The 161950-nt window shown below is 50.0% G+C and carries 151 protein-coding genes, 2 tRNA genes, 1 other RNA gene and 2 pseudogenes; 83 read left to right on the top strand and 73 right to left on the bottom strand.

Annotated features, from left to right (window positions below; all coding sequences use genetic code 11):
* Positions 1-166: 166 nt before the first annotated feature.
* The 4 genes from AACR41_RS09540 (at position 167) to psbA (ending at position 4778) form a co-directional block, all read left to right on the top strand.
* Positions 167-1219 carry a fatty acid desaturase gene (locus AACR41_RS09540; protein ID WP_030006707.1) on the top strand — a complete coding sequence of 351 codons (1053 nt, stop codon included), beginning with the start codon at positions 167-169 and terminating at the stop codon, positions 1217-1219.
* A 145-nt stretch (positions 1220-1364) separates the two neighbouring features.
* Positions 1365-1631 carry a hypothetical protein gene (locus AACR41_RS09545; RefSeq protein ID WP_052349646.1) on the top strand — a complete coding sequence of 89 codons (267 nt, stop codon included), beginning with the start codon at positions 1365-1367 and terminating at the stop codon, positions 1629-1631.
* A gap of 2 nt (positions 1632-1633) precedes the next feature.
* Complete coding sequence (locus AACR41_RS09550; protein ID WP_052349648.1) at positions 1634-3517, top strand: lytic transglycosylase domain-containing protein; 1884 nt, start codon at positions 1634-1636, stop codon at positions 3515-3517.
* Between the two features lie 178 nt (positions 3518-3695).
* Entirely contained in the window at positions 3696-4778 is a 1083-nt protein-coding gene (psbA, locus tag AACR41_RS09555) for a photosystem II q(b) protein (protein ID WP_012307032.1), read from the top strand.
* Positions 4779-4962: 184 nt separating this feature from the next.
* Here psbA and AACR41_RS09560 read toward each other — a convergent pair whose 3' ends face one another.
* The 5 genes from AACR41_RS09560 to AACR41_RS09580 form a co-directional block, all read right to left on the bottom strand.
* A complete protein-coding gene (locus AACR41_RS09560) occupies positions 4963-5811 on the bottom strand; it encodes a hypothetical protein (protein WP_030006709.1) in 849 nt (282 codons plus the stop codon).
* A 61-nt stretch (positions 5812-5872) separates the two neighbouring features.
* Positions 5873-6301, bottom strand: a complete 429-nt coding sequence (gene dut, locus AACR41_RS09565; protein ID WP_030006710.1) for a dUTP diphosphatase — start codon at positions 6299-6301, stop codon at positions 5873-5875.
* 6 nt (positions 6302-6307) lie between these two features.
* On the bottom strand, positions 6308-6976 hold the full coding sequence (locus AACR41_RS09570; protein WP_030006711.1) for an energy-coupling factor ABC transporter ATP-binding protein: 669 nt from the start codon (positions 6974-6976) through the stop codon (positions 6308-6310).
* Between the two features lie 104 nt (positions 6977-7080).
* Positions 7081-7353, bottom strand: coding sequence for a hypothetical protein (locus AACR41_RS09575; RefSeq protein ID WP_030006712.1), 273 nt, complete (start codon positions 7351-7353; stop codon positions 7081-7083).
* A 51-nt stretch (positions 7354-7404) separates the two neighbouring features.
* Entirely contained in the window at positions 7405-7848 is a 444-nt protein-coding gene (locus AACR41_RS09580; RefSeq protein ID WP_030006713.1) for an SRPBCC family protein, read from the bottom strand.
* A 191-nt stretch (positions 7849-8039) separates the two neighbouring features.
* On the opposite strand from AACR41_RS09580, the gene AACR41_RS09585 reads away from it, so the two are divergent.
* The 4 genes from AACR41_RS09585 to AACR41_RS09600 all read left to right on the top strand — a co-directional run bounded on the left by AACR41_RS09585 (position 8040) and on the right by AACR41_RS09600 (position 16751).
* On the top strand, positions 8040-9659 hold the full coding sequence (locus tag AACR41_RS09585) for a mechanosensitive ion channel (RefSeq protein ID WP_030006714.1): 1620 nt from the start codon (positions 8040-8042) through the stop codon (positions 9657-9659).
* Positions 9660-9926: 267 nt separating this feature from the next.
* Positions 9927-11678, top strand: a complete 1752-nt coding sequence (locus AACR41_RS09590) for a bifunctional metallophosphatase/5'-nucleotidase (RefSeq protein ID WP_339367634.1) — start codon at positions 9927-9929, stop codon at positions 11676-11678.
* Positions 11679-11768: 90 nt separating this feature from the next.
* A complete protein-coding gene (locus AACR41_RS09595; protein WP_030006716.1) occupies positions 11769-13169 on the top strand; it encodes a glycosyltransferase family 4 protein in 1401 nt (466 codons plus the stop codon).
* Between the two features lie 351 nt (positions 13170-13520).
* Positions 13521-16751, top strand: a complete 3231-nt coding sequence (locus AACR41_RS09600; protein WP_152550986.1) for a PAS domain-containing protein — start codon at positions 13521-13523, stop codon at positions 16749-16751.
* Positions 16752-16835: 84 nt separating this feature from the next.
* Here the strand turns inward: AACR41_RS09600 and groL are convergent, their stop codons facing one another.
* From groL to AACR41_RS09620, 4 genes are all read right to left on the bottom strand, one after another.
* The gene (gene groL, locus AACR41_RS09605; RefSeq protein ID WP_030006718.1) at positions 16836-18503 is read right to left on the bottom strand and encodes a chaperonin GroEL; all 1668 of its coding nucleotides are present in this window, start codon (positions 18501-18503) and stop codon (positions 16836-16838) included.
* 213 nt (positions 18504-18716) lie between these two features.
* A complete protein-coding gene (locus AACR41_RS09610) occupies positions 18717-20477 on the bottom strand; it encodes an Rqc2 family fibronectin-binding protein (RefSeq protein ID WP_045441813.1) in 1761 nt (586 codons plus the stop codon).
* A gap of 57 nt (positions 20478-20534) precedes the next feature.
* Entirely contained in the window at positions 20535-21116 is a 582-nt protein-coding gene (locus AACR41_RS09615) for a hypothetical protein (protein ID WP_084150005.1), read from the bottom strand.
* 22 nt (positions 21117-21138) lie between these two features.
* A complete protein-coding gene (locus AACR41_RS09620) occupies positions 21139-22740 on the bottom strand; it encodes a YcjF family protein (protein ID WP_030006721.1) in 1602 nt (533 codons plus the stop codon).
* Between the two features lie 278 nt (positions 22741-23018).
* Between AACR41_RS09620 and AACR41_RS09625 the strand changes: the two genes are divergently transcribed.
* From AACR41_RS09625 to rppA, 5 genes are all read left to right on the top strand, one after another.
* Positions 23019-23621, top strand: coding sequence for a DUF3611 family protein (locus tag AACR41_RS09625; RefSeq protein ID WP_012305781.1), 603 nt, complete (start codon positions 23019-23021; stop codon positions 23619-23621).
* A 26-nt stretch (positions 23622-23647) separates the two neighbouring features.
* Positions 23648-24019, top strand: coding sequence for a DUF565 domain-containing protein (locus AACR41_RS09630; protein ID WP_012305780.1), 372 nt, complete (start codon positions 23648-23650; stop codon positions 24017-24019).
* Positions 24020-24148: 129 nt separating this feature from the next.
* Positions 24149-26605, top strand: a complete 2457-nt coding sequence (locus tag AACR41_RS09635) for an ATP-dependent Clp protease ATP-binding subunit (protein WP_030006722.1) — start codon at positions 24149-24151, stop codon at positions 26603-26605.
* Positions 26606-26820: 215 nt separating this feature from the next.
* Complete coding sequence (locus AACR41_RS09640; protein ID WP_012305778.1) at positions 26821-27234, top strand: DUF4278 domain-containing protein; 414 nt, start codon at positions 26821-26823, stop codon at positions 27232-27234.
* Between the two features lie 205 nt (positions 27235-27439).
* Positions 27440-28123 carry a two-component system response regulator RppA gene (gene rppA, locus AACR41_RS09645; RefSeq protein ID WP_030006723.1) on the top strand — a complete coding sequence of 228 codons (684 nt, stop codon included), beginning with the start codon at positions 27440-27442 and terminating at the stop codon, positions 28121-28123.
* Here rppA and AACR41_RS09650 read toward each other — a convergent pair.
* The 4 genes from AACR41_RS09650 to psbZ form a co-directional block, all read right to left on the bottom strand.
* Positions 28120-30507, bottom strand: coding sequence for a transglycosylase domain-containing protein (locus AACR41_RS09650; RefSeq protein ID WP_223209895.1), 2388 nt, complete (start codon positions 30505-30507; stop codon positions 28120-28122). The two genes, rppA and AACR41_RS09650, sit on opposite strands and share 4 nt — an antisense overlap.
* A gap of 196 nt (positions 30508-30703) precedes the next feature.
* A tRNA-Gly gene (locus AACR41_RS09655) sits at positions 30704-30775 on the bottom strand.
* A 99-nt stretch (positions 30776-30874) separates the two neighbouring features.
* Positions 30875-31351, bottom strand: a complete 477-nt coding sequence (gene ribH / locus AACR41_RS09660) for a 6,7-dimethyl-8-ribityllumazine synthase (protein ID WP_012305775.1) — start codon at positions 31349-31351, stop codon at positions 30875-30877.
* Positions 31352-31493: 142 nt separating this feature from the next.
* The gene (gene psbZ, locus AACR41_RS09665) at positions 31494-31682 is read right to left on the bottom strand and encodes a photosystem II reaction center protein PsbZ (RefSeq protein ID WP_012305774.1); all 189 of its coding nucleotides are present in this window, start codon (positions 31680-31682) and stop codon (positions 31494-31496) included.
* Positions 31683-31903: 221 nt separating this feature from the next.
* Here psbZ and murJ point away from each other — a divergent pair, with 221 nt between their 5' ends.
* Positions 31904-33505 carry a murein biosynthesis integral membrane protein MurJ gene (gene murJ, locus AACR41_RS09670; protein ID WP_030006725.1) on the top strand — a complete coding sequence of 534 codons (1602 nt, stop codon included), beginning with the start codon at positions 31904-31906 and terminating at the stop codon, positions 33503-33505.
* Positions 33506-33511: 6 nt separating this feature from the next.
* Here murJ and AACR41_RS09675 read toward each other — a convergent pair whose 3' ends face one another.
* On the bottom strand, positions 33512-34390 hold the full coding sequence (locus tag AACR41_RS09675) for a carbohydrate ABC transporter permease (protein ID WP_012305772.1): 879 nt from the start codon (positions 34388-34390) through the stop codon (positions 33512-33514).
* 178 nt (positions 34391-34568) lie between these two features.
* On the opposite strand from AACR41_RS09675, the gene AACR41_RS09680 reads away from it, so the two are divergent.
* The 3 genes from AACR41_RS09680 to AACR41_RS09690 are packed head-to-tail and all read left to right on the top strand — an operon-like array spanning position 34569 to position 35904.
* Positions 34569-34853, top strand: coding sequence for a hypothetical protein (locus AACR41_RS09680; protein WP_012305771.1), 285 nt, complete (start codon positions 34569-34571; stop codon positions 34851-34853).
* A complete protein-coding gene (locus tag AACR41_RS09685; RefSeq protein ID WP_030006726.1) occupies positions 34853-35269 on the top strand; it encodes a heavy metal-responsive transcriptional regulator in 417 nt (138 codons plus the stop codon). Before AACR41_RS09680 ends, AACR41_RS09685 begins: the two co-directional genes overlap by 1 nt.
* Entirely contained in the window at positions 35266-35904 is a 639-nt protein-coding gene (locus AACR41_RS09690) for a bifunctional 4-hydroxy-2-oxoglutarate aldolase/2-dehydro-3-deoxy-phosphogluconate aldolase (RefSeq protein ID WP_030006727.1), read from the top strand. The genes AACR41_RS09685 and AACR41_RS09690 overlap by 4 nt, the downstream gene beginning before the upstream one ends.
* A gap of 71 nt (positions 35905-35975) precedes the next feature.
* Here AACR41_RS09690 and AACR41_RS09695 read toward each other — a convergent pair whose 3' ends face one another.
* A complete protein-coding gene (locus AACR41_RS09695) occupies positions 35976-36362 on the bottom strand; it encodes an AbrB family transcriptional regulator (RefSeq protein WP_012305768.1) in 387 nt (128 codons plus the stop codon).
* 216 nt (positions 36363-36578) lie between these two features.
* Between AACR41_RS09695 and AACR41_RS09700 the strand changes: the two genes are divergently transcribed.
* The 4 genes from AACR41_RS09700 (at position 36579) to AACR41_RS09715 (ending at position 39575) form a co-directional block, all read left to right on the top strand.
* Positions 36579-37022: an Rrf2 family transcriptional regulator gene (locus tag AACR41_RS09700; RefSeq protein ID WP_012305767.1), complete on the top strand. Its 444-nt coding sequence runs from the start codon at positions 36579-36581 to the stop codon at positions 37020-37022.
* 10 nt (positions 37023-37032) lie between these two features.
* Entirely contained in the window at positions 37033-37419 is a 387-nt protein-coding gene (locus AACR41_RS09705; protein ID WP_030006728.1) for a GFA family protein, read from the top strand.
* Between the two features lie 37 nt (positions 37420-37456).
* Positions 37457-38116, top strand: coding sequence for a tRNA (guanosine(18)-2'-O)-methyltransferase TrmH (gene trmH, locus AACR41_RS09710; RefSeq protein WP_030006729.1), 660 nt, complete (start codon positions 37457-37459; stop codon positions 38114-38116).
* 616 nt (positions 38117-38732) lie between these two features.
* Positions 38733-39575, top strand: a complete 843-nt coding sequence (locus AACR41_RS09715) for a formate/nitrite transporter family protein (RefSeq protein ID WP_012305764.1) — start codon at positions 38733-38735, stop codon at positions 39573-39575.
* 110 nt (positions 39576-39685) lie between these two features.
* On the opposite strand, the gene AACR41_RS09720 is transcribed toward AACR41_RS09715, so the two are convergent.
* Together AACR41_RS09720 and der are read right to left on the bottom strand one after the other, a co-directional pair.
* Positions 39686-40912: a saccharopine dehydrogenase family protein gene (locus AACR41_RS09720; RefSeq protein ID WP_223209896.1), complete on the bottom strand. Its 1227-nt coding sequence runs from the start codon at positions 40910-40912 to the stop codon at positions 39686-39688.
* A 47-nt stretch (positions 40913-40959) separates the two neighbouring features.
* The gene (gene der / locus AACR41_RS09725; protein ID WP_012305762.1) at positions 40960-42321 is read right to left on the bottom strand and encodes a ribosome biogenesis GTPase Der; all 1362 of its coding nucleotides are present in this window, start codon (positions 42319-42321) and stop codon (positions 40960-40962) included.
* 203 nt (positions 42322-42524) lie between these two features.
* Between der and AACR41_RS09730 the strand changes: the two genes are divergently transcribed.
* The 3 genes from AACR41_RS09730 to AACR41_RS09740 all read left to right on the top strand — a co-directional run bounded on the left by AACR41_RS09730 (position 42525) and on the right by AACR41_RS09740 (position 46488).
* Positions 42525-43076: an NUDIX hydrolase gene (locus AACR41_RS09730; RefSeq protein WP_030006731.1), complete on the top strand. Its 552-nt coding sequence runs from the start codon at positions 42525-42527 to the stop codon at positions 43074-43076.
* A 107-nt stretch (positions 43077-43183) separates the two neighbouring features.
* Complete coding sequence (locus tag AACR41_RS09735) at positions 43184-44680, top strand: UDP-N-acetylmuramoyl-L-alanyl-D-glutamate--2,6-diaminopimelate ligase (protein WP_030006732.1); 1497 nt, start codon at positions 43184-43186, stop codon at positions 44678-44680.
* Positions 44681-44733: 53 nt separating this feature from the next.
* The gene (locus tag AACR41_RS09740) at positions 44734-46488 is read left to right on the top strand and encodes an ABC transporter ATP-binding protein (protein WP_030006733.1); all 1755 of its coding nucleotides are present in this window, start codon (positions 44734-44736) and stop codon (positions 46486-46488) included.
* 158 nt (positions 46489-46646) lie between these two features.
* Here AACR41_RS09740 and AACR41_RS09745 read toward each other — a convergent pair whose 3' ends face one another.
* On the bottom strand, positions 46647-47006 hold the full coding sequence (locus tag AACR41_RS09745; protein ID WP_030006734.1) for a single-stranded DNA-binding protein: 360 nt from the start codon (positions 47004-47006) through the stop codon (positions 46647-46649).
* Positions 47007-47123: 117 nt separating this feature from the next.
* Between AACR41_RS09745 and AACR41_RS09750 the strand changes: the two genes are divergently transcribed.
* Positions 47124-47924 carry a glutathione S-transferase gene (locus tag AACR41_RS09750; protein ID WP_030006735.1) on the top strand — a complete coding sequence of 267 codons (801 nt, stop codon included), beginning with the start codon at positions 47124-47126 and terminating at the stop codon, positions 47922-47924.
* Positions 47925-48022: 98 nt separating this feature from the next.
* Here the strand turns inward: AACR41_RS09750 and AACR41_RS09755 are convergent, their stop codons facing one another.
* A complete protein-coding gene (locus AACR41_RS09755; protein WP_030006736.1) occupies positions 48023-48517 on the bottom strand; it encodes a glutathione peroxidase in 495 nt (164 codons plus the stop codon).
* 350 nt (positions 48518-48867) lie between these two features.
* On the opposite strand from AACR41_RS09755, the gene AACR41_RS09760 reads away from it, so the two are divergent.
* A complete protein-coding gene (locus AACR41_RS09760) occupies positions 48868-50046 on the top strand; it encodes an aldo/keto reductase (protein WP_030006737.1) in 1179 nt (392 codons plus the stop codon).
* Between the two features lie 21 nt (positions 50047-50067).
* Here AACR41_RS09760 and AACR41_RS09765 read toward each other — a convergent pair whose 3' ends face one another.
* Together AACR41_RS09765 and AACR41_RS09770 are read right to left on the bottom strand one after the other, a co-directional pair.
* Positions 50068-52296, bottom strand: a complete 2229-nt coding sequence (locus AACR41_RS09765; protein WP_012305754.1) for a glycoside hydrolase — start codon at positions 52294-52296, stop codon at positions 50068-50070.
* 146 nt (positions 52297-52442) lie between these two features.
* Positions 52443-53024: a zf-TFIIB domain-containing protein gene (locus AACR41_RS09770; protein ID WP_030006738.1), complete on the bottom strand. Its 582-nt coding sequence runs from the start codon at positions 53022-53024 to the stop codon at positions 52443-52445.
* Between the two features lie 134 nt (positions 53025-53158).
* Here AACR41_RS09770 and AACR41_RS09775 point away from each other — a divergent pair, with 134 nt between their 5' ends.
* Both AACR41_RS09775 and psbV read left to right on the top strand, forming a co-directional pair.
* Positions 53159-53863 (top strand): sirohydrochlorin chelatase, encoded by a 705-nt coding sequence (locus AACR41_RS09775; protein ID WP_030006739.1) that lies wholly within the window; start codon positions 53159-53161, stop codon positions 53861-53863.
* 247 nt (positions 53864-54110) lie between these two features.
* Positions 54111-54623: a photosystem II cytochrome c-550 gene (psbV, locus tag AACR41_RS09780; RefSeq protein WP_012305751.1), complete on the top strand. Its 513-nt coding sequence runs from the start codon at positions 54111-54113 to the stop codon at positions 54621-54623.
* Positions 54624-54833: 210 nt separating this feature from the next.
* Here psbV and AACR41_RS09785 read toward each other — a convergent pair whose 3' ends face one another.
* Both AACR41_RS09785 and AACR41_RS09790 read right to left on the bottom strand, forming a co-directional pair.
* Positions 54834-56144: a dihydrolipoamide acetyltransferase family protein gene (locus tag AACR41_RS09785; protein WP_030006740.1), complete on the bottom strand. Its 1311-nt coding sequence runs from the start codon at positions 56142-56144 to the stop codon at positions 54834-54836.
* A 56-nt stretch (positions 56145-56200) separates the two neighbouring features.
* Positions 56201-56779: a peroxiredoxin gene (locus AACR41_RS09790; RefSeq protein WP_030006741.1), complete on the bottom strand. Its 579-nt coding sequence runs from the start codon at positions 56777-56779 to the stop codon at positions 56201-56203.
* A gap of 70 nt (positions 56780-56849) precedes the next feature.
* Between AACR41_RS09790 and AACR41_RS09795 the strand changes: the two genes are divergently transcribed.
* A complete protein-coding gene (locus tag AACR41_RS09795; protein WP_030006742.1) occupies positions 56850-57722 on the top strand; it encodes an S-methyl-5'-thioadenosine phosphorylase in 873 nt (290 codons plus the stop codon).
* Between the two features lie 250 nt (positions 57723-57972).
* Positions 57973-58317: a hypothetical protein gene (locus AACR41_RS09800; RefSeq protein WP_030006743.1), complete on the top strand. Its 345-nt coding sequence runs from the start codon at positions 57973-57975 to the stop codon at positions 58315-58317.
* A gap of 131 nt (positions 58318-58448) precedes the next feature.
* On the opposite strand, the gene AACR41_RS09805 is transcribed toward AACR41_RS09800, so the two are convergent.
* Positions 58449-59465, bottom strand: a complete 1017-nt coding sequence (locus tag AACR41_RS09805; protein ID WP_012305745.1) for a type I glyceraldehyde-3-phosphate dehydrogenase — start codon at positions 59463-59465, stop codon at positions 58449-58451.
* Positions 59466-59766: 301 nt separating this feature from the next.
* On the opposite strand from AACR41_RS09805, the gene murC reads away from it, so the two are divergent.
* The 3 genes from murC to AACR41_RS09820 all read left to right on the top strand — a co-directional run bounded on the left by murC (position 59767) and on the right by AACR41_RS09820 (position 62677).
* Complete coding sequence (murC, locus tag AACR41_RS09810) at positions 59767-61233, top strand: UDP-N-acetylmuramate--L-alanine ligase (protein WP_030006744.1); 1467 nt, start codon at positions 59767-59769, stop codon at positions 61231-61233.
* Positions 61234-61272: 39 nt separating this feature from the next.
* Entirely contained in the window at positions 61273-62217 is a 945-nt protein-coding gene (murB, locus tag AACR41_RS09815; RefSeq protein WP_030006745.1) for a UDP-N-acetylmuramate dehydrogenase, read from the top strand.
* Between the two features lie 127 nt (positions 62218-62344).
* Positions 62345-62677 (top strand): YbaB/EbfC family nucleoid-associated protein, encoded by a 333-nt coding sequence (locus tag AACR41_RS09820; protein WP_012305742.1) that lies wholly within the window; start codon positions 62345-62347, stop codon positions 62675-62677.
* Positions 62678-62839: 162 nt separating this feature from the next.
* Here AACR41_RS09820 and AACR41_RS09825 read toward each other — a convergent pair whose 3' ends face one another.
* From AACR41_RS09825 to AACR41_RS09850, 6 genes are all read right to left on the bottom strand, one after another.
* Complete coding sequence (locus AACR41_RS09825; protein ID WP_030006746.1) at positions 62840-64846, bottom strand: caspase family protein; 2007 nt, start codon at positions 64844-64846, stop codon at positions 62840-62842.
* A gap of 133 nt (positions 64847-64979) precedes the next feature.
* Positions 64980-65053, bottom strand: a tRNA-Asp gene (locus AACR41_RS09830).
* A 135-nt stretch (positions 65054-65188) separates the two neighbouring features.
* A complete protein-coding gene (locus tag AACR41_RS09835) occupies positions 65189-65926 on the bottom strand; it encodes an isoprenyl transferase (protein ID WP_012305739.1) in 738 nt (245 codons plus the stop codon).
* Between the two features lie 15 nt (positions 65927-65941).
* Positions 65942-66823: a diadenylate cyclase CdaA gene (gene cdaA / locus AACR41_RS09840; RefSeq protein WP_012305738.1), complete on the bottom strand. Its 882-nt coding sequence runs from the start codon at positions 66821-66823 to the stop codon at positions 65942-65944.
* Positions 66824-66984: 161 nt separating this feature from the next.
* Positions 66985-68373 carry a diaminopimelate decarboxylase gene (gene lysA, locus AACR41_RS09845; protein ID WP_030006748.1) on the bottom strand — a complete coding sequence of 463 codons (1389 nt, stop codon included), beginning with the start codon at positions 68371-68373 and terminating at the stop codon, positions 66985-66987.
* Between the two features lie 97 nt (positions 68374-68470).
* On the bottom strand, positions 68471-68800 hold the full coding sequence (locus AACR41_RS09850; protein ID WP_030006749.1) for a hypothetical protein: 330 nt from the start codon (positions 68798-68800) through the stop codon (positions 68471-68473).
* A gap of 223 nt (positions 68801-69023) precedes the next feature.
* On the opposite strand from AACR41_RS09850, the gene rimI reads away from it, so the two are divergent.
* Entirely contained in the window at positions 69024-69578 is a 555-nt protein-coding gene (rimI, locus tag AACR41_RS09855) for a ribosomal protein S18-alanine N-acetyltransferase (RefSeq protein WP_030006750.1), read from the top strand.
* Positions 69579-69698: 120 nt separating this feature from the next.
* Here the strand turns inward: rimI and AACR41_RS09860 are convergent, their stop codons facing one another.
* The gene (locus tag AACR41_RS09860; protein WP_030006751.1) at positions 69699-70988 is read right to left on the bottom strand and encodes a glucose-1-phosphate adenylyltransferase; all 1290 of its coding nucleotides are present in this window, start codon (positions 70986-70988) and stop codon (positions 69699-69701) included.
* Positions 70989-71291: 303 nt separating this feature from the next.
* Here AACR41_RS09860 and AACR41_RS09865 point away from each other — a divergent pair, with 303 nt between their 5' ends.
* The 4 genes from AACR41_RS09865 to thrB are packed head-to-tail and all read left to right on the top strand — an operon-like array spanning position 71292 to position 74182.
* On the top strand, positions 71292-72032 hold the full coding sequence (locus tag AACR41_RS09865) for a pyridoxine 5'-phosphate synthase (RefSeq protein WP_030006752.1): 741 nt from the start codon (positions 71292-71294) through the stop codon (positions 72030-72032).
* 53 nt (positions 72033-72085) lie between these two features.
* Positions 72086-72409: an MgPME-cyclase complex family protein gene (locus AACR41_RS09870; RefSeq protein ID WP_030006753.1), complete on the top strand. Its 324-nt coding sequence runs from the start codon at positions 72086-72088 to the stop codon at positions 72407-72409.
* 30 nt (positions 72410-72439) lie between these two features.
* Positions 72440-73243, top strand: a complete 804-nt coding sequence (locus tag AACR41_RS09875) for a hypothetical protein (protein ID WP_152550987.1) — start codon at positions 72440-72442, stop codon at positions 73241-73243.
* 21 nt (positions 73244-73264) lie between these two features.
* Complete coding sequence (gene thrB, locus AACR41_RS09880) at positions 73265-74182, top strand: homoserine kinase (RefSeq protein WP_030006755.1); 918 nt, start codon at positions 73265-73267, stop codon at positions 74180-74182.
* Positions 74183-74225: 43 nt separating this feature from the next.
* Here the strand turns inward: thrB and AACR41_RS09885 are convergent, their stop codons facing one another.
* From AACR41_RS09885 to AACR41_RS09900, 4 genes are read right to left on the bottom strand one after another with little or no spacing between them, the layout of a single operon-like run.
* Positions 74226-74765, bottom strand: coding sequence for a Uma2 family endonuclease (locus AACR41_RS09885; RefSeq protein WP_030006756.1), 540 nt, complete (start codon positions 74763-74765; stop codon positions 74226-74228).
* Between the two features lie 39 nt (positions 74766-74804).
* Positions 74805-75302 carry a 2TM domain-containing protein gene (locus AACR41_RS09890; RefSeq protein WP_012305729.1) on the bottom strand — a complete coding sequence of 166 codons (498 nt, stop codon included), beginning with the start codon at positions 75300-75302 and terminating at the stop codon, positions 74805-74807.
* 31 nt (positions 75303-75333) lie between these two features.
* Positions 75334-75636 carry a hypothetical protein gene (locus AACR41_RS09895; protein WP_030006757.1) on the bottom strand — a complete coding sequence of 101 codons (303 nt, stop codon included), beginning with the start codon at positions 75634-75636 and terminating at the stop codon, positions 75334-75336.
* 28 nt (positions 75637-75664) lie between these two features.
* Entirely contained in the window at positions 75665-76918 is a 1254-nt protein-coding gene (locus tag AACR41_RS09900) for an MFS transporter (protein WP_030006758.1), read from the bottom strand.
* Positions 76919-77065: 147 nt separating this feature from the next.
* On the opposite strand from AACR41_RS09900, the gene msrP reads away from it, so the two are divergent.
* Positions 77066-78043: a protein-methionine-sulfoxide reductase catalytic subunit MsrP gene (gene msrP / locus AACR41_RS09905; protein WP_030006759.1), complete on the top strand. Its 978-nt coding sequence runs from the start codon at positions 77066-77068 to the stop codon at positions 78041-78043.
* Positions 78044-78060: 17 nt separating this feature from the next.
* Here msrP and AACR41_RS09910 read toward each other — a convergent pair whose 3' ends face one another.
* Together AACR41_RS09910 and AACR41_RS09915 are read right to left on the bottom strand one after the other, a co-directional pair.
* Positions 78061-78726, bottom strand: a complete 666-nt coding sequence (locus tag AACR41_RS09910) for an SDR family oxidoreductase (protein WP_030006760.1) — start codon at positions 78724-78726, stop codon at positions 78061-78063.
* A gap of 80 nt (positions 78727-78806) precedes the next feature.
* Positions 78807-79580 carry a biotin--[acetyl-CoA-carboxylase] ligase gene (locus AACR41_RS09915; protein WP_084150006.1) on the bottom strand — a complete coding sequence of 258 codons (774 nt, stop codon included), beginning with the start codon at positions 79578-79580 and terminating at the stop codon, positions 78807-78809.
* A gap of 115 nt (positions 79581-79695) precedes the next feature.
* Between AACR41_RS09915 and AACR41_RS09920 the strand changes: the two genes are divergently transcribed.
* From AACR41_RS09920 to AACR41_RS09945, 6 genes are all read left to right on the top strand, one after another.
* Positions 79696-80985 (top strand): M16 family metallopeptidase, encoded by a 1290-nt coding sequence (locus AACR41_RS09920; RefSeq protein WP_030006762.1) that lies wholly within the window; start codon positions 79696-79698, stop codon positions 80983-80985.
* Positions 80986-81023: 38 nt separating this feature from the next.
* A complete protein-coding gene (locus AACR41_RS09925; RefSeq protein ID WP_223209897.1) occupies positions 81024-81701 on the top strand; it encodes a peptidoglycan-binding domain-containing protein in 678 nt (225 codons plus the stop codon).
* A 75-nt stretch (positions 81702-81776) separates the two neighbouring features.
* Entirely contained in the window at positions 81777-81971 is a 195-nt protein-coding gene (locus AACR41_RS09930) for a heavy-metal-associated domain-containing protein (RefSeq protein WP_012305721.1), read from the top strand.
* 13 nt (positions 81972-81984) lie between these two features.
* Positions 81985-82785: an ion transporter gene (locus AACR41_RS09935; protein WP_030006764.1), complete on the top strand. Its 801-nt coding sequence runs from the start codon at positions 81985-81987 to the stop codon at positions 82783-82785.
* 103 nt (positions 82786-82888) lie between these two features.
* On the top strand, positions 82889-83236 hold the full coding sequence (locus AACR41_RS09940) for a hypothetical protein (protein WP_030006765.1): 348 nt from the start codon (positions 82889-82891) through the stop codon (positions 83234-83236).
* Positions 83237-83338: 102 nt separating this feature from the next.
* The gene (locus AACR41_RS09945; protein WP_030006766.1) at positions 83339-83728 is read left to right on the top strand and encodes a hypothetical protein; all 390 of its coding nucleotides are present in this window, start codon (positions 83339-83341) and stop codon (positions 83726-83728) included.
* 125 nt (positions 83729-83853) lie between these two features.
* On the opposite strand, the gene AACR41_RS09950 is transcribed toward AACR41_RS09945, so the two are convergent.
* The 4 genes from AACR41_RS09950 to rbfA form a co-directional block, all read right to left on the bottom strand.
* Positions 83854-84096: a DUF4327 family protein gene (locus tag AACR41_RS09950; RefSeq protein ID WP_030006767.1), complete on the bottom strand. Its 243-nt coding sequence runs from the start codon at positions 84094-84096 to the stop codon at positions 83854-83856.
* A gap of 68 nt (positions 84097-84164) precedes the next feature.
* A complete protein-coding gene (locus tag AACR41_RS09955) occupies positions 84165-84413 on the bottom strand; it encodes a DUF4327 family protein (protein ID WP_030006768.1) in 249 nt (82 codons plus the stop codon).
* A 185-nt stretch (positions 84414-84598) separates the two neighbouring features.
* On the bottom strand, positions 84599-86191 hold the full coding sequence (locus AACR41_RS09960) for a glycoside hydrolase family 3 N-terminal domain-containing protein (protein ID WP_030006769.1): 1593 nt from the start codon (positions 86189-86191) through the stop codon (positions 84599-84601).
* Between the two features lie 11 nt (positions 86192-86202).
* Complete coding sequence (gene rbfA / locus AACR41_RS09965; RefSeq protein WP_030006770.1) at positions 86203-86598, bottom strand: 30S ribosome-binding factor RbfA; 396 nt, start codon at positions 86596-86598, stop codon at positions 86203-86205.
* A 378-nt stretch (positions 86599-86976) separates the two neighbouring features.
* Between rbfA and eno the strand changes: the two genes are divergently transcribed.
* From eno to lpxB, 6 genes and pseudogenes are all read left to right on the top strand, one after another.
* Positions 86977-88269 carry a phosphopyruvate hydratase gene (eno, locus tag AACR41_RS09970; RefSeq protein WP_012305714.1) on the top strand — a complete coding sequence of 431 codons (1293 nt, stop codon included), beginning with the start codon at positions 86977-86979 and terminating at the stop codon, positions 88267-88269.
* A gap of 180 nt (positions 88270-88449) precedes the next feature.
* Positions 88450-89285, top strand: a pseudogene (ylqF, locus tag AACR41_RS09975) (ribosome biogenesis GTPase YlqF).
* A 59-nt stretch (positions 89286-89344) separates the two neighbouring features.
* Entirely contained in the window at positions 89345-89602 is a 258-nt protein-coding gene (locus AACR41_RS09980; RefSeq protein ID WP_030006771.1) for a TIGR03643 family protein, read from the top strand.
* 135 nt (positions 89603-89737) lie between these two features.
* On the top strand, positions 89738-90205 hold the full coding sequence (gene fabZ / locus AACR41_RS09985) for a 3-hydroxyacyl-ACP dehydratase FabZ (RefSeq protein WP_012305711.1): 468 nt from the start codon (positions 89738-89740) through the stop codon (positions 90203-90205).
* Between the two features lie 43 nt (positions 90206-90248).
* Positions 90249-91052 (top strand): acyl-ACP--UDP-N-acetylglucosamine O-acyltransferase, encoded by an 804-nt coding sequence (gene lpxA, locus AACR41_RS09990; protein WP_315862017.1) that lies wholly within the window; start codon positions 90249-90251, stop codon positions 91050-91052.
* Between the two features lie 6 nt (positions 91053-91058).
* The gene (lpxB, locus tag AACR41_RS09995) at positions 91059-92231 is read left to right on the top strand and encodes a lipid-A-disaccharide synthase (RefSeq protein WP_030006773.1); all 1173 of its coding nucleotides are present in this window, start codon (positions 91059-91061) and stop codon (positions 92229-92231) included.
* 2 nt (positions 92232-92233) lie between these two features.
* On the opposite strand, the gene AACR41_RS10000 is transcribed toward lpxB, so the two are convergent.
* Complete coding sequence (locus AACR41_RS10000) at positions 92234-92413, bottom strand: PCP reductase family protein (protein WP_030006774.1); 180 nt, start codon at positions 92411-92413, stop codon at positions 92234-92236.
* A 283-nt stretch (positions 92414-92696) separates the two neighbouring features.
* Here AACR41_RS10000 and AACR41_RS10005 point away from each other — a divergent pair, with 283 nt between their 5' ends.
* The 6 genes and pseudogenes from AACR41_RS10005 to AACR41_RS10030 all read left to right on the top strand — a co-directional run bounded on the left by AACR41_RS10005 (position 92697) and on the right by AACR41_RS10030 (position 96928).
* Positions 92697-95123, top strand: a complete 2427-nt coding sequence (locus AACR41_RS10005) for a dynamin-like GTPase family protein (RefSeq protein WP_030006775.1) — start codon at positions 92697-92699, stop codon at positions 95121-95123.
* 31 nt (positions 95124-95154) lie between these two features.
* Entirely contained in the window at positions 95155-95553 is a 399-nt protein-coding gene (locus AACR41_RS10010) for a KGK domain-containing protein (RefSeq protein WP_030006776.1), read from the top strand.
* Position 95554: 1 nt separating this feature from the next.
* A complete protein-coding gene (locus tag AACR41_RS10015; protein ID WP_045441781.1) occupies positions 95555-95923 on the top strand; it encodes a KGK domain-containing protein in 369 nt (122 codons plus the stop codon).
* A gap of 3 nt (positions 95924-95926) precedes the next feature.
* Positions 95927-96283: a KGK domain-containing protein gene (locus AACR41_RS10020; RefSeq protein ID WP_072007980.1), complete on the top strand. Its 357-nt coding sequence runs from the start codon at positions 95927-95929 to the stop codon at positions 96281-96283.
* An 8-nt stretch (positions 96284-96291) separates the two neighbouring features.
* The gene (locus tag AACR41_RS10025) at positions 96292-96687 is read left to right on the top strand and encodes a KGK domain-containing protein (RefSeq protein ID WP_030006778.1); all 396 of its coding nucleotides are present in this window, start codon (positions 96292-96294) and stop codon (positions 96685-96687) included.
* Positions 96687-96928: pseudogene (locus tag AACR41_RS10030) on the top strand (HNH endonuclease). The gene AACR41_RS10025 and the pseudogene AACR41_RS10030 overlap by 1 nt, the downstream one beginning before the upstream one ends.
* A gap of 6 nt (positions 96929-96934) precedes the next feature.
* On the opposite strand, the gene AACR41_RS10035 reads toward AACR41_RS10030, so the two are convergent.
* Positions 96935-98365 (bottom strand): protein adenylyltransferase SelO, encoded by a 1431-nt coding sequence (locus tag AACR41_RS10035; RefSeq protein ID WP_030006779.1) that lies wholly within the window; start codon positions 98363-98365, stop codon positions 96935-96937.
* 37 nt (positions 98366-98402) lie between these two features.
* On the opposite strand from AACR41_RS10035, the gene AACR41_RS10040 reads away from it, so the two are divergent.
* Positions 98403-98657: a chlororespiratory reduction protein 7 gene (locus tag AACR41_RS10040; RefSeq protein WP_030006780.1), complete on the top strand. Its 255-nt coding sequence runs from the start codon at positions 98403-98405 to the stop codon at positions 98655-98657.
* Positions 98658-98743: 86 nt separating this feature from the next.
* Here the strand turns inward: AACR41_RS10040 and AACR41_RS10045 are convergent, their stop codons facing one another.
* The 3 genes from AACR41_RS10045 to AACR41_RS10055 all read right to left on the bottom strand — a co-directional run bounded on the left by AACR41_RS10045 (position 98744) and on the right by AACR41_RS10055 (position 103904).
* Positions 98744-100252 carry a bifunctional metallophosphatase/5'-nucleotidase gene (locus AACR41_RS10045; protein ID WP_045441785.1) on the bottom strand — a complete coding sequence of 503 codons (1509 nt, stop codon included), beginning with the start codon at positions 100250-100252 and terminating at the stop codon, positions 98744-98746.
* 105 nt (positions 100253-100357) lie between these two features.
* Entirely contained in the window at positions 100358-103360 is a 3003-nt protein-coding gene (locus AACR41_RS10050) for a UPF0182 family protein (protein WP_030006782.1), read from the bottom strand.
* A gap of 43 nt (positions 103361-103403) precedes the next feature.
* Positions 103404-103904, bottom strand: coding sequence for a hypothetical protein (locus AACR41_RS10055; RefSeq protein WP_030006783.1), 501 nt, complete (start codon positions 103902-103904; stop codon positions 103404-103406).
* A gap of 90 nt (positions 103905-103994) precedes the next feature.
* Between AACR41_RS10055 and rnc the strand changes: the two genes are divergently transcribed.
* Positions 103995-104720 (top strand): ribonuclease III, encoded by a 726-nt coding sequence (gene rnc / locus AACR41_RS10060; RefSeq protein ID WP_041443295.1) that lies wholly within the window; start codon positions 103995-103997, stop codon positions 104718-104720.
* A 108-nt stretch (positions 104721-104828) separates the two neighbouring features.
* Here rnc and mutT read toward each other — a convergent pair whose 3' ends face one another.
* The gene (gene mutT / locus AACR41_RS10065; RefSeq protein WP_030006784.1) at positions 104829-105227 is read right to left on the bottom strand and encodes an 8-oxo-dGTP diphosphatase MutT; all 399 of its coding nucleotides are present in this window, start codon (positions 105225-105227) and stop codon (positions 104829-104831) included.
* A 150-nt stretch (positions 105228-105377) separates the two neighbouring features.
* Between mutT and AACR41_RS10070 the strand changes: the two genes are divergently transcribed.
* The 10 genes from AACR41_RS10070 to AACR41_RS10115 all read left to right on the top strand — a co-directional run bounded on the left by AACR41_RS10070 (position 105378) and on the right by AACR41_RS10115 (position 111531).
* On the top strand, positions 105378-105587 hold the full coding sequence (locus AACR41_RS10070; protein WP_012305700.1) for a hypothetical protein: 210 nt from the start codon (positions 105378-105380) through the stop codon (positions 105585-105587).
* Positions 105588-105613: 26 nt separating this feature from the next.
* The gene (accD, locus tag AACR41_RS10075) at positions 105614-106573 is read left to right on the top strand and encodes an acetyl-CoA carboxylase, carboxyltransferase subunit beta (protein ID WP_030006785.1); all 960 of its coding nucleotides are present in this window, start codon (positions 105614-105616) and stop codon (positions 106571-106573) included.
* Between the two features lie 217 nt (positions 106574-106790).
* Positions 106791-107690 (top strand): hypothetical protein, encoded by a 900-nt coding sequence (locus tag AACR41_RS10080; protein WP_223209900.1) that lies wholly within the window; start codon positions 106791-106793, stop codon positions 107688-107690.
* 95 nt (positions 107691-107785) lie between these two features.
* Positions 107786-108025 (top strand): FitA-like ribbon-helix-helix domain-containing protein, encoded by a 240-nt coding sequence (locus tag AACR41_RS10085; protein WP_030006786.1) that lies wholly within the window; start codon positions 107786-107788, stop codon positions 108023-108025.
* Between the two features lie 6 nt (positions 108026-108031).
* Positions 108032-108451, top strand: a complete 420-nt coding sequence (locus AACR41_RS10090; protein WP_030006787.1) for a type II toxin-antitoxin system VapC family toxin — start codon at positions 108032-108034, stop codon at positions 108449-108451.
* Positions 108448-109140, top strand: coding sequence for a ComF family protein (locus AACR41_RS10095; protein ID WP_045441788.1), 693 nt, complete (start codon positions 108448-108450; stop codon positions 109138-109140). Before AACR41_RS10090 ends, AACR41_RS10095 begins: the two co-directional genes overlap by 4 nt.
* A 68-nt stretch (positions 109141-109208) precedes the next feature.
* Positions 109209-109766 (top strand): elongation factor P, encoded by a 558-nt coding sequence (gene efp, locus AACR41_RS10100; RefSeq protein WP_012305694.1) that lies wholly within the window; start codon positions 109209-109211, stop codon positions 109764-109766.
* An 85-nt stretch (positions 109767-109851) separates the two neighbouring features.
* Positions 109852-110349, top strand: a complete 498-nt coding sequence (gene accB, locus AACR41_RS10105; RefSeq protein ID WP_030006789.1) for an acetyl-CoA carboxylase biotin carboxyl carrier protein — start codon at positions 109852-109854, stop codon at positions 110347-110349.
* 63 nt (positions 110350-110412) lie between these two features.
* Positions 110413-110760: an ArsR/SmtB family transcription factor gene (locus tag AACR41_RS10110; RefSeq protein WP_012305692.1), complete on the top strand. Its 348-nt coding sequence runs from the start codon at positions 110413-110415 to the stop codon at positions 110758-110760.
* Positions 110761-110877: 117 nt separating this feature from the next.
* Entirely contained in the window at positions 110878-111531 is a 654-nt protein-coding gene (locus AACR41_RS10115; RefSeq protein WP_012305691.1) for a DUF3318 domain-containing protein, read from the top strand.
* A gap of 12 nt (positions 111532-111543) precedes the next feature.
* Here AACR41_RS10115 and AACR41_RS10120 read toward each other — a convergent pair whose 3' ends face one another.
* The 5 genes from AACR41_RS10120 to AACR41_RS10140 form a co-directional block, all read right to left on the bottom strand.
* Entirely contained in the window at positions 111544-114660 is a 3117-nt protein-coding gene (locus AACR41_RS10120) for a hybrid sensor histidine kinase/response regulator (RefSeq protein ID WP_030006790.1), read from the bottom strand.
* Positions 114661-114774: 114 nt separating this feature from the next.
* Positions 114775-119172, bottom strand: a complete 4398-nt coding sequence (locus AACR41_RS10125; protein ID WP_045441824.1) for a GAF domain-containing protein — start codon at positions 119170-119172, stop codon at positions 114775-114777.
* 95 nt (positions 119173-119267) lie between these two features.
* On the bottom strand, positions 119268-119759 hold the full coding sequence (locus AACR41_RS10130; RefSeq protein ID WP_030006792.1) for a chemotaxis protein CheW: 492 nt from the start codon (positions 119757-119759) through the stop codon (positions 119268-119270).
* Between the two features lie 74 nt (positions 119760-119833).
* Complete coding sequence (locus AACR41_RS10135; protein WP_030006793.1) at positions 119834-120196, bottom strand: response regulator transcription factor; 363 nt, start codon at positions 120194-120196, stop codon at positions 119834-119836.
* Between the two features lie 82 nt (positions 120197-120278).
* Positions 120279-121487, bottom strand: a complete 1209-nt coding sequence (locus tag AACR41_RS10140; RefSeq protein WP_030006794.1) for a response regulator — start codon at positions 121485-121487, stop codon at positions 120279-120281.
* A 479-nt stretch (positions 121488-121966) separates the two neighbouring features.
* On the opposite strand from AACR41_RS10140, the gene AACR41_RS10145 reads away from it, so the two are divergent.
* Entirely contained in the window at positions 121967-122644 is a 678-nt protein-coding gene (locus tag AACR41_RS10145) for a uracil-DNA glycosylase family protein (RefSeq protein ID WP_012305685.1), read from the top strand.
* 23 nt (positions 122645-122667) lie between these two features.
* Here the strand turns inward: AACR41_RS10145 and AACR41_RS10150 are convergent, their stop codons facing one another.
* Together AACR41_RS10150 and AACR41_RS10155 are read right to left on the bottom strand one after the other, a co-directional pair.
* Entirely contained in the window at positions 122668-124209 is a 1542-nt protein-coding gene (locus tag AACR41_RS10150; RefSeq protein ID WP_030006795.1) for an FAD-binding oxidoreductase, read from the bottom strand.
* 133 nt (positions 124210-124342) lie between these two features.
* Complete coding sequence (locus AACR41_RS10155; protein ID WP_157094557.1) at positions 124343-124480, bottom strand: hypothetical protein; 138 nt, start codon at positions 124478-124480, stop codon at positions 124343-124345.
* Between AACR41_RS10155 and AACR41_RS10160 the strand changes: the two genes are divergently transcribed.
* The 3 genes from AACR41_RS10160 (at position 124479) to ftsH3 (ending at position 132925) form a co-directional block, all read left to right on the top strand.
* Positions 124479-124820: a hypothetical protein gene (locus AACR41_RS10160; protein WP_030006796.1), complete on the top strand. Its 342-nt coding sequence runs from the start codon at positions 124479-124481 to the stop codon at positions 124818-124820. The two genes, AACR41_RS10155 and AACR41_RS10160, sit on opposite strands and share 2 nt — an antisense overlap.
* 305 nt (positions 124821-125125) lie before the next feature.
* Entirely contained in the window at positions 125126-130921 is a 5796-nt protein-coding gene (locus tag AACR41_RS10165) for a translocation/assembly module TamB domain-containing protein (RefSeq protein WP_030006797.1), read from the top strand.
* A gap of 141 nt (positions 130922-131062) precedes the next feature.
* Positions 131063-132925, top strand: coding sequence for an ATP-dependent zinc metalloprotease FtsH3 (ftsH3, locus tag AACR41_RS10170; protein WP_012305681.1), 1863 nt, complete (start codon positions 131063-131065; stop codon positions 132923-132925).
* A gap of 79 nt (positions 132926-133004) precedes the next feature.
* On the opposite strand, the gene AACR41_RS10175 is transcribed toward ftsH3, so the two are convergent.
* The 3 genes from AACR41_RS10175 to trpS are packed head-to-tail and all read right to left on the bottom strand — an operon-like array spanning position 133005 to position 135890.
* On the bottom strand, positions 133005-133907 hold the full coding sequence (locus AACR41_RS10175; protein WP_030006798.1) for a PhzF family phenazine biosynthesis protein: 903 nt from the start codon (positions 133905-133907) through the stop codon (positions 133005-133007).
* 17 nt (positions 133908-133924) lie between these two features.
* A complete protein-coding gene (locus AACR41_RS10180; RefSeq protein ID WP_030006799.1) occupies positions 133925-134836 on the bottom strand; it encodes a methylenetetrahydrofolate reductase in 912 nt (303 codons plus the stop codon).
* 43 nt (positions 134837-134879) lie between these two features.
* On the bottom strand, positions 134880-135890 hold the full coding sequence (gene trpS, locus AACR41_RS10185; RefSeq protein ID WP_012305678.1) for a tryptophan--tRNA ligase: 1011 nt from the start codon (positions 135888-135890) through the stop codon (positions 134880-134882).
* 239 nt (positions 135891-136129) lie between these two features.
* Between trpS and AACR41_RS10190 the strand changes: the two genes are divergently transcribed.
* From AACR41_RS10190 to AACR41_RS10205, 4 genes are all read left to right on the top strand, one after another.
* Entirely contained in the window at positions 136130-137098 is a 969-nt protein-coding gene (locus AACR41_RS10190; protein ID WP_152550988.1) for a hypothetical protein, read from the top strand.
* An 88-nt stretch (positions 137099-137186) separates the two neighbouring features.
* Complete coding sequence (gene lysS, locus AACR41_RS10195; RefSeq protein ID WP_045441793.1) at positions 137187-138740, top strand: lysine--tRNA ligase; 1554 nt, start codon at positions 137187-137189, stop codon at positions 138738-138740.
* 31 nt (positions 138741-138771) lie between these two features.
* The gene (locus AACR41_RS10200) at positions 138772-139617 is read left to right on the top strand and encodes a 3'(2'),5'-bisphosphate nucleotidase CysQ family protein (RefSeq protein WP_030006802.1); all 846 of its coding nucleotides are present in this window, start codon (positions 138772-138774) and stop codon (positions 139615-139617) included.
* A gap of 138 nt (positions 139618-139755) precedes the next feature.
* On the top strand, positions 139756-141075 hold the full coding sequence (locus AACR41_RS10205) for a hemolysin family protein (RefSeq protein ID WP_030006803.1): 1320 nt from the start codon (positions 139756-139758) through the stop codon (positions 141073-141075).
* Positions 141076-141150: 75 nt separating this feature from the next.
* On the opposite strand, the gene ssrA is transcribed toward AACR41_RS10205, so the two are convergent.
* The 3 genes from ssrA to csaB all read right to left on the bottom strand — a co-directional run bounded on the left by ssrA (position 141151) and on the right by csaB (position 143305).
* Positions 141151-141546, bottom strand: a transfer-messenger RNA (tmRNA) gene (gene ssrA, locus AACR41_RS10210).
* Between the two features lie 98 nt (positions 141547-141644).
* Positions 141645-142133 carry a Dps family protein gene (locus AACR41_RS10215; RefSeq protein ID WP_012305673.1) on the bottom strand — a complete coding sequence of 163 codons (489 nt, stop codon included), beginning with the start codon at positions 142131-142133 and terminating at the stop codon, positions 141645-141647.
* Positions 142134-142273: 140 nt separating this feature from the next.
* Positions 142274-143305: a polysaccharide pyruvyl transferase CsaB gene (csaB, locus tag AACR41_RS10220; RefSeq protein WP_030006804.1), complete on the bottom strand. Its 1032-nt coding sequence runs from the start codon at positions 143303-143305 to the stop codon at positions 142274-142276.
* A 74-nt stretch (positions 143306-143379) separates the two neighbouring features.
* On the opposite strand from csaB, the gene AACR41_RS10225 reads away from it, so the two are divergent.
* Entirely contained in the window at positions 143380-144054 is a 675-nt protein-coding gene (locus tag AACR41_RS10225; protein WP_234992824.1) for a LysE family translocator, read from the top strand.
* 25 nt (positions 144055-144079) lie between these two features.
* On the opposite strand, the gene AACR41_RS10230 is transcribed toward AACR41_RS10225, so the two are convergent.
* The 3 genes from AACR41_RS10230 to AACR41_RS10240 all read right to left on the bottom strand — a co-directional run bounded on the left by AACR41_RS10230 (position 144080) and on the right by AACR41_RS10240 (position 145838).
* Positions 144080-145159 carry a glycerate kinase gene (locus AACR41_RS10230; RefSeq protein ID WP_030006805.1) on the bottom strand — a complete coding sequence of 360 codons (1080 nt, stop codon included), beginning with the start codon at positions 145157-145159 and terminating at the stop codon, positions 144080-144082.
* 93 nt (positions 145160-145252) lie between these two features.
* Complete coding sequence (locus tag AACR41_RS10235) at positions 145253-145693, bottom strand: DUF6036 family nucleotidyltransferase (RefSeq protein WP_012305669.1); 441 nt, start codon at positions 145691-145693, stop codon at positions 145253-145255.
* Positions 145647-145838, bottom strand: a complete 192-nt coding sequence (locus AACR41_RS10240) for a hypothetical protein (protein ID WP_339367635.1) — start codon at positions 145836-145838, stop codon at positions 145647-145649. Before AACR41_RS10240 ends, AACR41_RS10235 begins: the two co-directional genes overlap by 47 nt.
* 142 nt (positions 145839-145980) lie before the next feature.
* Between AACR41_RS10240 and AACR41_RS10245 the strand changes: the two genes are divergently transcribed.
* Positions 145981-147333 carry a GTP-binding protein gene (locus AACR41_RS10245; RefSeq protein WP_030006806.1) on the top strand — a complete coding sequence of 451 codons (1353 nt, stop codon included), beginning with the start codon at positions 145981-145983 and terminating at the stop codon, positions 147331-147333.
* Here AACR41_RS10245 and thiD read toward each other — a convergent pair.
* The 3 genes from thiD to AACR41_RS10260 all read right to left on the bottom strand — a co-directional run bounded on the left by thiD (position 147330) and on the right by AACR41_RS10260 (position 150393).
* Positions 147330-148133 carry a bifunctional hydroxymethylpyrimidine kinase/phosphomethylpyrimidine kinase gene (gene thiD / locus AACR41_RS10250; RefSeq protein WP_030006807.1) on the bottom strand — a complete coding sequence of 268 codons (804 nt, stop codon included), beginning with the start codon at positions 148131-148133 and terminating at the stop codon, positions 147330-147332. The genes AACR41_RS10245 and thiD overlap by 4 nt on opposite strands.
* 4 nt (positions 148134-148137) lie before the next feature.
* Positions 148138-149286: a cell division protein FtsZ gene (ftsZ, locus tag AACR41_RS10255; protein ID WP_223209902.1), complete on the bottom strand. Its 1149-nt coding sequence runs from the start codon at positions 149284-149286 to the stop codon at positions 148138-148140.
* A 240-nt stretch (positions 149287-149526) separates the two neighbouring features.
* Positions 149527-150393 (bottom strand): cell division protein FtsQ/DivIB, encoded by an 867-nt coding sequence (locus AACR41_RS10260; protein WP_030006809.1) that lies wholly within the window; start codon positions 150391-150393, stop codon positions 149527-149529.
* Positions 150394-150474: 81 nt separating this feature from the next.
* Here AACR41_RS10260 and AACR41_RS10265 point away from each other — a divergent pair, with 81 nt between their 5' ends.
* Positions 150475-154635, top strand: coding sequence for an nSTAND1 domain-containing NTPase (locus AACR41_RS10265; protein ID WP_030006810.1), 4161 nt, complete (start codon positions 150475-150477; stop codon positions 154633-154635).
* Positions 154636-154697: 62 nt separating this feature from the next.
* The gene (locus tag AACR41_RS10270) at positions 154698-155585 is read left to right on the top strand and encodes an alpha/beta fold hydrolase (protein ID WP_030006811.1); all 888 of its coding nucleotides are present in this window, start codon (positions 154698-154700) and stop codon (positions 155583-155585) included.
* A gap of 236 nt (positions 155586-155821) precedes the next feature.
* Here AACR41_RS10270 and rsmD read toward each other — a convergent pair whose 3' ends face one another.
* The 3 genes from rsmD to AACR41_RS10285 are packed head-to-tail and all read right to left on the bottom strand — an operon-like array spanning position 155822 to position 158121.
* Positions 155822-156361: a 16S rRNA (guanine(966)-N(2))-methyltransferase RsmD gene (rsmD, locus tag AACR41_RS10275; protein WP_030006812.1), complete on the bottom strand. Its 540-nt coding sequence runs from the start codon at positions 156359-156361 to the stop codon at positions 155822-155824.
* Positions 156362-156370: 9 nt separating this feature from the next.
* Complete coding sequence (locus tag AACR41_RS10280; RefSeq protein WP_030006813.1) at positions 156371-157909, bottom strand: AAA family ATPase; 1539 nt, start codon at positions 157907-157909, stop codon at positions 156371-156373.
* A gap of 26 nt (positions 157910-157935) precedes the next feature.
* A complete protein-coding gene (locus tag AACR41_RS10285) occupies positions 157936-158121 on the bottom strand; it encodes a hypothetical protein (RefSeq protein WP_223209901.1) in 186 nt (61 codons plus the stop codon).
* A 764-nt stretch (positions 158122-158885) separates the two neighbouring features.
* Here AACR41_RS10285 and AACR41_RS10290 point away from each other — a divergent pair.
* Positions 158886-159188 (top strand): hypothetical protein, encoded by a 303-nt coding sequence (locus AACR41_RS10290; RefSeq protein WP_030006815.1) that lies wholly within the window; start codon positions 158886-158888, stop codon positions 159186-159188.
* An 82-nt stretch (positions 159189-159270) separates the two neighbouring features.
* A complete protein-coding gene (locus tag AACR41_RS10295) occupies positions 159271-159636 on the top strand; it encodes a VOC family protein (protein ID WP_030006816.1) in 366 nt (121 codons plus the stop codon).
* On the opposite strand, the gene AACR41_RS10300 is transcribed toward AACR41_RS10295, so the two are convergent.
* The 4 genes from AACR41_RS10300 to AACR41_RS10315 all read right to left on the bottom strand — a co-directional run.
* Entirely contained in the window at positions 159620-160534 is a 915-nt protein-coding gene (locus AACR41_RS10300) for a TIGR04168 family protein (protein WP_030006817.1), read from the bottom strand. The two genes, AACR41_RS10295 and AACR41_RS10300, sit on opposite strands and share 17 nt — an antisense overlap.
* Positions 160535-160553: 19 nt before the next feature.
* Positions 160554-161309 (bottom strand): DUF1995 family protein, encoded by a 756-nt coding sequence (locus AACR41_RS10305; protein WP_030006818.1) that lies wholly within the window; start codon positions 161307-161309, stop codon positions 160554-160556.
* Between the two features lie 108 nt (positions 161310-161417).
* Positions 161418-161570, bottom strand: coding sequence for a hypothetical protein (locus tag AACR41_RS10310; protein WP_161768735.1), 153 nt, complete (start codon positions 161568-161570; stop codon positions 161418-161420).
* A gap of 38 nt (positions 161571-161608) precedes the next feature.
* A partial coding sequence (locus AACR41_RS10315; RefSeq protein WP_216627636.1) for a hypothetical protein occupies positions 161609-161950 on the bottom strand: 342 nt, incomplete at its 5' end.

Genomic DNA, 161950 nt, shown 5'->3' on the forward strand with positions numbered 1-161950 from the left:
CTAGCTCCTATTCTACAGAGAAGTCTTGAAGAAGTTCTGTGGCGATCGCCAGGGCCAAACAATGGGAAAAATTAAACGAAATTCAGGAATTTTGCGGCGATTTCCCCTGCATCCTGACAAAAGGCAGTAGAATTGTAAACATTTGTTAATCTCTTTTTGAAACTGAATGCAAAGTACAGTCCGCTCCCCAGGGAGTCGCGAGTCTCTACGGCAAGATCTGCCCTTCACCCTCAAGGATGTGAAAGCAGCCATCCCAGACTACTGTTTTCAGCCTTCTGTCTTCCGTTCCCTCGCCTATTTTTTTCTTGATATTGGGATCATCGCTGGCCTCTATGCGATCGCCGCTTATTTAGATTCTTGGTTTTTCTATCCCATTTTTTGGTTTGCCCAGGGCACCATGTTTTGGGCTTTGTTTGTGGTCGGCCATGATTGCGGCCACGGATCTTTTTCTAAGTCCAAATGGCTCAATAACTTGATTGGGCATTTGAGCCACACGCCGATTTTGGTGCCTTTCCATGGTTGGCGTATTTCCCATCGCACCCACCACTCCAACACGGGCAACATTGATACCGATGAGAGTTGGTACCCAATCCCAGAGTCAAAATACGACCAGATGGGTTTTGCGGAGAAACTTGTCCGTTTCTATGCGCCCCTGATTGCTTATCCGGTTTATTTGTTTAAGCGATCGCCGGGTCGGGGGCCTGGTTCTCATTTTTCGCCCAAAAGCCCCCTGTTTAAGCCTGCTGAGCGCAACGATATCATCGTCAGTACCGCCGCGATTATTGCCATGGTCGGTTTTCTCGCGTGGTTTACAGTGCAGTTCGGGCTTCTTGCCTTTGTGAAATTCTATTTTGTGCCCTACGTCATCTTCGTGATTTGGCTCGATCTAGTCACTTATCTGCACCATACTGAGGCGGATATTCCCTGGTACCGGGGTGATGATTGGTATTACCTCAAGGGTGCCCTTTCCACCATTGACCGGGATTATGGCATTTTTAACGAAATTCACCACAATATCGGCACCCACGTCGCCCACCACATTTTCCATACGATTCCCCATTACTATCTCAAGGATGCGACCGAAGCGATCAAGCCTCTCCTGGGAGATTATTACCGGGTGAGTCATGCTCCGATTTGGCGCAGTTTCTTTAGATCCCAAAAAGCCTGCCATTACATCGCGGATCAAGGGTCTAACCTGTACTACCAGCCGAAAAAGTAACGCTATTATTCTCAACTGCAATCTTTTTTATTGATCCTAATTTCCCCTGGAAGTTAGGTTTTTTTGCGGCGATCGCCTGGGGAAAGCACCGGATTTTTGAGAGATCGCCTATGATCGAAACCGTTGAATTTACGACAGCACCACCATGAAGCGGGTTCGGGTCAAATACAGTTCGCCAACCTTTTGGATTGGCCTTGGTTTAACGGGGATCTTGGGTCTGGGGGCGATCGCCGCCCGGCAACAGATACCCTTATTGTCCCAGAGCGCTGGCCAGGTGGAATCCTCTGAAACAAGCGATTCTAAGGTGCTGGCCTTGGTAGAACAAACACCAGAGGAACGGCGGGAACGACTTGAGGCGATCGCCAACGGGAAAAAAATAACCTTGACCGCAGTCGCGCCCGTTACCTATTAGGGATGGACTATCTCGTTGAACAGGATGGTGCCGCTGCCCTGGCCGCCTTCGAGAACCTAGAGCAAGATTATCCGGTGTTGATGCCCCATATTTTGATTAAGCGGGGCCGCGCCTACGAATTAACGAACAATCCCGAACAGGCCCAGGTGATTTGGTTTGATGTGGTGCAAAATTACCCAGAGGATGCCGCCGCTGCCGAAGCCCTCTTTCGCCTTAGTGCCTACGACCCGAAATATGCCGACCAGGCGATCGCTGAATATCCCGCCCATCCCCGCACCCAAAGCTTGATTCAGCAACGCCTTGCAGAAAATCCAGAGCAACGGGATCTTCTGGAACTACGCCTCAAACATGACGCCGACGCCCCAGATATTGCCACAGTCCGTCAAGCTTTAATTGATAATTTCGCCGATCAGCTATCCCCAGAAACCTGGCAGGCGATCGCCGATAGTTTTTGGGATCAATGGCAATATGCCGCCGCCGCCACCGCCTACCAAAAAGCCCCCGAAACTCCTCAAAATTTATACCGTCTCGCCCGCAGCTTCCAGGTCAGTGACCAACCGGAGCAAGCCCGACCTGCCTATGAAGCCTTGATCAAGACTTTCCCCGACGCCCCAGAAACAGGCCTTGGTTTACGTCGCCTCGCCAGTTTAGTTAATGACACCACGGCGCTGACCTATTTAGATCAAGCCGTCGAAAAGTTTCCAGAGGAAGCCCCCGAAGCTCTCTTTACCAAAGCCAACCTTTTAGAAAAGCTCGGTAGCAATAGTTCCGCCAACCAAACCCGCGAAAAAGCCCTCAATACCTATAAAGACGGCACCGCCACCACAGAATACCGCTGGCAACAGGCCGAACGCTACGCCGCAGAAGGAAATTACACCCAGGCCATTGAATGGGCCAAGGCGATCGCCTCCTTGACCCCGGATCATTCCCTTGCCCCTGAATCTATTTTTTGGACAGGAAAATGGCAACAACAGCTTGGCCAAACCCAAGCAGCAAAACAAGCCTATCAACAAGTCCTCCGCGACTACCCCGAATCCTATTACGCTTGGCGATCGGCGGTACAACTCGGCTGGGATGTCGGGGATTTCACGTCGGTACGCAGTCTCCAACCGGAATTAACGATCCCAGAAACTCGCCCTGTGCCCCCGGCGGGTTCCGAAACATTTCAGGAGCTTTATCGCCTCGGCCAGGATTTTGACGCCTGGAATACCCTCCAACTCGAACTCGCCAGTAAAACAGAACTCACTGTCCCCGAAGCCTTTACCCAAGGTCTGTTAAAACTGGCCCAAGGTCGCTATCTCCAGGGGATTAATACCATTTGGAATCTCAGCCAACGGGACGAACCCGGCGATCGCCAAGCGTGGTTAGCACTCCGGGAAAACGAAACCTATTGGCACGCCCTTTTCCCGTTCCCCTATGCTGAACCGATCCAGCGGTGGGCCGCCGAAAATGACCTTAATCCCCTGCTGGTCGTTTCTTTAATGCGTCAAGAATCTCGCTTTGAGAAAAATATTGAGTCCCCCGTGGGAGCAAAGGGACTGATGCAAGTGATGCCCAGTACCGCCGAATGGATTGCCCAACAGACAACCGGGAACGCCTATGCCCTCGATGAACCAGAGGACAATATTAAACTCGGTACCTGGTATCTGCGCTACACTCACCAGGAATATGATGATAATTCCATGTTGGCGATCGCCAGTTACAATGCTGGCCCTGGTAACGTTGCCCAGTGGCTCCAACGCTATGGCCTTAACGATCCTGACACCTTCATCGAGCAGATCCCGTTTAATGAAACGAAAAACTACGTCGAAACTGTCTTTGCAAACTATTGGAACTACGAACGCCTTTATAATCCTGAACTTCAAGCCAAGCTAGACTCTTTGTAGCAACTTCCTTGGCTGCTCGTGCGAATTGTATTGTAATGCATAAACCTAAAGCAAATGTAAAGATCCCCCCAAAACCCTTTACAAAACTTCATTTTGTTGCTAGTATGGACACATACATATAAAACAGTTCTGGTTTTTCCAGAGCGCACCTTGATAATTTCATAGCAATCATAACGATATGACTACTACACTACAACAGCGCGGAAGCGCTTCCTTGTGGGAGAAGTTCTGTCAGTGGATCACCAGCACCGAGAACCGCATCTATGTCGGTTGGTTCGGCGTCCTGATGATTCCTACCCTTCTCACTGCTACTACCTGCTTCATCATTGCGTTCATCGCAGCTCCCCCCGTTGACATCGACGGTATTCGTGAGCCCGTCGCAGGTTCTCTTCTTTACGGTAACAACATCGTCTCTGGCGCAGTTGTACCTTCTTCCAACGCAATTGGTCTCCACTTCTACCCCATCTGGGAAGCTGCTTCCTTAGATGAGTGGTTGTACAACGGTGGCCCTTACCAGTTGGTAATTTTCCACTTCCTCATTGGTGTTTTCTGCTACATGGGCCGTGAGTGGGAACTTTCTTACCGCCTTGGTATGCGTCCCTGGATCTGTGTTGCGTTCTCTGCTCCCGTAGCAGCAGCAACTGCAGTATTCCTCATCTACCCCATCGGTCAAGGTTCCTTCTCTGATGGTATGCCTTTGGGTATCTCTGGTACGTTCAACTTCATGATCGTATTCCAGGCAGAGCACAACATCCTGATGCACCCCTTCCATATGCTTGGTGTGGCTGGTGTATTCGGTGGTTCTTTGTTCTCCGCAATGCACGGTTCTCTCGTAACCTCTTCTTTGGTACGTGAGACCACTGAAACCGAATCTCAGAACTACGGTTACAAGTTCGGTCAAGAGGAAGAAACTTACAACATCGTTGCAGCCCACGGCTACTTCGGTCGTTTGATCTTCCAATATGCATCTTTCAACAACAGCCGTTCCTTGCACTTCTTCTTGGGTGCATGGCCTGTAGTCGGTATCTGGTTCACTGCTCTTGGTGTATCTACCATGGCATTCAACCTGAACGGTTTCAACTTCAACCAGTCCATCCTTGACTCTCAAGGTCGTGTAATCAACACCTGGGCGGACATTCTGAACCGTGCGAACCTCGGTTTTGAAGTAATGCACGAGCGTAACGCTCACAACTTCCCCTTAGACTTAGCAGCTGGCGAGCAAGCACCTGTGGCTCTGCAAGCACCTGCAATCAACGGTTAATAACTGTTTGAGTCTTCGGGCTTAGTTGAGAAAAGATGATTGCTTTGACAGTAAAACTGAATAAGTAATGATTGGCGAGAGCCCCTACCAGAGATGGTGGGGGTTTTTGCTTGCTTTTTTTTGGGAAAATTTCGGATTGTTGGTATCGCAATCGCAGTTGAAAAAATATATTTTTGGTCAATCATTAACAACTACTTTGATTTTTTAGCCATTCGTAATCTTGATCTTGGCTTTTTTGATTTTTCTTGGGTGAAATTAATACTTGATAGCCTGATGTTTTTTTACATTTTTGATAATACAGGCGCATCAAGTTGATATGGGGCACCCGGCATTCTGTCCATTTGTTATCGGTGGCGCGGACTTTTTTGGCGGCGTAGGCTTGGCCTTCGAGAATATCTTTCAGGGCTTTGATGAGGGCGGCGAGGTTTTCGGGCTGGTCTACCAATACATTCAGGGAGTCCCGCAGAAGGGTAATTTCTGGTAATAGAGTACCCACAAGGGTTTGTATTTGTTCTGCGTTGAGGCGATCGCCTTGGGTCTTTTGCTGGGAAGCTGACTGCTGTTGGAGATTAAATAAATCAACTCTTTGCTGTTCTAAGTTAACTGCATATTCTTGTAATTGGGCTTTCAGTTGGCTGATTTCTGCTTCTTTGTGGTGCAGGACATCCTGTTGTGATTGTTCTAAAGATTCAAGAATTTCGTCAATGTCGCGGTTGTTTTCGCGGAGTTTTTTTTGGCTAGCGAGGCTTAATTCTTTTTCCCGCTGTAGCTTTTGTTCAAGGCGTTCTTTAATTTGAGTTTGGCTGGCAATGCGTTGTTCGAGGTCGGCGATCGCCTGTTGAAAATCCTGGGCCTGATTCGCCATTTCTAAACTGTAATTTTCCGCCTGGAGCTGGAGCTGGGATTCGTAGGCTTCCTGTTGGGTGGCAAAGTTTTTTTTGAGCTTTAAAATTTCCTGCTTTTGGACGGTGCGCATCGTAAAAAACAGGCCAATTCCCCCTAACCCTAAGCCCCAAAAAAAAGAAAAGTCCATAGCTGCAAATATTGCCTACCGTAGTTACCTTTCTTCCAATTTAGCGTAAGGCACTTTGGATTTAAGTGCCCGTAGAGCCGAACCCGCCCGTACCTCGGCTTGTGTCGCTGACTTTGTCAACCACCGTAATATCTAAATGCATCACGGGAACCATCACCATTTGGGCAATGCGCATCCCGGCTTTGACCTCAAAGACTGTATCGCTATGGTTGATTAAGATCACGCCGATTTCACCGCGATAGTTGGCGTCGATGGTGCCAGGACTGTTGAGAACGGTGACACTTTGTTTGAGGGCCAAACCGCTGCGGGGGCGAATTTGAAGTTCGGTGCCAATGGGAATTTCCGCCGCGAGGCCCGTTTTAATCAAGGCTGTTTTGTGGGGGGCGATCGCCACGGGTTCAATGGCATGGAGGTCAACACCAGAATCCCCATCATGTTGATATTTAGGAATAATCGCGTTGGGGTGGAGCTTGAGGAGGCGGAGGTGCATAGAAAGCTAGACGGTGGTGGTTTGTAAACGATGTTTGAGGGTTTGGGGATCGCCTTGGTCAACGACTCGGCCATTTTCCAAGAGGAAGGCCCCATCACAAAAGTCTAATTCATCGAGGCGATGGGTCACCCAGAGGGCCGTCATCCCCCGACTTTTAACTAAATGTTGCACTTGTTTGACGAGATCGAGTTGGGTATCACCATCCAAGAGGGCCGTGGGTTCATCGAGGAGCAGCACTTCACAATGTCTGGCGATCGCCCCGGCAATGGCGACCCGTTGTTTTTGGCCACCACTGAGGGCATAGATCGGCCGACGAGCCAAATTACCTAAACCCACTGCTCCCAAGGCTTCGGCCACCCGCTGTTGGATGCTGGGGGTTGGTAAGCGTTCAGAAACCAGGCCAAAGGCGACATCTGCGCCCACGGTAGGCATAACCAACTGATGATCTGGGTTTTGAAAGACAAAGCCAACGGGTTGGATCAATTCAACGGTACCCGAATCGGCCGTTAGGAGTCCCGCCAGAATCCGTAACAGAGTCGATTTGCCACTGCCATTGGTGCCCAAGAGCATCCAAAATTCTCCCTGGGGGACGGCTAAATTGCAGTGACTGAGGATTTTTTTGTCCGGTTGCCAACTGAAATTTAGGTTTTCGACGGCAATGGCAGAACTAGACATGGCTTTGGGAGTGGTCACTGGGGGCCATAATCACAACGACACAGTAAACGTAACAAAAAAGAGGGCAGCGATCGCCCCCCGTGGGTTGAGGCCAGAGACCTTTGTTATTCTGCCGCTTGGGTCGCAAAAAAGCCTGGTACCCGTCCGCCAGCAGCTGCACCACTTTTCTTGTTGAGGACAACGGCACTAATTTGATCACTGAGGAGGGCGATTTTTTTATCCTCATCCTTTTCGCAGGTGAGTTCGAGGAGGGTGGCGTGGTCGCCTTTCATCGCCTCAAGGACAGATTGATAGAGTGCTTGGGCAGTATCGGCTTCTTTACGTTGGACAGAAACGGGGATCGGGCTATATTTGAGGGTCAAATCCAGACTATACATGCAGGTTTACGGGTTATTTTTCCTGTTATTTATCTTAAACGGTTTGGGAGATCACGGTTGGGTGGCTTCGGCGATCGCCTTGATCCGTCGCAGTTGGGCCTGCATATCTTTCTTTGTCCAGCGGGCGGCAAAGGTTTTAAAGCCCCAACGCACCAAAGGATTGGGAATTTCAAACTGAAAGCGGTTTACCAACTGGGTTCCTGTGGCATTGGGGATACATTCCCAACGGTCTCGCCCCCGGAAAAAGCCCGTGAATTGCCAGACAATTAACCCCGGTTCCCGTTCCACAACGCGATTATTCAACACCAGGTTAACCAAGGGAATTTTTAACCAAAAGCGACTTTGACTTTCGAGGGCTGTGCTCCAGCGATCGCCGAGGGGTTCACACCGCAGCAGGGGATTTAACCAGCGGTGCATGGTTTCTAGATCCGTAAAACACTGCTCAACACAGGTGGCACTGGCCCGCACTTGAATTGATTGCTCAAAAATTTCCATCAAAATTCTATCTAAAGGTGGATTTTCCCAAAGTTATGAAAAGAAATATAGCGAATTTATCCTTTTTGCGGGTGAAAAATCCGGAGGATCTTTGTAGGGTGGAAGAGGCAACGTCTTGCCGTAAATTAGCGCAAAAACGCCCATTATGGCCGTGATTAGCGATGTAGTTATTTAATTTTAATTCTGAAACAATGTCACCTTTAATCAATACCTTGGGGCCTCCTGTGGGTGACCCCTATGCTGTTTTAGCACTCCAATTACCGGAGTCTCTCCAAACCCTCGTCGGGGAAGATGTCGCCAATATCATTAAGGCGATCGCCATCTTAATCATCGGTTGGATCGTTGCCCTGGTGGTGAAAGCCATCGTCAAAGGGTTGCTGAATAAAACCGATGTCGATAATAAAATTGCCGCTTGGATCACCGGTCACGACGGCAAAAGTGATCTGCCCATTGAAATTTGGGCGGCGAATATCGTCTACTGGTTCGTCATTCTCTTTACGGTGGTGGCTGTTTTAGAAACCCTCCAGCTTGACGGGGTTTACACACCACTAAATGAACTGCTTAGTCAAGTCACAAACTTCTTGCCCCAACTGTTTGCGGCGGGTTTGTGGTTAGGGGTTGCTTGGTTGGTGGCCACCATTGCCAAATTAATTGTGGTCAAAGGCCTAAATACCTTTCGCCTAGATGAGCGCCTTAATCCGGCGGACACCGACGCTGAGACCGAGGCGACAGAAGCAGAAACGGCACCGCAATCCCAGACCACGAATATTAGTGAAACCATCGGCAATGCGCTGTATTGGTTTATTTTCTTCTTTTTCCTTACGCCGATCCTCGAAACCCTGGGCCTAGAAAACACCCTCGCGCCCCTACGGGATGTGGTGGATGAAGTATTGCTAATCCTGCCGGATCTCTTTGCGGCGGCCCTGATTGGGGTTGTGGGTTGGTTCATTGCCCAGGTGGTGCGCCGTTTGGTGACCAACCTCCTGAAGGCAACGGGCGTAGATCAAATTGGTGAAAAATTTGGTCTGTCTAGTAGTGCTGGGCGACAGTCTTTGTCTTGGGTGCTCGGTACCATTGCTTATATTTTGATCTTGATCCCTGTGGCGATTTCTGCCCTAGAGGTGGCCCAGATTGAGGCGATTTCGCTCCCGGCGATCGCCATGTTGGATCAAGTGTTGATGCTCTTGCCCAAGATTCTCGCCGCTGCGATCATTCTCACCTTTGCCTATGTGGTGGGTGAATATGTGTCTGAGTTTGTGAGCAATGTGCTGACGGGTTTTGGCTTTGATAATGTCTTAACTTGGCTCGGCCTAGACGGGATGGTTAGTGCTGCTCCGAGGGAAGGCGAGGGCGAAACCGCGAAACCGGGTAAAACCCCTTCCCAGGTGATGGGGACGATTTCCCTGGTGGTCATTATGTTGGTGGCGGCGCTGACTGCCGTTGATGTGCTGCAAATTGAAGCTCTCACCAGCGTTGTGGGGGTCATTTTGGCGATCGCCGGACAGGTGTTAGTCGCCCTTTTGATCTTTGCGTTGGGTTTGTATTTCTCCAACATTTCCTACAAAGCCCTGGCTGCCTCTGGCTCTAGGCAGTCGAAGATCCTCGGTCAAGCGGCGCGGATTATCATTCTCGTCCTCGTGGGCGCGATGGCGCTGGAACAAATGGGCATTGCGACAAATATCGTGAATTTGGCCTTTGGACTGCTGGTCGGTGGGATTGCTGTGGCGATCGCCATTGCCTTTGGTCTGGGTGGTAAAGATATCGCCGCAGAACAGGTCAGACATTGGCTTGATTCGATGAAAAACGACTAAATGCCCTTAAAAACGTAATTACTCTAGACATGGTTGCGGCCATGTCTTTTTTTCGGTCACTTTGGCAGAACTTTACAGCCCACTAACGGAACCTTAACGCGCCGATTAAACAACTGTGCCACGCTTTCCATAGAACCTAAATGTAGCCAGATCGCCTCTCCCTGTGCCGTCATCCTTTTGGGAAGTCCTGTGAACAGCCAGCCAAACCTTCCAGTCCCAAAGCCTTCTGCCCGATCAGAATCTGCGTTTATCCCCAATCCGCTACGTTTGGTCGCCGCTCCCTATCTGGCGAAAAATCAGGGGCGATCGCGGTTTTTGTTTATTGGCGATGCCATCCAGCCCATTACCGCGATTGACGTTGATCCGAATATTTCCAGTCGCTACCAAATTCCCCGTGCCGCTGACCTGCCCGTGGTGACCCCCTTCCGGCTAAAAATTTTACATTTTAATGACCTGCATGGACGGATCGCCCACCTTGCCCCAGAGGGAAATATTCCCGTTTTTTCGCGGCTTGTCTCCCGTTACCACCAGCAACAACGCAAGTATGCCAACAATCCCCAAGCTGGGGTGTTACTCCTTTCGGCGGGGGATGACATGGTGGGAACCCCCTTTGATGCGCTGGTTTCTGAATGCAACCATGCCTACGATCTGTATCAAACCTTGGGGGTTGATGCCGCCGCTTTGGGGAATCACGATCTCGATTTAGGAACCCATGCCCTCGCCAAAATGATTCAACGGTCGGGGGATTTTCCGGTGTTGTCGGCGAATCTGTTACCGCCAGCCCAGCTAAAAAAGGTCGTTTATCCGGCGGCATTACTGGATGTGAAGGGGGTACGGGTCGGCATTATCGGCTTAACCACCTCGGCGCAAATGAAGGGTTCCGATGCGCGCCATTTAACCTTTGTCGATCCGGTGCAAGTTGTCAAAAATCTTTTACCTGTTTTGCGTCCCTATTGCCACGTGCTGATTATCCTCAGTCATTTGGGCTATGACCTCCATTCGACCAGTGCCACGGTGGAAGATTACGGCGATCGCCAACTGGCGGAACATTTACCCTCTGGTGCAGTGGATTTGATTATCGGCGGACACACCCACCACATTTTGAATGAAACCTGTCTGAATCAAGAAAATATCGTCAACGGCATTCCCATTGTTCAGGCGGGAACTTTAGGGCGTTTTTTAGGGGAAGTGACCATTACCCTGAGAGATGAGCAGCAGCCCGCCACGGTGACCAATGCCAAACTGTCTGTGACCGCCGATCTACCCGTCGATCCAACCTTTGAGCAAACCCAGATTGCCCCGATCATTACCTCCCTACACCAAAAACTAAATCACCCCTTGGGTATGGTCGCCGATCACCCCGATTTAGAAACCGATGTCGTTTTAAATGATTTTGCCAGCCATGAATCCGCCTTTGCCAATTTCATCACAGCGGGCATGGTGGCACAGGCACAAAAAAACGGTTACGAAGTAGATTTTGCCCTGACCGATGCGGCGGTGTTGTGCGCAGGTTTACCCCCAGCGACGTTGGTCTATGGCGATTGGTTTGCGGTGATGCCCCATGCCGATACGTTACGGTTTTTCCAGATTACAGGGGCACAACTTTGGGATCTGTTGCAGGACAATGCACGGCGGGCAAATCGCTACGGTGAAGCCCACCTAGAACGGGGTTTTGTGCAATTTAGCGGGCAAATTCGTTACCAGATTCGGCTCGGTGAAAATCGCGTCGCGGCTCAGGCAATGGATATTGTGGTGCTGGGCATCCCGTTAAAAGATCAACTGGCGCATACTTTTACCTTTGTGACCCATAGTTTTATCCGGCAACCTGCCTGCCACTGGGAAGCTAAATTTACCCAAAAGCATCTGGATATTGCCCTGTTTAATCTTGATGTCTTGCCCAGCAAAGATACGGAATTGCTGCTGCGGGAAGCTTTGATCACCCACATTAAAACCTATGGCGGCGTGACGAAAGCGGGCGGGGTTGTTCGGGATGGACGCTTACGGATTGAGTTTGCCTAAAACGATTCCTAGTCAAATCTTAAACTAGGCTTGATCTGGGTTTACTTTGATTGGAGATGTTTTTTTGCCGTCGCGTTTGGGTTGCCACCGATGAAAATTGTCATGTTCTCGATTAATCCCCTGTTTGGCGATCGCGTGCTGGGGGGCGCACCGAAACAAATTAAAAATATCTCGGTGTATCTGGGGGAAATGGGGCATGAGGTGGTGATTCTTTCGACCCGTTGTGCTGATAGTTGCGTTGAATTTCGTTGGCACGACAATGTGCTGGTCAAACCAATTTTGCGGTTCCATCAGCCGTTTCCGCAGCCCTACGCCATCCCCGCCTACGACATTGCGAACATGATGCAGGATGTGGCAGCCCACCTCGACGGCGCAGATCGCTTTTATATGCACGACGGGGAATTTCTGTTTCCCTATGCCTATCAGCACATTCCGACGGTGGTGGCACTGCGGGATAACGTCTATCCGGAAACGATCCTTGGGGGATTTTTGTTTCAGGGCGATCGCCTGATTGCGGTGTCAGAATATTCACGGCGTTTTTATGCAGAGACGATGGGGCGATTTTTGCCGGAATTAAATGAGCGGCTATTAGTCGTTTCAACGGGCATTGATTGGGATATTTTTAAACCCACTATGCCCCAAGAAATTTTGACGATTGTGCCTGTTGATCCGGTAAAAGATGCGATTGTGATTCATCCCCACCGCCCTGAACCCAGCAAGGGTTTACCTCAAACAATCGCCGTCGCGGATTTACTCGTCCACAAATACGGCATTAAAAATTTAAAAGTGTTGGTTCCCCGCTGGTTAGAGGTGGGCATTTCGCCGGAGGTGGCAGCTTTTTATCGGGAGATGGAAACGGAAATTAAAACCCGCAATTTAACACAAAATTTCATTTTTCATGAATGGATTCCCCAGTCGTTAATGCCGCAATATTACAGTTTGGGTTCTGTCACCTTGGGCTTGGGTAATTTTGTTGAATCCTTTGGTAATTCTCCCTATGAATCCTTGGGTTGTGGCACACCAGCGATTGTGTCCCGTGTCTCGACCCATCGGGAATTATTGCCGGATCATTTAATTGATAAAGTCCATTTTGGGGATGCAGAAACAGCGGCAGCGATCGCCGCGCAAATTATTATAGAAAAACGCAAAACTTCTCCCAAAACCCTCGCCTATCTCCACGAAAATTACGGTGTGCAAGGTCAATTAGAAGGCTATGCCCAAGCGATTTTAAACGCGAAATGCCGTGACCCCCTCGCCTATCGTTATACGCCCATCACGGAGGAAACCAATTACCGTTTACCGTCGTGGTGTTACCTCTGGGAAGGGGGCATTTACCACGATTTTCTCGCCAAACACCAAACCATTCCCGCACTGCAAACTTTGCTCAGTGAATATCCTGAAGGGTTTACCCAAAAAGAGGCGATCGCCAGCGGCATTTCCCCCGCACAGCTTGAAACTTGGTATCGTGACGGTTATTTGATTGTTCAATAGTCCGCAATTTCAGCACTGATAATCTAACTGAAACTTAAAAAATAATTAATGCATTTCAAGATGGAAAAAATTCATAGCAATTTAATGCTATCTAGATCTACTGGTTGACATTTTTAGACTGTAACTGAGTTGAGAGTTATTATCAATTACCACAGAAACTGGGGGCGTCTTTTTTACATTGTGAAGTTATTTTTTTTAATTTCAAATCAAAAAATATTTGTTTCTTTTCCCTTCATAAACGAAGCCATAAGAAACATCGCTTGATATTATAAAAGGTAGCCCCCAAAGAATTAACACACAAAAGTTTGTTTTTGTGGCTCACCATCGCCGCTATTGTTTCGCCTGTGTGCCATGTCAGCAGCACGTCCGCTTCGGTTTTTAACACCTGAAATTATCGCCAGTTTGCTGCATCAACCGGTTATTGTTTCGCCTGATCTATCTCTCATCGCATTGAGCGATCGCCTTTGTGCCGATCCTCAGCTTGTTGGTGTGCTGGTTATGGCTAACGAACAGCTCCTTGGCACCGTTTCTCCTGGGGACATTTTACGGGCGATCGCCCAGGGGGAAAATCCCCAAACGGCCACCGCCGCAGAGATTATGCAACGGCCCGCCCCGACCTATCCCGTGGCCGCCCTCGACCAAATTGAATCATTATGTCAATACTTCGCCGAGCAGCAGCTTGCTTGGCTGACCCTTGTGGATGAGCAAGGGAAACCAGTGGGAATCTTGCCTGGCGATCGCCTCGCCGAATTACGCCAACACCTCGACCCAGAACCAGCCGCAGCACCAGAATACAGTCACCATGAACTGAAATTTTTTGAAGAAATTCTTGAAAATGCCTTTGCTGGCTATTGGGACTGGGATTGTATCAACAATATCGAGTATCTCAGCCCCAGTTTTAAGCGGATGTTTGGCTATGCAGATCACGAACTGCCTAACCGCCCAGAATCCTGGCAAAAACTGATTTTTCCCGAAGATCTCCAGAAAGTTAACCACAACCTGCAACAGCACATTGCTAGCCACGGCGAAATTCCCTTCTGCAACGAAGTCCGTTATCGTCACCGAGATGGCTCCACTGTCTGGGTGCTTTGTTCTGGTAAGGTCATCGAATGGGATGCACAAGGTCAGCCGCTGCGTATCATTGGCTCCCACATTGATCTGACTCCCTACAAACGCTTTGAAGAACGCCTCAAACGCAGTGAAGCCTCCCTCCAGGAAGCCCAACGTCTCGCCCACATTGGTAGCTGGGAAGTCGATCTAGCCACTGGTCATCTCTCCTGGTCACCGGAATTGTTGCGGATGTTTGGCTTAAATATGGCCCAGGGGCCGCCCACCTACGATGAACACTGGGCTTTAATCCACCCCGATGACCAGGAACGCCTCAAACGCTGCGTTGAAACAGCGATGCGCACGGGCGAAAGCTATGTGGTGCAATACCGTGCCCAACTGACCAATGGCCAAATTTTCTACCATGAGGCGAGGGGGAGTAGTCAAAAAGATGCCTCTGGCAAAACCATCCGTTTTTTTGGGACTGCCCTCGATATTACGGAGCGAGTCCTGGCAGAACAGGCTCTCCGGGAAAGTGAACTCCGTTGGCAATTTGCCCTAGAGGGTTCTGGGGATGGGGTCTGGGATTGGAATGCCCAAACAAATCATGTCTTTTTTTCGCGGCAGTGGAAAGCGATGTTGGGCTACGGCGAGGCAGAAATTGGTGACACCCTGATGGAATGGGAAAGTCGTGTCCACCCAGATGATTTGGCAATGACTTATCAAGCCATCCAGGCTCACCTTGATGGCCAGACAGAAACCTATCGCAGTGAACATCGGGTGCGGTGCAAAGATGGTTCCTACAAGTGGATTTTAGACCGGGGCAAGGTGATCGAATGGACACCGTCAGGGGAACCCCTGCGGATTATTGGTACCCACAGTGACATTGGCGATCGCAAACAGGCGGAGCAGGCGTTGATTGATGCCAAAGAAGCAGCAGAAGCGGCCGCCCATGCCAAAAGTATGTTTTTAGCCACCATGAGCCACGAAATTCGGACGCCCATGAATGGCATTATCGGAATGCTCAATTTACTGCTCTATAGCGAAGAGCTCACCACAGAACAGCAAGAACACGCCCGCATCGCCCTTTCTAGCGCCGAATCTTTACTGATCTTGCTGAACGATATTTTGGACTTCTCGAAGATGGAAGCCGGTAAGCTGCAACTAGAAACGGTGGATTTTGATCTCCATCAATTTTTTGAAAATTTTGCCAAGTTGATGACGTTTGCGGCCCAGGAGAAAGGTCTCAATCTCATTTTTGATTTACGGGGTTTGCGGCACGGTTCTATCCAAGGAGATCCTGGGCGTTTACGACAAATCCTGACGAATCTGGTAAGCAATGCCATTAAATTTACCAACCAAGGGGAGGTGATGATTCGCTGTCAAACGGAGCGGGTTGGCGATCGCCTCGATTTTACCTGCTCAGTGACGGATACTGGCATTGGCATCGCCGCTGAAAAACTGAACGATCTTTTCGAGCCTTTTACCCAGTTAGAAGCAGGAACCACCCGGCGTTATGGTGGCACGGGTCTCGGTTTGGCGATTACCCAGCGTCTTTGTCAAGTGATGGGGGGCACCATTGAAGTGGTTAGTACCCCAGGGGAGGGGAGCTGTTTTACCTTCACCCTAGGGTATGGGGCGGGGCGTTCTCAACTGTCGCGGATGACCGCCGATAGCTTGCAGGGGCTAGAGATCCTCATCGTCGAAGAACAACAAACCCAACGGGAAATTTTGCGCGATGAGCTCCAAGCCTGGGGCGCCACTGTCCAAGCCGCAGCCAATGGCCAAGAGGCGATCGCCCTTTGGCAAACCCAGCCCCCCACCACCGCAACGCCCCTCCTGATCTTGGATCATTCCCTGAGGGAGATCGATGCCCTGACCCTCGCCCAAAATCTCCAACAGCTTTACCCCCAAAAAACCTGCCAGTTACTGCTGCTCACCACGTTTCCCTACAGTCCCACCGATCCCCAAAGCTTCCCCCAACTCACGGCAACCCACCACCTCGTCAAGCCGATTTTATCCCGTCCCCTGTGGCAGGCTTGTCGGCGTTTCTGTGAAAATTTCGCCCAGCCAAACGCTAGACCCCCAGATTCTGGCTCCCAACCTAGTGCAAGCAAACAGGGCCAAAAAATCTCGGCCCGCCTCCTCCTCGTGGAAGATAACCCCGTCAATCAAATTATTATTCGGGGCCTCTGCCAACAGTTTGGTTTTTCCGTCGATGTCGCCCCAGGGGGCACAGAAGCCCTACAAATGCTCCAAGCAACCCCTGAAAATCAACCCTATCGTTTAATTTTGATGGATTGCCTCATGCCCAAGATGAATGGCTTTCAGACGAGCCAACATATTCGCCGAGGTGGCGGCGGCGATCGCCACCGGCAGATACCGATCATTGCGCTCACCACCACCCTGGGAGAAGCCAACCAAGAGCAGTATTTGGCAGCAGGCATGAATGACTACCTCAGTAAACCCCTCAATCCCCAAACCCTCCGAGAAACTCTCAATCACTGGTTACAGGAACAGTCCCCGACGGGCTAATTTGATTTTGCGCCCAGAAAACAAAAAAGCACCCCGGAGGGTGCCCAATGCAGATAATGAATCTTTAAAAGGGTTCAGGAAAAATTACATCATTCCCATGCCAGGCATTCCCATGCCGCCCATGCCACCCATACCGGGCATACCACCACCCATGTCAGGGGCTGGCGCTTCGGGTTCGGGCTTCTCAACGACGAGGGCTTCGGTTGTGATCACCATTCCAGCGATGGAGGCTGCATTTTGCAGAACAGAACGGACAACCTTCGCCGGGTCAATGATGCCAGCGGCAATCATATCAACGTATTCGCCAGTGGCCGCATTGTAGCCAACGTTGAAGTCACTGGTACGAACCCGTTCCACAACCACAGAACCTTCGGCACCCGCGTTATCAGCCAATTGGCGGAGGGGCGCTTCTAGGGCGCGGGAAACGATATCGACACCGAGCTTCTCTTCGTCGCTACTGAGGCTTGCCTTCACTTCAGCGACCTTTTCAGCGAGGTGAATTAGGGTCGTGCCACCACCGGGAACAATCCCTTCATCGACAGCGGCTTTGGTGGCATTGAGGGCATCTTCGATGCGGAGTTTGCGGTCTTTGAGTTCAGTTTCGGTAGCTGCACCAACTTTGATCACAGCGACACCACCAGCAAGCTTGGCGATCCGCTCCTGGAGTTTTTCCATGTCATATTCGGAGTCGGTTTCAGCCAGTTGCTTACGGATTTGGCTAACGCGGGCGTCAATGTCAGCTTTGCTACCGCCACCGGAAACAATGGTGGTTTCTTCCTTGCTGATGGTGATTTTTTCGGCGTTACCGAGCATATCAAGGTCAATGGCTTCGAGGCTGAGGCCCACTTCTTCGGAAATGACCCGACCGCCGGTGAGGACAGCGATGTCCTGGAGCATTTGCTTACGGCGATCGCCAAAGCTGGGAGCCTTGATTGCAGCGGCATTGAGGACACCACGGGCTTTGTTCACAACGAGGGTCGCCAGGGCTTCCCCTTCCAGATCTTCAGCGATGATTAACAGGGGACGACCGGAACGGGCTACCTGTTCGAGGGCGGGCACGAGGTCGGCGATCGCCGAAATTTTCTTGTCGGTGAGCAAAATGTAGGGATTTTCAAATTCAACGATTTGCCGTTCCTGATCGGTGACGAAATAGGGGGAGATGTAACCGCGATCCAGTTGCATTCCTTCAACTACATCCAGTTCGGTGGCGAGGGACTTGGACTCTTCAACGGTGATGACACCATCTTTGGTAACTTTGGCCATGGCTTCAGAGATCATCCGGCCTACTTCTTCGTCATTCCCAGCAGACACAGCGGCCACCTGGGCGATCGCCTCTCCTTCAACGGGCTTGGCGATCGCGGCAACTTCCTTCACGAGGAACTTCACTGCCGCATCGATACCCCGGCGCAGAGCCACGGGATTTGCTCCAGCCGTCACATTTTTCAAACCTTCGCGGATCAACGCTTGGGCCATAACGGTGGCAGTGGTCGTGCCATCCCCAGCACTGTCATTGGTTTTCGCTGCCACTTCCCGGATTAACCGCGCCCCCGTATTTTGGAGCGGATCACTGAGTTCAATATCCTTCGCAACGGTGATCCCATCATTCACAATTTGAGGCGCACCATACTGCTTTTCGAGGAGTACATTCCGACCCTTGGGGCCGAGGGTGATTTTTACCGCATCGGCAAGGGCATTAATCCCTGCTTCGAGGGAGCGTCTAGAGTCATCCTTGAAAGAGACAATCTTAGCCATAGGAGTTTGCGTTATAAAGTTTTACGTCACTAGCAAATTTAGCACTCCTAGGGGGCGACTGCTAATGTTTTCTGGTTTCGGCGATGCAAACGGGCCAAAAGCTTTTGAAAAAAGGCTTTTCAAGCAATTTGTCTTTTGTGGCTACATATTTTCTTTAAAAAATCAAGTGAGGGATCTCATACCTTTCCCCCCAATGAACCGAAACCCTACCCCCTACTTTTTCTCGGACTGATCTGTGGATTGGGTTAATTTGGCGATCGCCGCCTTGGCCCGTTGGGGTTGACCCCAGAGAATCGTTTCTTGTTTATAAATGCACATCCCTGGTTTCGCTCCCTTGGGTTTATAGACGTGCTTGGGTTTGGTGTAGACGATGGGTACCTGATCACTCTGGCTGGCCCGACTGTAATAGGCCGCAAAATCCGCCGCCCACTGCAATTCCGCCTCATCGGGAACTGCACCAGGTTCTAGTCGTAATAAAACATGGCTACCGGGGATTTCTTGGCTATGGAACCAAAGATCATAATCATTGGCTACCCGAAACGTTAGATGATCATTTTGTTGGTTATTGCGCCCGATCCAGAGTTCTGATCCTCCTGGGGTGCTGTAAATGTGGGGTTTAGAAACCGCTTGTTTAGCAGTGGGTTCTCGGTTAGTTTTAAGGTAACCCCCGTGGATCAGTTCTGCCTGAATTTCCTGTAAAGCTTCCAAGTCAGTGGCATCTTCGTAATTCGCGATTTGTCCCAAACTGGCTTCAATGTGTTCGAGGTAATGAATTTCTGTTTCTACTTCCTTTAAAAGCGGTTGCACAATGTGATTTGCCCGCTTTAGTTTTTGGTGTTGTTTATAAAAAGCCTGGGCATTTTGGACAGCATTTTTATCCGGTTGGAGGGGAATTTTAACGCGATCGCCTGAGGCAAAATCCGTTAGGGCAATTTCGGTTAAACCCGGTTGCCACTCATGCAAATAGGCCATGAGTAAATCGCCGTATTGACGGTATTGATCCGCTTCGGTGGATTCCGTCAGGCGCGTTCGAAAAAGTTGGGCTTTTTGCTGCAATTTTGCCAACAGGAGACTAACTTTCTGGTTGAGTTGGTGGTGCAGTTGTTGGAATTGTTGTTGATTAAGGCGGCTTTGATAATAGTGATTGAGAGTTGGCTGTAGGGGCAAACAAGATTCATCCGGCTGCCAGGTTACCACTTGGTATTGGTTGCCCTGGAGCGTCAGGCAAAACTGCCGCTGTTCTAAGCAAGTGAGCCACCGTTGCCACTGCTGAAAAAGATTTTTCCAATCGTTAGCGGTGAGGGTATCCGTCGTTTGTTCAGGGGTTAGTTGGGCCGCGCCAATCATCCCTGCTAGGAGAATAGGACTCACGCCCCGGTAATTTTCGAGGATTTGTTTTTTCAGGGATTTGGGTAATAGGGCGATTCTTTCTTGCCAGCGTTCAAAGGACTCTGTGGGACTGGGTGCTGTTTTTGTCAGGGCCGGGGGAAATTCGTAGGGTTGGCCGGTTTGGACGGGGCGGACGGTGGAGCGATCGCCACTAATTTGTTGGGCTGTGGTGACAATTTGCTGATCGGCATTGGCGAGGATTACGTTGCTATGTTTCCCCATAATTTCGACGTACAAATGCCATTGGGGGACTTCTCCAGGGCGGCGACCAAACTGAAAATCCACGACCCGTTCCCAGGGTTGAATCAGTTCAATTCCCAGCAAGGCTGAACCTTTAATCAAGTGGCGCAGTTGGTCGCTAAAGGTAAAGGTATCGGGATCCCTGGGGGGGCGATCGCCTAAATGCATTCTGGCGGCCTGGGGGTGCCAAGATAACCAGAGCCATTCCCGTTTTTCGAGGGTGCGCAGGGCTAAACAGAGGGTTTGTTTGTCGTATTGATAAACTTGTTCGAGGCGCGCCGGAACCCAGTCCCGCTGCAATTCCGTGACCAGGGCCACCAAGGTTGTGTAGTCTACTGCCTGAATTTTCATTGCTGCTCAATTCTCCCCAATGCCGATGCCACGGATGCGCAGTCTTGGATCTTAGGGGCTTTCGCTAAAACTATCCAGGTAAGCGCCGATATATTTTTCCATCCGCTCGATGAAATAGGCCGAAAACAGTTCCCCATAGTCTGCTTCTACGAGGGCGATCGCCTCATTTAAACGGTGATGACCACAGGCGATAAACTGCGCCGTAGAAATGGCATGGAACTGCGATTCTGCCCCAGGCACATTATTTTTAAACGCATCAATGTAGAGTCCTCGCACCCGACGCACATAGTCGGTTTCCCAATCGCTAAATTCAACGGTGCCGATGCTGGGAAACGACAATTCCACATTTTTCATAAAGCCCATCACCATGTTCATACATTGCCGGGTCTGCTCGATGGGGAGCGCTTGTTCTGCCCCGCGCCGATAGGCCCATTGGGTGATGCCGTTGGTCACTTCTAGGGCACGTAGTTTTGCTAGTTTATCTAGAGTTGCCGCAGGGAAACGATCCAGATCTTGCAATTGCTGTTCAATTTCGGCTTGGAAACCAGCAAAATCCGCCGCAAAAAATTCCTTGAGTTCGTAAATTTCCGCTAATTTCTGCCAGTTAATCTGTCGCTGTGGTGCCATAATCATGCCTCAAGCTTCCGTGCAAAATCTACCATTCATCCCGCCGTCGCCGTTGGGGTGCCGTCCATTCCAACTCCGCCAACTCTGGATCTTCTTCCAGTTCAATTTGCCACACTTCCTTAAAGGGATTGACAACTTTTAGAATGGCATCGCCGACAAAATCTTTGACAAACTCATCTTTTTTACTGAGCTTAAACTGTTCCTGCACTACTTCCGTGATCCCACCATCGCCCCAATCCTGGTCATGACGGAAATATTCAATGAAACTTTTGCCCGCGATGCGCGTGAGGTAGGCGGCTGTCACCCCCTGGATTGCTTTGCCCACGAGGTAAGTGGCAATGTTCGTTTGGAGAATTTTTGCAAGAATTTCCACCGCCCCTTTAACAACCCCTAAACTGACCAGGGTTTTCCCGAGGGAGACGGCTAATTCTTTACCGCGATCGCCATCGATTTCGCAGCCATACACCCGACCAATTTCCATCACCATCTGGGCATTCACCGCTGCCGTTGCCAACATATCCACCACAGGTAAGGGCGTCACAGCAATTACTCCAGCGCCAATCCACTGGTAGCGTTCAATCACCTGTTCGGCCTGTTTTTTCCGTTGGTGTTCAATGATTTTGCGGGCTTCTTCCCCCAGGCGTTGGGATTGTAGGAGGAGATTATCTGCTAACAAATCATCCCCTTCGGCCCGCAGCACCACCGCTAAACGTTTTACTAAGGGCATCACGTCCGGCTCTGGGGTAAAAATTTCGCCATCCTCTAGTTCTACGGGTTGGGGATTGGCACAGACTAAAACCACGTCCTGGGGAGTGATCAAGTGTTGTACTTTTTCCTTGAGGCGATCGCCAATCAATTGTTGATCAGCATCTGCGTAAACATCGATTTTGTTAAACACCAACAGCGATCGCTTGCCAATTTCAGCCAGCTCACAGAGGGGATCATATTCCGATTGCCGCAGATCGTTATCCACCACGAAAATCAGCAGATCCGCATTGGTTGCCAACTCCCGCGCCAGGCGATCGCGTTGAATGCCCGCTTCCCCCGCTTCTAAAATCCCCGGCGTATCCGTGATCAAAATCTGCCGATTCACCCCTTTTAGTTTTAGGCGATAGGTCTGGCCGGTCTGGGTAGTGCCCATGGTCGCTTCGACGTTGCCCACCATTTGCCCAATCAGCGCATTCACCAAAGATGTTTTCCCCGCCGATCCCGTACCAAAAACAGCCACCTGGAGCTCTTGTCGCTCAAAATTCGCCTGAATTTCCTGGGAACGGTTCAGGAGGACTTTCTGGGCCACTTTATCTTGGATTTGGTTGACTTGCTGTTGAATGGTGCGTAGATTTGCCGCCGCCACTTCTGTTTTTTCCGTGGGTAGTTGGGGCTGATAATTGACAACTTTTCGGGGCGATCGCGGTTTGCGTTTGCGACCAAAGAGGTTGAAATAGCGCCAAAACGTCCAGAGAATTAAACCAATTAAAGCAATAAGCACCAAAATCAGCAGATTTGCCAGAAATGGCGCCGTAAAGGACACCTGGAGATAGAGACGATAGAGGGAATTCACCAACCACAACATCAGCCCCAGAATAATACTCAGGCCAATGAAAAATAAGGTGAGGCGAATCGGGTGCATTAACGCGCAAACTCTCTGAAAAACCTGATGACCATCATAGCTTGTCCCCCTTCGCTGAGGATGCTGTAACCCTTAGTTCACTTGACTCCCATTGTTTGTTTCCGACTGCTTGGTCACGATTGATCTTGGTGATAGGCATCAAATGCTAGACAAGGGAGTGTTGGTCAGAGTTAGGGGCGATCGCCTTTTCCCTTTTGGCAACCCAACAGTTGATATAAGAGAATGGAGCAAAAGCAAATTCTGACCCTGCAGACATAACCCCATCACCACAAACTCCTATGAAACGTGATTCCTACGGTGCTTTAGCGGGCGCATCGATCCCCGCCGCCATCCTCAGAGCCTCGGCCACCCTCAAACTCGCCGGTAATATTGGCTTCTGGGTACAGATTATCCTCGGTGTTGTCGCAGCGCTAATTCTCCTCTTTGCCAGTGCGAGCCTAGTCGGCAGTGATGCCACCAACGCCAACCAAGATATTCGCTTTAGCCAGGGAAGCAGCTTTGGGCTATTCTGTGCCGCCGGCGGTCTCATTGCCCTCATCGTGAGTATCTTTTTCTTCTTCCGCTACAAAACCATTGCCCGACTGATGCTCGCGGGTGATAGCTCCCTCCGGCCCAAGAAATCCTACACCATTCAAACCATTAAATTTGGTCTCTTGGCTAACCTCCTGGGCATGATGTTTGCGATCATTGGTGCCGAAGCCTTTGTGGGGCTCGTCCTCGGGAAATCTTTGACCATTCCCCAGGGGGCCGTCTTTTCCAATACATCCCAGCTCATTCAACCGAAAGATCTATTTATCATCCTGGCGAATACCCACACGATCGCCTCCCATTTCACCGGGATTGTCATTGCCCTCTGGCTCCTCGATCGATTGAATAAATAATGTCCTCACCGTTCCCGATGTGACCTATGCAACGCACCCGACTCAATCTCCTCCTGGGGGAAACCCTTGGGCAATTTACCAGTTTTTTTCAAAATCCATGGCGCAAGATGGCCTTGCTCGCCATTTTTCTCCTTTTTGGAAACTTTGTTGCGACGGTTTTTCCGCCGGCTATCGGCCAAGCCATGGCTTGGGATCCGATAGTTGCCATTGGGATCATTTTTTTGGCTGAAGTGAGTAATTTTCTCTACTACAGACAAGGCGATCGCCAAACCATTGCCCAAAAAGCGGCCACAAACCCCACTGCGCCCCAGAGCCGGCTCTTATTTCAACTGATGCATGTCTTCAAAATTGGGCTGCTGTATGGCCTCACTGTTTCCGCCGTTAACGTCGGTTCGTAGCGAATGTTACCAGAGCTTGCCAAGGGGGAGAAACCGTATCAGAATCAATTGTTCTAGGCATCAACCAAAAATTTCCCCTGTGCTAGAATCAACTCTACATAGGGACTAGCAGCAGGTAAAAAACAGGTCATGTTTGAACGCTTCACAGAAAAAGCTATTAAGGTGATTATGCTCGCCCAAGAGGAAGCGCGTCGCCTTGGTCACAACTTCGTTGGTACGGAGCAAATCCTCCTCGGTCTCATTGGTGAGGGGACTGGCGTTGCCGCTAAGGTACTCCGGTCTATGGGGGTTAATCTCAAGGATGCCCGCATTGAGGTAGAGAAAATTATTGGGCGGGGTTCTGGCTTTGTGGCCGTTGAAATTCCGTTCACGCCCAGGGCAAAACGGGTTTTAGAACTCTCCCTCGAAGAAGCTCGCCAATTGGGTCACAACTATATTGGTACGGAGCATTTGTTACTAGGCTTAATCCGTGAAGGGGAAGGAGTTGCTGCCAGAGTCCTCGAAAATTTAGGGGTTGACCTCTCCAAGGTACGTACCCAGGTAATCCGGATGCTCGGTGAGACCGCAGAAGTCGCAGCGGGTGGCGGTTCTTCCCGGAGTAATAAGACACCGACCCTAGATGAGTTTGGCTCGAATCTGACCCAACTGGCCAAAGACAGTAAGCTTGATCCCGTCGTTGGTCGTCAAAATGAAATTGAACGGGTAATTCAAATCCTTGGTCGCCGCACGAAAAATAATCCGGTACTGATTGGCGAACCAGGGGTCGGGAAAACGGCGATCGCCGAAGGTCTGGCCCAAAGAATTTCCAATGGGGATGTGCCTGACATCCTCGAAGAAAAGCGCGTTGTCACCCTCGATATTGGTTTGCTGGTTGCGGGCACGAAATACCGGGGTGAATTTGAAGAACGCCTCAAAAAAATCATGGACGAAATTCGCCAAGCCGGGAATGTGATCCTGGTGATTGACGAAGTTCATACCCTAATCGGTGCGGGTGCTGCGGAAGGGGCGATTGATGCCGCCAATATCCTCAAGCCTGCCCTCGCCCGTGGTGAACTGCAATGTATCGGTGCCACCACCCTTGATGAATATCGTAAACACATTGAGCGGGATGCGGCCCTTGAGCGGCGTTTCCAGCCCGTAATGGTCGGTGAACCTTCCGTCGAAGAAACCATTGAGATTCTCTTTGGTCTGCGGGAACGCTATGAACAGCACCACAAGCTTAAAATTTTAGATGAAGCCCTTGATGCAGCGGCAAAATTAGCCGACCGTTACATCAGCGATCGCTTCTTGCCCGACAAAGCCATTGACTTGATCGATGAAGCGGGTTCCCGTGTTCGGTTGATTAATTCCCAACTGCCTCCCGAAGCGAAAGAACTCGATAAAGAATTGCGCGATGTCCTGAAGCAGAAGGATGAAGCGGTACGCTCCCAAGACTTTGATAAAGCGGGTGAATTGCGCGATCGCGAAATGGAAATCAAAACCGAGATTCGGGCGATCGCCGCCAGCCAAAAAGAGAAAAATAGCGACATCGATGCCGTGGTTGATGCCGAAGAAATCGCCCACATCGTCGCCTCTTGGACAGGGGTTCCCCTCAACAAACTTACCGAGAGCGAATCCACCAAGCTTCTCAACATGGAGGATACCCTGCACCAGCGGCTGATTGGTCAAGAGGATGCCGTCAAAGCAGTGTCCCGTGCCATTCGTCGCGCCCGCGTTGGCTTGAAAAACCCCAACCGTCCCATTGCTAGCTTCGTCTTCTCTGGCCCCACTGGGGTTGGTAAAACCGAGTTGACTAAGGCTTTAGCTGCCTACTTCTTCGGTTCTGAAGATGCGATGATTCGCCTCGACATGTCTGAGTTCATGGAGCGGCACACCGTTTCTAAACTAATTGGTTCCCCTCCCGGATACGTCGGTTATAACGAAGGCGGCCAGTTAACCGAAGCCGTTCGTCGTCGTCCTTACACCGTTATTCTCTTTGACGAAATCGAGAAGGCACATCCCGACATCTTCAACATGCTGCTGCAAATCCTTGAAGATGGACGCTTAACCGACGCGAAGGGGCGCACCGTCGACTTCAAGAACACCTTGATTATCTTGACCTCCAACATTGGCTCCAAGGTTATTGAAAAAGGTGGTGGTGGCCTCGGCTTTGAATTTGGCGAAGATGCGGCAGAATCTCAGTACAACCGGATCCGCTCCCTGGTCAACGAAGAACTCAAGCAATACTTCCGTCCAGAGTTCCTCAACCGTCTCGATGAAATTATTGTCTTCCGTCAACTCAACAAAGAAGAGGTTAAAGAAATCTCCGAAATCCTCCTTAAGGATGTCTTTAAGCGCCTTACTGAACAGGAAATTGAGTTGCAAGTTACCGAAAAATTTAAAGAGCGACTCGTGGAAGAAGGCTACAACCCATCCTATGGTGCCCGTCCGTTACGTCGCGCGATTATGCGTCTGTTAGAGGATGTCCTCGCTGAGGAAATTCTTTCTGGCCGCGTTGGTTCTGGTGATACGGCGATCGTTGACATCAATGAAGAAGGTAAAGTGGCCGTCAGTAAAGCGGCAAAACCTTTGGAATTAGCCAAGTAACCTGGTTAACTGTGACCAATCTATAGCCTGTCGATAACTCTAACGTTAATTAAAACCTAAGATGCCAAGAGGAGCTTTCGGGCTCCTTTTTTGTGGTTTGGTTATACGCAATCTAAGTAGAATCCTTAAGTTTTTCTGATTTTTTCGAGAAAATTTAGGGATTAATGTAACAATAGTTACAGAAAAAAGCTTTGAGGCACAGTGAGGAAATCTCTATGAAATTGACATATCGTGGTGTTTCCTATGATTCTCTTCCCGCAACCTTAGAAGTGACAGAAGGGGATATCTTAGGTCGTTATCGTGGACAAACGGTGCGGCGACACTGTGTAACGCAAACAGTTGATCGTCCGGATGTTGAATCAGTACTCCTCCACTATCGGGGTGGCACCTACGCGATTCAGCAACCTGTGGTTAAGGCGACGGCCCAACAGCAACAGGAAGCGGCCGCTGCAGCTTGTCCGGTACGAGTCCCACAGCTCTCTAAATTAATGGGTCAAGACGCCCGGCGTGTGCACCTAGAAAATATGCGTCGTAGCTTAGAACGGCGGATCCGCACGGCCCAAGCCCAGGGGGACGAACAACTGATTACCCTGCTGCAACAGGAATCTAATGCTTTATCCTCGGTGTAAGTTGTGATTTTGATTTAAACTCTTTCTGACTCTGGTGAGAGAACAAGGTAAATCTCCCCAGTAGTCGTAACAGTAAGAATAATGAATACTCGTTGGAAGTGGATGGAAGCTGCTTCCTTTTTTATTGGGAAAATGGTCGGCGATCGCCTTGGGTCAGGTTTCCTTCTTCGGGAATAATGGGAATCAAGGTGTTTTGGAAGTGACCATGCGCATTTTGTTGGTAGACGATGAACGGGAATTACGGGGCGCCCTTAGCCAAGTGCTCCAACGGGAAGGGCATACCGTAGCATTGGCAGAAACTGGCCAGCAGGGGTTAGAACTGGCCTGCGATCAAGAGTATGATCTACTGATTTTGGATTGGATGTTGCCGCAATATTCAGGGGTTGAAATCTGCCAACGGGTGCGATCGCTGGGTCGTACAACGCCTATTTTATTTTTAACGGCCAAGGATACGGTGGACGACCGGGTTTCTGGTCTGGATGCTGGTGCTGATGATTATTTAGTCAAGCCCTTTGAGTTGCGGGAACTGCTGGCCCGGGTGCGGGCGTTATTAAGGCGATCGCCGGGGGGAGAGCCACCTAATCGTTTAAAGATTGCCGATCTCGAATTAGATATCGCCAACCAAATGGCCTACCGTGCTGGCCGGGCCATTCGCCTCTCGGATCGGGAGTTGCAACTCCTGAGCTATTTTATGGAGCACCCAGCTCAACTTCTGACCCACGAGCAAATTTATCAACACCTCTGGCAAGATGGCGATGAATCTCCTAGCAGTAATGTGCTGGCGGCTCTGGTACGCTTGCTACGACGCAAGGTAGAAGCAAAAGGCGATCGCCCTCTAATCCACACCATTTACGGAAAAGGATATTACTTTGGCGAGCAGAATACCTAGGGAGCTGTTTCCTTCTTTTGAATGACAGGGGGAGCCGGCACATCAACATTCGTAGGAGCTGGTCTGGGAGCCGCAGGCGGACTCGGTGGCGTTGCGGTGGATGCAGGTCGATTATTACTCGGTACGGGGGCAAGGGGAGGCACAGTATCCGCCGGATCAGTGAAGTCAAAGGCCGGTGCTGGGGGCTTAATTTCATTGTCGACCACAGCTTTATTATTATTGTTCGTCGGTGTTGTCGCCGCTGCCTCTGGGGTTGGGCGCTCATCAGAGGATGCTTCCGTGGTCTCTTGTGCTTCTGAATTTGTGGTGCTGGTTTTTTCTTCTGTATCTGTGGCAACGACCTTCGTTTTTTTCGCGCCCCCTTGGATTGGTTCTGCGGCAATAGAACCGACGCGATTATTCAAATTTGGTAATTTGGGAAAGTCTTCCACCGTCATGGCCGCTGCAATTTGACGCATTGCATCACCCCAAAGGCGCGCCGCTGTACTACTGGCTCCCCAGGTGGGTTTATTATCGTCATTGCCGAGCCAAACCCCTGTTACCATTTGGGGGATGTAACCAATAAACCACAGGTCTCGCGCCTGATCGGAGGTGCCTGTTTTCCCGGCCACTGGACGACCAATATTTGCTTGGCTGCCGGTACCGCTACTCACGACATTTCGCAGCATATAGGTCATGATGGCGGCACTATCAGAATCAATAGCTTGGATCGGTTTGCGGTTCGCTTGGTAAACGACCTTGCCATTGCGATCAAGGATTCGACTAATGCCATACACAGGCTGATAAGCGCCACCATTTGCGAGGGTGCCATAGGCGGCGGTTAGCTCTAGTAAATTTACTTCCCAGGCACCTAGAGCTAGGGAATAGGTGGGCTTCATCTCCGATTCAACGCCCATGCGGTGGGCGAGATTAATGATCGGGTCCCAACCCACATCAAGCATCACACTCAAGGCGATGGTGTTGATCGATTTTGTCAGGGCTTCTGTGAGGGAAACAGCTTGATTGCTGACGGTACCGGAATAGTTCTTCGGACGGTAGCCATCAATGGCAAATTCTTGGTCAACGTAGGTTGCATTGGGAGACATCCCAGAGGCGATCGCCGCTGCATAGACAAACATCTTGAAGGTCGAACCCGGTTGCCGTTGGGCTTGGGTGACGCGGTTATATTGATTATTTTCAAAATCTAAACCCCCAACCATCGTTTTAATCTGGCCACTGCGGGGATCGATGCTCACCATCGCCGCCTGTTCAAAGCGTTGATAACGTCCGTAGTTCGTAATTCCTTCCGCTACAACCGCCTCTGACCACTCCTGCCATTGAGGATTTAAGGTCGTTTCAATGACAAAACTGCCCGTTTCCAATTGCTCTGGGGAAAGGTACCGTTTCAGTTCTGCCTTCACATAATCTGCAAAATAGGGGTATTTGCGCAGTAAACGTTGGGGCGTTTGCCGATTCGTTTCAATGGGGGTGGCGATCGCCGTTTCATACTCGGCCTGGGAAATATAACCCTCTTCCCACATCCGCTCTAGCACCTGATCCCGCCGTACCGTCGCCGCCTGGAGATTAACAAACGGTGAATATAAACTGGGGGCTGGCGCTAAACCCGCAATCATCGCCGTTTCCCCTAGGGTCAACTCTTCTAAATTTTTACCAAAATAAACCCAAGCCGCATCCGAGACACCATAGGCCCCGGAGCCTAGATAAACTAAATTTAGATAACTTTCTAGGATCTGCTCCTTGGAGAACTGTTCTTCTAATTTTGTTGCCAAGCGCATTTCCTTGACCTTACGCGCTAGGGTCATTTCCTGGTTCAAAAAGACAATACGCGCCACCTGCTGCGTAATGCTACTGCCCCCTTCTACGACTCTGCCTGCCCGAAAGTTCATGTAGGCGGCCCGTGCGACCCCCTGTAAATCCACCCCAAAATGTTCATAGAAGCGTCGGTCTTCACTGGCAATAAATGCCTCGGTTAAGGTCGTTGGTACAGCCCAGATTTTGACCCGGTCATGGGAAACAGGCCCCACCTCTTCAATGACACTGCCATCGGCTGCTTGAATGGTGAGGGTTCCAGGACGTGTATAAATTAAGATTTCATCGACATTTTCCGGCACCAGTGCCTCTAGTTCCTGCCAGCCCCGGTAGATGAGAAAACTGCCACTGCCAACCCCAAGCACAAGTCCCGCCAATAGCCAAAGCCGCCAACGTCGTCTTTTTGATTTTCGCTGTGGCTTTTGGGGTGATGCGCCGTTATCTGTAATGGTTTGTGGTAATTCTCCCCCGTCCATGGCTACCCTTTCAGCACCTTGTAAGTCATGGTCAGAGCTAGCCCCAGGTTGTGACCCACTCTGCAATTGATTGGTGTTGTCTTCTAGGGGTTGAGACACTGACTTTCTGACAAAATTAAACACGCCGAAATCCTCTAAGCATGGCTCGAATTAAGCGATATGGCTCATCGCAATCTTTGATTCGGAGCCAGTTTAACAAATGTGCTCGAATATTCCAGACAGTCTATAGCAAATCGCAACGATTGTACCAGGCCAATGATGAGGTTATTTTATTGTTTGATTAGTTTTTTAGTTAAGCGGGTAACGCGATTCGAACGCGCGACATTCACCTTGGCAAGGTGACGCTCTACCGCTGAGCTATACCCGCTTGCGTGCTGAGCACGTATACAACTATGCCAAGAAAAAACGAAGATGTCAAGGGTCTCGTTGATTTTTTTTGAGATCCCGTTGGCGATCGCCCCAACGCTTAAATCTTTCCCATCAGACTCGCCATTTCTAAAGCACTGAGAGCGTAGCCCCAACCGAGGTTATTCTTAATCCCGGCCCGTTCGAGGGCCTGCTGCATGGTATCTGTGGTCAGGACGCCAAAAATAACCGGTACGCCTGTTTGGAATGCCGCCGCCGCAACTCCCTTGGAAACTTCAGCCGCAACGTAATCAAAGTGGGGAGTATCGCCCCGAATCACCGCCCCAAGACAAATGATGGCATCGTATTTACCAGAATCGGCCAGTTTTTTGGCGACTAGGGAAATTTCAAAACAGCCGGGCACCCAAATGTAATCGATTTGCGCTCCTTCTGGATCGGTATTGACTCCATGACGACGGAGACAGTCTTGGCAGCCTGCGAGGAGCTTGCTTGTTACCAGGTCATTGAAACGACCAATGACGATCGCCAATTTAAGCGCTTGGGTGTTGTCGTTATAGGTTCCTTCAAAGGTAGCCATAATGGATTTGTAGAGAAAAGGTGTAAAGGGGGAAATTAATAAAAAAATTAAGGTGCAATCACGTTGAGGTTGCCAACGCAGAAGATTGCACCTTGGGGGAGATCAGGGCCGTCCTGATCGCCAAACATAGGAATGTGCGTGGTTAGATCACGAAAAAATTCAGGACACCGACGGCAATGACCAGAACAGTCCAAGCAATGGAACCGACAAAAATCAAGGATTTGGACTGTTCCCAGTTGGTGGGGGAAGCATAGGCAACAGGAACACCAATTACCATCAGGAACGAAAGGGCCACGAGGGCAGCAAGGGCAAGTTGGAATAAAATAGTCATTTTTTAAAATTCTCCCAAGACAGCAAGCAAATGGGGTTTATGGGCTTAGGATGCCAAATAGGGTTTTGAAAATCCTAAAGTTTTCATTGTTTATAGTAAGCTACCAGAAAATTGACCTTCTCTGGTAGATGGGGCCGCAAGTGATTCTCAAAGAAGGCATTCTCGGTGAGAATGGGAAAGCTTTTCGCTTTTTATTGTGTTTTTTAAATTCCTAAAAGATTGTGACTGATTCTCCTCGAAAGTCTCGTTCGCTGGCTGGTATTGCGGGGGTTGTGGCGATCGCCACCCTGATTAGTAAGGTATTCGGCTTGGTGCGAGAGCAGGCGATCGCCCGGGCATTTGGGGTGGGGCCAGTGGTCGATGCCTATGCCTATGCCTACATTATTCCGGGCTTTTTGCTCATTCTGTTGGGGGGAATCAATGGGCCGTTCCACAGTGCCCTCGTGAGTATCTTGGCCAAGCGAGATCAAAAAGATGCTGCGCCCCTCGTAGAAACGGTTTCTACCCTGGTGACGGGGGGACTCCTGTTGATCACCGTTTTGCTGGTGGTCTTTGCGGGATTTTTCATTGACTTGGTAGCCCCAGGCTTAGAGGGAACGGTGCGGGAGTTGGCGATTTTGCAGTTGCAGATTATGGCTCCGTTGGCGGTCTTTGCGGGTCTGATTGGCATTGGTTTCGGGGTGTTAAATGCCTCGGATCAATATTGGCTACCGGGGATTAGCCCGTTGTTTTCGAGCCTCAGTGTGGTGATCGGGGTCGGCAGCTTGATCTGGATTTTGGGGGAACAGGCCAGCGCCCCCGAATATATGCAGTTGGGCTGTATTGTCCTCGCTGGAACGACCCTCGTTGGTGCGGTTTGGCAGTGGCTCGCCCAGGTGTTTGCTCAGTGGAAATCGGGTTTGGGGACTCTGCGGCCTCGATTGGATCTGAATATTCCAGGGGTGAAGGATGTGATGCGGGTGATGTTGCCCGCCACCTTGTCTTCGGGGATGCTGCATATCAATGTTTATACGGATATGTATTTTGCCTCCTACATTGAGAGTGCGGCGGCGGCGATGCGCTATGCCAATTTCATCGTCCTCACGCCCCTAGGGATTATTTCCAACATGATTTTGGTACCGTTGTTGCCTGTGTTTTCGCGGTTGGCGGCCCCAGAAAATTGGGATGATTTAAAGATTCGCATTCGTCAGGGTTTGTTGCTCACGGCCCTTTCGATGTTGCCCCTGAGTGCAATTTTTGTCTCCCAGGCGCGGACGATTATCCGGATTATCTACGAATACAATGCCTTTGCGGCGGAAGCGACGGCCATCGTTGCTCCAGTCTTGATGGCCTATGGGATAGGGATGTTTTTCTACCTGGGACGGGATGTGTTGGTGCGGGTTTTCTATGGCTTGGGGGATGGGGTCACGCCGTCGCGGATTAGTGTTTTTAATATCTTTTTGAACGCGTTTTTAGATTTTATTTTAGTAAACCAATTCCAGACACCGGGTTTAGTCTTTGCCACGATTGGGGTCAATGTCTTTTCTATCGTCATGATGCTTGGGATCTTAAATCGTCGCCTCGGCGGATTGCCGTTGGGAGAATGGGGCTTGAATTTGCTGGGCTTAACGGGGGCAGCGATCGCCGCTGGATTTGTAAGCTGGGGAATTTCGCTGGGGGTAGAATCCTTGAGTTTCGGCCAAAACCTCTATGTGCAGGGCTTGGAATTATTTGTGGCGATCGCCTTTTCCTTAGCCGTTTTCTTTGGCCTCGCGAGTTTGTTGAAACTACCAGAACTAGAAATTTTTTGGCAACGTATCAAAGGTAAGCTCAAGCGCCGTTAAGGGAAGCTAAAAGCCTTGGTTTGTTTGGCGAGACAGATAAAGATTAAAAATGGAGAGAACAAAAATTACCAGGAACAACACCAGGCCAATGGTGCAAGCATAGCTGATCTCTAAATTTTGAAACGCCTGCTCATAGAGGTAATAGACCACCGTTTTTGAAGCGTTCAAAGGGCCTCCCTGGGTCATCACATAGATTTCTTCAAAGACTTTTGTCGCCGAAATCGCTGAAATCACCGACACCAGCAAAATGTAAGGACGCATCAAGGGCACTGTAATGTCTAGGTGTTTACGCCAACCGTCCGAACCGTCTAGGGAAGCTGCTTCATACAGTTCCGGAGAAATCGCCTGCAACCCCGCTAGATAGATCACCATGTAATAGCCTAACCCTTTCCAAATGGTCACCAACATCACACTCCAGAGGGCGAGTTTGGGATCTGTGAGCCAAGGAATTCCGTCCCCTAAACCAACTTGCTTCAGAAGTTGATTAAAAAAACCGTTGGAGGCATACAGAGCGCGCCAGGCAATCCCCGCCACCACCAGAGAAACGATCACTGGGGTATAAAAAGCCGCCCGAAACCAAGTAATTCCCCGGAGACTCTGGTTCACCAAAATGGCCAAGGCTAAGGAAAAACTCACTAGTATCGGTACGACCCCAATCAGATACAACACCGTATTACCCAAGGTTTTCCAAAATAGATCGTCCTGAAGCAGCAGGGCAAAATTTTTAAAGCCGATCCAACGGGGCGTTTGGGTCAGATCATATTGGTACTCGGTGAAACTAAGGTAAAACGCTTGGAGGGCCGGGAGAGCTACCGCTAGGCCCAAAATGGCAAGGGCTGGCAACAGAAAAAGATATGGCGTCAGGAACTTGGTTGAAAGTTTCATGGGGAATACCGGGGCGCAGAGTCAAAATGTATCTTAAGGCAAAAATCTAAGGTTGCCCGACATAGACGGTGATTTGGGGGCCGCTCCTAAACCAAGGAGAAGCGCCAATTTGTTAAGCTAAAGGTGATCGTTATTCATTATTTTTCAGCCCCTGTGGAAAATTTCCCTGGAAAATTCTATGGCCCGTTTCAATCGACGAACTGTTAAGCGTTTATATCGCAAGGAGCCAGTGTCTAGCTTCTTGATTGTGATGGGTTTAATCGAAGTGGTGATTGGGGGCGTCGATGAGCATTGGGGTTTATTTACCATCGGTTTGGGATTTGTATTAGGGGCGATCGCCATTCGCTGGTCTCGTATCCGCCGCGATCAACGGGATCTCAATCGGGTTTTACCGCGCCGTTATTTACCCCCCACGGAAGTGAATGTGCCGCTGCCCCAGTTGATGAACGAAAGACAACGCTAATGGTAACGGCAGATTATGGTCTCAAAATTGGGACAGTGGCCCAACAGAGTGGTTTACCGGTCAAAACGATTCGCTACTATGCGGATCTGGGGTTGTTGACCACAGTGATGGGGCGATCGCCAAAGGGTTATCGACTCTTTTCGGCGGCGGTCTTTGCTCGGTTGGCATTTATTAAACGGGCCCAGTCCCTCGGTTTAAGCCTCGAAGACATTGGCAAGATCCTGACGGTGCGCGACCAAGGAACCTTGCCCTGTGGGGTAATTCGGGAGTTATTAGAAGCGCAACTCCAAGAAATTAATCAGCAAATGGCCGCCCTGACGATCCTAAAGGGGGAATTACAGGGTATTCTGTCTGGTTGGCAAGATTTTTCCGATCAGCCCCAGCCCCCATCGACCATTTGTCCAAATTTGCAATGACCCCCCTCCAACAACGCTGGTTTGCACAACTCCGAGAACACCGGGCGATCGCCGTTATTCGGGCCACGGACTGGCAACTGGGGATAAAAATGGCTGAAACCGCGATTAACGGGGGATTAAAGCTCATTGAAATCACCTGGAATAGTGATCAAGCTGGCCACATCATTGCGACCCTGCGGGAAAAATTTCCCCAGGCAATCATCGGCACGGGCACGATCCTCACGCCCACAGATTTAAAAGAGGCGATCGCCTGCGGCGCTACCTTCGCTTTCAGCCCCCACAGTGACCGGGAGTTAATCCAGATTGCCCATCACCAGGATATTCCCGTGGTGCTAGGCGCCTTAACCCCAAGCGAAATCTACCAGGCCTGGCATTGGGGTAGTGACGGCGTCAAGGTATTTCCCATTAAAGCCGTTGGTGGCGCTAGTTTTATTCGTTGTCTCCAAGCCCCTCTACCTCAAATCCCTCTCATTCCCACTGGGGGCGTTAGCCTCACCAATGGCCCCGCATTGATCGAAGCCGGGGCGATCGCCGTTGGCCTTTCAAGTGATCTCTTTCCTCCCACGATGCTCGCAAAACAAGAATGGCCGGAACTTAGCCACCGCCTCCAACAACATCACCCTAGTCAATGGTAATTTCTACAAAAAAACGACCCCCACCATGGCGATCGCTATCTCGATTTGTGCAGATTAATTCCTAGGAAAATTTAATCATCACCATCGGCACCCAGTTGTTTGAGGTGAATATGTTTGCGACCTAAAGAAATTTCAAATTCATCACCGGGCTGGAGTCCCATTTTTTTGGTATAGGCAGACCCAATCAAAAGATTCCCATTGGACTGTACACTAATACGATAGGTGGCAGCACGACCACCCCGACCTTGGGCATTTGTATTGCTATCTAACTGCACCCCTTCTGCTTCGATGAGAGCATTATAGAACTTCATCATATTGACACGTTCAACCCCATTCTTGGTGATCGTGTAATAGCCGCAAGCTCTTGCTTTTTCTTCTTTACTGTGGTTCTCAAGCTCCTTAACTTTTGCGAGCAGTGCATCACCGGTCAATGTTTCAATCTTTTTCTTTGTAGCCATTTACTTATTACGAATGAATGACGATAAATGAGAGTTATGGGATGAAGCCTGCGAATTCTTTTTTTACTTCGCTGCGCACCTTAAACTTTTAAATTAGCTGTTTCTCACGTTTATCTTACATTATTCTCTCTTAAAATAGAGGTTAAGACGATTTTTTTTGGCAAAAATAATCGCATTCTTTCCTAACATGCCAAAATTTTTTCAAAAAAGGTAGCCATGAAGCTAACCACCAGAGGTCATTACAGCGTTAAAGCTTTACTCGATATTAGTTTGCAACCCGGTTATGGCCCCACCTCCGTAAAGGCGATCGCCAAACGCCAAAACCTCCCTGCCCCATACCTTGAGAAGCTGTTGATTGAGATGCGTCGAGCCGGAATTCTTCGTTCAGTCCGTGGTGCCCAAGGGGGATATCAATTACTATCGAAACCCGAAGATATTTCCCTAGGTCAAATTCTCCAGGCCATCGGTGAAACCATTGAACCGCTCCCCCACCATGAACCCCACCCCGACCAAGCCGAAGATTGGGTTACCTTTAGTCTCTGGCAGCGGCTCCACCAAAAACTCCAAGAAGCCCTTTATAACATTACCCTTGCTGATTTGTATTACGACGCCCGCAGTTGGAAAGCAGCCCAGGGAGAAGCCACAAGTTTTGTTATTTGAAGTTTTTACAATGTCTAATTTTTCTGCACCGAAACATTATAGTGGTGGTTGTCATTGTGGTGGTGTTCGCTTCCAAGTCGTCCTGAGAAACTTTCAAGCCCTTGACTGTAACTGTTCTATTTGTCGCAAAAAAGGATTTCTCCATATCATTGTCCCCCAGGCAGATTTCCATTTACTCCAAGGACAAGATCTGCTAACGGCCTACCAGTTTAATACCCACCAAGCAACCCACCTTTTTTGTCGGCGTTGTGGCGTCCATTCTTTTTATCTACCCCGTTCCCATCCCGATAGTATCGATGTGAATCTGCGCTGTTTAGATGAAAATCTATTAGATGTCTTTGAGATTATATTTTTTGATGGGGAAAATTGGGAAGACAATCTCTCCCAAATCACCTAAAATCTGGATCCTGTGCTGTTAGCTAAAAAATAAGATTGTGCTGTCGAGAAGATATCAACGCATTTGCCAAACCTTAGATCGTCGTCAACCTGACCTCACTGTCCTCATGGAGGATGTCCACAAACCCCACAATATTTCCGCGATTATTCGCACCTGTGATGCGGTGGGAGTGATGGCTGTCCATGCAATGAATCAGGTCGCAGATGGTGATGTCCTCGATACTTACTCCCAGGTGGCCCAAGGCAGTGAGAAATGGGTTGATTTAAATCGTCACCCTGACGTTACCGTAGCCATCGATCAGCTCCACCAGCAAAACTTTAAAATCTATGCGGCCCATTTAAGCGATCGCGCCGTTGATTATCGCACCATTGACTATACGCAACCCACGGCAATTTTGATGGGGGCCGAACGGTGGGGGGTCAGCGACACAGCCGCAGAGCTTGTAGATGGTCACATTATCATTCCGATGTTAGGGATGGTGCAGTCCCTCAATGTTTCCGTGGCCGCAGCGGTGATTCTCTTTGAGGCACAACGCCAACGCCTCCAGGCTGGATTTTATGACCAACCACGCCTAGATCCAGAGTTCTACCGTCAGAAGGTCTTTGAGTGGGGCTACCCTGAACTTGTCGCCCATTACCGCGATCGCCAATTACCCTATCCCCCGCTAGATTCAGAAGGTCAAATCATTTCAACCTGACCCGAGTCAGCCCTAACAAACCCATTGCAACACACCCATGGCCGCGATCATTCTTGCCTGGGTGTTTTTCATGTAAAAACGTAATTCAATTCATGCATAGAACTCAAGTGCCCTCAAAAATCGTAGCTTTGGTTACACATTTTCAGGGTTTCCTTGTTTAACTTATGACCTATTGAACGCGCAAAATCTCTTTTAAAAAGATTTTTTGTAGCTCATTCTCTACTTTGCTAAGGATTATTATTTTCTTAGCAAAACCAACTAAAGATTACTTTCTTCCAAACAATTTGAATCCTCTATATTTTTTGCAGTTGGTCAGAAAATAAAGCTTCAATTGTGACTGGAGACTGGTTTTATTTAAAAGTATTTTTCTTCGGGAGAATTCCTCAAAAATATTGTGGTGCTTGGTTTTGACTTAGATCAAGAAACTTTCTTGGCTGAATATCACAGCAGAACAAAAATTCAGATCTAAACTTTTGGAATTAAATTCCAAAAAAGTAAAATTAAGTTCTTCATGAACAATTTATCTGTGGTTTAAAAGTTAATCTCAAAGCGCATTGACTTTAGAAAAACCAATGACCCTTTTGTTTCCCCATCGGTTTTAAATTAGGAGAAAATAATGGACTACGTAATCCCCAAAGAACTAGTAGATGCCAGTATCAAAGCAGGCGAAACAAAAGCACGTCTTTCCGTCAAAGATCTGCTCATCCGTGGCTTCTACTCCGGTCTGGCCCTTGGCGTTGCCACCACCCTCGCTGTTACCGTCGCTGTACAAAGTGGTCTGCCATTCCTCGGAGCACTTCTCTTCCCTTGGGGATTTGCCTCCATCGTGCTCTTTGGGATGGAACTGGTCACTGGCAACTTTGCGCTGATGACATCGGCAATGTTGGCGAGACGAGTGAGGTTTGGCAGAGTTATTAATAATTGGCTTTGGGTTTATCTGGGTAATTTTTTAGGTTGTTTGTTTGTGGCCCTGTTGATGGGGTTCTCCCTTACCAATGGAGGAACTGCTGACCCCAGCCCCGTGGGTGAAAAAATCATCGAAATCGCCCTCTCCAAGACCGTGGCAGTGAAAGAAATGGGCACCAATGGCTTTTTCCTCTTCATTGTCCGTGGTATTTTCTGTAACTTCCTAGTTTGTTTGGCTGTGATGATGGGCATGGTGAGTAAGTCCGTCCCAGGTAAATTTATGGGCTGCTGGTTCCCGATCTTCGCGTTCGTCACCCTCGGCCTGGAGCACATCGTGGTCAATATGTTCTTTATCTTGACTGGTATGGTTCTCGGTGCGCCGATCTCTGGTATGGATATGGTCTTCTGGGATTTCCTACCTGTGACGATTGGGAACATTATTGGTGGTGGTATCTTCATCGGTGCGCTGCTGTACTCGACCCACTACACGAAATCCCAAGGACTTCCTCAAATGGCGATGGAAGAATCCATGAAAAATCCTGTGCTGCGCTAGGAAATCGGGCTTAATCCACCGATTGCCAAAATAAAAATAATTAGGGAAATAAAGGGAGTGACTCAGGTCGCTCCTTTTCTATGTTTTGAATCGTGAGGGCCAAGATCAACTCAAAGGATGCTGAAGGTTAAGCCACTGTAAGCGGTAAGGCGATCGATAAGATGTTCACCCATGGCTGTGGCTGGCGTCCAGAAGCCACCGGATCGGGATAAATGATCTTTGGCTAGACAGAGTCCCGCTTGGGCGATAATTTTTGCGGTGGAACCATAGCCCGGATCGCGATCGCCAGTGACTTGGGCGATGAGCGTTTCGCCGGAGGCAGTAGTTCCCCAAAAGCGCAGATCATAAAAACCGGCTTGCTGTTGGCTGGGGGAAGGCCCTTCGCCGGGGGCCGGGACAATTTTTTCGACGATGCTAGGGGCGATCGCCGCTGTTCCTCCTAGGATTTTAAGTAATAGGCTTAGACCCTGGGCTTTGAGCCAACCCCCGACACTGACCCCCGTAAGCAGCCCTTCGTCGTACTGGAACTGCTCTCCATAGGCCCAATTTTGTAGGGCATTGGAGCGCAGCACGATGGGGGTATTCACCGCTGCCATGATAAAGGGCGTCACCCATTCGCCAAAAATGTGATCGATTTGCACCGGGATTAGGGGAGCTGGGTGCTGGGGATTGGGAGCTTTGGGACAGAGGGCATAGGGATTAGCCAACAGCGCTTTGATCTCTGGGTCGGCGATCGCCTCTTTGATCAGATTCACGCCGCTGGCCGCTGTCCCCCCGGAAATACCTCCCTGGGCCGCCTTAACGCGCATCTTAATTTGGCGACAGGGTTTTCCGAATCGTTCTAAAGCTCGCTGTTGCAAAAAATACACCCCAAGGTCAGACGGCACCGAATCAAAGCCGCAACAATGAACGATCCGCGCTCCCGATTGTTGGGCGATCGCCTCATATTTAGTCACCATCTTTTTGACCCACTGGACTTCCCCGGTCAGATCGCAATAATCGGTTCCCGTTGTGGCACAGGCCTGCACCAGCGTTTCTCCATAAAGACTGTAGGGGCCGACCGTTGTGAGGATCACCTTCGTTTGCTCGCAGAGGGCCGTCACTGCCCCTTGATCAAACACATCAACGACGTAGGTTGGTAAGGTTTCCCCTGGGACACCCAGGGATGCTTTGAGTTGGTCTAATTTTTCGGCTGAACGGCCGGCGATCGCCCAAGTAAACGATTCACGTTCGGCATGGTCACAAAGATAGCGGCAAATAATTTGGCCCACAAAACCAGTGGCCCCCACCATAATCAGATCATAGGGGGGCAACGACGACATTTTCTCAGAAGACATAGAGCCTAGTGTCCCAGACAAAGATGCCCTTCAGTGTATCGTCTGCGCTAAACCTTTGTAGCTCGGTTGGGGGTGCCCCGTTCTGCATCCCGCACCCGTTTACCGCGCCAAACCAAACGGATCGGCGTGCCCGCAAAACCGAGATCCTGACGAAATTGCTTCTCGATATAGCGGCGGTAGCTATCGTTAAATCGTTTGGGGTCATTAACAAACAGAGAAATCGTCGGCGGCTGACTCCGTACCTGGGTGCCATAGTAAATCCGACCCTGTTTCCCTTGGCGACTGGTGGGGGGAGAATGCCAGGAAACCGCTTCTTGGATCACCTCATTAATTACGGCGGTAGAAACGCGGCGACGGTGAGATTCGGCGGCTTGATCGACTAAATCCAGGATTTTATTCACCCGCTGACCAGTCTGGGCGCTAATGAAGAGCATTTCGGCCCATTCCATGAAAAATAGACGCGCTTGCAACTCTTTGCGGTATTGGTTGATCGTGTAGGTATCCTTCTCGACGGCATCCCACTTGTTGGCAACGATGATCACCGCTCGGCCTTCGTCAATGATCCGACCCGCTAGTTTGAGATCCTGTTCGGTCACCCCATCTAAAACATCAATTACAAAGAGCACCACATCCGCCCGACGAATCGCTTTAAAGGCACGGTTAATGCTAAAAAATTCGGCCCCATAATCGACATTTTTTTTCCGGCGGATACCAGCCGTATCAATGAGACGATACTGTTGGCCGTTGCGCTCGATGATTGTGTCAATGGCGTCGCGGGTTGTCCCAGAAATCGGACTGACGATCGCCCGTTGTTCTCCGGTGAGGGCATTGAGCAGACTTGATTTACCGACGTTGGGGCGGCCAATGATTGCGACATTAATGGTGGTATCTTCTTCCACGTCGGTGATCGTGGGGAGGTACTCAATGACTTTGTCTAAAAGATCGCCGGTGCCACTGCCATGGATCGCCGAGATAGGAAAAGGTTCTTCCATGCCCAGCTCCCAAAATTCAGCCGCTTGGGTATAGCCTTGTTCGAGGGATTCGCATTTGTTCACGGCCAGGACAACGGGGACATTTTGTTGGCGCAACCAGTCGGCAATTTCTTGGTCGGCAGCATTTAATCCGGCTTGGCCATCCACTACAAAAAGGGCAACGGCTGCTTCGGCGAGGGCGATCGCCGCTTGTTCACGGATTAAAGGTAAAAATTCTTCGTGGTCGTCGAAAACAATCCCGCCCGTATCGACAATCTGAAAATTGCGGTCTTGCCAAAAACCAGGCCGATAGGTGCGATCGCGGGTAATACCGGGCTGGTCATGGACGATCGCCTGTTGATCGCCAGCAATGCGGTTGACGAGGGTAGATTTGCCCACGTTGGGACGACCGATCACGGCAATAATGGGGAGTTTCATAGGGACTCTGCTTGAATCAGGGGAAAAGACTGGATAATGACGGGGGGACTCACTAAGCTTTAGTACAAGCGGTCTGTTTTGCTTCAAAAAATTATGATATAAACGCCAACATCAAAACTCAGAATATTTAATCATACCAATTTTTCAGGCGATCGCCCCGATTCCGACCCCCTTTTCTTACCCTTTACTCTGTAATTTTTTCCATGGTTTCCCACAATGAACTGCCTGAGGTGATTAAACCTCTCTTGATGTACAGTGGCTCGAAATTTGCCTACGAAGTGAATCGTCTGCGGTTACCCAATGGGGCCGTCGGTGATTATGGGGCGATCCGTCATCCGGGGGGCGCGTTGGTGGTACCCGTAACCAATGAAGGTCAGTTAGTAGTGGTGCGGCAATATCGCTTTGCCCTCCAAGGGCGGATTATCGAATTTCCGGCGGGGACGATTGAAACCGAGGAAGACCCCCTCAGCACGGTGCAACGGGAACTACCAGAGGAAGCGGGTTACGCCGCAAAAAATTGGCGATCGCTGGGGAAATTCCCCCTTTGTCCAGGCTATTCTGACGAATGGATCTATGCTTTTTTGGCGACGGATTTAGAAAAATTAGCCACCCCCCCAGCCCAGGATGCCGACGAGGACATTGAGGTGCTCTTGCTGAGTCCAGAGGAGTTGGAAGCGAAAATCCATAATGGCGATCGCCTCGATGCCAAAACCATTGCCAGTTACTATCTCGCTAAACCTTTTTTGACCCACTAAATACCGCGTTAGTCCAACGAAAAATTGAGCTAAACTGCTACTGAGATGACAAAATTTCCCTGAGCACAGACTAAAATCGGGAAAATCCCAGGATTTGGAGGCAAATGATGCAGCTAGGCGCACTTTTAAAACAGGTATCGGCCATTGAATCCCTGCCGGATCACCCGATGCTCCAGCAGGTCGTCAAAGGATTGGCGAGCAACTCCCAAGCCGTGATGCCTGGGGATCTGTTCATTGGTTTGCCCGGTACCCGCGTCGATGGGGGCGAGTTTTGGCAAGGGGCTATCGAAGCTGGGGCGATCGCCGCTGTGGTCAGTCCAGAGGCCCTCGAAAAATTTCCCGCGACCAAGGGCGAATGCGTCATTCCCGTTGCTGACCCCGTAATTGCCTGTGCTGAAATTGCCAACCTCTTTTACAACAAACCCACTGCAAGTTTAAAACTGGTAGGAGTGACTGGGACAAACGGCAAAACCACCACCAGCCACCTCATTGAATATTTCCTCCAAGCCGCCCAACAGCCCACGGCCCTGATCGGTACCCTCTACACCCGCTGGCCCGGCTACGAAAAAATTGCCACCCACACGACTCCCTTCGCCATCGATCTCCAGAAAAACTTTGCGGCAGCCCTCGAAGCAGGCAATACCCACGCCGTTATGGAAGTGAGTTCCCATGCGCTGCACCAAAATCGCGTTAAGGGTTGTCAATTTGATGTGGCCGTTTTCACCAATCTCACCCAGGATCACCTGGATTACCATCCGACGATGGAGGACTATTTCCAGGCGAAAGCCCTACTTTTTAACGAGGAATATTGCCACGGCAGGGCAGTGGTGAATTTGGATAATCCCTATGGCGATCGCCTCGCCCACAAACTCGGTGAAAAAGCCTGGGGTTATAGCCTCCAAGATGCCGCAGCGGATCTTTACATGGATCGCCTGATCTACACCGCGACGGGAGTTCAAGGTCGCCTAAAAACGCCCATGGGCACGGTAGAATTCACGTCCCCCCTAGTCGGTCAGTTTAATCTCGAAAATGTGATGGCCGCCATCGGTGCAGGTCTGGCCTTGGGTCTGGATTTAAACCAGATGATTACCTGTTTGCCGCAATTCCAAGGGGTGCCGGGGCGCATGGAACGGGTGGTCGTGGCTGAGGATCAAGACATTAGCGTCATCGTTGACTATGCCCACACCCCCGACAGTTTAGAAAATCTCCTGAAAGCCTCCCGGCCTTTTATCGCAAAAAAAATGATCTGTGTGTTTGGTTGCGGTGGCGATCGCGATCGCACCAAAAGACCCCTGATGGGGAAAATTGCTGCGACGCAATCAGATTGGGCTGTGGTCACCTCCGATAATCCGCGCACGGAAGATCCCAAGCAAATTTTGGCCGATGTGGTGGAAGGGATTCCCGAAAATATTCAGTTTCTCGTGGAAGCAGACCGGGCCACGGCAATCCAACGTGCAATTTTAGAGGCCCAACCGGGGGACGGGGTTCTCATCGCTGGCAAAGGCCATGAAGACTATCAAATTTTGGGCACCGAAAAAATTCACTTCGATGACCGGGAGGAAGCCCGCAAAGCCCTCGGCGATCGCCACCCAAAAACCCCCTAACGCTACAATCAACATAAATTTCTCTGCCTGAGTCTAGTAAAAAAACTGCCCCCATGAGTGATCTGGTTCTCGATGTCCGTCAACTGCAGGTGGCCTTCACCAGCGAAAATCAAACCAATCTCGCGGTTGATCAAATTAGCTTTCAGCTTAAACGGGGCCAGACCCTCGGTATCGTGGGGGAATCCGGCTCCGGCAAATCGGTCACATCCCTTGCGCTGATGGGGCTGATCCAAAAGCCAGGCCGCGTCACCGGGGGCGAAATTTTCTTTAAGGCGACCCCAGACACAGAACCCCTCGATCTCCAAAGTTTGCCGGAATGGGAGCGGCGTACCTATCGCGGCGGCGAGATTGCGATGATTTTCCAGGAACCGATGAGTTCCCTTAATCCCGTTTATAACGTGGAATTTCAGCTTACCGAAGCGATTTTATTGCACCAAAATGTCACTCCAGCCCAGGCCCGCCAACAGGCGATCGCCCGACTCCAGGAAGTGCAACTGCCCGCCGAGGTGATGAAACGCTACCCCCACGAATTGTCCGGGGGCCAACTGCAACGGGTGATGATTGCCATGGCGATCGCCTCTAATCCGACGCTATTAATTGCGGACGAACCCACCACTGCCCTCGATGTGACTGTGCAAGCGACGATTTTGCAGCTGTTGCGGGATCTTTGTCAGGCCCGGCAAATGTCTCTAATTTTCATTACCCACGATTTGGGGGTAATTGCGGAACTTGTTGACGAAGTGGCGGTGATGTACCGGGGGAAAATTGTTGAGCAAGGCCCCATCGAACGGATTTTTAAAGCGCCTCAACATCCCTATACCAAAGGATTACTGGCCTGTCGGCCCCGCCTTGATCAAAAATTAGTCCTGCTGCCGACCGTTGCTGATTACATGAGTGTTGAAACCGATCCCGACACCCAAACCGTCGTGATCCAAGAGCGACAGCCGGATTTGAATTTACTGGCAGAAGTCTCCCTAGAGGCCGATAAAAAACGTCTTGAAGACCTGATTAAACAAAAACCGCTCCTATCTGTGCAAAAGCTCCAGGTGGGTTATCCCAGTCGCAATTTTCTTTTGACGGGACAACGGTATTTCATGGCCGTTAATAATGTTTCCTTTGATCTCTATCCGGGGGAAACCCTCGGTCTAGTAGGCGAATCCGGGTGCGGCAAATCCACCCTGGCCCGGGCCATTTTGCGACTGATTCAACCCCTCAGTGGCGACATTTGGTTTCGGGGCGAAAATATTGCCCAACTCCCAGCCCGGAGTAAACGCCTCCGACAACTGCGCCGGGAGATGCAAATTGTCTTCCAAAATCCTTACAATTCCCTCAATCCCCGCATGACCATTGGCCGGGCGATCGCCGAACCGTTAATCATTCACAATATCAAGCGGGACAAGAAAAAACGCCTCGAACGGGTGCAATATCTGTTAGAGCGGGTAGGTCTCAATCCTCAATGGGTAAACCGCTATCCCCACGAACTATCAGGTGGCCAGCGGCAACGGGTTTGTATTGCGCGGGCCTTGGCCATTGAACCCCAATTTATTATCTGCGATGAATCCGTATCGGCCCTGGATGTATCCGTCCAGGCCCAAGTGTTAAATCTGCTGAAGGAATTACAAGCGGAATTTCAACTGACCTATATTTTTATTTCCCACGATCTCAGCGTTGTGAAATTTATGGGCGATCGCATCATCGTGATGAACAAAGGCAAAATCGAGGAAGTGGGTACCGCTGACCAAATTTACCGCAATCCCCAACAGGACTACACCAAACAACTCATCGCCGCGATCCCCCAAGGCCTCTAAAAAACATCCTCCCTGGAGGGAGGTACCGCTGGCGGAGGGTTTAATTCTCCCCTTGAGGGGAGTTAGAGGGGGGCCTCCCTTAAGGAGAGTTAGAGGGGCCTCCCTTAAGGAGAGTTAGAGGGGCGTCCCTCAAGGAAAGTGCCGCAGGCGGAGGGTGTTTACCCGTAGTTGTTATAACTATCTACCGCATTGGGATCCACATCCCGCTTAGAACCCAGCAAATCTAGACGATTAACCCGAATTACTGGCTTAGACGATTCGTGGCCATTGCGATTCGTGAAAGTCTCAATCTTTAAAGTGCCTTGGATGCCGAGCAGACTGCCTTTTTTTACATAATTAGCGGCGATTTCTGCTGTTTTTCCCCAAATCTCTAAATTAAACCAATCCGGCTGATCCGTCCGGCTGGTGGGACGATTTACCGCTAAAGTCAAATTACACAGCACACTACCCGACTCGAAATAGCGCACTTCCGGATCCCCACCGGCCCGGCCCACAAGATTTACGAGGTTAATGGTCATCGTTGACTTTCCATACAACTGTTCTGCTTTATTGTGCCACAAGTTCCCATGGCAATTTGTTGTGAAGTTTTGTAAGGTGTGAGTGATTTACCTACTCAATCATCAAGGCGAACCCCTATGTTGGCGTTATACCAATTTGAACTATCCCAGTTTTCGGAAAAAGTCCGCTTAATCCTCGATTACAAGGGTTTAGAGTACAAAAAAATTGAAGTGACCCCCGGTATCGGTCAACTGGATGTATATAAAATGTCGGGTCAGCGTCAAGTGCCTGTCCTCAAAGATGGCGATACGGTAATCAGTGACTCCACAGAAATTGCTTTTTACCTTGACCGCAAATATCCCGAAAAACCGATTATTCCTACCGCTCCGGTGCAACGGGCCCAATGTTTGATCATGGAAGAATGGGCCGATGAGTCCATTGGCTTGAAAGGTCGCAAGGCCTTCATTGGTGCCCTCAACCAAAACCCTAACTTCCGCACCTCCATTGTGCCGAAGCAGGTGCCTGATCTCTTTAAAAATCTTCTGGGGGCTGTGCCGGGGGATGTTTTAGATTTCTTTGGGGCGGGCGTTGGTCTTGGTGGTGACGCGGTAAAAGAAGCCCAGCGGGGTCTCAGGCAGGATCTCGAAGCGTTAACCTTGCTTGTCCAGCAACAACCTTATTTAATCGGCGACCAGCCCACCTTAGCGGATTTCTCCGTGGCCGCCCTGAGTATTTTGCTGAAATTTCCTGAGGGGAACTATTTTGATATCCCTGACTACCTCAAAGGTAAGGGCATTCCGGGTCTGGGGGATAATGCGGAATATGCGCCGTTTTTTGAGTGGCGCGACCGCCTTTATCGCGAGTTCCGCCAAGAAACAGGGGGCAATCGTGAAACTAAGACTGAAGATGGTGCCCCCACAACCATTGAAATTGATTAATTGATTGTTCTTATAAAGAAAAAAGCCCCCAAGTTTTATGTAAGCCTGGGGGTTAAATTAGTGTCAAAAAATAGAATGTTTTCTGAAGCAGATAGTTTTTAAAGCAATTCTTGGATATCTTTGGCGATCGCCTCCGGTGTTGCCGTGGGTGCATAGCGTTTTACCACTTGACCCTGACGGTTAATAAGGAATTTTGTGAAGTTCCATTTCACATTTTTTGTCCCCAAAATACCGGGCGCTTCCTTGGTTAAATATTGATATAACGGGTGGGCATTGCTGCCATTAACATCAATTTTTTGAAACATCGGAAAAGAAACCCCAAACGTAGTTTCACAAAATGATTGAATTTGCGATTCGTTGCCGGGTTCTTGTTGGCCAAACTGGTTACAGGGGAAGCCGAGGACGACTAAACCTTTGCCGCCATATTGTTCATGGAGCGCCTGCAAACCTTTGTATTGGGGGGTGAATCCGCATTGGCTGGCTGTATTGACAATCAATAAAACCTGATCTTTATAGGTACTAAGATCGACCGATGTGCCATCGATGGCCGTGGCCGAAAAATCATAAATAGAAGTAGGCGTTTGTGTCGTCATAAACTCGAAAAAATATTTGTAGAAGCTGTTTAAAACAATCTCGCAAGCATTATATTCATTATTTCAGCAGAGTGTAAATGAGTCTTAGAGATAAGACCTCTGCATAATTTTTGCCGCTACTCCCCCCATAATGCTTAAACAGCAGCAATAGTATAACAAAGACCAACAAGACTGGGGGCGATGTCTTAAGAACCGATGGTTTGTTGCTTTGATCAGTTGAGTTTAAATAGGCGCGTTTTGTTTTGTCAGAGGCAGAACAGCCTTTGCCGCTTAGGGACGAGATTTTTTCTTCGTTATAATGTTTTTTCTGAATACCTCCCAATAGAAGTTAAGAAATACGCTTGAGATCTATGCAATATCGTCGCTTTGGTCGCACCGAACTGCAAATGCCTGTTTTTTCCTGTGGCGGGATGCGCTATCAGTTTAAGTGGCAGGATCAAGACCCCGCGAAAATTCCTGCTGACAACCAAAAAAATCTAGCGGCAACGATTCGGCGATCGCTTGATCTGGGCATTAACCACATCGAAACGGCACGGGGGTACGGCACGTCAGAAATGCAACTTGGGTGGGTCTTATCGCAATTTAAACGAGAAGATCTCATTATCCAAACAAAGGTTTCCCCAAAGGCTGATCCCCAGGTATTTCGGCGCGAAATTGAAAAATCCCTTAATTATTTGCAACTGGATTATGTGGATTTATTTGGTATCCACGGCATTAATAACGAGGAAATATTTAAGTTCACCTTTGAACGGGGTTGTCTAGAAGTCGCCCAGGAATTGCAGCGGGCGGGACGGATTCGTCACATTGGTTTTTCGACCCATGGTTCGACGGATTTGATTGTGAAAACCATCGAAACGGGGGCGATGGATTATGTGAATCTGCACTGGTATTGGATTAATCAGGACAATTGGCGGGCCATCGAAGCAGCAACGCAGCAGGATATGGGGGTATTTATCATTAGCCCGTCGGATAAGGGGGGACATCTTTACAATCCACCCCAAAAGCTAGTCGATCTCTGCAGGCCGTTGCATCCCATGGTGTTTAACGATTTATTTTGTTTGTCCCATCCCCAGATCCATACTTTGAGCGTGGGGGCGGCGCGTCCCTCGGATTTTGATCAGCATCTAGAAACCCTCCCTCTGCTGGGGCGGGCCGATGAAATTTTGCCAGATATTCTCGCGCGACTGGAAAATCAGGCGATCGCCTCCCTGGGAGAAGATTGGGCCAAGACCTGGCAAGTGGGCCTGCCCACCTACGACCAAACCCCGCACCAGATTAATATCCCCGTCATTCTTTGGCTCAGAAATTTGGCGATCGCCTACGACATGATTGAATACGGCAAAGCCCGCTACAACCTGATGGGCAACGGCGGCCACTGGTTTCCCGGCCAAAAAGCCGACCGCTTAACGGAGGTAGATCTGCGCAACGTATTACGTCTCAGTCCCCACCGCAATCAAATTCTCCAGTACCTCCAGGAAGCCGATAATTTATTGGGAGGAGCAGCGGTGCAACGGTTATCGACGAGCTAAGTTTTATCCTGAGAAAATGGCTTAAGGCACTTGGAGGGTAACAAAGCGATTTTCCGGCACAAAACTATGGTACTCACCATCATCGGCCAAAATTGCCACCAAATTGAGCGTATAGTCCGGTTTAATCTGCAGTACATCCCACGGCACAGACAGTTCTAAACATTCTCGGTAAGCCATTTTGGCATGGGCACCCCGGGGCCGCCACTGGCCATAGTCACTGGCTTCTTCAAACCAGATAGATTGGGTTAAGAGATTAATGCCGATGTGGTGCCGGAAGAGATAATTTAGGGGAGCCTGGTCGGGCATACTGGCGATGGGAGCCGGGCTAATGGCGCAGTTTACCCCTGGATAGAACCAAAGGAGATGGAGTTCTGCCGGGAGTTCCTCGCCCCATTTGATGCCCCGCTTGAGGTCAAAGCGCAAATAAAAATTAAGATGATCCCAACCGTAAAAGAGTCGTTGTAGGGCGCTGCTTTGGTGCATAGTACCCCGGGCACCACCAATTTCGATGCAACCGGCTTTATCCCAATCCTGTTCGTCGCCGATACCATCAATGATCGGGTGAATAAAGCTTTCGGGGAGGTGCTCCCGGTGGCGGGTGTGGTCTTCAATGGGTTGGAGCACTTCCGGCGGAATCGGTTCGTTTAGGGCTTTGTAGATCCCAGCGACGTGTTCCCGAAAGAGTTGGTCAAACATGGCGTCTTGGTTAGAGGAGTGACCTTCCCCAAACCACCAGAACCAGTCTGAGCCCTCGGCCGCATAGAGGGATTCCCAGGCTTCGGGGTTGGTAATTTCTGTCGCTTCGGGGTGGGCGGCGAGCAGGTGGCGGGCTTTGGTGAGCATATCCCAGGCGCGATTTTTGGCGGGGTCCCCAATCCAGGTGGTAAAGCTCCCATCAACCCAGGAACCACTATGGAGTTTGTGGCTGGGAATGGTTTCGGTGGGGGGAAATTGCTCGATAAATTCGGAGACCGTGACGAGTTCGAGTTGGCGATTGGCACTCAGTTTTTCGTAGAGGGAGGTCAGGAAAGGAATGCCGTCTTTTTCGTAGAATTCCCAGCAGTTTTCACCGTCGAGGGCGATGGTTACGAGGTGTGGTTCTTGGAGGGCGGTTTGGCCTTCTTTTTGGTGGTGTCGCAAACTCCGGGCGATCGCCTCTAGGTGACCGACCAGATCGCAGGCGGCCTGTTCTGAGTCCATACCGCTGTAGGTGAAGCCGACGAGATCCGACAGACGGTGATCCCGGAAGACAATGGCGAGATCTCCATGGTCTGTTTCGAGGCGATAGGGGCGGTACATTTTTTCGGGTTCGTAGACATTGCCCACTTCGTCCCGGTGGAAGAAATGTTTCAGGCTCCAACCCAACACCGCTTCGTCGGAACAGATCCACTTAAAGCCAGCGGCGGCGATGGGGTTAAGCACTTCCGGGCTGACAGATTGCTCCGATGGCCACAGACCCCGTACTTCCCGGCCAAAACGTTCCCGGTACATTTCCTTGGCGCGGTTGAGGTGGCGGGGAATATCTTCTGACCACTGGAAGCGCTCCTGGGGCAGTTCCATCTTGGGGACGGCGACGCGGCCAGAATTGGTATCTGCGAGCAGGGGCAAAATCGGGTGGGTGTAGGGGGTGGTGGTCACCTCCAGTTGCCCGTTGTCCTGCATTTGTTTGTGTTTGGGGATAATCCGCTTAATAATTTCCCGTTGTTTGGAATAAATGCGCTGGCGATCGCCTAAAGTAAAGCCGCGATCCTTTTCGAGCCAGGCAGCGATCTCCGGATCATCCCAAAAGAGGGGATCAATCCAGGCTAAATTATGCCAAGCCAAGAGATCACTAAATTTTTGTTCGTCCCAATTTTCCAGACACCAGGCTTTGCCTTTGTCCTGGCGCTCGGTATACAGCTCCCGGTAGCGGGGATGGGGATCGACTAAGGTGCGGTGGTTGCCATCAAAGAAATGCTCCAGGATGTACCATTTTTGGTCACTATTGAGGTCTGTGACGGGGGTGAGGGCCAGCTTTAGATAGGGGTCAAGGGCCTTGCCTTCGGCATAATCTTCCAACTGCATCATCAAGGAAGGTACCAAATTCACAGTTTGGTGGAGGCGCGGATATTTTTCGAGCAGCAAAATCAAATCTAGGTAATCTTTAGTGCCGTGGAGCCGCACCCAGGGGAGATGATATTGACCGTCCGGTGCTTTGTAGAGGGGTTGATGCTGATGCCAAATAAACGCGATGTAGAGGGGATAAGACATATAAATGGAAATATTTTGCCGCTGTGGAGTCTCCAAAAGCCTTGGGTAAGCTTGGCTTTCTCTTTAAATCATAGCGATCGCCTTTCCGTTCTTCCGGGCAGCCTTAACGAATTGCAAGGATGCGATGGGGCTGTGACATTTAGCAATTAGCGTGATTGACTTTGATTAGTCTGATTTTCGGTAACTTGACGGGCCAGGTAAGCCACGGCAAAATCGCCATTGTTGTGGGCCGCTAGTTTTTCGCCCAGGTCGAAAACGTCGGTGGCGAGGGTCGGCCCAAGTTTCTGGATCAAGGCCTGTCGTTCGCTAATATTGTGCTGTTGTTCCCGGACTTTGTGTTGCCATTCGGCGGTAAAAATATATTCGAGGCTAGTGTGGAGTTGGAGTTTTTCTAAAATTTCCCATTCTTGGCGATCGCACCAGAAGCCATTACATTCGGGGCAACGCTCTAAATAAAAAGGTTGATCAACGGGGATTTTTACCCGCGATAAATAGCGGCGGCATTCGGGACAGAGGGCTGCTTTATTGTCTGTTTCACCGGGGATCACGGTTTCTGGGAGGGACAGTTGGGTATTGAGGCGCTGTGGTTTTCGTTGGCTATTTTGCCAGGTTTGGTAGCGATCGCCAGGGAGCCAATCTCCTTCACATTTTTCACAATGGCAACTGGTCAGCTCCCCAGATAGAAGCTGATTCCCAAGCTCAACATCGCGACATTTAGGACATTGCACAGTTTAATGACTCCCACAGTTTTTCCTCGTTTTATCCTACGCCGAAGCCAATCCCGCCACAACTACGGCCCAGAAATTTGGCGCTAACTTTTCTATAATCACCAAACAGAAACAATAGACGGGACAAAAAATTCATGCAGCGGTTATCGGTGGTGGTCGTCCATGGCAGTTTTAGTGACAGTTACCAGCAGGAATTTCAAACTCTGATGACCCAGGTGAAAGCCCAGGTAGATCATCCGGTGCTTGGGGCCTATTTAGAATGTAGCGAGGTGCCCCTAACGACGGCGATCGCCCAGTTCCTCCGGGATCACGTCCCAGAACCCGCTGAAGTGCAAATTCTGCCTCTATTTCTCTTGCCCGGTGTCCATGTCCGGGAAGATCTCCCAGAGGCGATCGCCCAACTGCAGGCCCAATTTCTCCAAGTAAAGTTTCAACAACTCGATTACCTCGGTAAAGATGCCCGCCTTGCCCCGTTCCTAGAGCGACAGTTTGCCGAAAATTCTACGGCCCAACGTATTTTGATTGCCCATGGTAGCCGTCGCACCGGCGCGAATCCCGAAATCGAAAAGCTCGCCCAGGCCCTCAACGCCAGTACCGCCTACTGGGCCACAGAACCCTCTTTAGACCAAAAACTTGCACAGCTCCAAAAGACGACCGCAACAACGATTCACTTGGTTCCCTATTTTCTTTTTTCTGGCAAAATCCCAAAGGCGATCGCCGCCCAGATGAAAACCTTCGCCCAGGCCAACCCCACCATGACAATTCAGCTTGGTCAACCCTTTGGTACCGATCCCCAATGTGCAGCGGCGATCGCCCAAATTCTCCAGAGTGGATCCTGAAAAAGCGACAAAACACAGCGCGAAATATTGCTGTTCTTTACGGATTTATAAGAAAAATTCACCCCAATGGCATGATATGTATGGTTAGTTGCCCTGGCTGACTGGTGCCGTTGGCAACGCAAATTTAAATAAACAAAGATAAGCACATTTACTTACAGCCTTGATAAATTCTTGCCTGTAGGTCTGCCTTCACAGTTAAATAGGTGGAGATAGATTTATTTACGTTATTGCTGTATTGAGGAAAAACATGAATAAAATTCTGGGGATCGACCCACTCAAAAAATTTATTTTCGGGATTAGCGCATTCGTTTTACTATTTTGGCAACTCAATGTCGGCGCTGCCAATGCCACCGCCCTCCGGGAAGTAGACCGCACCGTCAACCTCAATGAAACCGAAACGGTCGTCCTCAGTGACCAGCAGGTTGCCAAAGGAGAGCGGATCTTTATCAACACCTGTTCCACCTGCCACAACAGCGGCCGGACAAAGAGCAACCCCAACGTAACCCTTTCTCTAGTCGATCTAGAAGGGGCAGAACCCCGCCGCGATAATATCCTGGCCATGGTGGACTATCTCAAAAATCCCACCTCCTACGATGGTGAATTAGACCTATCTCAGTTACACCCCAATACCGTCCGTGCCGATATCTGGAGTAGCATGCGTAACCTCAACGAAGAGGATCTGCAAAATGTTTCCGGTTATGTCCTCGTTCAAGCCCAGGTGCGTGGTGTTGCTTGGGGTGGTGGTAAAACCGTTAACTAAAACACGATTGATCGACTTTATTTAAATCGTCTTTTTTATCTAAAATTCGCAAAATGAAGTACCGAAGACAACCTCATTATGGTTGTCTTTTTTATTGTCCTCTAAAAGCGGTCATTGACTTTTGCAATAAAAAAACTCCCCAGACCGGGGAGCCATAGATCATGTTTTATTGCGTATTTGAGGAAAATCCCAAGGAGCAACGAGATGAACCTAAAGGGTCAGACTGTGCGTGTTATTTTCAATCAAGTCGGCTAGATCCTTAAGGAATGCCGCTGCATCGGCACCATAAATAATGCGGTGGTCGCAAGTGATATTGACGGTCATTTGTTTTTTCACACCAAACAAACCATCGGGCGTCGCAACGACTTTAGGTTGAGCACCCCCAATCGCCAAAATAGAACCTTGACCAGGGGGCAAAATCGCATCAAAACTGCTGACCCCAAACATCCCTAGGTTAGAGAGGGTAAAGGTGCCAGTGCTGTACTCATCGGGCTGCAGTTGCTTGAGGCGCGCCCGGTCTACCAAATCTTTCCACTTGCGGGAAAGGGAATAGATATCCATTTGATCGGCATTTTGCAGCACAGGGGTAATTAGGCCGCCATCGGGCATCGCAACGGCCACCGCCACATTAATACCACTGCTGTATTGGATCGCATTATCCCCAAAGCTGGCATTAACTACTGGATGTTTCTGGAGGGTCACAGCCACGGCCTTCGCCAATAGACCTGTCATGGTGACGCCCTTACTCTTAATTTGCTTGTAGAGGGCATCTAGGGCGTCGGTCGTGATGTCATAGGACACATGGAAGGTGGGCACATTCAGGCTGGCATTCATATTCCGCACAACCGCCTGTTGCAACGTATTCAGCGGGACAACTTCACCAGGAGTAACAGCGACGGGAGCTGGCGCTGGGGCGGCAGGCTTACTGGTTGTCGGCGCTGGAGTTGATACGGCAGCAGGGGCAATAGTAGGTGCTTTACCAGCGGCTTTTTCGACATCTTCGGCGACAATTCGACCGTGGGGGCCAGAACCAGGCACTGTTTTAAGATCAACACCAAATTCTTTGGCGAGTTTTTTCGCCCTCGGAGAAGCAATAATTCTGCCATCGTTGACCACTGGTGCGGGGGTCGGGGTTGCAGGTGTAGGCGCCGGGGCTGCCACAACGGGAGCCGGTTCTGGACTAGGTGCCGCAGGGGCGGATGCAGGCGCAGGATTAGCGGCAGGAGCACTACTCCCCCCTTTCAGAGTCGCGGCTTTTTGTTTGGCCTCTGGAATTTCTACTTCGGTTTCAGCGATGAGGGCGATCGCCGAACCCACTGGTGCTTCTTCCCCCGCATCAACGATAATCGCTGCGAGAAACCCTTCATTAAAAGACTCAACGTCCATATCGGCTTTGTCAGATTCCACCACGACAACGGTTTCACCTTTAGCGACTTTATCTCCCGGGGACTTAGTCCAAGAGACGATTTTACCTTCGGTCATCGTAGAACTGAGGGCGGGCATGAAAATATCGTGAATCATGGAGGAATCTTCTTTTAAAACAACGGTGTGGACAAACTTTACAATCGTTGTCGATTTTAACCCATTGGGGGAAGCTGGGCTGAGGAATTTGCCATCAAGGAATCAAGGTCTGTGAGGACTTCTTGGCTATGGATCGCGGGATTTACTCCCAGATAAATTTTGCGCAAAATCCCTTCTGGATCAATGAGGTAGGTATGGCGCAGGGAATAGCCTGTCAAGTAGGAACCGTACTGCTTGCTCACATCCCCGGTACTATCGGCCAGGAGGGGAAACTTTAAGCCTTCGGCATCACAAAAAGCTTCGTGGGAATCGACATCGTCAACACTGACCCCCAGCACCTGCACATTACGTTCTAGGTATTTAGGGAGATCCTGTTGGAAACGGCGAGCTTCGAGGGTACAGCCAGGAGTGAAATCCTGAGGATAGAAGTAAAGTACGACCCATTGGCCCCGGTAGTCTTGGAGGGAGAATTCTTGAATTTCCCCCTCGCCGTCATTGCCCAAAAGCGTGAATTCGGGGGCGAGCTGGTTAAGTTCGGGTTGGGGGCCACCCAGGGCGATCGCCGCCTCACCGGGGAACCACATAAAGGCGATCGCCACCACAGTAATGAGAATCGTCCGAAAAAATTGCAACATGGAATTTCAAGCTGGTTTTGATACAAGATAATGTTGTAGCAAATCAAGGCAAATCTAACAGCGAGTCACCATGGCAGACATTAAAATTGGCATCATCGGCGGTAGCGGTCTCTACAAAATGGACGCCCTCCAAGACATCGAAGAAATTACCGTTGAAACCCCCTTTGGTGCCCCTAGCGATCGCCTCATCAGCGGCACCCTCGACGGCACCCCTGTTGTCTTCCTCCCCCGCCATGGCCGCCATCACCATCTCCTCCCCACAGAGCTTCCATTTCAAGCGAATATCTACGCCCTCAAATCCCTCGGCGTTGCATACATTATTTCTGCCTCGGCTGTGGGTTCTCTCCAGGGTCATATCAAACCCGTGGACATGGTCATTCCCGATCAATTTATTGACCGCACCCGTCACCGCACTGACACCTTTTTTGGAGACGGGATCGTCGCCCACATTGCCTTTGGTGATCCTATTTGTCCTCAGTTGGCGAAGATTCTCGGTGATGCAGTGGCATCCTTAAACTTAGAAGGCGTTGATCTCCATCAGGGCGGCACCTATGTTTGCATGGAAGGCCCGGCCTTTTCTACCAAAGCCGAATCCAATCTTTACCGCGGTTGGGACGCCAGCATCATTGGCATGACCAACCTCCAGGAAGCAAAACTGGCCCGGGAAGCAGAAATCGCCTATGCAACCCTCGCCCTCGTGACCGATTACGACTGTTGGCACCCCGACCATGACAGTGTCACCGTTGAAATGGTCATTGGCAATCTCCACAAAAATGCCACCAATGCCCAAAAAGTGATCCGGGCTGTCGTCGAAAAACTAGCGGCAAATCCTCCTCAATCCCCTGCCCATGATGCCCTTAAATATGCGATTCTCACTCCCCTCGACCAAGTCCCAGCTAGCACCAAGGAGAAACTGGCTTTATTGCTCAACAAATACTTGTAAATCAGTCCACAATTAGCACTCTCCTCTAGAAACTGCTAAATATTGCAAAAAGTTTGCAGATAACCCTTTTAGGGGGGATTTTCCTTAAACTAGATCAGTAACAGTCCCTATACCTCAACCATAGGGACGAGCGCTCTCCCTCCCACTGTCCTATCCTGTGGCGATCGCCTCTAATGTACGGGACAGTCCTAGCCTGAGGATGCTGTGGACTGACTTTTCCCCTGGTTACGCGTTTGGAGTGTGCAAAAAAATGACTTACGCTTTCGATCTGCTTGGGGTGACCCCCCTGCTTACTTTTTTTAACTACCAACAGCAATACGAACTAGACCCCCAGCGTCCCAAAGCCTATCTCGCTGCCCATCGTTGTACTTTAGATAGCTTTATCCAGGCCCTAGACACCATTCCCAAAAAGCCCCATTGGAATTGGGACGAGGTCGTCGAAACCATGGTTCACTTTTGGCTCAAACAAGAAGCGGTGGTACGCCGTTGTGAACAGGAATTACCCGATACTCCCCAAGAACCCTATCTGGTGGTGGCCCGCATTGCCAATCTTCAGGCCCTACGCCATGAATTTGAAAACTTATTCGAAGTTTAGTTAGCAAAAAAAGAGGTGGTTGCGTACCACCTTTTTTCCTATTGACTTGTAACTTGCCCTACCTGACTAAATATCAAATCCCAGTTCAACATCAATGTCAGATCAGACATGGCGCATATCGTTTTGGAAAATTACCCTTGCCAGTTTTGAGCAACGATTTCTGCGAGGTCAACAACCCGTTGAGAATAACCCCACTCGTTGTCGTACCAAGCCACAACTTTAATTAGGTCACCGTCCATGGCGAGGGTGAGGCTACCGTCAATGGTGGAAGAAACATCAGTTCCCCGGAAGTCACAGGAGACGAGGGGTTCTTCGGTGTAAGCCAAAATCCCTTTCATGTAGGTTTCAGAAGCTTCTTTCAGAACTTGGTTAACTTCCTCAGCAATGGTGGGCTTCGCTACTTGGGCAACCAGGTCAACTACGGAGACGTTGGGGGTCGGTACCCGCATGGCGATGCCGTTGAGCTTACCCTTCATTTCGGGAATAACTAAGGCAACGGCTTTAGCTGCGCCAGTAGAAGTCGGCACAATATTTTCTGCGGCTGCCCGCGCCCGACGGAGATCCCGGTGGCTATTGTCGAGAATACGTTGGTCGCCAGTGTAACTGTGGACGGTGGTCATCGTCCCTTTGACGATCCCAAAACGATCATTGAGTACTTTAACAATGGGGGCGAGGCAGTTGGTTGTACAGCTGGCATTACTGATGACATTTTGTTTGTCGTGGCCATACTGATCGGCGTTTACACCAACTACATAGGTGCCGATATGGCCGCCTTTACCAGGGGCTGTGATCAATACTTTTTGTGCACCAGCTGTAATGTGCTTAGAAGATCCTTCTTCGGTGTTGAATACACCGGTAGATTCGATCACCAAATCGACGCCCCACTCTTTCCAAGGGAGGTTGAGGGGGTTTCTGTCGGAACAGCATTTGATTACGTTGCCGTTGACAGTCAGAGAGTTGGCGTCATAATCGATTTCGCCATCAAATTTACCCAGCATCGTGTCATAACGAAGCATGTGGGCATTACTTTTGGTATCGGTGGTCGCATTGATCCCAACGACTTGGAGTTGGCTGTTTTCGCGACCAGCCCAACATCTCAAGAAGTTGCGTCCAATACGTCCAAATCCATTAATCGCTACTCTAATCACCGCGTCTTGCCCTCTATTAAAGATTAAATTGCAATAAAAGTTTTCATTTGATGACCCCAATCATATCAAAGACTGCACAATTCGATCCCCGAATTTCGGGAAACTGCCGAATTGATTTGGGAATTAAGACTTCGGTGCTACGCCTCTAGATCGATTGGCTAGACCCCAAAAGGCGATCGCCCCAAGGGATGTTTCTGCGGAATGATTTACTTGTAAATGTCCGGTAATATTGCATACTTAAATGTGTTCTGTTATCTATCGTTACCCATACCAGCGATAGAACGTGTGAGGGGAGGGATCTTTGAAAGCAGTAGATCTAAACGGAAAGCCATTCCATTTCATTGGCATTGGCGGGATTGGGATGTCTGCCCTTGCCTACGTCTTGGCCCAAAAAAAATTACCCGTCTCTGGCTCTGACCAACGCACCAGTCACATTACAGAACGCTTGGCGGCAGTGGGTGCCCATATTTTCAGTCAGCAAGTCAAAGAAAATTTACAGGCCTTTGGGGGGGAGTCCGATGCCATTGAACATCACAACGGTTTACCCCAGGTCATTTGCTCAACGGCCATTGGTCAAGAAAATCCAGAATTTCAAGCGGCACAGTCCCTAGGCTGTCATATTTTTCATCGGTCTGATGTTTTGTCTGCCCTCGTCGCCGAATATGACAGTGTGGCGGTAGGGGGAACCCACGGCAAAACAACAACCAGTAGTTTAATCGGCTATATTTTCCTGGTGGCCGGCGTTGACCCGACTATCATTGTCGGGGGCGAAGTGGATGCTTGGGATGGCAATGCTCGCCTCGGCCAGGGCAATTATTTGGTAGCTGAGGCAGATGAATCGGACGGTACCTTGGTAAAGCTCCGTCCCCAGTTAGGGGTTGTCACAAATATTGAATTGGATCACCCGGATCATTATCAATCGCTGGATCAGGTGGTAGAAATTTTTCAAACCTTTGCCCAGCAGTGCGATCGCCTGATTGCCTGCGTGGACTGTCCCACCATCGCCACGGGGGTCGTGCCCTATCAGGTGGGCTATGGGTTACAGAATCTTGAACAAGCTGATTATTGGGCGACGGATATTCACTACGGTGCCACTTCGACCCGGGCAACCATTTGGGAACGGGGCGATCGCCTCGGAGAAATTAATCTAGCCCTACTGGGTGCCCACAACCTGAGCAATGCCCTGGGGGCGATCGCCGCCGCCCGGTGCTGTGGTGTGCCCTTTGAGCCCATTGCCGAGGCTTTAGCTTCCTTTCAAGGGGCAAAGCGACGGTTTGAAATTCGCGGTCAATACCAGGGCATTACCCTCATTGATGACTACGCCCACCACCCCAGTGAAATTGAAGTGACTCTCCAGGCTGCTCGGCTCCGGGCTGGTCAAGGGCGGCGCGTTGTGGCAATCTTTCAACCCCATCGGTACAGCCGTACCCAAGCTTTCTTTGATGAATTTGCAAAAGCTTTCAAAAACGCAGATGTGACCATAATTACTGATATTTATAGCGCAGGGGAGAAAAATGTAGATAACCTTACAGGTGAAGCCCTACAGCAGGCGATCGCCCATCAACAAGATGGTGACGTTGCCTATTACCCAGACCTCCAAAGCCTACCCACATGGTTAGCACCGCAACTGCAAACGGGGGATCTGGTACTGTTTCTGGGAGCCGGGAATCTCAACCAAACTATCCCAAGCCTCTTGGCTCAACTGTCTGCCAATGGCGACCCTGCGCTGCCCCAAGCGCCGTTGACCCAATGTTCTGCCCCAGACTAAGCGCTTTTGACCTTTGCCCCCTAGACCCGGAAATACGCTATGGTTTGCTCCCCCTCCCGTTCCCAGATTGCTGCTCCTGCGACAACCCTAGGTGACGGCACTAGCCTGATTCAAGCCCAAGTTCCCTTGGCTCACTACACCTCCTTTCGGGTTGGGGGACAGGCAGAATTTTATGCAGAACCCAGCAATCTGACAGAAACAGAAGCTTGTTTTGAATGGTATCTCAAGCATTTATCGGGATTTCCCCTCACTATTCTGGGGGCCGGTTCTAACCTTTTGATTAGTGATAAAGGCATTCCTGGCCTCACCATCAACACAAAAAAATTGCGCTATTACCATGCCCAAGAAGACGACGGTATTCTCGTAGCCAGTGCGGGGGAACCCATTGCTCGCCTTGCTTGGAATGCAGCGAAACGGGGTTGGAAAGGTTTGGAGTGGGCCGTGGGCATTCCGGGGAGTGTTGGTGGGAGTGTGGTGATGAATGCCGGCGCTCACCAGGGTTGTGTTGCCGATCAGTTGTTGTGGCTCAAGGTGCTTGATCCCGACGGGACAATCCATCAACTCCAACCGACGGATCTCGATTACCGTTACCGCACGTCTAATCTCCAAGGGAGCGATCGCCTGGTGCTCGAAGCGGCTTTTCAACTAGAACCCGGTTTTGATAAAGCAGCGGTACGGGCGGAAACCAATCGGAATCTTCGGATGCGCAAATCCACCCAGCCTTACCATTTACCCAGTTGTGGCAGTGTTTTCCGCAATCCCTATCCCCAAGCGGCGGGCCATTTAATTGAACAAACAGGATTGAAAGGGTATCAAATTGGCGGAGCCCAGGTGGCCGAACGCCATGCTAATTTTATTGTCAATTGTGGTGGGGCGAAGGCCATGGACATTTTTCAGCTAATTCAACACGTCCAAGCCCAGGTGGAGCAGAGCTGGCAGGTTTTACTCAAACCCGAAGTGAAAATTCTGGGGGATTTTTCCTAGGCCCCGGCAGAAACTCCCCTGAAAACGTCAAATGGTGCCGGGAGATATTAAGATAGGTTACGGATTAGATGCCCTAGGGGTCTAATCTAGACGAGACAATCACGAACATTATTATTTTGTAAAGACTATGCCACAAGGATTTGGACTCGGGAAAATGAAAGAGCTGGCCGCCGCATTCCAGCAAGCCCAAAAGGTACAGGAAGGGGCGAAAAAACTCCAAGAAGAACTCGAAGCGATGGACATTGAAGGTACCAATGCCGACGGTTCTGTAAAAGTGATTCTCAGCGGCAACCAGGAACCGCGGGGCGTAGAAATTTCCCCAGAGGCGATCGCCAAGGGCGCAGAGGAACTTTCGGCTGCCGTTTCTGAAGCACTGACCGATGCCTATACCAAATCCACCGAAACCATGCGCACCCGGATGGAAGAGCTAACCAGTGGCCTCAACCTCCCCGGCCTTTAATTCAAAATAAAAATCATTCATCTGGTGAGTTTGGGCTGCGGAAAATACTCACACCAAGACCCAATCCTTCAACTTAAAAAACAATAATTTTTGACCCCAGGGTTTTGTCTTGGGGTTTTTTATTGTTTGATTTGATTTTTTTAATTATGCCAAGCGCTAAGATTAGGATGACGCCTCCGTTTCCACAACGGTGTAGGTAAAGCGCAAACCCGCCCACTGGGTCGTGGAAAAAACATAATTTTCTTTATTGGGTTCTGTGCCTTCTGGGGGAACCGCTTGCAAATCGCTGAGGAGGCCTTGGATAAGGGGCAGGGATTTTTCTAGCTTCTGGGGAATGGTCTCTAAATCCCCAAAAAGTTGGGTGGCCTGGTCTTGGAAATTTTCAAAGGGGCGATCGCCAATGACCCAATAAATTGTCCACACTCCCAAGGGACGTAGCGCCGTCAATTCTAGGGGACTGGTTGCGGTTTCTGGGGGGATCTTGAGACCTTCTTTGGCGGTCAGGAGCAGTAATTCTTGTTTCGGGCTTTGGGCAAAACCTAGACAAAATAGAGGTTGTGTCCCCGTATTTTCCAACTGATATTGCCCCTTTTCTCCCACCGTAAACGTCGGTTGAGGATTAGGATTGCTCTTCGACTGCCCCAGGCTAAAGGGTGTTGTTTTTGCCGTCAGCAGGGTCGAAAAACGATCCAAACGCTGGACCGTTACTTTCAAAGGTAGTTGGGTGCTGGTTTCATTGACCAACAACCGGAGCCATTTTAAGGCTAATAATTGTTCTAGGCGGGGTAGAAGTCGATTGACTGAAGATTTGATCGCTTCGTTGGTATCGCTGGCTGGCACCACACCGGGGACAATTTTGCCAGGGACAGTGGTCAATTGATAGGCTTCATCAAAAACATAATCTACCCAATCTTGGGGGTTACTGACGCTGGCGATGTTGGTCAGACTTGCAAAAGCACTGGTGGCATCCACCCGTTCGATGCGACTGAGATCCTCAGCCAGGGCAATTTTTAAAGCGAGGTTGCGGGGCAGATGGCGTTTCGTTTCTTGGATTGCTGTGCCAACGGTGACATTCGGCGTAGAAGATTTCCCTTGGCCGAAAACCCCTGCTTTGCCGCTGAGTTGGAGAATCGGCGCTGTTTCGGTACGAATTGTCAATTCACTACCGGGGGCGATCGCCTGCAAAATTTCCGGTTCAAAGCCCCCCAAATAGACTTCTAACCCCGTGGGATTTTGGCTAAAAATCTGACCCGTCGCTGGCAGCGTATCGCTGGGGAGGGTGCCATAGAGGGGCGCGGTCTTAGTACCCAAAAAGGTCATTGTTGCCGGTTGCGTCTCATCCTTGGGTAAACGCACAGTAAGGTTCGTCTGGGCCGTAGTGACGGTGACCATCGGGTCATAGGCGGAGAGATATTGCCCAAGGGCCGCCGTAAATAGTCCCGTCATCACACCATTAATTTGCACTTCTGGGGTAATGCCCTCGGTGGCAGCCCACAGTTGAATCAAAGCTGATCGCCCCAACGCAAAACTAGAATTTGATTTGACAGTGGTGGTTTCGGGGGCAACAACGGGGGCGATCGCCGTTTCATCCGGATAAGTGCGGGGTCGCCAATAGGGGGCCGGAGGTCGGGAGCCAGGATCAAAACTGGTATCCAAGACGAGAATTCCTTGGGCCGGATTGAGATCTTGGATTAAGGCTTGGAAGGTGCTCAGGGCGATCGCCTCAGGGCCAGATTTCCCCGGGAGCACCAGGGCTGGTATTGGTTCTGGATCCGTTGGGTCTGTGACTAAGCGAGTACCATAGCCGCTGAAATGCACAAAAACCAGATCCTCCGGTTTCACTTTTGTCTTCAGGTCTGTTTGAAACGTTGTAAAAATACCGCTGCCACTGGCTTGATCATTACGGAGAGTGACGATGTCCGTCGCCGCAAAACCAAAACGTGATTCCAGCAAATGTTTCTGGATTTTTAGATCCTGCTGACACCCCCCCAAATTAGGCCCTTGACCATATTGATCGATGCCGATGAGCAACGCGATCTTGCGACCCCGAAATTGACTGAGAGCCTGGGCAGATTGTTTGAGATCAGATGGCCGTAAAAACGAAGAAAACCCCAGGGCACCACAGGTCAACCCCAAAGCTTGTAAAAAATCACGCCGACGCCATGCCATCCTAGTTCACTGCCTTTGAAATTCTGATATCAGCCTACCAGTACATCACTATTCCTGGCTAGAGCTATTTACCGCATTGTGTTGCAATATCTGCATCCACACCCAAGGACGGATTATATTCTTCTTTACTGTACGGGACTGACGGGACTCGAACCCGCGACCTCCTGCGTGACAGGCAGGCATTCTAACCAGCTGAACTACAGTCCCAAGTGGTTTAGGTCACTTTTAATAATATAAAGTCAGAAATTGTATATGTCAACTCCTTGGCGCAATTTTTTTAAACAATACCCGAAGCCCAGCCTTAGATAACTGCATGACGATTTTATGACATTGTTCAGGGGATTAAACGGTGGCTTTACCGAAGCGACGTTCCCGTTGTTGAAAAGCCAAGAGGGCGCGGTGGAGTTCGGTTTTGTCAAAATCGGGCCAGAGGGTAGGGGTGACATAAATTTCGCTATAGGCCATTTGCCACAACAAAAAATTACTCAGGCGCATTTCACCGCTGGTGCGGATCAAGAGATCGGGATCAGGGATGCCGTGGGTATAAAGGTGATCGTTGATCAGGGTTTCGTTGATATCGCTGGGTCGCAGTTCCCCGGCAGCAACTTTGGTGGCGATCGCCCGACAGGCTTGGACTAATTCTTGGCGGCCGCCGTAGTTGGTGGCAACGGTAAATTGAATGCCATTATTGTGCTGGGTTTGAATGACGGAGCGTTGAATTTCCGCCTGGAGGGAATAGGGTAAGGAGGTCAGATCCCCCACAAAGCGAATTTGAATCCCTTTGGCCGCCCAAATTTTAATTTCTCGCCGCAGCACCTTTTCAAACAAGGTCATCAAAAATTCCACCTCGGTGGGGGGACGCCGCCAGTTTTCGGTGGAGAACGCATAGACCGTGAGGGCATGGATGCCCCAGTCCTGGCAGTAGGTGAGCATATTGCGGATTGTGTCTACCCCTTTTTGGTGACCCATAATTCTAGGTAAACCGCGCTGTTGGCCCCAACGACCATTCCCATCCATGATGACAGCGATGTGTTTGGGAAGCTTTTGGGGATCGAGGTCAGCGGGCAAAGGATGAACCATAGTTACAGTCAAAGGTTAATCTTTGTGGGTGAAAGGGAGATTCAGTTGCCGAAGAAACTTGAGTAAATCTTCCCCTTGAGATTTTAGCCGACGACCCAGGTCACCTAGGGACGGCGTTACAGATTCGCGATCGCCGGTGGTGAAATATTCCGAGAGCAGTTCTTTGAGTTCATTGCTGGTGAGGGGGCGATTCAGGTTCCCCCGGTCTGCGAGGGAAATGGAACCCGTTTCTTCGGAAACCACCACACAGACACAGTTTTCAGCTTGTTCTGTGATGCTGCGGGCGGCCAGGTGACGGGTGCCTAACTGACGGAAGCCGGATTTTTCGGACAAATGGAAGAAGACCTTTGCGGCCACCACCCGGGAGTCGCGGATCAAGATCGCGCCATCGTGGAGGGGATTTTTGTCGTAGAAAATCGATTGGAGCAGTTCCTTAGAGACCTCTGCATCGATGGGGACTCCGGGCTGGGCAATGCCTTTTTTATCGATGGGAATGGCAGTGGTTTCAATGAGAATTAGCGCTCCGGTACGGGATTGGGAGAGTTCTTTAACCGATTCAACAATCCGGTCGAGCACGGTATTTTCGGAGTTCGTATTCCGCGCCTCGACGGGCCGGAGCAATTCCATGATTTTACCTTGGCCTAATTTCTCTAATAGGCGCTTCAGTTGGGTTTGGTAGACTAGGGCGATCGCCACCGCAGAGATCAACAGTAATTTATCGAGGAGAGCCGCCGCATATTCAAATTGATATATTTCTGCTGCCTTATCAGCAATCATCAACAGCAAAAATCCCCGCATCACCCAGAGGGTTCGTCGGTCTCGAATGGCAAAAACCGCCACATACACTAAGAACAATGTCAGCGCAATATCCGCAATGTCAAACAGCCAATCTGGCATCCTCTATTACCGCTACTCCAGCACAACCAACAACTTGCCATCAGACTCTATCATGTCATGGCGGGGGTAACCTTGGGCAAAGAAAAACGGGGTCGGCGATCGCCTCAATGTGGCTACCCCATCTACCCCGTTCCCCAAAATGTTTAACCAATGAAAAGAGATCAGCCTTGACGTAGCCGCTCCGGTAAACAATCTTGACGCACTAAATCCTCCAAGGTTTCCCGACGGATAATCAGTTGGGCATCCCCTTCATTCACCAGTACGGCTGCCGGGCGACCGATGCGATTGTAATTCGAGGCCATACTGTAGTTATAGGCTCCCGTCGCCAGCACCACGAGGATATCCCCCGGTTGGGGCGTGGGCAGTTGGGCATCCTTGATCACCACATCCCCCGACTCACAATGTTTACCCGCTACCGTGACTGTTTCCTCGCAGGGGGCCGACAGGCGATTAGCAATGACCGCCCGGTACAGAGATTGGTAGGTAATCGGACGGGGATTATCAGACATGCCGCCATCCACAGAAACATAGGTACGAATTTCTGGTACAACCTTACGACTCCCAACGGTGTAAGCGGTAACACAGGCACTACCGACGAGAGAACGACCCGGCTCTACGATTAATTTCGGTAACGGAATCCCATGGCTCCGGCAGGCTGCTTCGAGGGACTGGGCAACATTTTGCGACCAGGCTTCAATGCTGGGAGGATCATCGGATTCGGTATAACGAATCCCTAAACCGCCGCCAAGGTTGAGAATTTCTGGGTTTAGGCCATAGTCAGCGGCTTTTTTGTACCAACCAGCGAGGACATCACCGAGATCTTTGTGGGGTTGTTGTTCAAAAATTTGCGACCCAATGTGGGCATGAAGACCAATACAGTTTAAAAATTCAGCCTGGCTCACCAGGGCAAAGGCTGCTTCAATTTGGTTCGGGTCAAAGCCAAATTTACTATCTAAATGCCCCGTCCGGATATATTCGTGGGTGTGGCACTCGATGCCGGGGGTGAGGCGCAAAATAATCTTGGCCGTTGTTTGGCGATCGCCCGTGAGTGCCTTGAGCAATTCCAACTCAAAGAAATTGTCAACAATGATCGTCACCCCTTGGTCGAGGGCAAAATTCAGTTCCTCGCGGGATTTGTTGTTGCCATGGAAGTAAATTTTTTGCGGGCTGACTCCAGCTTTGAGGGTTGTGTAGAGTTCTCCCCCAGAAACCACATCGAAGCCTAACCCTTCACTGTCAACAATGGCGCAGATGGCCATGCAGCTCCAGGCCTTAGATGCATAAATCACGAGGGATTCACCACCGTAATATTTTTGGAAACTGTCGCGGTATTGACGGCAGGTGGTTCTCAGGGTGTATTCATCGAGGATATATAACGGAGAACCATATTGCTTGACCAATTCAGTCACATCGCAGCCTCCCACCACTAAGTGATCCTGGCCATTTACGGTGCTGGTCAGGGGCATTAACGCTTGGTTGGGAGACAGGCCATCTGGATTTTGGGGCAAATATTGCCGACCTGTATTGTCAGTGGAGGCTGCGGTTAACATAAGCAATTACTTTGTGGTTATCTTTTACTAGATTCAATAGAATCATAGGTAAATAAGGATACCGAAAAAATAATCACCCTTGCTATGGAAATGGCAGCTATTTGTTGTCTAAATTTTCATTGGCATTGGTAACCGTCGTTTGATCACCATCTCGATTGGTTACCGTAGTTGTACTCTCACCGCTGCTCGAAGTATTGTTCACGCTATTACCACCGCCTTTACTGGCGCGAACACGAATGGTGCTGCCGTCATCGGTTTTGATGATAATTTCTGTGCCATTTCTGCCCTCAGACACGGTCATAGAGCCACCGTTAAATTCCTGAGCCACAGCATTATTGCTAAATCCCGCAAGAGAGGCACCACATAGAGCTGCAATTGCCATGCTTTTTAAAGTGATTGCTTTGAGAGTTGTGTTTTGTTTTTGCATCGTTTGTGCGTGAAATCTACTGCCATTGTACGGATGAATAAAAAACGGTTAAACAATTTTTATAAACTAATTGTCTTTGCTACCGAGAGAGGATGATGGATGATTATTTTCGGCGCCACCATGAACATGAAAATTTAATGACCTAACCTGGTGTCTTTCAATTTTTCTGCTGTTCGCATTTGATAAACTTTTCAAGTATTTTTATGAGTGAGTGGTGAGATTTGTGAGTGCAGTTGCTTTATCGGTGCAGCCTTTGACGGAACAAACACTGCCCCAGGCATTGGTTTTAGATCAATTATGTTTTGGTGGCCTTTGGTCTAAGGATGGTTATCTACGGGAACTAGAAAGTCCAAATAGTACCTTGCTGATTGTGCCGGCTCCCCATGATCCAAATAAATTATTGGGATTGGGTTGTCTCTGGGCGATTGTCGAAGAAGCTCACATTACGCTCATGGCCGTTCATCCGGAGGTGCAACGGCAGGGCTTGGGACAACTCATTTTGTTGGGTTTGCTCCGGGATGCTTGGTTACGGGGTTTAGAACGGGCGACCCTCGAAGTCAAAGAATCCAATCAGCGGGCGATCGCCCTTTACGAAAAATTTGGTTTTACCCTGGCCGGACGCCGTAAAGGGTACTACCAAGACACCGGAGAAGACGCCCTGATCATGTGGCGCAAGGGTTTAGATCAGCCCGAATTTACTGTCCAATTAGAAGCCTGGGGAGCGACCATTGCCCAACGACTCCAGCAAAACCACTGGTCTTGGTCTCTCGATACTTAGTAATGCCAAAGGTTATCTCTGTCCACAAAAAAACCCCCATCTCACCGAGAGACAGGGCACATTGCCTAGACAAAAAATGTGATTTAAAAAGAATTTTTAAAACAAGGGCCGCAACAGATCTTAAATGACCGTACCGTCGGGAATAACGGCGTTCTTTAGCACCACTGTAATGCCGCTGCGAATGTAGTAGCCAAGCTCCTCACGGTTTGACTCCTCCACATTTTCCTTATTGACGATCATCACGTTTTTACCGATGCGTGCATTTTTATCGACGATCGCCCGACGAATCGTTGTCCCTTCACCAATCCCAATGGGAGGCTTGCCACGACGGAGACAATCCTGGCGCTTTTCATAGGGCTGATAATAATCTGCACCCATGATCATCGTATCTTCGATAGTGCAATCCGCTTCGACACGGGTGCGAATACCAAGAACTGAGTGGTGAATGCGGCAGTTTTTAATGATGCAACCTTCGCTGATCATCGATTCTGTCACGTCAGCGTTGAGCACCTTCGTCGGCGGTAAGTAGCGCGCCCGGGTGTAGATGGGTGCCTTTTCGTCATAGAAACTAAAGGGTGGGATCGGCTGCTTCGTCAAGCCAAGGTTTGCTTCATAGAACGCTTCGATGGTCCCAATGTCAGCCCAATAATCATCAAAGAGATAGGCCTGAACGTTGTAGTCCTTGGCCGCATCAGGAATAATTTCTTTCCCGAAATCGGTTTTATCTTTGCCTTCTTTGAGTAGATCGAGGAGTACTTGTTTCTTAAAGACGTAGATCCCCATCGACGCAATGTAGGGCTTTTCTTTCGCCTGCTCTGGATCGAGACCCAAGGACTGGGTATCCACCTGCATCGCCTTGAGGGTTTCACCGGTGGGCTTTTCACTAAAGTCCACGACACGACCATTGGCATCAATTTTCATCAACCCAAAGGCGGGGGCTACTTTTTCGCCCACGGGAACCACAGACAGGGTGATGTCTGCCCCAGTGTCACGGTGGCGCTGGATAAATTCACGGTAATCCATACGGTAGAGGTGATCACCGGAGAGGATGATGTATTCATCGACATCCCAGTCTTCTAGAAGCCAACTGTACTGTCGGACAGCGTCGGCGGTGCCTTGGAACCAATCGGGATTTTCTTTAGTTTGTTGGGCTGCGAGTACTTCGGTAAAGCCTTCGGTGAAGCCAGTAAAGTTGTAGGTTCGACTAATGTGACGATTTAAAGATGCTGAATTAAATTGGGTTAAAACGTAGATTTTATGAATTTCAGAATTAATGCAATTGCTAACAGGAATATCAATGAGACGATATTTGCCTGCTAGAGGTACTGCGGGCTTAGCTCTGAGTTTTGTTAGCGGATATAGGCGAGTACCTGCGCCGCCGCCAAGTATGATTCCTAGGACTCGTTTCACAAAAAAGACCTCACGACTGCCTTTGACCTCTGTGTCAAGTGTATGACTGGAGGGGGGATCTCGAAAAGTAACAATTCAAACTTTTTCGGGATTTTTTCCCCAGAATCCATCATAGGTCTGATTTTCACCGACGTCATTTTAAGATTTGGGAATCGTTTATTTAAGGGCGATCGCCGCCCCCAGAGATCCAGTGGGGGATCGTGGTAATCCCCTGCAAATTCTGCGTAATGCCCCTTCCATCTCCTTTGGCAACCCTGATAAAATGGGCTTTTAGTTTTTTATCTTCTAAGCTTATTTTCCCTAATGGTTTCCCCAAATCCTCGCCTGACCCTCGGTGTGAATATTGACCATGTTGCGACGATTCGCCAAGCGCGACGCACGGTAGAACCAGATCCAGTGGCGGCGGCAACCTTAGCAGAACTAGGGGGAGCCGACGGGATTACGGTACACCTCCGGGAAGACCGTCGCCATATCCAAGACCGGGATGTCAAAATCCTGCGGCAGACGGTGCAGTCCCACCTGAATTTAGAGATGGCCCCCACGGCGGAAATGGTGGCGATCGCCTTAGACATCAAACCTGACTATGTGACCCTCGTCCCCGAAAAACGCGAGGAAATCACCACGGAAGGGGGGATCGACATCGTGGGTAATTTTGCCCGATTCAAAGAAGTGGTTGAACAACTCCAGGGGGCCGGGATTCCCGTCAGTTGGTTTATCGATGCTGAGCTAGAGCAAATCGAAGCGGCCCAGAAAACCGGGGCGCAATTTATCGAGTTGCACACGGGGAAATATGCCGAGGCCCAGGACTCAGAGCAGCAGCAGGCAGAATTGGCGACCCTCAAAACTGGGGCAAAACAGGCGATCGCCCTGGGGTTACGGGTCAACGCCGGCCATGGCTTAACCTATCGTAATGTTTACCCCGTCGCTTGTATCGAAGGCATGGAAGAGTTAAACATCGGGCATACCATCATCAGCCGGGCTGTGTTGGTGGGCCTAGAACGGGCCGTGCGGGAGATGAAGCTTGCCATGTGGGGACAATTGTAGGGTATCTTTACTGGAACAAAAACAGTTATAAATCTTTCTATATTGAACAAGTGATGACGACCTATCATTTTGCCCTGGCCAGCCAAAAATTTCTCTTTGAAGAAGAACCCTTCGAAGAAGTAATCAAAGAACGCATCCGCCACTACGAAGAACAAGGCAAAGAACGGGATTTTTGGGTAGTGGAGAATCCGGCCTTTATCAACGCTCCTAGCCTCAAAGAAGCGAGCGAAAAAACCCCCAAACCCTGTGTGGCGATCATCTCCACGAAGAAGCAATTTATTACTTGGTTAAAATTACGGTTGGAGTATATCTACGTCGGCGAATTTGAGGCTCCCTCTGAGGAAATTCCAGAGCCCCTCAAGTCCCTAGCCGCTTAGACTCCCCTATTCTTTCTGGCGTGTGAACTTATGATGGGCAATTTCTGGCAACCGTTGATTAGGCTTGGGCGTGCTGCTTATATCGGCAGTATCGCGGCGATCGCCTTTGTCCCCCCCAGTGTTGCCCAGCGGGGTTTATCCCAATGTCAGCCGCCCCGGGGCGCAGAGTTTTTGGTATTGGTATTTACCCCATCTCAACCCCTCCAGGCGGAAGTGCGCAATCAAGTGAGTCAAACCCTCCCGGAAAACCAACAGGCAGTGGTTTGTGAATACGACGGCAACGTTCTCAGTCGGGTCGGGGGCTTTACGAGCCTCGAAAACGCGACCCAGTGGGCTGAATATTTTGGGGAAGCGGTGGGTTTGCCCTTGATGGTGATCACCCCAGTAGATAGTGATTTGGCCCTAGAAACCAGCCAAGCGCCGACTATTCCCCCCATGGCAACGGCGATCGCCCCCGATCTGGTGGTCGAAACGACCGAGACACCAACCCGTAACGTTGCTCTGCCCCCAGCCCAGCCCCAGGCAGAAACAAAATCGACGCCTCCCCCCGCAACCCAAGGGCCAGCTAACTTCCGACCCCAAGGACTCCGGGGGGGATTTGGGGTGCTGGTAGAATACGGCGGGAATTTGGCGATCGCCAATCAGTTGCAGCGTTTAATGGGGCAAAATATTGGCCTGGTCGCCTATGGGGGACGCGGTTATCTGTTGGCGGCCCACACCGCAGATTCCGCCCGGATCACCGAATTGTTAAATCGTCTCAATCAAAATGGCCTCGGGGCGATCGCCGTTCCAGCCGATCAAGTCATTCTGCTGAAGGCCGACATTAGCCTTTGATTTGTTTTTTTGAAAAAGTTTATGACCTCTATCCACGTCCAAGTCCCTGCTACCACTGCCAATATTGGCGCTGGGTTTGACTGCTTAGGCGCTGCCCTTAGTCTCCATAACCAGTTCCAATTTCGCCTTGCGGGTGAAAGGGAGCCATTTTTCAGCCTCGAACTCGTCGGTGCGGATGTGGAAACCCAGAAGCTCGAAGCCACAGCCGACAATTTGCTCTACCGTGCCTTTGCGAAAGTGTTTGCAAGCCTCGGCCAGCCCGTTCCCCATGTAAATATTGCCATTGATCTCAAAGTGCCTTTGTCCCGTGGGTTGGGCAGTTCAGCGACGGCAATTGTGGGCGGCTTAGTGGGAGCCAATGCCCTGGCCGGATCTCCTCTGAGCCAGCAGGAAATTATGAACCTCGCCATCGAAATGGAGGGCCACCCCGATAATGTGGTGCCTGCCCTACTGGGGGGCTGTCAACTGTCGGTAAAACATCAGCAGGATTGGGTGATTTGCCCTTGGGTTTGGCATAAAAATGTGGTGCCTGTGGTGGCGATCCCTGATTTTGAGCTGTCCACGGAAGAAGCCCGCGCCGTTTTGCCCCAACAGTACGCCCGAGCCCAAGCAATTTTTAATGCGTCGCGGTTGGGTTTGTTGCCCCACGGGTTAGCGCAAAATAATCCCGAATATTTAACAGCGGCTTTGGATGATCAAATTCATCAGCCCTACCGAAAAAATCTGATTAAAGGCTATGACCCAGTGCAACAAGCTGCGATCGCCGCTGGGGCCTATGGCATGGTGATCAGTGGCGCTGGCCCGACGTTATTAGCCCTTGCTTCGCCAGAAAATGCCCCCAAAGTCGCAACGGCGATGCAAACCGCTTGGGAAGCGATTGGTGTAAAGGCGATCGCCCATGTTTTAGACATTGACCAACGGGGCACGGTCATCCTTTAGAGAGTGGATTACGAGGCTCGACAATTAACGGGAAAATTCAGGTTTAACGCTGCTGGGTCATGGCGATCACTGTTGCAACCGTCAGATTTTTGATGTCCCCTAGAGTCGGTAAAACGTTATCGCCAGCGTAAATAATGGGTAGCTCATCCTGTTCCCAAACCCAAACCCGTTCCCGCTGAATATCTATTAACCAAGCCAATTCTGTTCCTTGCCCCAAACAATGCAGAATTTTGTTTTGGAGATCGAGGGTGCTCTGGTCGAGGGAGCGAATTTCAATTAGCCAGTCCGGTGCTCCCTGTAATGGGCCATCTTCTGTTAATCTCTCTGTTTTGGCGACCACAATATCCGGCACAGTTGACAGGGGCGGCACAATACAACGCAATTCCTGAATCGCTTCATACTGGATGGTTTGCTGGTTAATGGCGTTTACCAAATTGCGCTGGAGACGGGAGTGGAACAGAGACGGCATCGGCTTTTGTTTTGCAGACCCAAACAGAAATTCCCAAGCAGGGGAAGCTTCGATATTTTTCTGACGTAAAAAATCCTCTAATTCAGTCGCGATGGGTTTAGGGATCTGGGTCATGGGCTTGGGTTAGCAATGATGACTGGATTAAATGTGGCCCTAAGAAATGCCCTTAAGGAATTCCTGGGTTTTTTGCCAGAGGGTTTGGACAGATTCTTTGAGTTGCATTTTGCGGTCCCATTTCTGAAATTCTGTTTCGTAATCGGTGCCGCTGGTTTGCCACAGTCGCCAACTGCGTAGGGTAAAAAACAGCCCCCACAGCAGCAGCACATACAGAGACCAGGAAGGATGTCCGGTATCGAGGGTATCCAGGCCAACGAGGAAGCTGTTGACGATACCAAAACGGATCGCGCGGTTTTTGAGGCGTTGACGGCGATATAAATTGAATTCTTGCTTTTTGCTGGTTTCAACCTTGAGGTCGAGCCAAGTCTGTTCGGCAGCGACGAGGTCGGTTTGGGGAATGCCCAGGTCAGCAGCAATTTCTTCGAGTTGGCTGCGGGTCAGTTCGCCATCGGTATCCCGGCGGGCGATCGCCAATTGGAGAATGGCTTGGATATCTTCAACTTGATAGGTGTCGGGCCCTTGGGGTGCGCTCATCGATGCATCGCAACGGAATGGTTTTCTTCCATTATGCCGAATGATTTTCCTCTGCGACGGGGGCGATCGCCCCAAATTCGGCTAACAGCGTTTGGGCTTGGCTTGGATTGCAATAGATCAATTCCAATAATTCATCGGGACTGATCTTGAGCAACTTGGCATAGAAGCCCACTTCTCCCATCACACGCGCTTCCCCCTGGCGCAGGTACATGGATAGGCAATGGTGAGCTTGGGTTTCCACGGCGCGGCCCGTCCGAAAAAAAGCAAGGGCATGGAGTAGACGGTCTTCGTAGGGGGCAAGGGGAGGTAGGGAAAGAGGTTCGGGATGTTTCATCTTGAACTGTGCGAAATATTCTTAAACTTTAGAATTTTTGGGCATAGCGATCGCCTGTGCGCCCCAAGGCAAATTTGAGGGATGTACCAATTTTGGCATTGCCCTGGGTGAGAAAAATAAAGAAAGAAAACAGAGCCAACCCAGCGGCGATCGCAAAAATCCCTTGATAACCGACGGTCTGGGTCACGGTGCCGAGCAACAAACCCGCCAGGGCAATCCCCACATCAAAGCCGCCAATACAAATAGAATAAACCTTTCCCCGCTCCGCACTGGAGGAACGATCCGACATCAGGGCAATCATCATCGGCACCAGTGTTCCCGCCCCCAAGCCCTCCACTGCCCCTGCCAGGACAAACCAATTTGTCCCGCTGGCATTGGTAAGGATCAGCATCGTTGCGGCGTAACAGAGCAGACTGCCACTAATAAACAAACCCCGCCCCAGGGTATCAGACGCCCGACCCACAAGGATACGACTGCTAAAACTGGAAATGGCCGCCGCCCCATAGAACAGTCCGGTATTGAAATTTAAGCCCAGTTCCCGAATGTACAGGGGGAGAAACGTCACTAAAACGCCGAATACCAAGCCAATGCAGAGCATAATCAAGGAAGGAATGTAGAGTCCCTTATGGCGAAATAGTTCCGGGTAATCGCGGTTGGTTTCCCCTTGGTTGGGCGTCAGGGAATTTTTATCAATGGCGATCGCCTGGGGATTAGATTCTTTAGTTTGACTAGCCAGGAGCAAAGCCCCCACCCCACACAGACCCGACGCCGCAAAGATCCACGGGTAATCGACGACGCCCAAGAGATAGCCCCCCAAGACTGGCCCAATGGACATCCCTACCGGAATCGCCAAACTCATGTAACTGATCACCTCACCCCGGTTTCGTTCTGGGGCCAAATCTACCACCAGGGCACTGTAACCCGTCGTAAAAGCGGCGATACTAATGCCATGGAAGGCTCGCCACACCATCATCTGGGGAATCGAATTTAAAAAGATATATCCCCACGGGGCGATCGCCACCACCACTGCCCCAATGAGAATCACCCGTTTGCGACCCTGCTCATCGACCATTTTACCGAGACGAGTGCGGGCCAAAAGCAGACCGATGGCAAAACAACCCATCACAAAGCCCACCTGCTGATCCGTTGCTCCCAGATCTTGGATATAGGCCGGGAGCACTGGTAATAAACTGGTCATGCTCAACCAAAAACCAAGAGCGGCCAAAAACAGTAGCCCCAAATTCCAGCGCATTTCCGGCTGGAGTTGCAAAAAAACCTTCACCTAAATTTCCCCAACAATTGCTTGATATGGATGGCATATCTTTCCAAATTGTAAAGGGATGTTAACGAAGTTGGGGGCGGAGGCCCTTGGCAAAATACGTTAGATTTTTAAAGCACACAATCCTACTCGTCTTCTGCAAAACTCGCCATGGTGCTGTTTAAAGTCCCCCCCAGCTATACCCTTTCCGAAAACCTCGTCACCACCGAAAGGGTTTATTGGAACCGCCGCAAATTCATCAAAACCCTCCTGGGGGCCGGGGTGGGCATTGGCTTGGCGAGTTGTCAGTCCCAGGATCAGCAGTACAGCGCCCTCCGTGAAACTTTAGATTTGCCCAAACTAGACGCGATTAAAAATCCCAACTTCCGGAAAATTGGCGATCGCCCCATCACCAAAGAACTCTTTGCGGGTCAGTACAATAATTTCTACGAATTTGGCGGCACCAAAGGCATCTGGCAAAACGCCCAAAATCTCCCCACTAAGCCCTGGCAAGTAGAAGTGGGCGGCCTCGTGAACAACCCCCACACCTACGATATCGACGATCTGAAAACAAAATTCCCCCTCGAAGAACGCATCTACCGCTTCCGTTGTGTCGAAGCCTGGTCGATGGTGCTGCCCTGGATTGGCTTTCCCATGCGCGAATTAATCAAAGCTGTCGAACCCAAGACCCAAGCCAAGTTTGTCCGCTTCACCAGCTATTACGACGAAAATGTTACCTATGGCCCTAGTTTTCACTTGGGGAATTTGCCCTGGCCCTATACCGAGGGACTGCGCATCGAAGAAATGAATAACGAACTCGCTTTCTTTGCTCTGGGAATCTATGGCCACGATTTGCCGAAACAGCATGGTGCGCCTCTGCGGATGGTCATTCCCTGGAAATACGGCTTTAAGGGGGCAAAATCCATCGTCAAAATTGAATTCCTTGCCGAACAACCTGCCACCTACTGGAACACCATCGACGGCCACGAGTACAAATTTGAAGCCAACGTCGAGCCAAATGTGCCCCATCCCCGCTGGTCTCAGGCCACCGAAAAATTTATTGGCAATACCCCAGAATTTAGCTGGGAAATGAAGGAAACCCTACCCTACAACGGCTACGGGGAATACGTCGCCAGCCTCTACAGTTAGAAAAAATGACGCACCACTTACCAGGGCAAAATCTCCCCATTGGCGTGCCAAAACGTGCCTGTATTATCGAGATTTAGTGCTTCAATGCGGGCCAGTAATCCTTCGACTGCCACAGCGGGGCTAATGCCATCTTCCCGGAAATTAATCATCCGCGTTTTGACGAGGCCTGGGTGTAAAATACTCACCGCAATTCCCCTGGGTTTGAGATCGATCGCCAGAGATTTTCCGGCCATGGAAAGGGCGACTTTTGACATCCGATAGCCATAGGAACCGCCGGAGGTATTGTCTTCGATGGAACCCATGCGACTGGTCATCAGGATGATTTTTGAACCAGATTTAAGATTCGCTAAAAGGGCTTGGGTGAAACGTAGCGGGGCGATCGCATTCACTTCAAATTGACGGCGAATACTGTCAACATCTAGCTGATCCAAATCGACCCGTTCTAAAATCCCGGCGTTGTTAATCAAGACATCAATGGTTTCCCCCTGGAGATCTTGGGCAAGCTGTTTGACGGCATCGAGATTCGTCAGATCTACGTCCGCTTTTACCGTTACACCCAGTTGCAGCAGTGCCTCAGAAGGCGTCCGACAAACGGCAATCACGCGATCGCCTTGGGCGTTGAGTTGACGGCAATATTCCAGGCCAATGCCCCGGTTTGCGCCAGTAACGAGATAGGTTGACATATTCTTGAATATTTGTTTTGAGACAACGATTTGCAGTGTGGCAAGCTCTATTGGGAAAGTCAAATTTAAAACGAGATTCTCTACAGATAGCCGAGAGAAATTTGACCAGGGGGAATTTTTACAATGCTACTGGCACCGGGAGCGCTAAGTTTAACCAGTAGTTCGCCCTTTTGATTGACCCCGGTAATGATTCCTTGATGGCCTTCGTAGGTGATTATTTCGCCTAGGTTTTTGAGATGTTCTAAATAGCCCGGCAATATATTTTCAATTGAATTTCGAGCTAGTTTTTGCGTCCCCTTCAGAATTCCGGCAATAACCAACGCAGCAAGGTGATCGCCTTTAATTTTCAACTCCCCTTGCCAGAATTGTTCGAGGTTAATGCCCGTCGGGGGAACCGGATTTTGGTAGTTAATGCCGACCCCGACCACGGCCGCACTAATTTTCCCCTGGGAGACTTTTGTTTCTGTCTTAATCCCTCCCAATTTTTTGCCCTGTAAAAGAAGATCATTGGGCCATTTAATTTGTACGGGAAGCCCTTGCGCTTGCAACATTTCGACAATGCCCCAAACGCTGGCTAGGGTTAAGCCATAGGCTAATTGAGGCTCTAATTCAATGAGCAACAAAACTGATAAGTAGAGTCCCCCTGGTGCCGAAATCCAGGTGCGTCCCCACTGGCCTCGCCCCGCTGTCTGGGTTAAGGCGATCGCCACCCTAGGCATTGTGTATTGTGCTTGATACCGTTGCCACAGGAGCGTATTGGTCGAGTCAAGCTCCGGGAAAACTTCGATGGGAAGTGTCGTTTCACAGGCAAGAAGATCGCTTAAGGCCCCTTGAATCGCGTCAGGATGAAACACAGTCAGTAAATATTTTTATCGCTTTTCTCAAATAGCGTACCTTGCAGCGTTCCTCACCCCAGGAATTTGCTAAAGTGAAACGCCAGCGTTCTTTTTCGGAAAGTTTCATCTGCCCATGGTTGCTAGCCCCGCATCTCCCCAAATGACCCACCGCACCGTCCTCAAAAATGGGATTACCCTGATTGTGACGGAAAATCCTGTGGCAGACTTGGTGGCAGCGCGCTTATTTTTTCCCCAGGCGGGCGGACGGTGGGAATCCCTCGACCAAGCGGGCTTATTTCATCTCTTGGCGGCAGTAATTACGAAGGGAACAAACCGTTACAGTGCCGTCGAAATTGCCGAACAAATTGAATCCATCGGCGCGAGCCTCGGCGCGAGTGCGTCCAACGATTATGTGGCCCTGAGTCTCAAGACAGTCACAAAGGATTTTTATACAATTTTCAAGCTAGCAGCAGAAATCCTCCGGGAACCGACTTTCCCCTCCGAAGAAGTAGAGTTAGAGCGCAAAATTACCCTGCAAAATATCCGTTCCCAAATGGAGCAGCCCTTTAATGTGGCCTATGACCTCCTCCGGAGCCAGATGTATCCCCGGCATCCCTACGGCCAATCTATTCTAGGGACAGCAGAAACGGTGGCGCGATTTACGGCTGCAGATTTACAACAGGCCCACCAAACCCATTTCCGGCCAGACAATTTGGTGATTAGCCTCTCCGGTCGGCTGACCCTCGAACAGGCTGAAGCGATCGTGGAACAGACTTTAGGAGATTGGCAAAACCCGACAACGCCGCTACCAAGCTTAGAAATTGCGCCCCTACAGCCCCAGGGAGGGGTTTGGACAAAGGAAAAAGAGAGTCAACAGGCGATCATTATCTTGGGTTATCTGACGGGAACGGTGGCCGATGATGATTTTTTTGCGCTGAAACTCCTCAGCACCTATCTGGGCAATGGTTTATCGAGTCGACTATTTGTGGAGTTGCGAGAAAAACAAGGGCTTGCCTATGACGTGTCGGCGTTTTTTCCCACGCGCTTGAGTCAATCCCAATTTATTACCTACATTGGTACGGCCCCCCAAAATACGGCGATCGCCTTGAATGGATTACACCAAGAAATCCAACGGCTGGTGGCGGCCCCTCTGTCGGAAGCGGATTTGCAAATTGCGAAGAATAAACTCCTCGGCCAGTATGCCCTGGGGAAACAGACCAATGCTGAATTGGCACAAATTTTTGGATGGTATGAGAGCATTGGCCTCGGCATCGACTTTGATCAAGCTTTCCAGCACCACGTCGAAAAGATCACAACGGCGGAAACCCATCAAGCGGCGCAACGTCATTTTCAACATCCTTATGTGTCGGTGGTGGGCTCCCAAACGGCCCTTTCCCTGATCGAAGATCTTCAGCTATCGTAAAAGGCGATCGCCCCCTAAACATCATGAAGAAAATCGTCATGTCTGCGCGTCAAACCGTTTTAAATTTAGGTCTATCGACGGCCCTGATTTTAGCAAGTAGCCTCGGCCTTAGCCCCCTGGTAAGCGCCCAATCTCCCCGACCAGAATTGCGCATTGGTAGTACGGGGACTGTGGTTCAGGAGCTGCAAACCACCCTGCGACTGCTGGGCTACTACAGCGGCGAAACCACGGGTACCTATGACGAAGCGACGGTGATCGCAGTCTACCAATTTCAAAAGGCGGCCCAAATCCCCCAGACCGGAGTCATGGATCGCACCACTTGGGAGACATTATTTCCGATTTCGGCGGCGAATTTACCCGTTGCTGAGGAACAAGCCTCAACTCCAACAGTCAGTAGCCCAACAACAGCCCAGAACGAAACCCCCGCAACCCCAGTCCAGGAAGCAACTGATGCCGAGGCAGCTCCCAGCTCCAGCACAAATCAGACGGCCACCAGCACAGATCCAGATACACTGCCCCTGTTAAAGGAAGGCATGGAAGGGGATTCGGTGAAACTCTTGCAAACTCGCCTGAAGGCATTGGGCTATTACACAGGCCGTATCGATGGTATTTTTGGCCCGAATACTCGCATCGCTGTCATTGCGGCCCAAGCTGCATTGAAATTAGATGGAGATGGCATTGTTGGTGCTCAAACCTGGCGTAAGTTACTAAACTAACATTGAAATCAATTTCAAACGAAAGGCTTTAAAACTGACTAAATACTTACCGTAAACCGTTATTTTTTAATATTTATGGAATTTACAATTACTGTGCCGACAATCGCCTGTGAAGTCTGCGGTCAAACCATTACAAAAGCCATCCAAAATCATGATCAAAAGGCCCAAGTTGCCGTCGATATTCCTAGTAAAGTAGTTTCGATTCAAACGACGCTTTCTGAAACTGCCTTAAAAAACATTATTACCGAAGCAGGCCATACTCCCGCCTAGGAAAGAAATTCCGATGGAAAGCCAATTGCCTTGGCGATTAAGACTAGGCCGTTACCTCGATGATTTTGACAGTGGCACAGGCCGCCTCCTCAATTTAGCTTTGTGTGGACTGATTTTTATTTCGTCGGGGATTTTTGTGGCGCAAACCTATCCTTTGCCAACGGTTTGGGCACAATATTTGGATTATTTAGATACGGGTATTTTGATTTTATTTGCCGTGGAATATTGCTGTCGCTGTGTGGGGGCCGCAGAACCTCGGAAGTTTATTTTTAGCTTTTTTTCCTATCTTGATCTGTTGGCGATCGCCCCGTTATTTTTCGGCTTCCTCGACATTCGTTTTGTGCGGCTGTTCCGCTGGTTTCGATTACTACGCTTGATCCGATTTTTTCGCCTAGAAATCTCGATTTTCAAGATCAAGGCCGAAGACAGCATTATTCTCAGCCGAATTCTCCTGACCTTATTTACAATTATCTTTGTTTATTCTGGCCTAATTTATCAAGTCGAACATGACATTAACCCCGCTGTTTTTGGCAATTTTTTAGATGCTTTGTATTTTGCCGTGGTGACGATGACCACAGTGGGTTTCGGTGATAAAACGCCCATTTCAGACATTGGCAAAGTCGTGACTTTAACGATGATTCTCACGGGGATTGCGGTGATTCCTTGGCAGTTGGGGGATTTAGTGCGCCAGTTTCTCAAAAGTGCGAATCAACAGGAAATCGACTGCACAAAATGTGGTCTAGCTTTTCATGATCAAGATGCTCAATTTTGTAAGCGATGTGGCACAGCCCTCCGGCAAAATCAATTAAATTAGCATTCAGCGACATTGCTCAATAAAAGATCACAAAAAATTGGCGATCGCCCCAGGAATTCCTATGATGAAACCATCGTTATTTTTTTGAGTTTAAACTAACAGAATGTCAACGCCCCTTACTCTCAATTTATTACAAGGTTCTGTCACCTTTCGGTTCACCAGCACTGCCGCCCAAACCCTCAAAGCAGAAATCGATCAACTGATGCACAGCATGAAGGCGATCGCCGGCAATAGTAACCCCAAAGGCCGTCCCCAGCCCCAAGAATCCATGAATTATCAGTACACCGGGGACATTTTTTTAGAGATTTTTTGCAATCCGAATATTTACCCCAGTCCCTTCGCCGCCAAGGTATTGATCACCCTCCGGGATGACCGGATTCGCCTCACCAGCGAAGCAGAATTACCCCGTTTAATCGAAGATTTAGAGAATTATCTGGCCCAGGCCGATTAGTGTGAAAGATAACAGCGATTTTTGTGGCGGTGCGCTAGGCTAAACATAAATAATGCAATTTTCTAGTCCCATCTCAATCCCTCAAGCGAGAAAACTGTTGCCATGAGTACATCCACAAACTTCTTTGAACTGTTTCAAAAGGGCTTCCATGTCACCGTTGGGGCCGCTGCCACCTTAGTCGAAACGATCCAAGATCCCACCAAACGGGAAGTGACAATTTCTGAATTTCGTACAGAGCTTCAAAATCGCGCCGAACAATGGTCAGAAAAAGGTGAAATGACCGAGCAAGAAGCCCGTAAATTTCTCGAAAAAATCTTCCAGCAAGACAAAGCCGCCAGGGAACCCGGTACCCAAGAAATCGTGACCACGGCGACGGAAGTAAAAGATAGCGATCTGCAAAACGAACTCAAGAATTTAACAGATCAAATTGTCACCCTTAAAAGTGAACTCGCGGCGCTCCGTCAGGATAAACAAGAAAACGAACCAAACTAGGCATCGAGTTCGGATCTGTCAGTAAATCCTATATGAGTCCAACCGCTTGGGGCAGTTAAAAATTTCTGCCCTTTTTTTGTTTATTTCTTGGAAGAAGAGAAATTTTGGATTGGATCAACTAATTGTCAATCGTTCTCCCATCGCTCCGCTCCGAGCAAATCACCGATGCAGTCCCGGAGAAGGAAGCCGCAGCGTTCTAGCTCGACTTCGATGCAGTGCCACTCGCGGGGGGGAATATATTCACAAAGGCTATAAATGGGCTGTTGACGACTGACGCGATTTTGTTCGACTAATTGTTTTACTTCATCGCGAATTTGTCCCAATGAAAAAAAGAAAGGCGATCGCAATGCAAAGACTGATTGAGTCATGGAAAGTCATCCAAGGGAATGGTCGGCGTTGGGCAATGCACCCAGATACCGACAACAGTGAATTTTTTTTAGTCATCAGACCAGCATTGGGCTGGATTTAGATCCGCAATTTGATCCCGGAGAAGAAAGCCATTTCGTTCGAGTTCGCATTCTACACAAACCCATTCCCTAGCTGGAATGAACTGACAGAGGACATAAATGGGTTGGCTACAGTCTACTGTTCCTGATTCGACCAACTGACGGGCTTCGTCCTTGAGCATTTCAATGGAAAAATGTTTTGGGGTAGGAGAAGCCGGAGGCATTGTCGTGGTGGTCATAGGATTTACCTCTTGGTGACTGATGTTGGTTCCATGCCTATTCTATTGGATTATGCAAGGCATTGCTATACAGAAAACGCTGTATATTTCAATACTTATCAATAACGTTTTTAGCGAAACTTTAAGTAATGTAATCAAAGATCATTAAGGTTTGATTATCCGTTGTCCAAAGTCAGGGGAAATTTTTAAATGAATTCGGCGGCGCTGGGATCCGCTTGGGGCGCTTCTTCCCAGAGGGATGTACAGATTTGTGCTTGGGCGATCGCCATTTGACCATAGCTAAACCACCAGGGAATTTCTGGCAAAGTCGTTTGTAAAGCTTCGAGGAAGTAGGGACTGCCGTAAAAGATAACGCCCTGTAACGGTATTTGGGCGGCAATTTTTTGGAGAACATCGATGGGATCTGCCAGTTTTTCTGTAAAGGGATTACCCCGAAGAAAACACTGGATAAGGGTAGGGATCGCTTCTAACTGCAGGCGAGGGAGCGTTTTTAATTCGACAATTTCAGCGGCATAACCGTGGCGTTGGGGAATGGCGATCGCCGGACAATTGGGACGCAAAAAAGGGCTTTTTAAAACTGAATCCACCACAATTAAGTTGCGCGCAAAATTGTCAGGAAAACTTGATATTTTTACGGGGGATTTTTGATGTTTAGTCGCTCTTTCCAGCACCATGGCAACGGTTTTTCTCGTTTCCGGGCGATCCCCGCTGATCCCCTGGGGAAAAGTTGATGGTGTTGCCGTAAGGATTTTTTGCTTGGCCTGCCAAATTCGTTCTACGGATTCATAGATGCGACTTTCTGAAAGTTGACCTGTTTTGATCGCCGTTTCGATGGCCGTAATCGCTCCGTCCACATCGGGAGGCATCAGGAGAATATCGGCCCCAGCGGCGATCGCCTGGACAACAACGGTATCAGGAGCCGCAAACTGGGTAATTCCTCCCATGACCAACGCATCGGTGACGATTAATCCTTCAAATCCTAGCTTGTGCCGTAGTTGGCCCGTAAGAATTGCTGGCGAAAGGGTTGCTGGATATTGTTGATCCCAAGCGGGAATCATAAGGTGGGCACTCATCACCGCATCTACGCCCCCTTGAATGGCGGCCTTAAAGGGAGGCAGTTCGACGGTATTTAAGCGCGTGTCATCGTGGGAAATGGTGGGGAGCGCGAGGTGGGAATCAGTTGCCGTGTCCCCATGGCCAGGAAAATGTTTTGCCGTCGTTAAAACAGCATATTGTTGCGCCCCCCGGATAAACGCAGTACCCAAGGCACTCACCTGATCCGGCGTTTCTCCGAAGGCACGGATGTTGATCACCGGGTTGTGGGGATTGTTATTCACATCCAGCACCGGGGCCAAAACCCAATTGATACCAAGGCTGAGGGCTTCCTGGGCCGTAGTTGCGCCCATGGTTTCTGCAAGGGCGATCGCCTGGTGGAGATCCGTACGCCAAATCTCACCGAAAGCCATGGGAGGCGGGAATTCCGTCGCACCGCTAAACCGTTGGCCGACCCCTTCTTCGATATCTGCGGCAATCAAGAGGGGAATTTCGGCCCAACTCTGCAATTGCTTGGTTTTCTGGGCTACCTCGGCGGCACTCCCCCCCAAAAGGATTACGCCACCGATCCCCGCCTCGATCCAGCGTTGTAGAGTCGTTTGATCAGCTTCCCACTGGGGGTAGGGGCGTTCGTAGTCAAATAGATAGCCAGCCCCCCGCACGACGATCATCTGGGCGATCGCCTGGCGGAGAGACAAGGATTCAACCGGGGGGAGGGGAGCCATCACCAAGGGCGCTACACCATTTCCTCGGATTCTTGGGCTTCTAGTTCCTCTGGATCCTTAATGTCTAGTTGGTTAATGAAATGGATCATCCGGTCTCCCTCTTCAAGGGAACGGTCTTCGATGAATAAAACCTCTGGTGATCGCCGCAGGCGAATGCGCTGGCCTAGGGTACGACGCACAAACCCTTGGCTGGCCCGCAGTCCTTCCATCGTTTCGGCCCGGGCTTCTTCTGAGCCATAGATGCTCACAAAAATCTTGGCATGCTGCAAGTCCCCAGACACTTCTACTTCAGTGATGCTCACCATGCCCGCCCCAACTCGGTCATCTTTAATATCCTGCATGAGCATCAAACTCACTTCCCGCTTAATCAGCGAAGAAACCTTCGATACCCGTCGACTATTTGCCATGACTCTATTCGCCTCCTAAAATCCTGTACCGCGTTCTCGGCACCCACAACCCCAGCCGCTTCTTTCCATTTCCTTTGAGTCTTCCATTGATTCAAAAAGCTGCAAAAAAATGTGGCGATCGCGGTGGCGGCTTGATGTGACTCGAAGTCGGTTTGGCGGTGTGACAACGCCCTCAGTGTATCTTGAAAAAACCCTACCCTTCAACTCCCTAGCTATCTTCCCGTTGGCGATCGCCGCAAACCTAAAGAAAATATCAAGATATATCCCTGAACCTTGACAACGGACGATTGTTCCCAAAATCCCCCCTAAAAAAGCAACAAATCCACCAGAACAGGGTATGTTTATACCTGAATATCAATGGTCAGTGAGTAATCCCAAATGCTGGACAAATCCGAAGCAATCATCGAAGCAATAGATGCTAGAGAAATTTTAGATTCCAGAGGTCGCCCCACCGTCGAGGCAGAAGTTCGTTTAGAAAGCGGTGCAGTAGGTCTCGCCCAAGTGCCCAGTGGAGCCTCTACCGGTAGTTTTGAAGCCCATGAACTGCGGGACGGAGACAAAGCCCGTTATGGCGGCAATGGGGTACTAAAGGCCGTGCGCAATGCGAAAGAAAAAATTGCCCCGGAACTGATCGGTAAAGATGCCCTTGACCAAACGACAGTTGATTACGCCATGATTGCCCGGGATGGCTCTGACAACAAATCTAATCTAGGGGCCAATGCCATTTTGGCGGTATCCCTCGCAGCGGCAAAAGCGGCAGCAGCGGAACTCGCCCTGCCCCTCTATCGTTATCTCGGTGGCCCTTTGGCTAACGTCCTCCCCGTGCCCTTGATGAACGTGATCAATGGCGGTGCCCACGCAGCTAATAACGTTGATTTCCAAGAATTTATGATCGTGCCGGTGGGGGCCAGTTCCTTTAAAGAAGCACTCCGTTGGGGAGCGGAAGTTTTTACTGCCCTGAGCAAGGTACTTGACAGCAAAGGTTTATTAACAGGTGTTGGGGATGAGGGGGGATTTGCCCCTAACCTAGGCTCTAACGAAGAAGCCCTCGAAATTCTCGTGGATTCGATCAAAGCGGCGGGCTACGAACCCGGTACACAGGTGGCCCTCGCCCTCGACATTGCCGCCAGTGAATTTTACGCCGATGGTCAGTACACCTACGACGGTACAGCCCACAGTCCGGCAGAATTTATCGACTACCTGACGGCGATGGTCGAAAAGTACCCAATTGTTTCCATTGAGGATGGTCTCCATGAAGATGATTGGGATAGCTGGACAATTTTGACCGCACGCATCGGCCACAGGGTACAACTGGTCGGGGATGACTTGTTTGTCACCAACAAGGTGCGACTCCAACAGGGCATTGAGAAAAAAGCGGGTAATGCGGTATTGATTAAGCTCAACCAAATCGGTACCCTCACCGAAACCCTCGAAACCATCGATCTGGCGACCCGCAATGGATATCAGTCCGTGATTAGTCACCGCTCTGGGGAAACGGAAGATACCACCATCGCTGATCTGGCGGTGGCAACCCGTGCCGGCCAAATCAAAACCGGTTCCCTCTGCCGCAGTGAACGGGTAGCAAAATACAATCGCTTACTCCGCATCGAGGATGAACTTGGCGATCGCGCAGTTTATGCCCCTAAAGTTGGTCTTGGCCCCCAATTCTAAGAGTTCTCGCCGAACAGACATTCAGCCTTAACTTTTTCATACTCCCATCCGGATCACAGTGTTCTATCGCTGTGGTCTTTTTTGTGGTGGGTCGCCAAAAGCACTGCCAATTTACCCCTAAGCAATTTTCGACCCAACCCAAGGCAGTATGATAAAAAACACCGTTTTGACTTCGTTCCCATGCCCCAACCGATCCAATGGTATCCCGGCCACATTGCCAAGGCCGAACGCCAACTCAAAGAACAGCTCAACCGCGTTGATGTGGTGTTAGAAGTCCTCGATGCCCGCATCCCCTTCGCATCCCACCACCCCCAAGTCGATGAATGGATTGGTGAAAAACCTCGGGTCGTCGTGGTCAATCGGCGGGATATGATCCCCAGCGAAACCCTCAGTCAATGGCGCGACTGGTACCAAGCCCAAAAAATTCAGCCCGTCTTTACCGATGCAAAAAAGGAACCGGGGTTAAAGGTGTGATTAAAGCTGCCCAATTAGCCGGAAAAGCGATGAATGACCGCCGCATTTCCCGGGGAATGCGGCCCCGTCCGGTGCGGGCAGTGGTTATGGGTTTACCTAACGTTGGGAAATCGGCCCTGATTAACCGTTTAGTCGGTAAAAAAGTCGTCGAAAGTGCCCGCAAAGCTGGGGTGACGAAACAATTGCGCTGGGTGAGAATCTCTGACCAAATTGAAATGCTTGATGCCCCAGGGGTAATTCCCTGGAAGCTCGATGATCAACATAATGCGGTGAAACTAGCCATTTGTGAGGACATTGGCGCGGCCTCCTATGACAACCAACTGGTCGCAGCGGCCATGGTGGATTTGCTCGTGGAACTGAATTTAGAACAGCATCTGACTGAGCGCTATGACCTCGACCCCCTCGATATGTCTGGCGAAGATTATGTCATTGCCCTCGGAGACCATCGCTTCCAAGGCGACAGGGAACGTAGTGCAGTTACGTTGCTCAATGAATTTCGTAAGGGCATTTTGGGACAAATCCCCCTCGAATTGCCGAATTAAAGATTTGCGCTACAGTACAGCGTGGAACTGATTTAGATAGAACTTATTAAAAGACAACAATGAATTTTGAGGCGCTAGATGAGGCCACCATTGACCGGGTGATCGAAATGGCCTGGGAAGACCGCACCACCTTTGAGGCCATTGAGATGCAATTTGGGCTTCAGGAAAAGGAAGTGATTCAAATCATGCGGCGCTATATGAAACGCTCTAGTTTTAAGATGTGGCGTAAGCGGGTGACCGGGCGGAACACAAAACATCTCCAAAAGCGGGATTTCATAGAAGGACGATTTCGTTCCGCAAACCAAAAGGGTTCTTAATCGAAGCCATGGACTGACCTGATTTTCATCCGCATGGGGCACTAATACAGATCTGCCGTGGAGAAGCGCTGCAGAATTAACATTTTGTAGTAATCTAAACTAGCCGCACAGACTGTTATTAATTGATCACCGTCTATGACCACAGAACATCCCGGAACTTTGGCCCAGCCGATCCCCGTCGAAGAGATTCAAAAATTATTACCCCACCGCTATCCTTTTTCGCTGGTAGACCGCATCCTCGAATATATTCCCGGTGAAAAGGCTGTGGGCCTGAAAAATATCACCTTTAATGAACCCCATTTCCAAGGTCACATCCCAAATCACCCGATCATGCCGGGGGTACTGATGGTGGAAGCGATGGCCCAGGTGGGCGGGTTTATTTTGACCCAAATGCCGGGGATGGAAGATAGCTTTTTTGCGTTTGCTGGGATTGATAAAGTTCGGTTTCGGCGACCGGTAGTCCCTGGTGATCAGCTAATTATGACGGTGGAAGTGATCACGGTAAAGGCCAAGCGCATCGCGAAAATGAAGGGCTGTGGCACCGTGGATGGTCAAGTGGCGGTGGAAGGGGAGATGCTCTTTTCCCGTCTGAATTTTGAATAATTGGCCCTGAGGCCCACTACACTACTATGGAGCACACTGGAGAATTCTTTTGAGTACTCTGATTCATCCGACGGCGGTGGTTCACCCCAACGCTCAAATTCATCCAACGGTTCAGGTTGGCCCCTATGCAGTGATTGGTGAATATGTCACGGTTGGGGAAGGTACGGTTATTGGTGCCCATGCAATTTTGGATGGTTATACGCGCATTGGTCAGGGGAATCGGATTTACCCAGGGGCGGCCATTGGCTTAGAACCACAGGATCTCAAATATCAGGGGGCGGCCAGTTTAGTTGAAATTGGCGATCGCAATACGATTCGCGAATATGTGACGGTGAATCGGGCGACGGCGGCGGGAGAAAAAACGATCATTGGGAATGACAATCTCTTGATGGCCTATGTCCATGTGGCCCACAATTGCATTCTGGAAAACAACATCATCATTGCGAACAATGTGGCGATCGCCGGCCATGTGGAAATCGAATCGCGAGCGGTGATTGGTGGGATGTTGGGCATTCACCAGTTTGTACATATCGGCAAGATGGCAATGTTGGGGGGCATGAGTCGCATTGATCGGGATGTGCCACCTTTTATGCTGGTCGAAGGCAATCCTTCGAAGGTGCGTTCTTTGAATTTGGTGGGCCTCAAGCGCAGTGGTTTAACCCCGGCGGAAATGGGTTTGCTTAAACAAGCATTTCGTTTACTGTACCGCTCGGATCTCAAAACCTCCGAGGCGATCTCCCAACTTGTGACTATCGGCGACCATGAACATCTCCAACATCTCCAACAGTTTCTCGAAAAAGCCCTCGATCCCAGCCGTCGGGGTTTAATTCCGGGGAAACGGAGCTAGGCGATAATGCATATTTTCATCAGTACGGGGGAAGTGTCCGGCGATCTCCAGGGGAGTCTCTTGGTGGAAGCGCTCTTTCGTCAGGCCGAGGCGCTCAATATTGACCTAAAAATTACTGCCCTCGGTGGCGATCGCATGGCTGCAGCGGGAGCAACCCTCCTGGGTAACACCACAAAAATTGGCTCCATTGGTCTGATCGAATCCCTGCCCTACATCATTCCGACCCTCCGCATTCAACGGCAGGCGAAACGCTATCTCAAAGAAAATCCGCCGGATCTGGTGGTGCTGATCGATTACATTGGCCCGAATATTGGCATTGGTAATTTTGTCCGCCGTCAGTTGCCCCAGGTGCCAATTATTTACTACATTGCGCCCCAGGCCTGGGTTTGGTCGTTTAATGACAACAATACAAAGGCGATCGCCCGCATCACCGACCGGATTCTTGCCATTTTCCCGGAAGAAGCCCGTTACTTTGCAGAATACGGCATAGACGTAAAATTTGTGGGCCATCCCCTCGTGGCAAAAATGGCCACCTGTCCCCGCCGTGCCACCGCTAGGGAAAAACTGGGCCTCAACCAAGACCGCCCCCTGATCACATTGTTGCCAGCCTCCCGCCGCCAGGAGCTGAAATACCTCTTACCCGTGATGGTGGAAGCGGCCAAAATTCTCCAGCGTCAGGTGCCAGAGGTAAAGTTTTTAATTCCCGTCGCCTTGCCCCACTACCGCAACATTCTAGAAACAGCGGTTAATGAAGCAGGTTTAAATGCAATTTTGATTGATAATCCAGCCCAAACTCCCTTGGCAATCGCCGCTGCGGATCTAGCGATCACAAAATCGGGCACCGTAAACCTCGAAATTGCCCTGTTAGACGTCCCCCAGGTGGTGCTGTACAAAGTGCATCCCGTCACCGCTTGGATTGCGAAACATCTGCTGAAATTTTCGATTCCGTTCATGTGTCCAGTGAATTTGACCCTGATGCGGCGCATCGTTCCCGAACTACTACAAACAGAAGCGACCGCTCCCCGCATTGTCCAGGAATCTTTGGCATTACTCCAGGATGGCGATCGCCAAGCCCAACTCCAGCAAGATTATCAAGAAATGCGGGCGGTGATGGGCGATGGCAAAGCTTGCGATGTGGCGGCTGTCGATATTCTTACCTTTCCCAGTCACCGACGATAAAGTTAGGCTTCCCCCGATTTTTTGGGGTCATTAAATTGAGCTTTAGCTTGGATATAAATCTCCTTATCGATGATTTTTGCCCCCATTTCTTCGGCAAGTTTTTCAATTTTTCCCTTGGCAAAGGGGCGCACAAAAAAGGGGATTTTCTTAAAGAGTTCTTTAGCTTCGTCTGTCCATTCCATCGGAATTTCTCCTGTGCTCAATTGTTTGACTTCGTACTTTAATACTATTATCCGGCAAATCACTATCAGCAAGTCCTCAAGCAATTACCAGTTTTATGTCAGCTAAATAATAGTTGCATTGGTTTAAAAAAATTAATTTTCCTATCTTTTTCGAAGCGATCGCCTGATATTTATGCTCCGGGTACCAAGCAGAAATTCATTTTGTCATATATTTTCGAGTGTATCGGCATTTTTTTTAATTCTTTTGATAGATTGAGAGATATCCTATCAAACTCAGTTATCAATGTCCGAGTTAATCCCTGCCTGTCAATCCCTGACCACCAATGTCAATGCACTCCTCGATTTATGGCAGCAAGAACCAACACTTCATTTCCAGCAGGATACAACGGCGATCGCCACATCCCTCGAAAAGGCCACCTCTCCAAAGTTTGAAATTGTCTTTGCTGGGGCTTTTAGTGCGGGTAAGTCTATGTTGATCAATGCCTTACTCGAACGGGAGTTACTTTACAGCGCCGAAGGCCATGCCACAGGCACCCAATGTTACATCGAATATGCGGCCCCAGATCAGGAGCGAGTAGTACTGACTTTTTTGAGTACCGAAGAAATTCAGGGGCAGCTCTACCAACTTTGTCAACGACTCGCATTAAAAATTGAGACTTTAGATGACCAGCAACAACTTGTTGTCCTTCAAGATAATTGCCAACAAATTTTGCAAGAGGAAGGGGGTGAAAACAAGTCCGACAAAGCCAAAACAGCCAAAGCTCTTTTTCTTTTACTCGAAGGCTATCTTCACAATCAAGAGCGGATTCATCCTAGCCAAAATTCTACTTATTCCATGGAGCAGTTTAATTTTGCCAATCTAACGGAAGCAGCAAATTTTGCACGACGGGGTAGTAACAGCGCTGTTTTGAAAAAATTGCAATATTATTGCCATCATCCATTGCTAGAGGATGGTAATGTTTTGGTCGATATGCCAGGGATCGATGCTCCAGTTAAACGGGATGCCCAGTTAACCTATGACAAAATTATTCATCCAGATACTTCAGCGGTAATCTGCGTCCTCAAACCCGCTTCGGAAGGGGATATGACCAGTGAAGAAACAGAATTACTGGAAAAAATGCGTACAAACTTAGGCATTCGCGACCGTGTTTTTTATGTTTTTAATCGTATCGATCAAACTTGGTACAATACGCAACTACGGCAACGGCTTGATAGTTTGATCCAAAGTCAGTTTCAAAGGGATGAAAGAATTTACAAAACAAGTGGTTTGTTAGGTTTTTTTGGTAGTCAAGTTAAAGATAGTTCCAGCGGCGATCGCTTTGGTATTGATAGTATTTTTGCGGACAGTGTTAAAAATCTTGGTGGCGAAGAAGAAACGCCTCAATTCGTAAGTGAATTTAACAATTATTGTGCCAACTCTGGCAAATTAACACGGACGCCATTTAAAGTTTCTGTCAACAGTTATGAAACCCCTAATGAAAACTACGTCCGCATTTTAAGTGAATGGGGAAGACCGTTAATTGAGCAACTTGTTAAAGACAGTGGTATCGAAGAATTTCGCCAAGGTATTACCTGCTACCTGAAAGAAGAAAAACGGCCACAATTATTCGCTGCGTTAGCAGATGATCTTCAGCCTTTATGTATTGCTTTACGGAAACATTTACTTTCTGAATATCGAGAATTAGAAAGCCAGCCCCACGAGATCGAAGCGATGAAAGCTCAAGAGTTAACTCGCCTCAACCAAGAATTACAAGAGGTCGGTATTCAATTTCAAAAACATATTACTGAAGAAGTCAACAATATCATCATCAACCAAGATTTTTCCTTTGAAGAGGATTTTCAGGCCCTTAAAGCAAAAATGGTCAGTCGTTTAGATGAATTGCTGCAAACTTTTTCTGTCAAAAATGCTTACAGTCAAGCCACTTTTTCACATCCCCGCAACGCAACCGCACCTCTAATTGCGATTTTAGTAGAGGCTTTGTATTATTTGGCAAATGAGTTAGAAGATGTTTTGATCGAATTTTCAGACATTCTCATCCACAATTTTTGTCAACGCTTAGTGAAGCGCATTCAACAATCTGATTATTATCGAAAACTATATCGTTTATTAGGAAACGATGGAGGTCTTGAACAATCCATTTCAACTCTCGAAGGTCAACTGATTTATGCACTCCAAAGTGAAGCGAGAACAGAATGCGATCGCTATGTGCGAGAAAGTCCAAGATTTTATGATGAAGGAACTTTTTCGATTTATCAATTTCGACAAACTCTCCAGCAGACTTCTCAGGCCTATGATTGTGAAAGTATGGTGGAAGCAGAACCCGCGATTCGTCAACTTTTAAAGCTAGATTTTGAACCCAAGGTTAACGCTACCATCCGTCAAAACTTTCGACAGACAATCAACCAAACTCTAAAGACTCAGTTGTTACCAATGGCAGCACAACAATCAGAGTTTATTTTAGAGCAATATAATCTAGCTCGGCGTTATTTGGAACAAACTCTAGAACAGGAAGCCCGTGAAAAAATTGCTCGAAATCTTCAGCTACAACGAGAATATAAACATAAAATTGAGGTCTATAATCAAGCTGCGATAACAATCAATCAATGCCTTCAGGAAATGCAGGTCTATGAGCGACAATTACCAATCATCATTGAATCAGATTTTGAATTTTCCGATGTGACATCAATAATCGAACATAATAATCAGTAATTTTCAATTAAGAACATACTTAAAATCACCGATGGCTAATTTTAAACATTTACAAACTTCTTGCGATCCCGATGATGTGATCAAGTTCCATAAAGAACTAGAAACTTTCGGAACGCTGGATGAAAAGTTGCAAAGTGCACTAAATTCATATGTAAAATATCAAGGAAATAATATTGTGGCTTTAGGAGATGCTTTAGCCGATCTTTTACAAGAGAAAGGCTTAAAATTTCCACTAAGAGGCTACAGCACATTTAATGCTGAGTATCCATGTTCTGTACTAAAAACCGATGGTGGTGGTTGGAAAAAAGGGAAGGTTCGTTTTCGTTACGCTTTGGAAGTCATTATAGATGAAGAAGAAGAGGTTCTTGATACCTCAAAGTCACCACTGGACGATATTCGGCAATCGATAAATAATTCTAAGGAAGTCTAAAATGGAAAGTGATTTTCAGCCTATTCACGATATTCTTGACTCAGAAGACGTCATTGATTTTGGTTCCAAAAGTTATCTCAGAAGAACTTCTGAATTTGTAGAAATTCTTCGAAGCTGCTTACATCAGAGCCATCAAAAAATCAAAGACCAAGCTTGTAATAAATCCATTAAATATCTAAGAGACTCATTGCAAGAAGGTGTGATTTTTGAAGTTGACATTCTTCAACCTGGAAAAACTGAAGGATGGCAAAAAATGCAGATAAAATTCAAAACCTCTCTTGAAGCCTGTCTGATCCAGCCTGAAATTCAAGAACCAGAGTCACCACTCGATGATATCCGCCAGTCAATTCAAGAAAAAACAGAAGATTAAACTATGTCACCTACTCAAAAAAAATTACTCACACAAGAATCATCGGTTATTCATTTTCTCGAACCAGTAAAAGTATCTTTTATGAATCAGCCGATGGCTAAAGTTGGCGACTTTCTCAAAGCACTCAAATCTAAACTGTTGGGGTTTTCTCCAAATGACTGGGACAAAGAACATTATATCCCTTATCAGCAATGGTTCACTGATGGCTACGAAGCTGAAATATTAGATGTGGCTGGCTCTGGTTGGAAAAAGGGAAAAGTTAAAATTAAAATTTCTCTTGAATTTATTCCCAATGCCACGGAAATGGGGAATGCAGAATCTCCCTTAGATGATATTCGTCAATCTATATCTGAACCGTAAAACTCACTATGTCTGAAAATTTTGATGCAATTGAAAATGTCTTTGGAGAGAACACAATCTTTGAGATCAACTCCGAAGCTGACATCATGAAGAGCAGCACTTTTTTGAATATTATTGATGAAATTTGCACGGAATCATTATCTGCTATTGAAAACGAGATCGATAATGTTTTTAGTAATGAATCTATTGAATTACAGAAAATCAAAAATTCTACGGACAATTCAATTATTTATGAAATCAAAAGCTTAATCGCAGAACATAGTGAATTAGTTTGGAAAAACAAAAAAATCCGGTTTCGCTTAATTGTCGAAGCTTCAGAAGACAGCAGAAATTTTATTCCTGAATCTCCTCTGGATGACATTCGCCAGGAAATCACAAAAAAATCAGAGGAAGAATCAATTTAATGGCTAAAACACCGCGTCTTCCAATTCCCGATTCTGTCCGAAAATACGTTTACCAACGGGATAATTATCAATGTCAATGTTGCGGTTCACGACTTCACGAAACCCAACTCAGCATTGACCACATTATTCCCCTAGCCAAAGGTGGCAGTAACGACATTAGCAATCTGCAAACGCTATGTTTAAACTGCAATCAAAAAAAGGTACCCGTCGCGATCGCCGCTTCCAACGTCGCTTTACTTGAGGAATTTTATTGACGTTGCTGAATTGCAGTAAGCAGATCATAAAAGGGTTGCCAGTTATTTTCTGTGGTGATCGGTTCCCAAACAGATTCAATCACCGGACGCAGCAAAGCTGTTTTCGGGTTTTGGGAGGTCAGGCGATCGCCAATTTGTGCCAACTCAGGTTCAGGGATCTCCTGTAAGGCCCGCTGGTAAAGTCCTTGCCATTGTTCAAAGAGCGGCCCTGACAAATCACTATTTTCCAAAATGGTGCTGGAATGCGATCGCCAAGCGTAATTAAACTGAGCTGCCAACTGATAGAAAAAGTCGTGGTAGCCCGTTTGGGTTTCCTCCAACAGTGCCAGGGTTGCGGCAAACAGATCGGCCCCTAGATCTTCCGGCAAATCTTGCAGCCCCAATTTTTCGAGCATTAACTGGCGATAGGTTTGCTCATATTCGATTTCATAATTCACGAGGCCCGTCGCCAAATCCCGCTTATCCATCACCAGCGCCAGGGGCATTTGCAACATTTCTAAATTCAGGCGGCAGATCATTGGTTGGTTGCCGTAGCTATAGCGACCACTGTAGTCGAAGTAAGCCGCCGTAAACTTGCGGTCATAGCTGGGAATAAACGCATAGGGGCCATAATCAAAGCTTTCCCCCGTAATTGCCATATTGTCCGTATTCAAAACCCCGTGGCAAAAGCCCGCCGCCATCCACTGAGCCGCTAATCGTGCCACCCGCTTCACCAAATCAGCGTAAAACAGGGCGTAGGCATCCTCATCCCCAACATACTCGCCGTAGTAATGTTCCACCACATGGTCGAGGAGTTGCTGTAATAAGTCCCGCCGTTGTAGGTAGTAGAGCCGCTCAAAAGTGCCAAACCGAATATGCGATCGCTGGAACCTGACCATCACTGAAGACCGAGTGGGAGAAGGCTCGTCCCCCCGCCAGAGGGATTCCCCTGTTTCGATCAGGCTTAGACAGCGGGAAGTATTCACGCCTAGTTGGTGCAATGCCTCTGCCGCCAAAACTTCCCGGACACCACCCTTGAGGGTTAAACGCCCATCGCCATTGCGGGAATAGGGAGTTTGACCAGAACCTTTTGTGCCGAGATCGTAGAGTAAGCCGTCCTGGGCGCGCACCTGCCCGTAGAGAAAACCCCGTCCGTCCCCTAACTGAGGATTGTACTGACCGAATTGATAGCCGTGGTAACACATGGCCCGCAAGGGATGGGGCGCTTGGAACTGACCAAACGCTTCGAGAAAATCTTGATCGTCTACTTGTTTCGGTTCAAGGCCCAATTTTTCTAAAACGGCGTCATTGCGGAAGCGTAGCTCATGGTGAGGAAAATCTGCCGCTGTCACTTCATCAGAAAAGCGATCGCCAAGGCTTGCAAAGACCTGTTCATAGGGCAGACAAACGAGGGGATTTTGGGTGAGCTCACTGATGGGGGCCATGGGCGTACAATTAAACCAAAAAGCATTAAGGCATATTATGGCAGATCCGATTATGTACCAAGTGGATGGTTATGTGGTGTTGCGCCACGACCACCCGGAACAATTGATGGAGCCCGACGAAATCCGCACCTTTTTTGAAACGCTCCTCAGTACCCAGCCGGATCTATTGCCCGCCGATTTGGCCAAACTCCCCTCCCAAGCTGAGCAAATTGATCAACTCCTCGCAGATTATTGCGAACTGGAAATCGAGGACGGTTTTTTGCAGTGGTATGCGGTGCGCTTTGAAAAATAGGGTATCCACATCCCCACATCCCTCTAAATCTCCCTTATGAAGGGAGACTTTTTGTTCCCCGCCGCTGGAGGGGCTAGGGGAGGGTTCTAATCGGCCCATTGCTGCTGGAGTTGTTGAATGAAGGCAAAGCGCACATCTTCTCCCGTTTCGAGCAAAGTCACATCGGGATGTTCAGGCGTCAAGAAATCGAGGCCCGTTTCCCGCCCGGAGATTAAAAATTCCGTCGCCGCGACCCGATAAATGCGTTCGGGATCTAAAGGGCGATCGCCAATTTGCCAGGTTTGACTTTCCGGAACAAAGGTCACCCCCGCCGTTTGCAAATATCCCCCCGTGCCGCGATTGGCCACGCCCTGATTCAGAATTCGTTCCAGAGTTACCCCCCTAATCTCAACGGTGGCTAAATTTCCCCCGAAGGGCAAAATCCGAATCACATCATACTGGGACAACGGGCCGGGAGGCAGCACATCATCAACACGGATCGAGCCGCCATTAAAAATGGCTAATTCGGCAGCGGGTGTCGCCGTTAACATTGACTGGGCAATGATGTCCGTTAACGCCGTCGGTTGGTTGCGCACGGAACTTTCCAAACCATCTAGGGCGATTGGACTTTCGGTAATGATTTGCTCTGGTTCAAAACCATCAGCCCGAAAACCATCAAAGGCCAGTTGCTGCCAATAATTAACCTCCTGTTCTGTTTCTGGATCTGCGGCGATCGCCCCGGTAATCGGTTGCAAATGTGATTGAACTGTAAGCTGCTCCGTTTCCGTGTCGTAGCTGAGATTGTGGAGATAAACCGTGCGAGCATTGGCATCGGCCTTGAAAATCGGCGTAAAATCCGCACCACGCCACTGTTGAATATTTTCATGGTCGTGGCCCCCCAGGATTAGGTCAATTTCCGGGATATTTTCAGCAAGATAATGGTCATCCTGCATCGCCAGGTGAGTGACCGCCACAATAATATCCGTTTGTGTCTCTAATTCTGCGACGAGGGTTTCCATCTGTTCTAGGGGGTCGAGGTAGGTGACGTAATCCACGGGATTGCTCGGAATTACCACCCCCACAAAACCAATCCGCACCGGAGTTCCCGCCTCACCATAAATGGTTTCAATCACGTAGGGAGGCACATTATCCCAGGGTTCCCCCGCCGCCGTCAGAACGTTACCTGAAAACCACTGGAAGTCTGATTCTGCTAGGCGTTGCTTGAACTGGGATTCACTAATGTCAAATTCGTGGTTACCGAAGGTGGCAAGATCCAAGCCCACTTGGTTCATCACCGCCACAATTTGTTTTCCTGCGAGGCGATCGCCATCCACCACCGCAGTCCCCAAGGCCGACGGACTAAATAAATCCCCAGCTAAAACGGTGAAGGTATGGGGATTTTCGGCAAGCAGTTCCTTGCGTAGGGTCGCCAACCGCGCCAGGCCCCCCGTTGCCCCACCACCCAGGGGCGTAATTTCATAGACATCATTGAGGTGAAGCAGTTGCAATTCTACCGTTTCAGCCCAGAGAGATAGGGGGGCGATCGCCAAACTGACCATGGCCCCAGACACCAGCACCGTAGAACGAACGACCTTCCCAAAGCAATCAAACAACATGGGTCATTACCAAATCCATCACTAATCCCTTCATGATGGTTCAGGTCACCGCCGCAAAAGGCGATCGCTCATAAATTGTGATATTTACGCTAAAGGGCAATTTCCCTAGACAGGTGGTGGAACGACCACATCTGTTTCTAGATCTCGAAAAATCGTCTCCTCCTGGGGTGTTACTTGCTCCGGACGAAAAATCGTGTTGAGGGCTGTTTCCAAGGTGCGGGACATCACAATTTGGTTGTTATAAACCACGATCACCCGTGCCAAGGTCGGGACGCTATTTTCTTCGGCCTCTAGGTAAAGGGGTTCCACATAGAGGAGCGACTGTTCAATGGGAATTACCAATAACTTGCCCTGCACTGCCCGGGAACCTTCTCGATTCCAGAGGGAAATTTGCTGGGAAATAACCGGGTCTTGTTTAATGAGGGCTTCAATTTGATCCGGCCCATAAATCAACTTCTGTTTCGGGAATTGGTAAAGTAACAGCTTGCCGTAATGTTCTCCATCGGCGCGGCCCGCTAACCAGGCAATTAAATTAGGGCGACTGGTGGGGGTATAGGGATGGAGCAAAATAAATTCCTCTGAAGTGGCCGTGGGTAGCCGCATGATCAGATAGTAGGGGGCGATCTCCTGGGGTTCATTTCCATAAACTTCCTGGGGAATTTCCCACTGGTCTTCGCGGTTATAGAAAACCTGGGGGTCTTGCATGTGATAGCTCAGGAGGCGTTCGGACTGCACATTAAACAAGTCAGTTGGATAGCGCAGGTGTTCTTTTAAACCATCGGGCAATTCGGCAAAGGAACGAAACAATTCTGGAAAGGCCCTTGCCCAAGTTTGGATCATCGGATCGGCGGCATCGGCGATATAAAAACGCACTGTGCCATTGTAGGCATTGATCACCACCTTAACGGAGTTGCGGATGTAGTTGAAGGGATGTTCCCCCGGATCGGCATAGGGATAATGGTCACTGGTGGTATAGGCATCCAAAATCCAATAGAGGTAATTTTTTTCGCCGAGGCGGTTGGTCTCGCCAATGTCGGCTGACACGAGGTAGGGATCACGATCAAACCGCAAAAATGGGGCGATCGCCCGCACCCGTTGATTAATATTGCGTCGCATCAACAAGCGAGTATCACCGGTGAGATCATTGGATAACAAAATCCGCCAATCCCGGAGATATTGCGCGAAAAACAAACGTTTCAAAGGATTCCCAAAGGCAATGCCCCCCGTCCCGTCGTAGGTGTTGTAGCGGTTATCTTCCCCACTGGGATAGTCCAACTCCTGCACCTTGGTATCGGTCATCACGTAGTTATTGGTCAGCTCACCGTAGTAAATGCGCGGTTGACCAATGGGAATTGCCTCCCGTACCGCTGGGGTTAAGGTGGTCAAATTGCCATTATCTGCCGTCGCCCCAGCCCCAATATCCTGTACATAATATTGGGGTAAGCCAGTCTCCTCAGCCCGGTTGACTGGACTCACCGTAAAGCCATAGCCATGGGTATAAATGAGATGCTTGTTCACCCAAGTCTTTGCTTGTTCTGGCACCGCTTCATAATCTAGTTCCCTGGGGGCAATGATCACCTGTTGTTGGCTGGGATTTTGGTCTGGGTTTAGGCGTAGGGTATAGCGATCAATATCAGCATCCGAAAAGCGATAATACAGCCGAATTTGCTGCAATTGGCGGTTAGTTTGCAGGATGGGGCGACTGTCCCATAGGCGGATGTTGTTGATGGTTAGGGGATTGCTGTCAATGTCGGAGGCGGTGAGTTCTCCTTCTGGGTTAAACACCCGTGACTCGATGGCATCCAGCCCAAAGGCCCTGCGGGTGGAGGCGATGCTGTATTCCAGATAGGGACGCTCCCGGGCTAATTCATTCGGTTGCACGATGAGGCGTTGGGTTCCGGCAGAGAGAATGGCACCGATGGCCATAACGCCGATATACAAAAGAATGCCCTTTAACACCTGGGGCTGTTGGCGACGGATAGAAACGGTACGGCGGTGGGGATAACGCCAGAATTGCCCTAAACACCAAGCGGCGATCGCCAAGGCCAAAACTGTGAGGAGAATTTCCACATGTTGATCGACGTTGAGATTGGTATAGCTCACCCCATAAACCACCCCAAGCTTAGAGTAGAGCAGCTCATAACGTACTAACCAGTGACGTCCGGCCACGGCGAGGAAGAGGAGGCCCGCCAAAAGATTGAGATGCCGTAACTGGACTGGACTAAAGCCCGGAAACTGTCCCTGGGAAAAACTATCGCCAGATAGCAGATAGTACAGGGTGACACTCACCAAACCATAGAGAAATAAACCCTCAAACCAAAAGTCGAGGATTTGCCACAGGGGCAGGGTAAAAACATAGAAACCAGCATCATGGTTATAGATCGGATCGATTTGGCTGAAGGGCACCCCAAACCAACCCTGGAATATCCGCACCCAATTATTCGCCAGGATCGTCCCGAAACAGAGACTTAGAACCACGGCGATCGCCCGCAAGGAAAACCACCGTTGCCAAAGGATGCCCCCCAGCACCACCGCAGCTAACCCCAAACGCCAGATTTGCTGTTGGGTAAATTGCCACAAACTGCGCAATGATTTGAATGCCAGGGGATCCGGTAAAGCAGGGGTAATTAGCGGCAGGCTCATGTCCCGTTGTCCCATCTCCCAGACCACCGAGCCGTAGTGGAACAAAATCAAGACAATCAACAGGCTAAACCCGGCCATTAACAGCAGTAATCCCCGAAAATTGATCGCCGGTGATTCAGGAATTTTCTTGTGATAGGGGATGGGTTCGAGGAAAAATTTTTGCCACCATTGCAACGGAGGCCGGGGCACATTGGTTTGGCGATCGCCCCCCGACTGATCCGGGATTATTTGCCATTCCTGGCGGTCAACCACCCGGTAATTTATCCAGAGGAACACAAAGGAGCCACAAAAACCAAGACTCCACAGGCCAATGCGTAGGGAAACCTGCTTCAAAAAGACAGAACGATATCCCAGCTCAGCGAACCAAAATTGTTCAACGAGGAAACGGGAGACTAATTCAAATAGACCCCAGCCGGCGGCGATCGCACAGCATAGATAGATAATTAGTGACCATTTTTTATCCATGGTGCCGATTGTATCGACTTGCTGGCCTAAAAATCACGCTCGATCAATAATTCCGGAAAATTGGCCGCCCGCACTTTTGTAAGATGCCTGGGGGAATCGGTTTACCGCTGGCGAGGCGTTGTTGTTGGCCCGGAGGGAGGCAGCGGCGATCCACGTCGTAAAAGTAATAGCCTTGGGAAGTTTGGGAACGGGAGCCATTCAGCAGTAGATCGACAAGGATTTCTTGGATGGTGCGGCGATCGCCCGTTTGCCCCCAGAACAGAGAAAAAAGCTGATTCCGAAAAAAATCATCCCCCTGTAACTGGGTAAAGCGGCTGTCTGGAATGGTTTGATATTGACTACGAATATCGGCCAGGATGCCTTGCCACGTTTGGCGGCCAGGAAGCCCCTGACTAGACCCCGAAGATTGTTGCACGATTGTCGGTTCAGGTTTGCGATCCGGTTTGGCGATCGCCCCGGAGCTGGGAAATAAGCCCGCCGCGACCAAGGCAGAACCTAGGGTTAACTGAGTGAGCCGTGTGATCCGTTGCCCAAAAAAGCCCATAATTCTCCGCTGATGTTGCCTCAAATTGCTATGGTGTAGAGAGTAGACGAAAATCACCAAGCAAAGTTCCCTGCTTTTGCCATCTTAAGTATTTCCATGGTTCCTCCCCAACGTCAAAAAAGCCTCCGTCGCCTCATCGATCGCCTCGGCCTCCCCGATTACCATGGTATGCGCTGGGATTTACTGGATCTGGCCCTCACCCACCCCAGCATTTCCCCCGACAAAAATTATGAACAGTTAGAATTTATCGGCGATGCGGTGGTGCGCCTGGCCGCGTCTGAAGTGCTCTACGCCGAATATCCCGCTGAACCCGTGGGAGAATTTGCCGCCATTCGGTCGATCCTCGTGAGCGATCGCACCCTGGCAGAATTTGCCCACCGCTACAATCTCAAAAAATATTTGTCCTACCACGGCCATTACCACGGTGCTGGGGAAATTTCCCTGTTGGCCGATGCCTTTGAGGCGATGTTGGGAGCTTTATTTCTCACCACCAACGATTTAAGCCTGGTGCACCCTTGGCTCGACGAACATCTCCGCCACAAAGCCGCTGAGATTAAACAAGATCCAGCCCGGGAAAATTATAAAGATGCCCTACAAACCTGGAGCCAAGGGGAATACCAAAAACTCCCCACCTACCAAGTGACTGAAAATCCAGAATTTCGCCACGAAGAAGAACGGTTTTTGGCGGAAGTGAAGCTGGGGGATACTTTGCTCGGTAAAGGGGTTGGTCGTTCGAAAAAAGCCGCTGAACAAGCTGCCGCCCGCATGGCCTTTGAGGCGATCGCCCCCCTCGAAAATTTCACGCCTCAGCCATAGAAAAGCGCCCGGAGATCTGGCCTGAGTTACGATCCCCCGACGCCCTTCTATATTTCCTCACACCCAAACTAAGATTCTTAGACGATTAGCCCAGATTGAGGGTTCCATTTAGCTTTCCTGAATTGCCTCGATGATCGCTTGATTGGCTTCTGGGAACTGGTATTGCCCCAATTCGCCGGGATTGACCCACAAAATCTCTGCACATTCAAGGGGTTTGGCATCTCCAGCCAGGACACTGCACCAATGCACATGGAGTGAAACTTTGAATTTCGGGTAATCATGTTCAATTAAAATAAGGCGATCGCCCACCTCAACCTGGAGATTGATTTCTTCTTGGATTTCCCGCGCAATACAGGCTTCTACTGTTTCCCCTGGTTCGATCTTCCCCCCAGGGAACTCCCACAGGCCCGCCATTTCCCCTTGGTCTAAACGGCGATCAATTAAAATTTTTCCCTGGCGATCGCGAATAACGGCGACACCGATCTGCTTATGGGGCAAAGGCGACATTTTTTTACTCCGCACACAAGATAAACCCGATCATTATAGGAGATGGCTCCCGCCGCATTTGCCCAGATCAATTGAGGTTTTTGTTGAAATAAACCATTTAGAATTGTCCTTGTGCTTTGGGCACCTCTACCTTTTGTCTTTTTCTAAACTGTGACTTGGATTACAATTAAAACCACAAAAGCCCGTTGGGAAGCTGAGATGATGGGAGAAATTCTCACCGCCCACAGTATCCCCAACCGCGTTTTAGATATTGGACTGGGCATTTATTTTGGGCAAGGAAGCCAAGCTGCCCTCCAGGTGCGATCGCCTGATCAATGGACCGCCTTACTCCTGCTCAGTCCCCCAGAAGATGACCCCTAAACCCTTGTGTTTCGACCTAACCGCCTATGTCTCTTTTTGATTGGTTTGCCGCAAATCGCCAAAATTCTGAAACCCAGCTCCAGCCCCAACAGGAGCGCGAGATTGCCGATGGCCTCTGGACGAAATGCAAATCCTGCGATGCCCTCACTTACACCAAAGACCTCCGCAACAATCAAATGGTTTGTAAAGAGTGCGGCTTCCATAACCGGGTCGGCAGTCGGGAACGGGTACGCCAATTGATTGACGAAGGCACCTGGACAGAAATTGGTCAAAATGTCGCGCCGACCGACCCCCTCAAATTCCGCGACAAAAAAGCCTATAGCGATCGCCTCAAAGATTACCAAGAAAAAACAAGCCTCACCGATGCTGTAATCACTGGCACAGGACTGATTGACGGTTTACCCATTGCTTTGGCAGTGATGGACTTTGGCTTTATGGGCGGCAGTATGGGATCCGTCGTCGGCGAAAAAATTTGTCGCCTCGTAGAACATGGCACCGCCGAAGGTTTACCCGTGGTGGTTGTTTGTGCTTCTGGTGGGGCGAGAATGCAAGAGGGAATGCTCAGTCTGATGCAGATGGCGAAAATCTCTGGTGCCCTCGAACGCCATCGCACCAAAAAATTACTCTACATCCCTGTCCTGACTAATCCCACCACTGGGGGCGTCACCGCTAGCTTTGCGATGTTGGGAGATTTGATTCTTGCCGAACCCAAAGCAACCATCGGTTTTGCTGGACGCCGCGTCATTGAACAAACATTGCGCGAAAAACTTCCTGACGATTTCCAGACATCTGAATATTTACTCCAACATGGGTTTGTGGATGCGATTGTGCCCCGCACTGAATTGAAAAAAACCCTCGCCCAAATGATTAGTCTCCATCAGCCCTTTCACCCGATTTTGCCGGAGCTACAATTGGCTCCCCACGTGGAAAAAGAAAAAGTTTACGAGCCCATTGCCTCTACTTCGACCAACGACTTTTACAAGTAGACAAAGTCAGTAAAAAACATTGCCGTGATTAGCATAAACAATGGCATCCTTCAGGGATTTTGTTGCTAAATGTACTGTTATTACTGGCATTCATGTTAACTTTGATTAAACATCTCTTTGCATCGACCCAAACAATGGCTTGATAGGGCGTCGCGGAGAGACATTTTTCTTTAGGCATCAATTTAGGTTGAGCGGGAGTCGGGATATGGAAAATGTCATGAATCAGACTTGGCAAAAGACAGCTCTCAGCTGGGAATATCACAAGGCAGCCAATCCGCGTTTAGCAGATGTACCCATTCGCGCATTTCCGGCCAGCCTCCATGAATCCGGTGAAACACGGGTCATCCCCCTCGACCTTGCGGTGGAACTGGGGACAAAATACCCCGCCACGACTCCGAATCTTCTCGCTAACTACATTCGGATTAATGCTGGGGAACAGATTCCGGCGATCGCCGCTTCCAGTTCTGAAGTTTTTTATGTGATGCGTGGTGCCGGGCGTACCGAAACTGAATATGGCGTGCTCGAATGGAAAAAAGGCGACTCCTTTACCCTGCCAATGAATGCAGGCGTTACCCACTATGCCGATGAAGATAGTGCGCTCTATTGGGTTCACGATGCGCCGATGTTGGCTTATCTTGGCGTTCGGCCCACTGCCCCCCGCTTTGAACCGGCTTTCTACGCCAGCGAATATCTCAACAGCGAAATTGAACGTATCCGGGAAGAAGGCATTCGTCGCAACCTCAACCGTAACGGTGTAATTTTAGGCAACCCCGAAAGTGAAGCCACCCGCACCGCCACCCACACCATGTGGTCTTTGTATAATCTGGTGCCGCCCCATTCTTCCCAAAAGCCCCACCGTCACAATTCCATTGCCTTAGATTTAGCGGTTTCAGCGAAAGAAAATACCTACACTTTGATCGGCAAATCCCTTGATAACGATGGCAATATCATCAACCCAGTGAAAGTAATGTGGCAGCCCAATAGCGTTTTTGTAACGCCGCCGAGCCTTTGGCATTCCCACCACAACGAGTCTGACGAAGATGCCTTTGTTTTTCCGGTACAGGATGCAGGGATGCAAATTTATATGCGTACCCTAGACATTCAATTCGCCAAGTAATGAAAAACACTCGTTAGTGCAGATTACTCCTTCTGTCTGAGGGAGTTTTTTATGACACATTACAATCGAAGTTAGACAATTACGCCTAAAAAAATATGGCCAGCATCTCAATTCACGATTTAGATCGGCATCTCAGCGAGCGTTTACAAGAACGTGCCCAGAAACATGGACGTACCCTCGAAGCAGAAATTATTGATATATTGCAAAAAGCTTTAGTTGCAGAGGAGTCATCACAAAATTTGGTGGAGGCGATCGCCCAACATTTTCAAGAATTCGATGAATTTGAAATTCCCTTACTCCCCCGAGAAAAAATTCGCGATGTCTTTCTCGCTTGAAGCACGGTGATTATTTTAGATACGAATGTTCTTTCTGAGCTCATGAAGCCCCAAGGCTCCCATCTGGTGAAAGCTTGGATTGCCCAAAAAAAACGTACAGAACTTTTTATTACAGCGATCACTCAAGCGGAAATTCTTTATGGTATTGCCACTTTACCAGAGGGGCAGCGACGGGAGCAGCTCACTCAAGCGGCTCGGAATATGTTCCAAATGGAGTTTCGCCATAAGATTCTCGCTTTTGATGATGAGGCCGCCATTGCTTTTGCAGACATTTCATCTGCGCGGCGAAAACAAGGAAGACCAATATCTCAGTTTGATGCTCAGATTGCGGCGATTTGTTTGATCAACCAAGGCATTATCGCGACTCGCAATATTGACGATTTTCATCATTGTGGCATCGATGTTGTTAATCCTTGGCAATCATGAAGCTTTTTCAAGATTTCTTTTCCCTATTTCTTCAGGATAAATGTCCCCTCTGCGATCGCCCTGGAGAACATATCGTCTGTCGGGACTGCGATCGCCAATTACAAAAAACAAAGCTCATCAATCCTAAACGCCACTGGCAAAACGATCTGCCGCTATTCGTCTGGGGCCAGTATGACGGCAGCCTCAAACGGGCGATCGCCACAATGAAATACGACAATTGCCCTCAACTGGGACGCTGGCTTGGTACCCAATTGGGTTCACAATGGCGAAAATCCTTTCCAAACCAGCAAAAATTAACCGTTATCCCCATCCCAATGCACCCCGCAAAACAACAGCAACGGGGTTTTAACCAAGCAGAAATTATCGCCCGTCAATTTACCCAAGTCACCGGATTACGCTACGAAGCCCAGCTTCTCCAACGCCCAAAAGCGACCCAAGCCCTCTTTGAACTGACGGTGGCACAACGACAACAGGAACTGCAACGGGCTTTTTCCCTTAACCATAAAGTCATATCCCAAGGATTGCGCCAGCCTATTTTGCTGATTGACGACATTTACACAACGGGGACAACGGCCACCGAAGCCCAACAAACCCTTATCCGTGGGGGCTTAGAAGTTTGCGGCATTGCGGCGATCGCCACCCCTAAAACCCAAAAAAATCCTCCCCCCGAAAGCAGTGGAGGAATTTAGCCGGAAATTTCCCTATCAACGGTAGAATATGGTTTGATTATGCAAGCCCGTAATGTTGCTAAAGCTCCATGATTTCAAGTAATGACTTTCGTACTGGTACATCCATCGAATTAGACGGTTCAGTGTGGCGCGTCGTCGAATTTCTCCACGTTAAACCCGGTAAAGGTTCCGCCTTTGTCCGGACAAAACTAAAAAACGCCCAAACAGGCAGCGTCGTTGAAAAAACGTTCCGCGCTGGTGAAACCGTTCCCCAAGCGATCCTCGACAAACGCACGATGCAACATACCTATAAAGAGGGCGAGCAGTTTGTCTTTATGGATATGGAAACCTATGAAGAAGTCCGCCTAACGGAAGCGCAAATCGGTGATCGCGTTAAATACTTGATGGAAGAAATGGAAGTTAATGTCCTCTTCTGGAACAGCCAAGTCATTGACGTTGAACTCCCGAATACCGTTGTCCTTGAAGTCACGGAAACAGATCCTGGTGTGAAAGGCGACACGGCCACAGGGGGCACCAAACCCGCCATCGTTTCCACAGGTGCCCAGGTCAATGTGCCTCTTTTTATCTCGATTGGTGAGCGCATCAAGATTGATACCCGCACCGATACCTATCTCGGTCGCGAATAAAGCCCCAAAGCTTTTTTGGAGATCCGCACTAATCCTGGCTTGGATCTCCCCCCTACCCATGCAGTTGTGAGGAATAACCTGTTCTGTGGCTATTAATTTACAAGAGATCCAAGAACTTCTATCCACCATCGGCCAAACCAATGTCACCGAGTTTGAACTCAAAACCGATGATTTTGAACTCCGTGTGAGCAAAGGTACTGTTGTGGCTGCTCCCCAGACGATGGTGATGCCCGAGGCGATCGCCCAACCAGCGATGTCCACTCCCGTTGTTTCTCAACCGACTGCAACCCCAGAAGCCCCCCAAGCGGAAACCCCAGCTCCCAGTGCGAGCATTGATGATAAGTGGGTCGCCATTACCTCTCCCATGGTGGGAACGTTTTACCGCGCGCCGGCCCCTGGTGAAGATCCCTTCGTTGCCGTCGGCGATCGCGTTGGCAATGGTCAAACCGTTTGCATCATCGAAGCGATGAAATTAATGAATGAGATTGAGGCAGAAGTCAGCGGTGAAGTTGTTAAAATTGCCGTTGAAGACGGTGAACCCATTGAATTTGGTCAGACCCTAATGTGGGTCAACCCAACCTAAGCATTCCAATAATCAATTGATACAATAGTCTTAAACTATCTATTCCTTTTTCTGAGAAAACCAATGCCTGACGACCATCAGATGCCCCCAGAAGTTCTCCAACAGGTAGCTTCGTACTTTAGTGTTCTGGGAGAACCGATGCGGTTGAGGATTTTAGGTCTTTTACAGGACGGGGAACGCTGCGTCCAGGATTTGGTTCAGGCAACGGATACAAGCCAAGCAAACGTGTCTAAACACCTCAAGGTGATGCTCCAGGCAGGAATTTTACAGCGACGGAGTGAAGGAACTTCTGCCTATTATCGGGTCAGTGATGAACTGATCTACGACCTGTGTAATTTAGTTTGTAATCGCTTGGCTGAGCGCATTGAAGAACAGGCAAAGAAGTTTCGCAATGCCTCTTTGACTTCCTAGGCGATCGCCTTTGTTGATGCTGTCCAAGGTTAACAAAAGGATTAGGTCACGAAAGTTTACAATTGTTATAACGAAGCAAGAATTTATTCCCTAGCCCACCTACAGATTGCCGATCCTATGACTTCCTATTCCACTTTTTCTGCCAGAGCCGAAATGAGTGAGCTGCGTCGCCTCAAGACGCTGTTGCCCCCTGAGTTGCAAAGTTGGGTGATGGTTGAGGGCACCACAGAAGTCAATCCCCCCCTCATCCGCTGCGAAGAATTAGGGAAAGATGAAGTCGAAATTCAAATTGATTTGGCGAAGTGGGAAAATCTCGCCATTGACCAACGCAACCTCTTGTTTTGGCATGAAGTCGCAAAGATCCAGAACGACACAATTCCCCGGGAAGGCTGGGAAATGGCAGCCCTCGCCATTGGTCTGGGGGGTGCTGTGGGCGAGCTTTGGGTCCAGGATGGTCTGCTCTTGGTTTTGGCGATCGCCCTTTGTGGTTTTTCGGGTTACCGACTGTGGCAAAAAAATAGCGGTGAAAAACGGATGACCATCGCCATTGATGCCGACGAACAGGCGATTCGCCTCGCCACTCGGTTTGGTTACACCCTGCCCAATGCCTACAAGAGTTTGGGGAGTGCCCTTAAAGCCCTGATTGAGCAAACCCCCAACCGCCGCAAACGCAAAGATTACGAAACACGGCTCCAGTTCTTACGGAAGAGTGCCGCCAAAGCCAAGGCCCAGATGGAAGACCAACAGGTACGCCGTCCGAAAATGAGCTAATTCCTGTAGTAATTAAGGGGTGGCGATCGCCGCTGGTTTAGCCTTCGTTTCGGCGATCGCCCCCTGGAGGGTTTCAATTAACTCTTGATCTAAATAGGGCTTCGTTAAGTAGCCATTTGCCCCCAACTGCTGGGCCAACTGCCGGTAGCGTTTACTACCTCGGGAAGTCAGCATTAGCACCGGAAGTTCCGCTTTCGGATGTTTTTTGCGACAGCGGCCGAGAAACTCAAAGCCGTTCATATTGGGCATTTCCACGTCACAAATGATCCCGACCACTTCAGGGTGAAGCTCTAGTTGATTGAGGCCATCGGCACCGTCTTGGGCCTGGATGACACGATAACCGGCCTTTTGCAGGGTGGTGGAGAGGGTTTGTCGGGTCGTTAGAGAATCATCAATGGCGAGGACAGTCGGCAAAGTTAGTTTTGGCTGGCGGGTCTGGAATTGGGGATTAATGATGGTTGTGTTGTGGCTATCTTTTTGGCAGACCCGTTCAATGAGGGCGGCACTATCTAGGACAGGAACGAGACGACCATCCCCTAAAATGGTGCAACCAGAAATATACCGAGGTGAGGCGATCGCCGTCCCAAAGGGTTTGATCACCAGATCTTGTTCGAGGAGAATTTGATCGACCCGCAAACCAATCACTTCATTGGCCTGGGCCATGACCAAAACCATCTGTTGGCCCACTTGATTCCAAATATTACTGATATTGCCCTGGGCTAAAGAGCCAATTTGTTGGCGACTGGCAATGGCCGAAGCGGGATAATTAAAGCCACTCAGGAGGGCTTGGACAAGGGGCACTGTTTTCCCCTGCCAGCGGAACTGTTCTTGATGACCGTCTTTTGTGAGATCTGCTTTTTCGGCAGCGGCGATCGCCGACAAACTATTGATAGGCACCGCAAAGACACTCTCCTGACAACGGAAAATCAACAATTTTGTAATGGTCATACTCCAGGGGAGCCGGAGGGTAAAAGTTGTCCCTTGGCCTAGCTCAGAGGTCAGGGAAATATTACCCTTGAGGGCGCGAATTTGCAGACGTACCGCATCAAGGCCCACCCCCCGACCCGATAAATGACTGACTTTTTCTGCTGTCGAAAAACCCGGAACAAAGAGTAATTCATACAGTTGTGACCGAGATAATTCCGCCGCTTCAGTGGCACTGACTAAGCCTTTGCGCACGGCTTTGGCACGAACCTTTTCAATGTCAATGCCGCGACCATCATCCTGGATTTCAAGGTAGGTAGAGTTGCCCCGGTTGTAGGCTTTGATTGTAATCGTGCCCGCTTCTGATTTATTGTGGGCAAGGCGCTCTTCGGGGGAGTCGATGCCATGGTCAAAGGCATTACGAACTAAGTGAACCAGAGGATCATAGAGCTTCGATAAAATCGCTCGATCCACAAGGGTATCGGTTCCTTCTAGGTTCAGGCTGACGGGTTTATTACCCTTAACGGAAAGATCACGCACAGTACGCGGAAAACGGTTCAGAAGCTCCCCAATGGACAACATCCGCGCTTGGATTAGATTATTTTCTAGTTGTTTGAGGGTTTGTTGTCGTTGTTTGAGGGCCTGCTGATCCTGCTGGGCGATGAGGGTGGTGTCTTCAATGGTTTCACTGAGCTGGGCCATTTCCTCGGTCATGGTCGAAGCAAAAATGACAAATTGTGCCAACTGAGCCCGGGCCTGGGGATTTTTGACCACTAGTTCTTTGGCATATTCTTGGAATTGCGCGGTAATTTTATCGAAGCGACCATACCAGCGTTTGAGGGAATCGAGGGCGTCGCTGCTTTGTTTATTCCGGAGTAGGGCGCTGTTGTCCTGGGTGACTAATTCGCCGACCAGGCTGTTGAGGTGATTGAGGCGGCCCATGTCGAGGCGCACGCTGAGGCTATTGGTGTCGATGCTTGGTAGAACGGGATTGGTAGGGGGGGCGATCGCCTTTTCTGGAACCGGAGCTGCTGCTGCAGAATTTGGAATTAACTTGGGTTCTAATGCCTCAGTCTGAGGAGGGCTGGGGGGAGTCTCGTCCTCGGTGGAAACAATATCATTCTGGATGATCGGTTCGCTGGGTTCCGGTTCATCCATGAGCACCAAGCTCGTGAGATCTACATCGACCTCCCCTAGGGCGTCATCGGCTTCTAGGATCAGTTCAGCCAGATCAATGTCACCCAGGACGGGTCGCATCTCGGCTTCTGGTCGGGCATTTTGGGTTAAAAATTGGAGAGCGGCCAGTTCATCGGCATCGAGGGAAAGACCGTTTCCTAAATCTTCGCCATTGCCGTTATTCACGAGGTCATTGGCCGTCTCTAGGGGAAGAGCTTCTGGTGCCGTTGACGGGGAGGGAGTCTGGGTTTGGCTGAGTTGCTGGAGGGCGGCACTGGGTTCTCCTCCCTGGGTGCGATCGCCAGCGAGGACAGCAGCTTGGCCTGCTTGAAAATCAGCAAGGGCGCAGCGGGCAATCTCCAGATACTGTTCAGCATTGGTTTCAAGGGCCGCTTGGGCCACCTGGGCGATCGCCGCAAAGCCTTCGAGGTTCAACATATCGCCTAGAGTCGCCAAAACTTCCATTTGGGAAACGAGTTCCCCGTGGGGATTTTTCGTCGGCGGTTTATTGACGTAATTTTCGAGGCGACCAAGGGCCTGGGGGACTTCTTCTTTGAAAATAAATTCAGTAATATCCCCTTCCATCTGCATTTCCGGCAATTCTGCCGCTTCATCCAGGGCATGGCCTAACTTTTGTTCTAACTGGCTAAAGATCGGTTTTGCCCGTCCTAAAGCGTGGTCAGGGTCATATTCTCCCTGGTGAATTTGCTGATTGATGGGGTCTTGGAGGGCGTCATAGGCTTCGAGCAACAGGTTTTCCAGCTCCACATCGAATACAGTGTCTTCTTTATAAAGAGCCCGGATGCCGTTTTCTAGATCATGGGCGATCGCTTGGATAGCCATCAAGCCCACACAGGCAGCGCCCCCTTTAATGGAATGGGCGGCCCGCATCAAACCATGGATTGTCGGTGTTTCGTGGTCTTGGCAGAGGTTCATCAAACCCGTTTCGAGGTGCTGCAAAAGCGCCTGTGATTCCTGGACAAAGAATTCATAGGCTTGATCGTTTGTATCAACTGTTTCCTTGGCCATGATTGGATGATGATCCCCTACTCAACCGATGTGATGATAAAAAATAATGTTGCGATGCGATGTTACTCGACAGGGTGGGGAAAGGGCGATCGCCTCTCCCCGATACCCCGACAACTACTGCACCTTAAAACGAGACACACTCTGTTGCAGTTCCCCGGCTACCCCCAGGAGCTTGGTGAACGATTCCGCCACCTTCACCGATTGGGCGGAGGTTTGATTAGAAACATTGGCCACATCCTGCATCGTTTGGTTCAGCTCATTGGAAATATCAACCTGGGTAGACGCCGAATCCGCAATTTTTTCGACGGTTTGGTTGATACTCATACTGACCTTGGCGAGATCCGTGAGGGCTTGGCGTGTCCCTTTCACCAATTTCGTCCCGATCAAGACCCGCTTCCGACCCACATCCATGGCTTTGATTACCTCGTTGGTTTCCGCCTGGATTTCTTCGATGATCGCCTCAATCTCCTTGGTGGCGTTGGCCGATTGTTCCGCTAGGGTGCGCACTTCATTGGCGACGGCAAATCCCTGTTCTTCTTCCCCGGCGCGGGTTGCCTCCACAGAAGCATTCAGGGCGAGGAGATTGGTTTGGTTGGCCAGTTCGCGGATCAGGTTTAAGACCCGGGAGATCTTCTGGGAAGAATCCGCCAGATTTTTCACCTTGCGGGCCGTTGCTTCAACGGTTTGTTGGATCGCCACAATCCCCTGGACAGTTCGGTTCATGGCCATGTCCCCTGATTGGAGGGTTTTGTTGGCCAATTGGACTTTGGCTTGGGCTTCCTGGGCGTTGCTGGCGACCTCTTGGATGGATCCAGTCATTTTAAAGAGCTTATCGAGGGCCACATTGACGCTCTCAGCTTGGCGCAACGCTTCCGCAGACAGGTTTTGAATCAAGGATTCACTTTCTTGGGCAGTGTCTGACACAATGGTTGTCGATTCCTGTACCCGCTGTACGAGCAGTTGGAGATTTTCGAGGGTGGCGTTGAAAAAGTCAGCGACAGTGCCCATTTCCCCTTCGGTGACCCCAGCCCGCACGGTCAAATCCCCTTCAAAGGATTCTTCAATTTCTTCGAGGAAGTTTTCAATTTGCCCTTGGAGTTGCTCCCGCTGTTGACGCTGTTCTTCGGAAACAATTTCTGCTTGGCGACGGGATGTTTCGACTTCTTCGAGGAGGAGGGCTTGGTCGAGGGCATAGCCCAACTGGATCGCCACCTGACGGAAGGACTCTACCAGGGGAGCTTCCCATTCTCTGGTACTCGAACATTGGTGCGCCCCCAAAAGACCATAAAGCTTTTGGTTAACGAGAATGGGAACCACCACGTTGGCCTTTACCTGCCATTTACCGAGTTGTTCTTCGTGACAAGCGGTGAGGCCCGCTTGGGAGACATCGGGGGTCACTTGCACCCGCCCTTGGCGATAGGGTTCAACGTAATCTTCGGGGAAACAGGGGGCATCGCCGGAAGTCATCATATCTTCGCTGAGTTTGCGCCAACCGGATTTGACAGCTTCATATTTAATCCGGCCATCCCAGTTGTCATCAAAGCGATAAACTACGACCCGATCGCACTTCATGAGCTTGAGGGCTTCTTCGACGCCAGTCCGGAAGATCCGTTCTAGATCGAGGGATTCACGGATCCGGAAACTGATGAGGTTTACTTGGCGTGTCCGGACGAGTGCCTGCTCCTGTTCCCGGCGGAGGAGGGCCTGGTCGAGGGCATACCCCACCTGTTCTGAGAGTTGACGGAGGATATCAATTTCCACCTCACTCCAAAGACGGGTGCTGGCACATTGGTGCACAATCAACATGCCATAGAGACGTTGGTTCGCACTAATCCCGGTGGCCATATAACCCTTGACACCATAGGGGGCAAACTCATTCACATGGCAGTCAACAAAATCAGCATTAAAAATATCGGGAATCGCGACGATGTGACCCTTCTGGTAATTTTTTGAGAGCTTTTCTGTGACCCGGGGTTCATTGGTGCGTAAGCCGAGGGTTGTGGGGTAGCCCTGCTCCACCGATTCTGCGGTGATTAGCCCTTTCCAAGAGGAATCAAATTCATAGACAATCGACCGGTCTGTACCCAAAAGATCCTGGGCTTCTTCGACAGCGACATTGAGAATGGCCTCTACTGTCGAGGCGGCCTGGAGTCGCATCCGGGTTTCATTCAGGCGCTTGGCACGGTCTTGTTCTTCCTTGAGGAAAGCCTGCTCTAGAACATAGCCAATCTGCTGGGCAATTTGCTTTAGGGTATTGATCTCTAGGTCAGTCCATTGGCGCGGCCCAGAACATTGATGCACGATCAACATGCCATAGAGCTTTTGGTTAGCGACGATGCCAACGGCCATATAGCCTTTAACGGCATGGGTCGCAAATTCGGTGATGTGACAGTCGATAAAGTCAGCTTCGTAGATGTTGGCGTAGGCCGTCACTTTCCCCCGGATGTAGGCCTTGGCAAATTTTTCGGTGACACGGGGTTCGTTGGTTTTTAATCCCAGGATCGACTCAAAACCAGACACAACGGATTCTGCATTGATCAGGCCGCGCCAGTTTTGATCCAAGCGATAGACAATCGCTCGATCAGCAGTGAGGATGTCTCGCGCTTCTTCGACGGCGGCGCTGAGAATTTCTTGGACTTCGAGGGATTCCTGGAGACGGGCACTCATCTCACTGAGGCGTTGGGCGCGCTCGGCGGTCATCTGCCGTTGTTCAATAAGGCTAATGCGTTCGAGGGCAAAGTTAACTTGGTTGCTAATTTGCTGGAGTAGGTTGCTATCGACCTCTTGCCAGGGGTGGGCACCTTGGCAACGGTGGACGACGATCAGGCCGAAAAGATTGCGTTCGATGGTAATAGGAGCAATCATCATCGCCCGCACCTGGGCCTGGTCGAGGGTTTCTAGTTGGGAGGCACTCAAACCGATGTCGCTGAGGCGATTTAGGACGGTGAGTTTGCCGCGCTGGGCCTGCTTGAGGTAGCGTTCATCGAGGCCACAGTCCTGGAGTGTTTTGCCCATGAGGCTTTTCCAGCGGGGATCGGCAGCTTCGGCGATCGCCATGGCTTTTTGGGGGCCATCGACCCGGAAAATGAGCACTCGGTCGGCTTGGAGGGCTTCGCGGGCATCGTCTACTGCTGTTTCGAGGATCTCTGCGGTGTCATTAAAACTACCGAGACGGGACGACAATTCATTGAGAATTTGGGCCTGGAGCGCGGCATTTTCTTGCTGTTGGAGGGCAAAGGCTTGATCGAGGGCAGTGCTGACCTGGGTGGCGGCCTGGCGCAAAATCTCTAGTTCACTATCGGCCCAACGGCGGGGTAGTGAGCATTGGTGCACCATCAAAAAGCCCATGAGTTTTTGGCGGGCGATAATGGGGGCGATCGCACTGGCGCGAATCCCTTTTGCCTTGAGGTGATTGAGCACCGCTTCATCAAGATTGGCATCGTAGATATCCTCGATGACAGTCACCTGACCCCGGAGATAGGCGTCTTGGTGGGAGGCCTCCAGCCAGGGAAGATCGAGTTCTAGGCCCAGGATTGTCGGAAACTGCCGTTCCACAGCCTCAGCGACCACTTGACCCCCAAGGGCATTTTCACCGAGCTGATAGACCACCGTGCGATCGCCCCGGAGCGCAGTTTGCACTTCCTGAACCACCGCCGCAAAAATATCCGCTGGCGTGAGAGATTCCCGGATCCGTGCACTGATTTGGTTTAACCATTGGGCCTGTTCCGCCGCCGCCCGCTGTTGATCTAACAATTGGGCCTGGTCGAGGGCGTAACCCACCTGCACCGCTAACTGCCGGAAAAATTCGATCTCCGACTCTGACCATTCCCTGGCGATCGCACATTGGTGGGCCACCAATAACCCATACAACTCTCCCCCCAAAAGCAGCGGTGCCGTTAAACTTGCCTGGACTTCCAATTGTTGCCATTGATCCAGTTGGGTATCATCTGTTGTTGTTCCGTGGCCGAGATTGTTGAACGCTTCAACCCGCCCCTGCTGAAAGAGCCGAATGGCATGGTCTGATAACCCCACTAGAGAATAGGACATTCCCAAAGCGCTGGGCCACCGCCGTTCCACGGACTCGTACATCACTTTGCCGAGCCAATCTGGGTCATCAAAGACATACACCACCACCCGGTCTACATCTAGGGCATTGCGCGCATCCGAGACCGTCGCATTGAGAATATATTCAAAACTTAAGGACTCACGAATGTGGGAAGTCATCGCATTGAGAAGCTCAGCCCGTTCCACTGCCGCCCGTTCTGTGGCTAACAGAGATTGGAGTTCTTCCGTCATCATGTCGATGTTGGAACGAAGATTACTGAGTTCACTCACAAGGGTGCCAGCCTTTGAGGTGAGGGTGGAATGCTTGCCGTTGTTGGCGTTGGTGGCCTGTACCGGCACAATGGTCACCGTTTCTTCAATGGGTCGTTCTTTGCGGTCGTGGCCGAGGGATTGGGGCTGAAGACGGTTGTCTTGGGAGCTGTTGGGGCGGAAGGGAGCTTGAGTCATGGCAGTTTCAGGGAATTTCAATTTAGATAAACGCAGGGAAATGAAAAAATGAGGGGCCAAAACATTGGGCCGATTCATTATTCAGTCTGGAAAAATCAGCCTGGGGATTTGAGGTGATCTAGCAAGGCTTCGAGGTTGATGCTCAAGATGGTTTCCCCCGAAGCTGTCCGAAACTGGCCAGCCACCAAAGCTGAAACCTCAGGGGGGATTTGCCCTGGAGGACCAGGTAATAACTCCAGGCGATCGCCGCGTATGAGATGCTGCACCTCAGCGACGAGAATCCCGAATGTCTGGTGGTTGACCGTAACCCGTAAAACATGGCATTGCGATCGCCCATAATCACCAGCCAATAAAGGAGGCAAACGCAGGGCATAGGCTAAATCCACCAGCCATAGCACATCGCCGCGCCAGCCACAGACCCCCACCACCGCAGGCGGCAAATCTGGCATTTGCACAATGTGTCCCAACTCGACATTGATCGTTTCGACCAATTGAGCCGTGGGCACCATGGCCCGAAAACCATCGGCCAAAAGAATACCAATGTATTGTGTTGTGCTACTTTCCGGGGCAGAGGTCACAGGGGCCATAAACAACGCTCCAAATCAAACTTCAGTCAACAAAAGTTGCGCTAGACGAGATGGCAAATCAGGCAGCGCCAAGCTTAAGGGATCCAACGCCGTACCGCGTTTAACAATTCATTTTGGTCAATGGGTTTGGTGACATAATCATTGGCCCCTTGTTTACTGGCCCATTTTTTATCCATTTTTTCAGCTTTGCTAGAGCACATGATGACAGGAATATTTTGGGTTTTTGGATTATTTTTCACCTCACGACAAAAGCCAAAACCGCTTTGGCCCGGCAGCACCACATCCAAGACAATGCCATCGATCATTTTGTGATCCAGGATGGCCCGCGCTGCCTCTGCCGTCGTCACCTTTAGCAAGCTAAACCCGGCATTTTCTAGGCAACTTGTGATAATTTGTGCTTCTGTCGGACTATCTTCAACTAATAATAAAGTTGCCATTACAAACCTCTGGGGAAAATTCAAATTAAATAACAATTTTTGTTTGAGAGCAACCCTTAAGTAAACTTTGAAAAGTCAAATTTTATCGGGTAGAGCTAGAAACTTTTAAGGTGACATCTTCTGTTTCATTATCCTGTGCGGCAACTTCATCTAAATATTTTTCAATTAAGGCAATGGTTTTCTCTGGATCCGGTGGTTTCCCCAAAAAATCTGAAGCCCCCACGAGCTTGGCTCGATTGCGATCAATCAAGGTATCGCGGCTGGTCAAGACAATAATTGGCGTTTTTTCAAACACAGAGGTTTGCCTGAGAAACTTACACACGGTGTAACCACTAGCATTGGGCATTACGAGGTCAAGAATGATCACGTCTGGTTGACTCTCGATGAGCTTGGCAACGCCCCGCATGGGTTCACTAATGCCGATGGTGCGATAACCAGCCCCTTCGAGGATTTTCCGTAGGGTTTGGAGAATCACGGGGCTATCATCAATGCAAGCAATGAGGGCATCACGCTTTTCGGGCGATCTCAGACTGCCGGAGGTGGGGCCATCAGCATCGGTAGATTCTGCAAGATGGCCTAGGGGAGGGGGTAAATCGGCAATTTTTTTCAGTTGAACAATGCGCTTTTTTAATAGGGGAATTAGGGCATTGGCAACGCTATTAACCGATTTACCGAGGCACACAGAAATGTCCCACATGGTGAATTGTCCATTGAGATACTGACCCAAACTGCCAAGGGCACTGGCATCAATACCTGCCTTTAGCACTGGGGCGAGGGTGGGACTCAAGTTGCCAAGACCAGCGGCTTGCCATTGTTGTTGGAGTTGCATCACTCGCTTGAGGTCGGGTTCGACTTCTAGGTAAGACAAGGACAAACTGAGGGCGATTTCTGTGGCATTTTTTTGGGTTTCATGGGATTCGATGGTGGCATCGGCATAGCAACCAAGATCGAAGAAGACTTCCTGGGCGATCGCCCGAATAATCGCCTTCGCTTGCATGACCGTCAGTTGTTTGGTTGTGATCCCTTGGTAAAGGAGCTGATATTCCCACATTTGCGAGCTGATCAGTTCTTGGGGATTCGGCGTCCACTGGGGAGCCAGCCGTTGGGTAATGCGGTACCAACGACGGGTAGAGTGGATACCGGCGGTGGCATGGAGAAGACGCCCGGACAGGAGATGAATATGCCCCTGGTATTGACTATTCCCCACAATCAACTCTCCCGTAGCCCGGGTTTGGCACAACTGGTTTAGTTGATCGGCGATGAAACTGAGTGTATTGCCTGCAGCAGTCATATTCTGTGTCTAGAGCATTCTCGATTTTAATATACCCATAACATCACGATCACCTAACAAAAACTTTGCAACAATATACAAATCAATTGATTGATTTAAAACCCTAAAAATCAAGCAATCAACAGTACAATAAACCCAAACAATATTTTCTTTGCATGGGAATTTATTCGCTTTATTTTGATTTTTATTGCCGCACAAGTATTGAGGCGGTTCTTAATTCCGCTGTTGCTTTCTACGTATAAACACTGAAGCTTGTTTTAACTTTTGTGAAGTTCAAGAACATGTTGACTGTGGGACGTTTGAAAGTAATTCTTAAGAAAAAATTATAGAGATTTCTCCTAGACAATTTTGTGAAGATTTGATGTAGCTTTTGCTGTTCTGGGCGGGAAAAAGACGCCGTTAGCGATGATTTGGGTTGACAAAGGGCAGTGGCGATCGCCAACAATGACATAGATTTCTAGCCCTCTCCAGTTGAGACCATGACGGATATTGCGACGTTAATTGCCCAGGTAAAGACAGAGGCAGAGCGGGAACCATTTCCCATTGATGTGCCTGTGTACCAAGCAGCACGCCTTAATCCTACGGAGCCAGTGCTCTATGCGGGGAATCTCAAGGCATCCCTGTGTTTTTTTGGGCGGGATTTGGGACGGGATGAGGTGCACGCCCGCCAACCCCTCTATGGTGCTGCGGGCACCCTGGTACGCCAGGGATTTTATTATGCAGTTCACCACAAAAAAATCCACGATAAGGCGCAATTGGCGACGGTGTGCGATCGCATTTTGCTGACCAATACGGTGCCCTACAAACCACCGGGCAACAAGGCCTATCCGGTGTCGGTTAAGGAACGATTTCGCCCTTTTGTGGAGCGGCTGTTGGTGTTGCACTGGCAGGGCAACCAAATCATCACCTTGGGTACGGAAGCCTTTAAGTGGTTTGACCCCTACGGACGACGGGGAGAGGTAAACGGGTTCTTCCGGCGGGGCGATCGCTTTGAAACATCCTTGCAAGTGACCCTCCGGGCGGTGGACGATCTGGGAATGGAACACCAAAAGATCGTTACTTTGTCGCCTCTGCCCCACCCATCTCCCCTAAATCAACGCTACTACGCCCAGTTTCCTCAGATGTTGCAAAATCGTCTGGGGGCGATCGCCTTTTGAGACCTCGCCGTTTCGGGCTGCACTTAGTCCTGTTCCGTGAGTCCTGCCTGATGAAAATCTTGGCCCGACCCATATTGCCACGCTTCACGCCGTCGTTTGGCCTGGTAACTATCTCCCATGGGCAGACGCTGACTGAGGGCATAGCCTGAGGTGTAGAGACCCAGGGCAAGGTAATGGCGCAACCAATCGGCCAACGCGCCCACCCCCAAATGGGGCAACAGGGGCAACACCGTTTTAAAGTTCACCCTGGGTAATGTCTTCGTTAGGCCTTGGAACTGCACCACGTCCTGCAAGAAAGGATTGAGGGTATCTTCCCCCAACTGGGCCATCACCCCAAAGACCGCATTTAACAGGTCATTAATCTGGTTTGGCGGGCAGCTTTGGTTGACCCCAACGCTCATGGCCTTTTGAAATAGCCAGGTGACCGAAAGGTTTGGTTGGTAGGGTTGTAGCTGGGCGAGGGCTTGGCGATTGCAACAGTCCTGGGTCAGGGCATCATCTAAACCGTTGGTGAGTCGCTCCAGATGCCTCAACATTGCCCCAAAGCCACCAAAACTAACGGGGGATTGGCCGCCACTACTGTCGCCAATGGGCAAAATGCGGTCCCAAGGATAATGCAGAGGACTGCGACGATAGCTTGGGAAAAAGCCAAACAGAAACCGTTGAAAATCCAAGGCTGCTAAATCCACCTGTTGATAGTCAGGCAGCAGTTTGAGATATTCCTCCAGGAGAAAAGCTAGGTCAAACCGTTGGGGATGGGCATCGAGATAGGTAAATAGGTAAGTAGTGCGGCCATCGTGGGCGGGAAAGGCTTCCCAAAAGTATTGACATTGGTTGCGAATCGGCGTGAATGAATAGATTAAATCTCCCTTACTATTCGCTGCAAACCCCTGGGCGCAGCTTCCCACCACTAGACAGACACCGTCGGGCTTTTGGCCTTGGCGCACCTGTTGGGCAATGGGAGAAAAATGCCCCATACCATCCAAAATTAAGCGGGTGTGGAACGTGAATTTTTCAGTCCTGGCGATCGCCCCCTGCGGCGAAACCGTAATCCCTGTGCAAGGGTGATTCTCAAAAATCTTGCCGCCCCAGGTGAGGAATTTTTCCTTCAAAACCGCCAGTAATCGCCGGGGACTCACACCAATATTTAAAATATCTTTCACCCAGAGGGGCTCTCCCCCATGGAATTGGATACGCAGGGGATTGAATTCCGTGGCGATGACTTCGCGCAGTTCAGTCTCACTGAGCAGTTCTAAATCCAGAAGCGTCTGCAACTCACTCCGGGAAATGTTCCATTCCTGAACGCGCCCTTGCAATGGCCCCCGCTCCAGGATAATCACCCGCCAGCCCCGTCGTTGCAGGGCCGCCGCGAGGAGCAAGCCTAAAGTGCCCCCGCAGACGAGCACATCACAATCATAGTCAGGGCAGTCTTCCGTACCAATTTGCACCATCGCCGGAGCGCCAATCTGACCCTGTCGCCAATTTTGCCACCGTTGATCAGCGGCCCGTAGCCCCTTGAGGGGATCCCCTGGCATTGTGCCCAAAATTGTTTCTACCTGACCCATGGCGATCGCCTCTCATTTTTCTGCACACTGTGGCTCTTTTTTATCATTTTCCCCTGGGAGTGATGGTTATAAATACTTAAAAAATCTTGAATTTCCGGGATTGCCTTGACTTCATAAAACTTAATCAATAGAATCAGCGTAACTTAACACCGCCAAAATATTCAGGCTTAATCATTTGGTGCGTTGAGTGCTGTTTTAATTCATTTTTAATATTCAGGAGCTTGCCCGTGCTAGGAAAAATTTTAGGAAAAAAGAAAGATAACTTTTTCATGGAATTACCTTCCCAAGGTAACGACACAATCGCCGAAGCGTCCGTTGCGCCCGAAGTGCGGGTACAGGAAACACCTCAGGTAGAAGCCCCTACTACTGAAGCTTCCCAAGAGGCCCCCGCTCCCGTAGCCAGTGCCCCGGCCCCCAACGTTAATGATCCCACCGATGTGATTGTGGCCGCCATTCAAGCTGCAAGCCGAGAAGCCGTCCTCGCCCAGACAGCAGAAGTTGGAGCCTTTGCAGAAAACTATCTCCTCAAACCCGGCAACCGTTCCAATCGTCGCCGCCCAGGGGCAAACATGGCTGCTTTTAAAGCGATGGCCCAAAACATCAAATTCTAGAAAGAGGCTTGAGTCAACAGAATTTCTGTCAGGGACAACGACATCCATTCATGATTTAGGGTTGAGAAAGGGAAGTGATCACTTCTCTTTTTTTGTGACAATTTTGTTGATGCGGCGACGGTCAAAAAATAAATCTTTGACACTAGGGCCACGGGGAATCTGTGCTGTATGGAATTGGTACCAAAATTTTTTCGCTGACCGTTTGGGGCAGATCCAAAATCTGTGGTAATTAAAAAGCGACAAAAGCCATTGCGATAGGGTCATCCTCTCTATAATGATCGCAACACTTGCAAACTGTTGCCACCATGAGCCAAAACCTTCCCCCTTCTTCCGAAAACTCAGTGCAAGTTCCACCATCCCGTCGGCGTCAACGTCTCATTACGGGGGCGGCTGTGGGCCTTGTGTTAGCCGTGGGAGCGGGCCTAGGCTATGGGCGTTACTACATCTACCAGCGCTTATCACCACAAATTGAGCAGCAGCTTAATAAGCAAATTGATCGCCCCATTAATCTGGGGTCAGTGCAAGGATTTTCCTTGGGGGGATTACGGTTTGGCCCGTCTGAGTTGCCACCAACGACGGATTCCAATGATCAGCTTCTGGTTGAGGCGATCGCCGTTGATTTTAATCTGTGGACGTTGCTTACCCAGCGGCGCTTAGACCTAAACCTCACCCTGATTAATCCCCAGGTGACCGTTGAGCAAAACCAAGCCCGCAGATGGCTAGATTTGAACATTGCTCCCGATGACCCAGACACCGAAGGTCTGGAAGTCAATATCAACAACATCCGCCTCCGCCGGGGTCAACTGACGTTAATTGCCCGCCAACGTTCCGGCACCCTGAGTCCCCCTGTGCAGTTGGCGATCGCCTCCGGGAAAGGCCGCCTCACGAACCAAAACAAAGTAATCAATTTTGATGTCCAGGGTAAGTTGGCGTCGGGGGGAGACTTAAACATCGAAGGAATCCTCGATTTTGAGCAAGAAACCAGCAATCTCAGGATTCGCGCCCAGAAATTAGACCCTGTCGCCATTTCTAACCTGGTGGTTCCCCCTGTTACCTTTTCCGGTGGTGTAGTAGATGGTGCCATCGAGTTATTCCTAGAAGAAGGCGACCTCAGCGATTGGAATGGAGAGTTAATGGCCGAGGGTTCGACCCTAATCGTTCCGGCCCTTGCCAAACCCGTAGAAGATTTTTCCGGCAAAATTGGCTTTCAAAACCAAGAACTTCAATTCCAACAGACGACAGGCCGCCTGGGGACGCTTCCATTTAGTGGCGATCTCAATATCAATTTTGAAACGGGTTTTACGGGGCAAATTGAAACGGCCCCCGCCGAAATTGCCCAAATCCTGGACACCTTTGAATTAGAATCCCCAGCCTTTCCGGTGGAGGGTCAATTGGCAACGACGGTGACCTTTGGGGGGCCACTGGAACAAATTCAGTTGGCCGTTGCGGCAACGAATGCCAGCCAATTAAAAGTTGATCGCCTGACCCTGGAGCGTTTTCAGGGCGATCTGACCATTACGGGTAATCGTTTTCTGGTTGAGCAGTTCACCGCTCAACCTACTTTGGGAGGCAATATCACAGGCCAAGGGGTGATTCAATTGGCCGATGAAAGTACATCTTCGCCTGGGGCGATCGCCATTGCAGCCCAGGGGGATCAACTGCCGACAAATGCCCTGGCCCAACTCTACGAACTCAATTTACCCGTCACTGCCGGGCCGGGCCGCACAGATGTGGTGTTTGAAGCGCCCCTGAACCAAGTCTCAGAATTTGTCGTTTCAGGTACCGCTGTGGTGCCCGTGGCTGGGGGCCTGGTGACGATGCCCAACCTGCGCATTACCCAAACCCAATTCCAAACCCCTGCCCGCGCCCAGGGACTACGTCTCGCCCAGCTTACGGAACAGGAACTGCCCTCCTTTCTCCAGCGCAGTATCGTCAATGGTGATTTCCAAGTTGCGGGCACCTTTGGCCAGTCAGAACCCCAGGCACAAGCGGGTTCCCTCGACATTACTGGTCAGGCCCGCACCAGTTTTGCCAATGGTCAGGCGATCGCCCGCAATATTCGCGTTGGGGATGGTCGGTGGCGTGCTGACCTGGCTTTAAATAACCTCGATCTCAAAGAAATTTTACCCGCTGTTCCCCGTACCCTAGTGGCGGACTACTCCGGCCAATTCCAGACAGGAGGAACCTTAGCTGAGGTGAACTTAAATACCGTCGAAGCAACGGGTTCTGGACGCCTCACGGTGGGCAATGGCGAGATTCGCACCGAGGGCGTCACCGTCGCTGGGGGGGAATGGTACAGTCGCACCGCCCTCAGTAATGTTGATTTAGTGAGCTTTGCTCCCCAACTGGCCAATGTGGCGAATACAGTCCCCAGCCAAGGTCAGTTTGAGGTGCGGGGTAATTTAGAAGACCTTTCAGTGGCAGGAATTTTGGCCCAGGGTTCCCTGAGCGCCAGACTAGCAGGCGGTGTCATTGACGGCGGATTGTTAACGCTCCAGAATGGCCAACTCCAAGGGGATTTTACCGCTCAAAATTTGGCTCTGAATCGCCTCAATAGTAGCCTGGAGGGAATTGGCAGTGGCGCTGTGCAATTAACGGCGGATGTGACCGAGCCAGACCTGAAGAATGTGCGGGCCGAAGGGGATCTGCGCCTCAGTGAAGGGATCGCCCTGATTAATTCTCCGTTAACCAGTCAATGGGCTTGGAATGGGCAGCAACTGCAAATCCAAAGGGCGATCGCCGAAAATTTCCGGGCCGATGGGGTCTTAACCATTGATAGCGATCGCCTCGGTCGCGATGCAAGCCAAGCAATTACACAATTGGCCCTCAACCTAGAAGCCCAAAATCTCGATCTCCAGCAACTGCCTTTACCGGAGGTGGCCCAGGCCCTCGATGTTGTAGGTCAAGGGGATTTCCGGGGCACGATCCAAGGAACGCTCCAGCAGCCCCAGATCAATGGCCAAGTCGCTCTGAATAATGTGCAGTTAGCCGAATTAACCCTCGACCCCACCCTCCAGGGCACCATTCAAACCCGCAGCGATCGCCGCACCATTATCGCTATCGAAGGGGAAGAAGACCAGATTTTTGCCCGTCTGAATTCCCGTCTCCGCCCAGAACAGGCCGAACTCAAGCTCGATGGCTCGACCCTAGACCTCGCCCTGGAGTACAACCAAGCGGGCCTCGAACCGACCCGACTCCAACTGAGTAGTGGCAACCTCCCCGTTACCTTGATTCAACAGGTGGCCCAGGGACAACCCGCTTTGCAACGGCTTGATTTTCCCCTAGAAACGATGGTCTTGGGGGGACGACTCTCCAGTGAACTGCGGGCGGATCTCCAGGCGAATTCGGTGTCCGGTCAGGTGGCGATCGCCCAACCGATGCTGGGTTATCTTGAAGGCGATCGCCTCAGTGGAAACTTTTACTTTGCCAACGATACCCTCAGGCTCCAGGATTTCCAATGGTCGCAAAACGGTGGCCTCTACAGCGTCGATAGCACCATTGCCCTAGCCAACGAAAACCGTCCTAGTCCAACCATTCAAACCACGGGCACCATTGAACAAGGCCGGATTGAAGATGTTTTAGCGGCCCTGCAAATTTTCGATTACGGCGATTTCCAAAATCTCGGTAGTTTGTCCCTACCGGATTATTTTGGCCGTTCCAGTCGCTTCGATCAGAGCGCCGATCTCTATGCCAACCGTCCCCAGGATCCGCCCCCCATTACCACTGAAATTGAGTCTGTGGCGGTGCCAGCCCAACCCACCCTGGAATTAGCCGATGCCACGCCCCCCGAACGGGAAAAATATCGTTGTGATACCCTCCTCAACGGCATGGCTGGAGCGACTCCGCCGGAAAATAATGGCGAAAATCCGGCCCTCTACAGCCGTGGCGATCGCCAACAATCCTTTGCCGAAAGAATCGCTCTCCTCAGTTGCGTCCAAAGCCAACTCAATCTAGATGTCGCCGAGAGTAAACCACTCCTGCCCGCAGAATTAGCAGACCTCCGGGGGGAATTTAGCGGCGATTTGAGCCTTGCCTACAATGCAGAGACTGGCCTCCAGGCGGATTTTGATCTCACTGGCGGATACCGCGAAGTGGCCGTATTTGGCGAATCACAGATTGTCGGTTCCCCTTGGCAGTGGGGCGAAATCACGATGCCCCAAATTATTGCGCGGGGTGTGCTGCGGGATCAGGTCTTAACATTGCGGCCCGTGGGCATTCGTCTCTCGGAACAAGATGGCGGGGGACGCCTAAGCTTTATTGGTAGCTTTGGGGGCGATACCCAAACGGGACAATTGCGCCTCACCGAAGTCCCTGTAGCCTTTTTAGAAAAGTTTGTTGATTTACCTGAGGCGGTGGCGATCGACGGTTTTATTAACGCCAATGCCGCCCTTGCGGGAACTCCTGATGATCCCTCGGCCCGGGGCGAAATGACCATGGCCAATGCCAGTATCAATGACACGCCGATCAATAGCGTCAAGGGGAACTTTACCTATGATGATGCCCGCCTCGATTTCATCGTTGATAGTGAACTGGTGGCCGAGGCTGACCCCCTCCAAATCACGGGCAGTATTCCCTACCAACTCCCCAATGCGACGGTTGTTCCGGAGAGTAACGCGCTCAATCTCACGTTTAACCTTGAGAATGAAGGATTTGCCCTCTTAAATATTTTGACGCGGGGTCAAGTGGCTTGGCTGGGCGGTGAAGGGGAAGTGGATCTGTCCATTGACGGAGAAATTGATCCCGATACGGGGCGGCCAGTGGATCTTGTGGCGGACGGTCAGGTGGCGATCGCCCAGGCAGAGATCCAAGCCCAGGTGTTGCCCGATGCCCCCTTGACCAATGTCCATGGGCAAATTGACTTTAATCTAGACACCCTGACCGTCCAAGAACTCACCGGCGATTTTAGTGGTGGCCAGGTGGCAATCTCTGGGCAACTGCCCCTCGCCAGGGCGACGACCGAGAGCCAAACCCTCGATGTGCGCCTAGAAGATCTCAACTTTGTGCTGCCTGATCTCTACCAAGGGGGCGTTGCGGGCAATTTGATCATTGCTGGTACCAGCCTAGAGCCGACCATTGGGGGCGATTTAACCCTCCGAGAGGGACGTATTTCATTGGCAGGGAACCAAGAAAATGGCAATGGTAATGGCAACTCAGCCGCAGCCACAGACCAACAAACCACGGCCGGGAATAAACAGCTTGACCCAGGGACATCCCCAACACCGAAACGCGTTTCCAATGTCGATCTGCGGGCGATCACAGAGTTTAAAGACCTGAAAATCACCCTTGGCGATCGCGTGCAAATTACCCGGCAACCGATTCTGAACTTCCTCGCAACGGGCGATTTAACCCTCAATGGCACCCTCAATGATTTGCGTCCTGCCGGGGTGATTCAGTTAGATCGGGGTCAGGTCAATCTCTTTGCTGCTCAACTGCGGCTTGCGGGTAATCGTAATACCGCAACCTTTACCCCCAACTTTGGCCTCGATCCAGAGCTTGACATCACCCTAGAGACTTCTCTGTTGGAAAATTCCCGGTCATTTCTTGCCACTACCGATCCCCTTTCTGCTGAAATTCGTGACAATAGCGTCTTTGGCCCCAGCCAGATCGGCACCGTCGAAACCATCCGTATCCAAGCCAATGTGCGGGGACGAGCGAGCAATTTAGATGAAAATATTGAATTGACCAGTAGTCCGCCCCGTAGTGAAACGGAGTTGATTTCTCTCTTGGGGGGATCTTTCTTAGAAAACTTCACCGGGGGCAGCACCAACGAAACTCTAGCTTTGGCTAACCTAGCTGGTTCCGCCCTTTTGAGTAATATCCAAGATGTCATTGGCAATGCCCTTGGTTTGAGCGAGCTACGCCTCTTCCCCACGGTGATTACAGAAGATGAAGATGAGAGCAGTTCAACCTTGGGGCTTGGGGCAGAACTCAGTGCCAATATCAGCCCAGATTTGTCCCTGTCGGTGCTGCAAATTCTGAATAGTAGCCAACCCGCTCAGTTTGGTCTCCGGTATCGGGTCAACGATGAGATTTTTGTCCGAGGCTCAACGGATCTCAACAACGATAATCGTTTTTCTGTCGAATATGACCTGCGATTTTAGACACAAAAGCAGAAAATTTAACAATCTTTCCTGAGAAACGTTAACATTATTTAATAACCAACCTGAAACACAGGATAAGACGCTCTTTTAAGAATCGCATAATTATTCTGCTTATCCTCAAATCCTAGGAGGCTCTCAGTAGTGAACAAAAATAACAAAAAATGGCGCAGTACCGGGCTTTACGCCCTATTGGCGATCGTCGTGATCTCCTTGGCTGTGTCTTTCTTGGATCAGCAACCCCAAAGTCGAGAGACCTGGCGTTATAGTCAGTTCCTCCAAGAAGTCCAGCAGGGCAATATCGAAAGTGTCAAAATCAGTGGCGATCGCACTAAAGCTTTTGTCCCGGCCCAAGATGGCACGCCTATCCTCGTCAACCTCCCCCCCGGTGATACGGAATTAATCGACATCCTCAGCGAAAACAATGTCGATATTGCCGTGTTGCCCCAGAGTGACGACAATTGGATTTTCCGCGCCCTCAGTACACTCATTTTCCCAATCCTACTACTCGTGGGGTTATTCTTCCTGCTCCGGCGCGCCCAGAGTGGCCCCGGTTCCCAGGCCATGAACTTTGGCAAATCAAAGGCACGGGTTCAAATGGAACCCCAGACCCAAGTCACCTTTGGTGATGTGGCAGGGATTGAGCAGGCCAAACTTGAGTTAACCGAAGTTGTTGACTTCTTGAAAAACGCTGATCGGTTCACTGCAATCGGTGCAAAAATTCCCAAAGGGGTGCTCCTCGTTGGCCCTCCCGGAACCGGTAAAACGCTCTTGGCAAAAGCCGTTGCTGGGGAGGCTGGTGTCCCTTTCTTCTCCATCTCTGGTTCTGAATTCGTCGAAATGTTCGTCGGGGTCGGTGCTTCCCGTGTCCGCGATCTTTTTGAACAGGCCAAACAAAATGCTCCCTGTATCGTCTTTATCGATGAAATTGACGCCGTGGGTCGCTCCCGTGGTGCTGGTCTCGGTGGCGGTAATGATGAGCGGGAACAAACCCTAAACCAGCTCCTGACAGAAATGGATGGTTTTGAAGGCAACACTGGCATCATTATCATCGCTGCGACTAACCGTCCCGATGTATTGGATGCGGCGTTAATGCGCCCCGGTCGCTTTGACCGTCAAGTGGTCGTCGATCGCCCCGACTATTCCGGTCGTTTAGAAATTCTCAATGTCCATGCCCGGGGTAAAACCCTCTCGAAGGATGTGGATCTCGAAAAAATTGCCCGTCGGACTCCCGGCTTCACTGGTGCAGATTTGTCGAACCTCCTAAACGAGGCAGCAATTCTGGCAGCCCGTCGCAATTTGACGGAAATTTCCATGGACGAAGTGAACGATGCAATTGATCGCGTCCTCGCTGGCCCTGAGAAGAAAAACCGCGTCATGAGTGAAAAGCGCAAAACCCTTGTTGCTTACCACGAAGCAGGCCATGCCCTCGTTGGTGCTTTGATGCCCGACTATGACCCAGTCCAAAAAATTAGCATTATTCCCCGGGGTCGTGCTGGCGGTTTAACTTGGTTCACCCCCAGTGAAGATCGCATGGATTCTGGTCTATACTCCCGTGCCTATTTACAAAACCAGATGGCCGTTGCCCTCGGTGGCCGCATTGCTGAAGAAATTATCTTCGGTGAAGAAGAAGTCACCACAGGTGCTTCTAATGACTTACAGCAGGTCGCTAATGTTGCCCGTCAAATGATTACCCGCTTCGGGATGAGCGATCGCCTGGGGCCTGTGGCCTTGGGTCGCCAGAATGGTAACGTTTTCATGGGTCGTGACATTGCCTCTGATCGAGACTTCTCCGATGAAACAGCCGCTGTGATTGACGAAGAAGTCCGGGGCCTCGTGGAAGAAGCCTACAAGCGCGCGAAAGATGTGCTTGTCGGTAACCGCAGTGTTCTCGATAAATTAGCAGCGATGCTCGTCGAAAAAGAGACCGTTGACGCTGAGGAGTTACAAACCCTACTCATGGAAAGTGACGTGCAAATGGCCGCTTTCTCTAGTACCGCAGCTTAAGCAACTTGGAAAATTGAATTATTGCTAATCACTACGGTGAGAAACGAGATCCCTAAAACAATTAGGGATCTTTTTTTGTCTAAAACGTTGGCACATTAATGTGGCCGACACTGACGAGCACAGAAGACCCGCCCACGGCGATCTCCGTCAATTCCCCTTTTTGCTGTTGCATGGTCAGCATTAGTTGACTGGGCCGCCCCATTTGAATGCCTTGGTAAATTTGCCAAGTTTGTAATGTCGCCTGGCTGGGTAGGTAGCGATGTAGATAACCCGCTAAACTCGTGGCTGCTGAACCCGTTGCCGGATCTTCAGCAATGCCCAGGCCGGGAGCAAACATCCGCGCATAAATTTGATTGTCTTCGGTTACGACAAAGGGATAGATGTGGGCCGTCAATTGATGTTGGTATGCTTCTTCCCAAAGGGTGCGGTTGAGGGAGCAACGGCTCAGGGCGTCTAGATCCTTGAGGGGCAGATATAAAAAGGGCAGTCCACAGGAAATCACCGCCGGCTTTAACACCGGGTGTAAGTCGTGGGCCTGGAGGTTTACCAGGGAAGCGTAATCGATGGATTGCGATCGCTCAATAAATTGGGGCAACTGGGCCGCACTTAGGGCAGTGGTACGAACTTGATCCTGTTCCCAATAGATAGAGACGGGGACAATTCCCACTTCTTCTTGGAAGCGCACAAGCTGACAATTTGCGGGTAGATAACCGAGATGGGCCAGAAGGTAGGCGGTTCCCACGGTGGGATGGCCCGCAAAGGGAATTTCGGCAGCGGGCGTAAAAATCCGCAGTTGAAAGTCCGTATCAGGATCTTTTGTGGGAAAAACAAAGACAGTTTCTGAAAGGTTAAGCTCTTTGGCGATCGCCTGCATTTGATTCGAACTTAACCCTTGGGCCTGGGGGAACACCGCCAGGGGATTACCCCCGAAAATTTGCTCTGTAAACACATCGAGGGTATGGAAAGTATAGGTTTGTGACATATAGGTTAAAAATAAACTTAAACTAAGGCCGGTGCCGTGGAGATTTGAATAGAAACATCCGCTAAATCAAGGATTTGCGGAATCAGATCTTCTTTTTTGACGGCCATCATATGGACACCGTGGCAGAGATTTTTGGCAATTTTTACTTGCTCCGCCGCAATTTTGAGACCTTCTTCGAGGGGATTTTCCGCTTGGGCTAGGCGCTCAATAATCGCATCGGGAATTTGCGCCCCCGGTACACAGCGGTTGATAAATTGAGCATTTTTTGCCGATTTCAACAGAAAAATTCCCGCAAATACGGGCACATCATATTGACTGGCCACCCGGTTCATAAATTCTTCGAGCCGCTGGAAATCCGTAATCATTTGCGACTGGAAAAACTGCGCCCCGGCTTCTACTTTTCGGGCAAAGCGAGATTCAATGGTGTACCAACTCTTAAGCTGGGGATCCACTGCGCCCCCAGGGAACAAATTCAGGGGGCCATCGGGCATTTTTTTGTCGTTAAAGTCTTGGCCGTTATTTAATTTGGTGATCAGCTTTAACAGACGCACCGATTCGAGATCGAAAACCGCCTTGGCTTTGGGGTGATCGCCCGCTTTGACGGGATCCCCCGTGAGGGCCAACACATTCCGTAAACCGAGGGCATGGGCGCCCATTAAATCTGCTTGGAGACCAATGACATTGCGATCGCGGCAAGCCACCTGAAAAATTGGTTCGATACCGTTTTGCAAGAGTAAAGTTGAGGCGGCAATAGAAGACATGCGCATTACGGCCCGGCTCCCATCGGTCACATTCACCCCATGGACGCGATCGCCAAGCAATTTTGCCATCCTCAGCATTTTCGTGGGGTCACCCCCCTTTGGAGGCGCAACCTCAGCCGTAACGACAAAGTCTCGATTTTCGATGGCACGACGCAGACGGGTGGTCATGGAAGCAGTTTTAGGGTTAAAAAATCACAGGTAATGAACCATTCTACAGGGACGGCAGAAAACCAAGGGCGTCTTTCACCTGCTTGAGGGTCGCATTTGCAACAGTGTCAGCTTTTTCACGGCCTTCCCGCAACACCTGATCGAGGTAATCGGGGTTCGCCATAATGTCATGGTATTTCGTTTGGATTGGCTCTAGGGCGGCGATGACGGTCTCTGTGAGGAGGGGTTTAAATTGACCCCAGCCCATGTCGGCACATTCAGCGGCTACAGTTTCTTTGGGTTTACCACTGAGCAGAGCATACAACCCCAGCAGGTTATTGCATTCCGGGCGGTTAGGATTGTCAAATTCTAGGCCCCGTTCGGGATCGGTTTTGCACTTTTTGATTTTTTTCGTCAGCACATCGGGGGGATCCAAAAGATTAATCCGGCTTAGTTCCGAGGGATCGGACTTGGACATTTTCTTCGTGCCGTCGGTGAGGCTCATCACCCTAGCGCCCGTTGTCCGAATCAGCGGATCCGGCATTTTCAGCACGGGGTTTTTCTTCGTGCCAAATTTGTCGTTAATGCGGATCACAATGTCGCGGGTCAGCTCTAAATGTTGTTTTTGGTCTTCGCCCACGGGCACTTTATCCGCATCATACAGGAGAATATCAGCGGCCATTAGCACCGGATAATCGAGCAGGCCAACGCTGACGTTTTCCCCTTGTTTTTGGGCTTTTTCCTTGAACTGAATCATCCGCTCTAACCAGTTCAGGGGCGTCACACAATTTAACAACCAGGCCAGTTCGCTGTGGGCTTTAACGTGGGATTGAACAAAAATCGTGGAGTGGGTCAAGTCAATGCCACAGGCGAGATACAACGCGGCGATCGCCTTTGTATTATTTGCTAGAACCTTGGGGTCATGGGGCACCGTAATCGCGTGGAGATCTACCACACAGAAAAAACTGTCATAGTCCTGTTGAATTTCCACCCAGTTTTGGATCGCCCCGAGATAGTTGCCGAGGTGAAGATTACCGGTGGGTTGTACCCCAGAGAGAATGCGCTGTTTCGCCATGGATCGCTACGGTGTGGAATGCCCCAATGATTATCGGCCAAATGTTTCAGACTGTAAAGTTACCTAACAAAGCCCAGGGGCGATCGCCTTCCTTTTAGCGAGATCTATCACCAAGAGGTCAGATTACAATAGAGATACAGGATCCTAAAATTTGCCCCTTTTTTCCCGTTAATTTTAAAGGCGCAATTTTTGAAATTTCCTGCGGTCATTTGCGCCAGTATTGTCTTGCGGCCCATGCCATGAAAATTCTTTGTCTTACGGTTTTTCCCGATGAGTTTCTTGCGCTCCAAAGGGCGATCCATCACCCCTGGCAGGAAACCTTAACCCCTTGTGGTACTCCCTATCTCGCCACCGACTACAACGGGTTACAACTCGCCCTTGTGCATCTTTCTGTCAAATCCCTTGCTAATCCCCAGCGTCTTATTCCCCTAGGCGACCATCTAAAGCCGCAGTTAGTTGTGATGGTTGGCATCTGTCGAGGCAATCCGGCCAAAGTTGTTTTAGGGGATATTATCGTTGCCCAGAAAATTTTCACGCTACCAACAGCAAACCGCACCAGTGACTCCGCCTACATCCTCGCTCAACCTTGGCAAGGGCGACTCCTGGGGCAATCTAGCGCTTGGCAACAGCAAATCCAAACGCCGCGTCCTAAATCAAGCTTGCACCAGCGGGGCTGGTTACTCCATACCCTCTACGACCACGAACTCAAGCCTGACCATTGCCCCCCACCCCAGACTCACCCTGAGCGCCGCCACCACTGCCCTGACTGGCCTTTGATTTTCGAGCAATTAGTCACCGAAAAATTACTCACTGCCGACCCGGTTCGCCTCACGGCCCTGGCCATCGATTTAATCCGTGATAATCACGCGCTCCATTTAGCGACGGGTTTCCCCCACGATCCAGCGGTTCCAGCAGTCCACCTAGGGGCGATCGCCGATGTGACCAATACCAATTTCCAGACCGAGGAGGATCCTTTTGCGACCCAGACTCACCTATTTGGCCTAGATATCGGCAGTGCCGCCGCCACAACCCTGGCTACGGCAATAGACTGTCCTGCCATTGTGATCAAAGCGGTGCAGAGCTACGGAAATCCTCAACCCCCCCTGCCCTTCCGTGCCTATGCCACCGAAGCGGCGGCCCAATTTTTCCTCGGCTTTCTCCGGCACCTTACACCCCAAATTCCCCTGAGCTATTCTCGCTCCCCGTGAGTTAAAGGCTGTGGCGGTTCTGTTTTGAGAACGAAGCCGTTATAATAACCGAGTTCTGCGACGAGCCTTCACAGTCTTTAATTTTCCCATGTCTGAGTCTAGCCATTCCTCCCTCGATGACATTCGCGCTACCCGATTAGAAAAGGTTGATCAACTCAAGGCGATCGCCATGAATCCCTACGCCTACAAATGGGAGATCAGCCACCACACCGCCGAACTACAGGAAAAATATAAAGACATCGAAGCTGGAGAAGAAGTCGAAGACACCGTATCCATTGCTGGGAGAATTCTCGCCCGTCGTGTCTTCGGTAAACTTGCGTTTTTTAGCCTCCAGGACGAAACTGGCACGATCCAGCTTTACCTCGATAAGAAATTAATTAATGGCGGAATGCCCGACCTCGAAGGCGCATTCAATCACCTCAAAAAGCTTACCGATGTGGGCGATATCATCGGTGTCAAAGGCATTATCAAACGCACCGAAAAAGGGGAACTCTCCATTAAAGTGAGTCAGTTTGCCATGCTCACCAAGTCCCTGCTGCCCCTCCCCGACAAATGGCATGGCCTCACCGACATCGAAAAACGCTACCGTCAGCGTTACGTCGATCTGATTATTAATCCCCAAGTTAAAGAGACATTCCGCCGTCGCGCCAAAATTACTGCCGCCATCCGCCGTTATCTTGAAGACCGCGATTTCCTCGAAATTGAAACTCCCGTCCTCCAAGCTGAAGCTGGCGGCGCAGAAGCCCGTCCTTTCATTACCCACCACAACACCCTCGATATGCCGCTCTATCTGCGGATCGCCACGGAATTACATTTAAAGCGATTAGTGGTCGGTGGCTTTGAGCGAGTCTTTGAATTAGGGCGCATCTTCCGTAATGAGGGCGTTTCCACTAAGCACAACCCCGAATTTACCTCCATCGAAGTCTACCAAGCCTATGGCGACTACTTCGACATGATGGATCTCACAGAGGATCTAATTCGTACCCTTGCTAAGGATGTCGTCGGTCAAGCTCAACTGCCCTATGGCGAGGCTGTGGTTGATGTAGGTACTCCCTGGCGCAGAGAAACGATGCAAAACCTCGTCCAGGAAGCCACCGGGATCGATTTTCTCAGCTTTGATGACTTTAACGCCGCAAAGCAAGCCGCTGAATCTGTAGAAATGCACATTCCCGAAAAATGTAAAACTATTGGGCAACTGCTAAACGAAGCCTTCGAGCAAAAAGTAGAAGCAACTTTAATTCAGCCCACTTTTGTGACGGAATATCCTGTGGAAGTGTCTCCCCTCGCCAAGCCTCACCGCGATAAACCGGGTTTAACGGAGCGTTTTGAATTGTTTATTGTGGGTCGAGAACTTGCCAATGGTTTCTCTGAGTTAACGGATCCCGTGGATCAACGGCAACGGCTGGAAGAACAAGCCGCCAAAAAAGCAGCGGGGGACGAGGAAGCTTGTGATGTGGATGAGGATTTTGTCACAGCACTGGAATACGGCATGCCTCCCACGGTTGGTCTAGGGATTGGGATTGATCGCCTAGTGATGTTGTTGACTAATGCTGAAAGTATCCGCGATGTAATCGCCTTCCCGCTATTGAAAAACCGCAAAGAAACTGAAGATGATTCTCCAGCAGAGAAAACATCAGTTTAAAGCTTATTTACTTGGGTAGAATTTGAGAACAATGGATCAGCAACGGTTAGAAGAAGTTTTGGCGATCGCCCGACAAATCGGTTGGGGCGCAGGGGATGTTCTCCAAAGTTATTACAAAGGAGATATTAAAAATATTTCTGATAAAAAAGATGGCCCCGTCACCAAGGCAGATTTAGCAGCAAATCACTATATTCTGGAAGCGTTTCAAGAAAAGTTAGGCACTGAAGATTTTGCCTATCTCAGCGAAGAAACCTACGACGGCAATAAAGTTGAACATCCTTGGGTATGGATTATTGATCCCCTCGACGGCACCCGTGATTTTATTGACCAAACGGGAGAATATGCTGTCCACATTTGCCTTGTTCATGAAGGTCGCCCGGTCATTGCGGTAGTGGTCGTCCCCGAAGCAGAAAAGCTTTATTTCGCGTCGAAAGGGAATGGCACTTTTGTGGAAACTCGTGATGGCACCGTCACCCCGATTAAAGTTTCTGAGCGCAATCAACCAGAAGATTTATATTTAGTCGCCAGCCGTACCCACCGGGATCAACGCTTCCAGGATTTGTTAGATCGGCTGCCCTTTAAAGATAGAAATTATGTGGGGAGTGTCGGCTGTAAAATTGCCCATATTCTCGAACAAAAATCCGATGTTTATATTTCTCTATCGGGGAAATCTGCAGCAAAAGATTGGGATTTTGCGGCCCCAGAACTAATCCTCACGGAAGCAGGTGGAAAATTTAGCTACTTTGAGGGCAATGAAGTGCTCTATAACCAAGGCGATGTGGTGAAATGGGGCGGCATTATGGCGTCTAATGGAACCTGTCATGCAGAACTCTGTGAACAGGCGATCGCCATCCTTGCAGAACTAGATCGAACATAGTTCGTCACAAAAAGCAAGGTTGAAATCAAAGGGGTCATGACCCATCTCAACGACGGCGAGGGTTAAACCAGGAATTTACACCTTTTCCCACAATCACCCCTTATGCTAAAGAGACTCATTTGTTTTTGATTTGCCACCATGTCTTCGAGTGTCCTTGAAATTTTGGTCATTCTTCTGCTAACGATCCTGAATGGCATCTTTTCCGGTTCAGAGATTGCCGTCGTTTCTGCCCGAAAAATCCGATTAGAGCAACTGTTAGAGCAAGGAAACGTAAAAGCGAGAGCGGCGCTGAAATTAGCGAATAATCCGAATGAATTTCTCTCGACTGTACAAATTGGCATTACCTTAATCGGTATCCTGAGCGGCGCAGTGGGTGGTGCAACCATTGCCCAACGCCTCAAGCCTGCTTTTGATAATATCCCGCGCTTACAACCCTACAGTGAAGCCATTAGCGTCGTGATCGTGGTGACGATTATCACATATCTATCCCTCGTCATTGGGGAATTAGTCCCAAAACGGATTGCCCTCAATGCTCCGGAAAAAATTGCCTGTACTGTCGCTAAGCCCATGCGCTGGCTATCTCGTTTAACAACGCCATTAGTACGGATCTTGGGCAGTTCAACGGAGGCCCTGTTACATCTTTTGGGGATTCAGGATTCCAATGAACCGGATATTACAGAAGAAGAAATTAAGGTTTTGATTCGTCAAGGGGCAGAATCTGGTCTCTTTGAAGCGGCGGAGCATGACATTGTTCAACGGGTTTTTCGACTAGGCGATCGCCCCATTAAAGCCATGATGACTCCCCGCACAGACATTGTGTGGCTAGATATCACCGCTCCCCTAGAAGAAAACCTCAAAGAAGTGATGGAGAGTAACCATTCCCGGTTTCCTGTAGGTCGCGACACCCTTGACCATTGCCTGGGGACAGTGCGAGGGACAACCCTATTGAGTGCGCAACTATCGGGTCAGCCCATCGATATACAAGCAATGCTCCAACCTCCCCTTTACATTTCCGAAGGAACACGTACCCTGAGTGTGATTGAACAATTCAAAGCCACAGGGATTCACATTGCTTTGGTCACAGATGAATATGGCGGAATCGAAGGTGTGGTGACGTTGAATGACCTGATGGAGGCGATCGTTGGGGACTTGCCCTCTATGGAACACGATGAGGAACCGATGATTATTCAGCGGGATGACAATTCCTGGCTATTAGATGGACTTTTAGACATTGATGAATTGAAAGCCTTGTTGGAAAAGAAAACGCTCCCCGATGAAGACACAGGAGCATTCCATACTTTAGGCGGATTTATGACGCACCTCCTAAACCATATTCCCCAATCGGGTGAGCATTTTGAGTGGAGTGGGATCCGCTTTGAGGTGGTGGACATGGACGGCGCAAGGGTGGACAAAGTTTTGGTTTCGCTGCTGGATGCCAAAGAACTTGACCAAGCTTAAAATTCGCTAGGCTTTAACGCAAAACAAAACCCCCTCGTTTAATTTAGGGGGCTTTTTGTTGTAACTGATTAAATGAAATGGAGCCGAGCAGAGTCGAACTGCTGTCCAAACTGGGTATTCACCCCTAGCTCATTCACAGGTTTAGTCCTTCTAATCCTCAGAACGGGAACGACTGCTTGTTCCGAGTCGCCAAGAATCTCTGGTCTAGTCTTAGCTCTAGTGCAAACCAGATGTATTCCTAGAGAGCATCCGTTGGGGGTTTAGTCATAATCCTTAACGGAGTCGAATTATGAATGCTCGAACCTAAGTTAAGGTGTTCTTATTAAGCTACAGCAGCAGCTTTGCGAGCGAAAGGAACGATGTTGTTCGCAGTTACATTTTGTTTGGATCTTTGATTTGCGAGAGGAGACCCACTCTCGACCTGCATCACAGTGGAAGCTTTCGCCAACCTGTCGAAACCGTTGCGGCCCCGTGCAATGTATTTAGTATAGCATTGGGCCTTGGTTCCTAGGGAGGGAAAACCCGCTATCAAGTTCGCGATCGCCTCCCATTATTTTTCGTAAGAAGTTCTAGCCCAACAAACTCCGGAGCATCCAGGCATTTTTTTCGTGAACCTGCATCCGTTGGGTGAGCAGATCGGCGGTGGGTTCGTCGTTGGCCTTGTCCACGGTGGGGAAGATGGAGCGGGCAGTGCGGACAACGGTTTCTTGGCCTTCTACCAAAAGACGAATCATTTCTTCGGCAGTGGGTACTCCTGTGCCTTCGGGGATGGCGGAGAGTTCGGCAAATTCTTGGTAGGTACCGGGGGCCGGTACACCCAGGGCGCGGATGCGTTCGGCAATGAGATCCACGGCGAGGGCGAGTTCGTTGTACTGGGTTTCAAAGAGGAGGTGGAGAGTCTGGAACATTGGCCCAGTGACGTTCCAGTGGAAATTATGGGTTTTGAGATAGAGGGTGTAAGTGTCGGCGAGGAGGTGGCTTAAGCCTTTGGCGATCGCCTCTCGATCGGCTTCGCTAATGCCAGTGTTGATGGGCATCGGGCCAGAGACAGTGCTCATGGCTACTTCTTCTTTGGCTTTGGTCTTAGTTTTGGATTTACTACCCATTATGTGAAGATTTTCCAGTTAGAGTACTTTTACGCCCATTATCAACAATTTTTTCGGCGATCGCATCCTAGGCGTTAAAACCGAATGCATTTTTAAAGAAAGATTGTCAGTATTTCCTGATGAGTTTGTACCTGGGATTGAATCGTTTGCTGCTGGGCTGGGGTCAGCTTTTCGGCGGTTTGCAAAGCGGTTGTCCACTGCTCGGTAATCGCAGTTGCATCGCGGGGGAGTTGATCCAGATCAAGGCCAGGGAGGTGACATTGTTGCTGTAGCTGGGCCACCTTAGGATCGTAGCTCAGGGCAAAGCAGGGACAAGCGGCGGCGGCGAGGATCAAACTATGGAGGCGCATCCCAATCAGAAAATCCACTTGGGCAAACAGGCTTTTGTACTGTTGCGGTTGCAATGGGGTAATGATTGCCTTGGGTTCTGCTAATTCGTCGTAAAGTTGCTTGGCGATCGCCTCATCCTGGCTTTTTTGAAACGGCACAAGAATCACACTGGCCTGATGCTGCCGTTGAAATTGTTTGAGGGCTTCCCCCAGAACAGCAATTTTTGGGGCGGTTAAAGTGCGGTGGGAGCGGAGATTGACCGCAATGCGGGGATAGGGTAAATCTGGCATTTCCAGAAAAGATTTTGCTGCTAAAGCCCACACCGGATCCGGGGCGAGCCTGTGGGGAATCTGCCAATTTTTTAATAAATCTGCTGAAGCCTGATCCCGCACGGTTATTTCTGTGCAACCCCGGAGAACAAAGCGAGTGATGTGATTCGCCAAACTAGACTGCAACGGGCCGATGCCCTGCGCCCAGGCGATGGTCTTTTTTCCTAGGAGTTGCGCCCATTTCATCAAACCAGCGTAATATAGCAGGCTTCCTAAACTCGTGACATCCTGCAATAAACTGCCGCCCCCAAAGATAAAACCATCTGCTTTGGCGATCGCCTTGAGGGTTGCCCAGGATTTGTGGGGAATTGCTGTCACACCATAGGCTTGGGTCGTCGCGGTTGGATTGTGGGAGAGGACAATGGGCTTCACCCCAGGGGGCAACATCTGTAACAGAGTCAATAGCAGGGCTTCATCCCCGGCATTTCCCTGACCGTAATAGCCACACAGAACAACATTTGGCATTGTGTCGTTAACGAAAAGATAGGCTTTATTATATCGGCGTGTTTGATTGCGCCCAATTGTCCGCCTAAAGTTGAGTGACGGGCTATGTCCCCCTAGAAACAAAAATCTTCAACAGAGGCTTGAATGCGTCCATGGACTATTTAAATTTTGTTTACTTCTTTACAACAATGATCGCGTTGGCGGCACTGCCTAGTACCAGTGTTGCCCTTGTTGTGACCCGTTCTGCGACGGCAGGCTTTCGCAATGGCTTGGCTGTGGCCTCTGGGATTGTCGCTGGAGATTTAGTCTTTGTCTGCCTTGCTTTGTTGGGGTTGAGTGCGTTAGCGCAACAACTCGGCTCAGTATTTACCCTCATTAAAATCATGGGGGGACTTTACCTAATTTGGCTGGGGATCGGCTTAATTCGGACAAAACAGACTTTTGAATTCAAGGTAAACAATCAACGTCGCACAAATTTTTTGGAAAGTTTTCTGAGTGGGTTTGCTCTTACCCTTGGGGATCTTAAGGCTATTTTTTTCTATGCCAGCTTATTTCCGGCAATCGTTGATCTGAAAACTCTTGGATCTTCTGAAGCAATCACCATTGTGCTTACCACCATTGTGACGGTGGGAGGAGTCAAAGCTGTGTACGCTTATTTTGCAGAACAATTAGTCAAGCGAGTCAAATCACCCAAGGCTCAAAAAGCAGGTAGGGTCGCGGCAGGAACAGCAATGGTTTGTGGTGGCACTTATCTGATTTTCAAGCAGTGATTTTTGCCAACAACCCATGTTGAATCTAGCGAGGGAAAAGAGAAACTGACTTTAAATCGCTGGGGTGATAGATTTTGTGGGGGCGATGGGCGGCATCAATTTCAATCACCAGATCTGTCCAATGGGGATTTTGGGTGAGGGGTTGGATAAAGAGTTCTGGGTGGAGCGAGCGCCAAAAATAATCCACAAACTGATCAATTTCTGCATCACTCATTCCCGTTTTACCCTGAGCGATCATCTGGTGTTCTGCATCCTTGCGCCACTGTTTACTCAGACGATAATCTGCGGGGGACAGCACCAACAACCGATCCAGCTTTTCCCACAGGGGAACATATTCTGCTAAAGCCTCGTTTACATTTCGCGCAAAAAGGCGATCGCCTTCAGTTGAAATCGGCTCTGGGGCTGTGTCAAAAACTTCCGGAGCAACGGGCCGACAACCCACAAACCACCCTTCAAAAAGCACAATTTCCACCGGATCAATCCACTCCGGCCCAAGGCGATCGCCCGCACCATTATGTAAAGACTTATCAAAGCGGGGAATGGCAATTTTATCCCCCAGGTTGGCTCGTTGTAGTTGCGTTAAAACTTCTAGGCCCAGGTCTACATCGTGGGTACCGGGGGGGCCACGCCAAATTAGTTCCGACTGAGTTTTCCGTAAATCCTGACGTTCGGCATAGGTTTTGTAAAGATCATCAATGGAAATCGCTACACAAGGATATTGCCACCGCGCCAGAATCATTTGCAACACCCGACAGAGGGTCGTTTTGCCTGTGCCTTGGCCGCCGAGGATGCCGTAGATTAGCGGTTGATCCTGCTGTTGGCGAGCGGTACGAATTTGTTGGGCCAGGGGCAACCATAGTTCCCAGAGGGTTTTGAGAATTGCGCCTTGATCGTGGAATTTGAGAGTCTTACAAAGCTGGAGAATTTCCGGGGCGATCGCCAAAAAATCCTTAGCCCGGTGGGTAATGCCGGCTAGACTCAGATCATAATCGAGGGCTGCGGCTTGGTTTGGATCCGCTTGGGCTTGTTCCAGTAAGTAGAGCAAGTCTGCTGCTTGGGTTGCTTGAGCCGTTAACCAGTTGATTAAGATCGTTTCCAGTTGCATGATGAAACCCTGCCAATGTCCCGGCAATTACTTGGCTTTAGGGTAAACCCAAATGCCTCAAACCGGATCGAAAAGTTGGCCTGCTTTGACACTTCAATCCTGTAAATTTTCCAAATCAGCTAAATCCTGCCATCGACCCGAAGCACGTTTATTTAACCGTAAATTTTCCAAATCAATGAAATCAATGACAGTCCCCTCAATTTCAACTGGTACCCGCAGATCATAGCAATCTGCAAATTGAATTCCGTCTACTGAAGTCAGCAAATCAATACGACTCGGCGGATATCCTAACTGAATAACTTGATTAGCCGTTGCAAAATCTTCTGTTTGTAAGTCAAGGTCACCAAAACCAAAATCCCGCAGTGCCTGCATGACTTTCACACCATTTTCCTGGGAAGCTTCAAGCCAAATATCAATGTCTTTTGTGTAGCGAGGATAGCCGTAGAACGCCACCGCATAGCCCCCAACAACTAAATAACGAACCTGATTAGCGTTGAGAAATTGTATAAATTCTTTGAAATCTTGGTTCAGCATTGTATTGCCATTGATGATACTCTTTGCGGATATTTTCTAGGGCGGCTAATCGTTCTAAATAAGATTTTTTTAGCCAAAATTGGCGATCATTTTTTCTTTCATGTAAGTGAGCTTTTTTGATAACTTTTTCCATATTTTTTGTCATAATTTCAAGTTATTTTAATTTTAACTGGTGGCAAATCCGGTTCAGCGATCGCCCAATGGCTTTATTCGTCATTCTATGATGATCACTGTGTAGATAAACCGTAAATCGTGGAAAATAGGAAAGGTAGTTTCTTGTGTCACCGATGGATAGTCAACAACAGGAAAGGCACTTTACCCTAGCGCGGGCCAGTCTCCAGCAGGCCCTGGCTTGGTATGGCAACACCCGCCGCCATTGGCACTATCCCCCTGATCCAGCATTAAAAGCGGCTGTACGGCCCGAATTACAACAACTCCAAACGGCGATCGCCAAACTGGATCAAAATCTCCTGCGCATTGCCACCTTTGGCCTGGTCAGTCGCGGCAAATCAGCGGTGATCAATGCCCTCATTGGCGAAAAAATGCTCGAAACTGGCCCCCTCCACGGGGTGACCCAATATCCACGGGCGGTGCGTTGGCCCCTGACCACGGAAAAACTCAAAATTGAATTAGTCGATACCCCAGGCCTCGATGAAATTGCCGGGGAAGCCCGCACAAAAATGGCGGCGGAAGTGGCCGCAAATTCTGACTTGATTTTGTTTATTATTGCCGGCGATATTACCCGCACCGAGTACGAATCTCTCTACGAACTGCGCCAACAGCACAAACCATTACTGGTGGTATTTAACAAAATTGATCTCTATCCCGACTGCGATCGCCAGAGCATTTTTCAGCAACTACAACAACTGAGCCAAGAATCAACGGGCACCCACTTTCCCCTCAGTCCCGAAGAAATTGTCATGGTTGCCGCTGAGCCCCAACCCCTCGCTGTCCGCATCGAACATCCCGATGGTCGCGTCGAAGAAGCCTGGGAAACCCCCGCCGCCCAAATTGACCCTCTACGGGAAAAGATTTTTACGATCCTCAGTCGCGAAGGAAAATCTTTGATGGCTGTCCATGCCCTCGTCCAGGCGCGTCACTTGCAAACGGCGATCGCCCAAAAAACCCTGTCCCATCGCCAAACTGAAGCCGAAGAATTGATCTGGAACTATGCCAAAACCAAAGGTGCGGCGATCGCCCTAAATCCCATTGGCTTTCTGGATCTCCTTGGGGGCACCTTTGCCGATTTAGCCCTGATCCGTGCCCTGGCTCGCTTGTACGGCTTGCCCATGACCAGCCACGAGGCAGCCAAACTCTGGCGCAATATTTTAATCAGTGCGGGAATTTTGTTTGTCGCAGAACTAGGTAGTGGTGTCTTTTTGGGTTTAGGAAAAACAGCCCTCAGTTTTGAATCTCTAACCAATCCGAGTATTCTCGGCCTCTATGGCACCGCCGCCCTCGCCCAGGGAGGAATTGCTGCCTATGGTAGCTATGTGATCGGAAAAGTGACCCAGACCTATCTGCAAAATGGCTGCAGTTGGGGGAATCTGGGGGCAAGTACCACCATTAAAGAAATCTTGGCCCAGTGCGATCGCCAAACGTTACTGTATCGACTACAAACAGAGATCGCCGCAGTCTAGGACAAAATCGGATAAAAATGTCCCACTGGCCCCGTCCCCTGACCAATGGCTAGGCTATGTTTTAGGGCTTCTGTGACGTAGGTTTTTGCCTTGTTGACGGCCGGGAATGGAGGATCTCCCAGGGCTAACCGAGCGGCGATCGCCGCCGAAAGGGTACAACCAGTGCCGTGGGTGTGGGGGGTCTGGACGCATTCCGTTTTTAAAATTTCGAGCCGTTCACCATCGAACCACACATCCACCCCTTGTAATGCCCCAGTCATCGCTCCCCCTTTCACAAGCACTGCCCCACAACCAAGTTGGTGAATTTTTTGGGCCGCCTGTTCCATGGTGGCGAGATCGGTAATTTCTAGACCGCTGAGAATCTCCGCCTCGTAACGATTTGGCGTGAGAATTTGCGCGAAGGGGATTAATTGCTTTTGCAAAAAGGCGATCGCCCCGTCGTCGATGAGCTGTACCCCCGTGCGGGAAACCATCACCGGATCCAAAACCCAGTTGGGGAGCCTACCGATTGCTGCAGCCGCCAAAACCGCCGCCATGATGTTCTCGTTCAGGAGCATCCCTGTTTTCACCGCTTGGACGCCAATATCTTTGACCACTGCCTCAATTTGCGCAGTCACCATAGCTGAATTCAGGGCCACCACATCGGTGACGCCAATGGTATTTTGGGCCGTGATACAGGTGATCGCACTGGTGCCATGGACACCATGGAAGGCAAAGGTTTTGAGATCGGCTTGGATGCCTGCCCCACCGCCACTATCGGAGCCGGCAATGGTTAAGGCGATCGCCGGAGTAATTGCCATCGACCTACTGCTTAGAACGATTAGAACGACGCATCAAAAAGTCAGGAATATCCGGGAAACCATTCCGGGGGGCGGGGGGCTGCTGGGCTTGGGGTGGTGTAGCAGGACGGGGTCTAGGGGTTTCTGGCACTGGCGGAGCCTGGGAAAGGTCCGGCTGGGGCACCGCCTGCATCCGTCGCTGTTGGGGCAAAGGCTGGGGCGTTTCTGCGGCTTGGGACTCTACAGCAAACCCAGTGGCAATGACCGTAATTTTGATTTCCCCTTGGAGATGTTCGTCGATCACCGCCCCGAAAATAATATTGGCATTGGGATCGACCACTTCGTAAACGGCCTCCGCAGCATCATTGACTTCATGCAAGGTCAGATCGTGGCCCCCGGTAATATTCAGGACAACGCCTTGAGCTCCCTCAATGGACGACTCCATCAGTGGCGAAGAAATAGCCATCAAGGCTGCTTCCCGTGCTCTGGATTTACCAGAACCGACACCAATCCCCATCAGAGCAGAACCAGCATCGGCCATTACCGCCCGCACATCGGCAAAGTCTACATTCACCAGGCCAGAGATGGTAATAATATCGGAAATCCCTTGTACCCCTTGGCGGAGAACTTCATCGGCAGCGCGCAGGGCCTCGGACATCGACGTTTCCTGGGGGATCATATCCAGGAGCTTTGTATTGGGGATAACCAAAAGGGTATCGACGCGGCTCTGGAGTTCTTTGATTCCTTCTTCGGCTTGGTTCGAGCGGCGACGGCCTTCAAATTTAAAGGGTCGGGTCACCACCGCAACGGTGAGACAACCTAAATCTTTTGCGACTTCGGCGACGATGGGGGCAGCGCCAGTGCCAGTACCGCCCCCCATGCCAGCGGTAATAAAGACGAGATCTGCGCCTTCGAGGGCCTGGGCGATTTCATCGCGAGATTCTTCGGCGGCTTTGCGACCAATGGCTGAGTTACCACCAGCCCCAAGACCCCTGGTGATTTTTTGACCAATTTGCAGGCGCTTTTTTGCTTTGGAGTTGGTTAGGGCCTGGGCATCGGTATTAATCGCCCAAAAGTCGATACTCGACATGCCCCCTTCAATCATCCGATTCACCGCATTACAGCCACCACCACCCACACCGATGACTTTGATTTGAGCAACGCTGCTGGGCATGATCGGGAATTGCGACGCGGTTTCTTCGGCGCTGGCGGAATGATTTCCAGTCGCATCGAAGGAGGCGTTATGGGGTTGGAATAGATGGTTTTGGCTCACGGTCACAAAAAAAGTGTGATGGATATGAATATTTAAGTTTAGTCGTTTAACAGGATTTATTAAGTATCTTTTGGGAGAAATTTCTTAGATCATAAGACCTTCAAGCTTTCTTAGACTGCCAGATTTTGGGAAATGTTGCTGTTACAGGGGCATCATTTTTTTAGGTTGGGGGGTTTCGGGCTGGGAGGCTGGGGGAACGATGGGTTTGTTGCTCTGGATAATCGGCTCGTCAGGATTTTGCAGATCAATGTATTGGATATCCTGGGCGGGAATGGTTGTGCCAAGGGTTTGTTGGAGCTTGGCGATCGCCTTTAATTGGGCCTCGAGTTGCGTCAGATCTGGCCCCAGGTGAAAACTACCAAGTTCGGTGTTCAAAATCAAATTGTTGGAGTCTTGCCAGTTGATGCTCAAAATTTCAACGGGCGATCGCCCTAGGGTGCGATAGAGTTCGGACCAGAGGGGCAGTTGCAATTCTCGAATTCCGGTCACTTCGAGGGTCGGTAAGGGCTGATATTCACTGAGGGGTTCGTAGACTGCGGCGGGGAACCATTGCCCTTCGGCATCTAGGTATCCCGGTTCAAGGGGGCGATCGCCTTGGCTAGAGATGGGCGTTTGGGAGCGGGCGACGGGGAAGCGTTCTTGGACTTGGATCGCCAGGCTGGGGGGCACCAGACGACGGGAAACCAGGGCTTCGGCGATCGCCCCTTGGGCTTCAATGGCTTGCTCTAGTTCCTGGGGTTTGAGGGTTAGGATCGGTTGGGGATAGGTGAGGGGGATCAGGGGACGAATCCGCTCTGCGGGCAGGACTTGATTGCCTTCAATGGTGATTTGGGCGGCACTTTTGATAATCCAATCGGGTCGGTCTAGTACCCAGAATGCTCCATAGGCCAACCCTATCAGGGCCAGTGATCGCCATAGACCCTGGAACCAGCGGAGGGTACGCTGTCGTTGTTTTTGCTTCCGTTGTTCCCGGAGCTGCTCCCGTGTTGCCATGGTGATTTCTGTCATAGGTGACGTTAAAACCGACACAATGTATGACTATCTTACTGAAGTTAGTTCTCTTTCCTGGAAATTACCCTTGGATTTGCCATGATCAATCGCCCTGGCCCGCCATTTCCCACGTCCCGCCCCATTGTGCAGCGGTTGGCCGACCGATTGTGGTCTTCTCCCCGTAGTGATGTTCAACCAGGACTTTATCTTGTTCGCTGCAACTATCAAGCCCAAGAACAGGAACTTCTGGCACAACTTCAAGGCAATCTAAAACTGCGATGGCACCAGGTTTTTTCTCAGTTTACGGCGGCATACTACAGTGACCAGGCGTTGGCAGATTTAGAAAAAAAGGCGATCGCCCAGGGGCTACTTTGTCTGTGGCTCGAACCCCAGGCCGATGATCTAGGGGCGATTTTAAATCTGTTAGAGACAACCCTAAGCAATTTGGGCATCCAGCCTTCTCACATCAATGGAGCCATGGTTTTTGGGTTAACCCCAGCCGTTAACTTAACTGCGGTAACGTTTCAAAGCCAAATTGCCCCCTGGATCGTGGTGTTACCGACGGCAGATTATCAACAACGGCAAGTTTCTGATGGGCTGGCCACCGCAACGGATTTGGGAGAAATTATCTGGCCTTCCCAAGCGCTTCAGGATTTTTGGCAACGTACAGAACAGGACTACTTTCAAAAACTAGCCGCCGCTGGCCCCCTCACTTTTCTCGATCATCGCCACTGGAATTTAGCGCCCGGTCAACGGGGTTATCGAGAATTAGAGTTAGCCACCAAGACCCTGAGTGAAGGCACGGGTTTGCTCTGTTTTATCCAGGGACGACAAGCCCACCAAGATCAGCAATGGCAAACAGCCCAGCAAGCCTATCAGGAGAGTCTGCGCCACTATTGCTGTGGGGAGCAGGGGATCGATTGGCTCAAGGTGCTGCGGGACAACCCAAATTCGCCGTTGCTGGAGCAGTTATCGCGTTCTCAGGGTCAACAACTGGCCTTGATTTTGTTTCATTTGGGTCTACTCCTAGGCGATCGCCCCCAGCATTATCAGGCCCCCAGTCCAGAAGGAGAACAGGCCCTCTATTATCTCCGCCTGAGCCGTTGCCTCTGGGAACGACAGGAACAATGGGCTTGGGTTGGTCAACTGAGTTTACTGATCGGTGTATTTTTACAGCAGTGGCAGCGCAGGTCAGCCCTAGGGGATTTGGCTTGGTCACTCCTCAAGGGGGTTCAGGAGCCTTGGCCACCCGAACTACTAGCCCAGCATTACGGTCTGATGGCGGCGATCGCTCTACAGGAACAACAATGGCACAAAGCCCAAACCCTCGCCCAAACAGCCCTAGAACATTGCCAAGCCCTGGATGAAGCGCCCCCAGTGGTGGTCAGAGCTTGGAGTGCCCTTATTTTGGCCCAAGCAAATCAAGCCCTTGGTCAATTTGCCCAGGCGATCGCCACCCTAGAAGAAATTCTGCTGCCCAGCCGCAGCCAACTTACAACCTCCGGAACATCACCCATCCCCTGGGGACACTGGCAACAACGGCTCTATGATCAGATTTTTGCTTGTCTCGGTGATCTTTACCGACAAGGTAAGGACTACCGCCAGACCTTTGACCTCGCCTGGGAACGCCAACAATACGAACAAAGTTGGGGTTGGCGGCCTTTTGTGGGGACTCAACCCCTACCAGATCAGCAACGACAGAACCTATATTCACCCCATGAAACCCTCAGTCTGGTGACGCTCCAAGGTTCCCAACGGGATCAGGATCTCCAGGCCTTGATCGCCCGCTTGCAGCGCCCCCAACCCAACCTGATTTTGCTCCATGGGGCCACCGCTGTGGGAAAAACATCTCTCCTCCGAGCGGGATTGATCCCCAGGCTCCAAAGCCAGCCCCTAGATGGACGGCCAGTACAGGTCATTTATTTTAAAAATTATGGTCAGTGGGCCCGCCGCCTAGTGCAACAACTCCATGGCGATCGCCCCTTTTGTCCCTGGCCCAATCCCCCCAGCTTAGATCCCCTCGTTCACCTCCAACAGCAGCAAGATTTTGCCCCTTTGACGGTGTTGATCTTTGATCAATTTGAGCAGTTTTTCTTGCAATATCCCAACCCGGAAGAGCGTCAGGATTTTTTACGTTTCTTGGCCCAAAGTCTCCGGTTACCAACGGTGAAAGTAATCCTGTCCTGTCGTAACGAGGCCCTAGCGCCCCTTTTGGATTGGGAAGCAGGGGCGGATCTGGGGGAGGCGAACCACAATCTTTTTGACCACCGTCTCCGCCATCGCCTGGGAAATCTGCGTCCCGATGCGGCGATCGCCCTTTTAGAACAGGTGGCAACCTGGGCCAAACTGCCCCTAGACAAAGCCTTAATGCAGCAACTAATTCAGGATCTGCAGGATGGCCACGGAGAAATTCGCCCCCTCGAACTCCAGGTCATCGGCGCGCAACTGCACCAGGATCATCTTTATACCAGGGAAGAATATTTAGGGTTGGGCTTTCCGCCTAAATTGCTGCTGTTGGAGCGATCGCTGCTGGGGATCATTCGGTACTGCGGCGATGAAAACCGTGATTTGGCCTGGCAATTTCTCCATTACTTTACGGATTTGCGCCATAGTCAACTGGTGCTCACCAAAGCGGATATCCTCCAACTGGGTCGTCAATTCCTTGGCGATCGCCGCCTGGGAGAAGAAAAAGCAGAACTCATTTTGCATATTTTTAAAACAACGGGGCTAATTCGCGCTCAACTCTATGGCGGCCAAGAGTCCTACCAACTGGCTCGGCCCGATCTCGTGGAACCCATTCGGCACCACTACCAAGCCTTTCAGTCCCAACAGTGGCTCCAGCGCATCACTGGCCGGGAACGGGAAATGCTCTGGCGGCGCTGGTGGAAGGTGTCGGTGGGCACCGTTTGGCGCTTGGGTCTGGTGGCGATCGCCTTGGGATTTGGTCTGCGCTGGGTGGAACTGCAACGGTACCAACGGTGGCAAGGGGCGCAAAACGCCATTTTGATGAAATTGGCCGAGGCTGCCAAGGTGCTCCAGGATGGTGCCCAACCTGTCGAGGCTCTCCGGGAAAGTATCCGGGCGGCGGTGGTCTTGCAACGACTGGATGATAAGGACGATGATGTCGTTACCCCCGCAACCAGACTTAAGGTGCTCCTTGCCCTAGAACAAAATTTCAGCACCCTCGCTGCAGCGACTACTGCAACAACGGTGCGGGACTTTAGTCAAAATTTTATTCCGGCAGTTTTTCGGCCCCCAGGCGATCGCCAAACCATAACCCCAGATGTGCCCATTACGGACTTTGCCTTTGTGGGGAATAGTTTCCAGCTTCTGCTCGCCCAGCCCAACCAACCTTTGCGGCAGTGGCCCAACCAGGATCAAGTCTTAAAATCCAGCAATGAGTCGATTACCAGTCTCGCCTGGCAACCACGGGGTCACTTCTTTGTCACCGGGGGAGACGATCGCCGGGTGAAGCTCCGCCAAAGAAATGGACAAATTGTGCAAACCCTGGGGGGCTTCCAGGACAAAATTAACGTTGTTGCCTGGAGTCGTGATGGGAAAATGTTTGCGGCGGGCAGCCAGGATCAAACGGTGCGCCTCTGGACGGAAACTGGGGAACTGTTGCAGATCTTGACGGAACATCGGGGGCCAATTACCGCCCTACAATTCAGCCCCGACGGAAAATTATTGGCAACGGCGGCGGGCGATCGCACCGTGCAGATTTGGCAGCGGCGACGGAATAATTCTTTTTTCCTTGTGACCCAATTTCCCCCCTTTGCCACAGAAATCATGGATCTCCAATTTGGGGCGGATAGTCGCCACCTCGGCCTAACGGGGCGGGATCATCAGGTGTTCGTTTACCCGATGACCTACGACAATAATAATCCCGTCTTTGGGGAACCCATTGCCATCAACCATCAAAGCAATGGCCCCGACCGCATCGGTTTCTACGGCGCTTTACCTTTGTTGATCACCAATACAGAAAACCATCATCTGCAATTTTGGCAACTGGATGGCACCTACCTCGGCAGCCTCACGGGGCACCAAGCTCCGATCACGCAACTCCACTGGCAGCCCCAAGGAAAGGCGATCGCCACTTTAGATCAAAACAATCAACTCATTCTCTGGAACCTCGATCTCGATGAATTACTCCAGAAAAGTTGCCGACTACTAATCTATGGCGATTTAAAAATTTCTCCCAGCCAACGCCCAGGCGATCGCCAATTATGTACGGCCCTCCTCGACCTCCCACCGGAGTAGCACGTTATACTCACAAAAGTAAGTCATTCACTTCATTACACCGATTTCATTTCGCAAAAACCATGACCCAGGCCGTCACTCCTCTTTCCGCCCTAACGCTCCTCGATTGGACTTGGCGCGACCAACAAATCCGCTACACCGTCCAAGGGGAAGGTCAACCCCTCCTGCTGATCCATGGGTTTGGCGCTTCGATCGGTCACTGGAAACACAACATTCCCGCCCTGGCAGCCCAGGGTTATCAAGTTTTTGCTTTAGATTTATTAGGCTTCGGCGCTTCGGCAAAACCCGCCTGGAACTATAGCCTCGACCTATGGCAAGATTTACTCCGCGATTTTTGGCAAGCGAAAATCCAGCAACCTACAGTATTTGTGGGCAATTCCATCGGCGGTCTGCTCAGTTTGGCAATGTTGGCGAATTATCCTGAACTCTGTGCGGGGGGCGTGTTAATTAACTGCGCTGGCGGCCTCAACCATCGCCCCGATGAACTGGCTCTACCGTTACGGGTGGTGATGGGTACTTTCGCGAAATTGGTTAGTTCGCGGTTAACGGGGCCATTTATTTTTAATCAGGTGCGCCAAAAATCACGCATCAAAAATACTCTTTATCAAGTCTATGGCGATCGCCAAGCCGTCACCGATGAATTGGTCGAGATGCTCTACGAACCTTCCTGTGATCCAGGGGCGCAACAGGTTTTTGCGTCGGTGATCACCGCTCCTCCTGGGGATAGCCCGACGGAACTTTTACCAAAACGGCAACATTCTTTACTGGTGCTTTGGGGCGATCGCGATCCCTGGACACCGATCAAAGGCTCGCAAATTTACCAAGATCTCGCCGCGCAAAATGCCGGGGTTGAATTTCATCCGATTCCGGGGGCGGGCCACTGTCCCCACGATGAAAATCCCAGTTTGGTTAATTCTTTGATCCTTGATTGGTTGCAACGTTTGGGGTAGCACCCTTCCACCCTCCGGCTTCGCCACCTCCCTCTAGGGAGGATGTTAGGGACTTTCCAGAACACCCACAAACCATTCCCCTCTTGAGCTTATCTTGTAGGGTTTTTCTCCAAGCCTTGATACACAAGAGTTTCACAAAAAGCACTTTTTTGTACAAAATGCCTGAAACGTTGTTATATCAAGATAGTGTTTTAAAAGTCATACAAGATAAGCTCTTGAGAGGGGTCAGGGGAGTGTCAATCAGCGAGGCAGTAAAAGGCGATCGCCGTTTTGCCGTAGTTTTTTTCCTTGAATAGCTCTAGTCCCGGTAATTCAAGGGGTTGCCAGAGTTTCGGGTCATACTCCACGGCCAATTCCCCGGTGGGAGCGAGCAATTCTAAATCAACAATTTTGGCTAAAACCCGGTCGTAGAGTTTCGCGGCGTAGGGCGGGTCGAAATAAATCAAATCAAAGGTTTCACCCCCTAAATTTTCTAAGCGCTTGAGGAGATCACCTTTTAAAATTTGGTATTCCTGGTCAACTTTAGCCACTTTCTGCCAATTTTCTTGAATAATGCGGCAAGCCTGGGAATTTTTCTCAATGCCGACAACTTTCACCGCGCCGCGACATAATGCTTCAGCCCCCATGGAGCCAGAACCCGCACAAAGATCCAGCCAGCGGCAGCCAGACACCTGTCCTTGCCAAATATTAAAAATTGCCTCCCGCACCTTTGCTAAGGTGGGCCGCGTTAGTTCCCCAGGGAGGGTTTTAATGTGTCGATTGCCGTAGATGCGCATCCCGGTATTTTACCGCGCTGATACAAATCGTTCCGAGGCGATCGCCCGTAATTTTTCCACATCCTCTCGCCGCGACACCGACAGGGGCACCGTACTTTTCATCTGGGCCACCAGCGCATCCGTCGTTAAGGGAGTTTGGGCGTAGAGAGCCTGGTATAGCCCGGCAATAATTGCCTGTTCAATCTCTGCGCCACTATAGCCCGCCGCCGCCGTCACCAAGATGCGCAAATCAAAATCTTGGACATTTTGTCGATGGCGCGCCAGGTGAATCGAAAAGATCGCCGCCCGCTCTTGGGCATTGGGCAGATCCACAAAGAAAATTTCATCAAAGCGGCCTTTCCGCAGTAGTTCCGGCGGCAGTTGCAATAGATCATTGGCCGTTGCAACGACAAAAACTTCCTGGGATTTCTCCTGAAGCCAAGTCAAAAACGAACCAAACAAACGTAAACTCAGACCCCCATCGCCCTCACCGCTGGGATTACCAAAGCTTTTTTCAATTTCATCGATCCACAACACCGCCGGAGCCATGGATTCAGCCAGTTTGATTGCTTGGCGGAAATTTTTCTCCGATTCACCGACAAATTTGTTGTACAGGCGGCCCGCATCCAGTTTTAACAAGGGTAGTTGCCATTCCCTAGCAATAGTTTTCGCCGCGAGGGATTTCCCGCAACCCTGCACCCCGACGATTAAAATTCCCTTCGGAGCCGGGAGATTCACCCGTTTTGCCGCCGAGCTAAAGCCCACTTGAGCCCGTTTGAGCCATTGTTTGAGACCCACAAAGCCCCCCAATTTCGCCGTATTTTCTTCCACGGGAAAGAGTTCCAGGAGGGATTCTTCCCGGAGGATCTGGGCCTTGCGGTGGATCACCTTGAGGATGTCGGCCCCGTTGAGTTCCCCGTCGATCAACGCAGCATAGGCGATCGCCTGGCGGGCCTGCTTGAGGGTCATCCCACTGAGGGCATGGACAAATTGATTTAGTTCTTCCCCCTGGAGCGTAATGGCTAGCTTATGGCGCACCTTGAGTTCCCGCATCACCTCCGACAGGGTTTGGTACAGTTCGTCCCCATCCGGGAGGGTCAGCTCAAAATACACCGCATCGTGGGCGATCGCCTTTGGTAAAGTGATCGACTCCCCCGTCAGCACCATCGCCGAATTTACAACCCCATAAATCTCAGCCAACTCCCGTACTTCCCGGATGACTTTGGGATCCTCCAGGTGGGGCGCAAAATCCTTGAGCCAAAAAATGCCATTGCGTTCAATCTGGCCCATATATTTCAGTACATCGAGGGGATCTGCCGTATTTTCAAAGGCGATCGGTTTGTTCGCCCCCGGTCGAGCATAGTCATTGGTGCGGGGCGCATATTTTGTCCCTGGGGTCGGGGCCAGTCCCAAATTCACCGTCCATTCAAATAAGGGCATGTGTAAATCCTTGACCACTTCCCGCAGGAGCGCCTCTACCCGTTCCTCTTCGACAGTCTCAATGACAATGATCGGATGAAACGCACAGATGAAGGTTTTTAAACTGTGAATGTTATCCAAAAAGCCCATGGTTCTCCCCAAACTCCCGACCCGACTTAGAGTAAATTGCGATAGAGCAAACGGAGTTCCTCGACTGTCTGGAGGTGATAAAGTTGATTTTCAATCATTTTGAGGCCGTGCAGACTGGGGATTTGTTGAATATCGGCAAAAATGCGATCTGCATCCTGGGGAAATTTGATGTCAAGGCCATGGCGAATTTGATTCAGGAGACCCCGTCTCACACTACGATCAATTCCCTTTTTGACCAGCCTATTAAACTCAACCATTGAGGTTCCCCACAAAAACATTGGCCGTGAAAAGAAAACGGTATTTTGATCTTACGTTATTTTCCCAAACCCCCTCCAAATTTAAAATTTTTCTCTAAGCCCAGAAGAAAGACCGGGATATTTCTTCATACTATTGTCATGCTCAATTCACAAAGTTGACACTCCCCTGCCTAAAGGCGAGAGGATTCTTGGTTCAGCGAGTCCACTTACCTAGGATTCCTTGCGAAGCCCTAACCAGAGGTGGGTCTCTCCCCAAGCGTTACTTTCCCAGTGCCCCTGGGTAGTTGGATTTGTCCAATGTTTGTTTGACTTGAAACGCTTTGTTTCAAATGCTGGTCGTCTAGTTCCTGCAAAGATTTTACCTATCCACAGGCTTCGGCTGTGAGACTTCCGCGTGAGCTCAGCCGAACGGGGGAACCTAGAACTATTGGATAGAACCCGATATCTTTGATTGTCAAGGTTCAGCGTAGAGCCGTGAGGCTACTGGGTTTTTAGAGCGGTTGATTACCCTATCCGCTAGAATTCAGTGTAGCAAAATGCCTAGATATTGGAATTGCTTCTGCCTCGCGTCAGGCGATCATCTTATATCACCACCCTAGAACAGCGGAGTCTTACTGCGACTTTTCTGATAACAATTCTAACGCCTGCCCCCACAGCCCCAAAGTAACCCTTAAGGTAAAAGAAGAAGCCAGCGTTTTGTCATCAACGACAATCCCCCTATGAACCACCAACCTTTTTCGACCCAAGGTAGTAGTGCTGCCTTTGAAAAAGAAGCTTTAGAACGCTTTCGTCAACTCACAGCCCTGCTCCCGAGTCGGTGCCAAATTTATCGTGAAGTCTGGGGCGAATCTACTGTCTTAACCCTAGATTTTGAGGCCTGCCCAACCCAACTGGCGATCGTAAAAGACCAGGCAATGATGCTGTTGTTAGTTGCTGACCATTTAGGGTTAGCCCAATCTCTATTGTTTCGCCTCGGGCCTAAAATTGAAGGCTGGATTAATTTTGCAACTACGGATTCCTAGGGAGTTGTCTCCCCTTGAATTTAGGAAACGTGAGCAGTCAAACTAAGCATCAAGCAAGCAATTCAGTATGGTAACGCCTCAGATTCAAGTAACCCGTTGTCTACATACAGCAATTTTGGTGACAGATGTGCAGCGGGCAGCGGCCTTTTATGATCGACTGCTGGGGCTGCCAAAGGTAGAACGACCCTTTAGCTATGGTGGCGTTTGGTACCAATTACCCCAGATGCAGGTTCATTTGATCGAAGATCCGACGTTCCAGGCGAAATTAGCCAATCCAGAAAAGTTAGGTCGGAATCCCCACATTGCTTTCGGTGTGAAGGATCTGAACGCAGTGCGATCGCAGTTGGACGGAGAAAATTATCCCTATGAGATGAGCGCATCGGGGCGACGGGCCTTATTTTTGCAAGATCCAGACGGCAACGTGATCGAGATTACGGAAGAGAGCTGAGGGGCTGCGACCAGAGGGTTTCCCTCGTTTGCTGCTGGTTGGCTGGGTTGACCCACACCAGTTCGGCTTTCGTCGGTCGGCCTTGGGTGAGGGTAATCACAGAAAAACTGTGGCGGCGATCGCCATTGTTGTAGGTTTGAATTCTGGGGACGCGGGCGGCATTGAAATAGAGGGTTTCGTCTGAAAATTGGCATTGGGTGCGCAGACGATCTTTGCGGTGCCGGAGGCTGTGGTGCATGTGGCCAAAGGTGACTAGGGGAATTGTTTTGTTCTGACGGCGGGCGATCGCCAGGGCCTGGGCAAAATCCGGATCACCAAAATCACCCCCCAGGGGATTCCAATCGCGACCACACATATCTTCTGGTTCCGAACCCAATCCGGTAGGGCCATTATGTCCGAGAAAGATCAGGGTTTCGTACTGACAGGCCGCAATATTTTTCTCAATTAACGCGGTGGATTCCGTAAAGTCATGGACGCCATAGCGATCGCCATAGAATTTCTCATTCTTCCACTTCTCACCCCCCCAACTAAAGGGCCGCGCCCCGACTACCGAAAGCTGAAATTCCGGTAAATCTAAATGGCCGTAGCCCACATGGGTTTCTCCTAGAATCTCTAGCTGGGCTTGCACACGGTCTTCTTTGGCATGGTCGTAGGGGGCTTTTTTGCGACCCCAATCGGAGGCGGTGTACCAGGCGTCATGGTTCCCTAAAATCACGGCTTTCGGGAAAGGAAGATCCGCCACTTGTTGCACCAATTTCACCGCTTCGTTGCCAAAGTCCCCGACAAACAACACGAGATCTACCCCAAGAATCTCTAGGGCTTGGCGATCGCCAACGGCGTCCCATTGATCATGGACATCTCCCACCACGGCAATGGTTAGTGAACGGTTATCAATCATCGGTTATGCGGTCTCAAACTTAATTGCTGAGGGCTTTTAGGAAGTTTTGTAGACCTCCAAGCAGTCCTGTTTTCTTAATTTTCGGTGCATTGGGATTAGTCGCTTCCCCCGCTTCAGGTTCCACCGCCGCCAACAGCAGCCGCTCTAAATATTCGCCGAGGGGTTTGGTCGTTTCGCTCGCAATCAGTTCGTATTGGTCTGCTTCTTTTTCGAGATACACTTCCCACGCCGAGGGGTAAGAACGCCAAACCATCGCGCTTTCGTAGGGTCGGATGTAGTAGGCGGTTTCGAGGGTGCTGATAAACCGTTCCCGCAGTTGCCGCGCCGCATAGCCAATCCCGACAATGGACACATCCTCCAGTTGGGGAATCAACATAATCACCGGGCGATCGCCAGCAAAGTTACAGAGCTTTTCGACCTGGGCAACTTCCACCGCCGACGGGCAGACAATAATAAAAATCTGGTCATCATCACCGACTTTATTCTCAATCGGCGATCGCGATGTGCCGATATCCGTCACCTTAAAAGGAATTTCGCCCCAATCCCGGCGGGCCAAAGCTGCTGCTCCTGTATCCGGAAAGAAGATTTTCAGTCCCGAACCGTACTCTTCGACAAATAGTTGCGCCCAATTCCACGCCAGCGCTTGGGCCTGTAGGGCAATTTCAGGAAAGCATAATTCAATTAAAATCCGCCCACAGCCTGCTTCTAAACTGTTTAGGGTTGCGGCTTTCGCTTGTTCGAGGGTTTCTTCAAAGGATTGGGGCAGATTGGACATGGTTTACCGCTGGATATTCTAGAACTTAAATTTTAAACTCTCAATTGATTATTAGACAATGAAGTAAAGGTCGTCAAAAAATATCAAATATCACAATTAATTAGCCCCTCAAAAAGACAATTCTATATTTTCAACATAAAGAAATATTTTTTCTTGCTTTTCTCCACTATACCAAGATTCTACAACCAGCTCTCCTTCCATATCTATATCATTGCCTTCCTGAAATGCTTCAACTTCATCAATTTTTTCTTGTGAATCCAACCAGATTTTTGCTGTGAGATAATCTATTTTTTCTGTACTTAATTTTTTATTTCTTTGTGAAGCTTGGCATTCTTTGTTTTAGCAACATTCAAGGATAATTCATAAAGCTTTGTTTTGTCACTTTTGTCATTGTATGAAATATTAGGCTGTGGTTTATTTAGAAGTTTATACCTTGAGAACTTAATTATTTTTCGATTTATGTAACCTGGACAATTTTGTTGACAAAAACCACATCGCTCACAAATCAAGTGATTACAGATTGTATTCTCAGGCTCTAATATCGCTTCACATAAATTATTTACTCCTAAAATTAATGGACTACAACCGCAACTATGGGTTATTCTTCTATTTTTCTTGATTCTGCCTCCGCAATAAGCTAA

The organism is Picosynechococcus sp. NKBG042902 (assembly GCF_963864045.1).
Lineage (GTDB): Bacteria > Cyanobacteriota > Cyanobacteriia > Cyanobacteriales > MRBY01 > MRBY01.

What these genes read in the sequence shown, in the direction of transcription:
- AACR41_RS10010 (WP_030006776.1), top strand. Translation starts at nt 95,155, where the DNA reads ATGGCTAATTTTAAACATTTACAAACTTCTTGCGATCCCGATGATGTG.
- AACR41_RS09930 (WP_012305721.1), top strand. Translation starts at nt 81,777, where the DNA reads ATGGAATTTACAATTACTGTGCCGACAATCGCCTGTGAAGTCTGCGGT.
- AACR41_RS09735 (WP_030006732.1), top strand. Translation starts at nt 43,184, where the DNA reads ATGCAGCTAGGCGCACTTTTAAAACAGGTATCGGCCATTGAATCCCTG.
- lysA (WP_030006748.1), bottom strand. Translation starts at nt 68,373, where the DNA reads ATGTTAACCGCAGCCTCCACTGACAATACAGGTCGGCAATATTTGCCC.
- AACR41_RS09820 (WP_012305742.1), top strand. Translation starts at nt 62,345, where the DNA reads ATGCCACAAGGATTTGGACTCGGGAAAATGAAAGAGCTGGCCGCCGCA.
- AACR41_RS09825 (WP_030006746.1), bottom strand. Translation starts at nt 64,846, where the DNA reads ATGGCATGGCGTCGGCGTGATTTTTTACAAGCTTTGGGGTTGACCTGT.
- AACR41_RS10145 (WP_012305685.1), top strand. Translation starts at nt 121,967, where the DNA reads ATGACGGATATTGCGACGTTAATTGCCCAGGTAAAGACAGAGGCAGAG.
- psbA (WP_012307032.1), top strand. Translation starts at nt 3,696, where the DNA reads ATGACTACTACACTACAACAGCGCGGAAGCGCTTCCTTGTGGGAGAAG.
- AACR41_RS10175 (WP_030006798.1), bottom strand. Translation starts at nt 133,907, where the DNA reads ATGTCACAAACCTATACTTTCCATACCCTCGATGTGTTTACAGAGCAA.
- AACR41_RS09560 (WP_030006709.1), bottom strand. Translation starts at nt 5,811, where the DNA reads ATGGACTTTTCTTTTTTTTGGGGCTTAGGGTTAGGGGGAATTGGCCTG.
- thiD (WP_030006807.1), bottom strand. Translation starts at nt 148,133, where the DNA reads ATGGCAATTACTCCGGCGATCGCCTTAACCATTGCCGGCTCCGATAGT.
- AACR41_RS10020 (WP_072007980.1), top strand. Translation starts at nt 95,927, where the DNA reads ATGTCACCTACTCAAAAAAAATTACTCACACAAGAATCATCGGTTATT.
- AACR41_RS10000 (WP_030006774.1), bottom strand. Translation starts at nt 92,413, where the DNA reads ATGGAATGGACAGACGAAGCTAAAGAACTCTTTAAGAAAATCCCCTTT.
- AACR41_RS09940 (WP_030006765.1), top strand. Translation starts at nt 82,889, where the DNA reads ATGTCAACGCCCCTTACTCTCAATTTATTACAAGGTTCTGTCACCTTT.
- AACR41_RS09585 (WP_030006714.1), top strand. Translation starts at nt 8,040, where the DNA reads ATGTCACCTTTAATCAATACCTTGGGGCCTCCTGTGGGTGACCCCTAT.
- AACR41_RS10015 (WP_045441781.1), top strand. Translation starts at nt 95,555, where the DNA reads ATGGAAAGTGATTTTCAGCCTATTCACGATATTCTTGACTCAGAAGAC.
- AACR41_RS10125 (WP_045441824.1), bottom strand. Translation starts at nt 119,172, where the DNA reads ATGACTCAAGCTCCCTTCCGCCCCAACAGCTCCCAAGACAACCGTCTT.
- AACR41_RS09925 (WP_223209897.1), top strand. Translation starts at nt 81,024, where the DNA reads ATGTCTGCGCGTCAAACCGTTTTAAATTTAGGTCTATCGACGGCCCTG.
- AACR41_RS10080 (WP_223209900.1), top strand. Translation starts at nt 106,791, where the DNA reads ATGAATCAGACTTGGCAAAAGACAGCTCTCAGCTGGGAATATCACAAG.
- AACR41_RS09575 (WP_030006712.1), bottom strand. Translation starts at nt 7,353, where the DNA reads ATGTATAGTCTGGATTTGACCCTCAAATATAGCCCGATCCCCGTTTCT.
- AACR41_RS09755 (WP_030006736.1), bottom strand. Translation starts at nt 48,517, where the DNA reads ATGACGACACAAACGCCTACTTCTATTTATGATTTTTCGGCCACGGCC.
- AACR41_RS09705 (WP_030006728.1), top strand. Translation starts at nt 37,033, where the DNA reads ATGTCTAATTTTTCTGCACCGAAACATTATAGTGGTGGTTGTCATTGT.
- dut (WP_030006710.1), bottom strand. Translation starts at nt 6,301, where the DNA reads ATGCACCTCCGCCTCCTCAAGCTCCACCCCAACGCGATTATTCCTAAA.
- AACR41_RS09890 (WP_012305729.1), bottom strand. Translation starts at nt 75,302, where the DNA reads ATGAGCGCACCCCAAGGGCCCGACACCTATCAAGTTGAAGATATCCAA.
- AACR41_RS09960 (WP_030006769.1), bottom strand. Translation starts at nt 86,191, where the DNA reads ATGGCTCCCCTCCCCCCGGTTGAATCCTTGTCTCTCCGCCAGGCGATC.
- AACR41_RS09870 (WP_030006753.1), top strand. Translation starts at nt 72,086, where the DNA reads ATGACGACCTATCATTTTGCCCTGGCCAGCCAAAAATTTCTCTTTGAA.
- AACR41_RS10270 (WP_030006811.1), top strand. Translation starts at nt 154,698, where the DNA reads ATGACCCAGGCCGTCACTCCTCTTTCCGCCCTAACGCTCCTCGATTGG.
- AACR41_RS09740 (WP_030006733.1), top strand. Translation starts at nt 44,734, where the DNA reads ATGAGTGATCTGGTTCTCGATGTCCGTCAACTGCAGGTGGCCTTCACC.
- AACR41_RS09980 (WP_030006771.1), top strand. Translation starts at nt 89,345, where the DNA reads ATGAATTTTGAGGCGCTAGATGAGGCCACCATTGACCGGGTGATCGAA.
- AACR41_RS10045 (WP_045441785.1), bottom strand. Translation starts at nt 100,252, where the DNA reads ATGTTGTTTGATTGCTTTGGGAAGGTCGTTCGTTCTACGGTGCTGGTG.
- AACR41_RS09580 (WP_030006713.1), bottom strand. Translation starts at nt 7,848, where the DNA reads ATGGAAATTTTTGAGCAATCAATTCAAGTGCGGGCCAGTGCCACCTGT.
- AACR41_RS10190 (WP_152550988.1), top strand. Translation starts at nt 136,130, where the DNA reads ATGAAAATTCTTTGTCTTACGGTTTTTCCCGATGAGTTTCTTGCGCTC.
- AACR41_RS10165 (WP_030006797.1), top strand. Translation starts at nt 125,126, where the DNA reads ATGAGCCAAAACCTTCCCCCTTCTTCCGAAAACTCAGTGCAAGTTCCA.
- AACR41_RS09875 (WP_152550987.1), top strand. Translation starts at nt 72,440, where the DNA reads ATGATGGGCAATTTCTGGCAACCGTTGATTAGGCTTGGGCGTGCTGCT.
- msrP (WP_030006759.1), top strand. Translation starts at nt 77,066, where the DNA reads ATGGTGCTGTTTAAAGTCCCCCCCAGCTATACCCTTTCCGAAAACCTC.
- AACR41_RS09690 (WP_030006727.1), top strand. Translation starts at nt 35,266, where the DNA reads ATGACCCCCCTCCAACAACGCTGGTTTGCACAACTCCGAGAACACCGG.
- AACR41_RS09800 (WP_030006743.1), top strand. Translation starts at nt 57,973, where the DNA reads ATGACTTACGCTTTCGATCTGCTTGGGGTGACCCCCCTGCTTACTTTT.
- groL (WP_030006718.1), bottom strand. Translation starts at nt 18,503, where the DNA reads ATGGCTAAGATTGTCTCTTTCAAGGATGACTCTAGACGCTCCCTCGAA.
- fabZ (WP_012305711.1), top strand. Translation starts at nt 89,738, where the DNA reads ATGACCACAGAACATCCCGGAACTTTGGCCCAGCCGATCCCCGTCGAA.
- AACR41_RS09850 (WP_030006749.1), bottom strand. Translation starts at nt 68,800, where the DNA reads ATGCAAAAACAAAACACAACTCTCAAAGCAATCACTTTAAAAAGCATG.
- AACR41_RS10235 (WP_012305669.1), bottom strand. Translation starts at nt 145,693, where the DNA reads ATGCTGAACCAAGATTTCAAAGAATTTATACAATTTCTCAACGCTAAT.
- AACR41_RS10135 (WP_030006793.1), bottom strand. Translation starts at nt 120,196, where the DNA reads ATGGCAACTTTATTATTAGTTGAAGATAGTCCGACAGAAGCACAAATT.
- AACR41_RS09895 (WP_030006757.1), bottom strand. Translation starts at nt 75,636, where the DNA reads ATGAAACATCCCGAACCTCTTTCCCTACCTCCCCTTGCCCCCTACGAA.
- AACR41_RS10005 (WP_030006775.1), top strand. Translation starts at nt 92,697, where the DNA reads ATGTCCGAGTTAATCCCTGCCTGTCAATCCCTGACCACCAATGTCAAT.
- AACR41_RS10150 (WP_030006795.1), bottom strand. Translation starts at nt 124,209, where the DNA reads ATGGGTCAGGTAGAAACAATTTTGGGCACAATGCCAGGGGATCCCCTC.
- AACR41_RS10260 (WP_030006809.1), bottom strand. Translation starts at nt 150,393, where the DNA reads ATGACAGAAATCACCATGGCAACACGGGAGCAGCTCCGGGAACAACGG.
- AACR41_RS09695 (WP_012305768.1), bottom strand. Translation starts at nt 36,362, where the DNA reads ATGGCTACAAAGAAAAAGATTGAAACATTGACCGGTGATGCACTGCTC.
- AACR41_RS10040 (WP_030006780.1), top strand. Translation starts at nt 98,403, where the DNA reads ATGGCAGATCCGATTATGTACCAAGTGGATGGTTATGTGGTGTTGCGC.
- csaB (WP_030006804.1), bottom strand. Translation starts at nt 143,305, where the DNA reads ATGCCAAATGTTGTTCTGTGTGGCTATTACGGTCAGGGAAATGCCGGG.
- AACR41_RS09595 (WP_030006716.1), top strand. Translation starts at nt 11,769, where the DNA reads ATGAAAATTGTCATGTTCTCGATTAATCCCCTGTTTGGCGATCGCGTG.
- AACR41_RS10115 (WP_012305691.1), top strand. Translation starts at nt 110,878, where the DNA reads ATGACTTCCTATTCCACTTTTTCTGCCAGAGCCGAAATGAGTGAGCTG.
- AACR41_RS09715 (WP_012305764.1), top strand. Translation starts at nt 38,733, where the DNA reads ATGGACTACGTAATCCCCAAAGAACTAGTAGATGCCAGTATCAAAGCA.
- ribH (WP_012305775.1), bottom strand. Translation starts at nt 31,351, where the DNA reads ATGGCTACCTTTGAAGGAACCTATAACGACAACACCCAAGCGCTTAAA.
- AACR41_RS10180 (WP_030006799.1), bottom strand. Translation starts at nt 134,836, where the DNA reads ATGACCACCCGTCTGCGTCGTGCCATCGAAAATCGAGACTTTGTCGTT.
- AACR41_RS09950 (WP_030006767.1), bottom strand. Translation starts at nt 84,096, where the DNA reads ATGACTCAATCAGTCTTTGCATTGCGATCGCCTTTCTTTTTTTCATTG.
- rppA (WP_030006723.1), top strand. Translation starts at nt 27,440, where the DNA reads ATGCGCATTTTGTTGGTAGACGATGAACGGGAATTACGGGGCGCCCTT.
- AACR41_RS10050 (WP_030006782.1), bottom strand. Translation starts at nt 103,360, where the DNA reads ATGGATAAAAAATGGTCACTAATTATCTATCTATGCTGTGCGATCGCC.
- AACR41_RS10245 (WP_030006806.1), top strand. Translation starts at nt 145,981, where the DNA reads ATGGATAGTCAACAACAGGAAAGGCACTTTACCCTAGCGCGGGCCAGT.
- cdaA (WP_012305738.1), bottom strand. Translation starts at nt 66,823, where the DNA reads ATGCCAGATTGGCTGTTTGACATTGCGGATATTGCGCTGACATTGTTC.
- AACR41_RS10305 (WP_030006818.1), bottom strand. Translation starts at nt 161,309, where the DNA reads ATGTCCAATCTGCCCCAATCCTTTGAAGAAACCCTCGAACAAGCGAAA.
- AACR41_RS09675 (WP_012305772.1), bottom strand. Translation starts at nt 34,390, where the DNA reads ATGAAACTTTCAACCAAGTTCCTGACGCCATATCTTTTTCTGTTGCCA.
- AACR41_RS10130 (WP_030006792.1), bottom strand. Translation starts at nt 119,759, where the DNA reads ATGGCCCCTGTGACCTCTGCCCCGGAAAGTAGCACAACACAATACATT.
- AACR41_RS09730 (WP_030006731.1), top strand. Translation starts at nt 42,525, where the DNA reads ATGGTTTCCCACAATGAACTGCCTGAGGTGATTAAACCTCTCTTGATG.
- AACR41_RS09935 (WP_030006764.1), top strand. Translation starts at nt 81,985, where the DNA reads ATGGAAAGCCAATTGCCTTGGCGATTAAGACTAGGCCGTTACCTCGAT.
- AACR41_RS10265 (WP_030006810.1), top strand. Translation starts at nt 150,475, where the DNA reads ATGATCAATCGCCCTGGCCCGCCATTTCCCACGTCCCGCCCCATTGTG.
- AACR41_RS10290 (WP_030006815.1), top strand. Translation starts at nt 158,886, where the DNA reads ATGAACCACCAACCTTTTTCGACCCAAGGTAGTAGTGCTGCCTTTGAA.
- AACR41_RS09680 (WP_012305771.1), top strand. Translation starts at nt 34,569, where the DNA reads ATGGCCCGTTTCAATCGACGAACTGTTAAGCGTTTATATCGCAAGGAG.
- AACR41_RS09750 (WP_030006735.1), top strand. Translation starts at nt 47,124, where the DNA reads ATGTTGGCGTTATACCAATTTGAACTATCCCAGTTTTCGGAAAAAGTC.
- AACR41_RS09635 (WP_030006722.1), top strand. Translation starts at nt 24,149, where the DNA reads ATGTTTGAACGCTTCACAGAAAAAGCTATTAAGGTGATTATGCTCGCC.
- AACR41_RS10205 (WP_030006803.1), top strand. Translation starts at nt 139,756, where the DNA reads ATGTCTTCGAGTGTCCTTGAAATTTTGGTCATTCTTCTGCTAACGATC.
- mutT (WP_030006784.1), bottom strand. Translation starts at nt 105,227, where the DNA reads ATGTCGCCTTTGCCCCATAAGCAGATCGGTGTCGCCGTTATTCGCGAT.
- efp (WP_012305694.1), top strand. Translation starts at nt 109,209, where the DNA reads ATGATTTCAAGTAATGACTTTCGTACTGGTACATCCATCGAATTAGAC.
- AACR41_RS09910 (WP_030006760.1), bottom strand. Translation starts at nt 78,726, where the DNA reads ATGTCAACCTATCTCGTTACTGGCGCAAACCGGGGCATTGGCCTGGAA.
- rbfA (WP_030006770.1), bottom strand. Translation starts at nt 86,598, where the DNA reads ATGGCAAATAGTCGACGGGTATCGAAGGTTTCTTCGCTGATTAAGCGG.
- AACR41_RS10085 (WP_030006786.1), top strand. Translation starts at nt 107,786, where the DNA reads ATGGCCAGCATCTCAATTCACGATTTAGATCGGCATCTCAGCGAGCGT.
- AACR41_RS10160 (WP_030006796.1), top strand. Translation starts at nt 124,479, where the DNA reads ATGGAATTACCTTCCCAAGGTAACGACACAATCGCCGAAGCGTCCGTT.
- AACR41_RS09600 (WP_152550986.1), top strand. Translation starts at nt 13,521, where the DNA reads ATGTCAGCAGCACGTCCGCTTCGGTTTTTAACACCTGAAATTATCGCC.
- AACR41_RS09785 (WP_030006740.1), bottom strand. Translation starts at nt 56,144, where the DNA reads ATGATTCACGATATTTTCATGCCCGCCCTCAGTTCTACGATGACCGAA.
- ftsZ (WP_223209902.1), bottom strand. Translation starts at nt 149,286, where the DNA reads ATGCCCAGCAGCGTTGCTCAAATCAAAGTCATCGGTGTGGGTGGTGGT.
- AACR41_RS09955 (WP_030006768.1), bottom strand. Translation starts at nt 84,413, where the DNA reads ATGACCACCACGACAATGCCTCCGGCTTCTCCTACCCCAAAACATTTT.
- AACR41_RS09540 (WP_030006707.1), top strand. Translation starts at nt 167, where the DNA reads ATGCAAAGTACAGTCCGCTCCCCAGGGAGTCGCGAGTCTCTACGGCAA.
- lysS (WP_045441793.1), top strand. Translation starts at nt 137,187, where the DNA reads ATGTCTGAGTCTAGCCATTCCTCCCTCGATGACATTCGCGCTACCCGA.
- lpxB (WP_030006773.1), top strand. Translation starts at nt 91,059, where the DNA reads ATGCATATTTTCATCAGTACGGGGGAAGTGTCCGGCGATCTCCAGGGG.
- AACR41_RS10035 (WP_030006779.1), bottom strand. Translation starts at nt 98,365, where the DNA reads ATGGCCCCCATCAGTGAGCTCACCCAAAATCCCCTCGTTTGTCTGCCC.
- AACR41_RS09545 (WP_052349646.1), top strand. Translation starts at nt 1,365, where the DNA reads ATGAAGCGGGTTCGGGTCAAATACAGTTCGCCAACCTTTTGGATTGGC.
- AACR41_RS09630 (WP_012305780.1), top strand. Translation starts at nt 23,648, where the DNA reads ATGCAACGCACCCGACTCAATCTCCTCCTGGGGGAAACCCTTGGGCAA.
- AACR41_RS10120 (WP_030006790.1), bottom strand. Translation starts at nt 114,660, where the DNA reads ATGGCCAAGGAAACAGTTGATACAAACGATCAAGCCTATGAATTCTTT.
- AACR41_RS10200 (WP_030006802.1), top strand. Translation starts at nt 138,772, where the DNA reads ATGGATCAGCAACGGTTAGAAGAAGTTTTGGCGATCGCCCGACAAATC.
- AACR41_RS09550 (WP_052349648.1), top strand. Translation starts at nt 1,634, where the DNA reads ATGGACTATCTCGTTGAACAGGATGGTGCCGCTGCCCTGGCCGCCTTC.
- trpS (WP_012305678.1), bottom strand. Translation starts at nt 135,890, where the DNA reads ATGGCGAAACAGCGCATTCTCTCTGGGGTACAACCCACCGGTAATCTT.
- AACR41_RS10230 (WP_030006805.1), bottom strand. Translation starts at nt 145,159, where the DNA reads ATGCAACTGGAAACGATCTTAATCAACTGGTTAACGGCTCAAGCAACC.
- AACR41_RS09790 (WP_030006741.1), bottom strand. Translation starts at nt 56,779, where the DNA reads ATGTTGCAATTTTTTCGGACGATTCTCATTACTGTGGTGGCGATCGCC.
- psbV (WP_012305751.1), top strand. Translation starts at nt 54,111, where the DNA reads ATGAATAAAATTCTGGGGATCGACCCACTCAAAAAATTTATTTTCGGG.
- AACR41_RS09885 (WP_030006756.1), bottom strand. Translation starts at nt 74,765, where the DNA reads ATGACCCAGATCCCTAAACCCATCGCGACTGAATTAGAGGATTTTTTA.
- der (WP_012305762.1), bottom strand. Translation starts at nt 42,321, where the DNA reads ATGAAACTCCCCATTATTGCCGTGATCGGTCGTCCCAACGTGGGCAAA.
- AACR41_RS09685 (WP_030006726.1), top strand. Translation starts at nt 34,853, where the DNA reads ATGGTAACGGCAGATTATGGTCTCAAAATTGGGACAGTGGCCCAACAG.
- AACR41_RS09570 (WP_030006711.1), bottom strand. Translation starts at nt 6,976, where the DNA reads ATGTCTAGTTCTGCCATTGCCGTCGAAAACCTAAATTTCAGTTGGCAA.
- AACR41_RS09945 (WP_030006766.1), top strand. Translation starts at nt 83,339, where the DNA reads ATGAGTACATCCACAAACTTCTTTGAACTGTTTCAAAAGGGCTTCCAT.
- AACR41_RS10140 (WP_030006794.1), bottom strand. Translation starts at nt 121,487, where the DNA reads ATGACTGCTGCAGGCAATACACTCAGTTTCATCGCCGATCAACTAAAC.
- AACR41_RS09760 (WP_030006737.1), top strand. Translation starts at nt 48,868, where the DNA reads ATGCAATATCGTCGCTTTGGTCGCACCGAACTGCAAATGCCTGTTTTT.
- AACR41_RS10095 (WP_045441788.1), top strand. Translation starts at nt 108,448, where the DNA reads ATGAAGCTTTTTCAAGATTTCTTTTCCCTATTTCTTCAGGATAAATGT.
- accD (WP_030006785.1), top strand. Translation starts at nt 105,614, where the DNA reads ATGTCTCTTTTTGATTGGTTTGCCGCAAATCGCCAAAATTCTGAAACC.
- AACR41_RS09620 (WP_030006721.1), bottom strand. Translation starts at nt 22,740, where the DNA reads ATGCACCCGATTCGCCTCACCTTATTTTTCATTGGCCTGAGTATTATT.
- AACR41_RS10025 (WP_030006778.1), top strand. Translation starts at nt 96,292, where the DNA reads ATGTCTGAAAATTTTGATGCAATTGAAAATGTCTTTGGAGAGAACACA.
- AACR41_RS10300 (WP_030006817.1), bottom strand. Translation starts at nt 160,534, where the DNA reads ATGATTGATAACCGTTCACTAACCATTGCCGTGGTGGGAGATGTCCAT.
- AACR41_RS10280 (WP_030006813.1), bottom strand. Translation starts at nt 157,909, where the DNA reads ATGGGCTTTTTGGATAACATTCACAGTTTAAAAACCTTCATCTGTGCG.
- AACR41_RS09795 (WP_030006742.1), top strand. Translation starts at nt 56,850, where the DNA reads ATGGCAGACATTAAAATTGGCATCATCGGCGGTAGCGGTCTCTACAAA.
- psbZ (WP_012305774.1), bottom strand. Translation starts at nt 31,682, where the DNA reads ATGACTATTTTATTCCAACTTGCCCTTGCTGCCCTCGTGGCCCTTTCG.
- thrB (WP_030006755.1), top strand. Translation starts at nt 73,265, where the DNA reads ATGACCTCTATCCACGTCCAAGTCCCTGCTACCACTGCCAATATTGGC.
- AACR41_RS09745 (WP_030006734.1), bottom strand. Translation starts at nt 47,006, where the DNA reads ATGACCATTAACCTCGTAAATCTTGTGGGCCGGGCCGGTGGGGATCCG.
- AACR41_RS09765 (WP_012305754.1), bottom strand. Translation starts at nt 52,296, where the DNA reads ATGTCTTATCCCCTCTACATCGCGTTTATTTGGCATCAGCATCAACCC.
- AACR41_RS09625 (WP_012305781.1), top strand. Translation starts at nt 23,019, where the DNA reads ATGAAACGTGATTCCTACGGTGCTTTAGCGGGCGCATCGATCCCCGCC.
- AACR41_RS09700 (WP_012305767.1), top strand. Translation starts at nt 36,579, where the DNA reads ATGAAGCTAACCACCAGAGGTCATTACAGCGTTAAAGCTTTACTCGAT.
- AACR41_RS10110 (WP_012305692.1), top strand. Translation starts at nt 110,413, where the DNA reads ATGCCTGACGACCATCAGATGCCCCCAGAAGTTCTCCAACAGGTAGCT.
- eno (WP_012305714.1), top strand. Translation starts at nt 86,977, where the DNA reads ATGCTGGACAAATCCGAAGCAATCATCGAAGCAATAGATGCTAGAGAA.
- AACR41_RS09775 (WP_030006739.1), top strand. Translation starts at nt 53,159, where the DNA reads ATGCAGCGGTTATCGGTGGTGGTCGTCCATGGCAGTTTTAGTGACAGT.
- rsmD (WP_030006812.1), bottom strand. Translation starts at nt 156,361, where the DNA reads ATGCGCATCTACGGCAATCGACACATTAAAACCCTCCCTGGGGAACTA.
- murB (WP_030006745.1), top strand. Translation starts at nt 61,273, where the DNA reads ATGGTTTGCTCCCCCTCCCGTTCCCAGATTGCTGCTCCTGCGACAACC.
- AACR41_RS10215 (WP_012305673.1), bottom strand. Translation starts at nt 142,133, where the DNA reads ATGAGCACTGTCTCTGGCCCGATGCCCATCAACACTGGCATTAGCGAA.
- AACR41_RS10240 (WP_339367635.1), bottom strand. Translation starts at nt 145,838, where the DNA reads ATGACAAAAAATATGGAAAAAGTTATCAAAAAAGCTCACTTACATGAA.
- AACR41_RS09865 (WP_030006752.1), top strand. Translation starts at nt 71,292, where the DNA reads ATGGTTTCCCCAAATCCTCGCCTGACCCTCGGTGTGAATATTGACCAT.
- AACR41_RS10055 (WP_030006783.1), bottom strand. Translation starts at nt 103,904, where the DNA reads ATGGGCTTTTTTGGGCAACGGATCACACGGCTCACTCAGTTAACCCTA.
- AACR41_RS09720 (WP_223209896.1), bottom strand. Translation starts at nt 40,912, where the DNA reads ATGTCTTCTGAGAAAATGTCGTCGTTGCCCCCCTATGATCTGATTATG.
- AACR41_RS10155 (WP_157094557.1), bottom strand. Translation starts at nt 124,480, where the DNA reads ATGAAAAAGTTATCTTTCTTTTTTCCTAAAATTTTTCCTAGCACGGGC.
- AACR41_RS09640 (WP_012305778.1), top strand. Translation starts at nt 26,821, where the DNA reads ATGAAATTGACATATCGTGGTGTTTCCTATGATTCTCTTCCCGCAACC.
- AACR41_RS09920 (WP_030006762.1), top strand. Translation starts at nt 79,696, where the DNA reads ATGGTTGCTAGCCCCGCATCTCCCCAAATGACCCACCGCACCGTCCTC.
- AACR41_RS09835 (WP_012305739.1), bottom strand. Translation starts at nt 65,926, where the DNA reads ATGGTTCATCCTTTGCCCGCTGACCTCGATCCCCAAAAGCTTCCCAAA.
- AACR41_RS09615 (WP_084150005.1), bottom strand. Translation starts at nt 21,116, where the DNA reads ATGATTATGGCACCACAGCGACAGATTAACTGGCAGAAATTAGCGGAA.